This is a genomic window from Streptomyces sp. TLI_146, assembly GCF_002846415.1.
Lineage (GTDB): Bacteria > Actinomycetota > Actinomycetes > Streptomycetales > Streptomycetaceae > Streptomyces.
The window spans coordinates 6,388,837-6,619,522 of record NZ_PJMX01000001.1; the positions used below are offsets into that span (position 1 = coordinate 6,388,837).

181 protein-coding genes, 1 tRNA gene, 3 rRNA genes, 2 pseudogenes and 1 riboswitch (1 of these 188 cut by a window edge) are annotated in these 230,686 nt (G+C 69.6%); of the genes and pseudogenes, 132 read left to right on the plus strand and 55 right to left on the minus strand.

What is annotated here, in order from left to right; translation table 11 throughout:
• The 11 genes from BX283_RS40130 to BX283_RS28710 form a co-directional block, all read left to right on the plus strand.
• Nucleotides 1-372 carry the end of a hypothetical protein gene (locus tag BX283_RS40130; protein WP_143676475.1) on the plus strand. It extends 558 nt beyond the left edge of the window, so 372 of the gene's 930 nt are visible here — the last part of the coding sequence; its start codon lies off the left edge, out of view; the stop codon is at nt 370-372.
• Between the two features lie 333 nt (nt 373-705).
• Nucleotides 706-2,994: a type IV secretory system conjugative DNA transfer family protein gene (locus tag BX283_RS28670; RefSeq protein ID WP_101390369.1), complete on the plus strand. Its 2,289-nt coding sequence runs from the start codon at nt 706-708 to the stop codon at nt 2,992-2,994.
• Nucleotides 2,995-3,131: 137 nt separating this feature from the next.
• Nucleotides 3,132-3,947 (plus strand): replication-relaxation family protein, encoded by an 816-nt coding sequence (locus tag BX283_RS28675; RefSeq protein ID WP_101390370.1) that lies wholly within the window; start codon nt 3,132-3,134, stop codon nt 3,945-3,947.
• A gap of 57 nt (nt 3,948-4,004) precedes the next feature.
• A complete protein-coding gene (locus BX283_RS28680) occupies nt 4,005-4,298 on the plus strand; it encodes a hypothetical protein (RefSeq protein WP_101390371.1) in 294 nt (97 codons plus the stop codon).
• Between the two features lie 139 nt (nt 4,299-4,437).
• The gene (locus BX283_RS28685; protein ID WP_101390372.1) at nt 4,438-5,025 is read left to right on the plus strand and encodes a hypothetical protein; all 588 of its coding nucleotides are present in this window, start codon (nt 4,438-4,440) and stop codon (nt 5,023-5,025) included.
• Nucleotides 5,026-5,126: 101 nt separating this feature from the next.
• On the plus strand, nt 5,127-5,309 hold the full coding sequence (locus tag BX283_RS28690; protein WP_101390373.1) for a hypothetical protein: 183 nt from the start codon (nt 5,127-5,129) through the stop codon (nt 5,307-5,309).
• Nucleotides 5,310-5,368: 59 nt separating this feature from the next.
• Nucleotides 5,369-5,656: a hypothetical protein gene (locus tag BX283_RS28695; RefSeq protein ID WP_143676477.1), complete on the plus strand. Its 288-nt coding sequence runs from the start codon at nt 5,369-5,371 to the stop codon at nt 5,654-5,656.
• A complete protein-coding gene (locus BX283_RS28700) occupies nt 5,638-5,859 on the plus strand; it encodes a hypothetical protein (RefSeq protein WP_101390375.1) in 222 nt (73 codons plus the stop codon). Before BX283_RS28695 ends, BX283_RS28700 begins: the two co-directional genes overlap by 19 nt.
• A gap of 101 nt (nt 5,860-5,960) precedes the next feature.
• Complete coding sequence (locus BX283_RS28705) at nt 5,961-6,944, plus strand: DUF932 domain-containing protein (protein ID WP_101390376.1); 984 nt, start codon at nt 5,961-5,963, stop codon at nt 6,942-6,944.
• 71 nt (nt 6,945-7,015) lie between these two features.
• Nucleotides 7,016-7,255 (plus strand): hypothetical protein, encoded by a 240-nt coding sequence (locus tag BX283_RS40135; protein ID WP_143676478.1) that lies wholly within the window; start codon nt 7,016-7,018, stop codon nt 7,253-7,255.
• A gap of 53 nt (nt 7,256-7,308) precedes the next feature.
• A complete protein-coding gene (locus tag BX283_RS28710; RefSeq protein WP_101390377.1) occupies nt 7,309-9,090 on the plus strand; it encodes a recombinase family protein in 1,782 nt (593 codons plus the stop codon).
• A gap of 66 nt (nt 9,091-9,156) precedes the next feature.
• On the opposite strand, the gene BX283_RS40140 is transcribed toward BX283_RS28710, so the two are convergent.
• The 3 genes from BX283_RS40140 to BX283_RS28720 all read right to left on the minus strand — a co-directional run bounded on the left by BX283_RS40140 (nt 9,157) and on the right by BX283_RS28720 (nt 11,185).
• Nucleotides 9,157-9,390, minus strand: coding sequence for a hypothetical protein (locus BX283_RS40140; RefSeq protein ID WP_143676480.1), 234 nt, complete (start codon nt 9,388-9,390; stop codon nt 9,157-9,159).
• Between the two features lie 200 nt (nt 9,391-9,590).
• Nucleotides 9,591-9,926: an Lsr2 family protein gene (locus tag BX283_RS28715; RefSeq protein ID WP_101390378.1), complete on the minus strand. Its 336-nt coding sequence runs from the start codon at nt 9,924-9,926 to the stop codon at nt 9,591-9,593.
• Between the two features lie 83 nt (nt 9,927-10,009).
• Nucleotides 10,010-11,185, minus strand: coding sequence for a helix-turn-helix domain-containing protein (locus BX283_RS28720; RefSeq protein ID WP_101390379.1), 1,176 nt, complete (start codon nt 11,183-11,185; stop codon nt 10,010-10,012).
• A gap of 128 nt (nt 11,186-11,313) precedes the next feature.
• Here BX283_RS28720 and BX283_RS28725 point away from each other — a divergent pair, with 128 nt between their 5' ends.
• The 6 genes from BX283_RS28725 (at nt 11,314) to BX283_RS28750 (ending at nt 15,491) form a co-directional block, all read left to right on the plus strand.
• On the plus strand, nt 11,314-11,625 hold the full coding sequence (locus tag BX283_RS28725; RefSeq protein WP_101392622.1) for a hypothetical protein: 312 nt from the start codon (nt 11,314-11,316) through the stop codon (nt 11,623-11,625).
• A complete protein-coding gene (locus BX283_RS28730) occupies nt 11,549-12,079 on the plus strand; it encodes a DUF6879 family protein (RefSeq protein WP_101390380.1) in 531 nt (176 codons plus the stop codon). The genes BX283_RS28725 and BX283_RS28730 overlap by 77 nt, the downstream gene beginning before the upstream one ends.
• Before the next feature lie 15 nt (nt 12,080-12,094).
• Complete coding sequence (locus BX283_RS28735) at nt 12,095-12,940, plus strand: helix-turn-helix transcriptional regulator (protein WP_101390381.1); 846 nt, start codon at nt 12,095-12,097, stop codon at nt 12,938-12,940.
• Nucleotides 12,941-13,108: 168 nt separating this feature from the next.
• A complete protein-coding gene (locus BX283_RS28740; RefSeq protein WP_101390382.1) occupies nt 13,109-13,459 on the plus strand; it encodes a hypothetical protein in 351 nt (116 codons plus the stop codon).
• Between the two features lie 356 nt (nt 13,460-13,815).
• On the plus strand, nt 13,816-14,466 hold the full coding sequence (locus tag BX283_RS28745; RefSeq protein WP_143676482.1) for a hypothetical protein: 651 nt from the start codon (nt 13,816-13,818) through the stop codon (nt 14,464-14,466).
• A gap of 725 nt (nt 14,467-15,191) precedes the next feature.
• A complete protein-coding gene (locus BX283_RS28750) occupies nt 15,192-15,491 on the plus strand; it encodes a hypothetical protein (protein WP_143676483.1) in 300 nt (99 codons plus the stop codon).
• A gap of 1,274 nt (nt 15,492-16,765) precedes the next feature.
• On the opposite strand, the gene BX283_RS28760 is transcribed toward BX283_RS28750, so the two are convergent.
• Entirely contained in the window at nt 16,766-18,928 is a 2,163-nt protein-coding gene (locus tag BX283_RS28760; protein ID WP_257584401.1) for an NACHT domain-containing protein, read from the minus strand.
• 414 nt (nt 18,929-19,342) lie between these two features.
• Nucleotides 19,343-20,227 (minus strand): hypothetical protein, encoded by an 885-nt coding sequence (locus BX283_RS28765; RefSeq protein ID WP_101390386.1) that lies wholly within the window; start codon nt 20,225-20,227, stop codon nt 19,343-19,345.
• A 266-nt stretch (nt 20,228-20,493) separates the two neighbouring features.
• Between BX283_RS28765 and BX283_RS28770 the strand changes: the two genes are divergently transcribed.
• Together BX283_RS28770 and BX283_RS28775 are read left to right on the plus strand one after the other, a co-directional pair.
• Nucleotides 20,494-22,092 carry an ATP-dependent endonuclease gene (locus BX283_RS28770; protein ID WP_101390387.1) on the plus strand — a complete coding sequence of 533 codons (1,599 nt, stop codon included), beginning with the start codon at nt 20,494-20,496 and terminating at the stop codon, nt 22,090-22,092.
• Entirely contained in the window at nt 22,079-23,116 is a 1,038-nt protein-coding gene (locus BX283_RS28775) for a UvrD-helicase domain-containing protein (RefSeq protein WP_101390388.1), read from the plus strand. Before BX283_RS28770 ends, BX283_RS28775 begins: the two co-directional genes overlap by 14 nt.
• Before the next feature lie 108 nt (nt 23,117-23,224).
• Here the strand turns inward: BX283_RS28775 and BX283_RS28780 are convergent, their stop codons facing one another.
• Both BX283_RS28780 and BX283_RS28785 read right to left on the minus strand, forming a co-directional pair.
• Nucleotides 23,225-24,073 (minus strand): DUF4214 domain-containing protein, encoded by an 849-nt coding sequence (locus tag BX283_RS28780; RefSeq protein WP_180357279.1) that lies wholly within the window; start codon nt 24,071-24,073, stop codon nt 23,225-23,227.
• Between the two features lie 454 nt (nt 24,074-24,527).
• Nucleotides 24,528-25,415 (minus strand): hypothetical protein, encoded by an 888-nt coding sequence (locus BX283_RS28785; RefSeq protein ID WP_143676484.1) that lies wholly within the window; start codon nt 25,413-25,415, stop codon nt 24,528-24,530.
• 780 nt (nt 25,416-26,195) lie between these two features.
• Between BX283_RS28785 and BX283_RS28790 the strand changes: the two genes are divergently transcribed.
• Entirely contained in the window at nt 26,196-27,314 is a 1,119-nt protein-coding gene (locus BX283_RS28790; protein ID WP_180357280.1) for a pentapeptide repeat-containing protein, read from the plus strand.
• Between the two features lie 1,199 nt (nt 27,315-28,513).
• On the opposite strand, the gene BX283_RS28795 is transcribed toward BX283_RS28790, so the two are convergent.
• A complete protein-coding gene (locus tag BX283_RS28795; RefSeq protein ID WP_101390392.1) occupies nt 28,514-29,986 on the minus strand; it encodes a recombinase family protein in 1,473 nt (490 codons plus the stop codon).
• A gap of 108 nt (nt 29,987-30,094) precedes the next feature.
• Between BX283_RS28795 and BX283_RS28800 the strand changes: the two are divergent.
• The 10 genes and pseudogenes from BX283_RS28800 to BX283_RS28845 form a co-directional block, all read left to right on the plus strand.
• Nucleotides 30,095-30,268, plus strand: a pseudogene (locus BX283_RS28800) (ATP-binding protein); the annotation flags it as partial.
• 93 nt (nt 30,269-30,361) lie between these two features.
• Nucleotides 30,362-31,789 carry a site-specific integrase gene (locus tag BX283_RS28805; protein ID WP_180357281.1) on the plus strand — a complete coding sequence of 476 codons (1,428 nt, stop codon included), beginning with the start codon at nt 30,362-30,364 and terminating at the stop codon, nt 31,787-31,789.
• Between the two features lie 80 nt (nt 31,790-31,869).
• The gene (locus BX283_RS28810) at nt 31,870-32,895 is read left to right on the plus strand and encodes a hypothetical protein (RefSeq protein WP_143676486.1); all 1,026 of its coding nucleotides are present in this window, start codon (nt 31,870-31,872) and stop codon (nt 32,893-32,895) included.
• A complete protein-coding gene (locus BX283_RS28815) occupies nt 32,892-33,602 on the plus strand; it encodes a hypothetical protein (RefSeq protein WP_143676488.1) in 711 nt (236 codons plus the stop codon). Before BX283_RS28810 ends, BX283_RS28815 begins: the two co-directional genes overlap by 4 nt.
• Entirely contained in the window at nt 33,599-35,701 is a 2,103-nt protein-coding gene (locus BX283_RS28820; protein WP_101390395.1) for a hypothetical protein, read from the plus strand. The genes BX283_RS28815 and BX283_RS28820 overlap by 4 nt, the downstream gene beginning before the upstream one ends.
• Entirely contained in the window at nt 35,698-36,114 is a 417-nt protein-coding gene (locus BX283_RS28825; protein ID WP_101390396.1) for a hypothetical protein, read from the plus strand. The genes BX283_RS28820 and BX283_RS28825 overlap by 4 nt, the downstream gene beginning before the upstream one ends.
• Nucleotides 36,115-36,793: 679 nt before the next feature.
• A complete protein-coding gene (locus BX283_RS28830; RefSeq protein ID WP_143676489.1) occupies nt 36,794-37,438 on the plus strand; it encodes a hypothetical protein in 645 nt (214 codons plus the stop codon).
• 28 nt (nt 37,439-37,466) lie between these two features.
• A complete protein-coding gene (locus tag BX283_RS28835) occupies nt 37,467-38,558 on the plus strand; it encodes an ImmA/IrrE family metallo-endopeptidase (protein WP_101390398.1) in 1,092 nt (363 codons plus the stop codon).
• A gap of 90 nt (nt 38,559-38,648) precedes the next feature.
• Nucleotides 38,649-39,134, plus strand: a complete 486-nt coding sequence (locus BX283_RS28840) for a hypothetical protein (protein ID WP_101390399.1) — start codon at nt 38,649-38,651, stop codon at nt 39,132-39,134.
• 33 nt (nt 39,135-39,167) lie between these two features.
• A complete protein-coding gene (locus tag BX283_RS28845) occupies nt 39,168-40,232 on the plus strand; it encodes a serine/threonine-protein kinase (protein ID WP_101390400.1) in 1,065 nt (354 codons plus the stop codon).
• 467 nt (nt 40,233-40,699) lie between these two features.
• Here the strand turns inward: BX283_RS28845 and BX283_RS28850 are convergent, their stop codons facing one another.
• From BX283_RS28850 to BX283_RS28860, 3 genes are all read right to left on the minus strand, one after another.
• Nucleotides 40,700-42,181: a UvrD-helicase domain-containing protein gene (locus tag BX283_RS28850; RefSeq protein ID WP_101390401.1), complete on the minus strand. Its 1,482-nt coding sequence runs from the start codon at nt 42,179-42,181 to the stop codon at nt 40,700-40,702.
• Nucleotides 42,182-42,408: 227 nt separating this feature from the next.
• A complete protein-coding gene (locus BX283_RS28855; RefSeq protein WP_101390402.1) occupies nt 42,409-42,672 on the minus strand; it encodes a helix-turn-helix transcriptional regulator in 264 nt (87 codons plus the stop codon).
• Between the two features lie 1,027 nt (nt 42,673-43,699).
• On the minus strand, nt 43,700-45,913 hold the full coding sequence (locus BX283_RS28860; RefSeq protein ID WP_257583909.1) for a DNRLRE domain-containing protein: 2,214 nt from the start codon (nt 45,911-45,913) through the stop codon (nt 43,700-43,702).
• A gap of 1,319 nt (nt 45,914-47,232) precedes the next feature.
• Between BX283_RS28860 and BX283_RS28865 the strand changes: the two genes are divergently transcribed.
• Nucleotides 47,233-53,322, plus strand: a complete 6,090-nt coding sequence (locus BX283_RS28865) for an RHS repeat domain-containing protein (RefSeq protein ID WP_257583910.1) — start codon at nt 47,233-47,235, stop codon at nt 53,320-53,322.
• Nucleotides 53,323-54,581: 1,259 nt separating this feature from the next.
• Here BX283_RS28865 and BX283_RS28870 read toward each other — a convergent pair.
• Together BX283_RS28870 and BX283_RS28875 are read right to left on the minus strand one after the other, a co-directional pair.
• Nucleotides 54,582-55,097, minus strand: a complete 516-nt coding sequence (locus BX283_RS28870) for a DUF6262 family protein (protein WP_101390404.1) — start codon at nt 55,095-55,097, stop codon at nt 54,582-54,584.
• Nucleotides 55,094-55,474: a transposase gene (locus tag BX283_RS28875; protein ID WP_101390405.1), complete on the minus strand. Its 381-nt coding sequence runs from the start codon at nt 55,472-55,474 to the stop codon at nt 55,094-55,096. Before BX283_RS28875 ends, BX283_RS28870 begins: the two co-directional genes overlap by 4 nt.
• A gap of 91 nt (nt 55,475-55,565) precedes the next feature.
• Between BX283_RS28875 and BX283_RS41735 the strand changes: the two are divergent.
• From BX283_RS41735 to BX283_RS28895, 4 genes and pseudogenes are all read left to right on the plus strand, one after another.
• Nucleotides 55,566-56,084, plus strand: a pseudogene (locus tag BX283_RS41735) (ATP-binding protein); the annotation flags it as partial.
• Complete coding sequence (dprA, locus tag BX283_RS28885; RefSeq protein WP_373979302.1) at nt 56,081-57,334, plus strand: DNA-processing protein DprA; 1,254 nt, start codon at nt 56,081-56,083, stop codon at nt 57,332-57,334. The pseudogene BX283_RS41735 and the gene dprA, both read left to right, overlap by 4 nt.
• Before the next feature lie 241 nt (nt 57,335-57,575).
• The gene (gene whiG / locus BX283_RS28890) at nt 57,576-58,418 is read left to right on the plus strand and encodes an RNA polymerase sigma factor WhiG (RefSeq protein WP_101390406.1); all 843 of its coding nucleotides are present in this window, start codon (nt 57,576-57,578) and stop codon (nt 58,416-58,418) included.
• Between the two features lie 82 nt (nt 58,419-58,500).
• Nucleotides 58,501-59,058 carry a TetR/AcrR family transcriptional regulator gene (locus BX283_RS28895; protein ID WP_101390407.1) on the plus strand — a complete coding sequence of 186 codons (558 nt, stop codon included), beginning with the start codon at nt 58,501-58,503 and terminating at the stop codon, nt 59,056-59,058.
• Nucleotides 59,059-59,146: 88 nt separating this feature from the next.
• Here BX283_RS28895 and BX283_RS28900 read toward each other — a convergent pair whose 3' ends face one another.
• The gene (locus BX283_RS28900) at nt 59,147-59,590 is read right to left on the minus strand and encodes a nuclear transport factor 2 family protein (RefSeq protein WP_101390408.1); all 444 of its coding nucleotides are present in this window, start codon (nt 59,588-59,590) and stop codon (nt 59,147-59,149) included.
• A gap of 240 nt (nt 59,591-59,830) precedes the next feature.
• Nucleotides 59,831-60,355, minus strand: coding sequence for a murein hydrolase activator EnvC (locus BX283_RS28910; protein ID WP_373979303.1), 525 nt, complete (start codon nt 60,353-60,355; stop codon nt 59,831-59,833).
• A 480-nt stretch (nt 60,356-60,835) separates the two neighbouring features.
• On the opposite strand from BX283_RS28910, the gene rpsB reads away from it, so the two are divergent.
• The 9 genes from rpsB (at nt 60,836) to BX283_RS28955 (ending at nt 70,675) form a co-directional block, all read left to right on the plus strand.
• Complete coding sequence (rpsB, locus tag BX283_RS28915; protein WP_101390410.1) at nt 60,836-61,729, plus strand: 30S ribosomal protein S2; 894 nt, start codon at nt 60,836-60,838, stop codon at nt 61,727-61,729.
• A 131-nt stretch (nt 61,730-61,860) separates the two neighbouring features.
• Complete coding sequence (gene tsf / locus BX283_RS28920; RefSeq protein WP_101390411.1) at nt 61,861-62,697, plus strand: translation elongation factor Ts; 837 nt, start codon at nt 61,861-61,863, stop codon at nt 62,695-62,697.
• A gap of 159 nt (nt 62,698-62,856) precedes the next feature.
• The gene (gene pyrH / locus BX283_RS28925) at nt 62,857-63,636 is read left to right on the plus strand and encodes a UMP kinase (protein WP_067164809.1); all 780 of its coding nucleotides are present in this window, start codon (nt 62,857-62,859) and stop codon (nt 63,634-63,636) included.
• 120 nt (nt 63,637-63,756) lie between these two features.
• Nucleotides 63,757-64,314, plus strand: a complete 558-nt coding sequence (gene frr / locus BX283_RS28930; RefSeq protein ID WP_101392626.1) for a ribosome recycling factor — start codon at nt 63,757-63,759, stop codon at nt 64,312-64,314.
• Nucleotides 64,314-65,435, plus strand: coding sequence for a phosphatidate cytidylyltransferase (locus BX283_RS28935; protein ID WP_101390412.1), 1,122 nt, complete (start codon nt 64,314-64,316; stop codon nt 65,433-65,435). Before frr ends, BX283_RS28935 begins: the two co-directional genes overlap by 1 nt.
• A 103-nt stretch (nt 65,436-65,538) precedes the next feature.
• A complete protein-coding gene (gene rlmN / locus BX283_RS28940; RefSeq protein WP_101390413.1) occupies nt 65,539-66,645 on the plus strand; it encodes a 23S rRNA (adenine(2503)-C(2))-methyltransferase RlmN in 1,107 nt (368 codons plus the stop codon).
• An 18-nt stretch (nt 66,646-66,663) separates the two neighbouring features.
• A riboswitch (TPP riboswitch) is annotated at nt 66,664-66,773 on the plus strand.
• Nucleotides 66,774-66,855: 82 nt separating this feature from the next.
• Nucleotides 66,856-67,953: a thiamine ABC transporter substrate binding subunit gene (locus tag BX283_RS28945; protein WP_101390414.1), complete on the plus strand. Its 1,098-nt coding sequence runs from the start codon at nt 66,856-66,858 to the stop codon at nt 67,951-67,953.
• A gap of 53 nt (nt 67,954-68,006) precedes the next feature.
• Nucleotides 68,007-69,653: an iron ABC transporter permease gene (locus BX283_RS28950; RefSeq protein WP_101392627.1), complete on the plus strand. Its 1,647-nt coding sequence runs from the start codon at nt 68,007-68,009 to the stop codon at nt 69,651-69,653.
• Nucleotides 69,653-70,675 (plus strand): ABC transporter ATP-binding protein, encoded by a 1,023-nt coding sequence (locus tag BX283_RS28955; protein ID WP_101390415.1) that lies wholly within the window; start codon nt 69,653-69,655, stop codon nt 70,673-70,675. The genes BX283_RS28950 and BX283_RS28955 overlap by 1 nt, the downstream gene beginning before the upstream one ends.
• A gap of 295 nt (nt 70,676-70,970) precedes the next feature.
• Here BX283_RS28955 and BX283_RS28960 read toward each other — a convergent pair whose 3' ends face one another.
• The 6 genes from BX283_RS28960 to BX283_RS28985 form a co-directional block, all read right to left on the minus strand.
• A complete protein-coding gene (locus BX283_RS28960) occupies nt 70,971-71,915 on the minus strand; it encodes a hypothetical protein (protein ID WP_257583914.1) in 945 nt (314 codons plus the stop codon).
• A gap of 106 nt (nt 71,916-72,021) precedes the next feature.
• Nucleotides 72,022-73,143, minus strand: a complete 1,122-nt coding sequence (locus tag BX283_RS28965) for an LOG family protein (protein ID WP_101390416.1) — start codon at nt 73,141-73,143, stop codon at nt 72,022-72,024.
• A gap of 45 nt (nt 73,144-73,188) precedes the next feature.
• On the minus strand, nt 73,189-74,346 hold the full coding sequence (locus BX283_RS28970; RefSeq protein ID WP_101390417.1) for a hypothetical protein: 1,158 nt from the start codon (nt 74,344-74,346) through the stop codon (nt 73,189-73,191).
• Nucleotides 74,328-75,065, minus strand: coding sequence for an ABC transporter ATP-binding protein (locus tag BX283_RS28975; protein WP_101392628.1), 738 nt, complete (start codon nt 75,063-75,065; stop codon nt 74,328-74,330). The genes BX283_RS28970 and BX283_RS28975 overlap by 19 nt, the downstream gene beginning before the upstream one ends.
• Before the next feature lie 456 nt (nt 75,066-75,521).
• Nucleotides 75,522-76,901 (minus strand): aspartate aminotransferase family protein, encoded by a 1,380-nt coding sequence (locus BX283_RS28980; protein ID WP_101390418.1) that lies wholly within the window; start codon nt 76,899-76,901, stop codon nt 75,522-75,524.
• Nucleotides 76,886-77,392 carry an Lrp/AsnC family transcriptional regulator gene (locus BX283_RS28985; RefSeq protein WP_101390419.1) on the minus strand — a complete coding sequence of 169 codons (507 nt, stop codon included), beginning with the start codon at nt 77,390-77,392 and terminating at the stop codon, nt 76,886-76,888. Before BX283_RS28985 ends, BX283_RS28980 begins: the two co-directional genes overlap by 16 nt.
• A 163-nt stretch (nt 77,393-77,555) precedes the next feature.
• Here BX283_RS28985 and BX283_RS28990 point away from each other — a divergent pair, with 163 nt between their 5' ends.
• From BX283_RS28990 to BX283_RS29000, 3 genes are all read left to right on the plus strand, one after another.
• On the plus strand, nt 77,556-78,995 hold the full coding sequence (locus BX283_RS28990) for a gamma-aminobutyraldehyde dehydrogenase (RefSeq protein WP_101390420.1): 1,440 nt from the start codon (nt 77,556-77,558) through the stop codon (nt 78,993-78,995).
• A gap of 174 nt (nt 78,996-79,169) precedes the next feature.
• On the plus strand, nt 79,170-80,360 hold the full coding sequence (locus BX283_RS28995) for a spermidine/putrescine ABC transporter substrate-binding protein (protein WP_101390421.1): 1,191 nt from the start codon (nt 79,170-79,172) through the stop codon (nt 80,358-80,360).
• Between the two features lie 54 nt (nt 80,361-80,414).
• A complete protein-coding gene (locus tag BX283_RS29000) occupies nt 80,415-80,939 on the plus strand; it encodes a hypothetical protein (protein ID WP_101390422.1) in 525 nt (174 codons plus the stop codon).
• Between the two features lie 6 nt (nt 80,940-80,945).
• Here BX283_RS29000 and BX283_RS29005 read toward each other — a convergent pair whose 3' ends face one another.
• Nucleotides 80,946-81,635, minus strand: a complete 690-nt coding sequence (locus BX283_RS29005; protein WP_101390423.1) for a glycerophosphodiester phosphodiesterase — start codon at nt 81,633-81,635, stop codon at nt 80,946-80,948.
• Nucleotides 81,636-81,655: 20 nt separating this feature from the next.
• The gene (locus BX283_RS29010) at nt 81,656-82,687 is read right to left on the minus strand and encodes an adenosine deaminase (protein WP_101390424.1); all 1,032 of its coding nucleotides are present in this window, start codon (nt 82,685-82,687) and stop codon (nt 81,656-81,658) included.
• A gap of 391 nt (nt 82,688-83,078) precedes the next feature.
• Between BX283_RS29010 and BX283_RS42210 the strand changes: the two genes are divergently transcribed.
• Nucleotides 83,079-83,543, plus strand: a complete 465-nt coding sequence (locus tag BX283_RS42210; RefSeq protein ID WP_306822827.1) for a DUF4190 domain-containing protein — start codon at nt 83,079-83,081, stop codon at nt 83,541-83,543.
• 489 nt (nt 83,544-84,032) lie between these two features.
• Here BX283_RS42210 and BX283_RS29020 read toward each other — a convergent pair whose 3' ends face one another.
• Nucleotides 84,033-84,581: an NADAR family protein gene (locus BX283_RS29020; RefSeq protein WP_101390426.1), complete on the minus strand. Its 549-nt coding sequence runs from the start codon at nt 84,579-84,581 to the stop codon at nt 84,033-84,035.
• A 181-nt stretch (nt 84,582-84,762) separates the two neighbouring features.
• Here BX283_RS29020 and BX283_RS29025 point away from each other — a divergent pair, with 181 nt between their 5' ends.
• The 8 genes from BX283_RS29025 to BX283_RS29060 all read left to right on the plus strand — a co-directional run bounded on the left by BX283_RS29025 (nt 84,763) and on the right by BX283_RS29060 (nt 94,605).
• Nucleotides 84,763-86,280, plus strand: coding sequence for a gamma-aminobutyraldehyde dehydrogenase (locus tag BX283_RS29025; protein ID WP_180357496.1), 1,518 nt, complete (start codon nt 84,763-84,765; stop codon nt 86,278-86,280).
• Between the two features lie 79 nt (nt 86,281-86,359).
• Nucleotides 86,360-87,610, plus strand: a complete 1,251-nt coding sequence (locus tag BX283_RS29030; RefSeq protein WP_101390428.1) for a spermidine/putrescine ABC transporter substrate-binding protein — start codon at nt 86,360-86,362, stop codon at nt 87,608-87,610.
• A 57-nt stretch (nt 87,611-87,667) separates the two neighbouring features.
• The gene (locus BX283_RS29035) at nt 87,668-88,822 is read left to right on the plus strand and encodes an ABC transporter ATP-binding protein (protein WP_101390429.1); all 1,155 of its coding nucleotides are present in this window, start codon (nt 87,668-87,670) and stop codon (nt 88,820-88,822) included.
• Entirely contained in the window at nt 88,819-89,739 is a 921-nt protein-coding gene (locus BX283_RS29040) for an ABC transporter permease (protein WP_101390430.1), read from the plus strand. The genes BX283_RS29035 and BX283_RS29040 overlap by 4 nt, the downstream gene beginning before the upstream one ends.
• On the plus strand, nt 89,739-90,533 hold the full coding sequence (locus tag BX283_RS29045; protein ID WP_101390431.1) for an ABC transporter permease: 795 nt from the start codon (nt 89,739-89,741) through the stop codon (nt 90,531-90,533). Before BX283_RS29040 ends, BX283_RS29045 begins: the two co-directional genes overlap by 1 nt.
• Nucleotides 90,534-90,571: 38 nt before the next feature.
• Nucleotides 90,572-91,993, plus strand: coding sequence for an FAD-binding oxidoreductase (locus BX283_RS29050; RefSeq protein ID WP_257583916.1), 1,422 nt, complete (start codon nt 90,572-90,574; stop codon nt 91,991-91,993).
• A gap of 170 nt (nt 91,994-92,163) precedes the next feature.
• Nucleotides 92,164-92,631 carry a hypothetical protein gene (locus BX283_RS29055; RefSeq protein WP_101390432.1) on the plus strand — a complete coding sequence of 156 codons (468 nt, stop codon included), beginning with the start codon at nt 92,164-92,166 and terminating at the stop codon, nt 92,629-92,631.
• A 111-nt stretch (nt 92,632-92,742) separates the two neighbouring features.
• On the plus strand, nt 92,743-94,605 hold the full coding sequence (locus BX283_RS29060) for a chitinase (RefSeq protein ID WP_101390433.1): 1,863 nt from the start codon (nt 92,743-92,745) through the stop codon (nt 94,603-94,605).
• Here the strand turns inward: BX283_RS29060 and BX283_RS29065 are convergent.
• The gene (locus BX283_RS29065) at nt 94,556-95,089 is read right to left on the minus strand and encodes a phosphatase PAP2 family protein (RefSeq protein WP_306822828.1); all 534 of its coding nucleotides are present in this window, start codon (nt 95,087-95,089) and stop codon (nt 94,556-94,558) included. The genes BX283_RS29060 and BX283_RS29065 overlap by 50 nt on opposite strands.
• A gap of 382 nt (nt 95,090-95,471) precedes the next feature.
• Nucleotides 95,472-96,806 (minus strand): 4-aminobutyrate--2-oxoglutarate transaminase, encoded by a 1,335-nt coding sequence (gene gabT / locus BX283_RS29070; protein WP_101390435.1) that lies wholly within the window; start codon nt 96,804-96,806, stop codon nt 95,472-95,474.
• A gap of 444 nt (nt 96,807-97,250) precedes the next feature.
• Here gabT and BX283_RS29075 point away from each other — a divergent pair, with 444 nt between their 5' ends.
• The 10 genes from BX283_RS29075 to BX283_RS29120 all read left to right on the plus strand — a co-directional run bounded on the left by BX283_RS29075 (nt 97,251) and on the right by BX283_RS29120 (nt 112,703).
• Nucleotides 97,251-99,623 (plus strand): ATP/GTP-binding protein, encoded by a 2,373-nt coding sequence (locus BX283_RS29075; protein WP_101390436.1) that lies wholly within the window; start codon nt 97,251-97,253, stop codon nt 99,621-99,623.
• A gap of 116 nt (nt 99,624-99,739) precedes the next feature.
• On the plus strand, nt 99,740-101,281 hold the full coding sequence (locus BX283_RS29080; protein ID WP_101390437.1) for a PucR family transcriptional regulator: 1,542 nt from the start codon (nt 99,740-99,742) through the stop codon (nt 101,279-101,281).
• Nucleotides 101,282-101,561: 280 nt separating this feature from the next.
• Nucleotides 101,562-103,007, plus strand: coding sequence for an aldehyde dehydrogenase family protein (locus BX283_RS29085; RefSeq protein WP_101390438.1), 1,446 nt, complete (start codon nt 101,562-101,564; stop codon nt 103,005-103,007).
• A gap of 172 nt (nt 103,008-103,179) precedes the next feature.
• Nucleotides 103,180-105,105, plus strand: a complete 1,926-nt coding sequence (locus tag BX283_RS29090) for an acyl-CoA dehydrogenase family protein (protein ID WP_101390439.1) — start codon at nt 103,180-103,182, stop codon at nt 105,103-105,105.
• Between the two features lie 130 nt (nt 105,106-105,235).
• Nucleotides 105,236-106,486 carry a 1-deoxy-D-xylulose-5-phosphate reductoisomerase gene (gene dxr, locus BX283_RS29095; RefSeq protein ID WP_101390440.1) on the plus strand — a complete coding sequence of 417 codons (1,251 nt, stop codon included), beginning with the start codon at nt 105,236-105,238 and terminating at the stop codon, nt 106,484-106,486.
• Nucleotides 106,483-107,781 (plus strand): RIP metalloprotease, encoded by a 1,299-nt coding sequence (locus BX283_RS29100; RefSeq protein ID WP_101390441.1) that lies wholly within the window; start codon nt 106,483-106,485, stop codon nt 107,779-107,781. The genes dxr and BX283_RS29100 overlap by 4 nt, the downstream gene beginning before the upstream one ends.
• Before the next feature lie 179 nt (nt 107,782-107,960).
• Nucleotides 107,961-109,118 carry a flavodoxin-dependent (E)-4-hydroxy-3-methylbut-2-enyl-diphosphate synthase gene (ispG, locus tag BX283_RS29105; RefSeq protein ID WP_101390442.1) on the plus strand — a complete coding sequence of 386 codons (1,158 nt, stop codon included), beginning with the start codon at nt 107,961-107,963 and terminating at the stop codon, nt 109,116-109,118.
• A gap of 357 nt (nt 109,119-109,475) precedes the next feature.
• Entirely contained in the window at nt 109,476-110,336 is an 861-nt protein-coding gene (locus BX283_RS29110; protein ID WP_101390443.1) for a GNAT family N-acetyltransferase, read from the plus strand.
• Nucleotides 110,337-110,351: 15 nt separating this feature from the next.
• Nucleotides 110,352-110,918, plus strand: coding sequence for a GNAT family N-acetyltransferase (locus BX283_RS29115; RefSeq protein ID WP_101390444.1), 567 nt, complete (start codon nt 110,352-110,354; stop codon nt 110,916-110,918).
• An 84-nt stretch (nt 110,919-111,002) separates the two neighbouring features.
• Nucleotides 111,003-112,703 carry a proline--tRNA ligase gene (locus BX283_RS29120; RefSeq protein ID WP_101390445.1) on the plus strand — a complete coding sequence of 567 codons (1,701 nt, stop codon included), beginning with the start codon at nt 111,003-111,005 and terminating at the stop codon, nt 112,701-112,703.
• Between the two features lie 64 nt (nt 112,704-112,767).
• Here BX283_RS29120 and BX283_RS29125 read toward each other — a convergent pair whose 3' ends face one another.
• Genes BX283_RS29125 through BX283_RS29135 form a run of 3 tightly spaced genes read right to left on the minus strand, consistent with a single transcriptional unit; the run spans nt 112,768 to nt 114,615 of the window.
• Nucleotides 112,768-113,664, minus strand: coding sequence for an aminoglycoside phosphotransferase family protein (locus tag BX283_RS29125; RefSeq protein ID WP_101390446.1), 897 nt, complete (start codon nt 113,662-113,664; stop codon nt 112,768-112,770).
• Nucleotides 113,665-113,686: 22 nt separating this feature from the next.
• Nucleotides 113,687-114,115 carry a ferritin-like domain-containing protein gene (locus tag BX283_RS29130; RefSeq protein WP_101390447.1) on the minus strand — a complete coding sequence of 143 codons (429 nt, stop codon included), beginning with the start codon at nt 114,113-114,115 and terminating at the stop codon, nt 113,687-113,689.
• Nucleotides 114,115-114,615 (minus strand): hypothetical protein, encoded by a 501-nt coding sequence (locus BX283_RS29135; RefSeq protein WP_101390448.1) that lies wholly within the window; start codon nt 114,613-114,615, stop codon nt 114,115-114,117. The genes BX283_RS29130 and BX283_RS29135 overlap by 1 nt, the downstream gene beginning before the upstream one ends.
• A gap of 186 nt (nt 114,616-114,801) precedes the next feature.
• Here BX283_RS29135 and rimP point away from each other — a divergent pair, with 186 nt between their 5' ends.
• The 13 genes from rimP to BX283_RS29200 all read left to right on the plus strand — a co-directional run bounded on the left by rimP (nt 114,802) and on the right by BX283_RS29200 (nt 129,380).
• Nucleotides 114,802-115,299 (plus strand): ribosome maturation factor RimP, encoded by a 498-nt coding sequence (rimP, locus tag BX283_RS29140; RefSeq protein ID WP_101390449.1) that lies wholly within the window; start codon nt 114,802-114,804, stop codon nt 115,297-115,299.
• Between the two features lie 2 nt (nt 115,300-115,301).
• Nucleotides 115,302-116,294 (plus strand): transcription termination factor NusA, encoded by a 993-nt coding sequence (gene nusA, locus BX283_RS29145; protein WP_101390450.1) that lies wholly within the window; start codon nt 115,302-115,304, stop codon nt 116,292-116,294.
• A gap of 131 nt (nt 116,295-116,425) precedes the next feature.
• Nucleotides 116,426-116,704, plus strand: a complete 279-nt coding sequence (locus tag BX283_RS29150; RefSeq protein WP_101390451.1) for a YlxR family protein — start codon at nt 116,426-116,428, stop codon at nt 116,702-116,704.
• Nucleotides 116,705-116,852: 148 nt separating this feature from the next.
• On the plus strand, nt 116,853-119,954 hold the full coding sequence (gene infB / locus BX283_RS29155) for a translation initiation factor IF-2 (RefSeq protein ID WP_101390452.1): 3,102 nt from the start codon (nt 116,853-116,855) through the stop codon (nt 119,952-119,954).
• Nucleotides 119,955-120,091: 137 nt separating this feature from the next.
• Nucleotides 120,092-120,385 (plus strand): DUF503 domain-containing protein, encoded by a 294-nt coding sequence (locus BX283_RS29160; protein WP_067164897.1) that lies wholly within the window; start codon nt 120,092-120,094, stop codon nt 120,383-120,385.
• 38 nt (nt 120,386-120,423) lie between these two features.
• Complete coding sequence (rbfA, locus tag BX283_RS29165) at nt 120,424-120,873, plus strand: 30S ribosome-binding factor RbfA (protein ID WP_101390453.1); 450 nt, start codon at nt 120,424-120,426, stop codon at nt 120,871-120,873.
• Nucleotides 120,870-121,775 carry a tRNA pseudouridine(55) synthase TruB gene (gene truB / locus BX283_RS29170; protein ID WP_101390454.1) on the plus strand — a complete coding sequence of 302 codons (906 nt, stop codon included), beginning with the start codon at nt 120,870-120,872 and terminating at the stop codon, nt 121,773-121,775. Before rbfA ends, truB begins: the two co-directional genes overlap by 4 nt.
• A 181-nt stretch (nt 121,776-121,956) precedes the next feature.
• On the plus strand, nt 121,957-125,718 hold the full coding sequence (locus tag BX283_RS29175; RefSeq protein WP_101390455.1) for a serine protease: 3,762 nt from the start codon (nt 121,957-121,959) through the stop codon (nt 125,716-125,718).
• Between the two features lie 62 nt (nt 125,719-125,780).
• A complete protein-coding gene (locus tag BX283_RS29180; RefSeq protein WP_101390456.1) occupies nt 125,781-126,740 on the plus strand; it encodes a bifunctional riboflavin kinase/FAD synthetase in 960 nt (319 codons plus the stop codon).
• A gap of 128 nt (nt 126,741-126,868) precedes the next feature.
• Nucleotides 126,869-127,264 carry an SAV_915 family protein gene (locus BX283_RS29185; RefSeq protein WP_257583921.1) on the plus strand — a complete coding sequence of 132 codons (396 nt, stop codon included), beginning with the start codon at nt 126,869-126,871 and terminating at the stop codon, nt 127,262-127,264.
• Nucleotides 127,261-127,551, plus strand: a complete 291-nt coding sequence (locus BX283_RS29190; protein ID WP_101390457.1) for a DUF6317 family protein — start codon at nt 127,261-127,263, stop codon at nt 127,549-127,551. The genes BX283_RS29185 and BX283_RS29190 overlap by 4 nt, the downstream gene beginning before the upstream one ends.
• Nucleotides 127,552-127,561: 10 nt before the next feature.
• The gene (locus BX283_RS29195; RefSeq protein WP_101390458.1) at nt 127,562-128,881 is read left to right on the plus strand and encodes a WXG100 family type VII secretion target; all 1,320 of its coding nucleotides are present in this window, start codon (nt 127,562-127,564) and stop codon (nt 128,879-128,881) included.
• Nucleotides 128,859-129,380: a hypothetical protein gene (locus BX283_RS29200; RefSeq protein WP_101390459.1), complete on the plus strand. Its 522-nt coding sequence runs from the start codon at nt 128,859-128,861 to the stop codon at nt 129,378-129,380. Before BX283_RS29195 ends, BX283_RS29200 begins: the two co-directional genes overlap by 23 nt.
• Nucleotides 129,381-129,441: 61 nt before the next feature.
• Here BX283_RS29200 and BX283_RS29205 read toward each other — a convergent pair whose 3' ends face one another.
• The 3 genes from BX283_RS29205 to eccE form a co-directional block, all read right to left on the minus strand.
• Entirely contained in the window at nt 129,442-132,513 is a 3,072-nt protein-coding gene (locus BX283_RS29205) for an SCO5717 family growth-regulating ATPase (protein WP_101390460.1), read from the minus strand.
• Between the two features lie 245 nt (nt 132,514-132,758).
• Nucleotides 132,759-133,520 carry a hypothetical protein gene (locus BX283_RS29210; protein ID WP_101390461.1) on the minus strand — a complete coding sequence of 254 codons (762 nt, stop codon included), beginning with the start codon at nt 133,518-133,520 and terminating at the stop codon, nt 132,759-132,761.
• Nucleotides 133,520-134,800 carry a type VII secretion protein EccE gene (gene eccE, locus BX283_RS29215; protein ID WP_101390462.1) on the minus strand — a complete coding sequence of 427 codons (1,281 nt, stop codon included), beginning with the start codon at nt 134,798-134,800 and terminating at the stop codon, nt 133,520-133,522. Before eccE ends, BX283_RS29210 begins: the two co-directional genes overlap by 1 nt.
• Before the next feature lie 207 nt (nt 134,801-135,007).
• On the opposite strand from eccE, the gene eccB reads away from it, so the two are divergent.
• From eccB to BX283_RS29250, 7 genes are all read left to right on the plus strand, one after another.
• Nucleotides 135,008-136,561 (plus strand): type VII secretion protein EccB, encoded by a 1,554-nt coding sequence (gene eccB / locus BX283_RS29220; protein WP_101390463.1) that lies wholly within the window; start codon nt 135,008-135,010, stop codon nt 136,559-136,561.
• A gap of 22 nt (nt 136,562-136,583) precedes the next feature.
• Nucleotides 136,584-137,873, plus strand: a complete 1,290-nt coding sequence (gene mycP / locus BX283_RS29225; RefSeq protein ID WP_101392630.1) for a type VII secretion-associated serine protease mycosin — start codon at nt 136,584-136,586, stop codon at nt 137,871-137,873.
• 152 nt (nt 137,874-138,025) lie between these two features.
• Nucleotides 138,026-138,514: a hypothetical protein gene (locus tag BX283_RS29230; protein WP_101390464.1), complete on the plus strand. Its 489-nt coding sequence runs from the start codon at nt 138,026-138,028 to the stop codon at nt 138,512-138,514.
• A 14-nt stretch (nt 138,515-138,528) separates the two neighbouring features.
• Nucleotides 138,529-139,899: a hypothetical protein gene (locus tag BX283_RS29235; protein WP_101390465.1), complete on the plus strand. Its 1,371-nt coding sequence runs from the start codon at nt 138,529-138,531 to the stop codon at nt 139,897-139,899.
• 39 nt (nt 139,900-139,938) lie between these two features.
• The gene (gene mycP, locus BX283_RS29240; RefSeq protein ID WP_101390466.1) at nt 139,939-141,162 is read left to right on the plus strand and encodes a type VII secretion-associated serine protease mycosin; all 1,224 of its coding nucleotides are present in this window, start codon (nt 139,939-139,941) and stop codon (nt 141,160-141,162) included.
• A gap of 33 nt (nt 141,163-141,195) precedes the next feature.
• Nucleotides 141,196-141,561 carry a WXG100 family type VII secretion target gene (locus BX283_RS29245; protein ID WP_101390467.1) on the plus strand — a complete coding sequence of 122 codons (366 nt, stop codon included), beginning with the start codon at nt 141,196-141,198 and terminating at the stop codon, nt 141,559-141,561.
• Nucleotides 141,562-141,641: 80 nt separating this feature from the next.
• Nucleotides 141,642-141,950, plus strand: a complete 309-nt coding sequence (locus BX283_RS29250) for a WXG100 family type VII secretion target (protein WP_101390468.1) — start codon at nt 141,642-141,644, stop codon at nt 141,948-141,950.
• Nucleotides 141,951-142,049: 99 nt separating this feature from the next.
• Here the strand turns inward: BX283_RS29250 and BX283_RS29255 are convergent, their stop codons facing one another.
• Complete coding sequence (locus BX283_RS29255) at nt 142,050-142,283, minus strand: DUF397 domain-containing protein (RefSeq protein WP_101390469.1); 234 nt, start codon at nt 142,281-142,283, stop codon at nt 142,050-142,052.
• A 78-nt stretch (nt 142,284-142,361) separates the two neighbouring features.
• Nucleotides 142,362-146,309: a type VII secretion protein EccCa gene (gene eccCa / locus BX283_RS29260; protein ID WP_101390470.1), complete on the minus strand. Its 3,948-nt coding sequence runs from the start codon at nt 146,307-146,309 to the stop codon at nt 142,362-142,364.
• Between the two features lie 172 nt (nt 146,310-146,481).
• Between eccCa and eccD the strand changes: the two genes are divergently transcribed.
• The 6 genes from eccD (at nt 146,482) to BX283_RS29290 (ending at nt 153,574) form a co-directional block, all read left to right on the plus strand.
• Nucleotides 146,482-147,954 (plus strand): type VII secretion integral membrane protein EccD, encoded by a 1,473-nt coding sequence (gene eccD, locus BX283_RS29265; protein ID WP_101390471.1) that lies wholly within the window; start codon nt 146,482-146,484, stop codon nt 147,952-147,954.
• A gap of 212 nt (nt 147,955-148,166) precedes the next feature.
• Complete coding sequence (gene rpsO, locus BX283_RS29270) at nt 148,167-148,457, plus strand: 30S ribosomal protein S15 (protein ID WP_067164948.1); 291 nt, start codon at nt 148,167-148,169, stop codon at nt 148,455-148,457.
• Between the two features lie 277 nt (nt 148,458-148,734).
• Nucleotides 148,735-150,951 carry a polyribonucleotide nucleotidyltransferase gene (locus BX283_RS29275; RefSeq protein WP_101390472.1) on the plus strand — a complete coding sequence of 739 codons (2,217 nt, stop codon included), beginning with the start codon at nt 148,735-148,737 and terminating at the stop codon, nt 150,949-150,951.
• On the plus strand, nt 150,948-152,327 hold the full coding sequence (locus BX283_RS29280) for a pitrilysin family protein (protein WP_101390473.1): 1,380 nt from the start codon (nt 150,948-150,950) through the stop codon (nt 152,325-152,327). Before BX283_RS29275 ends, BX283_RS29280 begins: the two co-directional genes overlap by 4 nt.
• Before the next feature lie 35 nt (nt 152,328-152,362).
• The gene (dapB, locus tag BX283_RS29285; RefSeq protein WP_101390474.1) at nt 152,363-153,115 is read left to right on the plus strand and encodes a 4-hydroxy-tetrahydrodipicolinate reductase; all 753 of its coding nucleotides are present in this window, start codon (nt 152,363-152,365) and stop codon (nt 153,113-153,115) included.
• Nucleotides 153,116-153,130: 15 nt separating this feature from the next.
• The gene (locus tag BX283_RS29290; RefSeq protein ID WP_101390475.1) at nt 153,131-153,574 is read left to right on the plus strand and encodes a hypothetical protein; all 444 of its coding nucleotides are present in this window, start codon (nt 153,131-153,133) and stop codon (nt 153,572-153,574) included.
• Nucleotides 153,575-153,604: 30 nt separating this feature from the next.
• Here BX283_RS29290 and BX283_RS29295 read toward each other — a convergent pair whose 3' ends face one another.
• On the minus strand, nt 153,605-154,156 hold the full coding sequence (locus BX283_RS29295) for a PH domain-containing protein (RefSeq protein WP_101390476.1): 552 nt from the start codon (nt 154,154-154,156) through the stop codon (nt 153,605-153,607).
• Nucleotides 154,157-154,283: 127 nt separating this feature from the next.
• Complete coding sequence (locus BX283_RS29300) at nt 154,284-154,520, minus strand: hypothetical protein (protein ID WP_101390477.1); 237 nt, start codon at nt 154,518-154,520, stop codon at nt 154,284-154,286.
• 212 nt (nt 154,521-154,732) lie between these two features.
• Between BX283_RS29300 and thyX the strand changes: the two genes are divergently transcribed.
• The 8 genes from thyX (at nt 154,733) to BX283_RS29345 (ending at nt 165,028) form a co-directional block, all read left to right on the plus strand.
• Nucleotides 154,733-155,473, plus strand: a complete 741-nt coding sequence (gene thyX, locus BX283_RS29305) for an FAD-dependent thymidylate synthase (protein ID WP_101390478.1) — start codon at nt 154,733-154,735, stop codon at nt 155,471-155,473.
• Nucleotides 155,474-155,673: 200 nt separating this feature from the next.
• On the plus strand, nt 155,674-156,573 hold the full coding sequence (gene dapA / locus BX283_RS29310; RefSeq protein ID WP_101390479.1) for a 4-hydroxy-tetrahydrodipicolinate synthase: 900 nt from the start codon (nt 155,674-155,676) through the stop codon (nt 156,571-156,573).
• A gap of 134 nt (nt 156,574-156,707) precedes the next feature.
• Nucleotides 156,708-158,393 (plus strand): ribonuclease J, encoded by a 1,686-nt coding sequence (locus BX283_RS29315; RefSeq protein ID WP_101390480.1) that lies wholly within the window; start codon nt 156,708-156,710, stop codon nt 158,391-158,393.
• Nucleotides 158,394-158,941: 548 nt separating this feature from the next.
• A 16S ribosomal RNA gene (locus tag BX283_RS29325) occupies nt 158,942-160,467 on the plus strand.
• Nucleotides 160,468-160,748: 281 nt separating this feature from the next.
• Nucleotides 160,749-163,872, plus strand: a 23S ribosomal RNA gene (locus tag BX283_RS29330).
• Nucleotides 163,873-163,950: 78 nt separating this feature from the next.
• Nucleotides 163,951-164,067, plus strand: a 5S ribosomal RNA gene (gene rrf, locus BX283_RS29335).
• Together the 16S, 23S and 5S rRNA genes form the textbook arrangement of a ribosomal RNA operon.
• Nucleotides 164,068-164,165: 98 nt before the next feature.
• The gene (locus BX283_RS29340; protein WP_101390481.1) at nt 164,166-164,843 is read left to right on the plus strand and encodes a DegT/DnrJ/EryC1/StrS family aminotransferase; all 678 of its coding nucleotides are present in this window, start codon (nt 164,166-164,168) and stop codon (nt 164,841-164,843) included.
• Between the two features lie 112 nt (nt 164,844-164,955).
• A tRNA-Thr gene (locus BX283_RS29345) sits at nt 164,956-165,028 on the plus strand.
• A 112-nt stretch (nt 165,029-165,140) separates the two neighbouring features.
• Here BX283_RS29345 and BX283_RS29350 read toward each other — a convergent pair.
• Nucleotides 165,141-167,840 carry a SpoIIE family protein phosphatase gene (locus tag BX283_RS29350; protein WP_101390482.1) on the minus strand — a complete coding sequence of 900 codons (2,700 nt, stop codon included), beginning with the start codon at nt 167,838-167,840 and terminating at the stop codon, nt 165,141-165,143.
• Between the two features lie 301 nt (nt 167,841-168,141).
• Between BX283_RS29350 and BX283_RS29355 the strand changes: the two genes are divergently transcribed.
• The 10 genes from BX283_RS29355 (at nt 168,142) to BX283_RS29400 (ending at nt 182,919) form a co-directional block, all read left to right on the plus strand.
• Nucleotides 168,142-173,604 (plus strand): HAMP domain-containing protein, encoded by a 5,463-nt coding sequence (locus BX283_RS29355; RefSeq protein ID WP_180357282.1) that lies wholly within the window; start codon nt 168,142-168,144, stop codon nt 173,602-173,604.
• A 244-nt stretch (nt 173,605-173,848) separates the two neighbouring features.
• Nucleotides 173,849-174,529: a two-component system response regulator gene (locus BX283_RS29360; RefSeq protein WP_101390483.1), complete on the plus strand. Its 681-nt coding sequence runs from the start codon at nt 173,849-173,851 to the stop codon at nt 174,527-174,529.
• Nucleotides 174,530-174,702: 173 nt separating this feature from the next.
• Nucleotides 174,703-177,522 carry a DNA translocase FtsK gene (locus BX283_RS29365; protein WP_101392632.1) on the plus strand — a complete coding sequence of 940 codons (2,820 nt, stop codon included), beginning with the start codon at nt 174,703-174,705 and terminating at the stop codon, nt 177,520-177,522.
• 255 nt (nt 177,523-177,777) lie between these two features.
• Nucleotides 177,778-178,641, plus strand: a complete 864-nt coding sequence (locus BX283_RS29370; RefSeq protein ID WP_101390484.1) for a helix-turn-helix domain-containing protein — start codon at nt 177,778-177,780, stop codon at nt 178,639-178,641.
• Nucleotides 178,642-178,735: 94 nt separating this feature from the next.
• Nucleotides 178,736-180,211, plus strand: coding sequence for a 30S ribosomal protein S12 methylthiotransferase RimO (gene rimO / locus BX283_RS29375; RefSeq protein ID WP_101390485.1), 1,476 nt, complete (start codon nt 178,736-178,738; stop codon nt 180,209-180,211).
• On the plus strand, nt 180,208-180,897 hold the full coding sequence (gene pgsA, locus BX283_RS29380) for a CDP-diacylglycerol--glycerol-3-phosphate 3-phosphatidyltransferase (RefSeq protein WP_101390486.1): 690 nt from the start codon (nt 180,208-180,210) through the stop codon (nt 180,895-180,897). Before rimO ends, pgsA begins: the two co-directional genes overlap by 4 nt.
• Nucleotides 180,894-181,403 carry a CinA family protein gene (locus tag BX283_RS29385; protein ID WP_101390487.1) on the plus strand — a complete coding sequence of 170 codons (510 nt, stop codon included), beginning with the start codon at nt 180,894-180,896 and terminating at the stop codon, nt 181,401-181,403. The genes pgsA and BX283_RS29385 overlap by 4 nt, the downstream gene beginning before the upstream one ends.
• A gap of 109 nt (nt 181,404-181,512) precedes the next feature.
• Nucleotides 181,513-181,896, plus strand: coding sequence for a helix-turn-helix domain-containing protein (locus BX283_RS29390; RefSeq protein ID WP_067165033.1), 384 nt, complete (start codon nt 181,513-181,515; stop codon nt 181,894-181,896).
• Nucleotides 181,897-182,058: 162 nt separating this feature from the next.
• Nucleotides 182,059-182,529 carry a Dps family protein gene (locus tag BX283_RS29395; protein ID WP_101390488.1) on the plus strand — a complete coding sequence of 157 codons (471 nt, stop codon included), beginning with the start codon at nt 182,059-182,061 and terminating at the stop codon, nt 182,527-182,529.
• A 174-nt stretch (nt 182,530-182,703) separates the two neighbouring features.
• Complete coding sequence (locus BX283_RS29400; RefSeq protein ID WP_101392633.1) at nt 182,704-182,919, plus strand: hypothetical protein; 216 nt, start codon at nt 182,704-182,706, stop codon at nt 182,917-182,919.
• Here the strand turns inward: BX283_RS29400 and BX283_RS29405 are convergent.
• The 3 genes from BX283_RS29405 to BX283_RS29415 all read right to left on the minus strand — a co-directional run bounded on the left by BX283_RS29405 (nt 182,867) and on the right by BX283_RS29415 (nt 189,204).
• Nucleotides 182,867-183,631 (minus strand): SDR family NAD(P)-dependent oxidoreductase, encoded by a 765-nt coding sequence (locus tag BX283_RS29405; protein ID WP_101390489.1) that lies wholly within the window; start codon nt 183,629-183,631, stop codon nt 182,867-182,869. The genes BX283_RS29400 and BX283_RS29405 overlap by 53 nt on opposite strands.
• A gap of 32 nt (nt 183,632-183,663) precedes the next feature.
• Nucleotides 183,664-184,458: an Fpg/Nei family DNA glycosylase gene (locus tag BX283_RS29410; RefSeq protein WP_101390490.1), complete on the minus strand. Its 795-nt coding sequence runs from the start codon at nt 184,456-184,458 to the stop codon at nt 183,664-183,666.
• A gap of 96 nt (nt 184,459-184,554) precedes the next feature.
• Nucleotides 184,555-189,204: an ATP-dependent helicase gene (locus BX283_RS29415; RefSeq protein WP_101390491.1), complete on the minus strand. Its 4,650-nt coding sequence runs from the start codon at nt 189,202-189,204 to the stop codon at nt 184,555-184,557.
• Nucleotides 189,205-189,260: 56 nt separating this feature from the next.
• Between BX283_RS29415 and BX283_RS29420 the strand changes: the two genes are divergently transcribed.
• Genes BX283_RS29420 through BX283_RS29430 form a run of 3 tightly spaced genes read left to right on the plus strand, consistent with a single transcriptional unit; the run spans nt 189,261 to nt 191,285 of the window.
• Nucleotides 189,261-190,115 carry an AraC family transcriptional regulator gene (locus tag BX283_RS29420; protein ID WP_101390492.1) on the plus strand — a complete coding sequence of 285 codons (855 nt, stop codon included), beginning with the start codon at nt 189,261-189,263 and terminating at the stop codon, nt 190,113-190,115.
• Between the two features lie 10 nt (nt 190,116-190,125).
• Nucleotides 190,126-190,980, plus strand: coding sequence for an AzlC family ABC transporter permease (locus BX283_RS29425; RefSeq protein ID WP_257583925.1), 855 nt, complete (start codon nt 190,126-190,128; stop codon nt 190,978-190,980).
• Nucleotides 190,977-191,285, plus strand: coding sequence for an AzlD domain-containing protein (locus tag BX283_RS29430; RefSeq protein WP_101390493.1), 309 nt, complete (start codon nt 190,977-190,979; stop codon nt 191,283-191,285). Before BX283_RS29425 ends, BX283_RS29430 begins: the two co-directional genes overlap by 4 nt.
• 168 nt (nt 191,286-191,453) lie before the next feature.
• Here the strand turns inward: BX283_RS29430 and BX283_RS29435 are convergent, their stop codons facing one another.
• Nucleotides 191,454-192,395: a hypothetical protein gene (locus BX283_RS29435; RefSeq protein ID WP_101390494.1), complete on the minus strand. Its 942-nt coding sequence runs from the start codon at nt 192,393-192,395 to the stop codon at nt 191,454-191,456.
• 79 nt (nt 192,396-192,474) lie between these two features.
• Here BX283_RS29435 and BX283_RS29440 point away from each other — a divergent pair, with 79 nt between their 5' ends.
• The 4 genes from BX283_RS29440 to recX all read left to right on the plus strand — a co-directional run bounded on the left by BX283_RS29440 (nt 192,475) and on the right by recX (nt 196,205).
• Nucleotides 192,475-192,669, plus strand: coding sequence for a DUF3046 domain-containing protein (locus BX283_RS29440; RefSeq protein ID WP_101390495.1), 195 nt, complete (start codon nt 192,475-192,477; stop codon nt 192,667-192,669).
• Between the two features lie 373 nt (nt 192,670-193,042).
• Nucleotides 193,043-194,194, plus strand: a complete 1,152-nt coding sequence (locus BX283_RS29445) for an AI-2E family transporter (protein WP_101392635.1) — start codon at nt 193,043-193,045, stop codon at nt 194,192-194,194.
• 229 nt (nt 194,195-194,423) lie between these two features.
• Nucleotides 194,424-195,545: a recombinase RecA gene (gene recA / locus BX283_RS29450; protein WP_067165057.1), complete on the plus strand. Its 1,122-nt coding sequence runs from the start codon at nt 194,424-194,426 to the stop codon at nt 195,543-195,545.
• 3 nt (nt 195,546-195,548) lie between these two features.
• Nucleotides 195,549-196,205 (plus strand): recombination regulator RecX, encoded by a 657-nt coding sequence (gene recX / locus BX283_RS29455; protein ID WP_101390496.1) that lies wholly within the window; start codon nt 195,549-195,551, stop codon nt 196,203-196,205.
• A 126-nt stretch (nt 196,206-196,331) separates the two neighbouring features.
• On the opposite strand, the gene BX283_RS29460 is transcribed toward recX, so the two are convergent.
• The 8 genes from BX283_RS29460 to BX283_RS29490 form a co-directional block, all read right to left on the minus strand.
• The gene (locus tag BX283_RS29460) at nt 196,332-196,739 is read right to left on the minus strand and encodes a rhodanese-like domain-containing protein (protein WP_101392636.1); all 408 of its coding nucleotides are present in this window, start codon (nt 196,737-196,739) and stop codon (nt 196,332-196,334) included.
• Nucleotides 196,730-197,290 carry a cysteine dioxygenase gene (locus BX283_RS29465; RefSeq protein WP_373979304.1) on the minus strand — a complete coding sequence of 187 codons (561 nt, stop codon included), beginning with the start codon at nt 197,288-197,290 and terminating at the stop codon, nt 196,730-196,732. Before BX283_RS29465 ends, BX283_RS29460 begins: the two co-directional genes overlap by 10 nt.
• Nucleotides 197,291-197,369: 79 nt before the next feature.
• Nucleotides 197,370-197,582: a putative leader peptide gene (locus tag BX283_RS42480; protein ID WP_373979305.1), complete on the minus strand. Its 213-nt coding sequence runs from the start codon at nt 197,580-197,582 to the stop codon at nt 197,370-197,372.
• Nucleotides 197,489-199,093 (minus strand): FAD-dependent monooxygenase, encoded by a 1,605-nt coding sequence (locus BX283_RS29470; RefSeq protein ID WP_101390497.1) that lies wholly within the window; start codon nt 199,091-199,093, stop codon nt 197,489-197,491. The genes BX283_RS42480 and BX283_RS29470 overlap by 94 nt, the downstream gene beginning before the upstream one ends.
• Before the next feature lie 143 nt (nt 199,094-199,236).
• Nucleotides 199,237-200,151 (minus strand): amino acid ABC transporter permease, encoded by a 915-nt coding sequence (locus BX283_RS29475; protein ID WP_101390498.1) that lies wholly within the window; start codon nt 200,149-200,151, stop codon nt 199,237-199,239.
• Entirely contained in the window at nt 200,148-200,795 is a 648-nt protein-coding gene (locus BX283_RS29480; RefSeq protein ID WP_101390499.1) for an amino acid ABC transporter permease, read from the minus strand. Before BX283_RS29480 ends, BX283_RS29475 begins: the two co-directional genes overlap by 4 nt.
• Before the next feature lie 143 nt (nt 200,796-200,938).
• Complete coding sequence (locus BX283_RS29485; protein WP_101390500.1) at nt 200,939-201,859, minus strand: glutamate ABC transporter substrate-binding protein; 921 nt, start codon at nt 201,857-201,859, stop codon at nt 200,939-200,941.
• Between the two features lie 110 nt (nt 201,860-201,969).
• Complete coding sequence (locus BX283_RS29490; protein WP_101390501.1) at nt 201,970-202,755, minus strand: amino acid ABC transporter ATP-binding protein; 786 nt, start codon at nt 202,753-202,755, stop codon at nt 201,970-201,972.
• A 252-nt stretch (nt 202,756-203,007) separates the two neighbouring features.
• Between BX283_RS29490 and BX283_RS29495 the strand changes: the two genes are divergently transcribed.
• Both BX283_RS29495 and BX283_RS29500 read left to right on the plus strand, forming a co-directional pair.
• Nucleotides 203,008-203,712, plus strand: coding sequence for a response regulator transcription factor (locus tag BX283_RS29495; RefSeq protein WP_101390502.1), 705 nt, complete (start codon nt 203,008-203,010; stop codon nt 203,710-203,712).
• A 14-nt stretch (nt 203,713-203,726) separates the two neighbouring features.
• On the plus strand, nt 203,727-205,127 hold the full coding sequence (locus BX283_RS29500) for a HAMP domain-containing sensor histidine kinase (RefSeq protein WP_101390503.1): 1,401 nt from the start codon (nt 203,727-203,729) through the stop codon (nt 205,125-205,127).
• Nucleotides 205,128-205,159: 32 nt separating this feature from the next.
• On the opposite strand, the gene BX283_RS29505 is transcribed toward BX283_RS29500, so the two are convergent.
• A complete protein-coding gene (locus tag BX283_RS29505) occupies nt 205,160-206,155 on the minus strand; it encodes a TAXI family TRAP transporter solute-binding subunit (protein ID WP_101390504.1) in 996 nt (331 codons plus the stop codon).
• Nucleotides 206,156-206,253: 98 nt separating this feature from the next.
• On the opposite strand from BX283_RS29505, the gene miaB reads away from it, so the two are divergent.
• Entirely contained in the window at nt 206,254-207,750 is a 1,497-nt protein-coding gene (gene miaB, locus BX283_RS29510; protein ID WP_101392638.1) for a tRNA (N6-isopentenyl adenosine(37)-C2)-methylthiotransferase MiaB, read from the plus strand.
• A gap of 256 nt (nt 207,751-208,006) precedes the next feature.
• A complete protein-coding gene (locus tag BX283_RS29515; RefSeq protein WP_101390505.1) occupies nt 208,007-208,729 on the plus strand; it encodes a class III extradiol dioxygenase subunit B-like domain-containing protein in 723 nt (240 codons plus the stop codon).
• Between the two features lie 115 nt (nt 208,730-208,844).
• Here the strand turns inward: BX283_RS29515 and BX283_RS29520 are convergent, their stop codons facing one another.
• Together BX283_RS29520 and BX283_RS29525 are read right to left on the minus strand one after the other, a co-directional pair.
• Nucleotides 208,845-209,084, minus strand: a complete 240-nt coding sequence (locus tag BX283_RS29520) for an antitoxin (RefSeq protein ID WP_101390506.1) — start codon at nt 209,082-209,084, stop codon at nt 208,845-208,847.
• Between the two features lie 82 nt (nt 209,085-209,166).
• The gene (locus BX283_RS29525; RefSeq protein ID WP_101390507.1) at nt 209,167-209,430 is read right to left on the minus strand and encodes a hypothetical protein; all 264 of its coding nucleotides are present in this window, start codon (nt 209,428-209,430) and stop codon (nt 209,167-209,169) included.
• A 183-nt stretch (nt 209,431-209,613) separates the two neighbouring features.
• On the opposite strand from BX283_RS29525, the gene miaA reads away from it, so the two are divergent.
• The 6 genes from miaA to hflX all read left to right on the plus strand — a co-directional run bounded on the left by miaA (nt 209,614) and on the right by hflX (nt 217,697).
• A complete protein-coding gene (gene miaA, locus BX283_RS29530; protein ID WP_101392639.1) occupies nt 209,614-210,552 on the plus strand; it encodes a tRNA (adenosine(37)-N6)-dimethylallyltransferase MiaA in 939 nt (312 codons plus the stop codon).
• Between the two features lie 106 nt (nt 210,553-210,658).
• Nucleotides 210,659-211,243, plus strand: coding sequence for a hypothetical protein (locus BX283_RS29535; RefSeq protein ID WP_180357283.1), 585 nt, complete (start codon nt 210,659-210,661; stop codon nt 211,241-211,243).
• A 127-nt stretch (nt 211,244-211,370) separates the two neighbouring features.
• A complete protein-coding gene (gene dapF / locus BX283_RS29540; RefSeq protein WP_373979306.1) occupies nt 211,371-212,255 on the plus strand; it encodes a diaminopimelate epimerase in 885 nt (294 codons plus the stop codon).
• 139 nt (nt 212,256-212,394) lie between these two features.
• Complete coding sequence (locus BX283_RS29545; RefSeq protein WP_101390508.1) at nt 212,395-214,482, plus strand: bifunctional (p)ppGpp synthetase/guanosine-3',5'-bis(diphosphate) 3'-pyrophosphohydrolase; 2,088 nt, start codon at nt 212,395-212,397, stop codon at nt 214,480-214,482.
• A gap of 80 nt (nt 214,483-214,562) precedes the next feature.
• Entirely contained in the window at nt 214,563-216,011 is a 1,449-nt protein-coding gene (locus BX283_RS29550) for a M1 family metallopeptidase (RefSeq protein WP_101390509.1), read from the plus strand.
• A 180-nt stretch (nt 216,012-216,191) separates the two neighbouring features.
• Nucleotides 216,192-217,697 (plus strand): GTPase HflX, encoded by a 1,506-nt coding sequence (gene hflX, locus BX283_RS29555; RefSeq protein ID WP_101390510.1) that lies wholly within the window; start codon nt 216,192-216,194, stop codon nt 217,695-217,697.
• A gap of 100 nt (nt 217,698-217,797) precedes the next feature.
• On the opposite strand, the gene BX283_RS29560 is transcribed toward hflX, so the two are convergent.
• Together BX283_RS29560 and BX283_RS29565 are read right to left on the minus strand one after the other, a co-directional pair.
• Nucleotides 217,798-218,967: a serine protease gene (locus BX283_RS29560; protein WP_101390511.1), complete on the minus strand. Its 1,170-nt coding sequence runs from the start codon at nt 218,965-218,967 to the stop codon at nt 217,798-217,800.
• A gap of 213 nt (nt 218,968-219,180) precedes the next feature.
• Nucleotides 219,181-220,404 carry a serine protease gene (locus tag BX283_RS29565; protein WP_180357284.1) on the minus strand — a complete coding sequence of 408 codons (1,224 nt, stop codon included), beginning with the start codon at nt 220,402-220,404 and terminating at the stop codon, nt 219,181-219,183.
• A 403-nt stretch (nt 220,405-220,807) separates the two neighbouring features.
• Here BX283_RS29565 and BX283_RS29570 point away from each other — a divergent pair, with 403 nt between their 5' ends.
• From BX283_RS29570 to BX283_RS29590, 5 genes are all read left to right on the plus strand, one after another.
• Complete coding sequence (locus BX283_RS29570; RefSeq protein WP_101390513.1) at nt 220,808-222,217, plus strand: diaminobutyrate--2-oxoglutarate transaminase family protein; 1,410 nt, start codon at nt 220,808-220,810, stop codon at nt 222,215-222,217.
• 28 nt (nt 222,218-222,245) lie between these two features.
• Nucleotides 222,246-224,177: an IucA/IucC family siderophore biosynthesis protein gene (locus tag BX283_RS29575; protein ID WP_257583926.1), complete on the plus strand. Its 1,932-nt coding sequence runs from the start codon at nt 222,246-222,248 to the stop codon at nt 224,175-224,177.
• 152 nt (nt 224,178-224,329) lie between these two features.
• Nucleotides 224,330-225,364: a GNAT family N-acetyltransferase gene (locus BX283_RS41065; RefSeq protein WP_101392642.1), complete on the plus strand. Its 1,035-nt coding sequence runs from the start codon at nt 224,330-224,332 to the stop codon at nt 225,362-225,364.
• A 132-nt stretch (nt 225,365-225,496) separates the two neighbouring features.
• On the plus strand, nt 225,497-227,443 hold the full coding sequence (locus BX283_RS29585; RefSeq protein ID WP_373979640.1) for an IucA/IucC family siderophore biosynthesis protein: 1,947 nt from the start codon (nt 225,497-225,499) through the stop codon (nt 227,441-227,443).
• A gap of 37 nt (nt 227,444-227,480) precedes the next feature.
• Complete coding sequence (locus tag BX283_RS29590; RefSeq protein ID WP_101390515.1) at nt 227,481-229,451, plus strand: ATP-dependent DNA helicase; 1,971 nt, start codon at nt 227,481-227,483, stop codon at nt 229,449-229,451.
• 102 nt (nt 229,452-229,553) lie between these two features.
• Here the strand turns inward: BX283_RS29590 and lexA are convergent, their stop codons facing one another.
• The gene (gene lexA, locus BX283_RS29595) at nt 229,554-230,348 is read right to left on the minus strand and encodes a transcriptional repressor LexA (protein ID WP_067165097.1); all 795 of its coding nucleotides are present in this window, start codon (nt 230,346-230,348) and stop codon (nt 229,554-229,556) included.
• Nucleotides 230,349-230,686: the final 338 nt, after the last annotated feature.

The window sequence follows — 230,686 nt, forward strand, 5'->3', positions numbered from 1 at the left end:
CGACTGCTCGCTCTGCTGGACGATAACCAGCTACCTGTTTATACTCCACCGTCTGCAGAAGAGCTTGAAGAAGAGACGACAAAGGGTGATCGTCGAATCGTGCTGTGGGGGGCTACTGCTGCGGCTGCTGCTGCCGGGGTAACGATCTCACTTGGTGTCCCTGTTGGGGCTGTGGTGCCTGCGGCATTGATCTTCCTTATGGGCCCCGCCGTCCTATGGGGCAGCAAAAAGATCGGAAACCCCAAAGACCTTATGGATGCAATGCGACAGGGGGTAACCCAGCCCCAGGAGTCGCAGGGGAGTGCAGCAGCCCCCGACGTTACGCCGGCAAGTGGTGGGAATGTTCCCCCAACGAGAACATCAAACCCCTGAACACACCTTCCTCGGCCGCCGCTAGGCGTTCGCAAAGGCTGTCGCTAATTCGCCCGAAGGTCCCAGGGTCAGCGCGTCGAAACCACCCTCCCAAAGCCCACGCGTACCAGATGTGGGGCCACAAGATCATTGACTTTTTGGCCCTGCCGTGCTATAATTGATGGGTGAAGTTGCAATGTGCATACTTGCGCTTCGCGTAACCGCCACTAAATTCGCCTGGGCGGATTTTTGTGGCCAAGGGGGGTGGATGCTTCGTGAAGCACCACGCAATCTCTGGCCCGTCTCGGCCGTAAGTGTCTCTTATTCGCTGCCTCCGTACACTGGAGGCCGTCCATGAGCGACACGACAACGCTCGTCGCAAGCGCCGCGCTCTTCAGCGCCACCATCGCAATTATTCTCATCTTGCGCTTTCGCGACCAGCTCACCCGAGACGCTGCCCGAGTCACGTACCGGCTCGGCTTTCCACGTGACCTGACCATTGGGCAGGTGACGGCCTTCCTCCACGCCCTGACCCGGCTGCGGCCGGCTCGCGGTTGGCTCTTTGGCCGCGACAGCGTCGTGTTCGAGTCGGTCGGCTGGCCCGGCCGCATTGAGCACCGGCTCCGGCTGCCCAAGCACCAGGCCGACGTGTTGCTGCGCCAGTTGCGCGGCATCGTGCCCAACCTGCGCACGACCCCCATTGAAAATCCGGCCCTGCCCACAGCGGGCTGGTTGCGGCGTATTCGCCTCACCACCACAGCGCGTCCCCTGCGCACCGACCAGCCGGAAGGCTTTGCCGTCGCGTTGCTCAGCACGCTCCAGCCACTGGCCCGGGACGAGCTACTGCTCTACCAACTGGTGGTCTATCCCGTTCGGACACCGCAGCTGCCGGTCGCCCGGCGGCCCAGTTCCGGTCTTGCTGTCCTGCCACCGTGGTTGCACCGAGTCGGCCAGCTGCTGACCGCCGCGCCACCAGCACCGTTGGACAAGCAGGCTGCGGCTGACTTCAAGGCCAAGATTGCCGAACCCTGGTTCGGCGTCATCGGCACGGTCGGAGCTACGGCAGCTGACCGTCCGCGAGCCCACTTCCTGGTGGGCCGGCTCATGGCCACGCTGCATCAGCTGGACTACAACGGCGCCGCGCTCGTACCGCGCTGGCTGCCTCGCCGGGCTGCCGACTGGCTGGCCCAGGCCGCGACCGGCACCGGTGTAGCGCCTGTTCACGTCAACGCCCAGGAAGCCGCCACGCTGCTTGGTTGGCCACTGGCCGGTCCAACCGTGCCGGGGTTGCGACTGAGTGGTGGCCGGTCGTTCCCACCGGTTCCCGAGCTGCCCACCCGCGGCCGTGTCCTCGGTACCGCCACCTACGAGGGTCTGCAACGACCGGTCGCAATCTCGCCGATCGACGGCCTGATGCACCAGCTGGTGACCGGCCCTACGGGCTCCGGCAAGTCGACGCTGCTGCTCAACCAGCTGACCCAGGACATTCAAGCTGGCCGTGGTGTCATCTTGCTCGACCCCGGTGGCGACCTGGCCCGCGACGTGGCCGATCGCATTCCCGAGGCACGCATCGGTGACCTGATCTACCTCGACGCCGCTGACAACCGGCCCGTGGGCATCAACCCGCTGGCCTGCGCCCCAGAGGACGCCGAACTGGTGGCCGACCAGGTCATGGACCTCATCAAGGCCAACGCCGACAGCTGGGGGCCACGCCTGGAGGAAGTCCTCAAGGCTGCGCTGGTGCTGTTGGCAGCGACCCCCGGTATGACGCTGGTCGAGCTACCGGCCGTCCTGACCGACGAGGTCTTCCGCGCCTCACTGCTGGCCCGCCTCGATCCCGCCTTCGCTCCGACTGTGGGAGCCTTCTTCGCCCGCTTCAACAGCTGGAGCGAAGGTGAACGCGGACAAGCTGTCTCGGCCGTCATCAACAAGATCTCACCGCTGACCGACCGGCGGCAGCTACGCGCCATGCTCGGCCAGGCCCAGCCTGCCTGGACCATGCGAGAGGTCATGGAGCAGCACAAGATCCTGCTCGTGGCCCTGCCCTCCGGCCTGGCGGGCTCCTACGCCGTCGACCTGCTCGGTGGCCTGTTGGTCAGCATGGTCTGGAACGCCGCTATGCGACGAGCGGCGGTCACGCGTGACCAGCGTCAGGCAACGTTCCTCTACATCGATGAAGCTGGCCGCTTCCTGCGCAGCGGTGCCGACCTGACCGACATGTTGGCCCGGGCCCGCGGTCACTTCCTTGGCATCATTGCGGCCCTCCAGCACATCACTCAGGTACCGCCCAACCTGCGGGCCGCCCTGCTCAGCGAGGCCCGGACCAAGGTCGTGCTCCAGCCCGGTGCTGACGATGCCGCGACGCTGGCCCGTGCCCTCGGCCCGCTGGTGAAACCGGAAGACCTGCTGACCCTGGAGCCCCGCTCCGCCGTGGCGGCCGTCGTCACCGGTGGCCAAGTCAGTCCACCCGTCACCATCGCGACCAACCCACCGCCCGAACCATCTGGCTGGGGCCCAACGGCCCGCGCGGCTTCCCGACTGGCTTACGGCCGCGACCGAGCTGCCGTCGAGCAAGAGATCGCCGATCGCCGCCAGGCCAGCCGACCTCGAAGCGGTGCTCGCGGAGCCCGACCCGCCGCGTGAGCCCGTCATTAGACCTGTCGCCATATGGCAGGAGTTCCACGGGTGTTTTCCCTGCTCAGACCGCCTTTTTGACCCATCCGCGTGTATGAATCTCTACCCCTTCCCGTACACATCTTTTTGAAAGGAGCCCTACCGCCATGCCTCCGCCCACCCGTCCCTTCACCGGTGGCCGCCTCGCCCAGTTGGCCGTCGACCTGACCGCCCGGGAACGCCAGTTCCTCGCCGAACTCGCCACCCTGCACGTCGCCACGACAGCCCAGCTTGGCCGTCTCGTCTTCGGTGACTGCAAGCCGGCCACGACCGCTCGGCTGGGCCAGCGGCACGCTGAACGCCTGGTCCGGTTCCACCTGATCCAGCGCCACGCCAACCGCTCCCGCGACCGCAAGGTTGGGGCACCGGGGTACGTGTTCACGCTGACTGACGCCGGTTGGGCTCTCAGCGGGGCTGACACCGCCGCCCGCCAACGCCAGCGCCGCAGCTGGCTACCGTCCGACGCCTTCCTCGCCCACCGGCTGGCGATCTCGGAGCTGTACGTCCGCCTGAGAGAGCAGGGCCGCGATGGCGGCCCGACGCTGCGGGAGTTCAAGGCCGAGCCTGACAGCTGGCGGCGCTACCTCGGCCTGGGCGACGAGCCCCTGGTGGCCAAACCAGACGCCGTGGTGCGCCTGGTGACTGGTGGCCTGGAGCTGTCCTGGTTCGTGGAGATCGACCGCGGCACCGAAGGCCAACGCCACATCGCCGACAAGTGCGACGCCTACCGCCGCTTCGAACTCTCCGGCGTCGAGCAGCAGCGCTTCGGCATCTTCCCCGGCGTCATCTTCATCGTCCCGACCGGCGCCCGTCGCCAGGCGGTCCAGCGCGTCATCGACCGGCAGACGGCAGCGGCTCGCGGCTTGTTCGTCGTCACCACGGAAGCCGACATGCTGACCGCCCTTGCGTCACCCATCACCTAAATCCGCACAACCGAATACGTCCAGCTCGAATCAACGAACGTGAAAGGAAACCGGTAGATGACCACATCAGCAAAGCGAGAAGCGCTCCTGGGCGCGACCGACATCATCGCGTACTACTACGGCGAGAAGACCGTGTGCCCGGACTGCACCAAAGACCTGGCTGCTCCCTACTACCTCATCGACAGTCCGGAAAGCTTCAGCACGGAGCAGGTGCTCGATGAGGCCGCCAAGACGGTCGGGATCAACCGCCACGACGAAGACAGCTACACGTCGTACGAGTTCCCCAAGGTCCTCTACCCCGATGACCTGGCTGACGGCGAGCACTGCTTCGTCTGCGCCCGCCCGCTGTGACCGTAGTGGCAGACGTCCACCTGACCAGCCGCCGAGGGCTTCCCGGCTGGTCGGGCGGGCGCCTGCCCGAAGGGCCCTGAGCGCTGAGCCTCACCGCTGAAATCAGTGCTCGTTCTTTTCCATTCGGAAGGAGTCAGCCATGACTGAGCTGACCACCGAAGTTCTGCGGACGCTTGCGCCGCAGGACCTGGCCGCGCTGCTGCCGGCCGCTGTCCAGATCGGGGAAGCGAACGCCGTCGTCCTCCGCGTCGCTGAGCCCGACCTGATCGAGGTCTACTTCGCCGGGCGCATCACGGCCTACGGCACCAAGGTGCTGGAGATCCAGCCCATCGCCGACCCGGCGGTGCGCGAAGCCGCTCTGCGCAACGCCGTAGAGGCCCTGTCCATCTGCCGTCACGTCGCCATCCAGGCCCATGCCGATCAGCGCCGGTCGCACAACGAGCTGCTGGAGATGATCCGGCAGTACGCCATCGTGCGCCACGAGGAGGGGGACATCTGCCGCGAGGGGCTGGACGACTTCCTGGAGTCCTTCAACCTCATGCCGTACGAGCCCCGCGTCCGGGTCGAGTACACCATCACCGGCAGCTACGTGGTCGATTCCGGCGGCGAGGCCGCTGCCAAGGAAGACGCTGTGAAGTACCTCCAGCCCGACCTGTCGGGCCTGGACAACGTCGAGAGCGAGAGCTCCACCTACGACGTCTCGGACATCAATGTCTCGGAGGTATAGGGCACGGCCGTTCATTCCAGCGGCCCACCTACCAGCGGCGGGCAGCCCGCCTGTCGCTGGTGACTCTCCCCAGTTCCTGGCACCCACAGAGGAGCCATGCCGTGGACCTCACCCTGAAGATCACCTTCGAGCCCGAGGACGGGTCCGACGCCCTGCTGGCCCGGTGCTGGCTGGCTGAGCAGATCCGGTTCTTCACCGGCCTGCCCATCACCGGCTACGCCGACGCTCTTCACCCAGCAGCCAGTTTCCACGTCACGGAGCTGACGTTCGTGGACACCGAGTAGATCGCTCCTTCTCACCCCAACCAACAGGCAGCCCCTGCGTCGCGAGGGCTGCCTTCCTCATGTCCGAAGCGCCGTTCATCACCGGATGGCACGACGGATTGAAAGGACTGGCCGCCGTGATGAAGAAGGAGGCGGCGCAGGCCGCGGTCGAGGCATACGTGTCCGAGTTCCCCGACAGTGACGCCGAGTACGCCGACCCGATCGAGGCGCAGATCAGCGACCTGCTCGCCGACCTGTTGCACCTGGCAGCGGCAGCGAGCCTGGAGCCGGATGTTCTGGTCGAGCGGGCGCTGATGCACTTCTACGCCGAGCAGGCGGAAGAGCCGTCATGGCCACCTACACGGTGACTGTCGCGGGGCGAGAGCGCTACGACGGCGAGAAGCCGTACACCTACGTCACCTGTGACACCCAGGCGATCAACGCCGTCCTCCGGGTGATGGCACATCACCGCTGGGAGAACCAGGACACCGACGTGATCCCAATTGAGGTGTTCGTCGGCGAGCCCGCACCGAACTGCGGCTACTTCTGGAACGAGCTGAGGGAGACCTGACCTGGCCAGCCCGTCGCACCTTTCACCTCCAACCCCACAGGCAGTCCACGCCCATGCGTGGGCTGCCTTCCCCATGTCCGAACTGATCAAGGGAGGCAGCTATGTCTGCCAACGTTGAGTCGATGTTCTCCGTCAGGGAGATGCCCTGGCACCGTGAGGGCCTGGTCCTGGACCAGCACCCCACCACCTGGGCCGAAGCCCGGCAGCTCGCCGGCCTGACCTGGGACCCGATCACCGAGTCCGTCTACGAGCTGGTCAGCATCGACGGCCACGGCCAGCCGCTGTATCGGCCCATCGAGGGCTGGCAGCGCATCGCCCGGTCGGACACCAGCGCCACGTTGTGGATCAACCGGGACTCCTACGCGGTCATCGACCACAGAGAGATGGGCGAGATCGTCGAAGCCGTTCTGAAGCAGCCCAACGTCTCCTGGGAAACCGCCGGCTCCCTCGATGAAGGCCGCTCCGTCTGGTGCCTGGCCCTGCTGGACGAGCCCATCGTCCTGCCCGGCGACGCGTCCCCGACGCTGCCGTACCTGGCCATCACCAACCGACACGGTCAGCCCGGCGGCTGCACCCTGCGAGCCACCGCGGTTCGCATCGTCTGCGCCAACACCTTCCGGGCCGCCGAGTTGGAAGGCGACCGCACCGGCACCACCTTCTCGTTCGTGCACAAGCACGGCTGGCGCAACCGCGTCGTCCAAGCCCGCGAGGCTGTGACTGGCGCTCGTCAGGAGATGCGCGCCTATGAGGCGCTGGCTACCGAGCTGCTCGGCATATCCATCACAGCCCAGCAACGTGAGCTGTTCGTGCGGGAGTTCATTCCGATGCCGCCCGCCGGCCTGGTCACCGACCGGGTCGCCAGGAACGTTGAGGAAGCCCGAGCGGCCATCCGAGATGTTCTGGCGTCTCCGACTACTGCTCCGGTCGCTCACACCGCCTACGGGCTCGTGCAGGCCGCAGGCGAGTACCTGGACCACGTCCGACGGTCACGCACCTGGGAAACCAAGCTCAACCGGACGCTCATCAAGCCGGAGCCGCTGAAGGCTCAGGCGCTGAAGTTGGCGCGGGAAGTGGTAGCTGCCTGACCGCACTCACCGACAGGGGTGCACAGCTTGCGCTGTGTACCCCTTTTCACTTTTAACCCTGGAGAAAAGCCATGACGTTTGAAAAACAAGACATCAAGAAGTATCAGGAGCTCTGCAAGGACTATTTCAACGAGGAAGTGACCGAGAGTGCAGCCATCGAAGAACTCAACAGTCTCATGTTCCTGGTGAACCTTGTCTATCACCCTCAAATCAAGCAAAAGCTCGCTGAGGTAGTCGCGGCAGAAGAAAAAGCCAAGACTGGACAACATGAGCAATTAGGGCAATTATCAAAAGACGATGGAGTGAAGTGATGCCGGTCACCCACCCATCCGTTCGCCTCGCAGGTTAATGGAGGACCTTATGGATGCCGCACGATTACATCAAAGCCCGAGCTGCCGCACTAGCCAAAGCCGCCCAACCGCCACGCATTGAGCTCTGGGTTGATTACGCCAGAAAGTCTACTGTCGGCTTGGAACGTCAGGCCTTATCGATCCCCTCGCAGATCGAGCAGATGAACGCTGCCTTTCCAGACCTTCCCAGATTCGGCAAGCCGGTCACCGAGAGTAAGAGCGCATTCAAGCCAGGCAGAAAGAAGTTCAACTGGATCATCGAACGCGTTGAGGCAGGCGAGATATCCGGCATCATCTCCTGGCATCCCAACCGACTTTCTCGGAACATGGAAGATGCATCGACGATCGTACGCTTGGTTGGGGCTGGCAAGTTAGATCTCAAATTTGTGACGTTCACGTTCGAGAAGACACCCGAAGGTCTCATGCTTCTTCGAACTATGTTGTCACAGGGGCAATATGAGTCTGAAAGGTTAGCCCGAGACGTTAGGCGTGGCACCGACAAGAAGGCTGAGCAGGGGTGGTATCCCGGTCCGGTGCCACTCGGCTACAACACGGATGGAGACAGAAAGAAGAAAGGATCTCGAACGATCGTAGAGGATCAGGCCAGACTGCCGATCATCGAGCGTGGCATGGCTTACGCGCTTACCGGAAACTACACCACAGCTGAGCTTCGGCGTCTCATGGCCGAGGAGTGGGGCTTAACGATCCGCGAAACTGAAAAACGCCCAAGTAGGCCAATTGGCTACGGAGGTGTATGGGCGATGCTGCGAAACGTTTTTTACACCGGACACTTCATCTGGAATGGCGAACTCCGCCAAGGTAGCCATAAGGCCGTCATCAGCCTAGATCAGTATGAGCGGCTTCAAGAAATTTTTCGAGGTCACACCTCAGGAGACACGCGCCGGCTGGTCACGCGGGCGTACGTGAAATTCTCCGGAATCCTAAACTGCGGCAGATGCGGCCGGGTGGTGACCTGCACCGAGAAGCGTAAGTACTATGCGACGACCAACCGAGAAGCCATCTATGTCTACTACCACTGCTCCCGAAACTCACGCCGACGCTGCGCCGAGCGCCCCATCAGTGAGCCCAAGCTTGTTAGCGCCATCCTGGAGGCCCTATCGAGCTACCGTTTGATCTCCGAGTTCCGCGACATGGCATACGACGTTCTGATTAAGGACTTCCGATCCAAGCGTCAAGGCCAGGCCGCCGAGCTTGAAGGGCAAAAGGCGGAGCTCCTTTCTCTCGAAAAGAAAGACCGGGGCCTGGTGGAGATGCGGGCCTCGGGTGAGATCGACCGTGATGACTACAAGCTCTACCATGGCGGGTATAAAAAGCGCATGGCTCAGCTGAAACGGTTAGTCGGGCGGCCCGCGGAGCTCGATTGGAGCAAGTTAGTCGGGTCGATCAAGGCAATCCACTTCGCGGCAAGTCTTCGGGAGCCGTTCCTCCAGGCCGACGGGGTTGCCCAGCGCCGCCTACTGATCGAACTTGCCGATAAGGTGGTGATCGAACGTGGAAAAGTGCTTATTGAAGCCAAAAAGTGGCTTCGCCCTCTCGGTGATTCCTTCCTCCTTCGCGAAGCTAACTACGAGCTTGATCGAACCTCTGATTTTGGCTCTACTAAGCAAAAAGCGGAGACTTTTGCCTCCGCCTTTTCGCTCTGGTACGCGAGAGTAAACACTATGGCAGACCTTATTGAAGAAGAAGTCAAGAGTGGGAGAACGGTTCATGCGGAGGTAAGGTTGCCCGCAGAATTGCAAGCTCGACTTGATGCACTGCGGCAGCCTGAAAGATAGCTAGGAGCGTCTGCCTCTAGTTAGAGGACCCCGGTTCCCGGTCCGAGAGGATTTTGTCCAGCATCTTCAGGGCGATGTCTTGTAGCGCTTGCTTAACCATGCCTGGCTCGGGGCGGTAAATATTGGAACTCCCGCACGCGTGGCAAGTGCTAGTGCGTAATAGAGAAGATCGGGATCGTCGAAACCATCGACATCTATCTGTATGCCAGTTCCAGCCTCTTGGGCGGCTAGTACATCACCTATCCATTCGGGTAGCCGCTCGTCCAACTCCAGCAGAGCGGCGTGATCGAACTCTTTCATGGGAATCTCCACTTATTTTATTAACTATTGCGCGACTTTAGATTGAGTGCAAGCGCAAGCTGAAAACATGTCTGTGTGGACTAGCTGCCGCTCAATAACAACTGACCCCCGAGCAGGCCTGCTCGGGGGTCAGTTCGACCAGCGTCGTGGGTCGCACCAGAAAGTGGCCTCCCGCCTGGGCCAGGCGGGAGGCCCTGAACCTACTTGCTAGCGTTCTCGTAGGCTTCGCGAATATCAGCCGGCACTCGGCCGCGGTCGTTGATCTCGTAGCCCTTCTCCTTGGCCCAGGCCCGAATCTTTGCGGTGTCCTGGTTGCCGCCGGTCGGGCGGGAAGCGGTGGACTTTCCTCGGCTGCCGCGGACTCGTCGCCCGGCCTTGGTGAAGGGTGCCACCGCCTCCAGAAGCTTGTCGTAGCTCTCCGGGCCGAGGTCGATCTCATAGGCAACGCCGTCGATAACGAGCGAGTGCGTTGTGGCCTCAGCGGTTTCTTCGCCCGTGAGGTCGTCTGTGTAGATAGTTACGATCTTCTGTGCCATGCGAAGGATTCTAGAGACACCGCACCGGCTCTGACGTCTCCAGCAGTGTGCTTCGCCCTCACCATCAAGGCACTCGGGTCCGATCAGGCGGCGCCGATGCGCTGAGAGAACCTACGTAGTCCTGGGATCTCCCCGTTGAGCGCTGCGAGCTCGGAGGCGATGGCTCGGACCTTCGGCCGGCGAGCCTCTTCCGGTGCAAACCGCTCCAGGGCGCGCAACGCAGAGAAGGCTCGGTCCGGCTCGCCCAGGTCTCGCCAGACCCTCGCGATGTCCATGCAGGTGCGGCCGCGCCGCTCTGCGTTCGGGAGCCTCCGCAAGTCGATCTTGCTGGCGTAGCCAAGGGCCTGGTCGTCCTCGCCCAGTGCGTGGTGCACCGAGACTCGGAAGACCTTGGTCTGGTCGAGGCCGAAGACGCCGGGGATGTAGAGCTTTTGGGCTGCGGTTTCCTTGCGAGTGGCTGTCTCCTCCGCCTCGCCGATGAAGGCCAGGGCCTGTCCACGCCAACCGGCCTGAGCCGCGCTGTAGCTGGCGGTCAGTAGGAGCGTGCCGCGCATGGCCAGTTGATCCGGACCATGGTCGAGTCGTGCTGCTGCCTGTTCAAGGTGGTCGATCGCGGCTTGGTACTCCCCAGCGCGACGCATGGTGATGGCCATGGCGTGCGCGGCCTCGCCCATCACGACGGGATTACCTGACCGTGCCGCCGCACCGCCTGCTCGGTCGGCTGCGATCCACGAGTACCCCTGATAGTTCTTGATGGCTAGCTGCGCCAGGAGCACATACGCCCGGGCTGCAACGTCGTGCGCCTGGGAGGCCAGGGACCCCGAGATCAGCGAGGGCAGCGTTTCGCCCAGCTCGGTGTAGTGCGCCTCCTGGAACAGGTTCCGTGCTTGGGAAAGAGAGGCGGAGAGCGCTTCGCGCGACGCTGGCCGTGACTCGGGAAGGTTGAAGAGCGCACGCTCGACCAGGTCCTTCGGCTCGGTCGCTGCGGCAGAAGCAGGCAGGACGGCGGCGACACCTACGCCCAGCCCCAGGGTCAGCATTGTTCGGCGGTGCACGTCGTCCCTTTCCAGTCCCACGTCGTCCCTGGACAGCTCCAGGAGATCGCACAGCGCGGCGAGAGTCACGCCATCCGGAATGATCTTGCCGGTCTCCACCCGGGATACCCACGATGCCGAGTAGCCCACTGACGCGCCGACCCCGTCTTGGGACAGTCGTTTTATCAGTCGTGCGCGCCTCAGTACCTCGCCTAACGCGGTCATGGCACACAGTTTGCCGATCCAGGCACAGGTTGTGCAGACCGTCGGCGGGACGTAGTCCGGACGGTCCAGCAGGTTTTGACTGGTACCACGCGCAAGAACGCGCAACCGGCTTGCTACGGGAGGGAATCATGGACCTAGAGTTCGTCGGGATCGACCCCAACACCGGCGGGGGTGGCTCGCCGACGGTGTGGATCGAGGACGAGGCGGCGGAGATCGTCGTACAGGGCTGGAAGGCCGACGCCCGACTGGAGGCCACGATCTGCGGCACCGACTGGGTCCCGGGGCACACGCGGGGCATACCCGACCACGAGGCCGTCGTACGGATTCCCGTGCGCATGGTGCCGATCTTGAGGGAGGCTTGCGATGTCGCAGAACGTGCCGGACTTCACCGCCCTGCTAAGGAGCGCACGGCGGAGCGCGGTCCACTTGGAGATGCGTGACGCCTACGGCGTCGGTGACGAAGCAGAGGAGTTCGAACAGTTCAAGCTCACCGGCACGGTCGACCTCGACCCGACGGCATCGTGGTGGCCCGAATGGCTGGGCCTCGTGAAGGAGACGGTTGGTCGAGGTGTCGTCATGCGCCGAGCCCGGATTGTCTCGGAGCCGGTCACGGACTACATCCGGTGGGAGCACGCCGTCACGCCCCTGAACCTCGATGCCGGCGAGCAGGTCCGCTGGCTCCCCCGCCGGAAGGCCTCGAACATCGCACTACCCGGCAACGACCTCTGGCTGATCGACGACCGCCTCGTGCTGTTCCACTTCTTCACTGGTGACGGCAACTGGGCTGACCCGGGCTTCGAGTTCAACGAGGACCCCGCGACGGTCAAGATGGTCGCCGCAGCGTTCGAGACGGTTTGGAATCGGGCCACGCCCCACGAGAAGTACATCGTCTGACCGCGCAGCACCTCCATGCCCACCTCTCCCTCATCCAGCGCCCAGGCAGCCCGCGAGGCGCTTGCTGCGCGCTTGCAGCACCTGCGCAGGGACGCCAGCCTCACTGGGAAGGAACTCTCCGCCCGGTGCGGCTGGCATCCGGCGAAAACCACCCGCATCCAACGAGCCAAGATCGCCCCGTCCGATGCGGACATCCGGGCGTGGTGTGCCGCCTGCGGCGCTGACGGCCAGGCGGCTGACCTCATCGCCACTGCCCGCGCCGTTGACTCGATGTATCTGGAGTGGCGCCGTCTGCACAGCGACGGCATGAGGCGCGTCCAGGAGGACTGGTACACGCTGCACGAGCAGGCCGGCATGTGCCGCACCTACGTCTCCAACGTCGTTCCGGGGTTCTTCCAGACCCCTGCCTACGCCACGGCTCTGATGCAGTCCATTACCGACTTTCAGGGCACGCCGAACGACGTCGCCGATGCCGTGGCCGCCCGTGTTGCCCGCAGCCGGTTCCTCTACGAAGGCGCTCACCGCTTCGTTGTGCTCATGGAGGAGTGGGTGCTTCGCTCCCGGGTCGGTGATCCCGAGACGATGGCCGGCCAGCTGGACCACCTGATGACCGTCATGCGACTGCCGTCCGTTTCGCTCGGCATCATTCCGTTCACTGCGCAGCGCGCTGTCTGGCCGCTGGAGGCGTTCTACGCCTTCGACGCCCGCATCCTCGTGGAAACCCTGACGGCGGAGATCAACGTCGTCCAACCGCGGGAACTTGCTGATTACCGCAAGGCCTTCGCGGCGCTGTCGAAGATGGCCGTCTACGGCGACCCTGCACGCTCGCTGATCCGTGCGGCGATCGACGCCTTGAACTAGCTCCGCAATAACACGCAACTTCGTTGAGGCCGCCTTCCCCGGTTCCCTACGGTGAGGACACGCCGCTCGGTCCCCCCAAGCAGGACCGGGCGATACCCACCTCACCAGCTGGCCTCCGGCGACCCTGCCGTTGGCGGTCGGCTGCCCATGCATCGAGGAGCACTCCTCATGAACATCATGGCGACTGAGACCGAAATGGCGCTCAAGACGAGACCGCTAACCAAGCAGAGCGCCCTCCCTAAGCGCGAGCCGCAGCAGAGCCCGATCCACTCGGAGCCCGTTTCCCAGGAACGTGCTCAGGCTGCGTACACCAGTCTCTACACCGCCCTGCTGGCGGTCGGCGTGAATCTCCGCCACATGAGCTTGAAGGCCGGCGCCCTGGAGCACCCGGTACTCACCCTTGGCCCGTGTGACATCCCGGCCGCTGAACGGCTGACCAGGGCTCTGGAACGTCACTGGCCGGGAGAGCCGGCCACCGGCAGTCAGGCGGAGAAGGGGTCGCCTGAGGAGGGGGCGTGACGGCGCCCAAGGGGCCCGTGGAAGCGCACACACGGTGGGCCCCGCCGCCCGCAGGAACAGCACCTCAGCGCAGGACCCCTGACCAGATGAAGGTGGGGGACTACGTCTTCCTTAACGGGTCCTACCACCGGGTGTCAGACCTTCGCGGTAGGGGCGGCCGCACGGGGCGCGTGCTTGTACTCGAAGGCCGCGGACTCTGGGTGATGACCACCACTCGCCTCATCTATCGGCCCATTTAGACGCCCAGACCTCGGGAAACGTTTCCGTTCTTCGAGGGTGCGGAGCGTCGAGTCCAGCCCCAACCACGTTGCAGGTTAGGGCGATTGACGTCGCCCGTGAGAGCGAAAGTACGTTCAATGCCCCTCGCCTCCTCCAAGACTCGATACGAGCGCAACGGTCTTACCGTCCCCTGGATCACGACCTGGAGTCCGGAGAAGATGACGATCCCTCCAGTCACCCTTCGGCGTGACGCTAGGGGGAGCCACCTCGGGTACGAGCAGGAGACCCTGTACGACCGTGACACCAACGGCGTGCTGTGGGTCCGCCAGGGCCTCGCCCGTGGAAAGGGTGACCCGGACTTTCCTGCGGTCCACGCCCTGCGGCAACGGAGGGCCATGCTGGACATGCTCTGCCAGGTCTGCGGTGGCTCGACCCTGGAAGAGCACTTCGAGCGGCAGCTCTACATTGCCCGCAGCCTCGACGGCCTGAACATCCAGGAGAGCGAACGCACCAGCGCACCCCCTGTTTGTACCTCCTGTGCGCCGGAAGCAGTCGTGAGCTGTCCTCGTCTCAAGGGGAGATACGTCGCGGCGTGGGTCACACACTCCATCCCCTGGGGGGTTATGGGCATTGTGCACAACCAGTGGACCCTTGAACGCACGTCACAAGGCGCCGAAGAAGTGGCCTACACAGACCCACGCATCCGCTGGACCGTAGCCGTCCGGACGGTTAACTGCCTCTACGGCTGTACGCCGGTTCAGGTGGGAAACCTCCACTTGGCACTCTGATTCACCCGCTACGCCCTCGACGCCTGGCCGCGTTCGGGGGCACGGGTCTTTTTCCAAGCATTTCGATGATTCCGTGACCCCGACCGTTAGATCACCGTATTTGTCGAGAGCGCTTCTTCCGGATTGTGCTGCGTGGTGAATCGCTGAGGGCAATTCCATCGCGCCCCATCCCTGCTGGAATTCAGGCCGGACTACTTGTTTAGCAACACAAAGCTTGCTACAATCGCGGCATCCATTTTGAAAACCATTTTCACATGGATAGGCGGCCCTCGCGGCCCCGCGTGATCAACTCGCCTCGCCAGCTCCATGCGGGGCGGGCGTGCGCGGTGATCGCTTACCTGCACGACTCGCCACATGGAGCTGGAGCATGAAGCTGCACGCGATTATCTTTAACGAAAGGGGGCAGGGTGCTATTTGGCCGGGACTTAGGCTCTGGCTGGTTATTACGCTGTCGCTTGGCCTCTTCGTTGCCCTGCTTCTCGGCATGATATTCTCCCACCATCACTAAGGCTTCCCAAGCGGGCAGTCAGGGACTTTCCTTGGCTGCCTTTTCATTGTGTGCCTTGCAGTTTTTGAGGGCTGCTCCTGATGAGTGATTTTCGGTGGTCACTGGTTTAGTGAGGCGAGATCAGGGGGGACGGATTCCCGGTACGCCGTCGAACTGTGGAGCCGCAGTGAAGTCCGTTAATCGTGACGAGTTCGTTTCCGAGGTCGTTGACCATTGTATGAAGACCACGGGCTACACCGGCCTGTCGATCAGCCCTTCCATTAAGTCATTTATTCTTGACTATGTTCTGGTGGAGGAGGGCGAGTGGAATAAGGTGCAAGAGGCGAATCCTGGTGCGCTGGATCTCGTGCGCACGCGAGCGGACCTTGAGCACTATATTCGCACCGGTCTAGAGTTCTTTCGGCCGGAGTACATTAAGGAAGATGACCTGCCGGTGATCGCGGCGGCGCTCAGGATTAAGTTTCGATCGGCTCTTTGCCTTTGGCCGGTTGATGGCGAGAAGAACAATCGCGCCTAGCGGCGACTGTGGCTCGGAGCAAGAGGTCAAAGAAACGGCCAGCGCCCCTGCGTCGCGCCGGTCCTGCGTTGCAACGTAGAGCCGGGCGCCGCGTTACTTCTGAGGACTTGCGCTCGGGGGTGGCTGTCGTTGCTGCGTATCTTTCGACAACCATCACAGGAACCGCAACAATCTTTGTGCTCAGTGTGACCATTTTGGTCGGCCTTCTCGGGTCGGACACTGATTGGTTGTTCTATGTAGGGCTCTTCTTTTTGCTTCTGGCTTTCATTCTTGGGCTAGCAGCGATGGGGAGAATGATCAGTATGCTCTCCGTGTCTCGATATAAGGTTGATCCATATGACAAGCCACTGATGAGAATTGCTGCCGCTCACCTGGCATGTGGCGCGCTCGCCCTCGTGGCTCTCGGACTGTTTGCAAGCTTCAATCTCAAGATTGGGCATACATCAGATAGGCGAGGTACCTGCCCGGAGTGCGCCAGCCCGTCTCCCACTACTTCTTCGTCGCATCCTGTACCTTCGCCCTCAGTTTCACAGTCTCAAACAATCTCTCCCGACCCGTGAACCGGGCAATCAAGCGCATGTCGCACGGGACTTCGCTGTGCGAGTCGTGGCGGGCAATGCACAGGTGAGCGGCCCACCTGGTGCTGCGCGTGTCGAGCGAGTGGCCCGAACTATCCCGAGTCAGGCAGCGCGGTGCCAGGCCAGCGCCAAGGAGCGGGTCGAGGAGGGAGCGTCGTTCTCCGCCGTCTTCGCCGTCTGCGGAAGCGCTGCACCCGATCGCACCGGACGAACGGCGCCCAAGCGTCGCGAGCGCGCGTGATCTGAACGAATCGCTGTCAGAGCATTCCCCACGAAGCCCGAACCGCAGACTGGAACCTCCGTCGGATCCCGAAAACCCCTCGTTGGGACGCGGGTTCGGTCTCTAGTGCGGTGACTGCATAGGTCCGCCTGGCACGATCTGCCGAGCCGTCGGGCGTTGTTGATCACTTCAGCGTGTACGTCGTCTCGACGGCGGTCATCTTCCCCTCGGGGGTGACCATGACCCGGATCGTGCCGCCGGAGCAGCAGACGCTTCGCCCCACCGTGATCTTCTCCGGCCCGATCTCACCCTTGTCGTTCGCTTGAACGAGACGGCGCTCCGCCCGATGCCACGAGAAGGTCGTCCCCGGACCTGCCAGCAGTGGCACCCAGACCTCGGCACCCGGCTCGAAGCCCTTACCGGTCAGCGAGAAGGATTCGCCGGCCGAACCCGCCGCCGGGCGCCGTGCGTCTTGCCTACGGGATCGGGTTCCGGGCTAGGTAGTCCTGCAGTTCTCGATGGCGGAATTGGTAGCCTCCGCCGGCCACTCTGATCAGGGCCGCCTCGTAGCACCAGTTCAAGAACTGCCCCAGCCGCCAGGGCAGCCACTGGTCATTCCACCGCCGGGTGCACAACAACAGGGCGATATACCGTGTCCCGGCCAGCCCGCCCGTGATGCCCAGGACGGGGCCGCCCCCGATCCCGATCGCGAGTCCGCCTATCAGCCAGGCTGTGAGCACGCCTGTGAGCAGGCCAGCATGCTCGGTCGTGAGCGTTCCCAGGAAAGTGACCGCGCCACCTCCTGTCAGGCCGAACATGACCCCAGATGTGGTCTTGCCCAATCGTCTGCCCGCCACCCCGCCCAGGAACGCACCGGCAAGCGCCATCGCGATTCCGCCCGTAAGCCCGGCGAGGCCGCCCGTGAGCCCGGCGGCGAGCGCGGCAGCACAGCCGAACCCCAGGCCGAACGCGAGGTCGTCGCGCACCATGTCCCTCGGGTCACCCGCTTCGATCCTCCCAGGGGCCGCGAGCCCGGCCGCGAGCCCGGCGGCGAGCGCGGTCATGACCCCTACCGAGACTCCGGCGGGGACACCGGCGGCCAACTCGACGCCGATCCCCGCGACGCTTCCTCCGGCGAGTCCGACGGGAAGACCGGACGACAGGTGGCGCGCTCCAGAGCGCGTCCGCAATCGGTACAGGTCTGCTCGGGTCGCCTCGGGCCAAACGCCCTGCCACGCCACGAACGCCGGCCAGAAGGCTGCCAAAGCCCATATGGAGACGGTGAGGATGAGGAGATACACCGAGGTGGAGGATGTAGCCGCATGAGCCGCGATGGCGGCGGCACCCATGCTCCACGCCCCAACAATCATTGCTGCGTGGACCAGGCGAGGGCGGCGCAATCCTGCCAGGGGCCACAGTTCGTGTAGGACCACATCGGTGCTCGGCAGCGGTCTGCCCGCCGCACTCCGCCCAGTCGCGATGTTGTTATCCAGGTAGCCGGCGAGGACGGCGAGCCAGGCATGGACCTGGTCCGGCGTGTAGGAGGCGCCCTTGGGGCGAGGATGCAGGGCGGTGGCAGCCGGGATAAACAGACGCAGAAGGTGGTCACGGATCGCCTCAAGGGCGTTCAGGTCTGGGGCGAGCAGATCTTCGAGGTTGTGCACGTAGATGCCGGTGCGTGGGTCGCGTTGTTCGTAGATGGTCACCGCCAGCGTGAGCCGCCAGGGTGTGGACAGGCTTTGGGCCAGCAGTCCCGACGGATGGTGACCGAGCTCATGGAGCACGGGCCGCCATCGAGTCAGTTCGCTGACCCTGCGGTTGAGGAAGTCACGTGCCTTGACGGCGCTGACCGGGCGGATCTCCACGTGCGCGGCATCCTGTACCCATATTCGCATCGCCTCCAGCGCCTGGTACTGATCACTGCGGCAGGTGAGCACCAGCTCCGCCTTGCCTCGCCCGTGCTGATAGGCGTTCAGCGCACGCAGAGCCCGGCCGGCACGGGAGGCATAGACCAGAGCGGGACCGTCGTCCATCTCGTCCAGACCATCCACCACCGGCAGCACCCGGTGAGCGGCGACCAATGCCGTGGCCGTGGCGGGCGGCACCCGGTATACCTCGCTCAAGCGCGTCGATAGCCATGCTTCCACTGGTTGATCGGTGTCCCAAGCGGCGGCTGATAGCCGCACAGGCACGGGATCTTCGGGCGCCCGGTCTTCCAGCAGTCCCAGGATCAGTTCCACGGCCAGCACTGTCTTACCCGCCCCTGGTGCTCCGGTGATAACCATCCGACGTGGGCGTAACTGCCGGTAATATGCCACCACTTCCGCCAGGCGCCCGAGTAGAGCAGCGCCCATGGCGTCATGGGCCGCGGCAGGACGGAAGTCGAACTCCACGTCGATGGTCTTGTCATGGGCGCCGAGCAACTGGCGCCGCGCGTCGCTCTCCGCGACCAACACCGCTCTGGCCAGCAGCGCCGCTGCCGTGGTCACGTCGGTCTCCTGCCACCGCAGTGTCCGCACGGACAGCCACCCGGCCCAGATGCTGACGACTAACGCCAGCAACCCGATGGCTGCGCCAAGTGGGTCGATGTCCCCCACTTTGGCCTTGGGTATCGGCTGGTCCAAGAAGGGCGCCAGCACAACCGCCAACGCCACGATCGTCCCGCAAGTGAATGCCGTTCGGCGCCTTCCACCCGTGTGCATGAGTACAGCATGGTGGGCAGCACACGGTGGGCGCCGAGAAAGGGTCCGGCGGAATCAATATCTGGTTGCGAACCGGCGGATCGCACGCCCCTGATGAGGTGCAAGAAACTCCCTGCAGCGAAGATCAACGTCAGTCACTAGGAACTGCGCGAGATCCACCAGGCAGGACTGGCGCGGAACTTCCGCGAAGTTGGCACCGGATTGCTCATCTACAACTCGGCCGGATGCCCGAACTGACAGGGACGAGCCGTCAAGCGCTTAGAACCCCAGCTACGCATCTGCCCAGTTCAGCCGGGCGTAAGCAGCCCTACGAGCGAAGTCTTGGGCCTGGCTCGCCCATGACTGGCTCGCCTACTGGCGCCCCGTCCGGACCTCTTCAGCGAGCCGGTGAAGTAGCGAGGCTGCCATACCGTTGAGCGTGATGGCGTCGTCTCGTACCCACGCGGCGCTGCCAATCGGGCCGTCGTTGTGTTGAGGCCCGCTCGCCTGGTTGAACAGAGCCCGCAGCAACTCGCCGTAGCCATCCGCCTGATCCGCCAGTCGATCGAGCAGAACTCCGTACCGGTCTCCCTGGTCCTGGTCGTCTCGCTTCTTGGCGCCGTTCTGCGGCCAGATGTTCAGCTTGCGCATCGCGTCCACCGCCAGCCGGGTCTCGCGGATGGCATCGGGGTACTCGCCGGCCGTGATCTGACGGTCCGCAGTTCGCAGATGCCCCGCGGCAGCGGCCAGGGGCCCGCCGGTTAGGGGCAGTGGCACCGTGATGGTGAACGACACTGCCAGGCCCAGCTGCTCGATTTGGTTCTCCCAGACGCTGGCCGGGATGCGCCGCTGTTCTTGGGCATGGGCGAACGGATAGCCCCCAGTCTGTGGCAGCGCCCCTTCAACATCGAGGGTGACTGCTAGGTCCTGGCCGTTGCGGTGTTGCTCCAGCGCCAGCACCTGCTCGGAGGTGACTGGGATGATCAGGTCCACGGTCCTCACGTTCGCCTTGGTCCGCAGCGGCACTGGCGCTGGCAAGAACGATCCCACCCAACCCCGGCCGTCCGTCGCCCGCAGCTCTCCTGACAGCATGGCCTGGTTGATGCCCTCAGCGACGTTCAGCCGTTCAATCTCGACGCGCACGGCCAGGCGGTGAGCGCCAAGTCCTGGCATGAGGGAGATAGCCGGTATCCCGCCCGGCTCCGGCGACCTCAGCCGTAGCAGCGTGCCATCCTCGAACTTCATGTCCACAGCCATCGCATCTCCTTGATCAGAAGGCGATTGTCGGGCATCCAGTGGCTAGGCGCGCTGCCTTTCGATAGATCCTTGTGGCCAGATTGAACAAAAGTTCGATTGCATGCACTTTGGTCGTTTTGTGGCGGCTCCCTTATGTGCCTGCTACGCTCCGGAGCTCCGGTCATATCAGTAGGCATATAGGGCAACTCCTGTCTCTGGTGCTCACTTTGGGCTCGTAGAAATCGCCAGGTGATCGTAAAATGGAACATATGTAATCCGGGGGGATCGTGCTCAGCAAGATCATCATCAAGAACTACCGGACGTTCCAAGATTTCACGCTTGAGTTCGATCCGAAGATGAACATTTTGGTCGGAGACAACGACCGGGGGAAGTCGACCCTCCTGGAAGCCATTGGCCTCGCGCTGACCGGTCGCATCCACGGTCGACTCCTAGCGCACGAGCTTTCGCCGTACCTGTTCAACAAGGACGTTGTCGACGAGTACATCGCGGCTTTACGGGATGGTGCTGTAGCGCGGCCGCCCGAGATCGTCATCGACCTGTTCCTGGACGGTAAGACGGCGCCGCCGACCTTGAAGGGGACCAACAACCTCCTCAAGAGCGACGAGCCTGGTGTCCGCATCCGGGCGTCGCTCAACCCTGACTACGAGGCGGAGTACCGCGAGTTCATCAAGAACCCAGCGCAGGTCCGGCTGGTGCCCACTGAGTACTACAAGGTCGACTGGCTCGACTTCGGCGGCAACGGCATCACCTTCCAACGTATCCCTGCCACGGCCTCCTTGATCGACGCGGCCAACATCCACCTCCAGAGTGGCGTCGACTACTACCTCAACGGCATCATCAGCCAGAGCTTGGAGACCGGCGAGCGGGTCGAGCTGGCTCGGGCCTATCGCAGCTTGCGTGAGAACTTCGTCAGCGACGAGGCCATCGTCAAGATCAACGAGAAGCTGCGTGACGGCCGGCGCGAGGTCAGTGACCGCGAGCTGACCCTGAACATCGACGTCTCCCAGAAGTCCAATTGGGAGAGCAACATCGTGCCTCACCTCGACGACCTGCCGTTCCAGTTCGTCGGCAAGGGGGAGCAGAGCACCTTGAAGATTCTCCTGGCCTTGAACAAGCAGGTGGAAGAGGCGCACGTTGTCCTGGTCGAGGAACCGGAGAACCACCTGTCGTTCCCGAATCTTGGCAAGCTGATCCACAAGATCAGCACGAAGTGTGAGGGCAAGCAGGTCTTCATCACCACGCACAGCTCGTACGTACTGAACAAGTTGGGCCTGGAGAACCTCGTCCTGCTGTCCGCGCAGCAAGGCTTCCGCCTGTCCAGTCTGCCGGCCGGCACGCGGGACTACTTCCGCAAGCTGTCGGGCTATGACACCTTGCGCGTCGTGCTCGCCCGCCGCTCGATCCTGGTCGAGGGTCCGTCCGACGAGCTAATCGTTCAGCGCGCCTACCGCGACGCCCACGGCTGCCTGCCAGCTGAAGCCGGCGTTGACGTCCTCAACATCCGCGGTCTGTCCTTCAAACGGTTCCTCGACATCGCCTCCCTGCTGGAGCACAACAAGGTTGCCGTCGTCACCGACAACGACCACAAGGACGCGGCCGAGGTGAAGGCCCGCTACGACAGCTTCGCGGGCTACCCGAACATCTCAGTGCATGTGGGCGAGGACAAGGACTTCCCGACGCTGGAACCGCAGCTCCTCAAAGCCAACGGCCGCGCCAAGCTCAACACCATCTTCGGACAGGCCTTCACCACGGACGACGACTTGCTCGCGTTCATGAAGGCGCGCAAGACCACCTGCGCGCTGGCTGTCTTCGAGACCACCGAGACCATCACCATGCCGGGGTACATTGCCGATGCCGTCGCATAACAACCTGGCCGTCCTGGCTGCCGCCGGTTCTCGCAAGACGCAGCACATCGTCGACTGCGTACTCAGCGACCCCACCCAACGCGTGCTCGTGACCACATACACGACCGAGAACGTGAACCAGCTGGTGGAGCGCTTGAGCGGCGGCACGGGGATGCTGCCCGGCCACGTCACCGTCATGACCTGGTTCACGTTCCTACTGAACCAATGCGCCCGCCCCTACCAAAGCGCTGTGCTCGACGAGGTTGGGGTGATGCGTGGGTTGAACTTCGTCAGGGAGCGCAACAGGTTCATCCCCAAGACGAACGTTAAGCGGTACTACCTCGACTCCAACGGCGACATGTTCCGTGACGCCGTGGCTGCGTTTGCCTACGAGGCCGACCGTCGGAGTGGTGGCAAAGTCATCAACCGGCTGGCCGAGATCTTCGATCACATCTACGTCGACGAGGTCCAGGACCTCGCCGGCTACGACCTCGAACTCCTCGACCTCCTGCTGAAGTCGCCGGTCGCAGTCACCATGGTTGGTGATCCTCGACAGGCCACCTTCGCGACAAACAACGCGACCAAGAACAAGAGGTACAAGGGCAGCGGTATCGCGGACTGGTTGGCCGAGCGTAAGGACACCTGCCAAGTCGATCATCGCGCCGAAAGCTATCGCTGCAACCAGGAGATCTGCGACTTCGCCGACGACCTCTTCCCGGATTTGCCGAGAACGGTCTCCAAGAACACCGAGATCACCGGTCATGACGGCGTCTCCACGATCACGCCGACTGAGGTGGCTGCCTACGTCGAGAGATACAACCCGGTCGTTCTGCGATGGGACAAGCGGACCAACACGCAAGACCTGCCGGCCATGAACTTCGGGCAGTCCAAGGGCTGCACCTTCGATCGGGTGCTGATCTTCCCAACCGAGCCGATGATCAAGTACTACCAAAACCGCCAGGTCGAGCTAGCTGACGGTGGGCGCTTCAAGCTGTACGTCGCGGTGACACGAGCGAAGTACAGCGTGACGTTCGTGATCCCCTGACCGCTGTACCGGAGGCCTGACCAGCCCAGTGGACGGGGTGCTCTTGCTCGACACCCCGTCCACCCCGCAGCCATGATCCATGGCGCCGAGGTGGCGCCCATCGCCGTATCAGCAGCGGAATTTAACTTCGCGCCACGAGCGTTCGGGCGCCGATGAGCCAGCACCCATCTGGACATGACACCAGCGGCCATTCCATTTCCATGCGTGCCACTGGTTCAAATACACGTAGGTGGGGTTGTTGTAGCCAGGACTCGTGGCCGCGGGTTCATAGCGGGCGGATTCCACGACGTCGTCGGCGGCCTGAAGGACCTGATAGGCCGATAGGCAGTCTCCTGCGGCGCCCTTCTGGATGGCCGCGCCCAAGGCTAGCTTTGCAGCCTTGATGGCTTTACCTGCCTCGTACAGACCCCTCGTCGTCAGGCCACCGACGAGACCGATGACCGAGCCGACGGCGCATGCCTTGATGAGGGTCATCCCTGCGTCGTTGATGCCGATGGCTGCCGAGACAGCCTGGTCCGGTTTGAGCTCGTTTTGCGTCATGGAGCCCCGTCGGCCCTGGCACATCGCGTTAAGCCGGTTGTGGAACTCTCCAGAAGCCTGGATGTCTCTGATCGCCCAGCGATAGCCGCGAGTGTTAACGACGTTGACGTAGGTCTGGAGGCCGCCGGGGTCGGCGTTACGGTTGAGCAACGCCCGGTACATCGCTGCCACGAAGGGACGAGGCGAGCGAAGTCGGTTGTGCGCCTCTTGGCTGTCGCCGATCATCATGCCGGCGGCGAGTACTCCGAATTTGCAGTCGCTCCACATTCGGTCGCGATAGCTCGTGAAGCCACCGGGATCGGAGGGGCGGCCGAGGAATTCTCGGTAGTAGCTTTCGATCTCGGTCTCGGCGTTGTTGGGGCGCCTGATGTCGGCCTCGGCTACGCCAGGTATGAGACTGACGAAGACTGTGGCCACGACGGCTATCACCAGGCCAGGCGCACGCAAGCGCTGCCACCGCATTAATCTGCGAGTCATCCCCTAATGCTCCCACGTTGGGATATGGAAATCAGGGTGTCGTACGCGTCAATGTTTGCGGTGTCTTGTGTGAATTGCTACGGCGCAGTGGTCAAGGTAGTCGGGAAAACTCCGTTTTTGCTCTCTTGCTGGACTGTAGCCGGAATGCAAGTTAACGCCTGTGGTGGTTAGCGACCTACGATCAACGGGGTGTTAGAGAGGTGATCTACTCGCCCCTGGCGACCAGCAGCCCCAATGTGAAGCCGATGGAGATCAGGGAAGAATGAGGATTGTGCCCGGCCCGCGCGGGGAACAGGCAGGGCTTGTGGGCACGTGCGGACCGGGTTCTCGGCATGTAGATGGGCCATAGAGATGCCCGACGGCACCGATCTACCGAGCCGTCGGGCGTTGTTGATCACTTCAGCTTGTACGTGGTCTCGACCGTGGCCGACTTGCCCTCCGATTCGAGCACCACTCGGATCGTGCCACCGGAGCAGCAGACGCTCCGCCCCACGGTGATCTTCTCCGGCCCGATCTCACCCTTGCCGTTCGCTCGAACGAGACGGCGCTCAGTTCGATGCCACGACAAGGTCGTCCCCGGCCCCGCCAGCAGTGACACCCAGACTTCCGCGCCCGGCTCGAAGCCCTTGCCGCTCAGCGTGAAGGCCTCGCCGGCCACACCCACCGCGGGCTCGACCGTCACCTTCGTCAGCGGCGAGCGCTCGCTGTCACGCGACAAGCCAGGGGTTGCGGCGCGCGAGCCTGCGCCCTCAGAGGAGCCTGCGGCATGCCCGGTGGAGCCCGACTTCGGTGTCGCCGGTGGGCCGTTGTCCTTGAACCAGTTCGGACCGTTCACGATCAGGGCTACGACGATCGGGACGGTCAGGCCCACGAGGGTGCCCGCGAGGGCCAGCTTCTCTGTCCGCTTCCAGGGCTCCCGAGCATCGTCCTTGAGCAAGATGTAGGTCGAAAAGCGCCGCCGCGCGACCCAGGTGGTCAGGAGCACAAACGCGGAGATGCCGGTGACGGCGAGGGCCGTCGGCCACCCGGCCGTGACCGACGCGATCAGGATGGCGATGGCAGCCAGGACCGCTTCGACCGGCAAACACCAGTCGGTGATGCGCCGCATGCGGGCAGGCAGGAGCTGGCGCAGCCGCATGGTGCGGGTCCGAAGGATCGCCTGGACGTCCTCGCAGAACCCCACCGGGAAGTGCTCTTCGCCCCCTTCAGCCTTGATCTTGATCCGAGCTCGCTTAGCCTCAAAAACAAAGACCTTGGCCCCGACCCGGTCGGAAATCGCCAAGTTGTCGACGACGGTTGGTCGGCCTGCTGCTCTCATGGCACCGTCAAGGGACGTGCCCGTATGGACGACGTCCCCAATGGCTATGGAGAACTCGCGCTCTGAAGATGAGGGGAACGCACGTTCCACCGCCTCAACGAGGCATTCCACCTGATCTCGACGGATCGTCCGCCCGGAGAGCTCGCGCGAAACCTTACGCGCCATTGACCGTTGAACCCTTCGCTCATACCGCCCGTATAAGGAGTTTGAGTGGCGCTTCCCCGTGGGAGAAGTCTCCAGGCGCGCACTCGGTAGAACCCCACTCGCAGAGGCACAGAACGACAGCCGCCTTGAGTCCAACCGAAGGCTAGTGCATCGCGGTCTGCTTGGAGTGTGCGGGCAGCTCGTCATCAAGCCGACATATCGAACCGGCATGGCGGTTCTCAGGAATTCGCAAACCGATGGCCAAAGCAGAATCGTTTCACTCGCGGCCCATATGAAGTCAAACCGGACATTTCTTTTGATCGCTTAGGTGGAATTTCCAACCGAGTGATCTGTCGGCGAATGTGCTCGATCATGACGCCTTTGGCCATGGCGTTTCGGAGGGTAGATAAGGCTCCTCGCGGCCAGCGATATGGATGCTCGCTTACTTCCGAGGCGCCGTGGGGGCGCGTGCGCTGGCTCATGCGCCCGCCCATCGACGCCGTCCCTAAGGTTGATCGGCGGCCGGGGGCGCGTAAGTCGATCTCGTGTGGCACTGCTGACAGTCTGGCGTGGATACGTGTCACCGCGCTGTCATGGGTCATGAAGATTCGCCACAAGGTACTTCTAGTGCATATGTGGACACGAGCGCGGCTGTCGCTGCTGCTCGCCGGCGTGGGTGTGGGGGTGTTCGTTGCCGTCGTACTCGTGCTGATCTGGCGCGGGCCGTGGTGGGTCGACGGCGAGTACCTCAGCAGGACGGGCTTGCAGGACGGTTCCGCCGCCCTGGTCACAGGATTTCGGACCGCGATCGTGCAGCTTGCGGCGGTCTTCGGTGCCGGCGTCGCATTGCTGTTCACCGCGTTCAACTACCGTCTCAGCCTTCGGGGCCAGGTCACCGACCGCTTCACAAAGGCACTCGAACATCTCGGCTCTGAGGAGATGTACGGACGCATGGGCGGTCTTCTCGCCCTGGAGCAGATCATCAAGGATGCCCCGGATCAGTCATTCCAAATAGTGCAAGTCCTCAACGAGTTCATTCGGCAGCGTGCCCCACGCGCAGAGGGAACGCGGTCTTCGACAACTGACAGAGTCGCGGCTGCACGCCGAGCAGCTCGGCAACGCACCCTCAAACCGCGAAGCCAAGCGGCTCTGCCATCTAAACCCGAAGCCGATGTCCAACAGGCCATCACCCTCCTAGTCCGTTCCATGCAGCGGGGTTATATCTCCAGCGCCGTCGTTGACCTATCCGGGCTCCACCTGGCTGGTGCGATCCTCACAGGAGCCGATGTGTGGTCCCATAGGGGTTTTTATATTCCTGGGATCTATCGGGCAGATCTGAGGCGTGCCAGCTTCTCTGGAGCGGATCTCAGCGGGGCAAACTTGGCACACGCCGATCTCTTTGGAGCAGAGCTCACGGGCGCCAATCTCGCTGAGGCAAACCTGACTGGGGCGAACCTATTTACCACCAAGTTCATAGGGGCGAACCTCGCTGGAGCAAGGCTTGACAAAGCGAGGCTTGTCAAGACGAATTTCACTGGGGCAGATCTAACAGGGGCGAATATCGTTGGATCTGATCTCACCTTTACCAACTTCACAGAGGCGAACTTGACTGAGGTAGATCTGGCCAAAGCGGACGTGCGGTACATCCATCTGGACGGTGCGATAGGGCTGAGCGCAGAGCAGCGGGAGTGGCTGGAAGGGAATATGTATCAGCTGTGAACCTGCCAGGATTATCGCTGCTCGCTTTTGGGGCGACGATCTGAATCGGGTCCGCTAGCAGGTAAGGGCGCATTGCATCGACCTGTTAACGGCCGAGGCATCCCTGGCCATAGCATTACGGAATGCCACCGGTCCTGACTGTAACAATCCTAGCTGAGACAGGTGCTGCGGACAGCCGGAGTGGGACCATCAGATTCAAGGTGCATTTCGGGGGGCGATCGTCATGACTTATTCAACTCCAACGACCAGTGGCACGCCGCGCCCCCGCAAGACGCCCGAGCATTGGACTGCCGTGGCTTCCTTGATCGGCGCCGCGGTTTCAGCACTCACGTTCCTTGTAGGGTTTATTGGCCTGCCGGCGGCAGGGGTCAATTCACCAACAGGAACTTCTGCAACTGTTACGGCGACCGTCACCACGAGCACTACCGTCACAGCGGTCCCGCCCGGCGCAACGAGCTCATCGGACACTTCGACCGACGCCCCCTCTGTGCCCGATTCGTCTGCCATTCGCTGGTCAGGACGGCTGCTCTTCACAGGGCATCACGATCTAGACGTAGTCCCGCCAGAGCAGAACGACTCTGGTTGGGATATTTCCTTTAATGGCGTAAATAGCGACAATAAGTCTGCCACATTTGGTAGCGCCGACTTGGCCATTATATCGAATGGGAGGATTCCGGACATCACGGAGTGCACTCTGCTGGCGAAGACTCAAGCCACGCATCCGATTTCTTTACCCGTCGGTGCTAGCGCTTGCATGCTAACCGACGCCCGGCGTCCAGTACTCATCAAGCTCAATTCGGTGAATGCCGTTGCGAATACAGCACAGACAACCGTCAAAATATGGGAAGCGAAGCAGAGCTGACCCGCGCTAGCTGGCGCTAACAACTCCGCGTTGCCCGTCCACTCCGGCGAGCCGACGGGCACGGTCACTTCAGCTTGTACGTGGTCTCGACCGCGGCCGACTTGCCCTCCGATTCGAGCACCACTCGGATCGTGCCGCCGGAGCAGCAGACGCTCCGTCCCACAGTGATCTTCTCCGGCCCGATCTCACCTTTGCCGTTCGCTCGAACGAGACGACGCTCAGCTCGATGCCACGACAAGGTCGTCCCCGGGTCGGCCATCAGTAACACCCAGACTCGGCGTCCGGCTCGAAGCTCCTATCGGTCAGCGAGAAGGCGTCTTCGCCGTCGGCCCAGGCGCTAGAACTTCCACTTGATCTCTATCTTCTCGGGATCGAAGTGGTACCCATGCCAGCGCTTCGTGCCGGGTCGACCGGGGTGGACGATGACCCGGTCGACCACCAGGCGCAGAATGTTGCGCCGCCACTCCAGGCCCGAGGTCTCCCACGCATCCCGGATCGTTTGCGTTGCCGGCACGTGGGCGAGGGACGTCTCGCTCTGGTAGTGGCTCAAGGCTTCTCGGGCTTCCTGGACCGAGGCTTCGGCGATGCCCTTGGCCTGGATGAACTGGTCGCGGCTGAGGACATCGGTGGCGTAGTCGGTGACCAGCTGGTCGAGCTTGCCCTTGCGTCGTTCAAACTCCTGCACCAAGCGGCGCACCTTGTCCTCATCGACCTGCGGCGAGAGGAACACAGCGACCTTCGGATCATCGAAGACCTGCCAGACAGCCTGGGTCACCAGCAACTCGACCGGCTCGGCGATACGGAAGGTCTTGCTGCACCCGCTCGCGTTGCCGTAGTTGTCGTGAGGCCGGCATCGATACCGACGCTGCGACGGTCGGCCGCCCTCCGGCCCCCGGCCGCCGCTGTACATCCTGGAACCACACCGGCCGCAGTAGATGAAGCCGGTGAGCAGATACTTGCGTACGCCAGTCTGCGTCTTGGGCCAGCGCCACTCCTTGCTCAGGCGCTGGGCCTCCATGCGGTCCCACTGTTCGCGGGTGAGGATGGCCGGCCACTCTGCTGGATACTCCTGGCCCTCGTATTCCCGCACGCCGATGTTCCGCTTCTTCATGATCGTGCGCTGGAGGTTCTCGATCCGCCATTGCTTGCCGGTGGCGGTCGGCACGCCCCGCTCGTTGAGGTCTCGCGTGATGTCGCCGATGGACTCTCCAGCGATGAAGCGCCGAGCACACTCCCGGACGACCCCAGCCTCTGACTCGCGGATAACCAGGCCGCCAGGTTCGTACCCAAAGGGCCGTCCGCCCCCGTGGAACTTCCCCTCAATAGCGCGGGCCCGCTGCTTGCGCTTGATGCGCTTGGAGAGACGGGCCGCCTCCAACATGGCGTTGTTGACCGCGTTGATCGCCGCGTGGATGCCTTCGGCGCTGTCGAGGTTGTAGCTGATGGCATCGGTCGTCTGGATGCGCTGGAGCTTGGTCGTCTCGGCGAGCTTGATCAGCTCCAGCAGCTCTTCCAGCCGCCGGTACAGCCGAGGCATCTCCGTGATCAGGATGATGTTGACCTGGCCCTGCTTGACGGCGTTGAGCAGCAGGTCGTAGTGCTCACGGGGCTTCTTCGAGTACTTCGAGGCACTGATGTCGTTGTCGGGGAAGACCCCGACCACCGGCCAGGCGTTCTCGTCCGCGTAGTCACGGCACTCGCTGACCTGGATGGAGACGTTCTCGCTGAGCCCTCGTCGGTCGCGGCTCAAGCGGGCGTAGATGGCGGTGTTGCAGACTCCCCGAGGGGAGGTAGGGGACGTATCGGTCATGGTGCACTCTCCAGTGGAGCATGAGAGACGCTCCTGGGGAAGTGCTGACCTGCGACTTTCGTGCCTTGGGTTAGGCGCTTCTAGCGGGTGCCTTCCCCGTCCGTTGCAGAAGCACCCGAATTCACCGGCAAGGCCCTCGACTCCCTGCGCCAGCCCCTGGAGGCCGGACACGTCGTCGTCGCCCGCAGCGCGGGCGTCGTCCGCCTCCCCGCCCGCTTCCTCATGGTGGCCACTTGTGCGCTTTCGGTCACTGACCGGCCTGAGTCTCGGTACGCTGCGTGAGTGACGAGTAGCTCGCGGTGGCGTCTGTGTTTCGTGAGACGCGACCTTGAGTGTCCGGAGTCTGCTCCACAGATTGTGCGGTTGTGGGGCGGTGTGGATGCCTGGCTGGACGAGGAGGGGCTGCCGGAAGGCCTGCCGTACTTGCTGTCGCCGCGGTTCGAGTACGACGTGGATCTGAACGCGTACTTCCGCCAGCCGCACGTGATGGTGGCGCCGTGGAACACCAACGCCAACCGGGGCCGGGCTTTGTGCGGGTTCCTGAACTTCCTGTGGTCTGCCCGGGGCGGCTGGTCGTGGCGTGATGCCCGCGAGGAAGATCACCTGGCCTACCACTCATGGCGTCGTGAGGATGAAGCCGGCCCTATGGTCGAAGGCGGGACGTGGTGCCAGGAGGTCAGCCACGTCAACCAGTTCTACGTCTGGGCGATGCGTCAGGGGCATGTTGCGGCCATGCCGATCCCGCAGCGGCCGCGAAGGCCCGGACCGGCGGGGGTGATGCGGCGGGGGTCACCGGTGCTGGACACGGTTCCGGCGACGTTCGCGCACGACGAGCGCGACCAAAGGATCGAATGGCTGCCGCCGACGTCCTATCGGCTTTGGCGGGATGTCGGGCTGCGGGGGTTCGGGCCGGATGGGCTGCTGGATTCCTCGTTCAGGGGCCGGTGGGCGTCGCGGAACGCGTTGTTCTCCGACACGCTGGTGCGGACGGGGATGCGGCTGTCGGAGCAAGCCCACATCACCGTTCCGGAGGTTCCGCTGCCCTCGGCGCTCCCGGGCTACCGCCGGTTCTGGCTGCCGGGCGTGATCGCCAAGTACTTCTCCGCCCGCTGGATCTACCTGCCCGGCTCGCTGGTGCGGGAGGCAGCTTTCTACATCGCGGTCGACCGGGCCGAAGTGGTGGCCGAGGCGAGGACGGCCGGCCGCTATGACCGCATTCGTCGTCCGCTGGTGATCGCCGACCTGTCCCGGCCGGACGTGGTGCACACCGTCGGTCAGGCCGGGCGGCGGCTGAAGCTGAAACAGCTCAAGGACGTTCAGCGGCGTCGGCTGATGATGGAGACCGAACACGGACTGGAACCGGCGATGCTCTGGCTGGGCGAGCACGGCATGCCGATGACGGCGTCGGGCTGGAAGTCGGTGTTCACCACGGCCAACCAGCGCTGTTCCCGGCTTGGGGTGAGCCTGGCGGTCCACGCGCATCTGCTGCGGCACACCTTCGCGGTGATCACGCTGGAACAGCTCCAGCGCGGTCACATCGCCCAGCTCGCGGAGATGAACGAGGCTCAGCGGGGCCACTACGTGAGGGTGTTCGGCGATCCGCTGGACTGGGTCAGGCGCCGGCTCGGGCATAAGACGATCTTGTCGACGCTGATCTATCTGCATGCCCTTCAGGAGCTGGAGATGGAGACGCGGATGGCGCTGGTCCCGGACACCTGGGAGGACGTCCGGGACGGTCCTCTGGCCGACATCGGCGACGACACCGTTGCCCCGACAGGCATGGACGAGGCGGTGGTGGCATGAAGCGGTCGGGCAGGGGCAGCACCGGACCGGGCCGACAAGCCGCTGTCCCTGAGGGGCTCTACGAGCCGGACCCTGCGGTGGTGGCGTCTCCGGACGGCCTGCTGGTGCCGTTTCGGGGTGATGACGGCCGGGAGGGCGTCTTCGACATCGGCCAGACGCCGTTGCCGGGCTGGCACGAGGACCTGGCCACGGCCTGGGCTGCCCGCTGCGGGCCGGCCGGCACGGTCAGGACACTCGCGTCGGCCCGGACCGCCTTCTATGCGATCGAACGCGTGCTGGGTTTCCTCGCGGCTCTGTCCGATGCCCCGGCTACGGTCGACGGTTTGCGGGTGGGCATGCTGGAGGACTTCCACCGGCTCCGCACCGAGGGCGGCAAGATCTGCGGGGATCTGCATGTCGTCAACCAGCTGCTGGGCACCTCCCCCTTGAAAGAGAAGATCGATCCGGACGTTGCGGACTTCATCCAGCGCCGTTTTCCCCGGCAGAAGTGGGCCGGATCCGGCAGCGGCTACAGCGAGGGTGAGCTTGCCCGGCTGCTGGCCGCGGTCCGGGCGGACACCGCGGCGGTCCGCCGCCGCATCGAGGCGGGGGAGAGACTGCTGGCCCAGGCGAGAGCGGGGCAGATGCCCGAGGGCCAGGCGGAACTGGGCAGGCGGCTGATCGGCATGGCCGAGACCGGCACGGTCCCCTGGCCGGCGGAGGACGGCCGGTATTTGTGGAAGACACGGGTCCGGCTGGCGGGCCATCTGTTCATCACTCTCCGGGACCTGGCGCCGCTGCTGCTGCTGATGGTCGCCCTGAGCGAACGCAACATCGAGTCGGTCAAGGAGCTGACTGCCCGCCACCGGATCCTGGAGGGCAAGGCGGTCGAGGTTGAGTTGATCAAACGCCGTCGTGGTCGGGGCAAGTGGTTCGAGACGGTCACCTGGGAGATCGGGGCCGAGGGACGCGAACTGCACACCCCGGGCGGCCTCTATCTGCTGCTGCACCGGCTGACGGCCCGGTCGCGGTCGTTCGCCGGGGGAGACCAGCTGCTGACCATCTGGGCGAACGGCAACCGCCGGGGGCCGAGGTGGGCCCGGGCGAGCACTACGGGCCGTTCGTGAAGTCCCTGGCCCCGGGCTTGCTGAACCTGGCGAACTGGAACCGGGGCCGGCGCCAGCCGGTCCTGGCCGACGCACCGCCCGATACTGAGGCGCCCTTGTTGCAGGTCACCGCTCAGCGGCTTCGCACGAGCATGGAAGCCCGGCGGACGAAGAAGATGGGCGGGCATCTGCCGTCCGCTGCCCGCTCGAACACCTTCCCGGTGCTGTTCAAGGACTACCTGCGGGGCGATATGACGATCCGCGAATGGGCTGACGACGTCATCGGTGAGGCACTGGCGGATGCCGAACGCTCCGCGCTCGACGCCCACCGGCGGGCCCTTGAGGAGGCGGGCGGCGGTCTGACCGTCCGGCCCGGGCGGCTCCAGGGTCCGGCGGCAGCCGGACCCTGGAGCGGATGCCGTGATCCGAAGGACCACCCGGTGACCCGTCAGCCCTGCACCGCATCGCTCCTGTCCTGCTTCTCCTGCGGGAACTGCATGATCACCGAAGGACACCTGCCCCGGCTGCTGGGGCTGATGAAGTCGCTGATCGAGCGTCGGCAGCGGCTGAGCGAACAGGTCTGGTGGGCCCGCTATGGGCAGGCATGGGCGGCGATCCGCCACGACATCCTGACCCGGTTCTCGCCCGAGCAGGTCGCCGCCGCCCGCGAGCAGATCCCCGACGACTCGCTCCTGGACTGGGCCGAAGATCCTTGGGAGGTCCCGTGACCGTCGCCGTCGCCGCGGTCCCGCCGCACGCTGATGCTCTGCACGAGGTGTTCGTGCTGCACGACAGGCCCCTGCGGCCGGGCACGGAGCTGGCTGGCACCTCCCGGTTCACGGATCCGGTCTGGCTGCTGAACCCGGCCGACCACCAGCGGCACCGACGGTCCTTGATCTTGAACTTCCCGAAGATCCCGGCTCCCTACCGGCCGCTGGTGAAGGAGCTTTACTACGGCCTGTTGTCGGGCCCGCTGCCGCCGGGGGAGACCCGTCCGGGCCTCGCCACCTTGCATGCAGCCCTCGGCGAAGTCCACCAGTTCCTGCTCTGGCTGGCCAAGGCCAAGCAAGCCCGGTCGATCACGTCGCTGACCGGGGCGGATCTGGACGACTACCAGCGGCACCTGCTGACCCGGCCGAGGACGAGCTATTCGCAACGAGTCAAGGCACGGGCAGCGGTCCGCTACTTCTGGCGCTGGCGTCACAGCATGCGCGAGGCGGGCCGGCTGGCCTTCGACCCGGGCCACATGGACAGCTGGGGGGAGCCGGTCCGCCGCGGCCGCACCGAGAACGCTCACTCCCGGATCCCTGAGGAGGTGTTGGGTCCGCTGCTGGCTTGGTCGCTGCGGTTCGTCGACGAGTTCGCCGACGATATCCTGGCCGGTGACCGGCGCTGGCAGAAACGGCGTCGCAGGGACGGCCCCAAGGCCCTGGGCACCGGGAGCGGCCCGAAAAACCTCGGTTACCGGCTCCAGAGACTCCTCGACGAGCATGTCTCGGCCGGCCGGCCGCTGCCCGGCACCCAGGGGAACTACTCGTTATATGCCCTGGCCGAGGACCTAAACTGCCATCCCTCCAGCCTCTACTCCTACCGGGCTCAGGTCGAGGAGGCATTCGCCCGGGTCGGTGCAGGCGACGTCCTGACGTTCTCCGGTCCCATCACCGCCGTCCTGGAGGGCCGGCCATGGATCGACGCCGTCACCCGCCGACCTGATCATCCGCACAGCGTCGCGGTGCTGGGACGGCTGTTGCAGTCCGCCTGCTACATCGTGATCGCCTATCTGTCAGGCATGCGGGACAGCGAGATCAAGCACCTGCGGCGCGACAGCCTCAGCGTCGAGATCGACGACCAGGGCACCGCCTATCGATGGCGGCTGGCCAGCCTGGCGTTCAAGGGCGCCGACGATGTCGAAGGAGTCCCGGCCGTCTGGCTGGTCGGGGCACCGGTCGCCCGGGCAATCAAGGTCATGGAACGGCTCCAACCCACGAGGCAGGACATGCTGTTCGCCGCCCTGCTGCACAGCGCGGGCAAGAAACACGCCGAGCGCATTGCCGCGGGCGGGGTGATGGCGAACTCCACGACCAACAGCAACCTCAACCAGTTCATCGGCTGGATCAACCAGTACTGCACCGACCACGGCAGGACCGACGGCATCCCGGACGTCGACGGCCGGCCCTGGAAGCTCACGACGAGCCAGTTCCGCCGCACTCTGGCCTGGTTCATCGCCCGTCGCCCGGGCGGGACGATTGCCGGAGCCTTGCACTACAAGCACCAGAGCATCCAGATGTTCGAGGGCTACGCGGGCACCAGTGACTCCGGCTTCCGGGCCGAGGTCGAAAGTGAACAAGCACTGGCCCGCGGCGAACACCTGCTGGCCATGGTCGACGCCCACGAACACCGTCAGATAGAGGGGCCAGCCGCCGCGGAGGCAGCCCGCCGCCTGGAGACCCTGGGCCGACGGGCCAGCTTCACCGGCCAGGTCGTCCTCGACCCGGCCCGCCTGAAACGGATCATGCGCAAGCACGACCCGGCCGTCTATCCGGGCACGTTCATCACTTGTGTCCACGACCCGGCGAAAGCCCTCTGCGAGAAGGCACGGACCACCGCCGCCGAAGGACTACCCGAACACGGCGGCTGCCAGCCCCTGGCCTGCCAGAACGTCGCCCTCACCCCGGCCAACCGGGAGCAGTGGCAGGCCGAACTCTCCGAGATCACCAGCCGCCTCGCAGCCCCGCTGCCGCCCCCGCCACTGCTGGAGACACGCCTGCGTCACCGCCGGGACGAGATCGCCCGGTTCCTCGACCGCACCGCCGAGGAGGAAACGTGAGCAGGAACGACCTGCCCAGCCCCACACGCGTCGACCAAGCCCTCGACGAACTGCTGAACACCTGCCGAAGCAGCGGCAGACAGCCCTCCGTCCTGGACCTGGCCCGCCGGTTCGGCCTGTCCAACACCACCTTCCGCCGCAACTTCCCTGAAGTCGTCAGCAAGATCGCCGCCGCCCGCCGACCGCAGGAAGCGCCGGTCGCCCCCGAGGGGCCCAGCCCGAACGACCGGCTCATTGCCCGCAACGCGAAACTCCGACGCGCCAACCGGGAACTGACCGCGACCGTGAACCTGGCAGTCGCCCAGATCCACCGGCTGTCGGTCGAAAATCGCCAGATGCGGGCCGAGCTCGAAGCGGCCACCGGCGTCACTCATCTCTCCGACCACATCCCGAGCCGCCGAACACCTCAGTAGATGCGGCTTTGCGAGGTTCTTGGACGAGGACTACACCTCGTCTTGGTGCACATCAGCGGACCGCCGCCGAGGCGACGCATGAGTGGCACGTTCAGACATCGCGGCTAAAAATGACTATGTAGATGGCTCCCATGTCGAAAGGGTCGTTCCTCCCTCGAGCGGAGGATGCACATGGCCGATCACGATGCGCAGTCATGGCGAGAGCGACGGAGCCGACGGTGGGCGGTTCCGGAACGCTCCGGGATGCCTGATGCTCGGAGCACGATGGGCTGTGTCGCTGCCCGTTCCTCGCCGGCTTCTCCCTGACTGCTGCTGTTGTGACCCTGTCCCTCAAGACGGCTGTCTCGCCCTGGCACGAGTGGGCCACCGCCGCTTCTCTGGGGGATGGAGCCTGTGGCGAACCGACGCTCAGGTAAAACATGCAGCTCAGCGGTTATATGAGGGAGTCTAGGCACTGCAACAGCTGTGGTGCTATCCCTGGATTGGGTGATCCAGGCAGGGGCCTGCCCGCATGGTCCCGGATTGGCGGCACCACGCGGGCTTGCGGAGGCCAGGCGCCGTCTCCGGCGTGAAGCGAAGGTGACATATTCGAACTGACATGCGATGATGGCTCGGGTTTCAAAAACAGCGCCTCGATTGAGGTATGGTTTTTGAAACTCACGGTTGCCTGGAGGGGGCTTTGCAGAACCTGGATCCGGAGCAGTGCAGGCAGCGGCTCGCGCAGCTCGACTTTTCGACGGACTTGTTCCACGGGGCACTCGACCTGGCGGCTGCTGACGTCCGCACGTGTACCGACTTCGACGCGCCGGCGATGCGCGGCTTCATGTTCTGGAGCCGTACGAACCGGTATCTCGCCGAAGCCCTCGATCCGGAAGGGTGGGGGCGCACCTCCCGCGACAGCATCCTCCGGATGATCCACCCCAGCGTCAGCCACGCGGTCACCGCGATCAGCGCCAAGGGTGGCGTGGGTGACCTCAACGCGCGCGTGCGGTCGAAGAACCCGAAGGGTCCCGCGATGGCGCGCTTGGTGGAGAAAAACGGCCAGTTCGCATTCATGAGTCACGACGAAGTGCTCTACGGTCGGGAGCTTGATCAGATCCCGACGTGGTGCCTGCTGTACAAGTGGGACGAGGGAGTGATCAGCGCCGAGCTGTCTCTGCCGATCAAGATGAACGGGAAGGTCATCGACGAGTGGCAGGAACGCATCCCGCTGGTCCTTCCGGATCTTAATGACCCGGGCGCGGACATCGGGCTGCTGGACGACCCGAGTGACGGCGACGGACCGGATGTCGTGGTGGAGCTGTTGGGGGGCTGGCCGAGTTGACGTGAGACTGAGTGGGAGCTGAGGGAACGTGTTCACCCCTGAACGGTTGGTCCTGGCGCGCAGACGGCGGCGTATGACGCTGGCGGAACTGGCTCGCACCTCGGGGTATTCGGCGCAGAGCATCACTGCGTTCGAGAACCACCGAAAGGTTCCCTCACCGGAGACGCTGTCCGCGCTCGCGGCAGCCCTTCACTACCCGGTCTCCTTCTTCTCCGCGCCCCGGCCCGCGGAGCTGCAGCTGGACTCCGTGAGTTTCAGAGCGCCGTCGAAGATGACGGCGACGGAACGCGACAGCGCTCTGAGCTCGGGAGCCATCGCCGTGGCTCTCAATATCTGGCTTGAGGGCCTGTTCAAACTGCCCCGGCCCGACTTGCCCACCTATCCTCACTTGGATCCCGAGGCAGCGGCCGAACAGGTGCGGGCCGCTTGGGGGCTGGGGGAAGCCCCGGTCCCGAACACCGTGCATCTGCTGGAGGCACACGGAGTGCGGGTGTTCTCCCTGCCGTCGGACTGCCTGGACATCGACGCGTTCTCCACCATCAACACGGGCACCCCGTACGTCTTTTTGAACACCCGTAAGACCGGTGAACGCGGCCGGTTCGACGCCGCCCACGAACTGGGACATCTTGTGCTGCATTGCGAGCACCGCATCCCCCACGGCAGGGACTCGGAGGGAGAGGCGAACGATTTCGCTTCTGCCTTCCTGATGCCGCGCGCGGGCATCCTCGCGCAGCGACTCCACAACGCTTCCCCCGAGCGGATACTGAGCGCCAAACGCCGGTGGGGCGTCTCCGCGATGGCCCTGACCTACCGCTTGCGCAAACTCGAGCTGCTGTCCGAGTGGCGCTACAGCCAGACCATGAAGGAGCTGGCCCGCCGCGGCTACCGCAAAGCGGAGCCCGACTCCTCGATGGTCCGCGAAAGCAGCCAACTGCTGTCCAAGGTGTTCGACGTGCTGCGGGATCCGCTGAAGAAGTCTCCGTCGGACGTGGCGGCGGAGCTGGACATCTACGTCCCGGAGCTCAATGAGTATGTGTTCGGCTTGGTCCCGGTCGCGGTCGAGGGCGGTGGGCAGCAGTCTGCACCCGCGCGCCCGCAACTGCGGCTCGTCAAACGATAGGTGGCGCGGTTGACCACCGCGCTCTGCGCGTCCTTGGGCGCACTTTTCTGATGGGCCGGCGCCCCTTCCTCCTCTCGAAAGACGTGACTTGTGAAGGTTCTCGGTGTTGCCGTCTCCTCCGGCGTACTGCACTTCGGAGCACTCGATGTCCCGCAGGGCGCCACTGCTGCTGTGCTGGCTGGCGCTCCCGCGCGCTTGGTTCCCGCCGTCGGCCTGTCGGGGGCCGAGCGGCTGGCTGACACGTTCGACAGGATCACCCAGGATCTGCGCATCCTCGCTCCCGACGCCGTGGTCCTCGTGGGGACGCGTAAGCACGGCAACTGGACGTACAAGGAGGCGACGGAGCGCATCTCCCTGATCTCGGCGCTGATGCTCTCGTGCGCCCAGCAGAACGTGCTCTACAAGGAGTTGAAGACAGAACAGATCGGCCGGGTCGTCGGTATCCCCCCAGCTTCCCTGGGCACCTTCAGTCACGAGACAATCGGGCTGACACAACGGCCGCCATACTGGAACGCGGGGCGAGGAGCCGCTTTCGCCGCCGCCCTGGCCTACGTCACCGACGGGTCCGAGAACTAGCGCGCCGCAACGCGTTGACGAAGGAGACCGCGCGTGAAGCAGCGTGAGAGACGACTCACCCTCAACTACGAGTGCCTGCAAACCATGCCGACCGGTCTACACGAGGTCCGCGTGTGGTGGGACCCGGACCTGGCGAACTGGCTCGTCGGCAAGCGCGTCGACCTCTCGGAGGTCGAAGACGGCGCAGACCTGATGGAACCACAGGTGATGGAGATGATCGACCACCCCAATGTGGTGAAGGTCCGCTCGGTTGCCTCCGTGGCCGGCTTCCCGTCGCCGATGCGGGTCGTCGAGGTGCTCATGCCCTTCTACGAGGAGGGCAGCGTCACCGACGCCCTCGAAGCCGGCAAGTACTTCACTCCCAGCCAGGCGCTGCGCATCATCCGGGCCGCCCTGCAAGGGCTGGCGGAAATGCACGAACGCTACGGCATCCTGCACCGCGACGTGAAGAGCCCGAACCTCTTCCTCACCGGTGACGCCCAAACGGTGAAGCTCGGCGACCTGGGCCTGGCCGGCAAGATGGACGGCGAGGGAAGGACCCCCGGCGTGAATGCGCCGCAGCTGTACTCCCCGCCCGAACTGCTCACCGGCGACGGCCTGACTCGGGCATCTGACCTGTACTCCCTAGGCGTGGTGCTCCTGGAGCTTCTGCGCGGCAAGTTCGACTACGACTCGTACTCGAGAACGGCCACCGTCGACGCCCTGGCCAAGGGAGAGTCACCGCTGCGTAGGGAAGACCTCGTACTCCCTGCCTGGGCGTGCCGATCACTACGCAAGTTCGTCCAGAAGGCCATGGACCCCGCGCCGGCCCGCCGCTTCCAGAGTGCCCGCGAGATGAGCGATCAACTCGCCAAAATTAAGATCGCGGACTGGCGGGAGACCTGCACCGGCACCTGGGAAGCGCCCTTTCTCCGCGACACCCGCATGCGCATCCGGGTCACCGCGAACCCCACCCGAGGCGGCGGTCTCACTCTCATCACGCACAAACGCAAGACACTGTCATGGCGGCGCGCAGGAAGGGATGTGGCAGTCACTGGCCTGCGTGATCAGCAGGCGCTGGCCGTCTTCGAGAAGGCCAACAGCCTGGCCGTCAACTGATCCACCGCTAGGCCAACCACGCGGTCCTGTTCAGGAGTCAATGCCCCGCAAAGCGGCTGGCAGCGCAGCTCCTCAGCTACCTCATACCGGGCTGCGGCTCCCACGCCTGCAGGAACCAGCGCACCTTCCTGCGCCAATGCCCAGACTTCAGCCCGGACCCGGCGCGCGTCCACGCCACGGATACCGACAAGTGGCAGCAAAACGGCCAACCAGCCGTCACTCTCTGGCCGTTCAGCGGTGTACGCCCACAATTGCTCAACGAGTACTTCAGCCGCCCAGGAATGCCGGGGCAGCGTGCGTCCGGGGAGCCGGGAGACGCACAGCGTCAGGAGGGCACCCTGTGGCGAGAGCTCTTCCATATCGCCTCCTCCTCCCGCCGACAGTCCACTAGCAGCCCTACTTTGCAGCGTGCCGCACCGGCCCCAGCCCCGCAAGGCGCCCACACGAGAATCAGAACAAAGATTCGATCAATCTGTGGATGCCTTGCCGTCGGGGTGGCGATTGATCCAGTTGAGTCCAGTCGGGTCGAGGTGGTGGCGGGCGCGTGTGATGGCTACGTAGGCGAGGCGCGCCTCTGCTTCGTTGATGGGCCCGGGCACGGGTTTGCCGTCGGCGTCGAGCTCGTCAGTGTCGGCGGGCGGGGTGAAGTCGTCGGCGATGCGGACGCAGGGCCATTCTCGGCCCTTTGCCTTGTGCGCGGTTGAGATGACGACGCGGGCGTGGGCTTCCGGGACAAGGCGTTCAACGGCACGCAGGATGGCCTCGGGACCGTGTTCGTCGACGAGATTCGCGAATGGCTGCAGGTCGCGGCCGGCAGGGTCGTACTCGGCATATTCGCGCAGGGCATTCCAGCTGGTGAACAGTACAAGTTCGGGGTGGTGGGTGCGCCGCCCTTCGATGAGGTCGCGTGCGGCTTGGGCAAGGGAGCGGAGGCTGTCGCCGCCACCGACGAGTGCCGTGGCGGCCCCTGATGCGATAAGGCTGAATAGTTCGGTGATGACGCCCACGTTGGTCCGGCATAGTACGGCGTCGGGGCGTCCGCTGCGGGGGCCGATGGTCGTAGAGATGTCAGCGGAACCTGTGAGCTGGATGGGTGCGCGACTGAGCCGGAGCCAGCGGTTGGCCTCGGAAGCCAGGGCTGGGCCGAATCGGAAGGACTGGCTAAGAGTGAGATGGCAAGCGTCGAAGCCCGTCATCACGTCTCGGGCGCCACGCCACCCGTAGATGGCCTGGGCAGAGTCACCGACCATGACGATCTGCAGGCGCCCGCTCTGGGACAGCACGATCTGCTCGAGGACAGGGTTGGTGTCTTGCGCCTCATCGAGCAGCAGGAAGTCGCCGCTGAGGACGGGGTCGGTCAGCGCCCACATCTTCAGGTAGTGGTCATGTTCGAAGCGGACCACGCCTCCATAGGGGGAGTGCAGGTCCGCCCAGGCTCGCTGAGCGTAGGGCAACAGGAGTTCGGCCAGTTCGGCGTGCGCCGCGTCGCCTTCGAGAGAGCGCAGCCTGGGGACGTGGGCGTGGTCCAGTTCCGAATCGGCAGACTGGCAAAAGCGCGACACCGCCTTCAGTGCCGTGTTCGACAGGGTGGTCGGCAGAATCTCGGTACCGTTGATGCGAATAGGCCTGGTAAGTCCCAGCTCCTGGCCAACCTGCCAGCCTGGCCTACGCGGGCTGTTGAGCCGCTCACGGTAACGGTGACCCAGGGCGGCATAGGCCAACGAGTGGGCTGTCTTGCACCGCACCGATGCAGGAAAGCGGGTAGCCGCGTCCTGGGCAATGGCACGGTTGAACGCAAGGTAGCTCCCCCGGCGCTGGCTCATCTGCTCGGCGAGATGGGCAAGCGTTGAGGTCTTGCCGGTGCCTGCGCCAGCCTGAATGGCCAGGTGAACGCTGCCCTTGAAAGCCTCAAGGGCAGCAGCCTGTTCTTCAGTGGGAGTAAAGGACATCAGGGTTCTCCGGAAGCGATGACGGCCTGCGCCACAGCGCGGCCGTACGGAACAGAGCCTGCACTAGGGACAGGTGCCGGAGTTCAAACTGCCAACCGACACGCTCGCCGCAGCAGTGCGCGCCGCCAGATCCCCTCTATGCGGTGACGCTCACACCACAAACGAACGACTCGGGGACACTTGGCCGATATTGCTGTCTCGTACGGGTGAGGTGTGCCCGAGTGCGGTCAGGGCGCCAGGCCCGGCGGCTCGTGCCCCGCGCACAGCGAGTCGAGGAGCTCGCCAAGGGGAATGCCGAAAGCGTGGGCGAGGGCGTGCCAGGTAGCCAAGGAGCCGACGGTACGGCCCTGCTCGATCTCGATGAGCGTACGGCGCGACAAGCCGCTGCGGGCGGCTAGCTCGTCGTAGCTCCAGCTCCGCTCTGCGCGCAGTTGCGAGAGGAGCTGACGGAGCGCCGTCGGGTTGGGTTCCGGCGGCGGAAAGATCGTCACGCATCAATACGACGGGGCAGACCCCTGCCCTGACAGTGCAGACCTCTGCCCTATTTTGTGGGCATACGCGCGCTCTCCGTAAGGGCAGGGATCTGCACTACCGTGTCGGCGCTTCGGGCTGACCGCCGGGTTCGGGGCAAGGCGAACTTATGGCTCGGGAGGAATTCGATGTCTGCCACTCTGCCCTCGCGCGCTTGGACGATCGCGATCAGCAGCCCGGACGGGGCTCCGGTTCTGGCCTGCAGCGCATGTGTCTCACACATTAACGTGACCGGTGCGAGCCTCATCACGGAAATCCGTCGACACTTGGCTCAGCACCTCTTGGAGTCGCGCCTGCCGCCGTACCTGCGGACGTGCCAGTGCCGCGAACGGGCGTGCGTATGGCATAGGCGCCAAGCTCCGTGTTCAGGATCACTGCAGCTTCTTCTCATCCGGGCCAACCGGGGGCGCACCTGGCACCTCGCAGACATGTGCAAGTCCTGCGCTGGAGCGACGCCGCATGCGGCTGCCGTGCCGGAGCCACCGGCAGCGAATTCTCACGATGTCCGTGCACGGGCACCCATGCAAGGCCGTGCGCACGAGGATCCTGCTGTGTGGAGCCACCCGTTCTGGGAGGAGCACGCGCTATGACGCGCCGGGGTGCGCAGCAATATGAGTCTTCGTTGCGGCGGGAGAGCCAGATACTTGCTGCATGATCGCCACCTTTCCTTCCCGCCTTGCCCGGGGCTGCGTTGGGGCCCATGGATGACGGACAGCCGCGTGGACCCCCTGGTTCTCCGGAGTGGCCCCGGTGCTTGGCCCATAATTGTGGTGTTCCAGCAGACCGGTCCCCCTGGTGATGTGGAGAGGATGACGAAAGTGGTGATGTCGTCCGCAGGGTCCAGCAGCGTCTCCTTGTCCCATGTAGTGGGCCCGGAGCACATGACCGTGCTCCGGGTCCACCGCGCAGGGCCTGTCAGCTTCAGAGCGGCCCGAGTGCCCCAACCGGACAGGCGGATGAGGGGCGGCTTTGCCCTTAGCTCCTCACTTAGCTGATCTGCTGGAAGTTCTTCCAGCCGCCGATGCCGACTTCGGCTCCGGCGCCTTGGATGTTGGAGTAGAAGTAGAGCTTGCCATCGCCGCCGGTGGACCACAGGTCGGGCTTGCCGTCCCCGTTTGTGTCGGGGACGGCTGTGAATAGGGGTCGGTAGGCGGGGGTCCAGCTGGTGCCGATCACCGTGGCGCCTGGGCCGTAGCCGAGGCCTTCTCCGTTGGGGCCAGTGCCCTGGTACTGGCGGAGCTCGCCGTTGCTCTTGCCGCGGGCGATCACGTCGACGCGGCCGTCGCCGGTGCGGTCGCCGGGAGCGGCGAGGTCATAGTCCGACCAGCCTCCGTCGCCGATGAGTACGGGGGCGCGGTACTCGTCGAGGGAGAAGCTGTCGGCGCCGTAGTAGAGCCAGAGCTGGTCGCCGGTTTTAACGAGCAGGTCGGTGTGGCCGGCGACGTCGATGGTGCCGTCGCCGTTGGTGTCCAGGGGCCCGTCTACGTCGCCGATGGCCACGATCTGATCGGCGTTGGACCAGTGGTTGTTGGCGGGGTTGTAGACGTTGAGTTCCTGCTGGTCGTAGAGGCAGGATCGGGAGGCGCCGTCGGCTTGTTCATTGCGTGCGGTGCAGGCGTAGCCGACGCCGTTGTTGGGGAAGACCTTGAGGATCTTGCCGTCGCCGCTGGGGATAAGACCGACGAGGTCCTCGAAGCCGTCGGTCGTCCAGTCGCCGCGGTGGGTGACGGAGGCGCCGTTGAAGTCCGTGTTGCTTGCTACCGCGGAGGCCCCCGCATACCCGTTGCCCTGGCCGGGGTAGAGCCAGAGGGCTCCGTCGGTGCGTACACCGTAGAAGTCGGCTGTGCCGTCGCCGTTGAGGTCGCCGGGCTTGTCAGGGGTGGCCGGGCTGTTGGCGTAGAAGCGGTAGGCCGTGCCGTCAGAGCGGTTATTGGCGCGGTCCAGGCTTCGGACGCCCAGTGCGTGCGCACCGGCGGATGGCGGAGTCAACTTGACGTTGACCGATCCGCCGATCGTGGCCGGGCTGACCGTTCGGACGGTGGGATCCCAGTCGGTCCAGTACTCGTACTTGGCCACATCACTGACCTTGCCGCTCGAGAGAGTGAAAACACCCTCGGTGCGGGCCTGACCGGTCTCGGCCGGCCATCCCTCCGAGCCGTCGGGGTACTGGGGGGAGGTGACGCCGGGCGGGCTGCTGGGCCGGGTGCCGTCGAACTGGAAGTGGCACTCGTCCGCCCAGGCACTGCTGAGCGAGCCGGACTGGGTCTGGGCCTGCCAGCTGAAGGTGGTCGTGCCGGTCAGGCCCGCGTTCTTCATGAGCTGCGCGAGTTTGTCCTTGGTGACCACCAGTTTCGCGCCGCGTCCGGAGGTGACGCTGACCGTGGTGTTGACCTCGTTGGCCGCGCCGCCGTGTCCGGTCGGCCAGAGCTCGAAGTGCGCTCTGACGGTGCCGCCGTCGGGATCGGAGAACGTGCCGCCGAGGGTGATGTCCGTGTTGCCGATGACGGTGAACGGGGCATTGGCTCCGCACTGCGCGCCGCTGTCCGGCTGGGTGTAGAGGCCACTGGGCTTGTTGGGGTAGGTGTCGTAGTCAGTGCTGAGCAGCGCTGTTCCGACATCGAACTTCTTCCATGCGTAGACGTCGCCCTCATCGGCTGCCCGCAGGCCCAGCGTCATGTTGGGCAGGTGCCGGTTGGCGGCCTCGACGGCCGCCGACGTGACGTCGAAGGCGAGGTTGCCTGCCGGGCAGTCCGAGCTCCAGCCCTTGGCGTCATCGACCCGGTTGAGGTAGCGGGCCCAGGAAGGCTGGTTGTTCCAGGTCGTCGACGACGAGATGGATCCCGTGAACCAGGCTTCCACCTTGCGGCCCTCACACGACCAGGACCACGTGTTCTTGATCCGGAACGTGGACTTGATGATGCTCTTGCGGGTGTTCCACAGCCTGTCGGTATCCATCTGGAAGAACGAGCGGCCCAAGCCGTTCGTCTCGTTCTCGTAGCCCACCCGGGCGGTGGAGGTCGAGGACCCGGAGCCTCCCCAGCCCTTACCGTTGTAGAAGGAACTGTTCGGGTACCTCGCGTACGCCACCGTCCACGCCTCGCGGGAGCCGTCCACGGGCGGGTCGATGTACACGGGATACGTGGTGTTCTTGCCGGTCAGCAGTGACTGGTCGGGCGCCAGAGTGACGGTGTCGCCTGTCACGGCCAGAGGCATCGCACTTTGCTGTGCTCCGTGTCCCGGCTCGAACTCATCGGTCGGCACTGGTGGGGTGGCTGGTTCGCTTGCTGATGCTGAAGACTGTTTCCCCGACGTGGGTGCGATGCCGGGGGCTGAGCTGCCCGTCGCTGACGTGGAGCTGTCCCACATGAGGGGAACTGGCGCCGTGAAAACCTCCTGCCCCGCCGGGTTCAGCGCACGCAGAGTGCCGTGCTCATCCGTAGAGACGCTCACGCCGCTGGTGGAGAGCTTGAATCTGAGGCTCTTCAGCGCTGGATTGGCAGCTGCCTCAGCGGATTTGACCACGAGTAACTGACCGAATCCCGCAGAGGCGGCACGTAGCTTCAGATCCACCCCTGGCAGGACGTCCGCGTAGGTCACGCTGTCATCAGAGACGGTCGGCTTGGGCAGCGGAGTCGGCCATGACAGCGACATACTGCGACCGTCACGGATGATCGTGGCCAGCGGACCGTTGCCGCCGCCAGAAAACTCCAGCCCTACCGACGTGGCCTTAGGAACAATCTTTCCATCTGCTGTCGCATGCAGACGTGGGTCAATATCCACCAACTTGTTGCCCTGCCGTACCCGTTGAGCGATGACGGACTGCTCCTCGGTGAACGATCCTGACGGATTGGCGAAGACCTGCGTGGTCTCGGTACGCAGGGAAAGGACCTCTACCCGTTCGCCGGACTCAGCGGCCTCAGCAAGGGCGCGTGTTTCTCCAGAATTGGCCCCTTTGGGGCTAGCCTGAGGGTAGGCCTGCCGTGGAATTGCTGCAGCCGATTGCGGCATTGAAGTGGCGATGGAGATGGTGATTATGGCTGCGGAAGCCGCAGCCCCCCACGTTCTCTTTCTTCCTCTAGATGTCCGATATCTCATACCGGTCATTCCCCTCCCAGATTTGGTCGCATTCAACATTAGATCGTCTGGGGTGTCTGGGGCGAGTGGTTACGGTGTCGTGTCGCGCGGGCGCCGCCCACGGAAGGTCAGAGTGGCTTGTATGAGGGGCAAAATGACGGGATACATCGGACGTTCAGGCGTGAATCGCCTGCCTTGGTGTCACGAATGCGGCTGAAAAGCAATCCCTGAATCAGATATTCCATCGAGGATGGTTCCCATGCGCTGCTATCGTCCTTTTTGGTTGCTGTTATCTAGCTGTCGATCTAGGTGGGGATCTGCGCATGTCACGGGGTGGGAGAATCAGAACAAGACGCAGTGGGGGATGGGCGCGGAATACGTCAGCCCTCCTTTCTGTCTTATTGTTTTCCGGGCTATTGGGGGGGCCGGTCGCAGCGGCGGCAGATTTGGATCTGCTGAGCCTCAAGAAGCCGGATCCGGTTTCCGCGAAGGTGGTGAAAGGCCGCCTTGACTCCCGGGTGGACGAGGCGGCCCGGCAGGCATGGCGGAAGTCGCCGAAGGTGGCGTGGCCTGAGCCGGGTATCGCGAAGGCGGACCTGACCAAGTCGGCTAAGGTCCAGGCTGGCTCACTGCCGACCCGGCTGGGTCGAAGCCGAGGTGGGGCAGTAGGGAGCCCTGTAGAAGCTCAGGTTCAGATCTTGGACCGGCAATCCACTGAGAAGTTGGGCGTCGATGGCGTCGTCCTGGCCGTGCGCCCCACCAAGGGAGCGAAGGGCGATGTCGATGTGCAGGTCGACTATTCCGGTTTTAAAGAGGCGTACGGTGGCGGCTGGGCGTCGCGGTTGACGCTGCGGCAGCTCCCGGGATGCGCCTTGGCCACTCCTACGGCGAAGAACTGTGGCGCAGGACGCGTCCTTAAGACGGCCAACAACATCGCGGACGCCACGCTCACAGCCTCCGTCGAGCTGCCGGCAGCTGACGGCACCGCATCCGCCCCTCAGGCCCCTGTGGCCAAGGCGCCCGCGGTCATGCACTCGGTCACGGGTCTCGCGGCCGCAGAGAATACGGTGCTGCTGGCGGCAACTGCCGGTCCCTCTGGCCCTTCCGGGGACTTCAAGGCGACCTCGCTGGCCCCGTCCGCGTCCTGGTCGGCGGGCGGCAACAACGGCGGCTTCTCCTGGACATACGACATCAAGGTTCCTGAGGTACCGGGTGGTCTGGAGCCGGACCTCGGTCTCTCGTACTCTTCGCAGTCGATCGACGGCCGGACCGCGGCCACCAACAACCAGGCCAACTGGGTCGGCGACGGCTGGTCCCTCGATCCGGGCTATGTCGAGCGCCGCTACGTCTCGTGCGTGGACGACACCACGGGCAGCAACACCACGGCCAAGGTCGGCGACCTGTGCTGGAAGAAGGACAACGCCGTCCTCAACCTCGGCGGCAAGACCAACACCCTGGTCAAGGACGACACGACCGGGGAATGGCACCTGCAGAACGACGACGGCACGCAGATCGAGAAGCTTACGAGCAGCACCAACAACAAGGACAATGACGGCGAGTACTGGCGGGTGACCACGCCCGACGGGACCCGCTACTACTTCGGGTACAACCGCCCCAGTGGCTGGGCCGCCGGCAAGGACGAGACCAACTCGACGTGGACGGTGCCGGTGTACGGCAACCAGTCCGGCGAGCCCTGCCACGCCGCTGCATTCGCGGACTCCTGGTGCCAGCAGGCCTGGCGATGGAACCTGGACGCCGTCATCGACCCGCACGGCGATGCCATGACGTACTACTGGGCCAAAGAGGTCAACTCCTACGGCCGTAACGTCAACGCGAACACCGGCGCCTCCACCGCTACTCCGTACGACCGAGGCGGCTACCTCAAGCGCATCGAGTACGGGCTGCGCTCCAGCGACTTCTACGGCAAGGCCGCGGCGAAGGCCGAGTTCGGGGTCTCCGAGCGGTGCCTGGCCGACTGCGGGACCTTCGACAAGAGCCATGCCCCCAACTGGCCGGACGTGCCGTTCGATCAGTACTGCGCCTCGGGAACCGAGTGCAAGGACAAGTACTCGCCCTCCTTCTGGACCCGTAATCGGCTGACCAAAATCGACACATCCGTGCTGGTCGGCGGCGCCTACAAGCCTGTCGACTCCTGGGCGCTCAGCCAGCAGTTCCCCGCCACGAACGACGGTACGACTCGCGCGTTGTGGCTGGCCTCCATCACCCGCACGGGGCACACAGGCACAGGCGACACCTCCCTGCCCCCGGTCACGTTCAAGGGGTTGCCGCTCGCCAACCGCGTCGAAGGCGCGACCACAGGCGGCAACGCTGACCCGGTGCCTCCGATGATCCGCTACCGCGTCTACGGCATCGACACCGAGACCGGCGGCACCATCGGCGTCACCTACTCCGCCCCCGACTGCAAGGCCGGGGACGTACCGAGCCCCTCGTCCAACGCCAGGCGCTGCTATCCGGTCATGTGGTCACCCCCGGAGGCCCCGGGCGCCAACTACGAGCCGTATCTGGACTGGTTCCACTCCTACGTCGCCACCCAAGTGCTGGAACAGGACAACACCGGCGGCGCGCCCGCCAAGGAAACTGACTACACGTACCTCGACGGCATGTCCTGGGGCAAGGACGAGGACGAGTTCACCAAGTCCAAGTACCTCACCTATGGAAGCCGCCGCGGCTACGGGCGCGTCCAGGTCCGCAACGGTGCCGGCTCGGACGCCAGGACGCTGCGGGAGTACCGCTACTTCCGCGGCATCGACGGCGCGGAAGTCAAGGACCACGAGGGCGTCGGGGCCACCGACCATGCAGCCTTCGCCGGCATGGCCCGTGAGGAGGCCACCTTCAACGGTGACGGCGGCAAGCTGCTCTCCACCACGGCCTACGCTCCGTGGCACTCTGCTGCGACCGCCACGCAGGCACGAACCGGCCTGTCAGCGATGAAGGCGTACGTCACCGCCGCCGGGTCGGAGAAGTCCCGCACCCTGGTGGGATCGGGCTGGCGCACCACCGAGACCGACCGCACCTTTGATGGCAACGGCCAGATCCTGACCGAATCCCGGCTCGGTGACGCCAGCAAGAGTGGCGACGAGGAGTGCACGACCACTACCTACGCGAAGAACACGGCGGCGAACATCCTCGACCTCATCGCCGAAACCCAGACCGTCGCCGTCGCCTGCGACACCACGCCGTCCCTGCCCGACGACCTGATCGCCACCAAGCGGAACTTCTACGACGGCGCCGGCTCGCTCACTGCCGCTCCGTCTGCGGGTGACGTCACCCGCCTGGACGAGCAGGACGACACGGGCACCGGCTACCTCACCACGAAGACCCGTACTTACGACCAGTACGGCCGGGTGCTGACCGAGGCCGACGCCCTCGGCAACACGACCACCACCACCTACACGCCGAAGACCGGCGAGGCGCCCACGTCGAGCACCGAGACCAACGCGCTCGGCCACACCATGACCACCGAGCACGACCCGGCACGCGGCGTCATCACCGGGACCGTCGACCCCAACGGCAAGCGGACCGACGTCACCTACGACGGCCTCGGACGCGTGCTGAACGTGTGGCAGCCCGGCTGGGCCAAGGCCGACCACGCCACCCAGCCCTCCGCGCAGTACAGCTACGACATCTCCCGCACCAGCCCGAACTCCGTGGCAACCAAAACACTGAAGCGTGACGGAAGCTACGCCACTTCCTACACGCTCTACGACGGCCTGCTGCGGCAACGCGAGACCCAGTCGCCGGCCACAGGAACCCAGGACAGAATCGTCACAGAGACCCTGTACGACACCCGCGGCTGGACGAGGAAGACGTACTCCGCCTACTACACCTCAGGCACCCCCTCGACGACCCTGGTGGCCGCAGCGGACAACACCGTTCCCTCAGCAACCCAGAACCTCTACGACGGAACCGGCCGGATCACCGACGCGATCGCTGTCAAGTTCGGCGATGAGCAGTGGCGTACCAAGACCGCCTACGAGGGTGACCGCACCACCGTGATCCCGCCCTTGGGCGGCACCGCCGGCACGACGGTCACGGATGCTCTCGGCCGGATCACCGAGCGCATCCAGTACACCAATGCAGACCGCTCGACTTTCCAGACGACCACCTACGCGTACGGTAAGCAGGAGCAGCCGGAGAAGATCACTGACCCTGCCGGAAACGAGTGGAAGTTCAGCTTCGACGCACGCGGGCGGCAGATCAAAGCCGATGACCCGGATAAGGGCTTGGCTACCATCACCTACGACAGGGCAGACCGGGCCGTGAGCAGCACGGACGCCCGCGGCGTTACGCTGACCAGCGGCTATGACAAGCTCGGCCGCAAGACAGAGCTGAAACAGGGCGCCACCACCCTGGCCATGTGGACCTATGACACCGTTGCGAAAGGGCAGCTGACCAGCGCTACCCGGTACGTTGGCGGCACCGAGTACACCACCGCCAACGGCGGGTTCAGTGATCGCTACCAGCCGACATCCACCACGGTCACCATCCCGTCGGCCGCCGGCGGCCTCGCGGGCTCCTACACCTGGACATACGGCTATAACGCACAGACCGGCTTGCCGGACTGGACACTTCATCCCGCCATCGGAGACGTTCCCTCTGAACGGGTCACGACCAACTACAACAGCGACGACCTGCCCATCCGCACCAGCCGGGCCGGTGTTGTCCTCGCCGCCAACACCACCTATGACGTCTACTCGCGCCCGGTACGCACCGAATTCGGCGACGTCGGCAAGAAGGTCTACAAGAGCCAGGAGTACGACGAGTTCACCGGCCGCATGATGCGGCAGATCACCGACCGTGACCTCGCACCTCAGCGCGTCGACGACACTTCCTACAACTACGACCCGTCAGGCAACGTCACCGGCATTACCACCGCCAGCGGCCAGGATGCGGCGAAGAGCGTCGACGCCCAATGCTTCACCACCGACGCGCTGGGCCGCCTCTCCGAGGCATGGACGGCCGCCGCGGACTGCACTGCAGCCCCCTCGTCGGCCACGCCCGGTGGCCCGGACGCCTACTGGCAGACCTACGGCTACGACGCGATCGGCAACCGCACCAAGCTGACCGAACACGGAACCGGGACGCAGGCGGGCTCTGACGCCGTCACCACGTACACACAGCCGACCGCCAAGACAGGTCTTCCGCACGCCGTCCAGCAGACCGACGTCAAGGGCGGCGCACACGACGGCCAGACCAGCACCTTCGCCTACGACAAGGCAGGCAACACCACACAGCGGAAGATCGGCTCCGTCACCCAGAACCTCACCTGGGACGCCGAAGGACACTTGGCCACGCTCACAGAAGCAGGCAAGACCACCAGCTACCTCTACGACGCCGACGGCGAGCGGCTGATCGCCAAGAACGCCGACGGCACAAGCACCCTCACCCTCCCAGAGGGCAACGAGCTCAAGCTGAACGCGGACGGGGCCAAGGCCGGCACCCGCTACTACACGCACAACAGCGAAACCGTCGCCGTCCGCACCGGATCCGACATCTCCTACCTCTTCTCCGACCGCCAGGGCACCGCCCTGACCGCCGTGGCCGTCGGCTCCCTCGCCATAACCCGGCGCAAGCAACTCCCGTTCGGGCAAGACCGATCCACCCAAGCCGGGGTCTTCCCCGGCACGCGTGGCTTCGTCGGCGGCACCACCGATCCCACCGGACTTACTCACCTCGGTGCCCGCGAGTACGATGCGGCACTGGGCAGGTTCATCTCAGTCGACCCACTGCTGATAACCGATGACCCGCGCCAGCACAACGCCTACGCCTACAGCAACAACAACCCGGTCACCTTCTCCGACCCGACCGGCGAGCGACTGGAGGAATGCGCAAGCGGCCAGTACACCTGCACCCACGGCGGCACGCGGCCGACCGGCTACGGCAAGAACTACGAGATGATCACCAACGCGCACCGCGGCACGCTGGCCCCCGACTACGTCCGCTACAAGCAGCGCATGCAACGCTCCTGCCACCACGACCCGGACTGCAAGAGCTGGGACGGCAGCCACCGCGGCAATGCCGCTCGCGCCAAGGAGCGAGCCGCAGCCGAAGCAGCGCGCAAGAAGGCGGAAGCGGAGCGCCGTAAGAAGGACGGCATCTTCGGAAGCTTGATGAAGGGCCACTTCAGCGACGCCTGGGACAGCAGCGGAGGAAAGGTCGTTTCTGGTGTCGCAGATGCAGCACAGGCGATAGGTGCGAGGAATCTCACCCAATTCGGTATCGGCATAGGCTCAGGCTTCATCGCAGGAATCGGGGCAGGTGCGGCGTGTGCAGGAACGGCGGGCCTAGCATGCGTAGTTATCGCTGGCGCGGTGATTGGTGCCTTAACTGCAACGCCGGCAAACCTAGCTGCAGACAAGGCTTTTGGCCACAAGACCACCGGACCTGAAAGTGTTGGTTACCTGGCAAGCAACAGCGTTCGAGGAGGCTTCCAAGGGGCCTTCAGGGCACTGACAGGGCAGGGCCCGGCAACGTATTACTTCGGGCAGACCTGGAATAGGTTCAGGCGGCGATAGCCTGAGCTTGCCTCACGTAAACGAGGTGTCGGCTGCGGCCAACGAAACTGGCCGCAGCCGACACCTCAGAATAATTAAGACAGGAAGCGGATGAGATTCACATTTGAGCGAAAGCTTCGGGTGTCACCTATCGCCTGGATTTCCCCAATTACGGACGGGGAAGAATCTGCATACGCGGAAACTCCGCTTGGTCGCATATCTGTAATGCGTTCAGCATCAAGGGAAGCCGCTTCACGTTCGGCGACCGGAGGGACTCTTGAAGACTGGAGGATTTCATTAAACGGGGAAATGCTATGTGAGTTCTATGGGCTGTCCGCGCCACACCACTCCCTGACTAAGCAGATCCGATCCGGCGTAGCTGGCTTGGTCCAGGGCGCACCTTGTCGGCTTACAGCCAGGCGAGCTGTCGCCCCCAAGCATCGATTTGTAAAATTCTCCTTCCCTGAGGCGAACGACGTGGAGTTCCGAGGGAATTTCTGGCGCGTTCAGCTGAATGAAACAAAAGAGGCGCGACGGCTAGCTTCCAAATCAAAAAATGAATGGGTTGTCGAAGATGGGAACCTTCAGGCATTGGCGGCAATCTCCCTATTTGAAATCGCAGAACTGAGTCACTTCTTCCGGAATCCATTGCTTGACGGCTTCTAGTCCTCTATCCGAAGGTCAAAAAGGCGATTACGATTGAGGATGTGCCACTGTTTTGGAGGCAGATATTCAAGTAATCGCCCGCTCGCGGCAGGGTCGGCTTCTCACGTGTAGGAACCGTTTGCTAAGCCAACAGCACCGGGCAGCTAGCGTGGCGCTTGTGGAGGGTAGTCTTCGCCGCCCGAGGTTCAGCCTCATAAGGTGAAGAGGCCTCGCCTCCGACAACGTGGGGCTCGTGGATCCATGCGAACCTGACCATCGGCCTGTTTCTCCGCCAATACCGCTGAAGTCTTCCGCGACCTGAAGAACTTGCCCTGAGGACTGTCCCACAAATGATCTAGAAGCCCTCACTCGTGGACACGCGAGCTGTGAGAGGAGATCGTGCGCCGTACGAGTCGGCATGAGGTTTGTTTGCTGAGCCCAGAAAACAGCGGCGAAACTGGCGGCTGACGCTGCAGGATTTTGGTAGCCGCGGCGGTGCTCAAGCTCCGCTTCCGGCAAGCTGCACGGGCTTTCGCCATCGATGAGTTCCTCGTTACTCACAGGACCAGCTCCCAGGGCAGCTTCGCCGGGTGATGTTCAAGAACCGTGGAGAATTCTCGTTCTGGATGCCATGCTTATAGGCGCTTATTGAGTGCTCGGGTAATTTCGCGGTTCGCGTTTCGCGCTGCTTCCAGCTCATCGGTTCGCTCTTCGAGCTCGCCTTGCTTCGCTGCGAGTTTTTGTTCGAGCATGGTGATCCGGCGCTGGAGCTGGTCGATGTCGGCTGCCGCCCCGAGCCCGGAATCGGCCCATGCGGCCTCGCCAAGGGTCCGAGAAAGGCGTTTCTCCAGCTGGTGGATCCGGGCGGCGAGGCGCTTGTTGCGTTCGACGGCGTTGGCCAGGTCGGCTTGGAACGAGGCACGGCTGACCGCCGCGATCCGGCCTTCTTCCGGGGGTGCCGTGGCCGCGGCGTGGACGCGTTCGAGAAGGTCCCGATGCCGGTAGAGGAACGTGCGGTCGACCCGGGCCGCGCGGGCGAGGCCGGAGACGGTGATATCGCCGTCGCTCCGCAGCATGGTGTCTAGAGTTTTGAGGACGCGTTCGCGGCGGCGGGCCGAGTCGGCCCGCCGCCCCTCATTCATGCTGGTCATGCGGTCCTGCCAGGGCGGAAGTCGGGAGAAGGCTGGCGGATGGTGGGCATGCCCAAGAGGACGTTTCTGCCGCGGCGGACGACAGAGACGGCTTCCTCGATCTGGGCCCGGTCTTCTTGAGTGAGGTCGTCGAGGTCTTGTTTGACGCGGTTGATGAGGCGTCGGACCCGACGGATCTCCTCGTCCGAGGGCATGGCTTCGCGCTTCGCCCAACTGTCCGCGTCGAAGGCGGAGATGAGACGTTCGCGGTTGCGGAGCAGGCCGGTGAGGTAGGCCTCCAGGTCCGGCAGGTAGGAGACATCGGTGCGGAAGTGGCCGCAGCCCACGCAGCGGAAGCGGACCGGGCAGTTCTTCCCGCCGGCGGCGACGTTGGACATGCGTCCGCAGACGCGTCGTCGCCTGCGGCGCACTCCCAAGCGGATGCTTTAAGAAGGCGGTCAACGGTCAGGGCTGAACCCCACCTACAACCTCGCCGCCAACCCCTGCCCCTGCGGCCGCCACACCCTGCACGGCGCGGGCTGCGAATGCCCCCCGTCCGTCATCCGCCGCTACCAGGCCCGCCTCTCCGGCCCCCTCCTCGACCGCGTCGACCTACGCGTGGAAGCCGAACCCGTCCGGCGCGAGGACCTCCTCGCCCAAGGCGGACGCGGCGATTCCACGGCACAGGTCGCCGACCGCGTCCTGGCCGCCCGCGAACGGGCCGCCGCCCGCCTCCAGGGCACGCCCTGGACCACCAACAGCGAAGTCCCCGGACACGAGCTGCGCACCCGCTGGGTCACCGCCCCCGGAGCCCTCGCCGCAGCGGAACGGGACATGGAACGCGGCCTGCTCACCGCCAGAGGCCTCGACCGCGTCCTGCGCGTCGCCTGGACCCTCGCCGACCTCTGCGGCGACGACCGCCCCGACGACACCCACATCGGCCTCGCCCTGGAACTGAGAACGGGCATCTCCAGGGGGGCACCGCTGCCGGTCGGAGGTGCGGGGTGAGCGGGTCGGTCGGGTCCGCCGGTTCGCGTGGGGAGGGCCCAACCGGTGTCGGCGCGGCCGAGGGCGCACCGGCGGCCAGCGGCGGCCCGGGGGAGCGCGAGCGGCTGGCGCGGGCCGCGCTGACCAGGATCATCGAACCGGGGGACGAACGGGCGGGCCGCTGGCTGCGAACGTACGGGGCGGCGGACCTGATGCGCCGCCTCACCTCACCCGAGGACGCCGAGGACACCGACGACCGGCTCACGGGAGTGAGCACCGCGCGGCTCGCCGGGTACCGCAGACGCGCGGCGAGCGCCGACCCCGAGCGTGACCTGGCCACTCTGGCCGCGCTCGGCGGCCGGTTCACCTGCCCCGGAGACCCTGAATGGCCGGGACAACTGGACGACCTGGGCGACGCCCGCCCGGTCGGACTCTGGCTGCGAGGCCCCGCCGACCTACGGCTATGGGCCCTGAGATCCGTCGCCGTGGTCGGCGCCCGAGCCTGCACGCCCTACGGCGCCCACATGGGCGCCACCCTCGGGGCCGGACTCGCCGAAAAAGGCTGGGTGGTCGTCTCCGGCGCCGCCGCGGGCGTCGACGGCGCCGCCCACCGCGGCGCCCTCGCCGCAGGCGGCGCCACCATCGCCGTCCTCGCCAGCGGAGTCGACGTCGTCTACCCACGCGCCCACGCCGAATTGATCGACCGCATCGCCCAACAAGGCGTACTCGTAGCGGAGTTGCCACCAGGCGACCACCCAACCCCCAGCCGGTTCGTCCAGCGCAACCGCGTGATCGCCGCCCTCACCCGGGGCACCGTCGTGGTCGAGGCCGAATACCGCAGCGGCTCCCTCGTCACCGCGCGCAACGCCCAACGGCTCGGCCGCCACACCATAGGCGTACCGGGCCCCGCCACCAGCGGACTCTCCGCCGGAGTCCACGAACTGCTGCGCGGCGAAGCCGCCCTCGTCACCGACGCCGCCGAAATCGTCGAACTCGTCGGAGAGATGGGCGAACTCGCCCCGCCACGCCGGGGCCCCGTCCTGCCCAGGGACCTGCTCGCCCCCGCCACCGCACGCGTACTCGACACCCTGCCCGGCCACGGCGAAGCCACCGTCGCAGACATCGCCCGCGAAGCCGCGACCACGCCCGAGGAAGCCCTCGGCAGGCTGTACGAACTGCACTCCCTGGGGTTCGCCGAACGCGAAGGGGACAGCTGGCGGTTGGCGTCAAGCCCGCTCCGTACACCGAGCACGCGGCGAGGCGGTGCTTGACCTGGAGCATTCGGGTGAAAAGGTAAGGCCGATGACCACCGAGGGCCGCACGCCAGCGCTTTCGGGGCCGACGCACCCCGCGACGGCCCCCACCCCCGCGCGCGACCGCCCACCCCCACCCGGCAAACCCGATCCCCCCACGTTTGCGCACCGCAACAGCCCGGTCACGCTACGCTCACGAGAACCCCGCAGCAGAGACAGCTCCCCGCTCACGTCACAGCAGAACGGCTCAAGGCAACGCATGCCCCAGCACACCTCCGGGTCTGATCGCACGGCAGCTCCCCCCGCTGCCCGCGCCGGCGGCACCGTGCGACCACCGGCGCCCTCGTCCGTCGACGAACTATGGCGCTCGTACAAGAGCAGCGGCGACGAGCGCCTGCGCGAACAGCTGATCCTGCACTACTCGCCGCTGGTCAAGTACGTCGCGGGCCGAGTCAGCGTCGGACTGCCGCCCAACGTCGAACAAGCCGACTTCGTCTCCTCCGGAGTCTTCGGACTCATCGACGCCATCGAGAAGTTCGACATCGAACGGGCCATCAAGTTCGAGACGTACGCCATCACGCGCATCCGGGGCGCGATGATCGACGAACTTCGCGCACTCGACTGGATCCCGCGCTCCGTACGACAGAAAGCCCGCGCCGTCGAACGCGCCTACGCAACCCTCGAAGCCCAACTGCGCCGTACGCCCTCGGAAAACGAAGTCGCCACCGAGATGGGCATCGCCGTCGAGGAACTGCACGCCGTATTCAGCCAGTTGTCGCTCGCCAACGTGGTCGCACTCGAAGAACTGCTGCACGTCGGCGGCGAGGGCGGCGACCGGCTCAGCCTCATGGACACCCTGGAGGACACCGCCGCCGACGACCCCGTCGAGGTCGCCGAAGGCCGCGAGCTGCGCAGACTGCTCGCCCGCGCCATCAACACGCTGCCGGAGCGCGAGAAGACGGTCGTCACCCTCTACTACTACGAAGGCCTCACCCTCGCCGAGATCGGCAACGTCCTCGGCGTCACCGAGAGCCGCGTCAGCCAGATCCACACGAAATCCGTCCTCCAGCTGCGAGCCAAGCTGGCCGACGTGGGCCGCTGAGCACCACCCCAGCACATCGCCCCTCCGCGGATCCCCGTCCCAGCCTTACAGTGGAACGGTGCCAAGGATTCGAGCGGCCTCAGTGGCCGAGCACCGCGCCATGCAGCGCGCCGCCCTGCTGGACGCCGCACGCGCCCTGCTGTCCCAGGGCGGCACCGACGCCCTGACCTTCCCCGCCCTGGCCGAGCGCACCGGGCTCGCCCGCTCCTCCGTGTACGAGTACTTCCGCTCCCGGGCCGCCGTCGTCGAAGAACTCTGCTCCGTCGACTTCCCGCGGTGGGCGGCCGACATCGAAGCTGCCATGCAGCAGGCCACCGGACCCGAAGAGAAGGTCGAGGCGTACGTACGCCGCCAGCTGGAGCTCGTCGGCGACCAGCGCCACCGCGCCGTCGTCGCCATCTCGGCCAGCGAGCTCGACGCCGGCGCCCGCGAGAAGATCCGCGCCGCCCACGGCGGCCTCATCGCCATGATCGTCGAAGCCCTCGGCGACCTGGGCCACACCCAGCCCCGCCTGGCCGCGATGCTCCTCCAGGGCGTGGTCGACGCCGCCGTCCGCCGCATCGAACTCGGCGCGGCGGAAGATCCGGCGGAGATCACGGACGCGGCTGTCGGCATGGCGCTGCGGGGCGTGGTGGGCTGAGCGCGGCCCGCTGACCGACCGCTGCCCCCGGTGGGTGGCAGGGACCAGCACCCTTCGCCGACGCCTCAATGAGTCAGCCCTGACCCTTTCAATGAGTCAGGGCTGACCCTTCCGGAGCGAACGCCTGGGCGACGGCGAGGCTGTCCTCGTAGACATGGTGCCGGGCGACCAGGCCGTCCTCGACGGTGAGGTGCAGAGCGAACCGAGCGCGATACGGCCGTCCGGTCGAGCGGGCGGTCTGGCGGATCTCGCCGAGTACAACGGCGTCATCGCCGTCGACGAGGATGCGCTCGATCTCGGTGGCCGCCTGCCCGGGCACATGGTGCTCGATGAGTTGGCGGTAGTGATCGGCCGCGTCGGCCCGCGTGGAACGGTGGCGGATCCACGGGGTGGCGGTACGCCCGTGCTCGGCCTCCGGCCAGTCCAGCTTCCAGTCGCCGCGTTCGGCGTACAGCTCCGCGATGCGCTCGGGGTCGCCTTCGCCGATCCGGCGCAGCAGTTCCTCCACCACGGCACGGGTGGTCGTGGGCATGACTGTCGACAAGGCTGATCCCTTCGATCCGTAACCCGCGTCCCTCTGTCGCGGGAAGATCGTCATTCTCGGCAGGGCCGACGGGACGGCGCGATTACCTCGGAGGTAAGGGCGCGGTGCGGCAGCGGATGGAGCGGCGCCGACACGGCCGGATCGTTCGCCTCCCGGGGGCCCGCCCCCTCCCCCCTCCCCCCTCCCCCCTCCCCCCTCCCCCCCGCCCCACCCCCGCCCCCGCTCCCCTCACACCCCCCAAACCGGCAGCAGCCGCACATGCCCGCCATGGACCAGCGCGAGCGGGTTCAGGTATGCGTCGCCTCGTTTGAGCCCCCAGTGCAGGCAGCTTTGCGTGCAGTGCGGCGGTAGATCCGTGCCCGGTTCCGCCGGGTGGTCCGCGTCCGGTTCCGCGTCCGGTTCCGTCGCTGCCTCGATCACCGCCACCGGCTGGCCCGCCGATACGTGTTCGCCCTCTCGGACGAGTGCTCGTACTGGCTCGTATGTGGTCCGCAGTGGTGGGCTTCCGGGCCCGTCCAGGGTGATCGTGAGCACGCCTTTCCCCGCGACGGGGCCCGCGAAGGTCACCCGGCCCGCCGCGACCGCCCGGATCTCGGTGCCGGGTGGGGCGGCGAGGTCGATGCCGCGGTGGCCGGGGCCGTAGGGCGTGGCGGGCGGGTCCCAGCCCCGTACGACCACGGGCGTCCCGGGAACCGGCCACACCCGCCCGGCCCGGCCGGTCACGCCGCCCACGCCCGCGACAGAGGCCGCCACTCCACCTCCCCCCGCCGCACCGCCTCCCACCCCTCCACCCAGCGACAAGTGCAGCGCGGGCAGCCCAGGCAGCGCGTGCCGCGCAGGCGACGCGTGCAGCGCATCCCGCGCAGCCAGCGCAGGCCGGGCTGGCGCTGCGGCCGATGTCGCCAGCGCCCCCGTCACGAACAGGCAGATCAGTGTGCGGTGCATGCCGGAGATGATCCCGGGGCGCGGGGATTCGCGGTGATCATGGGCCGGGGCTGTGGACAACCGGGCCGTTGTGGACAGTGGCGTCACCCGGCACGGTGAGGGTCCCGTACACTTCTTGTGGCGATCCGGGTCACCGGGTCGACTTCGCACGCCCCGCCGGTGGTCCAGACCGTCGGCCGCGCCTCTCGGTCCTTCACCTGTCAACGGTGTGGGGCACGGCGCATCGGGGCGTCAGGCGCGGCAGCCGACCGGCGGCCGCGGTAACCGAGTATCTCAAGGAGTACGGCCATGGCCGTCGTCACGATGCGGGAGCTGCTGGAGAGCGGCGTCCACTTCGGTCACCAGACCCGTCGCTGGAACCCGAAGATGAAGCGCTTCATCTTCACCGAGCGCAACGGCATCTACATCATCGACCTGCTCCAGTCGCTGTCGTACATCGACCGCGCCTACGAGTTCGTCAAGGAGACCGTCGCGCACGGCGGCTCCATCATGTTCGTCGGTACGAAGAAGCAGGCTCAGGAAGCCATCGCGGAGCAGGCGACTCGCGTGGGCATGCCCTACGTGAACCAGCGCTGGCTCGGCGGCATGCTGACCAACTTCTCCACCGTCTACAAGCGTCTGCAGCGCCTCAAGGAGCTCGAGCAGATCGACTTCGAGGACGTCGCGGCCTCGGGTCTCACCAAGAAGGAGCTCCTGGTCCTCTCGCGTGAGAAGGCCAAGCTGGAGAAGACCCTCGGTGGTATCCGCGAGATGTCGAAGGTTCCCAGCGCCGTCTGGATCGTCGACACCAAGAAGGAGCACATCGCCGTCGGTGAGGCGCGCAAGCTCCACATCCCGGTCGTCGCGATCCTCGACACGAACTGCGACCCCGACGAGGTCGACTACAAGATCCCGGGCAACGACGACGCGATCCGCTCCGTCACCCTGCTCACCCGCGTGATCGCTGACGCCGTCGCCGAGGGCCTCATCGCCCGTTCCGGCGTCGCCACCGGTGACTCGAAGCCGGGCGAGAAGGCTGCCGGCGAGCCGCTCGCCGAGTGGGAGCGCGACCTGCTCGAGGGCGACAAGAAGGCCGACGAGACCGAGGCCCCCGCGGCCGAGGCTCCGGCCGCCGAGGCCGAGAAGCCGGCCGAGGCCGCTCCGGCCGCCGAGGCGCCGGCCGCGGACGCCGAGCAGGCCTGACCTTCACGGTCTTCGCTTCGGCGGTGACGGCGGGGGCGCACGCTGTGCCCCCGCCGTCACCCCGTAGCCCCGTAGATCTTCCGTAGATCTTTCAGACTTCGAGTCAGACTTCGAGAGAGAAACACAGACTCATGGCGAACTACACCGCCGCTGACGTCAAGAAGCTCCGCGAGCTCACCGGCGCCGGCATGATGGACTGCAAGAAGGCGCTGGACGAGGCCGACGGCAACGTCGACAAGGCCGTCGAGGCGCTGCGCATCAAGGGCCAGAAGGGCGTCGCCAAGCGCGAGGGCCGTTCTGCCGAGAACGGTGCGGTCGTCTCCCTCATCGCCGAGGACAACACCTCCGGTGTGCTCCTCGAGCTGAAGTGCGAGACGGACTTCGTCGCCAAGGGCGACAAGTTCCAGGCCACCGCCGCCGCGCTCGCCGCGCACGTCGCCGCGACCTCCCCGGCCGACCTGGAGGCGCTGCTCGCCTCCGAGATCGAGGCCGGCAAGACCGTCCAGGCGTACGTCGACGAGGCCAACGCCAACCTGGGCGAGAAGATCGTCCTGGACCGCTTCGCGCAGTACGCCGACGGCTTCGTCTTCGCGTACATGCACCGCACCATGCCCGACCTGCCGCCGCAGATCGGTGTCCTGGTCGAGCTGGACAAGGCCGACGCCGACGTCGCCAAGGGCATCGCCCAGCACATCGCCGCGTTCGCGCCGAAGTGGCTGTCCCGCGAGGACGTCCCGGCCGAGGTCGTCGAGACCGAGCGCCGTGTCGCCGAGGAGACCACGCGCGCCGAGGGCAAGCCCGAGGCCGCGCTGCCGAAGATCGTCGAGGGTCGTGTCAACGGCTTCTTCAAGGACGCCACGCTCCTTGGCCAGCCGTACGCGCTCGACAACAAGAAGTCGGTCCAGAAGGTTCTGGACGAGGCCGGTGTCACCCTGAAGCGCTTCACGCGCATCAAGGTCGGCATCTGAGTCCGTTCAGCGATCGACGGAAGACCCCGCTAGGGTCTGAGGCAGTCGTCGGCCGCGCTCGCGACGGACGACCGCAGATCTGACGAGGAGGCCATTGCCGCTCAGGGACACAGCACCCACCGGCAATGGCCTTCTTCGTATGTGTACGAGGAGATCCCCATGAATCAGGGCGCGGACGCCGCCACCCAGGCTGACCACAAGCGCGACGACGGCAAGGTGACCGGACGCTTCATGCTGAAGCTCTCCGGTGAGGCGTTCGCCGGCGGAGGGGGTCTCGGCGTGGACCCCGATGTCGTGCACGCCATCGCCCGCGAGATCGCCAATGTCGTACGGGACGGCGCGCAGATCGCCGTCGTCATCGGCGGCGGCAACTTCTTCCGCGGAGCCGAGCTCCAGCAGCGCGGCATGGACCGGGCCCGCTCCGACTACATGGGCATGCTCGGCACGGTGATGAACTGCCTCGCCCTCCAGGACTTCCTGGAGAAGGAGGGCATCGACTCCCGGGTCCAGACCGCCATCACGATGGGCCAGGTCGCCGAGCCGTACATCCCGCTGCGCGCCGTGCGCCACCTGGAGAAGGGACGCGTCGTCATCTTCGGCGCGGGCATGGGCATGCCGTACTTCTCCACCGACACCACGGCCGCCCAGCGCGCTCTGGAGATCGACGCCGAGGCCATGCTGATGGGCAAGAACGGGGTGGACGGGGTCTACGACTCCGACCCTCGCGTCAACCCGGACGCCGTGAAGTTCGACGCGCTGGAGTACGGCGAGGTCATCACCCGCGACCTGAAGGTGGCGGACATGACGGCCATCACCCTCTGCCGCGACAACAACCTCCCCATCCTCGTCTTCGAACTCCTCGCCGAGGGCAATATCGCGCGCGCGGTCAAGGGTGAGAAGATCGGCACGCTCGTGAGCGACCAGGGCACCCGGGCCTGACCGGGGGATGGACAATCCCCTGACGGTCGGACACCGTGCAGGGAAAGACGCGGGTTACGCAGGGCCGTTGGGCACCCCACGGAGCACTCCCGGCCCACTCAAGACATGCAGGAGCAAGTGGTGATCGAAGAAATCCTCCTCGAAGCCGAGGAGAAGATGGAGAAGGCCGTCGTGGTCGCCAAGGAGGACTTCGCCGCGATTCGCACCGGCCGTGCGCACCCGGCGATGTTCAACAAGATCGTGGCCGACTACTACGGTGCGCTGACGCCGATCAACCAGCTGGCCTCGTTCTCGGTGCCCGAGCCGCGCATGGCCGTGGTGACCCCGTTCGACAAGAGCGCGCTGCGCAACATCGAGCAGGCGATCCGCGACTCGGACTTGGGCGTCAACCCGAGCAATGACGGCTCCATCATCCGGGTGACGTTCCCGGAGCTGACGGAGGAGCGCCGCCGGGACTACATCAAGGTCGCCCGGACCAAGGCCGAGGACTCTAAGGTGTCGATCCGCTCCGTGCGCCGCAAGGCCAAGGACGCCCTCGACAAGCTCGTCAAGGACAAGGAGTCCGGCGAGGACGAGGTCCGCCGTGCGGAGAAGGAGCTCGACGACACCACCGCGAAGTACGTGGCGCAGGTGGACGAGCTGCTCAAGCACAAGGAAGCAGAGCTGCTCGAGGTCTGATGAACGACTCTTCCTGGGGGGCTCCGCCGCGACCCGAGCACTGGGGGCCACCCGACCAGGGGCCTTCCCAGGAGGTGCCTTCGGCGGGGGCTGCCTACGATGCGTATGACGCCCCGTCCAAGACGCAGCCGATGCCCGTCGTGACCGATACGGGCACCGGCATCGCAGACCGCGAAGAACGTGACCGGGGGGCCGCTCGGGTGAGCGGTCCCCTGTTCCGCGAAGAGACGCCGCAGGAGCCCATGCCCAGCTCGGTACCACCTTCGACTCCGCAGCAGCCGCAGCGGCCCGCGCAGCCGGAGAAGAAGCGGGCGGGGCGCGACCTGCGGGCCGCGATAGGGGTCGGTGTCGGGCTCGGCGCGGTGATCCTGGCGTCGCTGTTCGTCGTCAAGGCCGTCTTCGTCGGTGTGATCGCGGTGGCGGTCGTCGTCGGCCTGTGGGAGCTGACCTCCCGCCTCGACGAGCGCAAGGGCATCAAGGTGCCGCTGGTGCCGCTCGCGGTGGGCGGCGCGGCGATGGTCGTCGCCGGCTACGCGCGCGGTGCCGACGGCGCGTGGGTGGCGATGGCGCTCACGTCGCTGGCGGTGCTGGTGTGGCGGATGACGGAGAAGCCCGAGGGCTATCTCAAGGACGTCACCGCCGGTGTCTTCGCGGCGTTCTACGTGCCGTTCCTGGCCACGTTCGTCGCGATGATGCTGACCGCCGACGACGGGCCGTGGCGGGTGTTCGTCTTCCTGCTGCTGACCGTGGTCAGCGACACCGGCGCGTACGCGATCGGCTGGCGCTTCGGCAAGACGAAGCTGGCGCCGCGCATCAGCCCCGGCAAGACCCGTGAGGGCCTGGTCGGCGCGGTGACGTTCGCGATGGCGGCGGGCGCGCTGTGCATGCAGTTCCTCATCGACGACGGCCAGTGGTGGCAGGGCCTGCTGCTGGGCCTGGCGGTCGCGGCGAGCGCCACGCTCGGCGACCTCGGCGAGTCGATGATCAAGCGGGACCTCGGTATCAAGGACATGGGCACCCTGCTGCCCGGCCACGGCGGGATCATGGACCGCCTGGACTCCCTGCTGCCTACGGCGCCGGTGGTGTGGCTGCTGCTGGTCGCCTTCGTCGGCGGCGGCTGACCGGCCGCGCCAACCGGCGCTGACCTGCCGTTTCCTCGGTCGGGGGCTCGTTGTCCACAGGACGGCGAGCCCCTTTCCGTATGTCTGAGACACTGGTGGGACCATGCCGAAGCCCGGAGAACTCACTTTCGTCGCCCCCCGCGGAGCCAAGAAGCCGCCGCGGCACCTCGCCGACCTCTCGCCCGCCGAGCGGAAAGAGGCTGTCGCCGCGATCGGCGAGAAGCCGTTCCGCGCCAAGCAGCTCTCGCAGCACTACTTCGCGCGGTACGCGCACGACCCGGCCCAGTGGACCGACATCCCCGCCGCCGCGCGCACCCGCCTCCAGGAGGAGCTGCTGCCGGACCTGATGTCGGTGGTGCGGCACATCTCGTGCGACGACGACACCACTCGCAAGACGCTGTGGCGCCTGCACGACGGGACGCTCGTGGAGTCGGTCCTGATGCGCTACCCCGACCGGGTGACGATGTGCATCTCCTCGCAGGCCGGCTGCGGCATGAACTGCCCGTTCTGCGCGACCGGCCAGGCGGGCCTGGACCGCAACCTGTCGACCGCCGAGATCGTGCACCAGATCGTCGACGGCATGCGCGCCCTGCGCGACGGCGAGGTCCCCGGCGGCCCGGCCCGGCTGTCGAACATCGTCTTCATGGGCATGGGCGAGCCGCTCGCCAACTACAAGCGGGTCGTCGGCGCCATCCGCCGCCTCACCGACCCCGAGCCCGACGGCCTGGGTCTGTCCCAGCGCGGCATCACCGTCTCCACCGTGGGCCTGGTCCCGGCCATGCACCGCTTCGCCGACGAGGGCTTCAAGTGCCGCCTCGCCGTGTCGCTGCACGCCCCGGACGACGAGCTGCGCGACACGCTCGTGCCCGTCAACACCCGCTGGAAGGTCCGCGAGGTCCTGGACGCGGCGTGGGAGTACGCGGAGAAGTCCGGCCGCCGCATCTCGATCGAGTACGCGCTGATCCGCGACATCAACGACCAGGCCTGGCGCGGTGACCTGCTCGGCCGCCTCCTCAAGGGCAAGCGCGTCCACGTCAACCTGATCCCGCTGAACCCGACGCCGGGCTCGAAGTGGACCGCCTCGCGCCCCGAGGACGAGAAGGCGTTCGTCGAGGCCATCGCGGCCCACGGCGTGCCGGTCACCGTCCGGGACACCCGTGGCCAGGAGATCGACGGAGCGTGCGGACAGCTCGCCGCGTCCGAGAGGTAGTCTGGGATCGAAATCTGCATATTCCGACAGGGGAGCGCCACAGCGCTGAGAGTGCGACACCGTCAGGTCGCAGACCCTCTGAACCTCGCCCAGGTCATTCTGGGTAGGAAGTTCGGTCATCACTCAAGCTGTTGCGCCCTGCCCGCACGACCCGCCGTCGTACGGGCAGGGCCGCGTCTCTTCCTGGTCCCACCAGGAGGATCCACAACCATGCGCAGTACGAAGAAGATGGCGGCCGGCGCGCTCGCCGCCGCCCTCGGCGTCAGTGCCCTCGCCGCGTGCGGCGGCAAGGACGACGACGCCGCGAAGTCCGACGGCGGCACCAAGTCCAAGACCGTCACCCTGGTCAGCCACGACTCGTTCGCCGCCTCCGACGCGGTGCTCAAGGAGTTCACCGCGCGGACCGGCTACACGGTCAAGGTCCTCAAGAGCGGCGACGCGGGCGCGGCACTCAACCAGGAGATCCTCACCAAGGGCTCCCCGCGCGGCGACGTGTTCTTCGGCGTCGACAACACCCTGCTCTCGCGCGCCCTCGACCACGGCATCTTCACCCCGTACGAGGCGAAGGGCCTGGCCGCCGTCCCCGCGGCCGTCCAGCTCGACAAGGGCGAGCACCGGGTCACGCCGATCGACACCGGCGACATCTGCGTCAACTACGACAAGAAGTACTTCGCGGACAAGAAGCTCAAGCCCCCGGTCTCCTTCGCCGACCTGATCAAGCCCGAGTACAAGAACCTGCTGGTCACCGAGAACGCGGCGACCTCCTCGCCGGGCCTCGGCTTCCTGCTCGGCAGCGCCGCCCAGTACGGCGACGACGGGTGGCAGGACTACTGGAAGAAGCTCAAGGACAACGGCGTCAAGGTCGTCGACGGCTGGGAGCAGGCCTACAACCAGGACTTCTCCGGCTCGGCCGGCGGCCAGAAGGCCAAGGGGGACCGCCCGCTGGTCGTGTCCTACGCCTCCAGCCCGCCCGTCGAGGTCCTCTACGCCAAGCCGCAGCCCACCGAGGCCCCCACCGGCGTCGCCACCGGCACCTGCTTCCGCCAGACCGAGTTCGCCGGGCTCCTCAAGGGCGCCAAGAACGAGGCGGGCGGCAAGGCGCTCCTCGACTTCCTGATCTCCAAGAAGTTCCAGGAGGACATGCCGCTCAACATGTTCGTGAACCCGGTGGTCAAGGACGCCAAGCTGCCCGAGCTGTTCACCAAGTTCGGCGCCACGGTCACCGAGACGCACGACGTCGCTCCGGAGAAGATCTCCAAGAACCGTGAGCAGTGGGTCAAGACGTGGTCCTCGCTCGTGCTGAAGTAAGCCGCACGCCCCGCGCGAAGAAGGTGCGCGAGAGCGCGGTGCGGCTCGGCCTGATGGCGCTGCCGCTCGCGTTCTTCGCGCTCTTCTTCGCCTGGCCCGTGGCCGCGATCGTCGGCCGCGGGCTGCGCGTCGACGGCGTCTGGCACCTCGGCCGGATCGGCGAGGTGATCACCGAGCCGGACATCGGGCACGTCCTGTGGTTCACCACCTGGCAGGCGCTCGCCTCCACCGCGCTCACGCTGCTGATCGCACTGCCCGGCGCGTACGTCTTCGCACGCCTCGACTTCCCCGGACGGAATCTGCTGCGGGCCGTGGTCACGGTCCCCTTCGTGCTGCCCACCGTCGTCGTCGGCACCGCCTTCCTCGCGCTGCTCGGCCGGGGCGGGCTCCTCGACGAGCTGTGGGGCGTACGGCTCGACACCACGGTGTGGGCGATCCTGCTCGCGCACGTCTTCTTCAACTACGCGGTCGTCGTACGGACCGTCGGCGGCCTGTGGGCGCAGCTCGACCCGCGCCAGGAGGAGGCCGCCCGCGTCCTCGGCGCCTCCCGCTTCGCGGCCTGGCGCACGGTCACGCTGCCCGCGCTAGGGCCCGCCGTGGCGGCGGCCGCGCTGATGGTCTTCCTGTTCACCTTCACCTCGTTCGGCGTCGTCCAGATCCTCGGCGGCCCCACCTTCTCCACGCTCGAAGTGGAGATCTACCGCCAGACCGCCGAACTCCTCGACCTGCCCACCGCGGCGGTCCTGACGATCGTCCAGTTCGCGGCGGTCGGCGCGGTCCTCGCCGTGCACGCCTGGACGGTACGGCGGCGCGAGAGCGCCCTGAAGCTCGTCGACCCCGCGCAGACCGCGCGGCGCCCGCGCGGCGCGGGCCAGTGGACGCTGCTGGCGGCGGTGCTCGCGGTGATCGCCGTACTGATCCTGCTGCCGCTGGGCGTGCTGGTCGCCCGCTCCCTGGACACCCCCGACGGCTACGGCTTCGGCTACTTCCGCTCCCTCCAGTCGGTGGGGGAGGGCGGAACGTTTCTGGTGCCGCCGCTCGAAGCCGTGTGGAACTCGGTGCAGTACGCGCTGGCCGCGACCGGGATCGCCCTGGTCATCGGCGCTCTGGCGGCCGCGGCCCTCACCCGGCGGGGAGGCCGCCTGGTCAGGGGCTTCGACGCGCTCCTGATGCTGCCGCTGGGAGTGTCGGCGGTGACAGTCGGCTTCGGCTTCCTGATCACCCTGGACCGGCCGCCGCTGGACCTGCGCACCTCCTGGATCCTGGTGCCGCTGGCCCAGGCACTGGTGGGGGTGCCGTTCGTCGTACGGACCATGCTTCCCGTACTGCGCGCGGTCGACGGGCGGCTGCGCGAGGCGGCCGCGGTCCTCGGCGCCTCGCCGCTGCGGGTCTGGCGGGAGGTGGACCTGCCGCTGGTGCGGCGGGCGCTGCTGATCGCGGCGGGGTTCGCGTTCGCGGTCTCGCTCGGCGAGTTCGGCGCGACCGTGTTCATCGCCCGCCCCGACCGCCCCACCCTGCCGGTCGCGGTGGCCCGGCTGCTCGGCCGGGCCGGGGACCTCAACTACGGCCAGGCGATGGCACTCAGCACGATCCTGATGGTGGTGTGCGCGGTGTCCCTGCTCCTCCTCGAACGCATTCTCCCCCAACCTCGAACGAACTCGGTCGGGGGGACCCCCACGGACCGGACCGGAGAATTCTGATGCTCAAGCTCGACGGGGTGACGGTCCGGTTCGGCGAGCGGGCCGCGCTCGACGCGGTCGACCTGGAGGTCGCCGAGCACGAGACGGTGTGCGTGCTCGGACCCAGCGGCAGCGGGAAGTCCACCCTGCTGCGGGTGGTCGCGGGGCTCCAGCCGGTCGACGCGGGGCGGGTGCTGCTCGGCGGCGCCGACCAGGGCGGGGTGCCGGTGCACCGCCGGGGCGTCGGCCTGATGTTCCAGGACCACCAGCTGTTCCCGCAGCGGGACGTGGCCGGGAACGTGTCCTTCGGCCTGCGCATGCGCGGGATGCCGCGCGCCCGGCAGACCGAGCGGGTCGAGGAGCTGCTGGAGCTGGTGGGGCTGCCGGGGGCCGGGCGGCGGGCGGTCGCGGCGCTCTCCGGCGGCGAGCAGCAGCGCGTCGCGCTCGCCCGCGCGCTCGCGCCGTCGCCGCGGCTGCTGATGCTGGACGAGCCGCTGGGGCAGCTGGACCGTACGCTGCGGGAGCGGCTTGTGGTCGAACTGCGCGCCTTGTTCGGCCGGTTGGGCACGACCGTGCTGGCCGTCACGCACGACCAGGGCGAGGCGTTCGCGCTCGCCGACCGGGTCGTGGTGATGCGGGACGGCCGCATCGCGCAGACCGGTACGCCGCTGGAGGTGTGGCAGCAGCCGGCCTCCGAGTTCGTGGCGCGCTTCCTCGGGTTCGAGAACGTGGTCGCGGGTGTGGTGTCGGGGGAGGTGGCGGCCACGGAGTGGGGTTCGGTGCCGGTGCCGGCGGGGTCGGCCCAGGGTGCGGTGCGCCTCCTGGTCCGTCCGGCGGGCGTCCGGCTGCTGCCGGTGGATCAGGGGCTGCCGTGTGAGGTCGCCTCCCGTACGTTCCGGGGCGGCCATGTGGCGCTGCGGCTGCGGCCGGAATCGGGGGCGGTGTTGGAGGCGGAGTGTGGGGTGCGGTGGGCGCCGGGGGTGGGGGAGCGGGTGGGGGTGGGGTTCTTGGGGGCGGAGACGGTGGTACTGGGGGGTGTGTAGCCCCTCCCCGCCCCTTCACCTAGACCCTCCGGGGGTGGAGACTCGCTTCCCGGGACTAGGCCCCCGGCCCCTGTTGCGGGGCCTGCGGCCCCTGCACCCCGCTTCGTTCGTCTGCGGGCCGTGGACGGCTGGTCGCGCAGTTCCCCGCGCCCCTTAAATGCTCGGCTTCGCCCTCGCCCGCACCCGCTAGGGGCGCGGGGGACTGCGCGCTCAGCCCCCACCGAGCCGCAGACGAACTCCGGGCCGAAAAGGGGCGCGGGGAACCGCAGACATACACCGGCCCGCGGAAGCCGTCTCAGCCCCGGAGGCCACGCGGCGGAGCCGCAGATGTCACAGCGGGAAGGGGCGGGGTGGGGGAGAGCTCCGCCGGGTCTGACGGCTCGGACTCGGACCCGTACCAGGCCACCCCCACCGCCCCCGCCACCGCCAGCACGAAGCCCAGCCCCGCCATCCACCCCAGGCCCGCCCGCGACGCGTCGCCCAGCCACAGGACGCCGATCGCGCCCGGCAGGACCGTCTCGCCGACCACCAGCGCCGCCGTCGCCCCGTTGACCGAGCCGATCTGCAGCGCCACCGTGTGCAGGTACATCCCCCCGGCCCCGGCCACCACGATCGCGTACAGCGCGGGGTCCGAGAGCAGGCGGCCGAGGTCGAAGGGGTCCACGCCATTCAGGACGCGCACCCCGACCCCCAGCGCGCCGAAGCCCAGGCCCGACAGCAGGCCCGCCAGGATCGCGGCGCGGGCGCCGAGCAGTCGTACCGCCACCGCCCCGCCCGCCATCAGCAGCACCGACACCACCAGCAGCCACCAGTGCGTGGCGAGGGACGTGTGCCCGCCGCCCTCCTCGCCCGCCGCCGTCGCCAGCAGCACCAGGGCCGAGCAGACCACCGCGATCGCGCCCCACTCGGCGCGGCTCAGCCGGATGCCGAGGAGCTTGACGCTCAGGACCGCCGTGATCACCAGGTTCGCGCTGATCACCGTCTGGGAGAGGAAGAGGGGGAGCAGGCGGGCGGCCAGCGCGCCGAGGCCGAAGCCGACGAAGTCCAGGACCGTGCCCACCATGAACTCCCACGTCAGCGCCGCCTTGGCGGTGGACGACAGGCTCGGGCCGCCGTGCTGGGTGCGGGCCGTCGCGGCGGCCTCGCGGCGCGCGGACTTGCGGGATCCGACGGCTTGCAGGACCGAGCCCGTGCCGTAGCAGATCGAGGCCGCGATCGCGGTGAGTAGGCCGAGCAGCACCAAGAGCTCCGTTCCGAGGGGTCGAGCGGGAGCGCGTTTTCCGCTCCTCAGCAGCAGACGTGCGCGGACCGCCGCGCGTTGCCTGGTGTGATCTACGCGTCTTCGCTCACGCCGACAGACGTGCCAGCTCCGCCGCCGCCTCGTCCACCGAGTCCACCAGCGCGATCCGCGCCGCCATCGGGCGGTCCTGCGCGAGCGCCTGGAGCAGCGGCCACGCGGGCAGGCGCTGCGTCCAGTGCGCGCGGTCGACCAGCACCATCGGCGTGGCCTCGCCGCGCGACCCGTAGTAGTTCGGGGTCGCGTTGTCGAAGATCTCCTGTACGGTTCCGGCCGCGCCCGGCAGGAACACCACGCCCGCGGTGGAGCGGGCCAGCAGGCCGTCCTCGCGGGTCGCGTTGGCGAAGTACTTGGCGATGTGGCTGGCGAACGCGTTCGGCGGCTCGTGGCCGTAGAACCAGGTGGGGATGCCGACCGACACACCGCCCCGCGGATGGCGTCCGCGTACCTCGAAGGCCGCCCGCGCCCAGTCCGAGACGGACGGCGCGAACGACGGCGCCTTGGCGAGCAGTTCCAGCGCCTCGCCGAGCACGCCGTCCGTGAACGGCGCGGTGTACGCGCCCAGGTTCGCCGCCTCCATCGCGCCCGGCCCGCCCCCGGTGGCGACGGTGAACCCGGCCCGCGCCAGGGTGCGCCCCAGCCGGGCCGCCCCGGCGTACTCCTCGCTGCCCCGGCCCATCGCGTGCCCGCCCATCACGCCCACCACCCGCGCCCCGGCCAGGAACTCGTCGAGCGCGTCCGAGACCGAGTCGTCGTGGATGGAGCGGAGCATCGACGCGAAGACGTCGCCGTCCGACTTGGTGCGCTGGAACCAGGCGTACGAGCGGGCGTCGGGCGTGCGCTCGTAGCCGGCGTCGAGGTCCTCGAACAGCTCGTCGGGGGTGTAGAGCAGACCCCGGTACGGGTCGAAGGGCAGATCGGGGACGGGCGGGAAGACCAGGGCGCCGTCGGCGCGCACCTTGGCGGTGGCGTCCGGCTCCATCCGGCAGCCGAGGAAGACGGCGCCCGCGCAGTCGGCGGACAGCAGCGCGAACGTACGGTCCGTCAGATCGAGGGACTGCAGGCGGTATCCGACCAGCGTTCCGCCCGCCACGACCTCGTCGAACTCGGCGACGGACTCGATTTCCCGGTCCCGTGCGCTCGCCACCCGCTGAAAGTCTTCACTGGCCATCCGGCCACGATAGGCGGTAGGGGGAAGGGGTGGCCCGGCCGGGGCTCAGCCCGTCAGGGGCAGGGCCGCGAGCTCCGCGATGCCCCAGGTCACCGGGCCGAACAGGGCGAGCAGAGCCGCCGCGCGCAGGGCGGCCGAGGCGCGCAGCAGCTTGGCCGGGGCGCCCAGGCGCAGCAGCGCCGCCGTCGTCTCGCCGCGGGCGTGCTTGGACTCCAGGGCCGCCGTCAGCAGCGTCGCCACCGAGCACCCCATCACCAGCGCCGCGCCCAGGCCCGTGAGCGGGCCGAAGGGGTGCGGGCCCGCCTCGTCGCCGTACAGCGTGGCGGCCGCGATCGTGGCCGAGGCCACCGCGCACACCACGCCCAGCGGGCGCCCGATGCGGCGGGCCTCCTCCATCAGGACGCGCCCCGCCAGCAGCCGGGCCGCCCCCGGCCGCGCGGTCTGGAGCAGCCGCCCGCACAGATGCGTCAGGGCCGGGCCCGCGACCGCCAGGCCGAGCGCGGTGAGGGCCCAGCCCGCCAGCACCCCGGCGGGGCTGCTGTCGGGGTGGCCCGGCATGGGGATCGCGGAGCCCGGGGTGCCCCGGCTCGCGAACGTCTCCAGTGCCAGGCCCGCCGTGATCAGGGTGATGCCCCAGGGCAGGCCCGCCGGGACGGACGCCGGGGGCCGCTCCGCGCCGGTCGGCCGGGGCCGGGGCTGCTCCTTGCGCGGGCGCAGGGCGAGCCCGGCCGCCGTCGACGCGGTCAGCGGCAGCACCGAGAGCAGGGTGAGGGCCGCGGCCAGCGGCAGCGGCCGGTCGGCGGCGAGGAGCCCGGCCGCCGCCCCGTCGAAGGGCAGTCCGGTGATGTCGCCGCGCAGATGGAGGTAGACGAGCAGGGCGACGGTCGAGCCGAGCGTGCAGGCCACCGCCGTCGACGCCGCCGCGATCGCGGTGAGCCGCCCGGGGCCCAGGCCCACCGCGGAGAGCCCGGGGCGGGGGCGGGTGCTCGGGTCCGTACGGGCCACGGCGACCGCGAAGTGGACGGTCGCGGCGAGCGGCACCGCGCACCACAGCAGCCGCGGCAGCGAACCGCCGGGGTGCGCGACCGCGTGGCCCAGGGTGCACAGGAGCAGGAAGCCGACGCCCGCCGAGGCCGCGGCCACCAGCAGGCGGCGCAGCAGGACCAGCGGGTGGGTGCCGCGGGCTAGACGGAGAGCGAGCACGCGGCGCGGCCCTCCGCGTCGGGGGTGCCCGTCTGCGCGCCCGTGGTGACCCGGCGCCCGTCCAGCAGCCACACCGTGCGGTCGGCGAGCGCCGCGACCTCCGCGTCATGGGTGGCCAGGAGCGTGGTGATGGCGTGCGAGCGGGCCGCGGCCGTCAGGGTGCGCAGCACCTGGGCGCGGTCGGCGCGGTGCAGGGTCGCCGTCGGCTCGTCGGCGAAGAGCACCGCGGGGGAGGTGACCAGGGCGCGGGCGATCGCCACCCGCTGGCGCTGCGCGGTGAGCAGGGCGTGCGGGCGGCGCCGCGCGCAGGCGCCGATGTCGAGCCGCTCCAGCCACTCCAGGGCGGCCTTCTTGGCGGTGCGGTGCGAGATGCCGCGCAGCAGCAGGGGCAGCGCCGCGTTCTCCCAGGCGTTGAGCTCGGGCACCAGGGTCGGCTCCGGGTCGATCCAGCCGAACCGGTCGCGGCGCAGCCGCTCGCGGGAGAGCGCTCCCATGGTGTGGACGGGCGCGCTGTTGAACCACACCTCGCCCTGGTCGGGCACCAGCTGGCCGGACAGGCAGCGCAGCAGCGTCGTCTTGCCGCTGCCGCGCGGGCCGCCGACGGCCAGGATCTCGCCCTCGCGGATCCCGAGGGAGACCCCCGTCAGGGCGGGCGAGCCGCCGTGGGAGTGGTGCAGGGAACGTCCCCAGAGCACATCGTTGTCCGGCGGGGCCACCATGGCGTACACCTCGGTTCAGATCAGATTTCCTGTTCCCCCGTACGGGGGAACGAAGGCAGGGCCGATCGGTCACTGGGCACCGTAGGGACTGATGCGCGCCGGTCCTGACAGCACGCGGCCCGGTGGCGCCCATCTCACTCGGATGGGCGCCACCGGGCCGGTGCGTTCAGACGAATCGCGGGGGCGGTCCGGGGGACGGGTAGGGCCTATCCGGCGGATCTGGTCGGCACGCGGGGGTCTGGCACGCCCTCCCCCAAGGCCTTAAGGGCCAGGGGGGACCCCCAGCGGCGTTGTCGTCGGTTGCCGACGCTCCGCGTCGACGCCCTCCTCCGCCTTGCAGCATTGGGGTCTCCCCTGCTCGAACGAAGTTGAGAGCTTGGGGAAGCACCAGACCCCCGCTCACCAGTGCCGAAACCGCGCCTCGGGCCGAGGCCGACCAGATCCGCCGGACAGGCCCTACAGCTTCGTCCAGGCCTCCGTCAGGACCTCGCGCAGGATGCCCTCGATCTCGTCGAACGTGCCCTGGTCGGAGATGAGCGGCGGGGCCAGCTGGACCACCGGGTCGCCCCGGTCGTCGGCGCGGCAGTACAGGCCGTTGTCGTACAGCGCCTTGGAGAGGAAGCCGTACAGGACGCGCTCGGTCTCCTCGTCGTTGAAGGACTCCTTGGTGGCCTTGTCCTTGACGAGCTCGATGCCGTAGAAGAAGCCGTTGCCGCGGACGTCGCCGACGATCGGCAGGTCGTGCAGCTTCTTGAGGGTGTCGAAGAAGGCGCCCTCGTTGTCGAGCACGTGCTGGTTGAGGCCCTCGCGCTCGAAGATGTCGAGGTTGGCCAGGCCTACGGCCGCGGAGACCGGGTGGCCGCCGAAGGTGTAGCCGTGCAGGAAGGTGTTGTCGCCCTTGTAGAACGGCTCCGCCAGCTTGTCGGAGATGATGCAGGCGCCGATCGGGGAGTAGCCCGAGGTCATGCCCTTGGCGCAGGTGATCATGTCCGGTACGTAGTCGAACTTGTCGCAGGCGAACATCGTGCCGAGACGGCCGAAGGCGCAGATGACCTCGTCGGAGACGAGCAGCACATCGTACTTGTCGCAGATCTCGCGCACCCGCTGGAAGTAGCCGGGCGGCGGCGGGAAGCAGCCGCCCGCGTTCTGCACGGGCTCCAGGAAGACCGCGGCGACCGTGTCGGGGCCCTCGAAGAGGATCTCCTGCTCGATCTGGTCGGCGGCCCAGCGGCCGAACGCCTCGGGGTCCTCGCCGTGGATCGGGGCACGGTAGATGTTGGTGTTCGGCACCTTGTGCGCGCCGGGGACCAGCGGCTCGAAGGGGGCCTTCAGCGCGGGCAGACCGGTGATGGACAGGGCGCCCTGCGGGGTGCCGTGGTAGGCGACCGCACGCGAGATGACCTTGTACTTCGTGTGGTTGCCGGTGAGCTTGTGGTACTGCTTCGCCAGCTTCCAGGCGGTCTCGACGGCCTCGCCGCCGCCGGTGGTGAAGAAGACCTTGTTGAGGTCGCCCGGGGCGTAGTGGGCGAGGCGCTCCGCCAGCTCCACCGCCTTGGGGTGGGCGTAGGACCACACCGGGAAGAAGGCCAGCTCCTGCGCCTGCTTGTAGGCGGTCTCGGCGAGCTCGTGGCGGCCGTGGCCGGCGTTGACGACGAACAGGCCCGAGAGACCGTCGAGGTACTTCTTGCCCTTGTCGTCGTAGATGTAGGTGCCCTCGCCCCGCACGATGGTGGGAACGGGCGCGTTCTCGTACGACGACATGCGGGTGAAGTGCATCCACAGGTGGTCGTAGGCGGTCTGGCTCAGGTCCTTGCTCACGGCTATCGGGTTCCCCACATATAGGTCTGCTTCTTCAACTTGAGGTAGACGAAGCTCTCGGTGGAGCGCACGCCGGGGAGGGCGCGGATCCGCTTGTTGATGACGTCCAGCAGGTGGTCGTCGTCCTCGCAGACGACCTCCACCATCAGGTCGAAGGAGCCCGCGGTCATCACCACGTACTCGCACTCGGCCATGGCCGTGAGCGCCTCCGCGACGGGGTCGAGGTCTCCCTCGACGTTGATGCCGACCATCGCCTGGCGCCGGAACCCCACGGTGAGGGGGTCGGTGACGGCGACGATCTGCATCACGCCCTGGTCCAGCAGCTTCTGCACGCGCTGCCGCACGGCCGCCTCGGACAGGCCCACGGCCTTGCCGATCGCGGCGTACGGGCGGCGCCCGTCTTCCTGGAGCTGCTCGATGATCGCCAGGGACACGGCATCGATCGACGGGGACGATCCGTTTCCGGTTCTGGAGTCTGCGCTTCGACTGGCCACGGAGCCACTGTGCACCCGACTCGTCTGTCCCGCAACCCCAAAGCGATGAAATTCGTTGTTACGTGACCTCGGAAGCACTGAATCCGAAGTTACCGGGCGGCGGGTCTGTCGAAAGCGACACTTCACCGACTAAGGTGGGCGTCTCACCCATCGGACATCGGACCGGGAGGCCAGCGAAGTGACCACCGAACTGCGTCGTTTGCGCAACTACATCGACGGAGAGTTCCGCGATGCTGCCGACGGGCGGACCATCGAGGTGGTCAACCCGGCCACGGGCGAGGCGTACGCCACCTCGCCGCTCTCCGGCCAGGCGGACGTCGACGCCGCTATGGCCGCCGCCGCCGCGGCCTTCCCGGCCTGGCGCGACACCACCCCGGCCGAGCGCCAGAAGGTCCTGCTGAAGATCGCGGACGCCTTCGAGGAGCGCGCCGAGGAGCTGATCGCGGCCGAGTCGGAGAACACCGGCAAGCCGCTCGCGCTCACCGCCAGCGAAGAGATCCCGCCGATGGTGGACCAGATCCGCTTCTTCGCGGGCGCCGCCCGGCTGCTCGAAGGCCGCTCGGCCGGCGAGTACATGGAGGGGATGACCTCGATCATCCGCCGTGAGCCGGTGGGCGTCTGCGCGCAGGTCGCGCCGTGGAACTACCCGATGATGATGGCCGTGTGGAAGTTCGCCCCGGCGCTCGCCGCGGGCAACACGGTCGTCCTCAAGCCCTCGGACACCACCCCCGCCTCCACCGTGCTGATCGCCGAGATCATCGGCGCGATCGTCCCCAAGGGCGTCTTCAACGTCATCTGCGGCGACCGCGACACCGGCCGCGCGATGGTCGAGCACCCCACCCCCGCGATGGCCTCCATCACGGGTTCCGTACGGGCGGGCATGCAGGTCGCCGAGTCGGCGGCCAAGGACGTCAAGCGCGTCCACCTGGAGCTCGGCGGCAAGGCCCCGGTCGTGGTCTTCGAGGACGCCGACATCGCCAAGGCCGTCGAGGACATCGCGGTGGCGGGCTACTTCAACGCGGGCCAGGACTGTACGGCCGCGACCCGCGTGCTCGTCCACGAGTCCATCCACGACGAGTTCGTGACCGCGCTCGCCAAGGCCGCCGCCGACACCAAGACCGGCCAGCCGGATGACGAGGACGTGCTGTACGGCCCGCTCAACAACGCCAACCAGCTCAAGCAGGTCACCGGCTTCATCGACCGCCTCCCGGCGCACGCCAAGGTCGAGGCGGGCGGCCACCGGGTCGGCGACAAGGGCTACTTCTACGCCCCGACCGTCGTCTCCGGCCTGAAGCAGGACGACGAGATCATCCAGAACGAGGTCTTCGGCCCGGTCATCACGGTCCAGTCGTTCACTGACGAGAAGCAGGCCCTCGAATACGCCAACGGCGTCGAGTACGCCCTGGCCTCCTCGGTCTGGACGAAGGACCACGCCCGCGCGATGCGCATGTCCAAGTACCTGGACTTCGGCTGCGTCTGGATCAACACGCACATCCCGCTGGTCGCGGAGATGCCGCACGGCGGCTTCAAGAAGTCCGGCTACGGCAAGGACCTCTCGGCGTACGGCTTCGAGGACTACACCCGCATCAAGCACGTGATGACGTCGTACGAGGGCTGACTCCCCTCGTAGCAACGGGACTTGTGGTGCGGCACCGGACGGGGTGCCGCACCACACGTGTGTCAGGGCCCCGCCGGTCGACAGGTTGTCGGGCCTGCGGGGCGGGGCTGTACGCACCGTCCATTGCTCCGTACACCGGGGCGCGGGCATCCTTCCGGGGTGCGAGCCACCCCCTTGAAAGCTCAGAACGCCCAGAACCCCCTCTCCCGCCGCCACCTGCTGCGCGCGCTCGGCGGCGGGGCCGCCGCGGCCGCGCTGGCGGGCTGCGGAGTGCCCGCGGCGTATGTCGGACCCGGCGAGCGCGCGGCGCGCGACCGCTCGGCCGCCGACCACCGGCTCACCTTCGCCAACTGGCCGCTCTACATCGACACCGACGAGGACGACAAGTCGAAGCGGCCCACCCTCGACGCGTTCACCAAGAGCACCGGGATCTCCGTCACCTACACCGAGGAGATCAACGACAACGACGAGTTCTTCGGGAAGATCAGCCCGGCCCTGATGAACCATCAGGCCACCGGCCGGGACATCGTCGTGGTCAGCGACTGGATGGCGGCCCGGTTCGTACGGCTCGGCTGGGTGCAGGAGATGGACCGCGCCCGCCAGCCCAACGTCGCCAAGTACCTGGATCCGCAGCTCACTTCGCCCGCCTTCGACGAGGGCCGGCTGCACAGCGTGCCCTGGCAGTCCGGGATCACCGGCATCGCGTACAACAAGAAGCGGCTCGGCCGCGAGATCAAGCACACCGCTGACCTGTGGGACCCGCGCCTGGCGGGCAAGGTGACGCTGCTGTCCGGGCTCGACGAGTCGTTCGCGCTGCTGATGCAGGGCGACGGCGTCGACGTGACGCGCTGGACGGCCGACGACTTCCACCGGATGTGCGACCGGGTCGAGAAGCAGGTGCACAAGAAGCAGATACGCCGCTTCACCGGCAACGACTACATCAAGGACCTCTCCACCGGCGACGTGCTCGCCTGCCAGGCGTACTCGGGCGATGTGATCCAGCTCCAGGCGGACAACCCCGACATCGAGTTCGTGGTGCCCGAGGAGGGCGCCGAGCTGTGGGCCGAGTCGATGATGGTCCCCAACCTGGCCCGCCACAAGGCCAACGCCGAGGCGCTGATCGACTACTACTACGACCCGCACGTGGCGGCGGAGCTGGCGGTCTGGGTCAACTACGTCTGCCCGGTCCCGGCCGCCCGCGAGATCCTCGCGGCCTCCAGGGACAAGGACCGCGCGGAACTCGCCGAGGACCCGCTGGTCTTCCCGGACGCCGAGATGCGCCAACGGCTCGCGATCGCCCGGGACATCACGTCGGAGGAGCGGATGGAGTTCGCGAAGAGGTGGAACGCGATCGTGGGGCTCTAGCGGGAGCTCCGAGGCTGGTTTGAACGCGTTCAAGTCGCGGCGTAGGCTGCGATCATGAGCGAGCGAAGAGCCGTCCTCGTGCGGCGCATACGCCTGTGGCTTGCCGTCTTCATCGTCTGCCTCGTGCTGAGCGGACTGACCGCGTTCCCGCTGGTGCACGAACTGCGCTGGACGCAGGGCCTGCTGCGTGCCACCCCGGCGGGGGACTGGTTCCCGGGCCTGACGGGCTGGATCGACCGGGTGCGCGAGGGGCTCGACGCGACGGACGAGAAGTACCCCTTCGTCCTGTACGGAACGGACTGGCTGGCGTTCGCGCACCTCGTCATCGCGGTCGCGTTCTACGGGCCCTACCGCGATCCGGTGCGCAACATCTGGGTGATCGAGTTCGGGATGATCGCCTGCGCCGGGATCATCCCGCTGGCGCTGGTCTGCGGGCCGGTGCGCGGCATCCCCTTCTGGTGGTCGGTGATCGACATGTCGTTCGGGGTGTTCGGGGTGATCCCCCTGTACGTCGTCCGCCGGAAGATCAAGGAGCTGGAGGCGCTGACGGCGCCGGTCGCGGCACCGGCGCCGGTGTGAGCGCGGTCAGTGCGTACCCTCCGCCAGGACCGCGCGCAGCGCGTCCAGCCTGTTCGTGGTGACCGCGTCCACGCCCTGCGCGACCAGCCGCCGCATGGTCCGCCTGGTGTCCGCCGTCCACACGGACACGAGCATCCCGTCGCGGTGGATCCGCCCGGCCAGCTCCGGACTCATCAGCCCGAAGCGGTAGTTGAGCCAGCGCGGCTTCACCGCCGCGATCAGCTCGGGGCGCGGCGGCGCCAGCGTCGTCCAGGTCAGGGCGATCTCGGCGGACGGGTCGGCGGCGCGGACCTTCAGCATGGCGGCGGCGCCCGCGCAGTAGTACACGCGCTCGCCCGCCCCGCACTCGCGCACCGTGCCCACGACCGCGCGCACCGCCGCCTCCGTCGCACCGGGCAGATCGATCATCACCCGGTGCGCGCCCGCCGCCGCCAGGGCCGCGCGCAGGGTCGGCACGCCGGAGCGGGTCAGGTCGCGCACGTCCTCGTACACCAGGGAGGACAGCGGGCGGTCGTGGCCCCACAGCCGCTCCAGCGTGTCGTCGTGCAGCAGTACGGGGACGCCGTCGCGGGTGAGCCGTACATCGATCTCGACCGCGTCCGCGCCCCGCTCCAGCGCCGAGTGGATCGACGGGAGCGTGTTCTCGCGGACGCGGTACGGGTCGCCTCGGTGGGCCACGGCAGTCACGGTGCGCATGGGCCCATTGTTGTCGTGCGCTACGACGCGAGCCACTTCGTGGTGTAGTCGTCGATCTCGGCCGCGAGCTTCGTCTTGCCCGCCCCGTCGAGGAAGGACGCCTCGACCGCGTTCTTGGCGAGGCCGGCCACACCGCGCTCGTCCAGCTCCAGGAGGCGGGCGGCGACCGCGTACTCGTTGTTGAGGTCGCTGCCGAACATCGGCGGGTCGTCGCTGTTGACGGTGACCAGCACGCCCGCCCGCACCATTTCCCTTATGGGGTGCTGGTCGATGTCGGCGACGACGCGGGTCGCCAGGTTGGAGGTCGGGCAGACCTCCAGGGCGATCCGGTGGTCGGCGAGGTGCTTGAGGAGGTCCGGGTCCTGGGTGGCGCTGGTGCCGTGGCCGATGCGCTCGGCGCGCAGGTCGTTGAGGGCGTCCCAGATCGACTGCGGGCCGGTGGACTCGCCCGAGTGGGGCACCGAGTGCAGTCCGGCGGCGATCGCCCGGTCGAAGTAGGGCTTGAACTGCGGGCGCGGTACGCCGATCTCGGGGCCGCCGAGGCCGAAGGAGACGAGGCCCTCGGGGCGGATGCGGTCGTCGGTGGCGAGCCGGGTCGTCTCGGCGGCCGCCTCGAGACCGGCCTCGCCCGGGATGTCGAAGCACCAGCGCAGCACCGTGCCGAGTTCCTTCTCGGCCGCCTTGCGGGCGTCCTCGATCGCGTCCATGAAGGCGCGCTCGTCGATGCCGCGGCGGGTGGAGGAGAAGGGGGTGATGGTCAGCTCGGCGTACCGGATGTTCTGCCGGGCCATGTCGCGGGCGACCTCGTACGTGAGAAGCCGCACATCTTCCGGGGTGCGGATCAGGTCGACGACCGAGAGGTACACGTCGATGAAGTGCGCGAAGTCGGTGAACGTGAAGTAGTCCGCGAGCGCCTCGGGGTCGGTGGGGACCTTCGAGTCGGGGTGGCGGGCGGCCAGTTCGGCGACGATACGGGGGGAGGCCGAGCCGACGTGGTGCACATGGAGCTCTGCCTTGGGCAGGCCCGCGATGAACGGGTGCAGGTCGGTCATGGTTTCCTCCGCAGGCTCTGGCTTCCCTTTTCGGGGATCATGTTAGGCCGGGCGGATCCCCCGGTATCCCGTGGATCCCGTCGCGGGCGGGAGCTTTAGCATGTCGGAACCACGATGGGGGAGGCCCATGTCAGACAACCGCGATCAGCCGTCCCAGGGCGCCGGGCCCGGGGATCCGTGGGCACCGCCGGAGCGGAAGGTTCCGCTGGAGAAGCCGGGGCGGCCGGAGCAGGCGGGGCGGCCTGTGCATGATCAGCCGACGGTGACGTCGATGCCGGTGGCGGGGGAGTCCGGGCCGTCGGATGCGGCGGGGCCGGGTTCGGGTCCTGGTTCTGGTCCCGGTACCGGTCCTGGTCCTGGTCCGGTGGGTGGGTCCGGTTGGGGTGGGGCTGTGCCGCCGCCTCCGACCGCGCCGGGCGGTCCCGGCCAGGCGGTTCCGGGGAGTTACGGCTACCCCGCGTACCCCGGCTACCCCGGTTACGGCTACGGGCACCCCGGGTGGACCGGTATGGGTGGTCCGCTCAACGGCTTCGGCACCACGGCGCTGGTGCTCGGCATCGTCTCCGTCGTGCTGTTCTGCCTGTGGGGCCTCGGGATCATCCTGGGGATCCTCGCGCTGGTCTTCGGGTTCCTGGGGCGGGGGCGGGCCAAGCGGGGGCAGGCGACCAATGGGGGGCAGGCGCTGGCGGGGATCATTCTCGGGGCGGTGGGGATTGTGGTCAGTGCGGTGTTTCTGGGGCTGATGATCTGGGCCGTCACGAATGACGAGGACGGGGATGACTCGTCGGAGTACGACGACCCGTTCGCGACGTCGCTGGTCGTCCGGGATGTGCCCCCCACCCCGCCCCTTCCCTAAACCCTCCGGGGGTGGGTGGGGGGTGGAGGCTCGTCTCCCGGGGGCTGCGCCCCCGGACCCCTTGTTGCGGGGCCTGCGGCCCCTGCACCCCGCTTCGTTCGTCTGCGGACCGTGCTGGGCTGGTCGCGCAGTTCCCCGCGCCCCTGAAAGCGCCCCTCCGGGCCGCCCAGGGGATTGCCGCGCAGCGGCATTCTTAGGGGCGCGGGGAACTGCGCGAGCAACCGGCCACGGTCCGCAGACGAAGACCGGGCCAAGAAGGGGCGCGGGGAACTGCGCGCCCAGCCACCCACGGTCCGCAGACGAACTCCGGGCCATTAAGGGGCGCGGGGAACTGCGCGAGCAACCAGGGACGGTCTGCAGACGAACCCCGGGCAAAGAAGGGGCGCGGGGAACTGCGCGAGCAACCCGCCACGGTCCGCAGGCGAATCCCGGGCAAAAGGGGGCCCGGCCAGCCACCACGCCACCCGCAGACGAACCCCGGGCCCACGCCTACGCAGCCCGCAGCCCCTCCCGCGCCTCCATCAGCGCGAAGCCCAGCAGGTTCTCGCCCCGCCACTTCGACGGATCCTGCGCCTCGGGGGCGTCGGCTGCCAGGCCTATGCCCCAGATGCGGTCCAGGGGGCTGGCCTCCACCAGGACCCGGGTGCCGGTGGACAGGAGGTAGGCCTTCAGGTCGGGGGACTGGCCGAACTTGTGGAGGCTGCCCGCCACCACGATCCCGTACCGCTCCCGCTTCCACACCGCCTCGTCGAAGCCCCGGACCAGGCGGCCCGCCTTCTTCGCCTCCGCCGGGGTCCTCGCGGTGAGCGCCGCACGCTCCGCCTCCGCGTCGCCGAACAGGCGCGCCTTGGCCGCCATCATCCAGTGCTCGGCCGTCGCGTACGCCACGCCGTCCACTTCGAACGGCGACGGCCACCACTGGCTGAAACAGCTCGGTCCGAGCGCCCCGTCCCGCCGGGGCGTATGACCCCAGAAGTGCAAGAACTTGACCCGTTCACCATCCTTGACCTGCGCGATCAAATTGTCGATCTTCTCCATACACGCGAGTCTGGCATCCGCCACTGACACTCCGTACGGGTATTTACGGCCTGACCCGACACATGGTCGACAGATTCCGTCGCGTAACCAAAAGGCAACAACGGAATCACTTGTTGGTCAGGTGCCGCTCTGTCAGGATCGGCACTCAAATCGAGCTGGAGCTACGGAGACCGTGAGCGAGATGGGCAACAGCAACAGCAGTCGCTTCCCGGCGCAGGACCGTTTCGAAGGCGGCGCCCAGTACATCGGCGGGCGGTTCGCCCCCGGCACCTCGGGGCGCAAGCAGAACGTCGTCGACCCGGCCACCGGCGAGGTCGTCCACACCTACGAGCTGGCGGGCACCCAGGACGTGGACGCCGCCGTCGCCGCCGCCAAGGACGCCTTCCCCGGGTGGGCCGCCGCGACCCCGGCCGAGCGCTCCGACGCCCTGCACCGATTCGCCGCCGTCCTCGCCGACCGCGCGGAGGAGTTCGCGCAGGCCGAGTCGCTCCAGTGCGGCAAGCCGATCAAGCTCAGCCGGGAGTTCGACGTCCCGGGGACGGTCGACAACACCGCGTTCTTCGCCGGGGCCGCCCGCCACCTCCAGGGGCAGTCCGCCGGGGAGTACTCGGGCGACCACACCTCGTACGTCCGCCGCGAGGCCATCGGTGTCGTCGGCTCCATCGCGCCCTGGAACTATCCGCTCCAGATGGCCGCCTGGAAGGTCCTCCCGGCCATCGCCGCCGGCAACACCATCGTCCTCAAGCCCGCCGAGATCACCCCGTTGACCTCGCTTCTCTTCGCCGAGGCCGCCACCGCCGCCGGGATTCCCGACGGGGTCGTCAACATCGTCTCCGGTGCCGGGCGCGACGCCGGGGAGCACCTCGTCGGGCACCCCGACGTCGTCATGACCTCGTTCACCGGGTCCACCGCCGTCGGCAAGCGCGTCGCCGAGATCGCCACCGCCACCGTCAAGCGGACCCATCTGGAGCTCGGCGGCAAGGCGCCGTTCGTCGTCTTCGACGACGCCGACCTCGAAGCCGCCGTCCACGGCGCGGTCGCCGCCTCCCTCATCAACTCCGGCCAGGACTGCACCGCCGCCACGCGCGCGTACGTACAGCGGCCGCTCTACGACGCCTTCGTGGCCGGGGTCGCCGATCTGATGGCGACCGTCCGGGTCGGCGATCCCTTCGACCCGGCCACCGACCTGGGCCCGCTGATCAGCCACGTCCACCGCGACCGCGTCGCGGGGTTCGTGGAGCGCGCCCGCTCGTACGCCCGGATCGTCACCGGCGGCGCGGCCCCGAAGGGCGAGGGCGCCTTCTACCTGCCGACTCTCGTCGCCGACGCGCCGCAGGGCAGTGAGGTCGTCCAGGCCGAGATCTTCGGGCCCGTCCTCGCCGTCCTGCCCTTCGACTCCGACGACGAGGGCATCCGGCTCGCCAACGACACCCCGTACGGTCTCGCCGCCTCCGCCTGGAGCCGGGACGTCTACCGCGCGGGCCGCGCCACCCGGGAGATCAAGGCCGGGTGCGTCTGGGTCAACGACCACATTCCGATCATCAGCGAGATGCCGCACGGCGGCTATAAGGCGAGCGGCTACGGAAAGGACATGTCGGCCTACTCGTTCGAGGAGTACACGCAGGTCAAGCATGTGATGTACGACAATACTGCGGTCGCCGCGAAGGACTGGCACCGCACGATCTTCGGGGACCGATAAAGCATCCGATCAGCGGCGCCGCCGCGTGGCGGCCGTCTGACCAGCGGCCGCCACCTCCTCCCGAAAGGGCACACAGCGCATGGAGCAGTACGAGCCGGACCGCCTGTCCGGGCCCCAACTGGCCGCCATACAGCGCAGCCTGACCAGCGGCCGGGGCGCCCTGAGCCGCCGCTCGCTGATGCGGGCCACGGGCTTCGGCGCGCTCACCGCCGGCGGTCTCGCCGCGCTCACCGGCTGCGGCATCCCGGCCGCCAAGAAGACGGACGGCCAGGCCCCGGCGTCGACGGACCACTCGGCCAAGGAGAAGGTGATCAACTTCTCCAACTGGACCGAGTACATGGACGTCAGCGACGACAAGAAGCACCGGCCGACGCTGGAGGCGTTCGCCAGGCGGACCGGCATCCAGGTCAAGTACACCGAGGACATCAACGACAACGTCGAGTTCTTCGGCAAGATCAAGCCGCAGCTCGCGGCCGGCCAGGACATCGGCCGCGACCTCATCGTCGTCACCGACTGGCTCGCCGGGCGGCTCATCCGGTTCGGCTGGGCGCAGAAGCTCAACGCCTCGAACCTGCCGCACGCCTTCGCCAACCTCTCGGCGCCCTTCCGCACCCCCGACTGGGACCCGGGCCGGGCCTACTCGTACCCCTGGACCGGCATCCCGGCCGTCATCGCCTACAACTCCAAGGCGACCGGCGGCAGGACCGTCGACTCGGTCACCCAGCTGCTCGACGACCCCTCCCTCAAGGGGCGGGTCGGCTTCCTCACCGAGATGCGCGACACCGTCGGGATGACCCTGCTCGACATGGGCAAGGACCCGGCGAAGTTCACCGACGCCGACTACGACGCGGCGATCGGGCGGCTCCAGAAGGGCGTCGACAAGAAGCAGATCCGGCGCTTCACCGGCAACGACTACACGGGCGACCTGGACAAGGGCGACCTCGCCGCGTGCGTCGCCTGGGGCGGCGACGTCACCCAGCTCCAGTCCGACAACCCGGACATCAAGTACGCGATCCCGGCGGCCGGTTACATGCTCTCCAGCGACAACCTGCTGATCCCGGCGAAGGCCCGGCACCAGGCCAACGCCGAGCGGCTGATCGACTACTACTACGAGCCGGCGGTCGCGGCCCAGCTCGCCGCGTACATCAACTACGTGTGCCCGGTCGACGGCGTACGCGACGAGCTCAGCAAGATCGACCCCAAGCTGGCAGAGAACACGCTGATCCTGCCCGACAAGGCCATGGCCGCCAAGGCGCACTCCTTCCGCTCGCTCAGCAGTGAGGAAGAGACCAAGTACGAGGAGAAGTTCGCCAAGCTCATCGGCGCCTGACCACCCCCCGCCAGAAAAACCTCCCCTCGTCCCTCTCCACCCCTGGGATCGCAACCCATGACTGACGACAAGAACGACGGCGGCGACGTCCGCCTCACCGGGATCAGCAAGACGTACGGCTCCTTCACCGCCGTCCATCCGCTCGAACTGACCGTCCCGCAGGGCTCGTTCTTCGCCCTGCTCGGTGCCTCCGGCTGCGGCAAGACCACCACCTTGCGCATGATCGCCGGACTGGAGGAGCCCACCACCGGGACCGTCTTCCTCGGCGACAAGGACGTCACCGACCTGCCGCCCTACAAGCGGCCGGTGAACACCGTCTTCCAGTCGTACGCGCTCTTCCCGCACCTGAACGTCTCCGAGAACGTCGCCTTCGGGCTGCGCCGCCGGGGTATCAAGTCGGTGAAGAAGCAGGTCGACGACATGCTGGAGCTCGTCCAGCTCGGCGACTTCGCCGGGCGCAAGCCGCACCAGCTCTCCGGCGGCCAGCAGCAGCGCGTGGCGGTCGCCCGCGCGCTCATCAACCACCCGCAGGTGCTGCTCCTCGACGAGCCGCTCGGCGCCCTCGACCTCAAGCTGCGCCGCCAGATGCAGCTGGAGCTCAAGCGCATCCAGACCGAGGTCGGCATCACCTTCATCCACGTCACCCACGACCAGGAGGAGGCCATGACCATGGCCGACACGGTCGCGGTGATGAACGGCGGCCGCGTCGAGCAGCTCGGCGCCCCCGCCGACCTCTACGAGAACCCCAAGACCACGTTCGTGGCGAACTTCCTCGGCACCTCCAACCTCATCGAGGCCGAGGTCGTCGAGAAGAGCGGCGAGGACCTCGTCGTCACGGCGGGCGGCGCCAAGCTGAAACTGCCCGGCGGGCGATGTTCGGCCCCCGACACCAGCGGCGGGAAGATCCTCGTGGGCGTGCGCCCGGAGAAGATCTCCCTCGCCCACAAGGACGACGAGGGGTCGATAGCGGCAGGCCGCAACCGGGTCCCCGGACGGATCGTCGACTCCTCGTTCATCGGCGTCTCCACGCAGTACGTCATCGACTCCCCGGCGGGCTCGGGGCTCGCTGTGTACGAGCAGAACATCGAGCGCGACACCCGTCTGGTGCCCGGTGCCGAGGTCGTCCTGCACTGGAACCCGGCGCACACCTTCGGCCTCGACGCGGCGCAGGCGATCGACGCGGGCGTGGAGAAGGTCGAGGACGCCGCGTGAGCGCCCTGACCGAGGCGCCCGAGGCCGCCGACCTCCCCGTACGCAAGGCGTCGGTGCGCAAGCGGCTGGTGCCCTACTGGCTGCTGGTGCCCGGCCTGCTGTGGCTGGTCGTCTTCTTCGCGCTGCCGATGGTCTACCAGGCCTCCACCTCGGTGCAGACCGGCTCCCTGGAGAAGGGCTACCAGGTCACCTGGCACTTCCAGACCTACTGGGACGCCTTCAAGGAGTACTACCCGCAGTTCGTGCGCTCCCTGCTGTACGCGGGTACGGCGACCGTGCTGTGTCTGCTGCTCGGCTATCCGCTGGCGTATCTGATCGCCTTCAAGGCGGGGCGCTGGCGCAATGTGATCCTGGTGCTGGTCATCGCGCCGTTCTTCACCAGCTTCCTGATCCGCACGCTCGCCTGGAAGACGATCCTGGCGGACGGCGGCCCGGTGGTGCACACACTCAACTCGCTGCACGTGCTGGACGTGACGAGCTGGCTGGGCTTCACCGAGGGCGACCGGGTGCTGGCCACACCGATGGCGGTGGTCTGCGGCCTCACGTACAACTTCCTGCCGTTCATGATCCTGCCGCTGTACACGTCGCTGGAGCGGATCGACTCCCGGCTGCACGAGGCCGCCGGTGATCTGTACGCGACCCCCGCGACCACCTTCCGCAAGGTGACCTTCCCGCTCTCCATGCCGGGCGTCGTCTCGGGCACGCTGCTCACCTTCATCCCGGCGAGCGGCGACTACGTCAACGCCGAACTGCTCGGGTCCACCGACCAGAAGATGGTCGGCAACGTGATCCAGTCGCAGTTCCTGCGGGTCCTCGACTATCCGACGGCCGCCGCCCTCTCCTTCATCCTCATGGCGATCGTGCTGGTCATGGTCACCGTCTACATCCGCCGAGCCGGGACGGAGGACCTGGTCTGATGCGCTGGCTCCGACGCAATGTGATCGTCATCGCAGGGCTCGCGACCCTCGCGTACCTGATCCTGCCGAACGTCGTCGTGATGGTGTTCTCGTTCAACAAGCCGAACGGGCGCTTCAACTACTCGTGGCAGCGGTTCTCCACCGACGCCTGGCAGGACCCGTGCGGTGTCGCCGACATGTGCGGCTCGCTCTCGCTCTCGCTCCAGATCGCCACCTGGGCGACGCTCGGCGCGACCGTGCTCGGCACGATGATCGCCTTCGCGCTCGTGCGCTACCGGTTCCGGGCGCGCGGCGCGATCAACTCGCTGATCTTCCTGCCCATGGCGATGCCCGAGGTCGTCATGGCCGCCTCGCTGCTCACGCTCTTCCTCAACCTGGGCGCGCAGCTCGGCTTCTGGACCATCCTCATCGCCCACATCATGTTCTGCCTCAGCTTCGTGGTGACGGCGGTCAAGGCGCGCGTGATGTCGATGGACCCGAGGCTGGAGGAGGCCGCGCGCGATCTCTACGCGGGACCGTTCCAGACGTTCGTCCGGGTCACCCTGCCGATCGCCGCCCCCGGAATCGTCGCGGGCGCGCTGCTCGCCTTCGCGCTCTCCTTCGACGACTTCATCATCACCAACTTCAACGCGGGCTCCACCGTGACCTTCCCCATGTTCGTCTGGGGATCGGCACAGCGCGGCACGCCCGTGCAGATCAACGTCATCGGTACGGCCATGTTCGTCATCGCCGTAGTGGTGGTCGTCGCCGGCCAGCTCGTCGCGAACCGGCGCGGCAACAGTGCGAAAGCCTGAGCAGTAACTGACCGAACCCTTTGAGGGAGTTGGAAGTCATGGCCGTCACCCGAGCCATGCGCAGTGCGGCAGCCCATTCACTGACGGACGCCCAGCCCGTCCCCTTCTGGCTGGAGGACCCGGGCAGGCCCGGTGCCCACCCCGCCCTCGCGGGCGACGAGCGGTGCGATCTGCTCGTCGTCGGCGGCGGCTACAGCGGACTGTGGACCGCGCTCCTGGCCAAGGAGCGCGAGCCCGGACGCGATGTCGTGCTCATCGAGGGCAAGGAGATCGGCTGGGCGGCCTCCGGCCGCAACGGCGGCTTCTGCGCCGCCTCTCTCACCCACGGCCTGGGCAACGGCCTGGCCCGCTGGCCGGACGAACTGCCCCGCCTGGAGAAGCTGGGCGCGGCCAACCTCGACGCCATCGAGGCGGCCGTCGCCCGCTACTCGCTGGACTGCGACTTCGAGCGCACCGGCGAGATCGACGTGGCCACCGAGCCGCACCAGCTCGACGAACTGCACGAGATGTACGAGGAGGCGGTGGGGCTCGGCTTCGAGGGCCTCGAACTGCTCGACGCGGACGCGATGCGGGCCGAGGTCGACTCGCCGACCTTCCTCGGCGGCCTCTGGGACCGGCGCGGTGTGGCGATGCTCCACCCCGCCAAGCTCGCCTGGGGCCTCAAGCGGGCCTGTCTGGAACTGGGCGTACGGATCTACGAACACACCCCCGGCCTCGACCTGGTCTCGGCCGGTCCGGGCATGGTGGTGCGCACCCCGTACGGGCGGATCCGCGCCCGCCGGGTCGCGCTCGGCACCAATGTGTTCCCGTCCCTGGTCAGGCGCGTGCGGGCGTACACCGTCCCGGTCTACGACTACGCGCTGATGACCGAGCCGCTCAGCCCGGCGCAACTGGCCGCGATCGGCTGGAAGAACCGGCAGGGACTCGGCGACTCGGCCAACCAGTTCCACTACTTCCGGATCACCGCCGACCACCGCATCCTGTGGGGCGGCTACGACGCGATCTACAAGTACGGCGGGAAGGTACGGGCCGAGTACGACGACCGGCCCGCCACCTACCTCAAGCTGGCCGAGCACTTCTTCCGCTGCTTCCCGCAGCTGGAGGGGCTGCGTTTCAGCCATGCCTGGGGCGGGGCGATCGACACCTGCTCGCGCTTCTCGGCGTTCTTCGGCACGGCCCACGGCGGCAAGGTCGCGTACGCCGCCGGGTACACCGGCCTCGGCGTCGGCGCGACCCGCTTCGGCGCGGACGTGATGCTCGACCTGCTGGCGGGGGAGCGCACCGAGCGCACGGAACTGGAGATGGTCCGCAAGAAGCCCCTGCCGTTCCCCCCGGAGCCGGTCGCGTGGGCGGGCATCGGCATCACCAAGTGGGCCCTGGCGAGAGCGGACGCGAACGGGGGCCGGCGCAACCTGTGGCTGAAGGCGATGGACCGGGCAGGCCTGGGCTTCGACAGCTGACCGTCACGCGTTCAACTAGATCATTTCGCTCCGGTACGCGCGGGGGGCGCACAACCCGTGATCTTGGTGCGCCCCGGTTCACTACCGTTAAGTAGCCGAACCCGCGTCATACCCGGCCCCCAGCCCGCTCTCTCCCCGTGAAACGCCCCTCACGGAAGGAAGACCGGGTGATGAATGGCTCGGGCCCGAAGACAGCGGTGGAATGGCTGGCGTCGGTGGCGCCGGATCCCGACGCCTGCCGGTGGGAGTGGGAGCGCAACCCCCTCGGGGTGGCCCTCCTCCCCGCCGGCAGGCGCTGGGACGTACTGATCCTGCCCGGCGAACTCGGGCACCCCGCGCTCGACGTCCTGCTCCGGCTGGTCGACCGGCCGGGCCCCGTCCTGGCCGACTTCGGCGACGCCCGGCTGGGGTTCTTCGTCCCCCCGGGCACAGCCGCGCGCTGGCTCGGCACCGGGGTGCGCGGGGCCGGACCGGGCACCTGGATCGTGGTCCCGTATCCGGGCCGGATCAGCGGCGGCGTGCGCTGGCTCGTCCCGCCCGACGGCTCGGGCACTCTCACCGACCCCGCGCTCCTCGAACTCGCGATGCACGAGGCGGCGGCGCAGATCGCGCGGGAGGAGCGGGAGGGACGGGACTGAACGAGGTACTGCCAGAGGTCTTGACAACCCGATTGGTCTGGACCACATTGTGGCGGGCTCGGCCTCATCCCCGCCATCCCGGATCCGATCCCCCCATGCCCGGAGGACGTTGTGGACCGCACCGGCCGCCTCGCCAGCCTCGTCAGACCCACCGGTCTCACCAAATCTACGAGACCCCCCAGGCTCCTCGCCGCCGTCACGGCGGCCGTCCTGGCCGCGGGCGCCCTGGTCGCCTCCGCGCAGACCGCCCGCGCCGCCGACACCGAACTCGCCCTCAACGGCGGCTTCGAGGCCGGTCTCGACGGATGGAGCTGTACGGCGGGCAGTGGCACGGTGGTCGCCTCGCCCGTGCACGGCGGCGCCAAGGCCCTCAAGGCCACCCCGGCCGGGAGCGACAACGCCCAGTGCTCCCAGACCGTCGCGGTCGCACCCGACTCCACGTACACCCTGAGCTCATGGGTACAGGGCAGCTACGTCTATCTGGGCGCCTCCGGCACCGGTACCACCGACGTCAGTACCTGGACCCAATCCGCCCCGTCCTGGCAGCGGTTGAGCACCACCTTCAAGACCGGCGTGAACACCACCTCGGTCACGATCTCCACGCACGGCTGGTACGGCACCGGCGCCTACTACGCCGACGACGTGAGCCTGCTGGGCCCCGGCGGCGGGCCCGTCCAGCTCCCGGCCGCCCCCACCGGCCTGACCGCGGGCTCCGCGACCGCCTCCAGCATCGCCCTGAGCTGGGCCGCGGTCCCCGGCGCCACCGGCTACAACATCTACCAGGGCGGCTCCAAGGTCCTCTCGTCGAGCGGGACTTCGGCCACCGTGACGGGCCTGGCCGCCTCCACCCCGTACACCTTCCAGGTCACGGCCACCAACACGGCCGGTGAGTCCGCGAAGTCCGCCGCCGTCACCGCCTCCACCACCAGCGGCGGGGGAGGCAACCCGGGCGGCGGGCTGCCGGCGCACGCGCTCGTCGGCTATCTGCACGCCAGCTTCGCCAACGGCTCCGGCTATATGAGGATGGCCGACGTCCCCGACTCCTGGGACGTCATCGACCTCGCCTTCGGCGAGCCGACCTCGGTCACCTCCGGCGACATCAGATTCAATCTGTGCCCGGTGAGCGAGTGCCCCGGGGTGGAGTCCGCCGCCGACTTCAAGGCCGCCATCAAGGCCAAGCAGGCCGCGGGCAAGAAGGTCCTGATCTCCATCGGCGGCCAGAACGGCCAGGTCCAGCTGAGCACCACGGCCGCCCGCGACACCTTCGTCCAGTCCGTCTCGAAAATCATCGACGAGTACGGACTCGACGGCCTGGACGTCGACTTCGAGGGCCACTCGCTCTCGCTGAACACCGGCGACACGGACTTCCGCAACCCGACCACACCGGTCGTCGTGAACCTCATATCGGCGCTGAAGACGCTGAAGGCCAAGTACGGCGCGAAGTTCGTGCTGTCGATGGCCCCGGAGACGTTCTTCGTGCAGCTCGGATACCAGTACTACGGGTCCGGCCCCTGGGGCGGCCAGGACCCGCGCTGCGGCGTCTATCTGCCCGTCATCCACGCCCTGCGCGACGACCTGACCCTGCTGCACGTCCAGGACTACAACTCGGGCCCGATCATGGGCCTGGACAACCAGTACCACTCGATGGGCGGCGCCGACTTCCACATCGCCATGACCGACATGCTGCTCACCGGCTTCCCGGTGGCGGGCGACACCGGCCGGATGTTCCCGGCGCTCCGTCCCGACCAGCTCGCCATCGGTCTCCCGGCGTCCACCAACGCGGGCAACGGGCACACGGCCCCCGCCGAGGTCACCAAGGCGCTGGACTGCCTCACCAGGAAGGCGAACTGCGGCTCGTACCAGACCCATGGGAGCTGGCCGGGGCTGCGCGGTCTGATGACCTGGTCCGTCAACTGGGACCGGTTCAACGGCGGCGAGTTCTCCAAGAACTTCGACGCATACCCGTGGAGCTGAGCAGCAGGAGCATCCCGCACAGGCTGCCGCTCGCCAGCACGTCCAGGGGCCAGTGGTAGCCGTGCAGCACCAGACCGGTGCCCGTCGCCGCGGTGAGCACGCCCGCGGCGGCGGGCATCATCCATGCGCGGCGCGGGGCGGTGTACCGGGCGAGCAGCAGGGCGGCGCCGCCGTACGCCACCATCGCGGTGGCCGTGTGGCCGGACGGGTAGTAGCCGGTGTCGGTGGTGAGCGGGCCCGCGCGGTCGGTCCAGATCTTCAGCGGTACGACCAGCGCCGGGACCAGGACCATCGTGGCGGCCGCGATCAGCGCGTCCAGCCGGGCGCCGCGCCGCACCGCGTACCCGAGGGCGAGCGCGAGCAGCGGCAGGGCGACGGGCATCGAACCGAGGTCGGCGAGGACCTGGGCCACGCCCTGCGGGCCACGGCCCGCCAGATGGCCGCCGACGCGCTCGTCGAGCCGTCGCAGCGGGCCGTCGGCCACGACCTGCCAGGTGACGAGCGCGAAGAGGACCGCGAGGGCGGCGAAGGCGGTGAAGAGGAAAGCCGACCGCCCCGGAACAGGGGGGGAGGTTCCGGGGCGGTCGCCTTGACCGGTGTGCCGTGCGCCCCGGGGGGTGTGGGGCGGACGGCCATCCGATCGGTGAGGAGTTCCGGAGCCAGAAGCGCCGGCGGTGTGCGCCAGGGCACGACCAGAACGAGGCTGGGGATGCGCCGCCCTGGAGCCGCCCGCAGTCTCCTGCGGGCGAGGTGTTTCTCTCATCTGCAGAAACCGTACGGCAGTGGGAGGGGGACCGACAGCCGGATCCCCATCCCGCCATCGGCCCCCCACACGTTCTTCACAGGCCGGACCCCCGGCCCGATGATCAGAGCGCGGCGAAGGCCTGCTCGATGATGTCGAGGCCCTCGTTGAGCAGGTCCTCGCCGATGACCAGCGGCGGAAGGAAGCGCAGCACGTTGCCGTAGGTGCCACAGGTCAGGACCAGCAGGCCCTCCGCGTGGCAGGCCTTGGCGAGCGCACCGGCGGCGGCCGCGTGCGGCTCCTTGGTGGCGCGGTCCTGGACCAGCTCGATGGCGATCATGGCGCCGCGGCCGCGGATGTCGCCGATGATGTCGAACTTCTCGGCCATGGCGGCGAGGCGGCCCTTCATGACCTCCTCGATGCGCTTGGCCTTGCCGTTGAGGTCGAGCTCCTTCATGGTCTCGATCGCACCGAGCGCGCCGGCGCAGGCCACCGGGTTGCCGCCGTAGGTGCCGCCGAGGCCGCCCGCGTGCGCGGCGTCCATGATCTCGGCGCGGCCGGTCACGGCGGAGAGCGGCAGACCGCCCGCGATGCCCTTGGCGGTGGTGATCAGGTCCGGGACGATGCCCTCGTCCTCACAGGCGAACCACTGGCCGGTGCGGCAGAAGCCGGACTGGATCTCGTCGGCGACGAAGACGATCCCGTTGTCCTTGGCGAACTGCGCGATCGCGGGCAGGAAGCCCTTGGCGGGCTCGATGAAGCCGCCCTCGCCGAGGACCGGCTCGATGATGATCGCGGCGACGTTGTCGGCGCCGATCTGCTTGGTGATGTTGTCGATCGCCTGGGCGGCGGCCTCGGGGCCGCAGTTCTCGGCGCCGGTCGGCCAGCGGTAGCCGTAGGCGACCGGGACGCGGTAGACCTCGGGCGCGAACGGGCCGAAGCCGTTCTTGTACGGCATGTTCTTGGCGGTCAGCGCCATCGTCAGGTTGGTACGGCCGTGGTAGCCGTGGTCGAAGACGACGACGGCCTGGCGCTTGGTGTACGCACGGGCGATCTTGACGGCGTTCTCGACGGCCTCGGCGCCGCTGTTGAACAGCGCGGACTTCTTGGCGTGGTCGCCCGGGGTGAGCTCGGCGAGGGCCTCGGCGACCTCGACGTAACCCTCGTACGGCGTGACCATGAAGCAGGTGTGGGTGAAGTCCGCGAGCTGCGCGGAGGCGCGGCGCACGACGGCCTCGGCGGAGGCGCCGACCGAGGTCACGGCGATGCCGGAGCCGAAGTCGATCAGACGGTTGCCGTCGACGTCCTCGATGATGCCGCCGCCCGCGCGGGCGGTGAAGACGGGCAGGGTGGAGCCCACGCCGGCGGCGACCGCGGCCACGCGGCGGGCCTGCAGCTCCTGCGACTTGGGGCCGGGGATCGCGGTGACGATGCGGCGCTCCTGCGGGATCGCGGTCATGAGGGCTCCTGGATGATCTGCGTCTTCGGACGCGGGGGTTTTGGACGCTTCCTTGGCTTTCTTCGCAGGCTAGGGGGCGAGGGGTGGTGCGGGCATGCGCCGTTAGGGAGTGGTGGGGGCGTGTCGTTGTCCGCCGCGGACATAGCGGCCCGGCCTTGGTCTGCGGCTGAGTGGCGGGCTGGTCGCGCAGTTCCCCGCGCCCCTGTTGGGCCCGGTCTCCGTCTGCGGGCCGGTGGCCTCTTCTCGCGCAGTTCCCCGCGCCCCTGAGGAGGGCCCGCAGGGCCCATCAAGGGGCGCGGGGAACTGCGCGACCAGCCCAGCACGGTCCGCGGACAAAGACCGGGCCCAAACAGGGGGCGTGCTACGCCCCGTAGCCCCCCGGTTCCGTTTAGATTGGCCGCTGGACTCGGTTACGGACCTGGCTGGTCAGGGGGCAAAGGGTCGATGGACACCGAAGGCACGCACGACGCACGGGGTACCGAGGCGCGGCCGGTGCCGCGCCCTGCCGGGCCGCCGCCCGTCCCGGCGCCGCCGCCCGCCTTCCCGCCGCAGCCCGCCCGGCCTCCGGGGCGCCCGCCGCTGGGCGAGTGGCTGCGGACCCCGCGCGCGGCCGCAGAGCCCGGGCTCTGGCGGTACGGGCACCGGCCGCGCCCCACCGACGCCGTCCACCGGGTGCCCGACCGGGCGCTGCTCAGCGGTGCGGTGATCGCGCTGCTCGCGGCCGTCCTGGTGTGGTCGCTGTGGCGCAACGGGTACGTGCCGCACCGGATGGTGCCGCTCGAACTGTTCACGCCGTCCGACTGGTGGGGGTGGCACCGCAGGCCCCCGGCCGCGCTGACCGCGCTCGCCGCCTACAACAGCCTGGTCGCGGTCGCCGTCATCTATGTCTTCGGCCACTTCGGCAACTGGCGCGAGGTCTTCCGGCGGTACGCGGTGGACCACCCGCAGCCCGCGCGCGCGGTGCGCACCGCGCTGGTGGCGATCGCCCTGGCCTGGTTCGTGATCTGGGCCGACGACTGGCTGCCGTTCTACTCGCTGGCCTTCGGCGTGGTGCCGCACTCGTGGATCTTCAGCGACGACCCGGTGGCCACCAAGGACGCCACCGACACGGTGACCACCGTCTACCACGTAGTGGTAGTGGTGGCCGCGCTGTGGGTCTGCGGCCGGGCGGGCGACTGGCTCGGACTCTTCCGCGAGCGCACCGGGCGTCCGGGCACCCGGACGCCCGCCCCCGCCGGTGCCCCCGCCGACTGGCCCCAGCTGCGCGAGGCCGGGCAGCACGCCGCCGCCGACCGGCTGGCCGCCGACGCGGAGAGCGGCAGGATGAACGACGTGGACTGCGCCCGCATCCGGCGCGCCTGGACGTCGGTGGTCGCCGACCCGGCCCGGCTCCCCGCGTTCACGGACGCGGTGCTGCGCGACGGCGCGCGCGCCTGTCTGCACCCCTCCGGCGACCGCGACCTGCCCGCCCGCGCCGCCACCCACGACCTGCTCACCTCGCAGGTGCGGCTCGGCACGTTCGCGGACCTGGACAACAACCCGCCCGCCCGCCGGGGCGCGGGCGCCGCCGTCGACCCGGCGGCGCTCGGCACCTCGCTGCTCGCCCTCGGCCCCTCCGGCGCGGGAAAGACCCGCCGCCTGGTGCGGCCCGTGGTGGAGTCGCTGGCGCTCCAGGCGCTGGCCGGACAGGCCGCCGTGGTCGCCGTCGGCGCCGCGGGCACGCCCCTGGGCGCGGACGAGGCGTACGACGTGATCGTGCGGCCCGGCGACCCGGCGTCCGAGTACGACCTGGACCTCTACGGCGGCACCGTCGACCCCGACGAGGCCGCCGCCCTGCTCGCGGAGGCCTGCGCCGGGGACCTGCCCGACGCCGACGTCCGCCGGGCCGCCACCGCGCTCGCCCAGCTCCTCGGGCCCTACCGGGCGGCGTACGGGCGCTTCCCCTCGGTGCCCCGGCTGCGCGAGCTGCTCGACGGATCGGGCGACGCGCTGGAGGAGCTCCGCGCCGGCCTCGACCGCGCGGCGCACCCCGCGCTCCACCGCGAACTGGACGCGCGCGTGCGCCAGGTCGGCATCCCCGGCGACCCGGGCCTGGTCCTCGCGGACCGTCTCGCCTGTCTGGACCGGCCCGCCTTCGCCGCCTTCTTCGACACCACCGGCCAGAGCCGCCCGTTCTCGCTGCGCGCCCTGGAGCACCCCGTACGGGTGCGGGTCGACCTGCCCGAGCGGGCGCACCCGGAGGCGGCGCGGCTGCTGAACCGTCTGCTGCTCGCCCAGTTCACGACGAGCGCGGTGGCCCGCCACGACCGCTCGCTGTTCGCCTGCCTGGTCCTGGACGACGCCACGCACGCGGTGACCGCGGGCTCCGTACGGGCCCTGCAGCGGCTGCGGCAGGCCAACGCCGGTGTGGTGCTCACCCTGCGGGCGCTGGGCGACGTACCCGAACGGCTGCACACCTCGCTGCTCGCGGCGGTCGGCTGCCATATGGCGTTCTGCGGGGTCACCACCTGGGACGGGCAGCTCCTGGCGCAGCTGTGGGGCACCGAGTGGATCGAGACGACCGAGGTCGCCAAGCACGCGGTCTTCGCCGACCAGCCGGTGACCCGGGCGCTGCACGCGCTGCGCAAGCTCGCCACGGGCAAGCCGGTGACCCGGGACGCGGTCACCGTGCGCAAGGTCGAGCGGGAGCGCTGGTCCGCCTCCCAGCTCGCCCACCAGGTGCCCGCCGGGCACGCGGTGCTCTCGCTCACCGACGTCGCGGGCGAGCACGCGCCGCCGCTCCTGGTGGACCTGCGGGAGTCCGAAAACAGGCTCTGAGACGAGGGGGTCGCGGCGGGCGCCGCGACCCCGCCGTCCTGGCAGAATCGAGGTGCGCCCTTCATACGGGACGGCGCATTCCCCCTCGTACCCCTCGAAGGTCGTCGAAGCCCCCCATGCCGCCCACCCTCGCCTCCCTCGTCCAGCACTCGGCGCTGAAGCTCACCGTGCGCGCGGGCGAGGACCGGCTGGACACGCCGGTGCGCTGGGCGCACGTCAGCGAGCTCGCCGACCCCGTCCCCTACATGGAGGGCGGCGAGCTCCTGCTCATCACCGCGATGAAGCTGGACGCCGAGGACCCGCAGACGATGCGGCGCTATGTGCGCAGGCTCTCCGGCGCCGGGGTCGTCGGGCTGGGCTTCGCGGTCGGCGTCACCTACGACACGGTGCCGGACGCGCTGCTCGACGCGGCCCGCGAGGAGGACTTCCCCCTTTTGGAGGTGCCGCGCCGCACCCCGTTCCTGGCGATCTCCAAGGCCGTCTCGGCGGCCATCGCGGCCGACCAGTACCGGGCGGTCACCGCGGGCTTCGAGGCCCAGCGCGAGCTGACCCGGGCCGCGCTCGCGGGCCCCGGCGAGCTGCTCGCCCGGCTCGCGGCGCACGTCGACGGCTGGGCGGCGCTGTACGACACGTCGGGCGCGGTGGTCGCGGTGCAGCCGGAGTGGGCGGGGCGCCGGGCGGCCCGGCTCACCGCCGACGTGGCCCGGCTGCGCGACCGGGCCGCCCCGGCCAGCGCCGTGGTCGGCGGCTCCGACGACCGCTCGGACGACCGCGTCGAGCTCCAGTCGCTCGGCACCGGGCGACGGGTGCGCGGGGCGCTCGCGGTCGGTACGGGGGCGCCGCTGGGCACGGCCGAGCGGTACGCGGTGCACTCCGCGGTCGCGCTGCTGACCTTGACCACCGAGCGTTCGCGGGCCCTGCAACTGGCCGAGCAGCGCCTCGGCGCGGCGGTGCTGGGCATGCTGCTGTCCGGGCAGCAGGACCATGCCCGCGCGGTGGCGGGCGATCTGTACGGCGGGCTGCTCGATGCCCCGTTCCGGCTCGCCATCGCGGAGGCCGAGGGGGAGTCGGCCGACCTCGGGGCGCTCGCCGAGGCGATGGAGTCGGCGGCGGCGCGCTCCGGCGAGGCGGTCCTGGTGGTACCCGAGGGCGACCGGCTCGTGGTGCTGGCGGCCGACGGCGGCGACGCGGTGGCCGCGTGCGTCTCCTTCGCCCCGGAGGAGGGCGCCGAGCTGGTGATCGGCCTGTCCGCCCCGGCCGGGCCGATCGCGGCGGCGTCCGCGTACAAGCAGGCCGAGCAGGCCCTGTCGGTGGCCCGGCGCCGGGGCAAGCCGCTGGTCGAGCACGAGGAGCTGGTGGCGGGCTCGCTGGTGCCGCTGCTGGCGGACGACGCGGTACGGGCGTTCGCGGACGGGATGCTGCGGGCGCTGTACGAGCACGACGCGACCGGGCGGGGCGATCTGGTGGCCTCGCTGCGGGCGTGGCTGTCACGGCACGGCCAGTGGGACGCGGCGGCGGCGGACCTGGGCGTCCACCGGCACACGCTGCGGTACCGGATGCGGCGGGTGGAGGAGATCCTGGGCCGCTCCCTGGACGACCCGGACGTCCGGATGGAACTCTGGCTGGCCCTCAAGGCGGGTTCGCAGGGCGAGGGCTAGGGCGTTTGTCTGCGGGTTGTCTGTGGCTGGTCGCGCAGTTCCCCGCGCCCCTGAGATGCGCCCCTGCGGGGCGCCCAGGGGATTGCCGCGCAGCGGCATTCTTAGGGGCGCGGGGAACTGCGCGACCAGTTGGGGACGGCCCGCAGACGGAATCCGGGCGCCAAACCGGCGTACCCCCACCCCCCACCACTCCACCCCGGACAAACGCCGACCCGCCCGGACCGGCCTACGGTGGGAGGGACAAGCAGACCCACTACCTCGGAAGGGCCGGGATTCGATCATGACTTCCACCCACGCCTTCTGGCTCGCCGGCCGCCAGGCCACCGGTGAGGACAGCTTCGACGTCACCTCCCCCTGGGACGGCCGGCTGGTCGGCAAGGTGAGCGTTCCGACCGAGGCCCAGGTCGAGGAGGCCGTCGCCGCCGCGCACGCCGTGGTCGACGAGTTCGCCGCGACCCCCGCGCACGTACGCGCCGCCGCCCTCGACCACGTCTCCAAGCGCCTCACCGAGCGCACCGAGGAGATCGCCCAGCTCATCTCCGCCGAGAACGGCAAGCCCATCAAGTGGGCCCGCGGCGAGGTCGGCCGCGCCGTGTCCGTGTTCCGGTTCGCGGCCGAGGAGGCCCGCCGCTTCAACGGTGGCGAGGCCCAGCGGCTGGACACCGACGCGGGCGGCAAGGGCCGTCTCGCCCTGACCCGCCGCTTCCCCAAGGGCGTCGTCCTCGGCATCGCGCCGTTCAACTTCCCGCTGAACCTGTGCGCCCACAAGGTCGCCCCGGCCATCGCGGTCGGCGCGCCGATCATCCTCAAGCCCGCCCCGGCCACCCCGCTCTCCGGCCTCATCCTCGGCGAGCTGCTCGCCGAGACCGAGCTCCCGGCCGGCTCGTGGAGCGTCCTGCCGGTCGCCAACGACAAGATGCCGGCCCTGGTGCAGGACGACCGCCTCCCGGTCATCTCCTTCACCGGCTCCGACAAGGTCGGCTACGCGATCATGGACTCGGTGCCGCGCAAGCACTGCACCCTGGAGCTCGGCGGCAACGGCGCGGCCGTGGTCCTCGCCGACTTCGCCTCCGAGGAGGACCTGGACTGGGCGGCGACCCGTATCGCCACCTTCTCCAACTACCAGGGCGGCCAGTCCTGCATCTCCGTGCAGCGCGTGATCGCCGACGCCGCCGTCTACGACCGGCTGCTGCCGAAGATCGTCGCGGCCGTCGAGGCGCAGGTCACCGGTGACCCGTCCGACGCCTCCACCGACGTCGGCCCGCTGGTCAGCGAGGACGCCGCCAAGCGCGTCGAGTCCTGGGTCGACGAGGCCGTGCAGGCCGGCGCCAAGCTGCTCGCGGGCGGCAAGCGCGACGGCGCCGCCTACGCCCCGACCGTCCTCACCGAGGTCCCGGCCGACACCACCCTCGCCTGCGAGGAGGTCTTCGGACCGGTCCTCACCGTGCAGAAGGTGGACGGCGAGGACGAGGCCTTCGCGGCCGTCAACTCCTCCAAGTACGGCCTCCAGGCGGGCGTCTTCACGCACAACGTGCAGACCGCCTTCCGCGCCCACCGCGCCCTGGAGGTCGGCGGCGTGATCGTCGGCGACGTCCCCTCGTACCGCGCGGACCAGATGCCGTACGGCGGCGCCAAGGCCTCCGGCGTCGGCCGCGAGGGCGTCCGCTACGCGATGGACGACTACACGTACGAGCGCGTGCTCGTCCTGACGGGCCTCGCCCTCTAGGGCATACGGACGTACGTACGGACACGGCCGGAGCCCACCAGCGGGCTCCGGCCGTTTCGCGTCCCAGGGGTGGTCGGGCCGCCCGGAATCGGGTACATACGGACGAGTAGCACTGTCCGGTAACGGGTGCGTGCGCGCGCCCCGACAACCTCGCGGCGAGGAGTACCCCTCAATGACCGCACCACACGGCACACCGAAGGTCTCCGAGCGCGAAGCGCGCCGGGTCGCGGAAGCCGCGCGCGAGCAGGACTGGCGCAAACCGAGCTTCGCGAAGGAACTCTTCCTCGGTCGCTTCCGGCTCGACCTCATCCATCCGCATCCGCTGCCCGCCACGGAGGACGTGGAGCGCGGCGAGGCGTTCCTCGCCAAACTGCGGGACTTCTGCGAGACGAAGATCGACGGCGCCCTCATCGAGCGCGAGTCGCAGATCCCCGACGAGGTGATCAACGGGCTCAAGGAGCTCGGCGCCCTCGGGATGAAGATCGACACCAAGTACGGCGGCCTCGGCCTCACCCAGGTGTACTACAACAAGGCGCTCGCGCTGGCCGGTTCCGCCAGCCCCGCGATCGGCGCGCTGCTCTCGGCGCATCAGTCGATCGGTGTACCGCAGCCGCTGAAGCTCTTCGGCACCCAGGAGCAGCGCGACACCTTCCTGCCGCGCTGCGCCCGTACCGACATCTCCGCCTTCCTGCTCACCGAGCCCGACGTCGGCTCCGACCCGGCCCGGCTCGCCACCTCGGCGGTCCCGGACGGCGACGACGCGTACGTCCTGGACGGTGTGAAGCTCTGGACCACCAACGGCGTCGTCGCCGACCTGCTGGTCGTCATGGCGCGGGTGCCGAAGTCCGAGGGGCACAAGGGCGGCATCACCGCGTTCGTCGTCGAGGCCGACTCGCCCGGCGTCACCGTGGAGAACCGCAACGCCTTCATGGGCCTGCGCGGCATCGAGAACGGCGTCACCCGCTTCCACCAGGTCCGCGTCCCCGCCTCGCACCGGATCGGCCCCGAGGGCGCCGGTCTGAAGATCGCCCTGACCACGCTCAACACCGGGCGTCTCTCGCTGCCCGCGATGTGCGTGGGCGCGGGCAAGTGGTGTCTGAAGATCGCCCGCGAGTGGTCGGCGGCGCGTGAGCAGTGGGGCAAGCCGATCGCCCAGCACGAGGCCGTGGGCAGCAAGATCTCGTTCATCGCGGCCACCACCTTCGCCCTGGAGGCGGTGCTCGACCTGTCCTCGCAGATGGCCGACGAGGACCGCAACGACATCCGCATCGAGGCCGCCCTCGCCAAGCTGTACGGCTCCGAGATGGCCTGGCTGATGGCCGACGAGCTGGTCCAGATCCGCGGCGGGCGCGGCTTCGAGACCGCCGACTCGCTGGCCGCCCGGGGCGAGCGGGCCGTACCGGCCGAGCAGATCCTGCGCGATCTGCGCATCAACCGGATCTTCGAGGGCTCCACCGAGATCATGCACCTGCTGATCGCCCGGGAGGCCGTCGACGCCCATCTGTCCGTCGCGGGCGACCTGATCGACCCCGACAAGAAGCTGCCCGACAAGGCCAAGGCGGGCGCCAACGCCGCCGCCTTCTACGCCCGCTGGCTGCCCAAACTGCTCTCCGGGCCGGGCCAACTGCCCAACTCCTACAGCGAGTTCGGGGACCTCGCGCAGCACATCCGGTACGTCGAGCGGGCCGCCCGCAAGCTGGCCCGCTCCACGTTCTACGCGATGTCGCGCTGGCAGGGCCGGATGGAGACCAAGCAGGGCTTCCTCGGCCGGATCGTCGACATCGGCGCCGAACTGTTCGCGATGAGCGCCGCCTGCGTACGGGCGGAGCTGCTGCGCACCACCGGCGACCACGGCCGCGAGGCACACCAGCTGGCCGACGTCTTCTGCCGCCAGGCCCGGATCCGGGTGGACGAGCTCTTCGAGCGGCTGTGGGCCAACACCGACGAAGTGGACCGCAGGGTCGTCACCGGCGTCCTGGCCGGGACGTACACCTGGCTGGAGGAGGGCGTCGTCGACCCGTCGGGCGACGGCCCGTGGATCGCTGACGCGACACCGGGACCGGCGAAGCGGGACAACGTCCACCGCCCGATCCGCTGAATCCGCAGGGCAGTTGGGACACCGAGGAGCCCCGCTCCCCGGTGTCCCGGCGGCCCCCGGACCGCGCCGCGCGGCCCCCGCACGGGGGAGTGCTTTCCCCGCGCACAGCCGATGCGGCAAGAATGGGGGCATGAGCGACAGCCCAGCCCCCCTCGCCGACCCGCACATCGCCTTCGACCCCGCCGAAGGCCGCCGGGACATCGTCGTCCTCGGCTCCACCGGGTCCATCGGCACCCAGGCCATCGACCTGGTGCTGCGCAACCCCGACCGGTTCCGCGTCACCGCGCTCGCCGCGTCGGGCGGACGGGTCGCGCTCCTGGCCGAGCAGGCGCGCCGGCTGCGGGTCCGCACGGTCGCGGTCGCCAGGCCGGACGCGGTGCCCGCGCTGCGCGAGGCGCTGAAGGAGCAGTACGGCGCCGAGCCGCTCCCCGAGATCCTCGCCGGACCCGACGCGGCCACCGAGCTCGCCGCCTCCGACTGCCACACCGTCCTCAACGGCATCACCGGCTCCATCGGCCTGGCGCCGACCCTGGCCGCCCTGGAGGCGGGCCGCACGCTGGCGCTGGCCAACAAGGAGTCGCTGATCGTCGGCGGCCCCCTGGTGAAGGCGCTCGCCGAGCCCGGCCAGATCATCCCGGTCGACTCCGAGCACGCCGCCCTCTTCCAGTGCCTCGCCGCGGGCACCCGCGCCGATGTGCGCAAGCTGGTGGTCACCGCCTCCGGCGGCCCGTTCCGCGGCCGTACCCGCGCGGAGCTCGCCGACGTGCGGCCCGAGGACGCCCTCGCGCACCCCACCTGGGCCATGGGCCCGGTGATCACCGTCAACTCGGCCACCCTGGTCAACAAGGGCCTCGAAGTCATCGAGGCGCACCTGCTGTACGACATCCCCTTCGACCGGATCGAGGTCGTCGTGCACCCGCAGTCGTACGTCCACTCCATGGTCGAGTTCACCGACGGCTCCACGCTCTGCCAGGCCACCCCGCCCGATATGCGCGGCCCGATCGCCCTCGGCATCGGCTGGCCCGAGCGGGTGCCCGACGCGGCCCCGGCCTTCGACTGGACCAAGGCGTCGAGCTGGGAGTTCTTCCCGCTCGACACCGAGGCCTTCCCCTCGGTCGGACTCGCCCGGCACGTCGGGGAGCTGGGCGGAACGGCTCCGGCGGTGTTCAATGCCGCGAACGAGGAGTGCGTGGACGCTTTCCTCGCGGGACGGCTGCCATTCAACGGAATCATGGATACGGTCACAGAGGTCGTCGCCGAGCACGGCACCCCCGCCGAGGGAACTTCCCTCACGGTCTCGGACGTCCTGGAAGCGGAGACCTGGGCACGGGCCCGGGCCCGTGAACTCGCGGTGAAGGCGACAGCGGAGGCGCGCGCATGACGATTTTGATGACGGTCCTCGGCATAGTCGTCTTCGTGGTCGGCCTGCTCGTCTCGATCGCGTGGCACGAGCTGGGCCACCTCTCCACGGCCAAGATGTTCGGCATCCGGGTGCCGCAGTACATGGTCGGCTTCGGACCGACCATCTGGTCGCGGAAGAAGGGCGACACCGAGTACGGCATCAAGGCGGTCCCCCTCGGCGGCTACATCCGCATGATCGGCATGTTCCCGCCCGGCGAGGACGGGCGGATCACCGCGCGCTCCACCTCGCCCTGGCGCGGCATGATCGAGGACGCCCGCTCGGCGGCCTTCGAGGAGCTCCAGCCCGGCGACGAGACGCGCCTCTTCTACACGCGCAAGCCGTGGAAGCGCGTGATCGTGATGTTCGCCGGGCCGTTCATGAACCTGATCCTCGCCGTGGCGATCTTCTTCGGCGTGATGATGACGTTCGGCGTCAACACCCAGACCACCCAGGTGGGCAAGGTCTCCGACTGTGTGATCTCGCAGAAGGAGCAGCGCGACACCTGCAAGGCCTCCGACCCGGTCGCCCCGGCCAAGCAGGCCGGTCTGAAGGCCGGTGACAAGATCGTCGCGTTCAACGGCGAGAAGGTCGGCGACTGGTCGGCGCTGCAGAAGCACATCCGCGACACCATCGGCCCGGCCACCATCACGGTCCAGCGCGACGGCAAGCCCGTCGACCTGCACGCCAGCCTGATCAAGAACGACGTCGCCAGGATCGACGGCTCCGGCAACTACACCTCCGGCACCACCTCGGCGGGCTTCCTCGGCTTCAGCCCCGCCACCGGCATCGTCCAGCAGTCCTTCGGCGAGTCCGTGGACCGCATGGGCGACATGATGCGCTCCGGAGTGAAGTCGCTGGTCGCGATCCCCTCCAAGGTCCCCGACCTGTGGAACGCGGCCTTCAACGGCGAGGACCGCAAGGCCGACTCCCCGATGGGCGTCGTCGGCGCGGCCCGGGTCGGCGGCGAGGTGTTCACCCTGGACATCCCGCCGGAGAACCAGATCGCGATGATGCTGTTCCTGGTCGCGGGGTTCAACCTCTCCCTCTTCCTCTTCAACATGCTGCCGCTGCTGCCGCTGGACGGCGGGCACATCGCGGGAGCCCTGTGGGAGTCGCTGCGCCGCACGGTCGCCCGCGTCTTCAAGCGCCCCGACCCGGGCCCGTTCGACGTGGCGAAGCTGATGCCGGTGGCGTACGTGGTGGCCGGGATCTTCATCTGCTTCACGCTGCTCGTGCTGGTGGCGGATGTGGTGAACCCGGTGAAGATCTCTTAGCCGACGGGTACGTGTCGTACGCATGTAGGGGGCGGGCCGGGTGCATGGAGTGCCCGGTCCGTCCCTTTGCGTGAACCCTCGGGGCACGGTGTGCTTGTGTCCCCTGGGGTGCCGTAACCTCGGATGCTGGAGCCCGCCGATCTCGGGACCTTGATCCACACCTTGGGGTTGCACAGCAGATGACTGCGATTTCACTGGGAATGCCGTCCGTACCGACCAGGCTGGCCGAGCGTCGCAAGAGCCGTCAGATCCAGGTCGGGTCCGTGGCGGTCGGCGGGGACGCTCCTGTCTCGGTGCAGTCGATGACGACGACGCGTACGTCGGACATCGGCGCGACCCTTCAGCAGATCGCGGAGCTGACGGCTTCGGGCTGTCAGATCGTGCGGGTGGCGTGTCCGACGCAGGATGATGCGGACGCGCTGGCGACGATTGCGAAGAAGTCGCAGATTCCGGTGATCGCGGATATTCATTTCCAGCCGAAGTATGTGTTCGCGGCGATTGATGCCGGGTGTGCGGCGGTGCGGGTGAATCCGGGGAACATCAAGCAGTTCGATGACAAGGTGAAGGAGATCGCGCGGGCGGCGAAGGACGCGGGGACGCCGATTCGTATCGGTGTGAACGCGGGGTCGCTGGATGCGCGGTTGCTGAAGAAGTACGGGAAGGCGACGCCGGAGGCGTTGGTGGAGTCGGCGCTGTGGGAGGCGTCGCTCTTCGAGGAGCATGATTTCCGGGATATCAAGATCTCGGTGAAGCACAACGATCCGGTGGTGATGGTCGAGGCGTACCGTCAGCTGGCTGCGCAGTGCGAGTACCCGTTGCATCTGGGGGTGACGGAGGCGGGGCCGGCGTTCCAGGGGACGATCAAGTCGGCGGTGGCGTTCGGTGCGCTGTTGAGTCAGGGGATCGGGGACACGATCCGGGTTTCCCTGTCGGCGCCGCCGGCGGAGGAGATCAAGGTGGGGATGCAGATTCTGGAGTCGTTGAATCTGCGTCAGCGGCGGCTGGAGATCGTGTCCTGTCCGTCCTGTGGGCGTGCCCAGGTGGATGTGTACAAGCTGGCTGAGGAGGTCACGGCGGGGCTGGAGGGCATGGAGGTGCCGCTTCGGGTCGCCGTGATGGGGTGTGTCGTGAACGGGCCCGGCGAGGCCCGTGAGGCGGACCTGGGTGTGGCTTCGGGCAACGGCAAGGGGCAGATCTTCGTGAAGGGTGAGGTCATCAAGACCGTGCCCGAGTCGAAGATCGTCGAGACGTTGATCGAGGAGGCGATGAAGATCGCCGAGCAGATGGAGAAGGACGGCGTGGTGTCGGGCGAGCCGCAGGTGTCTGTGGCGGGTTGATCCCCCCACCCCGCCCGTTCCCTTAACCCTCCGGGGGTGGGTGGGTGGTTGAGGCCCGTTTCCCGGGGCTGCGCCCCCGGACCCCCCGGCTTCGTTCGTCTGCGGACCGTGGGGGGCTGGTCGCGCAGTTCCCCGCGCCCCTAAATGCGCCCCTCCGGGCCGCCCAGGGGATTGCCGCGCAGCGGCACCTATAGGGGCGCGGGGAACTGCGCGAGCAACCGGCCACGGTCCGCAGTCGAAAGAGGGTTCAGGGGCGCGGGGAACTGCGCGACCAGTTGGGGACGGCCCGCAGACGAATGCCGGGCCGGGGGCGCTGCCGCGCCGTAGGCGGGTACAGTGCGGAGATCAGCAGACCGTATGGTGAGGCCCCACGTGTTGACGCAGACCACCACCCGGGTCCTCGAACCCGGTGACCTCGGCGCGGCGCTCGCCGTCCTGGAGAGCGATCCGGTCGCCAACGCCTTCGTGGCCTCGCGTGTGCAGGTCGCCGGCCTCGACCCCTGGCGGCTCGGCGGCGAGATGTGGGGCTGGTACGCCGACGGCAAACTGCGCTCGCTCTGCTACTCCGGCGCCAACCTCGTCCCCATCTGCGCCACCCCCGAAGCCGTCCGCGCCTTCGCGGACCGCGCCCGCCGCACCGGCCGCCGCTGCTCCTCCATCGTCGGCCCGGCCGAGCCGACCGCCCTGCTCTGGAAGCTCCTGGAGCCGCACTGGGGCCCGGCCCGCGACGTCCGCCCGCACCAGCCGCTGATGGTCGCCGAGCGGATGCCCGACGACCTGGCCCCCGACCCGTACGTACGCCGGATCCGCAAGGACGAGATGGACGTGATCATGCCCGCGTGCGTGGCCATGTTCACCGAGGAGGTCGGCGTCTCCCCGATGGCGGGCGACGGCGGGCTGCTCTACCAGGCACGCGTCGCCGAACTCGTCGGCGCCGGGCGCTCGTTCGCCCGCGTCGAGGACGGCAAGGTCCTCTTCAAGGCCGAGATCGGCGCGGCCACCTCGCGCGCGTGCCAGATCCAGGGCGTCTGGGTCGCCCCCGAGCACCGGGGCCGGGGCCTGTCCGTCACCGGCATGGCCGCCGTGCTGCGCTACGCCCTCGCCGACGTGGCCCCCGTCGTCAGCCTCTACGTGAACGACTTCAACACGGCGGCACGCGCCTGCTACCGCCGGGTCGGCTTCCGTGAGACGGGGGCTTTCATGAGCGTGCTCTTCTGACAGTAGGGTGCGGCCATGGCACCTTCCTTTGGAGCCGGTCCCGGGACCCCCGAGGTGACGGTCGGACCGCTCGACCTCGCCGCCCGCGTGGACGAGGCCCTCGCCGTGCAGGCGGTCGCCTTCGGGCTCAGCGCGGAGGAGGTCGGCGTGCGCCGCCACATCGTGCTGCGCCACCTCGCGTGCCCCGGCGCGCGCGCCCTGGGCGCCACCACCCCCGACGGACGGCTCGTCGGCTTCGTGTACGGGATGCCCAACGACCGCGCGCACTGGTGGTCCACGGTCGTCGAACCGTATCTGCGCCACAACGGCACCGACGCCTGGCTGGACGACTCCTTCGTGATCACCGAGCTCCACGTCCACCCCTCCCACCAGGGCCGGGGCATCGGCCGCGAGCTCATCACCCGGATCACCGACAGCGCGGCCGAGCCGAGGTCGATCCTCTCCGCGATCGACACGGAGAGCCCGGCGCGGGCGCTGTACCGCGCGCTGGGGTATCTGGACCTCGCGGGCCAGGTCCACTTCCCGAGTGCGCCACGGCCGTACGCGGTGATGGGCGCGCACCTGCCGCTGCGGCGGCCGTGAGAGCCCCCGTAAACCGATTTCCACGCGCGCGGGGCGCGCGGATAACCTCCTGACACCACCCGTGTACGTACAGGAGAGATCCCCATGGCAGCCGCCCAGGTCCAGCGCATGTCCCGTCTGATGGTCAAGACACTGCGCGACGACCCGGCGGACGCGGAGACGCTCAGCCACAAGCTGCTGGTCCGGGCCGGATACGTACGGCGCAACGCGGCCGGTATCTGGACCTGGCTGCCGCTCGGCAAGAAGGTCCTCGACAACATCTCGAACATCGTGCGCGAGGAGATGGACGCCATCGGCGCCCAGGAGGTGCTGCTCCCGGCCCTGCTGCCCAAGGAGGCGTACGAGGCGAGCGGGCGCTGGGAGGAGTACGGCGACCTGCTGTTCCGGCTCAAGGACCGCAAGGGCGCGGACTATCTGCTCGGGCCCACCCACGAGGAGATCTTCACCCAGACCGTCAAGGACCAGTGCACGTCCTACAAGGACCTGCCGGTGATGCTCTACCAGATCCAGACCAAGTACCGCGACGAGGCGCGGCCCCGGTCGGGCGTGCTGCGCGGGCGCGAGTTCCAGATGAAGGACTCGTACTCGTTCGACACCACGGACGAGGGCCTGGCCGAGTCGTACGCGCTGCACCGCGAGGCGTACCGGAAGATCTTCGCCCGCCTCGGGCTCGACTACCGGATCGTTTCGGCGGTGTCGGGCGCGATGGGCGGCTCGGCGTCGGAGGAGTTCCTCGCCCCGGCCGCCGCCGGTGAGGACACGTTCGTGGACTGCCCGGCGTGCGAGTACGCGGCGAACACGGAGGCGGTGACCTTCGTGGCCGAGCCCGTGGACGCGTCCGGGGTCGGCCCCGTGGAGGAGCTGGACACGCCGGACACCCCGACGATCGAGTCCCTGGCGGCCCACCTGGGCGTGCCCGCCTCCGCCACCCTGAAGAACCTGCTGGTCAAGGTGGACGGCGAGATCGTGGCGGTCGGGGTGCCCGGGGACCGTGAGGTGGACCTGGGCAAGCTGGGCGAGCACCTGGCGCCCGCGGTCGTCGAGCTGGTCACCGCCGAGGACTTCGTGGACCGGCCCGATCTCGTCCGCGGATACGTCGGCCCGCAGGGCCTGGAGAAGGTCCGCTACATCGCCGACCCCCGGGTGGCCCCGGGGACGGCGTGGGTGACGGGCGCGAACCGTCCTGACACGCACGCGCGCAACGTGGTCTGCGGGCGGGACTTCTCGGTCGACGACTACCTCGACGTTGTCGTCGTCGAGGAGGGCGACCCGTGCCCCGCGTGCGGCGCGGGCCTGCGGCTCGATCGGGCGATCGAGATCGGGCACATCTTCCAGCTGGGCCGCAAGTACGCCGACACGTTCCAGCTCGACGTCCTGGGGCAGCAGGGCAAGCCGGTGCGGGTGACGATGGGCTCGTACGGGATCGGCATCTCGCGGGCCGTGGCCGCGCTGGCCGAGCAGACCGCCGACGCGGCCGGGCTGTGCTGGCCCGCCGAGGTCGCCCCGGCGGATGTCCACGTCGTCGCGGCGGGCAAGGCGCTCCAGACCGAGGTGGCCCTGGACGCGGCGGCGCGGCTGGCCGAGGCGGGGCTGCGGGTCCTTGTGGACGACCGGGCGGGGGTGTCGCCGGGGGTCAAGTTCACGGACGCGGAGCTGCTGGGCGTGCCGAAGATCCTGGTCGCGGGGCGGCGGGCCGCGGAAGGCGTGCTGGAGCTCAAGGACCGGCGGACGGGGGAGCGGGAGGAGCTCTCCGTGGCGGAGGCGATCGCCCGCCTGAGCGAGTAGCCCGGGTTCGTGGGCGGGCCGTGCCGGTGAGCAACCCGGCACGGCCCGCCGACGAAGCGGTTTCCTACAGCCAGCCCGCGAACTCCAGCAGCAGTTCCGACTCCTGGGTGCGGCCCGCCGCCCGGGCGCGCAGGCCGGACTCCACCGCCCGGAACAGGGTCCAGCCGTGCAGCCGCGCCGGGTCCACATCCAGCGCGTCCGCCAGCTTGTTCACCCGGCGCCGCGCGACCGCCGCGCCGCTCGGCGCCGCGATCAGGTCCTCGACGCGGTCGCGGACCAGACGGGCCAGATCGTAGGCCCGTTCGCCCACCAGCGGCTCGGGGCCGACCGTGAGCCACGGCGAGCGCTCGCTCGAAAGCACCTTGCTCTGGCGGAAGTTGCCGTGCAGGAGGAACTCCTCCGGCGGCGCCGCCGTCAACTCGTCCCGGGCCCCGAGCGCCGCCTCCGCCAGCGGTGCCAGCTCGTCCGGCAACCCGCCCCGCATCGGGGCCGCCTGACGCTCCGTCCGCTCCGCCACGGACTCGAAGCCGTGGGCCGTCGGCGGCTCCACCCACAGGCGGCGCAGCGTCCCCGCCGCCTCCAGGAGCGCCTTCGCCTCCGGGAGCGAGCGCAACGACACCTCGGGGTGCAGGCGTTCCAGCAGGAGGGAGTGGGAAGAGGCGGCGTCCAGGAGCTGTGCCGCGCCCCACCCCTTCCAGTGGGTCAGCGCCGCACTCTCCAGCTCCGGCCGTGCCTGAGCGGGGGCCAGCTTCAGGGCCGCCGGGGTGCCGTCCGGGCAGCGGACGAGGAGGACCAGACTGCTGCGGCCGCCGGGCGCCTGCACCCGGTCCACCGTCAGGCCGCGCTCCGCGACCGCCGCCTCGGCCAGGGCGGGCAGCTGCCCCAGCCAAGCTGCCGCGACGTCGTCCCCGTACGTCTCGCCGAGCGCGCGTACCAGCCGCTCAGGCGGTTCGAAAGCCATGCGTGCGTTGTCCCTTGGTCGGCTAACCGGTCGGGCCCGGACGTTCGGCGAGCCCCGGAAAGGCTACGCTGCCGCCCCGCCACCTCCCCGCCCGCACCGCCGCCTCCCGCAGCGCGGCCGCCGCCTCCCGGCGCAGCGGGCCCTCGGCCGCCCGGACCAGATCGGAGTAGACCCCCGCCACCCGGTCCTCCAGCTCGGCCGCGAGCCGCACCGCGGCCGCCGCGTCCGGCACCGGGAACGGCAGCGCGTACGCGGGCGCGGAGGCGACCGGAGCGGCGCCCAGGTCGCGCACGGTCCGGGTGAGCGCGTCCCGGCGCGCGCGGTGGGCCGCGTACGCCTCCCGGGCCTCCGCCCCGCGCGGCTCGGCGACCCGGCCGCCGAGGACCCCGTACCCGTACACCGCCGCGTGCTCCGCCGCGAGCGCGGCCTGCGCCGCTTCCAGGGCCGACATCAGCTGCCCTCCCGCCGGGTGAGCAGATACGCGTGGACCGCGCCCGCCGCCGCGACCGAGGCCAGCAGCCGGGCGAGCTCGGGGGGCGCCTCGGCCAGTGCCGCCGTGTGGGCGTCCGCGACCTGGCGGGCCGTCGCGGCCAGGTCGCGCAGCGCCTCGGCGGGATCGTCGGGGACGGGCGACGGAGGCGGGGAGGCGAGGCGCGCGGGGGCCGCCGCCAGCGCCGTCGCGTGCTGCGCGGCCTCCTCGCGCAGGGGCGCGAGCCGCTCCCGTACCGCCGGATGGCGCAGTGCGACCGCCTCGTACCGGTCGCGCAGCGCGGCGCTCGCCGCCGCGGTGCGCAGCCGCAGGGCGGCCTCGGCCGCGCGGGCCCGCTCCGCCGCGTCGCGGTCGGTCTGCGGCGACATGCTGTCCGAGCAGGCGGCGAGCAGTGCGGCGGCGGCCGCGCCGGTCACCGCGAGGGCGGCTCTGCGAGAGGTCGGCGTCCTGGTAGCGGGCACGTCTGTCTCCCCTGTGGGCTCCGGCCCCGGGGGCCGCCAAGTGATCACCGCAGGCGAGCGTACCCGCGCCCCGCTCCGGGTGGACGGCAACACCCCCCGGGACCGGATACCCTTTGACCTGACGGCGCAGACGTATGCCGTACGCGACGATCCCACAACAGCACACGCGGCCGAGGAGTCACCCGGATGAGCACGACCCAGAGCGAGAGGCTGCGCGGACTGCTGGAACCGCTCGTCAGCGCGAAGGATCTCGATCTCGAGGAGATCGAGGTGTCCCGGGCCGGCCGCCGCCGCATGCTGCGTATCGTCGTCGACTCCGACGAGGGCGTGGAGCTGGACACCTGTGCCGAGCTGAGCCGGGCCGTCTCCGACGCGCTCGACGAGAGCGATGTCATGGGTGACGAGGAGTACGTCCTCGAAGTCACCTCCCCCGGTGCCGAGCGCCCGCTCTCCGAGCTGCGCCACTACGTGCGCGCCACCGGACGGCTCGCCCGGTTCACCCTCGCCGAGGGCGGCGAGCTGGTCGCGCGCATCCTGAGCGCCGACGAGGACGGGGTGGACCTGGAAGTGCCGGGCGTGAAGGGCCGCAAGGCCACCGCCCGCCGGATCGCGTTCGCCGACATCGCCAAGGCGCGTGTCGAGATCGAGTTCAACCGCAAGGACAAGAAGGAAGAGGAGGCGTAGCCATGGACATCGACATGAGTGCCCTGCGGGGTTTGGTACGGGAGAAGGAGATCTCCTTCGACCTGCTGGTCGAGGCCATCGAGTCGGCCCTCCTCATCGCCTACCACCGCACCGAGGGAAGCTTCCGCCGCGCGCGCGTCAAGCTCGACCGCGAGAACGGTCATGTGACCGTGTGGGCGAAGGAAGACCCGGCCGACCTGGAAGAGGGCCAGGAGGCCAAGGAGTTCGACGACACCCCGACCGGCTTCGGCCGCATCGCCGCCACCACCGCCAAGCAGGTCATCCTGCAGCGGCTGCGCGACGCCGAGGACGACATCACCTTCGGTGAGTTCGCCGGGCGCGAGGGCGACGTGATCACCGGTGTCGTGCAGCAGGGCAAGGACCCGAAGAACGTCCTGGTCGACATCGGCAAGATGGAGGCCATGCTCCCGGTGCAGGAGCAGGTCCCGGGCGAGGAGTACACCCACGGACTGCGCCTTCGTACGTACGTCGTACGGGTGGCGAAGGGCGTGCGCGGTCCCTCGGTGACGCTCTCGCGCACCCACCCCAATCTGGTGAAGAAGCTCTTCGCCCTGGAGGTGCCGGAGATCGCGGACGGCTCGGTGGAGATCTCCGCCATCGCCCGTGAGGCCGGTCACCGTACGAAGATCGCGGTCCGCTCGACCCGCAGCGGTCTGAACGCCAAGGGCGCCTGCATCGGCCCGATGGGCGGCCGGGTGCGCAACGTCATGGCCGAGCTGCACGGCGAGAAGATCGACATCGTCGACTGGTCGGACGACCCGGCCGAGATGGTGGCGAACGCGCTCTCCCCGGCCCGGGTCTCCCGGGTCGAGGTGGTGGACCTCGCGGCCCGCTCCGCGCGGGTCACCGTGCCCGACTACCAGCTCTCGCTGGCCATCGGCAAGGAGGGTCAGAACGCCCGGCTCGCCGCGCGGCTCACCGGCTGGCGCATCGACATCCGGCCGGACACGGAGCAGCCCTCCGAGCAGGACTGAGCAGACGGCCACGGGGTCCGGGAATAGCACCGGGCCCCGTGGCTGTTGCCGTCATGGCGATCTTTTAGGACAACGGCCGTTCGATTTTTGCCCCAAAGGGGTGAGGTCGGTACGGGGAGGTAGACTTAAACGTGTCTGGCCGGACGCATGCCCGCGCATGCCCTGAGCGCACCTGTGTGGGGTGCCGGGAGCGAGCGGCCAAGACCGATTTGCTGCGCATCGTGGAGGTCGAGGGCGCTTGCGTCCCCGATCCTCGCGGTACGCTGCCCGGCCGGGGTGCGTACGTTCACCCCGCCTCGGTCTGTCTCGACCTGGCGGTCCGCCGCCGGGCGCTCTCCCGGGCCTTCAAGGTCAAGGAGCCGCTGGACAGCGAGGCCGTGCGTCAGCACGTCGAGCAGGCAGCACCGTAAGAAGAAGTACGGCACGGAACACCGTGCGGTCAGGTACCTCGCGAGTTGGAAGTAGGTCGAGATTGCGATGAGCACTCGATGAGTACGCGATGAGTACGCCCATGAAGTAGCGACGGTCCGGCGGTAACCCGGACCTAAAAGGAGCGAAGTGGCTAAGGTCCGGGTATACGAACTCGCCAAGGAGTTCGGGGTGGAGAGCAAGGTCGTCATGGCCAAGCTCCAAGAACTCGGTGAATTCGTCCGTTCGGCGTCCTCGACGATCGAGGCGCCTGTTGTACGCAAGCTGACCGACGCTTTGCAGGGGCCCGGTGGTAACGCCGGCAAGTCCGCTGCCAAGCCGAGCGCGCCCCGCAAGGCGACGCCTGCCAAGCCCGCCGCGCCCTCCCCGGCGCAGGCGGCACGTCCCGCTGCCCCCAAGCCCGGCGCCCCGGCCCCCAAGCCGGCCGCCGCCGAGGCCCCCAAGAGCAGCACCCCGTCCACGGCGCCGGCCCCCGGCCCGCGTCCGGGTCCCAAGCCCGCGCCGGCCAAGCCCGCCCCGGCGGCTCCGGTCCCCGCGGCCGAGTTCTCGGCTCCGGCGGCCCAGGCCCCCGCGCCGCAGCAGCAGGCCCCGCGTCCCGCGGGTGCCACCCCCGGCCCGCGTCCGGCCGCCCGTCCCGCCGCCTCCGGCGGTCAGGGCGAGCGCCAGGGCGGCCAGGGTGCCCGTCCCGGCGGCGCTCCGCGTCCCGCCGCGGGCGAGCGCGCCCCGCGTCCGGGCGGTGCCCGTCCGGCCGGTCCGCGCCCCGGCAACAACCCCTTCACCTCCGGCGGCTCCACCGGTATGGCGCGTCCGCAGACGCCCCGTCCCGGCGGTGGCGCGCCCCGTCCCGGCGGCGCCGGTGCCCCCGGTGGCGCCCCGCGTCCGCAGGGCGGTCCCGGCGGTGCTCCGCGTCCCCAGGGCCAGGGCGCTCCGCGTCCGACCCCGGGCGGTATGCCCCGCCCGCAGGGCGGCGCCCCGCGTCCGGGCGGTGCCCCGGGCGGCGGCGGTAACCGTCCCAACCCCGGCATGATGCCGCAGCGTCCCGCTGCGGGCCCGCGTCCCGGCGGCGGCCCCGGTGGCCGTGGTCCCGGTGGCCCCGGTGGCCGTCCGGGCGGCGCCGGCCGTCCTGCGGGCGGGGGCTTCGCCGGCCGTCCGGCCGGTCCCGGCGGCGGCGGTCGTCCCGGTGGCGGCGGTGGCTTCGGCGGCCGTCCCGGCGGTGGCGGCGGCGCTCCCGGTGGTGGCGGCGGCTTCGGCGGCGGTCGTCCCGGCTTCGCCGGTCGTCCCGGCGGCCCCGGTGGCCGTGGCGGCACGCAGGGTGCCTTCGGCCGTCCCGGCGGGCCCGCCCGTCGCGGTCGCAAGTCGAAGCGTCAGAGGCGCCAGGAGTACGAGGCCATGCAGGCCCCGTCGGTCGGCGGCGTGATGCTGCCCCGCGGCAACGGCGAGACCGTTCGCCTGTCGCGCGGTGCTTCGCTCACCGACTTCGCGGAGAAGATCAACGCCAACCCGGCGTCGCTGGTCGCGGTCATGATGAACCTCGGCGAGATGGTCACTGCCACGCAGTCCGTCTCCGACGAGACCCTCCAGCTCCTCGCGGGCGAGATGAACTACCAGGTTCAGATCGTCAGCCCGGAGGAGGAGGACCGCGAGCTGCTCGAGTCCTTCGACATCGAGTTCGGCGAGGACGAGGGCGGCGAGGAGTACCTCGTGGCGCGTCCGCCGGTCGTCACCGTCATGGGTCACGTCGACCACGGAAAGACCCGACTGCTCGACGCGATCCGCAAGACGAACGTCGTGGCGGGCGAGGCCGGTGGCATCACCCAGCACATCGGTGCCTACCAGGTCGGTACCGAGGTCAACGGCGAAGAGCGCAAGATCACCTTCATCGACACCCCGGGTCACGAGGCGTTCACCGCCATGCGTGCCCGTGGTGCGAAGTCGACCGACATCGCGATCCTCGTGGTCGCGGCCAACGACGGCGTCATGCCGCAGACGATCGAGGCGCTCAACCACGCCAAGGCCGCCGGCGTCCCGATCGTCGTCGCGGTCAACAAGATCGACGTCGAGGGTGCGGACCCGGTCAAGGTCCGCGGTCAGCTGACCGAGTTCGGTCTGGTGGCCGAGGAGTACGGCGGCGACACCATGTTCGTCGACATCTCCGCCAAGCAGGGTCTGCACATCGACTCCCTGCTGGAGGCCGTCGTCCTCACCGCCGACGCCTCGCTCGACCTGCGGGCCAACCCGGAGCAGGACGCGCAGGGCATCGCGATCGAGGCCCACCTCGACCGCGGCCGCGGCGCCGTCGCCACCGTCCTCGTCCAGCGCGGTACCCTCCGCGTCGGCGACACGATGGTCGCCGGTGACGCCTACGGCCGAGTGCGCGCCATGCTCGACGACAAGGGCGAGAACGTGGAAGAGGCGGGTCCGTCGACCCCGGTCCTCGTCCTCGGTCTCACCAACGTCCCGGGCGCGGGCGACAACTTCCTGGTGGTCGACGAGGACCGTACGGCCCGTCAGATCGCCGAGAAGCGCGCCGCCCGCGAGCGCAACGCCGCGTTCGCCAAGCGCACCCGCCGGGTGTCCCTCGAGGACCTCGACAAGGTGCTCAAGGCCGGTCTGGTCCAGGACCTCAACATCATCATCAAGGGCGACGCGTCCGGTGCGGTCGAGGCTCTCGAGTCCTCGCTGCTCCAGCTCGACGTCGGTGAAGAGGTCGACATCCGCATCCTGCACCGCGGTGTGGGTGCGGTCACCGAGTCCGACATCGACCTGGCGATGGGCTCCGACGCCATCGTCATCGGCTACAACGTCCGTGCGGCCGGCCGTGCCGCGCAGATGGCGGAGCGCGAGGGCGTCGACGTCCGCTACTACTCGGTGATCTACCAGGCCATCGAGGAGATCGAGGCGGCCCTCAAGGGCATGCTGAAGCCGGAGTACGAGGAGGTCGAGCTCGGCACCGCGGAGATCCGCGAGGTCTTCCGCTCGTCCAAGCTCGGCAACATCGCGGGTGTGCTCATCCGCTCCGGCGAGGTCAAGCGGAACACGAAGGCCCGCCTCCTCCGGGACGGCAAGGTCATCGCGGAGAACCTCAACATCGAGGGTCTGCGCCGCTTCAAGGACGACGTCACCGAGATCCGCGAAGGCTTCGAGGGCGGTATCAACCTCGGAAACTTCAACGACATCAAGATCGACGACGTCATCGCGACGTACGAGATGCGCGAGAAGCCGCGCGGCTGATCGTCGTATCGACCCGGGGCCGGTCGGCGGAGCTTATTCCGTCGATCGGCCCCGGCCGTTGCGTGTACGGTTCTGGTGTCCCCGCCAAGTCATCGGCGGGGCCATCTACCCCGGACCGGCGGGATATCCGGACACCTATGTATGTGGGGACGCTGTCCTTCGACCTGCTCCTCGGCGACGTACGGTCGCTGAAGGAAAAACGCTCCGTCGTGCGGCCGATCGTCGCCGAACTCCAGCGCAAGTACGCGGTGAGCGCGGCGGAAGTCGGCGACCAGGACCTCCATCGCAGGGCCGAGATCGGCCTGGCGGTGGTCTCCGGCGACACGGGGCACCTCACAGACGTACTCGACCGGTGCGAGCGCATGGTCGCCGCCCGGCCCGAGGTGGAGCTGCTGTCGGTGCGACGCAGGCTCCACAGTGACGAAGACTGAAAACTGAGCTTGAGCAAGGCAAAGAAGGAGAAGGACCAGTGGCCGACAACGCGCGGGCGAAGAAGCTGGCGGACCTCATCCGGGAGGTGGTCGCCCAGAAGCTGCAGCGCGGCATCAAGGACCCGCGCCTCGGTACGCATGTGACCATCACGGACACCAGGGTCACCGGCGACCTGCGGGAGGCCACGGTCTTCTACACGGTCTACGGCGACGACGAGGACCGGGCCAGCGCGGCCGCCGGACTGGAGAGCGCCAAGGGCATCCTGCGCTCCGCGGTCGGCTCCGCCGCCGGCACCAAGTTCACGCCGACCCTGACGTTCGTGGCGGACGCCCTCCCGGAGAACGCCAAGACGATCGAGGACCTCCTCGACAAGGCGCGGGCCTCGGACGCCGCGGTGCGCGAGGTCTCCTCGGGCGCCAAGTACGCCGGCGACGCCGACCCGTACAAGAAGCCTGACGAGGACGACGAGGGTACCGCCGCCGAATGAGCAACGTACAGAAGACGCCGGACGGCCTTGTCATCGTCGACAAGCCGTCCGGCTTCACTTCGCACGACGTCGTGGCCAAGATGCGCGGGATCGCCAAGACCCGCAGGGTCGGCCACGCGGGCACGCTCGACCCGATGGCGACGGGCGTGCTCGTGCTGGGCGTCGAGCGCGCCACCAAGCTGCTCGGGCACCTCGCCCTGACCGAGAAGGAGTACCTCGGTACGATCCGCCTCGGCCAGGACACCGTCACCGACGACGCCGAGGGCGAGATCACCTCGTCCACCGACGCCTCGAAGGTGACCCGCGAGGGCATCGACGCCGGTGTCGCGGCGCTGACCGGCGCCATCATGCAGGTCCCGTCGAAGGTCTCGGCCATCAAGATCGACGGCAAGCGCTCCTACGCGCGCGTGCGCGGCGGCGAGGAGTTCGAGATCCCGGCCCGGCCGGTGACGGTCTCCTCGTTCCGGGTGTACGACGTGCGCGAGGCGGTGGCCGAGGACGGCACCCCCGTCGTCGACCTGGTCGTCTCGGTGGTCTGCTCCTCCGGTACGTACATCCGCGCCCTCGCCCGCGACCTGGGCGCCGGGCTCGGCGTCGGCGGTCATCTGACGGCGCTGCGGCGCACCCGGGTCGGGCCCTACGGCCTGGACGCGGCCCGCACGCTCGACCAGCTCCAGGAGGAGCTGACGGTGATGCCGGTCGCCGAGGCTGCGGCCGCCGCGTTCGCCCGCTGGGACGTGGACGAGCGGCGCGCCGGGCTGCTCCTGAACGGGGTGCGCCTGGACATGCCCGAGGTGTACGGCGAGGGCAAGCCGGTCGCCGTCTACGGGCCGGGCGAGCGCCTCCTCGCGCTCGTCGAGAGCCAGCGCGGCAAGGCGAAGAGCCTGGCGGTGTTCGGCTAGCCCCCGAGGGGCGGCCGGGACTCGTCCCGGGTTCTCAAACGTGTGGCGGGCTCCTTGCGAGCCCGCCACAGGTGTTTTCACCCCTGCGTGCAGGCGCTCGTAGTGAAAGAGGGGTGCACTGGGGGGCGCTTTCGCCTCGCGTTCTTCTCGGGCGGATCATCCCAGAACTACCGTTTCGGACATGGGACGCGGGGACGGCGACGGGGGCCGGGAGACGCTGGTACGGATCTGCGATCTGGCGGGACGTACCCGGGGCACCGGATTCGTCGCCGACGACCGCGGCACCGTGGTCACCAGCCACGAGGCGGTGGACGGGCTCACCCGGGTGGTGCTGCACGCGCCCGGCGAGCGCACCTGCCTCGCCGAGGCCGACGCGGTCACCCCGCTGCCGGAGGCCGACCTCGCCCTGGTGCGCACCGAGGGCCTGGGAGTGCGGCCGCTGCCCGTCGCCGCCCGGGAGTCGGTCGCCGCGGGCACGTACGTACGGATCGCCGCGCACGGCTGGCGCGAGGCGCGGGTGCTCGGCGAGTCGCCCGTCACCTACACCGCCACCGACCGCTTCCACCTCCTCGGCTCCGCCCTGGAGCTGGCGATCGGCACCGAGGGCGCCGACGCGCTGCGGCTCGGCGGCGAGGCCGCGGGAGGGCCGGTCCTGGACGCGGCGACCGGTGCGGTGCTCGGGGTGCTCGGCACCGCGCTGCACGCGGCGCACCGGGCGGCCGGATTCGCGGTGCCGCTGCGGCCCGACGGGGGCCCGCTCGAAGAGCTGCTGCGGCGCAACGCGGCGACCGTGCCGGGGTACGGCGAGGACCTGAACCTGGCGGGCGCGCTCCAGCTCACCGCGACCTCGGTGGGCTCGGCCGGCGGCCCCGGAGCACGCCAGGACCCGGTCGAACGGCGGCTCACCGTACGGCACTTCACGGACTTCGCGGCGGGGCGGGCCAGTGTGCTCGGCCTGGTCGGAGACCCCGGCACCGGCCGCACCACCGAGCTCGCCGCACTCGCCGCCCGCCGCGCCCGGGGCCCGGAGCCCGCCCCCACGGTGTGGCTGCGCGGCGCGGACCTGCGCGCGGGCGACGGCTCGGTGGCCGACGCGGTGGCGCGGGCGCTGCGCCAGGCGGGCCGGATCGTGGCGGCCGCGGGCGCTCCCGGAGACATGGAGTGCGCCACCCCGGAGCGGGTGGCACGGCTGGCCTCGGACGCCGGGCGCCCGCTGCTCGTCCTGCTCGACGGGCCCGAGGAGATGCCGCCCGTGCTCGCGCACCGGCTGCCCGAGTGGACGGCCGGTACGGCGGCGTGGCTGCGCGCGGCCGGGGCGCGGCTCGTGGTGGCCTGCCGCCCCGAGCACTGGGAGCAGGCCGGGGCGCTCTTCCCGCCGGACGCGCTGCACCCGGCCGAGGCGTCCCGGCTGCCGCACGCCGTGCGGATCGGCGACCTCTCCCGCAAGGAGGCCACCCGGGCCCGCGAGCGGTACGGCATCCCGGACAACGCCCTGGCCGACCGGGCCGGGCGGCATCCGCTGACGCTGCGGCTGCTCGCCGAGGTGCGCGACGCGCTGCCGGGCGAGGTGCCGGGCCGCCCCGGGCGCGAGGACGTCTTCGCCGCGCATCTGGATCTGATGTGCCTGCGCATCGCGGTACGGCTGGCGGCCGCCCGGCGCCCCGCACTGCGCGGCACGGCGGTGCGGCGGCTGGCCGCTCGGGTCTCGGGCCGGGTCCACGAGGCGGCCCGGCGCTGTCTGGGCCCGGGCCAGGGCGAGCTGGACCGCGAGAACTTCGAGGAGATCTTCCCCTGGCGCACCGGCTGGGCGTCCGCGGTCCTCACCGAGGGGCTGCTCGTCCCGGCGGGCTCCGGCTACCGCTTCGCGCACGAGGAGCTGGCCGACTGGCTCCAGGCCGCCCACCTCGACCTGGACGGGGCCCTGCACGCCCTGGTCCACCGCTGGTGCGAGGACGCCACGGCCGCCGCCGACCGGGCCCCGGCCCGCCTGCCGTCCCGCCCGGGCACCAGCGGCCCGGCCGGGCGTAGCGAGGACGACGCGGCCTATGTGCCGCCACCCCCGGGGTCGCGCGCTGCCGCCGGCACGGGCGAGGAGGAGCCCGCCGGGCCGCCGCACCCCGGCGTCCCCGACCAGCGCCGCTCGCCGCGCAGTGAGGACGGCAGGCGGGGGCGGCGGTTCCGGCCGGGCCCGGTGCCGCCCGCGCCCGGGACGCGGCCCGCGCCCCCCGAGGACGAGCCCCGCACCCTCCCGGTGCCCCGGCACCGCATCGGCCCCGTCCTCCAGGCCCTGCTGCTCCTGGACCGCGAGCACGGGGCCGACCGGCTCGCCCCGCGCCTGGCGAAGCTGGTGGACGCGCTCGACCGGCTGGCGGAGGGCCCCGGCGCGGGCGGGCAGGACCGGATGGAGGACGCCCGCTGGTGGGCCGTCCATCTGCTCGGGCAGACGCTGCTGCGGGTGCCCGAGCCCCGTGCGTACCTCTGTGTGCTGCGGCTGCTCGCCGACCGGATCAGCGAGCGGTCGGTGCGCGCGGGCGGGCCGGGACAACTCTGCGGGCTGGGGGAGTTCGGGCCGTGGTTCTGGCAGCGGCTGCGGATCGGCGACGACCGCCGCATCGAGCTGATGCGGCGCCTTGTGCCCGCCGACGGGGCGCCGGGCGCGGCGCCGGGGTGGGAGCGGTACCTGGACGCCGTGGACCGGCGGCTCGCGGCCGAGCCCCGGAGCGTACAGCCGCTGCTGTGCCGGTGGTTCACCGACGAGCGGCCGCTGCCCGCGCCGCCGGGCAGCGAGATGCGCCCGACGGTGGCCGGGGCCGCGCAGGCCCTGCTCTACGCCCGCCGCTCGCTGGCCATCGATGACCTCACCGAGGCGCTGGTCGCCACCGCGCACGCCCGCGCCGACGAACTCCTGGCGGCGCTGGCCGAGGACGAGCCGTCCGCGCTCTGCCGGGCCGTGGACCGCTGGGCCCACGACGACCGGCCCGAACGGCGGGTGGCGGCTGCCGCGTACGGGCCGCGCGTCGCGCCGTACGTCACCACCGGCGCCGACCGCGACCTGCTGCGCTACGCCGCGCTCGCCCTGCTCGCCCGGTCCGCCGACACCCCGCTGCACGGCGCCGCGCTCGGGCTGCTCATCCGCGACCCGCGTACCCGCGCCCGCTACCTCGACAAGACGCTCGCGCGGTACGCGGGCGGCGATCCCCGGCTGCCCGCCGCCGCGCTCACCGCCGCCCTCACCACCCACCCCGAGCCGGTGCTCGCCGCCTTCCAGGCGCGTCTGGAGCAGCCGGGCGACGGCGCGGCCGAGGTGCTGGGGGCGCTCGCCGAGATCAACACGCCCGCGCTCGCGCGCCGCGCGGCAGCCCTGGTCCGCGCCTATCTGGACCGCCACCCGGAGGGCGCGGACCACGCCGCCGCGTTCGTGGAGCGGCGCCTGGAGTACGGACCGGCCGCGAGGGCCGTGCTGTTCCCGCTGGTCACGTCCGTACTGCGAGGCTGTTCGCCGCAGGTGCGGCGGGCGCTGGCGCCGGTGCTCGCCGCGCCCGGCAGCCGTACCTCGCGCCCTCTGCGGGCCGAGCTCCTGGACGTACTCCTCGAATACGAGCGGTACGAGTCGCGGGACCCGGCGGTCCTGCACGCCCTGCTGCGGGCGGCGGCCCTGGGAGCCGAGGCGCGGCCCGAGGCGCGCACCCGCGACCTGGTCCACCGCACCGGGCTGCTCCTGGTGCGCACCCCCGAAGGCGCCTCCTGCTTCGACCGCCGGGTCGTCGAGCTGGCCAGGGAAGTACCGGAATTCGCCGTTCAGGTGGCGGGCTGGCTGGTGCAGGCACCGCACGAGTGGTCGGCGGTGATCGGGCCGAGCGCCCGCCGCACGGTCGAGACGCTTGCGGTGCCCATGCCGATGCGGGCCGAGCCCGCCGGGCATGGCAGTCTTAGACCTGTGTGAGAGGCCTACTCTCACGTACACGGGTTCGGTTTTCGGCGAGTTTCGGGCGAGGAGCGGTCACAGTGCAGCGCTGGCGTGGCTTGGAGGACATTCCCCAGGACTGGGGACGCAGCGTCGTCACCATCGGCTCCTACGACGGGGTGCACCGCGGGCATCAGGTGATCATCGGGCGGGCCGTGGAGCGCGCCCGCGAGCTGGGCATCCCGTCGGTCGTGGTGACCTTCGACCCGCACCCCAGCGAGGTCGTGCGCCCCGGCAGCCACCCGCCGCTGCTCGCCCCGCACCACCGGCGCGCCGAGCTGATGGCGGACCTCGGGGTGGACGCGCTGCTCATCCTCCCCTTCACCAGCGAGTTCTCGAAGCTGTCGCCGGCCGAGTTCGTGGTCAAGGCGCTCGTCGACAAGCTGCACGCGCGCGTGGTCGTCGAGGGCCCCAACTTCCGCTTCGGCCACAAGGCGGCCGGCAACGTGGAGTTCCTGGCCGAGCTGGGCGAGACGTACGACTACGAGGTGGACGTCATCGACCACTTCGTCAGCGGCGAGGCGGGCGGCGGGCAGCCGTTCTCCTCGACCCTGACCCGGCGCCTGGTCGCCGAGGGCGATGTGGCGGGCGCGGCCGAGATCCTGGGCCGCCCGCACCGGGTCGAGGGCGTCGTGGTGCGCGGCGCGCAGCGCGGCCGCGAGCTGGGCTACCCGACGGCGAACGTGGAGACCTTGCCGCACACCGCGATCCCCGCGGACGGCGTGTACGCGGGCTGGCTCACCGCCGCCGGCGAGCGGATGCCCGCCGCGATCTCGGTCGGCACCAACCCGCAGTTCGACGGCACCGAGCGCACGGTCGAGGCGTACGCGATCGACCGCGTGGGGCTCGATCTGTACGGGCTGCACGTCGCGGTCGACTTCCTCGCGTATGTGCGCGGCCAGGAGAAGTTCGAGTCGATCGAGGCACTGCTCGAAGCGATCGCGCGCGATGTGAAGCGCTCGACGGAACTGATCGAGGCGGACGAGGCACGCGGCGCCTAGGACCGGTCAAACGCTGGTCAATCAGTGACCAGAAACCGCCCAAGACCTGGCATCCATTGATTATGGGTGAGGGTTTTGGGCGGTTTTCGTCGTATTGACGAACTGCGGCGGCACATAAGTTGAGACACGTGGCTGAACCCAACGTGTCCCGCATCCTCGGCATCGTCGGCGTCGACGCGGCCAAGGCCGCGCAACCCGGCGTCCCGCCGTACCACACACCGGTGTTCGTCCCGGCGCACCCGCGCTATCCGGCCGGAGGCGCCGCCCCGCGCGTCGACTTCGAGCTGCTGAGACCGCCCTCGGGACCGCCGGTCCCGGTCGCCTTCAGCACTCTGCCGAAGCTGGTCGACGCGCTCGGCCCGATGCAGCCCTGGATCGCCGTCTCCCTCGGCCCGTTCGCGGAGGCGATGCGCGAGGCCCGGCTGCCCAAGGTGCGTCTGGACCCGGACGTGGCGCCGGGCGGCCGCAGATGGCGGTCACAGGACCTGGAGCGTACCTACGGAGAGAGCGGGGCAGGGGCATGAGCGCCGATGTGAAGGTCATTCTGGCCGACCTCAACTCGATGGCGTCGACCTTCCACAAGGAAGCCGGGATCTACCGGGGCATGCACGCCAACGTGAAGCCCGCGGTGGCCGGTTCCGGCGACCCCGGCTGCGACGCGGCGATCAAGTCGATGGCCGACCTGATAGCGGGCCTCCACGACAAGCTGGCGGACCGGCTGGACGACAACAGCGACAAGGTGAAGTACGCGCACGACTCGATGCAGCGCAACGACATCGACGTACACGGCCTCTTCGAGGACCTGATGTGAAGGGCACGCGGTGAGCGACAGCTGGGTGGGCGGGGACATCGGCGGCATACGCGCGATGGGCGACGCCTACAAGAACGCCAAGCACGACCTCGAATCGATCGTGAAGCCGCTGGGCACGGTCGTCGAGCAGCTGGCCAAGGACGCGGCCTGGGAGGGCGAGGCGGCCGAGTCGTTCCGCGCCAAGTGGAGCGAGGACGCGCTGACGGCGGGCGGGTTCGCCGAGCTGGTCCACGCGACCGGCGAGATCCTCTGCACGCTGGCCGACCACCTCTCGGCCGCCGAGAGCGCGCTGCAGAACGCCGAGGACGTGGCCGTGAAGGCGGGCGTCCCGATGGGCCCCAAGGGCGTCCCCGGCCAGCTGATGACCAACAACCCGCCCCACCCCGACGAGCAGAAGGCCATCGACGGGCTCACCAACTACGCGGCCGTGCGCGCGGACATCCTGCACGCGGCCCAGCAGGCCCGCCTGGACGCGGCCGAGGCGCTCAACAAGCTGTACGAGGAGGACACTTCGGAGGTGTCCAAGGGTGACAAGGTCACCATCGCCGACTATCTGCGCGGACTGTACGCGTACGACTCCGAGCGCACCCGGGTCAAGGGGCACGACGCCGCCGACAAGCTGGACGACGCCAAGAAGGAAGCCGACGAGGCCAAGAAGGACCTGCGGGCCGAGCGCAAGGAGTGGCAGAAGCAGGGCAAGACCCTGCCCAAGGACTCCCCGGCCCGGCTCGCCTACAAGGAGGCGCTGACCAAGCTCGACGGCCTGGAGACCGACATCGCCCGTGCCGAGCACGGCAGTTCGGCGCTGCCGTACGACCACGCGCTCAATGTGAAGGTCGTGGACGCGGCGGACGCGCTGAAGCTGGGCAAGGGCCTGGAGAAGCTCCCGGACTTCCTCAAGGAGATCCCCGTCGTCGACATCGCGGCGGCGAGCGTCTGCGGCCTCCTGGAGGCGAAGGACGACCACGACAAGGGCTGGTCGTGGACGCACTCGGTGGTGGTGGACGGGGGTGCGGCACTGGGCGGCCTCGCGGCGGGCGCGGGCGCCACGGCGCTCGGCGTCGCACTGGCCGCCAGCTCGGAGATCACCGTGCCGGTGGCCGTGGTCGCCGGGGTCGGCGGCGCCGTCGTCATCGGCGCGACCGACCTCCTGGACGAGGCGTTCCACGAGCACTGGAGCGAGGACATCCACGACCACGGGGTGATCGGCGGCCTCTGGCACGGCAGCGGCAACGTCCTGTCGGACACCGGCAAGGACATGAAGCGCCTCGCGGACGACGCGGGCAACCTGGGGAAGAAGGCGTGGAATGGTTTCAAGGGCCTCTTCTGACCGGGCCGTCCCCGCCGGGCCACACGTCGTCAGGCTGCCGGTCGTCGGCACGAGCTGGTACCGGCGGGGCTTCGGCTACTGGGCGCGCCGGATCGCGCTGGGCGCCTTCGTGCTGCTGGTGATGGCGGTGATGCTGAGCGTGCTGCTCATCGCCTTCGGCGACACCGTGAACGGGCTCCCCGGCGTCTGGCCGCCGGTGCTGTGGATCGCGATGGTGGCGCTGTGCGCCGGGTCGGCGGTCTGGGGCTGGGTGCGGGCCCGGCGCCAGATGCGGGAGAAGCTGGCCGAGGCGGCGTCACCGGAGGAGTCCTGGAAGGCGCACCGCGGCCGGCAGCGGCAGGTGGGCAGCGGGCTCAGCAGCCCCTGGCGGGCGCTGGTGCTGCTCGCGCTGCCGTTCCTGGCCCCGCTGTTCGCGTGGCTGCTCGGCACGCTGTGCGCGGCCACGTTCGTACGCGAACTGCCCTCCGAGGTCGGCGCCCGCCGCGCGATGGCCCGTTAGCGCGGGAGAACGGCGAAGGGCCCGCGCGGTCGCCACGACTGCGCGGGCCCTTTCTCCTGTCCTACTGCTGCGGAGGCTGGGGCTGCTGCCACGCCTGCGGGGGCTGCTGGCCGCCGTACGGCTGGGGCTGCTGGTGCTGCGGCTGCTGGGCGTACGGCTGCGGGGGCATCGGCTGCCCCGGCGCCTGCTGGCCCGGTCCGGGCTGGCCGGGGAGGGGCTGGCCCGGCTGCCCCGGGAAGGGCTGGCCCGGGTGCTGCGCCTGCTGCCCCGGCATCGGCGGAGCCATGTGCGGCGGCGGGTTGACCCCGTCCCCCGTCCACAGGCCCTGCTGCTGCTGGGCGCGGACGAAGTCCTCGGCCACCAGCGCCGACAGATGGAAGTACGCCTCGCGCGTCTTGGGCCGCATCATGTCGAGGTCGACCTCGGCGCCCGCCGCCAGGTGCTCGTCGAACGGGACCACCACGACCCCGCGGCAGCGCGTCTGGAAGTGCTGGACGATGTCGTCCACCTTGATCATCTTGCCGGTCTCGCGGACCCCGGAGATGACCGTGAGGGAGCGCTGGACGAGGTCGGCGTACCCGTGCGCGGAGAGCCAGTCCAGCGTCGTGGACGCGCTCGACGCGCCGTCGACGGACGGGGTGGAGATGATGATCAGCTGGTCCGCGAGGTCGAGCACGCCGCGCATCGCGGAGTACAGCAGACCCGTGCCGGAGTCGGTGAGGATGATCGGGTACTGCTTGCCCAGGACGTCTATCGCCCGCCGGTAGTCCTCGTCGTTGAAGGTCGTGGACACGGCCGGGTCGACGTCGTTGGCGATGATCTCCAGACCGGACGGCGCCTGCGAGGTGAACCGGCGGATGTCCATGTACGAGTTGAGGTACGGGATCGCCTGGACCAGGTCACGGATGGTCGCGCCGGTCTCGCGGCGCACCCGGCGGCCGAGCGTGCCCGCGTCCGGGTTGGCGTCGATCGCCAGGATCTTGTCCTGCCGCTCGGTCGCCAGCGTCGCACCAAGGGCCGTCGTGGTCGTCGTCTTGCCGACACCGCCCTTGAGGGAGATGACCGCGATCCGGTAGCACGACAGCACGGGGGTGCGGATGAGGTTGAGCTTCTGCTGCCGCTCGGCCTCCTCCTTCTTGCTGCCGAACTTGAAGCGCGAGGCGCCGCCCGGGTTGCGGCTGGACTTCGCCTTCTGCTTGTTGTTGCGCAGCAGCCGGTCGGAGGAGAGCTCCACGGCCGCGGTGTACCCGAGCGGCGCGCCCGGCACGGACCGCTCGCGCTGGTCGTGCGCCACGGGGGAGGGCCACCCGGCCCCGCTCCGCGGATCCACGGGCCCGGCGGGCGGCTGCGCCTGCGGCAACGGCTGCGCCTGCGGCTGCGCCGGGGGCTGGGCCTGCTGGTGGGGTACGGGGGCGTGGGCGTCGGGCGTCCCCGGCTGGGGGAAGCCGTAGCCGCCCTGGGGGGCCTGGGGGGCCTGCGGCGCGGGCGGGGTCTGGGCCGGTGCCTGCGCCTGCGTCTGGGCCGGGGTCGGCTGCGGGAACCCGTAACCGCCTTGCGGGGCGGGGGAGTTGGGGTCGGCGGCCGGGGCGCCGGGCTGCGGGAAGGCGTGCGGGCCCTGGGGGGTGTGGGGGGCCGGGTTGCTGGGGGCGCCCTGTGTTCCGGGGTGCGGGAATCCGTACGCGCCCTGCGGGGCGGGGGCGTTGGGGGCGGCCGTCGGGGCCGGTGCCGGGGCCGGGACGTGCGGCGTGGCCGGTGCGCCCTGCTGGCCCGGCTGGGGGAACCCGTAACCGCCCTGCGGGGCAGGGGTGTTGGGGTCGGCGGCCGGAGTCGGCGCCGGGGCGTTCGGCGTGCCCGGCTGCGGGAAGCCGTAGCCGCCCTGCTGGGCCGGAGCGTTGGGCTGGGGCAGCGGGAAGCCGCCCTGGCCCGTCGGGGTCGCGGGCTGCGGCGCCGCAGGCTCGGCGCCGTGCGGCAGCGGCCAGGCGGGCTGCCCGGTCTGCTGCGGCGCCGGTACGGGCCACTGCGGAGCCGGTGCGGGCGCGGCGGGCTGGTACGCGGGCGGCAACGGCGGCAGCCCCGGCTGCTGGGCCTGCGCGGCCCACGGCTGCTCGGCCGGGGTGACCGGCGCGGCCTGCGGCACGGCGTCCTGGGGGGCCGCGTCCGCGACGGGGGGCACGGCGTCGGCCGGTGCGGCCGCGGCCGCCTGCGCCGCCACGGCGTCGACCGGCTCGGCGACCGGCGGCGCGGGGACGGGCTCGGCGGGTGCGGCAGGCGCGGCGTCGGCGGCCTCGGCCGCCAACGGCGCGGCGGTCACGTAGTCGCCCGAGTCGTCGGAGGTGACGGAGGTGACCGAGCCGGAGGGCTCGGCGGCCACCTGGTCGGCGCGGGCCGGGGCGGCGTCGGCCGACTCGGCGGGCTCGGCAGCGGTCGCCTCCGCGGTGGCGGGCGCGGCATCGCTCGGCTCGGGAGTCGCGGCGGGCTCGGGCTCACCCGAAGCCGCGTCGGCCTCCGGCGCGGTGCCCTCGGCGCCGCCCGGCCCCGGGACCCCGGCTTCGGGCTCGGCCTCGGCCGTACCGGCGGAGTCCCACACGGCCTCCGCCGTGGGCTCGTCCTTCACGGCCACGTCGACCGGCTCGTCGGCGGCGACCGGCGCGGGAGCGGCGGCGGCATCGGACGGCGCGTCCGTACCCGTACCCGTACCCGCATCCGCCTCGCCCGCCGCGTTCGCGGCCTCGGCCTTCGCCGCGTCCGCCGCGGCCAGCCGCTCCGCGAGCTCCCGCTTCAGGGAGCCCGGCGAGAACCGCATCGTCGCGCCGCTCTCGACGTCCCCGCCCCCGAACGGCTGCGCCTGGGCGGCCGCGTCCTCGGACGGGGCCGGGCCCGGCGGCGCGGGCGTGGTCGTCCAGTTCGGCTGGAAGCCGCCGCTGGAGGGCAGGCCTGGCACGGCCACGGGCGGCCCGGCGGGCGGCGGGGGAGGCGGCGTCGCCGCGTCCGTGCTCGGCGCCGCGTTCTGCGTGTACCAGGCCGGCGGGGTGTAGTCGATGGTGAACTCACCCGTGGGCTCGGGATCGGCGTCGGACCGATTCTCGTCGCGCGCGTTCCCGCCGGTGCGGAACTGGTCCTGATCGCTGTTCACCGGATTCCTTTCGTTCGCAGGCCGTCCCAGCCTAATAGCCGACAACACCGCACCGGCAGGCCCGGCCACCCCTCACCGACTGTCCCCTCCATCACGTCGTGCCCGCACGCTGCCGTCAAGTGACAGCAGGGCGTCGCCATGTGGGCGGAGTGTGAACGAACCGTTCACGTACCCGGTCGGGGGGTCGGCCGTACCTGCTCAATTCCTTGTGGTTTTCGTAGCGGAACGCGCGCGGCGCGGCTCGCTCAGTCCATCCGCCGGGCGGAGCCGAGCAGTCCGGTCTCCGCGTCCGTGGCCTGGGTCATCACGAACTGGCGGTCGCGCGCACCGCACCACAGTGTCACGCCGTCCGCCAGCGTGGACAGCGCCTCCGTCTCGGCCTGCGGGAGATGCATGATCCGGCCGATCTGCGCGGCCTCGTCCGGCGAGACCCGCTGCACACCGACCAGATCCGACTTCTCCAGCAACCGGGGCGCCACCGGGCTCAGATACGGCAGCAGCGTCAGCACCGACTGCCACGGCCCCGAGACCACCCGGCCGCGCGGCGGCCGCATGCCGCAGTCGCGGACGACCACGACCGGCGATCCGGCGGACGCGCCCTGCGGCGGCACCCGGCCCACGTCGTGCAGCGCGATGCACTGCTGGCCGCCGCCCGCCGCCTGAGCGAGCGCCGTCCACGCGGGGGCCCGGCCCGTCTCCACGGTCACGCGCGCGCCCGTCGCGGCCGCCCGCAGCGCGAGCACCTGCGCGGTCCAGAGCCCGCCGATCAGCGTCACGTCGTACGCGGTGGGGCGGTTGATGCCGAGGACCGACGGGCGGCCCGCCGCGTCCACGCCTATCACCATGCCGTCGTCGCCGACCGGCAGCGCCAGGGCCTCCACCTGGTCGGCGGAGAGCGCGTGCCGGTCGCGGCGCGGCCCGAGCAGGCCGAAGCCCATCCGGGCGCGCCCTCTGCGCACCTCGCCGGAGGCGGGCGGAGCGGCAGGAGAGACAGAGGACGTGGTCATCAGCGCGCACCCCCGAGCGGCAGTGTGGCCAGCATGCCCGGCAGCTGTTCGCGGTCCAGGCGCACCAGGCCGATCTTGACTCCGCGCGCGGTGCGCTCCAGCTCCCGGCGGGCGGCGACCAGTTCCTCGTCGCTGCGGCCGGTTATCCGGACGTGTCCGGTGAGCGTGACCTCCTGGCGGTCGCCGGCGGCCAGCGTCAGGCTGAACGTGGTGGCGAGCGCGGGAAGCGAGGTCAGCAGGGCGACCAGCTGCGGCATCGAGGCCCCGCCGCCGCCCAGCTGGGGCCAGCGGCCCACCCAGTACGTCGTGTGGCGGCGGTCGTCGCAGCGCCAGGTCCTGGCCGTCTCCTGGGTACGCCGCCCCGGCGTGCCCGCGCGGCCCGCCTGGGCGATCGCCATCGGGTTGGCGCAGGTCGAGGTGGCGATGGCGCCGGTCAGCTCCTGCTCGGTGAGGACCGTCGTACGGAACCCGGCGCCGGTGAGCCGGCTCGCCAGCTGGTCCGCCGCGCGCACCAGGCACTTCTGGGCGCCGGTCAGACCGCCGCCGCGCGCCGCCACCGCCTCCGGGCACAGCTCGGGGTCGAGCTTGAGCGCGATCCAGGTGAGGCGCACCGCGGGCGAGCCGGTCTGGGCCTGCAGCGGTGCGTAGTTGCGGGCGGCCACCGACTGCTGGGGCAGGTGCGGGGCGGGCGCGGGCTGGGTGTGCTGGACGATCTGCGCGGACTCCAGGCGGATGCCGTCGACGTCCAGCGCGTCCCGCACGAGCGTCACCGGCAGCGGGCGGGCGCCGCGCTCCGGGCGCAGCGCCGTGGCGTCCATCTCGACCTGGAGGACGGCGGTGAGGAAGGTGCCGTCGCCGACCATGCCGACGGGGCGGCGGTCGCGGTCGCCGAACGTGTACGTCCGCAGCGCCGGGTCGCACTCCACCGCCGGGGCGAAGCCCGGTTCCGTGCCCGCCGGGACCGGCAGGCCTGCCGCCCTGCGGGTGCGCGCGCGCAGCGCGAGCACCGTGCCCAGCCACTCCGGCAGCGAGCGGCGGTGGCGGCGGACGACCGCGAGCAGCACGAGCAGCGCGGCGACCACTCCGGCGGGCACCAGCATCAGCGCGTCGATCACCCACGCGACGAGCAGCACGGCGGCGGCCAGCTCCACCAGCACGAGTTGTTGCAGTCGGAACGACCCGAAGTGGCCGGGCCGGGCCTTCAGACGGGGTGCGGAGGCTCCCTGGGCGGGGGCCGACGGACCGGCGGCGGCAGGCCGCACACGCGTCGCGGACGCCATCACTCCACCACCCCCCATTCGTGCGCAAGCACCCAAAACATCCGGATTCCCCCAGCTCGGCAAGGGGTCTTGACGGCGGCTTCACCCTACCCGCCCCACAGGCACCCTCGGTCAACAGGCATAGTAGGGGGCCGGTCTGACAATCGAGGCCCGGGGACCGCAGGACCAGGTCCGATCAGGGGGCCGCGCGGGGAGAGACAGAGGCGCATGGCATCACGGCGGGACGAGCTCAACGCGTACACCTTTGCGAAGAAGCGCACGGTGGCGGCGTTTCTGCAACCGTCTCCCACGGGCACGGAGGAAGGTGCTCCGCGCCCGCTGAAGGCCATCGTGCCGAGCGTGATCGTGGCCGCGCTCTGCCTCGCCGGCTTCGGCGCCTGGGGGATGTTCAAGCCCAAGGCGCCGCAGGGCTGGGACACCCCGGGCACCAAGGTGATCGTCGGCAAGCAGTCGACGACCCGTTACGTCGTCCTGTCCACCGGCAAGGGCAAGGACAAGAAGGTCCTGCTCCATCCGGTGCTCAACCTGGCCTCGGCGCGGCTGCTGCTCGATCCGCAGAAGTTCGACGTCATCCAGGTCAGCGACGACATCCTGGACTCGGGCAAGCTCGCGCGCGGCCCGATCCTGGGCATTCCGTACGCCCCGGACCGGCTGCCCGCCGCGAGCGAGGCCGGGAAGGCCAAGCGCTGGGCGGTCTGCGAGCAGCCCGGCGGCGGCAAGGACTCGGTCCAGAAGGCCGCGTTCGTCTTCGCCGACCGCGACTTCAAGCTGACCGACGACAAGCGCCGGCTCACCGGCGGCCAGGTCCTCTACGTCCAGGGCCAGAAGAACAAGGCCCGTTACGTGGTGGACGCCAAGGGCACCAAGTACCTGGTCAAGGGCGCCCCCGGCGATCTGCTCGCGCGTACGCTCTTCGGCGCCGACGAGCAGCCGCAGCCCGTCACCGACGACTGGCTGGCCACGCTCGGCGACGGCACCCCGATCGACTTCCCGGCGATCCCCGGCAACGTCGGTGCCCCGGCGGGCAACGGCGGCGGCCTCTCGCCGCAGGAGGACAAGGTCGGCATGGTGCTGAGCGCCCAGACCGGCGCGGGCCCGCAGCAGTACGTAGTACTGCAGGGGAAGGTCCAGCCCGTCTCCGACTTCACGGCCTGGTTGGTGCTCAACTCCCCGCAGACCACGAGGCTCGGCATGCACGGCGACGTGAAGGAGGTCGACGCGGCCTCCATCGCGCCCAAGCCCGACTACTTCGGCGCCGCCAACAACTGGCCCGACAAGAAGGCGAAGCAGGTCAACGCGGGCGGCGGCGCCGCCGCTCCGGGCGCGCGCAGCACCGTGTGCAGCGTGCTGCGCAAGGTCGACGACAAGGGCAACACCACGCTCTCCACCTGGGCGGGCACCGAGTACCCGGCGGCCATCACCGCGGGCGGCACCAGCACGTACGTCACCCCCGGAACCGGCCTGCTCTACACGCAGGTGCAGGGCAGGCAGACCCGTCCCGACGGCTCGCTGTTCCTGGTGACCGACACCGGACTGCGGTACGCGGTGCAGGCCAACGGCGACAGCGACGCCGCCCGCTCCGACATCGGCACCGGCGACCGGCAGAAGCCCGACGACGGCCGCCCCGAGCCGAGCCAGGCGCAGCAGCGCCTCGGATACGAGAAGGTCACCCCGGCCGTAGTGCCCATCAACTGGTCGGAGTTCCTGTCCAAGGGCCCGCGGCTCGACACCAACAGCGCCCGCCAGCCCCAGGGCTCGTAGGGAAGGACTGACGTCAGTGTCGATGCTGAAGCCATTCAGGAAGCCGGTGCTGGTGGGCGTGGCCACGGCCGTCGCCGCCCTGGCGCCCGCCCCGTCCGCGCACGCCGCACCCGTGCCGCCCGCCCTCGGGATCGACGGCAGCGGCGAGTGCACCTTCCCCATGAAGAAGCAGATCGAGGGCCGTCCCTGGTCGCTCCAGCGGGTGCTCTTCGACGAGCTGTGGCAGGACACCAAGGGCAAGGGCGTACGGGTCGCGGTCATCGACACCGGTGTCGACATCGCCAACCCGCAGCTCAAGTCCGCGGTCGACGCCAAGAGCGGCACGGACTACCTCAAGCCCGAGAAGGACGGCTCGGGCGAGCAGAACGACAAGCGCGGCAAGACGGGCGGCACGGTCGACGAGGTCGGCCACGGCACCAAGGTCGCGGGCATCATCGCCGCGCGCCCCCGCGCGGGCACCGGTTTCGTCGGCCTGGCGCCCGAGGCCACGATCATCCCGATCCGCCAGAACGACGAGAAGAACAGCGGCAAGACGGACACGATGGCGAAGGCCATCGACCACGCCATCGCGCAGCACGCCGACGTCATCAACATCTCGCAGGACACGACCGAGCCGCAGGGCCCCAACTCGGATCTCGCGAAGGCCGTTCGGCGGGCGCTGGACAAGCAGATCGTGGTGGTCGCCTCGGCGGGCAACGACGGCATGGACGGCAAGGCGAAGGACACCTACCCGGCGGCCTTCCCGGGCGTCCTCGCGGTCGCGTCGTCGGACCGCAACAACGAGCGCGCGGTGTTCTCGCAGCCGGGAACGTTCGTCGGGGTCGCGGCGCCGGGCGTCGACGTCGTCTCGACCGTGCCGGGCAACGGCCAGTGCTCGGACAACGGCACGAGCTTCTCCGCCCCGTACGTCGCCGGGGTCGCCGCGCTGCTGCGCGCCAAGTACCCGTACGCGACGACGAAGTGGACGGCCGCGCAGATCATCGCGCGGATCGAGCAGACGGCGGAGCGCTCCGTCAACGGGCACGACAACTTCGTCGGGTGGGGCGTGGTCGACCCGGTCCGCGCGGTGACCGACGACTCGCCCCCGGAGGAGGCCGCCCACCCGGACCCCGGCCCGCCCAAGGCCGCGGCCCCCGAGGTGGCCGCGCTGGCGCTCTCCGAGACGCCCCAGGAGCGCAACGAGCGGTACGCCACGTACGCGTTGGGCATCGCCGCCCTGCTGGTGGCGGTGGTCGCGGGCACGGCGACGGTGATCCGGGACGCCCGCAAGCGGGGTTTGCAGAAGGTGAACGGCGTTTCGGGACGAACCTGAGACGTCTTTGAGTACGGATACTCATTCGGCTCCGAAACCGGAGTGACTAGAGTGATCACATGCTTCGCGCGCTTCACGAGTGTGACGAAGCGGCAGCGGTAGCGCGGCACCAGTGGCAGAACGGTGCCGACGGGGATTCACGGGGAGGAACAGTGGCCGAGCCGAACGGTGGCGGCAACGGCGGCACGGGCAGCGGCGGCGGAAAGCCGGACCTCGGCGTCGACGGGGTGAGCCTCGCCGACTTCAAGGGCCGCATGGAGGAACTGCTGCGCAGCCTGGACAAGTCCCCGGCCCGCCACACCAAGATCGCCGACCAGCGGGTGCAGCCCGAGGCGTACGGCAAGGGCTTCGCGGCCGCGGACGAGCTGCACAAGGCGTACGACAAGGTCCGTACGAACCTGGAGCGGCTCACCAAGATCTTCGGTGACCAGATCGAGGGCATGGGCATCGCGGTGCACATCGCGGACAAGGGCTACGGCGGCATCGACGTGGACGAGGCCCACCGCTACCAGGCCATCCGCAAGGAGACGGAGAAGTACTACGAGTCTCCGGCGGCCGGTACGAAGCCGGCGGACCACGGCCCGGGTACGAAGCAGACGCCCGGCAAGGGCAACGACGCCGACTCCGGCGGCCTGAAGTAAAGGGGGGCACAACGATGGCGACTGACGAGTTCGAGGGCATGACCCTCGAAGCCCTCAACGCGATGCTGGCCTCGGCCAAGCCGGCCGAACTGACCGGCGCGGCCGAGACGTTGGCCGCCGCGGCGCCCGACATCGCGGACATCGCGCGGGACCTGCGCTGGTACATCGACCAGGTCAAGTGGCACGGCGCCGGTGGCGACGCGTTCCGCGAGTGGGGCCGCGGCATGATCTCGGAAACGCTGGTGCTGAGCGAGTACGCGGCGGTCGTCGGCCAGGAGATGGCCCGCGCGGGCCAGGCCCTGACGGAGGCGAAGGCGGCGGTCCCGGCGTCGGACGGCATGTGCTACGCCGACCCGGAGAAGGAGAAGGCCCGCCTCAAGGCGCTGGGGCCGAAGACGAACGAGGCGATCAATGCGCTGAATCGGCTCGCGTCGTTCTACAACACGTCGAAGGATCGGATCACGGCTCAGCCTGAGCCTAAGTTTGCGCCGTTGCCGGTCGACGTCAACGGTGGTGTCAGCGAGGAGAAGACGCGTTACGGCTCGGACGGGTCCGGGACCGGCGCGACCGGTGGCACCTCGACGAGGCACACCACTTCGACGGTTGGCGGTGCGCACGGCTACGGCACGACGGGCACGACGAGCTCCCCGTCGCACACCGCCGTCGGCTCCACCTTCACCCCGCACGAGTCGTCGGCGGGTACATCCATCGACTCCGTGACGCTGACTCCGCCTCCGGAGACCACGACTCGGCCGACCGGGCCCACCGGGCCCACGCCCGTGCAGGGACACACGCCGGTCCTCACCCCGCCGCCCGTGCTGCCCGGTCCGCTCGGCAAGGCCGGTCAGGAGCGCATTCCGGGTATGACCCGCGTCGGCATGCCCGGTGAGGGGCCCGCCACCGGCCGTGCAGTCGGCAACCCGCGCGGTCCGGGCATCGCTCGTCCGAGTGGTCTGCCGGGCACCACGCGCGGTATCACCCCCGAGGGCATCAGCGGCGGGCGTCCCACGCCGATGACCGGCCGTGGCTCGACGCCCCGGCTGCCGATAGGCACGGTCGTGGGCGAGGAGCGCGCCGGAACCGGCATGGGCCGTGGGCCCATGGGCGGTGGCATGGGGCACGGCCCGACCGGCGCGCCGCGTGGCGCCACCGCTATGGGCGGTCGCAGGCTGGCCTCCGAGCCGGGTGGAACTGTTGGGGCCCCGCGTGCGTCTCTCGGCGGGCGTGGTGAATTCACCCCCGGTGGTACGGGGTTGGTGAACGGCAACAAGCGAGGCACGGACCGGCGTCGTTCCGCTTCTTCCGAGGCCCCCGACTACCTGGTCGAGGACGAGGAGACGTGGGCGATGGACCACCGCAAGGTCGTCCCGCCGGTAGTCGACTGACGTACGCAAACCATCGCCGCTCAAGGAGTCCGCAGTCCCATGTTCAGCTCAGCCCGCTCGGTGCGCAGCCGCTCGGCACTTCTCGGTGCCGCGGTGGCTGCCGCGCTGGCCTGCTCCGTCGGCACGGCGCCGGCGGCGCTCGCCGACGACATGCGGTCCAAGCAGTGGTACCTGGACGCGATGGACGCGGACGCCATGTGGAAGGTCAGCACCGGCAGGGGCATCACGGTCGCGGTGATCGACAGCGGTGTCCGGTCCGAGCCGGAGCTGGCCGGACGCGTCCTGGAGGGCCGTGACTTCACCGGATCGGGTGGCTCTCTGAAGGACGCGGACGGGCACGGTACGGACATGGCGGTGACCATCTCCGGCAGTGGCACGGGTGGTGGCGTCAAGGGGCTGGCGCCCGACGCGAAGATCCTTTCTGTCAGGGCGGCTGTCGGGAACAATGAGTTCGGCGCCATGCTCACTCTGGCCAAGGCGATCCGCTACACGGCTGAGACGGATGCCCGCGTCATCAATATTTCGCGTGCGGGCAATGCCCCCGGTGAGCGGGAGAAGCAGGAACTCGCCTCCGCCGTCGACTACGCCCTCTCCAAGGGCAAGTTGATCTTCGCCGGTTCGGGCAACGGCGGCGACAAGGGCAACCCGGTCGAGTACCCGGCCGCGACGCCCGGCGTCGTGGCGGTCGGCTCGGTCGGCACCGACGGCAAGCTGTCCAAGTTCTCCAGCACCGGCAGCCATGTCGGGCTCGCCGCGCCGGGGGACAAGATCCCGGCGCACTGCAGCGACGGCAACGGTTACTGCGAGGCCCGGGGAACCAGTTACGCCACCGCCCTAACCTCCGCCACAGCCGCCCTAATCTGGTCCGCCCACCCGAACTGGACCGGCAACCAGGTGCTGCGCGTGATGATGGAGACCGCCGGGCACAACGGCAAGGTGCCGAGCCAGTACATCGGGTACGGCACCGTCCGCCCCGCCCAGGTCCTCCTCAAGGGGAACGGCAACCCGGGCCCCGCCGACGTAAATCCGCTGCTCGCCGCCCGAGGCGGTGCGGCAGCCACGACTTCCCCCTCTCCCGCAGACACGGCAGACAAGGGGGCAGGCGGTGGCGACCAGGAGAAGCCGCAGGCCGGTGAGGCCGCGGACTCGGCGTCCGAGGACAAGGACTCCGCGCCCTGGACCGTCATCGCCATCATCGCCGCGGCCGTCGTCCTCATCGGCGGCGCCGTCACGGCGGTACGTGTACGCAACAAGCGAGCGTGAACACTCGCTCGGACACTCACGAGAGGGAAGACAATGAGCTCCAACCCCGGTGGTCAGAGCATTGGCTACGAGGCCGTCACCAAGGCCAAGAACGCCATTGAGGAAACCGCCCACGACATGAGCCAGCAGATCCGCGTGCTGGCCGACGCGATCGCCACGGTCGGGGCGGGCTGGACCGGTTCCGGTGCCGACCAGTTCAAGATCGCTCAGGACACGCTGAACACGCGTCACGACGACATCCGCCGCAAGCTGGACGTCCTCTACAACGCCGTGATCGGTACGAAGAACCTCAACCAGCAGAACGACGAAGAGGTCGACGCCGCGTTCCGGGCGATCAACGCCCAGGGCGGTGCCACCAGCGGTGGCGTGCCCAACACCTCCGGCATCAACGGTCTCTAGGCAGCACCGCCGGGCAGCCCGCGGGCGCCCCGGCGTACGCACGCAGCCCCACCACACTTCAGACTTCACGAGGAGCAGACATGGGTGACTTGGGTCCCGACCTCAAGATTCGGTATGAGAACGTCCAGGAGATCGCGAACAGCATCCGCGCCATCTCCAAGCGCATCATGGACGACCTCAGCCGTATGGAATCGGCCGTCAACGTCGTCGCCAGCACCTGGGACGGCGAGGCGCACGGTCAGTACCTGAAGGTCCAGAAGGACTACCGGCGCGACGCGCACGACATCCAGCAGACGCTGGAGAAGATCGCCAAGACGATCGAGCACGGCAAGGCCAGTTACCACCAGACCGACGTCAAGGCGTCGCGGCTGTTCACCGAGGCCTACTGAGCCCGCTGACCACGGCGGACGGGCGCGGTAAAGGGGGTCACGCCCATCGGGCGTGACCCCCTTTCGTCTGCGCCCCGCGTTCGTTCGCGCCCCGCGCGCTCAGCGCAGGTCGAACTCACCGTCCCGTGCCCCCAGGACGAACGCCGTCCACTCCGCCTCCGTGTACCGCAGCACGGTGTCCGGGTCGAGGGACGACCGCATCGCGACGGCGCCGCCGGGCAGGTGGGCGATCTCCACCCGCTCCTCCGCCTCCTCGGTGCCGGGCGCGCTCACCCACTCCGCGCCCGAGATGTCCAGGGCGTACAGCTCTTCCTTCTCACGTTCGCTGCCCATGTAGCACGTTCCCTTCGAAGTTCAGTGCCTGTCAGCGTAGTTGGAGCGGGCGGCTCGCACCGCCCGTTCCCCCTACTGTCACTGCTCCGGGAGCCAGCCCAGCTGGACCAGGGGTGTGCCGCGCTTGCGGGAGACGAAGTAGCCGCGGCCCTGCGGCATCGGACGGGGCCGGACGTTGCCCAGCACGTCGCCCTCGTTCGGGTCGCCGGACAGGACCACGCCCTGCGCGCCGAGCTCCTTGATGCGCTGCATGAACGTCTCGTACATCGAGCGGGACGCGCCCGCCGAGCTGCGGGCGATGATGAAGCGGACGCCGACGTCCCGGGAGAACGGCAGGTTCTCCACCATCACCGACAGCGGGTTGCCCGCGTTCGTCGACACCAGCTCGTAGTCGTCGATGATGATGAAGACCTGCGGGCCGGTCCACCAGGAGCGGTCGCGCAGCTGCTGCGGGGTCACGTCCGCCGGGGGCTGGCGGCGCACCATCAGGTCCGCCAGCGCGTTCATGTGCATCTCAAGGGCGCTGGCCAGCGGCGCGTACTCCAGCAGATGCGTGTCCGGGACCACGTCGAGGAGCGAGCGGCGGTAGTCGCCGACCACGATCTTCGCCTCGTCCGGCGAGTACCGCTCGGAGATCTTCTGGGCGAGGTGGCGAAGCAGCGCCGTCTTGCCCGACTCGCTCTCGCCGAAGACCAGGAAGAACGGGTCGGTCTCGAAGTCGACGAACACCGGCTCCAGATTGGTCTCGTCGATGCCGATCGCCACACCGTGCTGCGGGTACTCGAAGCCCTTCGGTAGCTGGTCGGCCGGGAGCCGGCGGGGGAGCAGCCGGACGGTGGGAGCCGCCGGTCCCTGCCACGCCTCCTTCACCGTACGGACGAACGCCTCGGTGGCCTGGGAGAGCGTCTCGGGGTCGCACGAGCCGTCCATGCGCGGCAGCGCCGACATGAAGTGCAGCTTCTCCGCGACCTGGCCGCGGCCCGGCATGCCCACCGGCACGTTGGCCGCGACCTTGCGGTCGAACTCGGAGTCCATCGAGTCACCGAGCCGCAGCTCCAGGCGGCCCAGGATCTGGTCCTTGAGCGCGGCGCGCACCTCCATGTAGCGGGAGGCGGTGAGGACGACGTGGATGCCGTAGCCCAGGCCCCGGCTCGCGATGTCCTGGACGACGCCGTCGAGCATCTCGTAGTCGCCGCGGAACGCGCCCCAGCCGTCGATGACCAGGAACACGTCGCCCCAGGCCTCGCCCGGCAGGTCACCGGCGGCGCGGCGGCGCCGGTAGGTCGAGATGGAGTCGATGCCGTTGGCGCGGAAGAACTCCTCGCGCCGGTTCAGCACGCCCGCGACCTCCGCCACCGTACGCCGCACCCGCTCGGGGTCCAGGCGCGAGGCGATGCCGCCCACGTGCGGCAGGTCGGCGACGGCCGACAGACCGCCACCGCCGAAGTCCAGCCCGTAGAACTGCACCTCGTTCGGGGTGTGGGTGAGCGCGAACGACGAGATCAGGGTGCGCAGCAGCGTCGACTTGCCGGACTGCGGGCCGCCGACGAGCAGCATGTGGCCGGCCGCGCCGGAGAAGTCGCGGTAGAGCACCTCGCGGCGCTGCTCGAAGGGCTTGTCGATGAGGCCGAGCGGCACGATCAGACCGCCCGGGCGGGTGTACTCCGTCGCGTTCAGACCGCGCTCCGCCGTCGCCGCGATGCCCGGCAGCAGCTGGTCGAGCGAGGGCGCGTCGTCCAGCGGCGGCAGCCACACCTGGTGGGCGGGCACGCCCTGCCCCTCCAGGCGCCGCACGATCACGTCGAGCACCGTGTCCGCCAGCGCGTCGTCCTCGCCCGGGCCCCGCAGGGCCGCCGGGTCCGGCGCCGCGTACACGACCGGCACCGGGGCCGCCGTGAACAGCGCGGGGCGCCGCTCGATCGGCAGCGGGCCCACGGTGAGGTCGGGGCCGCCGGAGCGGTAGGTGCCCGACACATAGGCCGCCTTGAAGCGGACCATCTCGTCGGTGCCGAACTTGAGGTAGCCCGAGCCGGGCACCGACGGCAGGTGGTAGGCGTCGGGGACGCCGAGCGCGGTGCGCGACTCGGCCGCCGAGAAGGTGCGCAGACCCACGCGGTACGAGAGGTACGTGTCCAGGCCGCGCAGCTTGCCCTCCTCAAGGCGCTGCGAGGCGAGCAGCAGGTGCACGCCCAGGGAGCGGCCGATGCGGCCGATCTGGATGAACATGTCGATGAAGTCGGGCTTGGCGGTGAGGAGTTCGGAGAACTCGTCGATCACCAGGACCAGCGAGGCCAGCGGCTCCAGCGGGGCGCCCGCCGCGCGCGCCTTCTCGTAGTCGTGCATGTTGGCGTAGTTGCCCGCCGAGCGCAGCAGCTCCTGGCGGCGCTGGAGCTCGCCGCGGATCGCGTCGCCCATGCGGTCGACCAGGGTGAGGTCGTCCGCCAGGTTGGTGATGACCGCCGCCACGTGCGGCATCTGCGACATGCCGGTGAAGGTCGCGCCGCCCTTGAAGTCGGCGAGGACGAAGTTCAGCGTCTCCGAGGTGTGGGTGACCGCGAGGCCGAGCACCAGGGTGCGCAGCAGCTCCGACTTGCCGGAGCCGGTCGCGCCCACGCACAGGCCGTGCGGGCCCATGCCCTCCTGCGCGGCCTCCTTGAGGTCCAGCATCACCGGCTGGCCGTCCTCGCCGACGCCGATCGGGACCCGCAGCCGCTCGGCGGTCGAGCGCGGCCGCCAGGTGCGGGCCACGTCGATGGAGCCCGCGTCCCCGAGGTTCAGCAGGTCCGTGAAGTCCAGGTTGGCGAGCAGCGGCTCGTCGTCGTCACCGGTGCCCATCTGCAGCGGCGCGAGCTGGCGGGCCAGCGCCTCGGCGGCGGGCAGCGACATCTGGTCGGGCACGCCCTCGTACGCGAGGCCGAAGCCCGACTCCAGGCGGAGCCGGTTCGGCCGCACGACCACCGAGAGGCCGCCGCGCGGCTCGTCGAGCTCGCCCGGCACCACCTCGATGATGGTGACGCCCTGCAGGCCCTCGGCGGCCGCGAACGCCGAGTCCGGCGGCACCATCCCGCCGTCCAGGACCACCACCAGGTGCGGCTGGTCCAGGACCGGCTGGTTGTCCCGGCTGAACCGGGGCCGCCCGTCCAGCCTGCTGTGCAGCAGCAGCTCCAGCTCGCCCAGGTCGTCGCCGAACAGCCGCTTCGTACCGGCGCCGTCGACCTGGCCGGGCACCTGGGTGTGCGGCAGCCACTTCGTCCAGTCCCAGCGCGCCACCGCGCCCGGCGCCGCCACCACGGCGACCATCAGGTCGTCGGGGGAGTGCAGCGTCACCAGCTGCGCCACCAGCGCGCGCGCCGCCGACTGGGCGGCGTCCGGGTCGCCGGAGACCGTCACGTGGTAGAAGGCGCGCATCGAGACCGCCATCGGCAGCCCGTCCAGCGAGCCGTGCACCGCCAGGAACTGCTGCATGGCGCCCGCGCACAGCGGCTCCAGCTCGTCCACCGGCGCCGTCTCCGGCGCTATCAGCGGGGTCGCGAGCTGCTGGGCGCCCAGGCCGATCCGGGCCTGCCCGAAGTCGTCGTCGCCGACCCGGCGCTCCCAGACCCGCGAGCCCTCCGCGACCACCGGCCACAACTGCTCGGGCGCCGGGTGCAGATACAGCTGCGCGTCGCGCTGGCGGCGCGCGGTCTTGCGCACCGTGCGCCGCGTCTGGGCGAGGTACTTGAGGTAGTCGCGCCGGACATCTGCCACTTGCCCCTGCGCACCCTTGCGGAACTTCACCACCTGCGCGATGACCATCGCCAGGGTGGAGACCAGCATCAGCGCGCCCATGATCTTCATGAACGGCGCCGAGTTGGGCATGAAGAAGAACACCACCGACGAGCCCATGCCGAGCATCGGCAGGAGCTGCATCAGCATCGACTCCTGCTGTCCGCGCGGCAGCTCCGGCGGACCCTCCAGCCGCAGCTCGTCCGAGGACACTTCGGGCGGCAAGGACCGCGGCGGGCGTTTGACGACGATCTGGCTCACCGGAGCATCAATCCCTCAATACGGACGGTCACTTGCGTTCCGGCGCCCCCCTGACCGCTCGTTTCGGGGGCTTCCTGCGCGCGACGGTGATCCTACTTGCAGCCTGTGACACCGGAGCCCGGTAGGGTGGCGCGCGCAGTGTGCGCAACCGCGAATCAGGGGGTCCGAGGACGTGAGTACGACCGCAGCGACAGGCTTCTGCCGGGTCACGGTGGTGGCGCCCGACAGTCGCATCGATGTGGCCCTCCCGGAGGACATCGCCGTCGCCGACGTCTATCCGGAGATCCTCCGGCTCACCGGCCAGACCCAGCCCGCGGGCGCGCCCACCGGCTACCACCTGGTGCGCCGCGACGGCACCGTCCTCGACGGCGCCCGCACCCTCGCTGCCCAGCAGGTCCTCGACGGGGAGCTGCTGAGCCTGCGCCCGTTCGCCGAGTCGCTGCCGCCCGCCGTCTTCGACGACGTCTCGGACGCCGTCGCCTCCGCCGTCACCCGCGACCGCCACCTGTGGAGCGACGATCTGCTGCGCTGGGCGGGCCTGGTGGGCGGTGTCCTGCTGCTCGTCCTGATGGGCTTCGTCCTCTGGTACGCGGACCCCGTCGACCACGACATGCACGGCCTGCCCGGCATCATCGCGGGCTCCGCGGGACTGCTGCTCACCGCCTTCGCGGGGGTGCGGGCCCGGGTCTACTCCGACCGCGCCAGCGCCGTCGCCCTGGGCCTGGGCGCACTGCCCCTGCTGCTCATCGCGGGCTCCGGCATCATCGGCCCGGACCACGGCGACGGCCCCGGCAAGCTCCAGTTCCTGCTCGGCTGCGTCACCGTCCTGGTCGCCTCGGTGTCCCTGGTCGTCCTCACCCCGAGCGGCGACGCCCCGTTCGTGGCGACCACCTTCCTCGCCGCCACCGGCACCCTCGCCACGTTCGTCGCGATCCTCACCGAGTCCACCGCCACCCGGACGGCCTCGGTCTGCGCCCCGGTCGCCATCGGCCTGGTCGCCTTCCTGCCGGGCCTCTCGGCCCGCTTCGCCCGGCTCCCCATCGGCTACGCCTCCCCGCGCAGCGCCGCCGCTGACGACTTCGGCGCCGAGCCCAGCAGCGCCCCCGAAGCCCGCCCCGTCGACGCCGAGCGCATCGCCGCCCAGGCCCGGCGCGGCCACGAGATGCTGCTCGGCCTGGTCGGCGGCTGCGCCGCGACCGTGGTCGGCTCCGCCGCCGTCCTCGGCTTCTCGGACAGCCTCTACGGCCAGCTCCTCGCCCTGATGGCCGGACTCGCCATGCTGCTGCGCGCGCGCCTGTTCCGCTACACCTCCCAGGTCGCCTGCGTCCTGGTGGCCGGGATCGCCGCGATCGCCCTGCTGGTCCTGGGCCTGTCCCTGAACCCGCCCGGCGACCTGCTGTACGACTTCGTCCGCTACGGCGACCGCGGCTCCCTCGACATCCGTACGATCTGGCTCTCCGCGGCCGTCGCCGCCGGCGCCGCCCTGATCACTGCCATCGGCCTGATCATCCCGAAGAAGGGCCTCTCGCCGTTCTGGGGCCGCACCCTCGACCTCGCCGAGGGCGCCGTGCTGCTCTCGCTGGTCCCGCTCTGCCTGGCCGTGCTCGACGTCTTCGACCGGGCCCGCTCGCTCACCAGCGGCTGACCGGGCCGCCGGGACACGCCCGGAGCGCCCGGAACCCCCGATCGGACGAGTCCCCGCGTACTGGTACGCTGTGTGACGGCCGTTTGTGTACGCGTCTCCGGGTTGTTCTGGAGGCTGCGCCCAGCGGATCCCCGCCTCCCGAGTAACGGAAGCTCCCCTGAGACAAAGACCAGGGGCACTCGGTGGCACATTTTGACTACGAGGAGTACCGAGTGTCTCTCGACGCCGCTACGAAGAAGCAGATCATGTCCGAGTTCGGCCAGAAGGAGGGCGACACCGGCTCCCCCGAGGTCCAGGTCGCCATGCTCTCCCGCCGCATCTCGGACCTGACCGAGCACCTCAAGACCCACAAGCACGACCACCACTCCCGTCGTGGTCTGCTGATCCTCGTGGGCCAGCGCCGCCGCCTGCTGCAGTACCTGGCCAAGAAGGACATCCAGCGCTTCCGTGCGCTGGTCGACCGCCTGGGCATCCGCCGCGGTGCGGCCGGCGGCGCCAAGTAAGTCGCCGTGAAGGGAGCGGTTCCCACCTATTAGGGGGCCGCTCCCTTTGCTGTACGTGCGGGACGTACCGGACGCTCAGTAGTCTGGTCGTACAACGCAGCACACAATGAGCGAGAAGGCTCCTCCCGCCGCCGGTCCTCGGTAGTGGCCTCCGGGAGAAAACGCCCCCGGATGCTTCGATCGAAGACCGGCCCGCAGCCAAGGAGCGCTTCTCCGCCACGTCCCCCCGCCACACGGGCCCGGGGACGAAAGACGATGAGTATCGGAGAAAACGCTAGTGGAGAACGAGACCCACTACGCCGAGGCCGTTATTGACAACGGTTCCTTCGGCACCCGCACCATCCGCTTCGAGACGGGCCGCCTGGCCAAGCAGGCCGCCGGCTCCGCCGTCGCGTACCTGGACGACGACACGATGGTCCTGTCGGCCACCACCGCGTCCAAGAAGCCCAAGGACCAGCTCGACTTCTTCCCCCTGACGGTGGACGTCGAGGAGCGGATGTACGCGGCCGGCAAGATCCCCGGCTCCTTCTTCCGCCGGGAGGGCCGCCCCTCCGAGGACGCGATCCTCACCTGCCGTCTGATCGACCGCCCGCTGCGCCCGTCCTTCAAGAAGGGCCTGCGCAACGAGATCCAGGTCGTCGCGACGATCATGGCGCTCAACCCCGACCACCTGTACGACGTCGTGGCGATCAACGCCGCGTCCGCGTCGACGCAGCTGGCCGGTCTGCCCTTCTCCGGCCCGATCGGCGGCGTCCGCGTCGCGCTGATCAACGGCCAGTGGGTCGCCTTCCCGACGCACACCGAGCTCGAGGACGCCGTCTTCGACATGGTCGTCGCGGGCCGCGCCCTGGAGGACGGCGACGTCGCGATCATGATGGTCGAGGCCGAGGCCACCGAGAAGACCATCCAGCTGGTCAAGGGCGGTGCCGAGGCGCCGACCGAGGAGGTCGTCGCCGCCGGTCTGGACGCCGCGAAGCCCTTCATCAAGGTGCTCTGCAAGGCCCAGGCCGACCTCGCCGCCAAGGCAGCGAAGCCGACCGGCGAGTTCCCGGTCTTCCTCGACTACCAGGACGACGTCCTGGAGGCGCTCACCGCCGCGGTCAAGGGCGAGCTCGCCCAGGCGCTCACCATCGCGGGCAAGCAGGACCGCGAGAGCGAGCTGGACCGCGTCAAGGAGCTGGCCGCCGAGAAGCTCCTCCCGGCCTTCGAGGGCCGCGAGAAGGAGATCTCCGCCGCCTACCGCGCGCTGACCAAGAAGCTGGTCCGCGAGCGCGTCATCAAGGACAAGGTCCGCATCGACGGCCGCGGGATCACGGACATCCGTACCCTGGCCGCCGAGGTCGAGGCCATCCCGCGCGTGCACGGCTCGGCGCTGTTCGAGCGTGGCGAGACCCAGATCCTGGGCGTCACCACCCTCAACATGCTCCGTATGGAGCAGCAGCTGGACACCCTCTCCCCGGTGACCCGCAAGCGCTACATGCACAACTACAACTTCCCGCCGTACTCGGTCGGCGAGACCGGCCGCGTGGGCTCGCCCAAGCGCCGCGAGATCGGCCACGGCGCGCTCGCCGAGCGCGCGATCGTGCCGGTCCTGCCGACGCGCGAGGAGTTCCCGTACGCGATCCGTCAGGTGTCCGAGGCCCTCGGCTCCAACGGCTCGACGTCCATGGGCTCGGTCTGCGCCTCCACCATGTCGCTGCTGAACGCCGGTGTGCCGCTCAAGGCCCCCGTCGCCGGTATCGCCATGGGCCTGATCTCCCAGGAGATCGACGGCAAGACGCACTACGTCGCCCTCACCGACATCCTCGGTGCGGAGGACGCCTTCGGCGACATGGACTTCAAGGTCGCCGGTACGAAGGAGTTCGTCACCGCCCTCCAGCTCGACACCAAGCTGGACGGCATCCCGGCCTCCGTCCTGGCCGCGGCCCTCAAGCAGGCCCGCGACGCCCGCCTCCACATCCTCGACGTGATGATGGAAGCGATCGACACGCCGGACGAGATGTCCCCGAACGCCCCGCGGATCATCACCGTCAAGATCCCGGTGGACAAGATCGGTGAGGTCATCGGCCCCAAGGGCAAGATGATCAACCAGATCCAGGAGGACACCGGCGCCGAGATCACGATCGAGGACGACGGCACCATCTACATCGGTGCCCAGGTCGGCTCGCAGGCCGAGGCCGCCCGCGCCACGATCAACGCGATCGCCAACCCGACCATGCCGGAGGTCGGCGAGCGCTACCTGGGTACGGTCGTCAAGACCACCACCTTCGGTGCGTTCGTCTCCCTGATGCCCGGCAAGGACGGTCTGCTGCACATCTCGCAGATCCGCAAGCTCGCCGGTGGCAAGCGCGTGGAGAACGTCGAGGACGTGCTCGCGGTCGGCACCAAGGTCCAGGTCGAGATCGCGGAGATCGACTCCCGCGGCAAGCTCTCGCTGGTCCCGGTCGTCGAGGGCGAAGAAGGCGACGAGACGAAGGACGACACCGACAAGTGACGTCCCGTAGCTCCAAGGCGACGGCCCGCACCTCTTCGGAGGCGCGGGCCGTCGCCCGTACCCAAACGCTTCTCCAGGGCACCAACGGCATCGGCACCGTCCGCCGCACGACCCTCCCCGGCGGCCTCCGCGTCGTCACCGAGACCCTGCCCTCCGTACGGTCGGCGACCTTCGGTATCTGGGTCCAGGTCGGCTCCCGCGACGAGACGCCCACGCTCAACGGCGCCACGCACTATCTGGAGCACCTCCTCTTCAAGGGCACGCGCAAGCGCAGCGCCCTCGACATCTCCTCCGCGATCGACGCGGTCGGCGGAGAGATGAACGCCTTCACGGCGAAGGAGTACACCTGCTACTACGCGCGCGTGCTCGACACCGACCTGCCGCTGGCGATCGACGTCGTCTGCGACATGCTGACCGGCTCGCTCATCCTCGAAGAGGATGTGGACGCCGAGCGCGGTGTCATCCTCGAAGAGATCGCGATGACCGAGGACGACCCGGGCGACTGCGTGCACGACCTGTTCGCGCACACCATGCTCGGCGACACCCCGCTGGGCCGCCCGGTCCTCGGCACGGTCGACACGATCAACGCGCTGACCCGGTCGCAGGTCGCCCGCTTCTACAAGAAGCACTACGACCCGCGCCACCTGGTCGTGGCGGCCGCCGGCAACGTCGACCACGCCACCGTCGTACGCCAGGTCCGCAAGGCCTTCGAGAAGGCCGGAGCCCTCACGCAGACGGACGCGGTCCCGGTCGCGCCGCGCGACGGCGCCCGCACCCTGAAGACGGCGGGCCGCGTCGAGCTCCTGGGCAGGCGCACCGAGCAGGCGCACGTCGTCCTCGGCATGCCGGGCCTGGCCCGCACCGACGAGCGCCGCTGGGCGCTCGGCGTGCTGAACACGGCCCTGGGCGGCGGTATGTCGTCCCGCCTCTTCCAGGAGGTACGGGAGAAGCGCGGCCTCGCCTACAGCGTGTACTCGTACACCTCGGGCTTCGCCGACTGCGGTCTGTTCGGCGTGTACGCGGGCTGCCGCCCCAACCAGGTCCACGACGTCCTGAAGATCTGCCGGGACGAACTGGACCGGGTCGCCTCGGACGGCCTGTCGGACGAGGAGATCGGCCGCGCGGTCGGCCAGCTCTCCGGCTCGACCGTGCTGGGCCTGGAGGACACGGGCGCGCTGATGAACCGCATCGGCAAGAGCGAGCTGTGCTGGGGCACCCAGATGTCGGTCGACGACATGCTGGCCCGGATAGCCGCGGTCACCCCCGACGACGTCCGCGAGGTGGCCCGTGATGTGCTGGGCCGGCGTCCCTCGCTGTCCGTCATCGGCCCGCTGAAGGACAAGCAGGCCGACCGCCTCCATGAAGCGGTCTCCTGATCCGTACGTGTTCGCAAGGACGTGAGGAAGCAAGCATGAGCAAGCTGCGCGTGGCGGTTCTCGGCGCCAAGGGCCGGATCGGTTCCGAGGCGGTACGGGCCGTGGAAGCGGCCGAGGACATGGAGCTGGTGGCGGCCCTTGGCCGGGGCGACAAGCTGGAGGCGCTCGCGGACGCGGACGCCCAGGTCGTGGTCGAACTGACCACCCCCGCCTCGGTGATGGGCAACCTCGACTTCTGTGTGCGCCATGGGATGCACGCGGTCGTCGGCACCACCGGCTGGACCGAGGACCGCCTCGCGCAGCTCACCACCTGGCTGGACGGCTCACCGTCCACCGGGGTGCTCATCGCGCCGAACTTCTCCATCGGGGCCGTCCTGACGATGAAGTTCGCGCAGCTCGCCGCCCCCTACTTCGAGTCCGTCGAGGTCGTCGAGCTGCACCACCCCAACAAGGTGGACGCGCCCTCGGGCACCGCGACGCGCACCGCGCAGCTGATCGCGGCGGCCCGCGCCGAGGCGGGGGTCGCCCCCGCGCCGGACGCCACGGCCACCGCGCTGGACGGGGCGCGCGGCGCGGACGTCGACGGCGTCCCCGTCCACGCGGTCCGGCTGCGCGGTCTGCTGGCGCACCAGGAGGTCCTCCTGGGCGCCGAGGGCGAGACGCTGACGATCCGTCATGACTCGCTCCACCACAGCAGCTTCATGCCGGGCATCCTGCTCGGCGCCCGCCGCGTGGTGACCACTCCGGGCCTGACCTTCGGCCTGGAACACTTCCTCGACCTGAACTGAGCTGGACTGCCGGTCATGCGCGCAAAGATCACTTACTTCGTCACGGCTGCCGTCCTGGTCTTCTACTTCGTCCTGGTCGGCAGCCGGGGCGTGATGCTCATCCAGGACGGCAAGCTGATCACCGTGACCATGGGGATCGCGGTCCTGGTGCTGCCGCTGATCGGCCTCTGGTTCCTGTGGGCCAACACCCGCTTCGTGACCCGGGCCAACGCCCTCGCCGCCGAACTGGAGGCCGAGGGCGGCCTCCCGGTCGACGAGCTGGTCCGCACCCCGGGCGGCCGTATCGACCGCGACTCGGCCGACGAGGTCTTCGCCCGCCGCAAGGCGGAGACGGAGGACGCCCCGAACGACTGGCGCTGCTGGTTCCGCCTGGCCGTGGCCTACCAGGACGCCCGCGACACCCCCCGGGCCCGCAAGGCGATGCAGCGGGCGATCACGCTGCGGGAGGCGGCGGAGTAGTCCGCCGCGCCCGCGCGGCGGGGCCCCCGGTCAGGGACGCCCGTACTCCGCGCCCCAGGCCTCCACCGTGTCGGCCGCCCGGTCGAACGCCTCGACGCGCGACAGGAAGTCCGCGTTGTGGTCGGTGAGCAGCACCGGAAGGGTCGCCCCGCCAGGCCGGGAGGCGAGCAGCGCCTGCCCCTGCACGGTCCTGGGCAGCCCGAGCCACCGCACCGGCTGCTGCACCGTCCGTACGTTCTCGATCTGCTGCCACGGCACCGTGGAGGTGCTCAGGAAGCGGACCCGCCGCAGCCCGGCCCGGCTGACCCAGACGCCCATCCGCAGCATCCGCAGCGCGGACGCGATCACGGCGAGGGCGACCACCAGGACCGCCAGCGCCGCGGCCGGACCGCCCGTGAACGCGATGATCACCGAGGCGAGCAGCACGAACGAGGCGAGGAGCAGCAGCACGGCGGCCGCTCCGACCCGCCAGGGGCCCGGTCGGTAGGGACGCCGCCAGTGGTCGTGGTCGTCGAAGGGCAGCGCGACGTCGTCGGCGGTCGCATCGAATGCGCGGTCGGCCGTCAGGAAAGGCAGGGGCACGACTGATCCTCACTCACAAGCACGCTCGATTGGCTGTGCCCGGTGAGGCTACCCAGGAGGCGGTGGAACGACCAGCTCCGGGGGCCCGTGGGGGTGCCTCTCACGCCATTCGGGCGAGGGGGGAGCGTCAGCGGCCGTCCGCCTGGGACTGCTGGGCGTGCCCCGGCGACTCGGCCGGCTCCAGCGCGGGCACGCCGAACAGGAGCGAACCCGCGAGCCCGGCCACCACGGTGAGCCCGACCAGCGTACGGCCCACTATTCGCCCGGCGCCGACCCGCTCGCGCGGCGGCGGAGTGACATTGCTGCGGAAGCGGTCGGCCTCGGCGACGAACGTGAACGGGACGGACTCCCGCCGACGGAACATGAGGGGCTTCTCCTTGCCTCTGGGGGTGGTGCGCGGGCTGTGGTGTGGTGCTCGAACTGTGGTGCGTCTACTGGTACAGACGCACGCAGTTGAGGATTGGTGCCCGAATTCCCCGAATTGGCCGAAGAATTCTGCGACGTGCCGTCAGGGCGGGCGTTGTCGGTGCCGGGCCGTAGATTGGTCGCCGCCGCACCAACTGGAAGGACCCGCCGGTGACCGACACGCCCGCCGCAGACCTCAGCCCCAGCTTCCGCAGTGACGTCACCGTCGAGTTGGTGAAGCACACCGCCGGCGACTCCGACGTGCTGTGGGCGGCCCGCGTCTCCACCGCCGGCGAACAGTCCCTGGAGGAGCTCCAGAAGGACCCCGAACGCTCCCGCGGCTTGATCAACTACCTGATGCGGGACCGGCACGGCAGCCCCTTCGAGCACAACTCGATGACGTTCTTCATCAGCGCCCCGATCTTCGTCTTCCGCGAGTTCATGCGGCACCGGGTGGGCTGGTCGTACAACGAGGAGTCGGGCCGCTACCGGGAGCTCCAGCCGGTCTTCTATGTGCCGGGCGCCGACCGCAGGCTCGTCCAGCGGGGCCGCCCCGGCAAGTACGAGTTCGTCGAGGGCACCGAGGCCCAGCAGGAGCTGACGAGCCGCGCGATGGAGGACTCCTACCGCCAGGCGTACGGGGCGTACCAGGAGATGCTGGCGGCGGGCGTGGCCCGTGAGGTCGCCCGCGCCGTGCTCCCGGTCGGCCTGTTCTCGTCGATGTACGCGACGTGCAACGCCCGTTCCCTGATGCACTTCCTGGGCCTGCGCACCCAGCACGAGCAGGCGCAGGTGCCGTCGTTCCCGCAGCGGGAGATCGAGATGGTCGGCGAGAAGATGGAGGAGCAGTGGGCGAAGCTCATGCCGCTCACCTACGCCGCCTTCAACGCCAACGGGCGCGTCGCCCCGTAAGTGGCCCGAATCCGCCCGTACGGGCACAGATGTGCGGATAGTGCGCGCAAAGTGTCCGTATTGCGGCGTTTCATGAAGTTCATCTAGGCTGATCAAACGGACCCGGCACTGCTTGAACCCCCGAGCAGGCAGTGCCGGGCTCCCTCCGTCACGTCCCCCGAGGGGACACCGGGCGCTGAGCAGCGAGTAGCGTGTTACCCATGGCTCCGATCTCCACTCCGCAGACCCCCTTCGGGCGGGTCCTCACCGCCATGGTCACGCCCTTCACGGCGGACGGCGCACTCGACCTCGACGGCGCGCAGCGGCTCGCCGTCCACCTGGTCGACGCAGGCAACGACGGACTGATCGTCAACGGCACCACCGGCGAGTCCCCGACCACCAGCGACGCGGAGAAAGACCAGCTCGTACGGGCCGTACTGGAAGCGGTCGGAGACCGGGCCCACGTCGTCGCCGGCATCGGCACGAATGACACGCGTCACACCCTGGAGCTGGCCCGCACGGCCGAGCGCTCCGGCGCACACGGCCTGCTCGCCGTCACGCCGTACTACAACAAGCCCCCCCAGGAGGGCCTGTACCGGCACTTCTCGGCCATCGCCGACGCCACCGAGCTCCCGGTGATGCTCTACGACATCCCCGGCCGCAGCGGTGTCCCGATCGACACCGAAACCCTGGTGCGCCTCGCCGAGCACCCGCGTATCGTCGCCAACAAGGACGCCAAGGGCGACCTCGGCCGTGCCAGCTGGGCCATCGCCCGCTCCGGCCTCGCCTGGTACTCCGGCGACGACATGCTCAACCTGCCGCTGCTCTCGGTCGGCGCGGTCGGCTTCGTCTCGGTCGTCGGCCATGTGGTCACCCCCGAGCTGCGCGCGCTCCTCGACGCGTACCTCTCGGGCAACGTCCAGAAGGCCACCGAGATCCACCAGCGGCTGCTCCCCGTGTACACGGGCATGTTCCGTACCCAGGGAGTGATCACCACCAAGGCCGCGCTGGCCCTCCAGGGGCTGCCCGGCGGACCGCTGCGGCTGCCGATGGTCGACCTGACGGCGGAGGAGACCGCCCAGCTCAAGATCGATCTTGCGGCCGGCGGGGTAGAGCTGTAGCTCCTGCGGGGTACAGCTGACACCACAGACTTCACAACTGAATACGAAGAACGAAACAGACAACAGCAAGTGCACGAATGTCATGCGCGCCACGTGCCTTAGAGGTACGTGGCGTGTGTGGTGAGGAGAGTCTTTTGAGTCATCCGCATCCCGAACTCGGCACCCCGCCGAAGCTTCCCAAGAACGGCCTGCGTGTCACCCCGCTCGGCGGTCTCGGCGAAATCGGCCGGAACATGACGGTCTTCGAGTACGGCGGCCGCCTGCTCATCGTCGACTGCGGCGTGCTCTTCCCCGAGGAGGAGCAGCCCGGCGTCGACCTGATCCTGCCGGACTTCAGCAGCATCAGGGACCGCCTCGACGACATCGAGGGCATCGTGCTCACGCACGGCCACGAGGACCACATCGGCGGCGTCCCGTACCTGCTCCGCGAGAAGCCGGACATCCCGCTGATCGGCTCCAAGCTGACCCTCGCGCTGATCGAGGCGAAGCTCCAGGAGCACCGCATCCGCCCGTACACGCTGGAGGTCGCCGAGGGCGACCGCGAGCGGCTCGGCCCCTTCGACTGCGAGTTCATCGCGGTCAACCACTCCATCCCGGACGCCCTCGCGGTGGCCATCCGCACCCCCGCGGGCCTGGCCGTCGCCACCGGCGACTTCAAGATGGACCAGCTCCCGCTGGACGGGCGCCTGACCGACCTGCACGCCTTCGCCCGGCTGAGCGAGGAGGGCATCGACCTCCTCCTCTCCGACTCGACGAACGCCGAGGTCCCCGGTTTCGTACCGCCGGAGCGGGACATCTCCAACGTCCTGCGCACGGTGTTCGCGAACGCCGACAAGCGCATCATCGTGGCCAGCTTCGCCAGCCACGTGCACCGCATCCAGCAGATCCTGGACGCCGCGCACGAGTACGGCCGCCGGGTCGCCTTCGTCGGCCGCTCGATGGTCCGCAACATGGGCATCGCGCGCGACCTCGGCTACCTCCGGGTCCCCGCGGGCCTGGTCGTGGACGTCAAGACGCTCGACGACCTGCCGGACGACGAGGTCGTGCTGGTCTGCACCGGTTCGCAGGGCGAGCCCATGGCGGCGCTGTCCCGCATGGCCAACCGCGACCACCAGATCCGGATCGTCCAGGGCGACACCGTGATCCTGGCGTCGTCCCTGATCCCGGGCAACGAGAACGCGGTCTACCGCGTCATCAACGGCCTGACCCGCTGGGGCGCGAACGTCGTCCACAAGGGCAACGCCAAGGTGCACGTCTCGGGCCACGCCTCGGCCGGCGAGCTGCTGTACTTCTACAACATCTGCAAGCCGAAGAACCTGATGCCGGTCCACGGCGAATGGCGTCACCTGCGGGCGAACGCGGAGCTCGGAGCCCTCACCGGCGTCCCGAAGAACCACATCGTCATCGCCGAGGACGGCGTGGTCGTCGACCTGGTCGACGGCGCCGCGAAGATCGTCGGCAAGGTCCAGGCGGGTTACGTGTACGTGGACGGCCTCTCGGTCGGCGACGTCACCGAGTCCTCGCTCAAGGACCGCCGCATCCTCGGGGACGAGGGCATCATCTCGGTCTTCGTGGTCGTCGACTCGTCGAGCGGCAAGATCGTCAGCGGTCCGACGATCCAGGCACGCGGTTCCGGCATCGAGGACTCGGCCTTCACCCCCGTGGTCTCGAAGGTCGAAGAGGCGCTGAACAAGTCCGCCCAGGACGGCGTCGTCGAGCCCCACCAGCTCCAGCAGCTGATCCGCCGCTCGGTCGGCAAGTGGGTCTCGGACACCTACCGTCGGCGCCCGATGATCCTCCCGGTCGTCGTGGAGGTCTGACGACCCGTCTGACACCAACGGCGTACGCCCGGAGCGGGGCCCCTCGATTTGCATCGGGGCGCCCCGCTCCAGTACGTTTACATCTCCTCCAGACGGGAACCCGGCACCTTCACGTGCCACCCGCGTCAGCGACGCGGGGAGCGGGAAACCGAACGGGAGGGAAATTCCGACTCAGAATCTCTGATAAAGTCGGAGCCGCCGGAAAGGGAAACGCGAAAGCGAAAACCTGGAAAGCGAATCCCGCCGACCGGGAATCGGACACGAAAGAGTCTGATAGAGTCGGAAACGAAGGAAGCGCCCGGAGGGCCCGGAAACGGGAACAAAGGAAGCGTCCGTACCTTGAGAACTCAACAGCGTGCCAAAAGTCAACGCCAGATTGACAACCCCGGCCCACCGCTTGTCGGTTGGGTTGGAGGTTCCTTTGAAAAGTCCTGGCGACCTTCACGGTCGGCAGGCAATTACACAGCGAGGACGCTGAGGACGGTCGGTCTTATTCCGACGTGACTGTCCCGCTCTTTCGTGTGTGCGCACCGGATTACCGGTACACATTCATGGAGAGTTTGATCCTGGCTCAGGACGAACGCTGGCGGCGTGCTTAACACATGCAAGTCGAACGATGAAGCCCTTCGGGGTGGATTAGTGGCGAACGGGTGAGTAACACGTGGGCAATCTGCCCTTCACTCTGGGACAAGCCCTGGAAACGGGGTCTAATACCGGATACGACCCGGAAGCGCATGCTTCTGGGTGGAAAGCTCCGGCGGTGAAGGATGAGCCCGCGGCCTATCAGCTTGTTGGTGGGGTAATGGCCTACCAAGGCGACGACGGGTAGCCGGCCTGAGAGGGCGACCGGCCACACTGGGACTGAGACACGGCCCAGACTCCTACGGGAGGCAGCAGTGGGGAATATTGCACAATGGGCGAAAGCCTGATGCAGCGACGCCGCGTGAGGGATGACGGCCTTCGGGTTGTAAACCTCTTTCAGCAGGGAAGAAGCGAAAGTGACGGTACCTGCAGAAGAAGCGCCGGCTAACTACGTGCCAGCAGCCGCGGTAATACGTAGGGCGCAAGCGTTGTCCGGAATTATTGGGCGTAAAGAGCTCGTAGGCGGCTTGTCACGTCGGATGTGAAAGCCCGGGGCTTAACCCCGGGTCTGCATTCGATACGGGCTAGCTAGAGTGTGGTAGGGGAGATCGGAATTCCTGGTGTAGCGGTGAAATGCGCAGATATCAGGAGGAACACCGGTGGCGAAGGCGGATCTCTGGGCCATTACTGACGCTGAGGAGCGAAAGCGTGGGGAGCGAACAGGATTAGATACCCTGGTAGTCCACGCCGTAAACGTTGGGAACTAGGTGTTGGCGACATTCCACGTCGTCGGTGCCGCAGCTAACGCATTAAGTTCCCCGCCTGGGGAGTACGGCCGCAAGGCTAAAACTCAAAGGAATTGACGGGGGCCCGCACAAGCAGCGGAGCATGTGGCTTAATTCGACGCAACGCGAAGAACCTTACCAAGGCTTGACATATACCGGAAACGGCCAGAGATGGTCGCCCCCTTGTGGTCGGTATACAGGTGGTGCATGGCTGTCGTCAGCTCGTGTCGTGAGATGTTGGGTTAAGTCCCGCAACGAGCGCAACCCTTGTTCTGTGTTGCCAGCATGCCCTTCGGGGTGATGGGGACTCACAGGAGACTGCCGGGGTCAACTCGGAGGAAGGTGGGGACGACGTCAAGTCATCATGCCCCTTATGTCTTGGGCTGCACACGTGCTACAATGGCCGGTACAATGAGCTGCGATGCCGTGAGGCGGAGCGAATCTCAAAAAGCCGGTCTCAGTTCGGATTGGGGTCTGCAACTCGACCCCATGAAGTCGGAGTTGCTAGTAATCGCAGATCAGCATTGCTGCGGTGAATACGTTCCCGGGCCTTGTACACACCGCCCGTCACGTCACGAAAGTCGGTAACACCCGAAGCCGGTGGCCCAACCCCTTGTGGGAGGGAGCTGTCGAAGGTGGGACTGGCGATTGGGACGAAGTCGTAACAAGGTAGCCGTACCGGAAGGTGCGGCTGGATCACCTCCTTTCTAAGGAGCACAGTACCGATTGCAGGCAAATGTTCTGCACGGTCAGCTCATGGGTGGAACGTTGACTATTCGGCACTTCCGGTAAGGATTTCACTAGTACTGCTTCGGCGTGGAACGTGAGGACCTGCGGGAAGGGCCGGGCACGCTGTTGGGTGTCTGAAGGCACGGGCTTTGCCCGCTTGTACTTCAGTCGCCGGCCCCAGTGAACTCACCATGTTGTTGGTGGGGTGATGGGTGGCTGGTCGTTGTTTGAGAACTGCACAGTGGACGCGAGCATCTGTGGCCAAGTTTTTAAGGGCGCACGGTGGATGCCTTGGCACCAGGAACCGATGAAGGACGTGGGAGGCCACGATAGTCCCCGGGGAGCCGTCAACCAGGCTTTGATCCGGGGGTTTCCGAATGGGGAAACCCGGCAGTCGTCATGGGCTGTCACCCATGCCTGAACACATAGGGCATGTGGAGGGAACGAGGGGAAGTGAAACATCTCAGTACCCTCAGGAAGAGAAAACAACCGTGATTCCGGGAGTAGTGGCGAGCGAAACCGGATGAGGCCAAACCTACGACGTGTGATACCCGGCAGGGGTTGCGTCGTGGGGGTTGTGGGATCTCTTTGTCACAGTCTGCCGGCTGTGAGACGAGTCAGAAACCGTATGAATAGGCGAAGGACATGCGAAAGGTCCGGCGTAGAGGGTAAGACCCCCGTAGCTGAAATTCATGCGGCTCGTTTAAGAGACACCCAAGTAGCACGGGGCCCGAGAAATCCCGTGTGAATCTGGCGGGACCACCCGTTAAGCCTAAATATTCCCTGGTGACCGATAGCGGATAGTACCGTGAGGGAATGGTGAAAAGTACCGCGGGAGCGGAGTGAAATAGTACCTGAAACCGTGTGCCTACAAGCCGTGGGAGCGTCGCTGTATGTGCTTGCACATGCAGTCGTGACTGCGTGCCTTTTGAAGAATGAGCCTGCGAGTTAGCGGTGTGTAGCGAGGTTAACCCGTGTGGGGAAGCCGTAGCGAAAGCGAGTCCGAACAGGGCGTTTGAGTTGCACGCTCTAGACCCGAAGCGGAGTGATCTAGCCATGGGCAGGTTGAAGCGGAGGTAAGACTTCGTGGAGGACCGAACCCACCAGGGTTGAAAACCTGGGGGATGACCTGTGGTTAGGGGTGAAAGGCCAATCAAACTCCGTGATAGCTGGTTCTCCCCGAAATGCATTTAGGTGCAGCGTCGTGTGTTTCTTGCCGGAGGTAGAGCACTGGATAGGCGATGGGCCCTACCGGGTTACTGACCTTAGCCAAACTCCGAATGCCGGTAAGTGAGAGCGCGGCAGTGAGACTGTGGGGGATAAGCTCCATGGTCGAGAGGGAAACAGCCCAGAGCATCGACTAAGGCCCCTAAGCGTACGCTAAGTGGGAAAGGATGTGGAGTCGCAGAGACAACCAGGAGGTTGGCTTAGAAGCAGCCACCCTTGAAAGAGTGCGTAATAGCTCACTGGTCAAGTGATTCCGCGCCGACAATGTAGCGGGGCTCAAGCGTACCGCCGAAGTCGTGTCATTGACATATATAGCCCTAACGGGTGTGTTGATGGGTAGGGGAGCGTCGTGTGCCGGGTGAAGCCGCAGCGGAAGCTAGTGGTGGACGGTTCACGAGTGAGAATGCAGGCATGAGTAGCGATACACACGTGAGAAACGTGTGCGCCGATTGACTAAGGGTTCCTGGGTCAAGCTGATCTGCCCAGGGTAAGTCGGGACCTAAGGCGAGGCCGACAGGCGTAGTCGATGGACAACCGGTTGATATTCCGGTACCCGCTTTGAAACGCCCAATATCGAATCAGGCGATGCTAAGTCCGTGAAGCCGTTCCGGACCCTTCGGGGAAAGGAAAGTGGTGGAGCCGACGAACCAGACTTGTAGTAGGTAAGCGATGGGGTGACGCAGGAAGGTAGTCCAGCCCGGGCGGTGGTTGTCCCGGGGTAAGGGTGTAGGGCGCTGTCTAGGCAAATCCGGACAGCATGAAGCCTGAGACCTGATGCCGAGCCGATTGTGGTGAAGTGGATGATCCTATGCTGTCGAGAAAAGCCTCTAGCGAGTTTCATGGCGGCCCGTACCCTAAACCGACTCAGGTGGTCAGGTAGAGAATACCGAGGCGTTCGGGTGAACTATGGTTAAGGAACTCGGCAAAATGCCCCCGTAACTTCGGGAGAAGGGGGGCCATCACTGGTGATGAGTCTTGCACTCTGAGCTGGGGGTGGCCGCAGAGACCAGCGAGAAGCGACTGTTTACTAAAAACACAGGTCCGTGCGAAGCCGTAAGGCGATGTATACGGACTGACGCCTGCCCGGTGCTGGAACGTTAAGGGGACCGGTTAGCTTGGATTCGTCCAGGCGAAGCTGAGAACTTAAGCGCCAGTAAACGGCGGTGGTAACTATAACCATCCTAAGGTAGCGAAATTCCTTGTCGGGTAAGTTCCGACCTGCACGAATGGCGTAACGACTTCTCGACTGTCTCAACCATAGGCCCGGTGAAATTGCACTACGAGTAAAGATGCTCGTTTCGCGCAGCAGGACGGAAAGACCCCGGGACCTTTACTACAGTTTGATATTGGTGTTCGGTTCGGCTTGTGTAGGATAGGTGGGAGACTTTGAAGCTGTGACGCCAGTCATGGTGGAGTCGCCGTTGAAATACCACTCTGGTCGTGCTGGATGTCTAACCTGGGTCCGTGATCCGGATCAGGGACAGTGTCTGATGGGTAGTTTAACTGGGGCGGTTGCCTCCTAAAGAGTAACGGAGGCGCCCAAAGGTTCCCTCAGCCTGGTTGGCAATCAGGTGTTGAGTGTAAGTGCACAAGGGAGCTTGACTGTGAGACCGACGGGTCGAGCAGGGACGAAAGTCGGGACTAGTGATCCGGCGGTGGCTTGTGGAAGCGCCGTCGCTCAACGGATAAAAGGTACCCCGGGGATAACAGGCTGATCTTCCCCAAGAGTCCATATCGACGGGATGGTTTGGCACCTCGATGTCGGCTCGTCGCATCCTGGGGCTGGAGTCGGTCCCAAGGGTTGGGCTGTTCGCCCATTAAAGCGGTACGCGAGCTGGGTTTAGAACGTCGTGAGACAGTTCGGTCCCTATCCGCTGTGCGCGTAGGAATATTGAGAAGGGCTGTCCCTAGTACGAGAGGACCGGGACGGACGAACCTCTGGTGTGCCAGTTGTCCTGCCAAGGGCATGGCTGGTTGGCTACGTTCGGAAAGGATAACCGCTGAAAGCATCTAAGCGGGAAGCCTGCTTCGAGATGAGTATTCCCACCTCCTTGAGAGGGTAAGGCTCCCAGTAGACGACTGGGTTGATAGGCCAGATGTGGAAGCCTCGTAAGGGGTGGAGCTGACTGGTACTAATAGGCCGAGGGCTTGTCCTCAGTTGCTCGCGTCCACTGTGTTAGTTCTGAAATAACGAACGGCCGTGTTGTTGCCCGGTTTCGTTAATTTCATAGTGTTTCGGTGGTCATAGCGTTAGGGAAACGCCCGGTTACATTCCGAACCCGGAAGCTAAGCCTTTCAGCGCCGATGGTACTGCAGGGGGGACCCTGTGGGAGAGTAGGACACCGCCGAACAATCTTTCAACGCGGGTTCCCGAGCTTTGGCTCGGGGACCCGCGTTTTTTTATGCCCGATCACCTGTTGTTCACGTCGTGCGAGCACCATGCCGAGCTATGGGGATCATCGGAAAGCTGGAGTCCGCGGGCTTCGCGGCCGGGGACGAAGTGATCGTGCCGGCGTACGACGACGGTGCGGTGGCCCGGGCCGTGGTCGCGGCCGGAGCCCTGCCGGTGTTCGCCGACATAGACCCGGACACGTACTGCCTGGGGGTCGGAAGCATCGAGGCCGTCGTGACCTCGCGGACCGTCGGGCTCGTCCTCGTCCACCGCTTCGGGCACCCGGCCGACGCCGGGCAGTTCAGGCAACTCGCCGACCGGCTCGGGCTGTTGCTGGTGGAGAAGGACGAGGACGACGGCGCGGGCGGCGACGTCGTGCAACGCCGGGAGCGGGCCGGGTACTTGGACCGGCGGCTCGTCGGCGTACGGACGCCCGTACCGGCCGCCGGGCACGGGTACCAGCGCTATGTCGTACGGGTGCCCGGGAACGGGCGGCCCGACCGGGACGCGTTCGCGCGGCTGCTGCGGCGGCGCGGGGTCGAATGCGAGGTGCCCGTCGTCACGCCCGTACACCGGACTCGGGAGTTCAGGCGGGCCGGGTGTGTGCTGCCGCAGACCGAGCGGGCCGTGGACGAGACGCTCGCGCTGCCCCGCCTCGACGGGCTTTCCGAGGCGGGCGTACGGAAGTTGGTCTCGGTCTGCAACGCGCTCGGAGGGCTCCTTCAGCCCGCGTGACAGGGGCACTGGGCAGGGCGCCGGAAGAACGGGCGAGCGTGGTTCGGACCACCGTCTGATTCAGGGTATGCTTTATCTCGTTGGTGAGGGGGAAACCCCGAAACAACAACCGGCCCCTATAGCTCAGTCGGTAGAGCGTCTCCATGGTAAGGAGAAGGTCTGCGGTTCGATTCCGCATGGGGGCTCAGCAGCAAGACGATGAAAGGCCCCGCCCAATTGGGCGGGGCCTTTCGCGTTTCTCCGGCCACCGGCTTCGCGGTGGCCCCGGCCCGTCGGGGCTCCGGACGCCCGGCCCGTTTACCGGCCGGGCTGTTCCGGGATGCGCATCGACAGGATCGCCATGTCGTCGGACGCGGGCTCGGCGGCGAAGCGTTCCACCGCGCGCAGGACGCGGGCCGCAACGGCGCCGGCGGTCAGGCCCGTACACGTGGCGAGGACGTCGGTCAGACCGTCGTCTCCCAGCATTCGGGTACCCTCGCGGCGCTCGGTGATGCCATCGGTCACACACAGCAGGACGTCGCCCGGGTCCAGGACGATCGTCTGCTCGTACAGCTCCAGGTCCTCCATGACGCCGAGCAGCGGCTGGGGCTCGGCGGCGGGCTCGACCGTGCCGTCCTGGCGCAGGCGCAGCGGGAGCGGATGGCCCGCGCACACGACCTTCAGCACCGCGCTGCCGTCCTCCTGCGGCCACAACTCGCCGTACAGGAGCGTCAGGAAGCGGCTGCGGGCGCCCTCGTCGAGGATCGCGGCGTTGAGGCGCTCCAGGACCGCCGGGCCGCCGAAGCCCTCGCGGGCGAGGAGGCGCAGGGCATGGCGGGCCAGGCCGGTGACGGCCGCCGCCTCGGGGCCGGTGCCGCAGACGTCGCCGATGGCGAAGCCGTACGCGCCGTCGCGGATCGGGAAGAGGTCGTAGAAGTCGCCGCCGACCTCGTTGCCCTCGCCGGCCGCGCGGTAGATGACCTCGACCTCGACGCCGGGGATCTGCGGCAGGCCCGGCGGCAGGAGGCTGCGCTGGAGGGAGCGGCTGATGGCCATGCGCTCCGAGTAGAGGCGGGCGTTGTCGAGGGCGAGCGCGGCCCGGCGCGAGAGGTCCTCGGCCAGCTCCAGGATCTCTTGGCGGAAGTGGTCGTCGGAGGGCTTGCCGAGGGTCAGCATGCCGATGACGCGGTTGCGGGCGACCAGGGGCAGGACGACCGTTTCGCCGCCGACCGCGGCGGCCGTGGACAAGGTGGTGCCGAGGCCGCTGCCCAGGTACGGGCTGGTGCCGCGGCCGAGGTCGCGCATGGAGGTGCGCAGCGCGGCCTGGTGGGCCGCCTCGCCGGGGGCGGTCCAGACGCGGGCGCCCGGGGTGGGGACCGGCTCCGGCGGGTCGATCTTGGAGAGGAGCGCCTTGAGGCCGTCGATGCGCTCCTCGTCCTCGTGGAGGACGTAGGACAGGTACGGGTCGGAGGCCTGGTCCGCGATCGTGTAGACGGCGCACCAGGTGGCGAGGGTGGGGACGGTCATCTGTGCCATCAGGGCCAACGTCTGGTCCCGGTCCAGGGTTCCCGCGAGCAGGTCCGAGGCTTCCACGAGGAAGCTCAGCGATCCCCTGCGCAGCCGTTCGAGCTCGCCCAGGCGTGCCGACTCGACGGCGAGCGCGATGCGGTCGGCGGCGAACTGGAGGCGCAGGGCTTCCTCGTTGGAGTAGCGGCCGGCCGATTCGGCGGCGACGCCGAGGGAGCCGGTGAGGCGGCCCTCGACCTTGAGCGGGACGGTGACGACCGAGCGCATGCCGGAGCCGCCGAGGATCGGGACGGCGCCGGGGAGGGCCGCGAGGTCCTCGTGGACGGCGGGCATCCTGGCCGAGCCGTAGCGGCCGGTGCCGGCTTCGACGGGCACGCGCGCGAAGCGCTGGCGTGCGGAGGGGAGGCCGGTGGTGGCCCGGACCTCCAGTTCGGTCTCGTCGTCGGTGGCGAGCAGCAGGAACGCGGCGTCGCCGTCGAGCATGTCGCGGGCGCGCTCCACGGTCCGCTGGAGCAGTCCGTCCAGGTCGTCGGGGGCGGGGGAGCCGATGAAGACCTCGAACGGGTCGACGTTGCGGCTCTCGCCCATGGCCGCCGGGTCGGCGGGGGCCCGTACGGGGGTCTGCAGGACGGCCCGCTCGTCGTCGCGGACCAGCAGGCAGACGGTGGACGGCTCGCCATTGGTGTCGCGTACCCGCAGATGTGACGCGTACACGGGCAGGACGCGGCCGTCGGCGCCGCGGATGCCGTAGCTGCCCTCCCAGCGCGAGAGTTGCAGGGCCTCGACGATTCCGGTGGAGGTGCCGGGGGTGTGCGGCCAGGCCGCGAAGTCGGTGAGCGGCTTGCCGGTGACCTTCTCGGCCGGGTAGCCGAACAACTCCTCGGCGTCCTCGTTCCAGGCGCGGACGGCGCCGGTGCGGTCGATCTGGATGACCGCGACGCGGACCCGGCCGTCGGCGACGGGCAGCAGCTCCACGGGCAGGGCCGGTCCTGCCGAGCGGGTGCCCACCCGGCGGGCGGGGAGGTCGAGTTGGAACCAGACCTGCTTCTGGGTCGGGGTGTACTCGACGCCCCAGCGGGAGGCGAGGGCGGCGCACAGCAGCAGGCCGCGGCCGTTCTCGCGGTCGGGGCTCGCGACCTCGGCGGGGGAGGCGTGGAGCGGAACCTCCCGTTCGGGGTAGTGATCGGCGACCTCGACCCGGACTCCGTCCTCGGAGCGCAGGCAGAGTACGTCCGCGGCGGTGCCCGCGTGGACGACCGCGTTGGTGACGAGCTCACTGGTGAGGACGACGGCGTCGTCGACGACGTCCGCGTACCCCCAGCCCTGGAGGGTGTCGCGGACGAAGGCGCGGGCGGTCGCCACGGACCGCCCGACGGGTTCGAAGCTGGCTTCCGCCCGCGCGGTGATCACAGAACTCCTCGTACGCGTCTCGACGCCCGGTTTCCCCTGCCGGGGACCGGGAAGGTGCCCCCCGGGAATCAACACTCCCATGTGTGGCCCGCCCCCTCCGGTGTCCCGTGGTCGTCCTTGTGGCGCCCGCTGCACCCCGGGCTCAAGAGGAGCAGGGGGCGCTCCCGCCTTCGGACGGACCGGGGCGGTTGGACAGCCGGAAGCCAGGTTACTTACCTTCACTGTCCTAGCGGATGCCGGTCACCAGTGTTTCCGCCCTCCGAGGGCGGGGACGGTATGCGAAGCTGCCGAACTGTTATGGCCGGGTTCGGCCATGGTGAAACACTGGGAAGGCTTCGAAGAAAGCCCGACGAGGGCGGTCGACCCCTGCGGGAGGGACACGGTGGAGTCTGGCGTGGCGGCGCGTGGCAAGAGCACGCGCGCGAAGGGCGGACGGTCCCGCGGCAAGGGAACGACCGAGGTGGACACCGCTGCGCTGCAGCGGCTGCTCGCCGCACTGGCGTCGATGCGGGACGGCAACTTCCGCAAGCGGCTGACCGTCTCCGGGGACGGGGTGATGGCCGAGATCGCCGCCGTGTTCAACGAGGTCGCCGACCGCAATCTCCATCTGACCGGTGAGATCGCCCGGGTGCGGCGGATGGTGGGGCGGGAGGGGAAGCTGACCGAGCGGCTGGAGAACGGGGCCTGTGAGGGCTCCTGGGCGGCCGCCATCGACGCCTCCAACGCCCTGGTGGACGATCTGGCCAGGCCGGTCTCCGAGGTCAGCAGGGTGCTGTCGGCGGTCGCCGAGGGCGATCTGGAACAGCGCATGGACCTGCGCTCGCACGGGGTGGACAACGCCGAGCGGCCGCTGCGCGGCGAGTTCCTCAAAGTGGGGCGAACCGTCAACAACCTGGTCGACCAGCTGTCGGCGTTCACCGACGAAGTGACAAGGGTCGCACTGGAGGTCGGCACCGAGGGCAAGCTCGGCGGCCAGGCGCAGGTGCGTGGAATGTCCGGTTCGTGGAAGGATCTCACGGATTCGGTGAACACGATGGCGTACCGGCTGACCGCTCAGGTACGTGACATCGCTCTCGTGACGACGGCGGTGGCCAAGGGCGATCTGTCGCGCAAGGTGACCGTGCACGTCGCCGGCGAGATGCTCCAGCTGAAGAACACCGTCAACACGATGGTCGACCAGCTCTCCTCGTTCTCCTCCGAGGTGACGAGGGTCGCGCGCGAGGTGGGCACCGAGGGCGAGCTCGGCGGTCAGGCGCAGGTGCCCGGGGTGGCGGGTGTGTGGAAGGACCTGACAGATTCCGTCAATCTGATGGCGGGCAATCTGACCGCCCAGGTGCGCGGGATCGCCCAGGTGACGACGGCGGTCGCCAACGGCGACCTGTCGCAGAAGGTGACCGTCAACGCGCGCGGGGAGGTCGCCCAGCTCGCCGAGACCATCAACCAGATGACCGAGACACTGCGGACGTTCGCCGACGAGGTGACGCGAGTCGCCAACGAGGTCGGCGCCGAGGGCCTGCTGGGCGGGCAGGCGCAGGTGCCGGGCGCGGCGGGCACCTGGAAGGACCTGACCGACTCGGTCAACACGGTCTTCCGCAATCTGACCACGCAGGTACGGGACATCGCCCAGGTGACCACGGCGGTCGCCAACGGCGACATGACCCAGAAGGTCACGGTCGACGTCGCGGGCGAGATGCTGGAGCTGAAGAACACCGTCAACACGATGGTGGACCAGCTCCAGTCGTTCGGTTCCGAAGTGACCCGGGTGGCCCGTGAGGTCGGCGTCGAGGGGCGCCTGGGCGGGCAGGCCGAGGTGCCGGGCGCGGCCGGCACGTGGAAGGACCTGACGGACTCCGTCAACAACGCGTTCCGCAACCTCACCGGTCAGGTGCGCAACATCGCGCAGGTGACGACGGCGGTCGCCAACGGCGACCTGTCGCAGAAGGTCACGGTGGACGTCTCCGGCGAGATGCTGGAGCTGAAGAACACCGTCAACACGATGGTCGATCAGCTGGCGTCGTTCTCCGCCCAGTTGACGCGGATGGCGCAGGACGTGGGCACGGAGGGCAGGCTCGGCGGCCAGGCCCGGGTGGACGGCGTCCTGGGCACCTGGAAGGAACTCACCGACTCCGTCAACTTCATGGCGGGCAACCTCACCTCCCAGGTGCGCCAGATCGCCCAGGTGACCACGGCGGTGGCGCGCGGCGACCTCTCGCAGAAGATCGACGTGGACGCGCGCGGCGAGATCCTGGAGCTGAAGAACACCATCAACAACATGGTCGACCAGCTGTCCGGCTTTGCCGAGCAGGTCACCAGGGTGGCGCGCGAGGTGGGCACCGACGGCCGCCTCGGCGGCCAGGCGCAGGTGCCGGGCGTGGCCGGGGTGTGGCGCGATCTGACCGACTCGGTGAACGGCATGGCCGGCAACCTCACCGCCCAGGTCCGCAACATCGCCCAGGTCGCCACGGCGGTGGCGCGCGGCGACCTGTCGCAGAAGATCGACGTGGACGCGCGCGGCGAGATCCTGGAGCTCAAGAACGTCCTGAACACGATGGTCGACCAGCTCTCGAACTTCGCGGAGCAGGTGACCCGGGTGGCCCGCGAGGTGGGCACCGAGGGCATCCTGGGCGGCCAGGCCGAGGTGCAGGGCGTCTCGGGCACCTGGAAGGACCTGACCCAGTCCGTCAACTTCATGGCCAACAACCTGACGTTCCAGGTGCGCAACATCGCCGAGGTGACGACGGCGGTCGCCAAGGGCGACCTCTCCAAGAAGATCACCGTCGACGCCAAGGGCGAGATCCTGGAGCTGGTGACGACTGTCAACACGATGGTCGACCAGCTCTCCAACTTCGCGGACGAGGTGACCAGGGTCGCGCGCGAGGTGGGCACCGAGGGCATCCTCGGCGGCCAGGCCCGGGTGCGCGGGGTCACCGGCATCTGGAAGGACCTCAGCGACAACGTCAACCTGATGGCCGCGAACCTCACCTACCAGGTGCGCAACATCGCCCGGGTCTCCACGGCCGTCGCCAACGGCGACCTCACCAAGAAGGTGACGGTCGAGGCGCGCGGCGAGGTCGCGGACCTCGCCGACACCGTCAACACGATGGTGACGACCCTGTCGTCCTTCGCCGACCAGGTGACCAGGGTCGCGCGCGAGGTGGGCACCGACGGCATCCTCGGCGGCCAGGCCCGCGTCCCCGGTGTCTCCGGTACGTGGAAGGACCTCACCGAATCGGTGAACTCCATGGCCGACAACCTCACCGGCCAGGTGCGCCAGATCGCCACCGTCACCACCGCCATCGCCAAGGGCGACCTCACCAAGAAGATCGACATCGACGCGCGCGGTGAGATCCAGGAGCTGAAGAACACCATCAACACGATGGTCGACCAGCTCTCCTCGTTCGCCGTGGAGGTCACCCGGGTCGCCCGCGAGGTGGGCACCGAGGGCCAGCTCGGCGGCCACGCGCGCGTACGCGACGTGGACGGCACCTGGCGCGACCTCACCGAGTCCGTGAACGAGATGGCCGGGAACCTGACCCGGCAGGTGCGCGCCATCGCGGCCGTCGCTACCGCGGTGACCCGCGGCGACCTCAACCTGAAGATCGACGTGGACGCGGCGGGCGAGATCCAGGCCCTCCAGGACAACATCAACACGATGATCGCCAACCTGCGCGACACCACGGTCGCCAACAAGGAGCAGGACTGGCTCAAGGGCAACCTCGCCCGTATCTCCGGTCTGATGCAGGGCCGCCGCGACCTGGACGACGTCGCCTCCCTGATCATGACCGAGCTGACGCCGGTCGTCTCGGCCCAGCACGGCGCGTTCTTCCTCGCGCTGCCGACCGGCGGCTCCACCGAGGTCGGCGGGGACGAGGACAGCCCGTACGAGCTGAAGATGCGCGGGAGTTACGGCTACTCGGCGGGCTCGATGCCCACCTCGTTCCGGCCCGGCGAGACGCTGATCGGCACGGCGGCGGAGGAGAAGCGCACGATCCTGGTGGAGAACGTGCCGCCGGGCTATCTGAAGATCTCCTCGGGCCTCGGGGAGGCGCCGCCCGCGCATGTGATCGTGCTGCCGGTCCTCTTCGAGGGCAAGGTCCTCGGTGTGATCGAGCTGGCGTCGTTCCAGCCGTTCACCCACATCCAGAAGGACTTCCTCAACCAGATCGCGGAGATGATCGCGACCAGCGTCAACACGATCAGCGTCAACTCCAAGACCGAGGTGCTGCTCAAGCAGTCGCAGGAGCTCACCGAGCAGCTGCGCGAGCGGTCGGAGGAGCTGGAGAACCGGCAGAAGGCCCTTCAGGAGTCCAACGCGGAGCTGGAGGAGAAGGCCGAGCTGCTCGCCCAGCAGAACCGTGACATCGAGGTGAAGAACACCGAGATCGAGGAGGCCCGCCAGGTCCTGGAGGAGCGCGCCGAACAGCTCGCGGTCTCCATGCGCTACAAGTCCGAGTTCCTGGCGAACATGTCGCACGAGCTGCGCACGCCGCTCAACTCGCTGCTGATCCTCGCCAAGCTGCTCGCCGACAACGCGGAGGGCAACCTCTCGCCGAAGCAGGTCGAGTTCGCGGAAACGATCCATGGTGCGGGTTCGGACCTGCTCCAGCTCATCAACGACATCCTCGACCTGTCCAAGGTCGAGGCGGGCAAGATGGACGTCAGCCCGACCCGGATCGCGCTGGTGCAGCTCGTCGACTACGTGGAGGCGACGTTCCGGCCGCTCACCGCGGAGAAGGGGCTCGACTTCTCCGTACGGGTCTCGCCGGAGCTTCCGGCGACCCTGCACACCGATGAGCAGCGGCTGCTCCAGGTGCTGCGCAACCTGCTGTCGAACGCGGTGAAGTTCACCGACAGCGGCGCCGTCGAGCTGGTCATCAGGCCCGCCCACGCCGACGTCCCGCACGCGATCCGCGAACAGCTCCTGGAGGCGGGCTCGCTGCGCGACGCGGACGCCGATCTGATCGCCTTCTCGGTCACCGACACCGGCATCGGCATCGCGGCCAGTAAGATGCGGGTCATCTTCGAGGCGTTCAAGCAGGCCGACGGCACGACCAGCCGCAAGTACGGCGGCACGGGCCTGGGCCTGTCCATCAGCCGCGAGATCGCCCGGCTGCTCGGCGGCGAGATCCACGCGGCGAGCGAGCCCGGCCGCGGCTCCACCTTCACGCTTTATCTGCCGCTGCACCCCAGCGAGTTGCCGCCGCAGGGCTATCCGCAGCTGCCGCCCGGCGGCGAGACGGCCGCCGACGGCGCCCCGGCCGACGGCGCACGGCAGGACCTCGTCCCGCACGAGACGGCGCCGCTCGCGCCGGGCGAGAGCCAGCCGGGGGCGGCCGGGCTGTTCCGGCGCCGGCGCAAGGCGCTCTCCGCGGAGCCCGCGCCGACGCTGCCCGGGCAGCCGGGGGAGGCGCAGCAGGAGTCCTGGGCCGCCCAGGAGCCGGAGAGCGCGCCCTCGCGCACCTTCCACTTCGGCGGCGAGAAGGTCCTGATCGTCGACGACGACGTACGGAACGTCTTCGCGCTCACCAGCGTCCTGGAGCAGCACGGTCTGTCGGTGCTGTACGCGGAGAACGGCCGCGAGGGGATCGAGGTCCTGGAACAGCACGAGGACACGGCCGTCGTGCTGATGGACATCATGATGCCGGAGATGGACGGGTACGCCACGACGTCGGCGATCCGCCGGATGCCGCAGTTCGCCGGGCTGCCGATCATCGCGCTCACCGCGAAGGCGATGAAGGGCGACCGGGAGAAGGCCATCGAGTCCGGCGCGTCCGACTACGTCACCAAGCCGGTCGACCCCGACCATCTGCTCTCGGTGATGGAGCAGTGGATGCACGGGAAGTGATCGACGGCCGCTCGGTTCACCGCGAGTTGCTGACTGACTGTGGCCGAAGGCGTGTGAGACGGCGGTATTCGGGGAACCTTCTGGTCTCCCACTACGTTTCTGCTACGTGCACAGTGACATCGCGGTGACAGGGTGTGGCGACAGGCGGGGTGCGGCTACCATGACCGGCACAAGGACGGGCGGCGCAAGGGAGTCGTCCCCTGGGGCGGCGCCCGGTGCACTGCCGGGGCGAGGAGGACGGGCCATGGTGCAGAAGGCCAAGATCCTCCTGGTCGATGACCGGCCGGAGAATCTGCTGGCGCTGGAGGCCATCCTCTCTGCGCTCGATCAGACACTGGTGCGGGCATCGTCAGGGGAGGAAGCGCTCAAAGCACTGCTGACGGACGATTTCGCAGTCATCCTGCTGGACGTCCAGATGCCGGGCATGGACGGTTTCGAGACCGCCGCGCACATCAAGCGGCGGGAGCGGACCCGGGACATCCCGATCATCTTCCTCACCGCCATCAACCACGGCCCGCACCACACCTTCCGGGGGTACGCGGCGGGGGCCGTCGACTACATCTCGAAGCCCTTCGACCCCTGGGTGCTGCGCGCCAAGGTGTCGGTGTTCGTCGAGCTCTACATGAAGAACTGTCAGCTGCGCGAGCAGGCGGCGCTGCTGCGGCTCCAGCTGGAGGGCGGCGGCCAGACGGCCGGCGACGCCAAGGAGCCGGCGGGTCTTCTCGCCGAGCTCTCCGCGCGGCTCGCGGCGGTCGAGGAGCAGGCCGAGGCGCTCTCCAAACAGCTCGACGACGAGTCGGCGGACGCGGCGGCGGTGGCCACCGCGGCCCATCTGGAGCGCAAACTGACCGGTCTGCGGCGGGCCCTTGACGCCCTGGAGCCGGGCGCCGGAAGCGGCACGGCGCCCCTGCCCTCGCAGAACTGAACGGCCCTCACCGGCCACTGAGCGGCGCGCAGCCGAGCGGTCCGCGGGGGCCTGGCGCTGATGACGCGTCAGCCCTCTTTGTGCGTACGTGAGTATCGTCTTTCGGTACGACACGAACGGGTGAAGCACCGGCCGTCGTGTCGACCGCCGTCCGCACCGGTAACCTCAGCACCATGGCCTCACGTACGTCCGGCAAGGGTTCCCAGGGCACGGCGGGCACCGCGAAGCGCACCGGCCGTACCGCGGCACCCGCCAAGAAAGCGGCGGCGCCCGCCAAGAAGGCGCCCGCGAAGAAGGCTGCCGCGCCCGCGAAGAAAGCTCCCGCCAAAAAGGCACCCGCCAAGAAGGCGGCGGCCGCCAAGCCCGCGCCCAAGCCGGCGCCTTCGCCCACCGGGGGCGTGTACCGGCTCGCGCGCGCCGTCTGGCTCGGCGCGGCCCATGGCGTGGGCGCGATGTTCCGCGGCATAGGGCGCGGCGCCAAGGGCCTGGACCCGGCCCACCGCAAGGACGGGCTCGCCCTGCTGCTGCTCGGTGTCGCGCTGATCGTGGCCGCGGGCACCTGGTCGAATCTGCGCGGCCCGGTCGGCGACCTCGTAGAGATGCTGGTGACCGGCGCGTTCGGCCGGCTCGATCTGCTGGTGCCGCTGCTGCTCGGCGCGATCGCGGTCCGCCTGATCCTCTACCCGGAGAAGCCCGAGGCCAACGGCCGGATCGTGATCGGCCTCTCCGCCCTGGTGCTCGGCGTGCTCGGCCAGGTCCACATCGCCTGCGGCTCGCCGGGCCGCGACGACGGCACCAGCGCCATGCAGGACGCGGGCGGGCTGATCGGCTGGGGCGCGTCCAAGCCGCTCGAATTCCTGATGGGCGACGTCCTGGCGGTGCCGATGCTGGTGCTGCTGACCGTCTTCGGGCTGCTCGTGGTCACCGCGACCCCGGTCAACGCCATCCCGCAGCGGCTGCGGGCCCTGGGCGCACGCCTGGGCATCGTCGAGCCGCTGCCGGGGGAGCAGGGCGAGGACGAGTTCTACGACGACGACTGGCGCGACGAGGAGCCCGCGCCGCGCGCCCGGCGTACGCCCGGGCGCCGCGTCGTCCCGGCCGACGAGTACGCCCCGTACGACCAGGACGAGGCCGAGCAGGCGGCGCTCTCGCAGCGCCGCAAGCCCCGGCGCGCTTCGGTGCAACCGGCGTTCGACCAGCCGATGGACCCGGTCGACGTGGCCGCCGCCGCGGCCGCCGCACTCGACGGCGCCGTGCTGAACGGCCTGCCGCCGTCCCCGATCGTCGCCGACCTCACCCAGGGCGTCTCCGTCGAGCGGGAGCGCGGGAGCACCACACCGGTGCCCACGGCCCGCGGCGAGGCCGCGGCCAAGGCCGAGGCACAGCCCGCCAAGGCCGACCTCGCCAAGCCGGCGCCCAAGGCGACCCCGGGCGCCCCCGCCGTCGTACCGGATCTGACCAAGGCGGCGCCGGAGCACTCCGAGATGCCCACGCGCGCCGAACAGCTGCAGCTCGCGGGCGACATCACCTACGCGCTGCCCTCGCTCGACCTGCTGGAGCGGGGCGGCCCGGGCAAGACGCGCAGCGCCGCCAACGACGCCATAGTGGCCTCGCTGCAGAACGTCTTCACGGAGTTCAAGGTCGACGCGGCCGTCACCGGCTTCACCCGGGGCCCGACGGTCACCCGGTACGAGGTGGAGCTGGGCCCGGCCGTGAAGGTCGAGCGGATCACCGCGCTGACCAAGAACATCGCGTACGCGGTGGCCAGCCCGGACGTCCGGATCATCTCGCCGATCCCCGGCAAGTCGGCGGTCGGCATCGAGATCCCCAACACCGACCGCGAGATGGTCAACCTCGGCGACGTGCTGCGCCTCGCGGACGCGGCCGAGGACGACCATCCGATGCTCGTCGCGCTCGGCAAGGACGTCGAGGGCGGCTATGTGATGGCCAATCTGGCGAAGATGCCGCACGTCCTGGTGGCCGGCGCGACCGGCTCCGGCAAGTCGTCCTGCATCAACTGCCTGATCACCTCGGTCATGGTGCGGGCGACGCCCGAGGACGTGCGGATGGTGCTCGTCGACCCCAAGCGGGTCGAACTCACCGCGTACGAGGGCATTCCGCACCTGATCACGCCGATCATCACCAACCCCAAGCGGGCCGCCGAGGCGCTCCAGTGGGTCGTGCGCGAGATGGACCTGCGCTACGACGACCTGGCGGCGTTCGGTTTCCGCCATATCGACGACTTCAACGAGGCGATCCGCAACGGCAAGGTCAAGCTGCCCGAGGGCAGCGAGCGGGAGCTCACCCCGTACCCGTATCTGCTGGTGATCGTCGACGAGCTCGCGGACCTGATGATGGTGGCGCCGCGTGACGTCGAGGACGCCATCGTGCGCATCACCCAGCTGGCCCGTGCCGCCGGCATCCATCTGGTCCTCGCCACCCAGCGGCCGTCCGTGGACGTCGTGACCGGCCTGATCAAGGCGAACGTGCCGTCCAGGCTCGCCTTCGCGACCTCCTCGCTCGCCGACAGCCGCGTCATCCTCGACCAGCCGGGCGCCGAGAAGCTCATCGGAAAGGGTGACGGACTGTTCCTGCCGATGGGCGCGAACAAGCCGACCCGCCTCCAGGGCGCGTTCGTCACCGAGGACGAGATCGGCGCGATCGTCCAGCACTGCAAGGACCAGATGGCGCCGGTCTTCCGCGAGGACGTCACCGTAGGCCAGAAGCAGAAGAAGGAGATCGACGAGGAGATCGGCGACGACCTCGATCTGCTCTGCCAGGCCGCCGAGCTGGTGGTCTCCACCCAGTTCGGGTCGACGTCCATGCTCCAGCGCAAGCTGCGGGTCGGCTTCGCCAAGGCGGGCCGGCTGATGGACCTGATGGAGTCGCGCGGGATCGTGGGCCCCAGCGAGGGCTCCAAGGCGCGTGACGTGCTGGTCAAGCCGGACGAACTCGACGGTGTGCTGGCGGTGATCCGGGGGGAGGCTCCCTGAAGGCCCGGGGCGGGCCCCAGGGGTCGGTTCCGCGGCTGAATGGAGCACAGAGACAGGAGCGTGGGGCAACCGTTTTCCCCGGCTGTACGTCCAGTTGAGGGAAGAACAGGAACATGTCCCCCTCCTGACCCGTTAGGAGGAAGGGAGGAGGCCATTCCGATGGCGTACAAACTCCACCCTCCCGGTTGCCCCACCCTTTCGTACCCCCCCTAGACTGAACACCCAGCAGGTGGCTCACGCTCGAAAGGCGCCCCCGTGTCCATCGGCAACTCTCCCGAAGACGACCGGCCTTCCCTCGGCGACGACGACCGGCCCTCCTTTGCTGACGACGATCGGCCGACGATCGGCCATGCCCTCAAGCAGGCCCGTATCGCGGCAGGACTGACCGTCGACGAGGTCAGTTCGGTCACGCGGGTACGCATCCCGATCGTGCACGGCCTGGAGGAGGACGACTTCTCCAAGTGCGGCGGCGATGTGTACGCGCGCGGCCACATCCGCACGGTCGCCCGTGCCGTGCGCCTTGATCCCGAACCCCTGGTCGCGCAGTACGACGCGGACCACGGCGGCCGTCCCGCGCCCACGCCCGCCGCACCCATGTTCGAGGCCGAGCGGATCCGGCCCGAGCGGCGCCGGCCGAACTGGACCGCGGCCATGGTCGCCGCGATCGTGGTGGTCGTCGGCTTCGTCGGCTTCACCATGTTCAGCGGCAGCGGCGACTCCAAGGGCAAGAGCGCCCAGGTCGCCGAGGGCCCGACCCAGACGCAGCAGCAGAGCCCCAGCCCCAAGCCGGCCCCGAGCCTGCCCGCCGCGCCCAAGCCGCCCGCCCCCTCCGACAGCGCCATCGCCGCGGCCCCGCAGGACAAGGTCACCGTCAAGCTCAGCGCCATCTCCGACAAGAGCTGGATCTCCGCCAAGGCGCACAACGGCCAGGTGCTCTACGACGGCCTCCTGGAGAAGGGCGAGTCCAAGACCTTCGTGGATGGCGAGAAGATCGATCTGATCCTCGGCAACGCCGGGGCGATCGAGCTCTACGTCAACGGCAAGAAGGTCGAGGACCAGTTCGGTGACGGCCAGGTCGAGCGGCTGACCTACACCAAGGGCGACCCGGTCGCAGGCTGACCGGGGCCGCCGCGTCCCGGCCGCGCAGGGCCCCCGCCTCCTTGATCAACCCTCGGGGCGGGGACGCGGGCCGGGACAAAGTAGTCTTGAGTCCATGCCCGAACGCCGTACCGTCGCCCTTGTCACTCTCGGCTGCGCCCGTAACGAGGTGGACTCGGAGGAGCTTGCAGGCCGCTTGGCAGCGGACGGCTGGGAGCTCGTCGAGGACGCCACGGACGCCGATGTAGCCGTCGTCAACACCTGTGGGTTCGTCGAAGCCGCCAAGAAGGACTCCGTCGACGCCCTCCTCGAAGCCAACGATCTCAAGGACCACGGCCGCACCCAGGCCGTGGTCGCCGTCGGCTGCATGGCCGAGCGGTACGGCAAGGAGCTCGCCGACGCGCTCCCCGAGGCCGACGGCGTGCTCGGCTTCGACGACTACGCCGACATCTCCAACCGCCTCCAGACCATCCTCAACGGTGGCAGCGTGGAGGCGCACACCCCGCGCGACCGGCGCAAGCTGCTGCCGCTGAGCCCCGTCGAGCGCCAGAGCGCCGACGTGGCGCTGCCCGGCCACGCGCAGGAGGCCCCGGAGAGCGCCCCCGAGGACCTGCCCGAGGGCGTCGCGCCCGCCTCCGGCCCTCGCGCCCCGCTGCGCCGCCGTCTGGACACCAGCCCGGTCGCCTCCGTGAAGCTGGCCTCCGGCTGCGACCGCCGCTGCTCGTTCTGCGCCATCCCGTCCTTCCGCGGCTCCTTCATCTCGCGCCGCCCCTCGGACGTCCTGGGCGAGACGCGCTGGCTGGCCGAGCAGGGCGTCAAGGAGGTCATGCTGGTCTCCGAGAACAACACCTCGTACGGCAAGGACCTCGGCGACATCCGCCTCCTGGAGACGCTGCTGCCGGAGCTCGCGGCCGTCGACGGCATCGAGCGTGTACGCGTCAGCTACCTCCAGCCCGCCGAGATGCGGCCGGGCCTGATCGACGTGCTGACCTCGACCGACAAGGTCGTCCCGTACTTCGACCTGTCCTTCCAGCACTCCGCGCCCGGCGTGCTGCGGGCCATGCGGCGCTTCGGCGACACCGAGCGGTTCCTGGAGCTCCTGGAGACGATCCGCGCCAAGGCGCCGCTGGCCGGTGTGCGCTCCAACTTCATCGTCGGCTTCCCCGGTGAGACCGAGGCCGACTTCCAGGAGCTGGAACGCTTCCTCACCAGCGCCCGGCTCGACGCCATCGGCGTCTTCGGCTACTCCGACGAGGAGGGCACCGAGGCCGTCACGTACGAGAACAAGCTGTCCGACGAGGTGATCGCCGAGCGGCTCGACCACCTCTCGCGGCTCGCCGAGGAGCTGACCGCCCAGCGGGCCGAGGAGCGCATCGGCGACACCGTGCGGGTGCTGGTCGAGTCGGTCGACGACGAGGACGGCGTGGTGGGCCGCGCCGAGCACCAGGCGCCCGAGACCGATGGTCAAGTGCGGTTCACGGAGGGCGCCGGACTGACGCCGGGCCGTATCGTCGAGGCGAAGGTCGTCGCCGCCGAGGGCGTCGACCTGGTGGTGACGAGTCTCGACGTCCTTGAGGAGGCGGCCAGATGACCGGAGTCCCGGCATCCGCGGCGGGCGGTACCGGCCGGACGCCGGCGCCCGGCGGCAAGCTGGGCGCGGCGGCCGTCAACCAGGCCAGCCTCTGGAACATCGCCAACATCCTCACCATGGTCCGGCTCGTCCTCGTGCCGGGCTTCGTGGTGCTGATGCTGCAGGACGGCGGGTACGACCCGGCCTGGCGGGCCTGGGCGTGGGCGGCGTTCGCCGTCGCGATGATCACGGACATCTTCGACGGGCATCTGGCCCGGACGTACGACCTGGTCACGGACTTCGGGAAGATCGCGGACCCGATCGCCGACAAGGCGATCATGGGCGCCGCGCTGGTCTGCCTCTCCTCGCTCGGTGATCTGCCGTGGTGGGTGACCGGAGTGATCCTCTTCCGGGAACTCGGGATCACGCTCATGCGTTTCTGGGTCATCAGGCACGGGGTGATTCCCGCCAGCAGGGGCGGGAAGCTGAAGACCCTGGCGCAGGGCACGGCAACGGGGATGTACGTGCTGGCGCTCACGGGTCCGCTGGCGACCCTGCGCTTCTGGGTGATGGCGGTCGCCGTGGTGCTGACGGTCGTCACCGGGCTCGACTATGTGCGACAGGCGGTCGTACTGAGGCGCCAGGGGCTCGCCGCGCAGCGCGCCGAGCGCGCCGCCGAGGCCGCCGTGGAGGGGCCGGGCCGGTGAAGGCGGCGGCGCGGATCATGCGACTGCTCACGGAGCGTGACCAGACGGTTGCGGCTGCGGAGTCGCTGACCGGCGGTCTGGTGGCCGCCGAGCTGACCGAGGCACCGGGCGCCTCGCAGGGCTTCCGCGGCTCCGTGACGGCGTACGCGACGGACGTCAAGCAGAAGGTCCTGGGCGTCGACGGGACCCTTCTGGCGGAGCGCGGAGCCGTGGATGCCGAGGTCGCGCGGCAGATGGCGGGTGGTGTGCGGCGGATGCTGGGGGCTGACTGGGGTCTGGCCACCACCGGCGTCGCGGGACCCACCGCCCAGGACGGAAAGCCCGTCGGGACGGTCTACGTCGCCGTCGAGGGACCGGACGGGAACGGGAAAACCGCCGCTTTGAGGTTGAACGGCGACAGGGCGGAAATCCGTAGAGAGAGTGTACGGAGCGTGCTCGAACTGCTCTCCGGTGAACTCGGCGCAGATGCGCGGGCACAGGATACGGAACAGAACGGGGGGAATTGATGTTTGCAGCCCTGAGTGAACACGACATCGCTCCCCGCACGGCCGCAGCGCGAGGCGGTACGGTGGGGCGTGAAGGATGCGGCTACGCGGTCCGAGGAGGGAGCCACCGATGATTCTGCTCCGTCGCCTGCTGGGTGACGTGCTGCGTCGGCAGCGCCAGCGCCAGGGCCGTACTCTGCGCGAAGTCTCCTCGTCCGCCCGAGTCTCACTCGGCTATCTCTCCGAGGTGGAGCGGGGGCAGAAGGAGGCTTCCTCCGAGCTGCTCTCCGCGATCTGCGACGCGCTTGACGTACGGATGTCCGAGCTCATGCGGGAAGTGAGCGACGAGCTGGCACTTGCCGAGCTCGCTGCCTCGGCGGCGGCGAGCGACCCGGTGCCTGCACCGGTACGTCCGATGCTCAATTCGATCTCCGTGACGTCGGTGACCGGTGTCCCGACCGAGCGAGTGACGATCAAGGCGCCCGCGGAAGCGGTGGACGTCGTCGCGGCCTGACGCTGTCGGGCTCTGTCTGTGAGTGGCCCCGGCCGGTCTGTTGACCGGCCGGGGTTTCTCTTTTCCCCGAATGCCCCATTTATGGCTTCCGTGTAAAGGTGGGGGGAGTGCGAGCGGGGAGATTCCGCGCGCACGAAGGCGCATACGGAACGGAGTGCATGCATGTCTGTCGTGAAGAGCTCGCTGTCCGAGGCCGACCTGAAGGTGGTGGGCGACGCGCTGCAGGGCGCGCTCGTCGACCTCGTGGATCTGTCGCTGGTCGCCAAGCAGGTGCACTGGAACGTCGTCGGGCCGCGTTTCCGGTCCGTCCACCTCCAGCTCGACGAGGTGGTCGACACGGCCAGGCTGCACTCCGACACGGTGGCCGAGCGGGCCGCGGCGCTCGGCGTCACCCCGGACGGCCGGGCGGCGACCGTGGCGTCGACCAGCGCGATCGGCAAGGTGCCCACCGGCTGGATCAAGGACGGTGACGCGGTACGGATCCTGGTCGACGCACTGGGCGCGGTGATCGCCCGGATGCGTGAGCGGATCGAGGCGACCGGCGACCCGGACCCGATCAGCCAGGACGTACTCATCGGGCTGACCGCGGACCTGGAGAAGCACGCGTGGATGTTCCAGGCGGAGACGGCCTGAGTCCGGGGCCTGGCGGCCTGAAGGCCTGAAGGCCTGGAGCGGGTGTGAGGCGGGGCGGGGCGGCGGTGTGAGGCGGGGCGCGTGGGGCTGTATGCGCGCCCGGACTGCGTCCGGTGCGCCCTCCCGGTGAACGAGGGGGCGGTCTAGCGTCGGCCCGAGGAGGCGGCCATGGCAGTGGCGGTGCGTTGGGTGCCGGCGCTCGTGGTGGGGGCGCTGTGGTGGTGGGCGGTGCTGCGCCTGCTGACGGCACCCGGCGAGGCCGGAGTCCTCGAAGGCGCGGTGGCCGCGGGCGGCTGGGGCCTGAGCCTGCTGCCGGTGCACGTCGCCAGCCCCGCGGTCACCACGGCATCGCGACGCCGCCGTTCGGACGCAGGATCTGGCCCGTCGTGAACGACGACGCGTCCGAGGCGAGGTGGAGCACGGTGTGTGCGATGTCCTCGGGCTCGCCGACCCGTCCGAGCGGGGAGAGCCGGACCATCGTCGACTCGATCTGCCGCTGGTGCTCGGCCGAGTGCCGCTCGGTCATCGGCGTACGCACCCAGCCCGGGGCGACGGCGTTGACACGGATGGAGTGCGGGCCGAGCTCGGTGGCGAGGGTCTTGGTGAGCTGGACGACGGCTGCCTTGGAGACGCTGTAGCAGAACAGGCCGGGCCCGGCGGAGTCCACGGCTCCGGACGCCATGGTGATGATGCTGCCCGCCGTACCGTTCTCGATCATGACGCGGGCCACCTCCTGGCAGGAGTGCAGTACGCCCTTGAAGTTGACCGCGAGAACGCGGTCGAGGTCGGCGTCATCGGTGTCGAGTACCGCGCTGGAGTGCATGATCCCGGCGATGGCGGCCAGGACGTCGACCCGGCCCGCGCCGCGCACGGCCGCGCGCAGCGCCGTGCGATCGGTCACGTCGAGCACATGGGTGTACGCGGTGCCCCCGGCCTTGGCGATCAGCTCGCGGGTGCCCCGGAGGCCCTGCTCGTCGAGGTCCGCGCAGTGCACGACCGCGCCCGCCTCGGCGAGCAGGACGGCACTGGCCCGCCCGATACCGCCGGCGGCGCCGGTCACGAAGGCGGTGCGATCGGTGAGGTCGTACGCCGAGAGGGGCATGCGGGGACGGTACGGGTAGATCTGACGGAGCGTCAACTGCCTTGGCTTGTGGATCGGTTGTCCGCCGGAGGGTTGGGCTGGCAGCGGGGGCACCAGTAGGTGGGGCGCTCGCTGTCGGCGGGGTCGCGCAGGGTGGTCGAGCGCAGCGCCGCACCGCAGCGGGGGCAGGGCTGTCCGCTGCGCCCGTACACGTACACCTTCCGGGAGGTGCGCTCGCGATTCGCCTCCAGCAGCTTCTTGGCGGCCATGACGACCCGCGCGGGGTCGGTGAGCTCGCCCACCGGCAGCCACGGCACGGCCCGGACGGCGAAGCAGATCTCCGACTTGTAGACGTTGCCGACCCCGGCCAGATTGCGCTGGTCGAGCAGCGCCTCGCCGAGCGGCCGGGCCGGGTCCTGGAGCAGGTTGCGCAGGGCCAGCTCGGGATCCCAGTCCGGGCCGAGCAGATCGGGGCCGAGGTGGCCGACGACGCGGTGTTCGTCGCGGGTGCGGAGCAGGTCGAGGACGGCCAGCCGGTACCCGACGGCCGTCCGGTCCGCCGTGCCCAGGATCGCCCGGATCTGGTCGCTCCGGCCGCCCCGCCAGCGCTCCCCGGGCGCGAACACCCGCCAGGACCCTTCCATCCGCAGATGCGAGTGGAGGGTGAGGCCGCCCTCGATCCGGGTGAGCAGATGCTTTCCGCGCGGGGTGACGTCCAGCACGGTCCGCCCGGTCAGATCGACGGTCGCGAGCCGGGGCACGCGCAGGTCGGACCTGATCAGCTCGCATCCACCGAGCGCGTCATCGAGCCGCCGGGCGGCCTGCCAGACGGTGTCTCCTTCGGGCATGGGGTCATTGTGCAGGGTTGGGGGGTCCGGGGTGGGGCGCCGCCAGGGGTGCGGGGGTGGGGCGAGTGTGGGGCGAGGGGGCTGGTCGCGCTGGATTCAGGGCCGCAGTCGCAACCCCCTCGGCGTGGGGACGAACCCCGCCCCCTCCAGTGCCCGCGCCAGCGGCGCCGTGAGCGCGGCCTCGCCATTGACCCGCTCCACGGTCACCGTCCCCAGCCGCCCGGCCCGCGCCGCCCCCGCCAGCGCCTCCACCGCCGCCAGCAGCGCCGGATCCTCGGGCTCGGACGGCCAGACCAGCAGGGACTTGCCACCGCGCTCCATGTAGAGCGCGAGCTCGCCGTCGACCAGGACGACCATCGACCCGGCCTTGCGGCCCGGCTTGTGCCCGGCCCCGGCCGGCGGCTCGGGCCAGGCAAGCGCCGCCCCGTAGGCGTTGGCGGGATCGGCGGCCGCCAGCACCACACCACGGGGCGCGGGCCGCGCCTCCGCACGGTCGCGCGCGGTGGCCGCCGCCCGCAGCCGGTCCACCGCCCCGTCCATCGCGAACTGGGCCGCGCCCAGCCCCTCCACGACATAGCCGCGCCGCGCCTGGCCGCTGTCCTCGAACGCCGCCAGGATCCGGTACGTCGCCGAGAAGCCGCCCTCGACCCCCTCGGCCGCGACCGCGCCCCGGGTGACCACGCCGTGGCGGTCGAGGAGCGTCCGGGCCAGGGCGTGCGCCCGGTGAGTGGGGTCAGGCTCGCGGGCGGGCAGCAGCGACCAGCGCCCCGACACCGTCGGCGGCCCGGTGCGCGAGGCGGGCCGCGCCGCCGCCGTCAGCGTCCCGTAACGCCCGCGCGGGACGGTCCGCTTCGCTCGGTGCGCCGTGGACCCGGCGGTGCGGCCCGACCCCAGCAGCGCCCGCAGCGGCGCGAGCGTGTCGTTGGTGAGCCGCCCCGACCACGCCAGGTCCCATACGGCGTCGGCCAGTTGGGGGTCGGTGGCCTCCGGGTGGGTGGTGGAGCGGACCTGGTCGGCGATCTGGCGGAAGAACAGCCCGTAGCCGGGGGCGAGCGCCGTCAGCACCGACTCGTGCAGCGCGGTGAGCTCCAGCGGGTGCGGCGGGGGCAGCAGCAGGGGCGCCGCGTCCGCGAGGAACAGGGACACCCAGCCGTCCTTGCCCGGCAGCGCGCCCGCCCCCGCCCACAGGACCTCGCCGGTGGTGGTGAGCTCGTCGAGCATCCCCGGCCCGTAGTCGGAGACCCGGGACGGCAGGACCAGCTTCTCCAGGGCGGACGCGGGCACGGCGGCGCCCTGCAACTGCTCGACGGCCCGGGCCAGCCCGTCGATGCCGCGCAGGCTGTTGCTCCCCAGGTGCTGCCACTGCGGCAGGAAGGTGGCGAGCGCCGCCGGCGGCACCGGTTCCAGCTCGTGGCGCAGCGCGGCCAGGGAGCGGCGGCGCAGCCTGCGCAGCACCGTCGCGTCGCACCACTCCTGCCCGAGCCCCGCCGGATGGAACTCGCCCTGCACCACCCGCCCGCTCGCCGCCAGCCGCTGCAGCGCGCCGTCGGTGACGGCCGTGCCGAGGCCGAACCGGGCCGCCGCCGTGGCCGAGGTGAACGGCCCGTGCGTGCGCGCGTACCGCGACAGGAGGTCGCCGAGCGGGTCCTTGACCGGCTCCGTGAACGCCTCGGGCACCCCCACCGGCAGCGCCGTGCCCAGCGCGTCGCGCAGCCGCCCCGCGTCCTCGATCGCCGCCCAGTGCTCGGCGCCGCCGATCCGCACCCGGATGGCGCGGCGGGCGGCCGCGAGCTCCTGCGGCCACCCCGGGTCGGCGCCGCGCGCGACCAGCTCGTCGCCGGTCAGCGGCCCCAGCACCCGCAGCAGATCGGCGACGCCCTCCACGTCCTTGATCTGGCGGTCCTCGGTGAGCCACTGGAGCTCCTGCTCCAGCTCGGTCAGGACGTCCGCGTCCAGGAGCTCGCGCAACTCGGCCTGGCCCAGCAGCTCGGCCAGGAGGCGGGAGTCGAGCGAGAGGGCCGCGGCCCGCCGCTCGGCCAGCGGCGAGTCGCCCTCGTAGAGGAACTGGGCCACGTAGCCGAAGAGCAGCGAGCGCGCGAAGGGTGACGGCTCGGGCGTGGTCACCTCGACCAGCCGGACCCGGCGCGCCTCCAGGTCGCCCATCAGCTCGGTCAGCCCCGGCACGTCGAAGACGTCCTGGAGGCATTCGCGGACGGCCTCCAGGACGATCGGGAACGAGCCGAACTCGCTCGCGACCTGGAGCAGTTGGGCCGCGCGCTGGCGCTGCTGCCACAGCGGGGTGCGCTTGCCGGGGTTGCGCCGGGGCAGCAGCAACGCGCGCGCGGCGCACTCCCGGAAGCGGGCGGCGAACAGCGCCGAGCCGCCCACCTGGTCGGTGACGATCTGCTCGATCTCACCCTTGTCGAAGACCGCGTCCGCCGCCCCGATGGGGGCCTGCTCGCTGTCGTATGTCGAGTCCAGGTGGCCCGGGTCCTGGTCGAGGAGGTCGAAGCCCATCAGGTCGGCGTCGGGCAGCCGCAGCACGATGCCGTCGTCCGCGTGCATGACCTGGGCGTCCATCCCGTACCGCTCGGCCAGACGGGCGCCGAGCGCCAGTGCCCACGGCGCGTGCACCTGGGCCCCGAAGGGGGAGTGGATGACGACCCGCCAGTCGCCCAGCTCGTCGCGGAACCGCTCGACGAGGATGGTGCGGTCGTCGGGCACGTGGCCGCACGCGCGGCGCTGCTCGTCGAGGTAGGCCACCACGTTGTCGGCCGCCCAGGCGTCCAGGCCCGCGCTCAGCAGCCGCAGCCGCGCGTCCTCGGCGCTGAGCGAGCCGACCTCGCGCAGGAACGCGCCGAGGGCGCGCCCCAGTTCGAGCGGGCGGCCCAGCTGGTCGCCCTTCCAGAACGGCAGCCTTCCCGGGACACCGGGGGCGGGGGAGACCAGCACGCGGTCGCGGGTGATGTCCTCGATGCGCCAGGACGTGGTGCCCAGCGTGAACACATCGCCGACGCGCGACTCGTAGACCATCTCCTCATCGAGCTCGCCGACCCGGCCGCCGCCCTTCTTGGGGTCGGAGCCCGCCAGGAAGACGCCGAACAGGCCACGGTCCGGGATGGTGCCGCCGGATGTCACCGCGAGGCGCTGGGCGCCGGGGCGGCCCGTCACCGTACCGGCCACGCGGTCCCACACCACGCGCGGGCGCAGCTCCGCGAAGGCGTCGGACGGATAGCGGCCCGCCAGCATGTCCAGGACGGCCGTGAACGCCGACTCCGGCAGCGCCGCGAACGGCGCCGCCCGGCGCACCAGCGCCAGCAGATCGTCCGCCTGCCAGCTGTCCAGGGCCGTCATGGCGACCAACTGCTGTGCCAGCACGTCCAGCGGATTGGACGGGATCCGCAGCGACTCGATGGCTCCCGAACGCATCCGCTCGGTGACCACCGCCGACTGGACCAGATCGCCCCGGTACTTCGGGAAGACCACGCCCGTGGAGACCGCGCCCACCTGGTGTCCGGCGCGGCCCACCCGCTGCAGGCCCGAGGCGACCGAGGGCGGCGACTCGACCTGCACCACCAGGTCCACCGCGCCCATGTCGATGCCCAGTTCAAGACTGGAGGTGGCGACGACGGCGGGCAGCCGGCCCGCCTTCAGGTCCTCCTCGACCAGGGCGCGCTGCTCCTTGGAGACCGAGCCGTGATGGGCGCGCGCGAGGACGGGCGGCGCCCCCTTGGCCGCCCCCGACTGGGCCATGACCTCGGCCGGGGAGTGCGCCTCCGCCAACGGCATGGCGCTCTCGCCCGCCTCCAGCGCGGCCGCCGTGGCACGCTCGTACGCGATCTCGTTGAGCCGGTTGCACAGCCGCTCGGCGAGACGGCGGGAGTTGGCGAAGACGATCGTCGAGCGGTGCGCCTGGACCAGGTCGACGATGCGCTCCTCGACGTGCGGCCAGATCGACGGCTTCTCCGCGCCCTCGGCCGCGTCGGCCGCCGGCGAGCCGCCCAGCTCCCCGAGATCCTCCACGGGAACGACCACCGACAGGTCGAACTCCTTGGTGGAGCGCGGCTGGACGATCTCCACCTTGCGCTGCGGCGACAGGAAGCGCGCCACCTCGTCCACCGGACGCACCGTCGCCGACAGGCCGATCCGGCGCGCGGGCCTGGCCAGCAGCTCGTCCAACCGCTCCAGGGACAGGGCGAGATGGGCTCCGCGCTTGGTGCCCGCCACCGCGTGCACCTCGTCCAGGATCACCGTCTCGACTCCCGCCAGCGCCTCGCGCGCGGACGACGTGAGCATCAGGAACAGCGACTCGGGCGTGGTGATCAGAATGTCCGGAGGCCGGGTCGACATGGCACGCCGCTCGGCGGGCGGAGTGTCACCGGAACGGATCCCGACCCGCACCTCCGGCTCCGGCAGCCCCAGACGCACCGACTCCTGGCGGATGCCCGTGAGCGGGGAGCGCAGATTCCGCTCGACGTCGACCGCCAGCGCCTTCAGCGGCGACACGTACAGCACCCGGCAGCGCTTCTTCGCCTCGGCGGGCGGCGGGGCGGCGGCCAGCCCGTCCAGAGCGGCCAGGAACGCGGCGAGGGTCTTGCCCGAGCCGGTCGGCGCGACCACCAGGACGTCCGAACCCTCGGAGATCGCCCGCCAGGCGCCCTCCTGCGCGGCGGTGGGCGCGGTGAAGGCCCCCGTGAACCAGCCCCTGGTCGCGGGAGAGAAGGAATCCAGCGCTGTCCTTGCCATGGTCCCCATCGTGCACCCACCCACTGACAATGGCCCGGAGCTGCGAGAATGCGGATATGAACGCGGCCGAGGAGTGGGCACGGCACTGGCGGTACCCGGGACTGCCGGGCCTCGAACTGCTCCACGCCCGCTACGTCAGCCACTCCTTCTCCCGCCACAGCCACGAGGGCTTCGTCTTCGGCGCGGTACGCGGCGGCATCGAGGACGTCGTCCTGCCCGGCGAGACCGTACGGGCGCGGCCCGGCACCGTCGTCATGATCAATCCCGAGGTGCCGCACGCCGCCCACGCCGGAGTCCCCGAGGGCTGGACGTACGCCACGCTCTACCCCTCCTCGCAGCTCATCGCCGACATCGCCGCCGAGGTCACCACCCTGCGCGGCACCGCGGGCTTCGCCGAGACCATCGTCGAGGACCCGGACACCGCCCTGCTCATCCAGGAGGTGCACCGGGCGGCCGAGCAGGGCAACGCGCTCGCCGCCGACACCGTGTTCCGCGTCGCCGTCGCCCGCCTGCTGCGCCGCCACGGACAGTCCCTGCCCGCGCGCACCACCGGCTCGGCCGGCGCCCGCACGGCGGCCGCCGCACGCGCCCTCCTGAAGGAGCGGCTGGTGGACCCGCCGTCCCTGGAACAGCTCGCCCACGACCTCGGGACCAGCCCGTTCGCGCTGCTGCGGGCCTTCAAGGGCGCGTACGGGCTGCCCCCGCACACCTGGCTCACCGGCGAACGCATCCGCCGGGCCCGGCTGCTCCTGGAGGCCGGGACCGCGCCCGCGGAGGCCGCCGTGGCCGTCGGCTTCACCGACCAGCCGCACCTCAACCGCCACTTCACTCGCATCGTGGGAGTGACGCCCGGCGTATACCGCAGGGAGCGCGCAAGAACGTACAAGAACGCGGGAGCCCCGCCCCCGTAACGTCCCGGACGTGGCAGCAGAACAGTCAGCACCCCCAGAAATACGCCCTGAGAGCGGAGCCGCAGCAAGCTCCCCCCTCAGCGGCACCGAGCCGGACCCGACCCTCCCGGACGAGCGCAAGCCGGACTCCGCCGTCGTCAGGGACGCCCTCGGCGTCGGCGTGGCCGTCGGGCTCTCGGGCTTCGCCTTCGGAGTGACCTCGGCGGGATCGGGGCTCACCCTCCTCCAGACCTGCGCGCTCAGCCTCCTCGTCTTCACCGGCGCCTCGCAGTTCGCCCTGGTGGGCGCGCTCGCCGCGGGCGGCAACCCGTTCACGGCGGCGGCCGGAGCCTTCTTCCTGGGCGTACGCAACGCCTTCTACGGGCTACGCCTGTCGCAGCTGCTCGCACTCCCGCGCGCGGTGCGGCCGTTCGCCGCCCAGTGGGTGATCGACGAGACGACCGTCGTGACCCTCGCCCAGCCCACCCGCCGGGCCGCGCGGATCGGCTTCACCGTCACCGGACTCACGCTCTACGTGCTGTGGAACCTGACGACCCTGGCCGGAGCCGCCGGCGCGGAGGCCATCGGCGACACCGACGCGTGGGGACTGGACGCGGCGAGCCCCGCCGTTTTCCTGGCGCTGCTCGCGCCGATGCTCACCACCGCCACGGAACGGATCACCGCCGGGGTCGCGGTCCTGCTGGCCCTGGGCTTCCTGCCGGTGCTGCCGGCCGGGGCGCCGGTCCTGCTGGCCGCGCTCGCCGCACCCCTCGTGCTGTTCCTCAAGGGCCGCGCGGACGCCGCCAAGGGCCGCGAGAACACCATGAAGGGCCGGACCCAGTCCGTACCGGCCGACGGGAACTCCGGGAAGGGAGCGGGGCGTTGAACGTCTGGATCGCCATCGCCGCCACCGCCGTCGGCTGCTACCTGGTCAAGCTCCTCGGCCTCCTGGTCCCCGCCGGGGCCCTGGAGCGGCCCCTGGTGCGACGGCTCGCCGCGCTGCTGCCGGTCGCACTGCTGGCCGCCCTCACCGCCCAGCAGACCTTCAGCAGCGGCCAGCACCTGGTGCTGGACGCCCGAGGCGCAGGCCTCGCGGCGGCAGCCGTCGCCCTGATGCTGCGCGCCCCCTTCCTGGTGATCGTCGCCGCCGCCGTACTGGTGACGGCGGGAGTACGGGCCATGGGCGGCTGAGCGCCGCCTGGCAGCGCCTACGGAGGGCATCCGCCTGCCCCCGTACGGGAAAGGCGGTCCACCCTCCTCACAGGGAAGCTGCAACAGGAAGGCGGACCGCCTTTCCCGTACGGGACAGCGGAAGGCCCACCCCACGGGACGGACGCTCCGCTGTCGGGGCGCCCGGCGTCAGTCGAGCGCGCGGCCGTACGCCCGCAGGGTCCGCAGTGCCTCGATCGTCACGATGGGCCGCCACTCCAGAGCGGTGCCCGGCGCCCACTCGCGCCAGTGGATGGGCCAGCCGCCGTCCTCCCGCTGCTCGGCCGCGAGGTGGTCCAGCGAGCGCGCCATCTCCTCGTCCGTGAACCAGCGGCGGGCCAGCGACTCCGGCACGCGCGCGTAGTCGTGCGGAAAGTGGTGCTCGGCCGGGGCGTACCCGGGAGCGACCGGAAAGTCCTCGAGCCGGTCCGGATCGAGCACCGCGAGCCGCTGCTCGCGCACCAGCCGCCCGAGCCGGTCCGCCGCGGCCTCGGCCCGCGCGCGGTCCGGCACCCCGTCCAGGAAAGCGACCGCCGCCTCGATCTCGTACGGGTGCGACTTCTCCAGCGCGTCGACCGCCGCCCAGCAGAAGTCCGTCGCCCGGAAGAGCCAGGCGTGCCACACCTGGTTGCGGTGGAGCAGCCCGACCACCGGCCCCGTGGCCAGCAGCTCGCTGGGCGGGTCGTCGACGATCTGCACGAACGGCGCCACGGGATAGCCGCGCACCGACGGGTGCAGCGCGGGCAGGGCCCCCTCCTGCGTCGAGACCGCCGTCAGATAGCCGCAGATCCGCTCCGCCCGCCGACCGCTCACACGGCCCACGGAGTCCAGGACGCGCAGCGCGTGCGCGGTGTGCAGGGGCTGGCTGACGGGGCCGCGCAGATCGGGCTCCAGCGCGTGCCCGTAGCCCCCGTCGTCGTTCTGGTAGGCGGCGAGTGCGGTCTCCACCGGGTCGGCGCCGCCGCCGAGGAAGTGGTGTGCGAACCGCCGCTGCTCCAGCACGCGGGCCGTCAGCCAGACGAAGTGCTCGGCTCGGGCGAGCGGCGTGCGGGACGTGCGGACAGTCTCGGGTGATGTTCCGGATCCGGCCATGGTCCGACCGTAGGGCGCCGGGCGCCGCAGACAAGCCCGACGGCCCCGGCTGCACTCTCAGGGGCTGGATACTGGAGTCATGCGGTTGACGATTTTCTGGGAGCGGATGGCCGACCACTTCGGCGCCGGGTACGCGGACTCCTTCGCGCGCGACCATGTGATGGCCGAGCTGGGCGGTCGTACCGTGCACGAGGCGCTCGACGCGGGCTGGGAGGCCAAGGACGTCTGGCGGGCCGTGTGCACCGCCATGGACGTGCCCGCCCACAGGCGGTGACGATCCGGGGCTGAGGGCCCGCGCTGTCCGAGGCATGGGCGAGACTTGCTGCGTGGCACCGACTGACGAGAGCGACACCCAGACAGACCGCCGGGCCAGCCGCCCGGCCGGAAACGACCCCAGACCCGAGGCCGAAGGCCGCTCCGAGGCAGAGCCGCGTTCCGAGGGCGACGGCCGCCTGTCCGAGGACGGCCGCCTGTCCGAGGACGGCCGCCTGTCCGAGGACGGCCGCCTGTCCGCGACGGACGGCGGCGCCCACGCGCGCGTGGTCCCGCACGCGGCCGCGGGCGAGACCCCGGCCGCGCCCGGCGCGGCCGCGGGCGCCGGGGCCGCCGGGCCGCCACCCGTGCCCGGGACCGGCGGCGCCGTGCGCATGCCCCGGTGGCTGCCGCGCGCCATGGTGCTCGCCCTCGCCCTCTACGCCTGCTTCCAGCTCGGCAGCTGGGCCTTCCACCAGCTCATCGGGCTGCTGATCAACATCCTGATCTCGTTCTTCCTCGCCCTCGCGGTGGAGCCCGCCGTCAGCCGGATGTCCGCGCGCGGCATGCGCCGGGGCCTGGCCACCTTCATCGTCTTCTTCGCGGTGATCATCGCCTCGGCCGGGTTCATCGTGCTGCTCGGCTCGATGCTGGCGGGCCAGATCGTCGACATGGTCGAGCACTTCCCCAAGTACCTCGACTCGGTGATCAGCTGGATCAACCAGTCGTTCCACACCGACCTCTCCCGCGTCGAGGTCCAGGACAGCCTGCTCCACTCGGACTGGCTCCAGAAGTACGTGCAGAACAGCGCGAGCGGTGTCCTCGACGTCTCCGCCACCGTCCTGGGCGGCCTCTTCCGCGTACTGACGATCTTCCTCTTCTCGTTCTACTTCGCGGCCGACGGGCCCCGGCTGCGGCGCACGGTCTGCTCCATGCTGCCGCCCGCCCGCCAGGCAGAGGTGCTGCGCGCCTGGGAGATCGCGGTCGACAAGACCGGCGGCTACCTCTACTCGCGCGGCCTGATGGCGCTCATCTCCGGCGTCGCGCACTACATCCTGCTGCAGATCCTGGGCGTGCCCTACGCCCCGGTGCTCGCCGTCTGGGTGGGCCTGGTCTCCCAGTTCATCCCCACCATCGGCACGTATCTGGCGGGCGCGCTGCCGATGCTGATCGCCTTCACCGTCGATCCCTGGTACGCGGTGTGGGTCCTCGGGTTCGTCGTGATCTACCAGCAGTTCGAGAACTACATGCTCCAGCCCAAGCTCACCGCCAAGACGGTCGACATCCACCCGGCGGTCGCCTTCGGCTCGGTCATCGCGGGCACCGCGCTGATGGGCGCGGTCGGCGCGCTGATCGCGATCCCCGCCGTGGCGACGCTCCAGGCGTTCCTGGGCGCCTACGTGAAGCGCTACGACGTGACGGACGACCCGCGCGTGCACGGCAGGCGCGAGCGGACCGGAGACTCCGCCCTGGTGCGCGTACGGCGTGCGCTGAGCCGGGGCCGGACGGCGGAACCGGTCGCTCCGACGGGCGGCGACGGCGCCTGAGGCGACGGCCGGAGCCGCCCGGCCGCACCCTCGCCCGTGCCGCGTGGTGCGCTTGACACCAAAATCGAACATCCATTCAGATGGAAGCAGGGCCCTTTGTTCACTTGGGTTCCGCCGGGTTTCCGGTGGGGTTATCCACAGGCGGGAGGGACTCCGGGGCCCATTGTCAGTGGCAGGGGTTAGCGTCTTTGACGTGAAGCGATCGACTCAAGCAAACCGGGTGGAACCCATGGCAGGAACCGACCGCGAGAAGGCGCTGGACGCCGCGCTCGCACAGATTGAACGGCAATTCGGCAAGGGCGCGGTGATGCGCCTGGGCGAGCGGCCGAACGAGCCCATCGAGGTCATCCCCACCGGGTCGACCGCGCTCGACGTGGCGCTCGGCGTAGGCGGTCTGCCGCGCGGCCGCGTGGTGGAGGTCTACGGACCGGAGTCCTCCGGCAAGACGACCCTGACCCTGCACGCGGTGGCGAACGCGCAGAAGGCCGGCGGCCAGGTGGCCTTCGTGGACGCCGAGCACGCCCTGGACCCCGAGTACGCGAAGAAGCTCGGCGTCGACATCGACAACCTGATCCTGTCCCAGCCGGACAACGGCGAGCAGGCTCTGGAGATCGTCGACATGCTGGTCCGCTCCGGCGCCCTCGACCTGATCGTCATCGACTCCGTCGCCGCCCTGGTGCCGCGCGCGGAGATCGAGGGCGAGATGGGCGACTCGCACGTGGGCCTCCAGGCCCGCCTGATGAGCCAGGCGCTCCGGAAGATCACCAGTGCGCTCAACCAGTCCAAGACCACCGCGATCTTCATCAACCAGCTCCGCGAGAAGATCGGCGTGATGTTCGGCTCGCCGGAGACCACGACCGGTGGCCGCGCCCTGAAGTTCTACGCCTCGGTGCGCCTCGACATCCGCCGCATCGAGACCCTCAAGGACGGCACCGACGCGGTCGGCAACCGCACCCGCGTCAAGGTCGTCAAGAACAAGGTCGCGCCGCCCTTCAAGCAGGCCGAGTTCGACATCCTCTACGGCCAGGGCATCAGCCGCGAGGGCGGTCTGATCGACATGGGCGTCGAGCACGGCTTCGTCCGCAAGGCCGGCGCCTGGTACACGTACGAGGGCGACCAGCTCGGCCAGGGCAAGGAGAACGCCCGCAACTTCCTGAAGGACAACCCCGACCTCGCCAACGAGATCGAGAAGAAGATCAAGGAGAAGCTGGGCGTCGGCGTCCGGCCCGAGGAGCCCAAGGCCGAGCCCGGCCCGGACGCGGCCGGTGCGACCTCGGAGGCGGAGGCGGCATCCGTGCCCGCCCCGGCCACCAAGGCCAAGACGGCCAAGGCCGCCGCTGCCAAGAGCTAGACCATGACACGCAGGACCGAATGGGCCGAGCCGGACGGGACGGGCCCCGACCGGGCCCGGTCCGGGCGGCCGGGCCCGAAGCGGGCCGGCTCCCGACGGGCCGGCCCGGAGGGATTCGGTGACGGCGCCGACTCGTCGAGGGCCGAGAAGGAACCGGCACCGCAGGACCCGGCTGAGCGGGCGAGGGCGATCTGCCTGCGCCTGCTCACCGGGACCCCCCGGACCCGCAAGCAACTGGCCGACGCCCTCAAGAAGCGGGAGATCCCCGACGAAGTCGCCGAGGAAGTCCTCTCCCGCTTCGAAGAGGTCGGGCTGATCAACGACGCGGCGTTCGCGGGGGCCTGGGTCGAATCCCGCCACCACGGACGCGGCCTGGCCCGCCGGGCACTCGCCCGCGAGCTCCGCACCAAGGGCGTGGATTCGGCGGTCGTCGACGAGGCCGTCGGGCAGCTCGACTCCGACCAGGAGGAGGAGACCGCGCGGGAGCTGGTGGCCCGCAAGCTCCGCTCCACCCGAGGCCTGGACCGCGACCGCCGCATCCGCCGCCTCGCCGGCATGCTGGCCCGCAAGGGCTACCCGGAGGGCATGGCCCTCAGAGTCGTCCGCCAAGCCCTCGAAGCCGAGGGCGAAACCGCGGACGACTTGTACGAGACGTACTGAGCTGCTGGTCAGCGGGTGAACGCCCGCGGACCAGCAGCCCTCACGTCTGTCGTCCGGCCAGGATTGTCAGGTCTCAAATCTGTCATCTGTCATCCGCCAGGCCCGCCAGGCCCATCCGCCCCCGCGTCACTCGGCGGCCCCCGTCACCGGCAGCCCGTCCGCGCGCCACGCCTGGAAGCCGCCGACCAGGTCCGTCGCCCGGTGCAGCCCCAACTGGCGCAGGGACGCCGCCGCGAGGGACGACGCGTAGCCCTCGTTGCAGATCACCACGACCCGCAGATCGTGGCCGGTGGCCTCCGGGGCGCGGTGGCTGCCCTGCGGGTCGAGGCGCCACTCCAGCTCGTTGCGCTCGACCACGAGCGCTCCGGGGATCAGGCCGTCGCGCTCCCGCAGCGCCGCGTACCGGATGTCGACCAGGAGCGCCTCGCCCGCCCGCGCGGCGTCGTGCGCCTCCCGTGCCCCGACCCGGTCCAGGTCTTCGCGGACCCGGTCCAGCAACTCGTCGATTCCCAGCGGGCGTTCGCTCACTGCCAGTCCTCCGGGCGCTCGACGTGCTCCAGCCGCAGCACCGCGCCCGTACGGCTGTAGCGCCGGATCAGGGGCAGCGGCGGGTAGTACGCGTGGACCGAGATCGTGTGCTCGGTCGTCGACTCGTTGCGCACCTCGTGCACGTGGTGCGGCCCGAAAGCCCGGCCCTTCCCGGCCTCCACGTTCCGTGAACGGTCCAGGTCCTCGGCGAGTTCCAGCGTCTTCCACCCCTCCGTCGGCAGCCTGGCCGCGAGGGAGTCCTCCTTGAGCGTCCCGGCCGCCGTCGCGAACGCGCCGTGGGAGCCGCCGTGGTCGTGCCAGCCGGTGCCGGTGCCCGGCGGCCAGCCGATCAGCCAGGCCTCGCTGCCGCCGGGGCCGTCCAGCCGGATCCAGGTCCTGCCCTGCGGGTCGAGCGGCAGGGAGGCGACGAGCGAGGCGTCGGCCGCGGTGCGGCGGGCGAAGTCGAGCAGGTCCGCCTGGCTCGGCGCGGAGGCGGCGGGCCCGGGCAGGGAGACATGGGTGGAAGCGGGCGTACGGGGGTGCGCGGAAGGCGACACGGGGGACCGTCCTGGGGAAGTTCGCGTGTGCGCGCGTACGCCGGACAGTGGCCCGGCGGCGCGAGGAGGGAGAGGCGAATCAGCAGGACGGGCGACACACGCAGCCCGCGTAGCGGACGAGGTCCATATGGACCCTCCGCCACAGGCGCACATCGGTGTCGGTCACGTTCCGGAGTACACCATGTGCGCCCGTGTCGGTCAATTGATGTCCGCGGTGCGGTCCTCCACGCGCGCGTGGACGACGGCACCGCCGCGCGCCGCGTCGGCGGCCGTGTACAGCTCGCCCGGCCACACCCCGGCGAACGCGGTGACCAGGTGCCCGTCGGGGCGTACGAGCAGCACGCTGTGGGCCGCAGCTCCCGGGTACTCCTCCGCCACCAGCAACTCGGCCTCGGCGGGCAGGGAGTTCACCGCGGCCGCGAGGCGCGGCATCACTCCGGCGGTCAGCCAGTGCCGCCGGTCCCAGACGCCGGTGCCGGGTGCGATGAGGACCACCAGGAGCCGTCCCCGGCCCAGCCGGTCGCGCAGTGCCACCGTGGATCCGTCCGGAGCCGTGACGGGGACGTCCTCGACCGGTGCTCCCACTTCAGTGCCGACCGGTGCGTGCGCCTCGGCGGGTGGGGGTGCGAGGGGGGAGTGCGGGTAGGCGGGGGGCGCCCCGAGCGGGCCGTGCCCCAGGTGGCCGTCGGCGAGCAGCGTGTCGTGGCTGCGCGCGGCGCCCGGGATGTACGACCGCAGCCCTCCGCCGCCGCGCAGGACCGGCATCGCCTGGTCGGCGGCGCGCAGCCGGGCGGCGACACTCGCGCGGCGCTCCGTCTGGTAGCTGTCGAGCAGTACTTCGGAGGCGCCGTGGTGCCAGGCCTGCGCCAGCTTCCAGGCCAGGTTCGAGGCGTCCCGCAGCCCCTCGTCGAGGCCCTGGATGCCGACCGCGCCCAGCAGGTGGGCGGCGTCCCCGGCGAGGAAGGCGCGGCGCACCCGCCAGCGGCGGGCGAGGCGGTGGTGGAGCGTGTACACACCGGTGTCCAGGAGCCCGTACGACGGGGTCGTGCCGCACCACCCGGCCAGCGTGTCGCGGAGTCGGCCCGTCAGCGCGTCCGGGGTGACGAGTTCGGCGCGGGGCGGCAGCAGCCAGTCGATGCGCCAGGCTCCGCCGGGCAGCGGACGGGCCGTCACCTCGTCGCCGCCGGTGCGCCACGGAGGCAGCCGGTGCAGCAACGCCTCGCCCGGCCAGGGCAGTTCGGTGCGCAGGGCGACGACGGCTGTCCGCTCCACCGCCGTACGCCCGGCGAAGCGGACGTCGAGGAGCTTGCGCACGGTGGAGCGGGCGCCGTCGCAGCCCACCAGGTAGCTGCCGCGCCACCAGGTGGCGCCCGGGTCGGTGGTGTGGGCGGCGACGCCGTTGTCGTCCTGCTCCAGGGCGTCCAGACGGCTCCGGGGCGCCAGCTGGACGAGCCGGGAGGCGGCCGCCGCGTCCCGCAGGTCCCGGGTCAGGGCGTGCTGGGGCAGATGGACCGGTGAGGGGCCGCCGTCGAGACCGTCTCCGAAGGAGACCTGACGTTGCAGGGTGCCCCGCCGCATGGCCCGCCAGCCCGTCCAGCGGGCCCCCTCGTCGCGTACCGCGGCGCAGCCGAGCCGTTCCGTGAAGGCGGCCGTGTCGGGCCGCAGGACGGCCGTACGGACCGGGCGGGGCTCCTCGCCGCCGGATCCCTCGTCCAGGACGACGGAGGGCACCTTCTGGGCCGCGAGGGAGAGGGCGAGCGCGAGTCCGACCGGACCGGCGCCGACGACGATCACCGGGTCCACGGCGTGGCTCCCTGGGCCCGGCGGGACGGCTGGCAGGTGGCGCTATGGAGCCGGTGCACGATCACAGAACGTATGCAACCCACTGCGGGTGCTTGCGTCAAGTGACGGAGGCAGTGACGCGAGCGCCACTGCCTCATAGTCCGTCAGTTTGTCGTACCGTCCCGCCCGTCGGGCACTTCGGCACCGGCGCCCACGACCGCACCGACCGGGTCGGCGGCGGTCACCGGGGCCGCCGCCGGGGCCATGGTGATGCCGGTCTTCGCACGTCGGCCGCGCCGCTCGATCCAGGTGGCGAGCCCGGAGAGCGCCAGGCACATCGCCACGTAGATGCAGCCGATGACGACGATCGTCGACACGTACGGATACTGGCCGTTGACCTGGGTGTTGCTCGCGATCAGACGGGCCGTCTGGAGCAGTTCGGGGTAGAGGATGATGAAGCCGAGCGAGGTGTCCTTGAGGGTCACCACCAGCTGGCTGATGATCGTCGGCAGCATCGCCCGGACCGCCTGCGGCATCAGCACGCTGACCATGACCTGGGTCTTGCTCATGCCGAGCGCGTACGCCGCCTCGCGCTGGCCCTTGGGCACGGAGTTGACGCCCGCGCGCAGCACCTCGGCCTGGACGCAGCCGTTGTAGATCGACAGGCCGAGTGCCAGCGCCCACATCGAGTAGTCGGTCAGGAAACCGACCCAGACGGCGTAGATGGTGATCAGCAGCGGGATCGAGCGGAACAGCTCGATGAAGCCCGTCGCGGCCCAGCGGACCGGCTTGTGGTCGGAGAGCCGGGCGACCGCCAGGAGCACACCGAGGACGAGCGAGCCGACCGCCGCGAGGCCGAAGGCCTTCAGGGTGGCGACGACGCCGTCGGCGATGTTCTCCCGGATGCCCGAGTAGTTGAAGATGTCCCACATCTCGGGGGCGAGATGGCCCTTGTCCGAGAGCCGCACGATGCTCACGGCGAGCAGCGCGAGGATGGCGAGCGAGCCGAGGACGGCGTAGATCCGGTTGCGTACGACGGCCTTGGGGCCCGGGGCGTCGTAGAGAACGCTGGCGCTCATCGGGCGACCTCCATACGGCTCTCCAGCAGGCGGAAGGCGCCGCTGATGGCGAAGGTGACGACCAGGTAGCCCAGTGCGACCCAGACGAAGACGGGGACGATGTCGTAGCCCTGGTCGCTCATCAGCTTCTGCCAGCCGAAGAGTTCGGTGACGCTGAAGGCGCCGGCGATGGCCGAGTTCTTGGTGAGCGCGATGAAGATCGAGCTCAGCGGCGGGATGACGGTCCGGGTGGCCTGCGGCAGCACGATCAGGCGCAGGGTCTGCGTGAACGTCATCCCGATCGAGCGGGCGGCCTCGGCCTGGCCCAGCGGCACGGTGTTGATGCCGGACCTGACCGTCTCGCACACGAAGGAGGCCGTGTAGAAGCCGAGGGCGAGCGAGCCGAGCAGGAAGGGGCTCATCCCGGGGAAGAAGATCTCCGGGACGACGAAGAAGAAGACGAGGAACAGCAGGGTCAGCGGGGTGTTGCGCAGCAGCGTCACCCAGGCGGTGCCGAAGAAGCGCAGCGGCGGCACCGGCGAGACCCGGAATCCGGCCAGCAGCAGCCCGAGGACCAGGGCGATGACCGAACTGACGGCGGTGATCTCCACGGTTCCTATGAAGCCGTCACGGAATTCCGAGAAGTTGTCGAGCAGTACGTTCATGAGGTCTCCGCGTCGGCGGGCGGCTGGGCGGGCAGGGCCGGGAGCGCCCTCCACGCGCGCGTGGAGGGCGGCTCAGCCGGCCGGGTCGGCGTCGGCGCGGTCAACCGCGCCGTCTCGGTGACACCCGTACGGGTGCGACCGGATCAGTAGCGCTGGACGGCCGGCGGGGCGACGTACTTGGCGTCCGACAGACCGAGGGTCGCCTCGTAGATCTTCTTGTAGGTGCCGTCCTGGACGTGCTTCTCGATCGAGGTGTTGACGAAGTCGCGCAGCGCCTTGTCGTCCTTGTTCATGCCGACGCCGTACGGCTCCTGGGTGAAGGGGTGGCCGGTCACCTTGAGCTTGCCGGGGTTGGCGGCCGCGTAGCCCTTGAGGATCGAGTCGTCGGTGGTGACCGCGTCGACCTGCTTGGTCAGCAGCTGCTGCACGCAGTCGGAGTACTTGGCGAGCTCGACGACCTTCGCGCCGTACTCCGGCTTCTTGATCTCCTGGAGCGGGGTGGAGCCGACGATCGAGCAGACCTTCTTGCCCTTGACCGTGCTCTTGTCGGTGATCGAGGTCTCGTCCTTGCGGACCAGCAGGTCGGCGCCGGCCTTGTAGTACGGGCCCGCGAAGCCGACCAGCTTCTTGCGCTTGTCGTTGATCGTGTAGGTGCCTACGTAGTAGTCGACCTGGCCCTTGGAGATCGCGGTCTCACGGATGCCGGAGTCGACGGTCTTCCACTCGATCTGCTTGTCGGTGAAGCCGAGGTCGGCGGCGATCATCTTGGCGATCTCGACGTCGAAGCCGGAGCGCACCTTGGTCGACTGGTCCTCGAAGCCGAGGTAGGGCTGGTCGGCCTTGGAGCCGATGATCAGCTTGCCGCGGGCCTTGGCGGCCTTGAACGTGGGGGAGTCGACGGTGACGTCCTTGGCCACGGTGTACGTGGGCAGCTGCGGGGCGCCCGACTGGCCGGGCTTGGCGGCCTGCTTGTCGCCCGCGGAGCCGGACTTGCCGCCGCAGGCGGTCGCGGTCAGCGCGAGCACAGCGATCGCCGCGAAGGCGGCGGACTGGCGGAGCTTCATGTGAACATCCCTCGTATCGCTTGAATCGCTCAGATGTGGGGGCCGTCGGCCGGTGGCGCCGGTGGGGGAGGAGCCGCACTCGGGCAGCCGCTCCGGGTCCGCGGGGAGCCTCAGTGGTGAAGGATCTTCGACAGGAAGTCCTTGGCCCGGTCGCTGCGCGGGTTGCTGAAGAACTGGTCGGGCGTGGCCTCTTCGACGATCTTGCCGTCGGCCATGAAGACGACGCGGTTGGCGGCGGAGCGGGCGAAGCCCATCTCATGGGTGACGACGATCATCGTCATGCCGTCGCGCGCCAGCTGCTGCATGACTTCCAGGACCTCGTTGATCATCTCCGGGTCGAGCGCGGAGGTGGGCTCGTCGAAGAGCATGACCTTCGGGTCCATCGCCAACGCGCGTGCGATGGCGACGCGTTGCTGCTGTCCGCCGGACAGCTGCGCCGGGTACTTGTCGGCCTGGGTGCCCACGCCGACCCGGTCGAGCAGGGCGCGGCCCTTGGCCTCGGCCTGCTTCTTCTCCGTCCTGCGGACCTTGGTCTGGCCCAGCATGACGTTCTCCAGCACGGTCTTGTGCGCGAAGAGGTTGAACGACTGGAAGACCATGCCGACGTCGGCGCGGAGCCGGGCCAGTTCGCGGCCCTCCTGCGGCAGCGGCTTCCCGTCGATCGATATCGCCCCGGAGTCGATCGTCTCCAGGCGGTTGATGGTGCGGCACAGCGTGGACTTTCCGGACCCCGACGGTCCGATCACGACGACGACCTCGCCGCGCGCGATCGTCAGGTCGATGTCCTGGAGCACGTGCAGCGCGCCGAAGTGCTTGTTGACGTTGCTCAGCACGACCAGGTCGCCCGACGCGGGTGCCGCGTCCTCGGCGTCCTTGGCCACTGATACTCCGCTCATCGGCTTCCAGCTCCGCTCTTCCTCGGTTGGGGAGGAACGTAGTGCGCCGCTACGACCAGCGTCATTACATCTGAGCGGAAATTGAGCATCACGATCGGGTAGCGGGGTGGCACTCTCTGTGAAGGGGGCGCGCGATGCAATACCGGCTGCGTAACGGATGCCGCGCTCCGGTGGGTGTCCCCTTGACGCACCCCCGCGGCATGGGCGTGGATGCGGGAGTACATGCCTGGCGACGACTACGGAGGGGGGACGATGAGACTGCTGCTCGTCGAGGACGACGACCACGTCGCCGCGGCCCTGTCCGCCGTGCTCGCCAAGCACGGCTTCGCCGTGGTGCACGCGCGCAACGGTGAGGAGGCGCTGCGGGCGCTGCTGCCCGACGACCGCGCCCCCAAGGAGCCCTTCGGGGTCGTCCTGCTCGACCTCGGGCTGCCCGACCAGGACGGCTACGAGGTCTGCGGGAAGATCCGCAAGCGCACCGCCATCCCGGTGATCATGGTCACCGCGCGCGCGGACGTCCGCTCGCGCATCCACGGCCTGAACCTCGGCGCCGACGACTACGTGGTCAAGCCCTACGACACCGGCGAGCTGCTGGCGCGCATCCACGCGGTCAGCCGCCGCACCACCACGGGCGAGGACAGCGGCGCGATCCCGGCGGCCGCCCTGCGGCTGGGGCGCGTCCACATCGAGCTGCCCACCCGCCGGGTCAGCGTCGACGGCGAGTGCGTCCAGCTCACCCGCAAGGAGTTCGACCTGCTCGCGCTGCTCGCCCAGCGGCCCGGGGTGGTCTTCCGGCGCGAGCAGATCATCAGCGAGGTGTGGCGCACCAGTTGGGAGGGCACGGGGCGCACCCTGGAAGTGCATGTCGCCTCCCTGCGCTCCAAGCTGCGGATGCCGGCCCTGATCGAGACCGTGCGCGGCGTCGGCTACCGGCTCGTCGCCCCGGCCGCGCTGTAAGGCCCGACGCCCCGGTGCGTACGCGACTCCTGCCGCTGCTGATCTTCCTGCTCGCCCTCGTCCTGATGGCGCTGGGCTTCCCGCTCGCGATCAGCGTCGCCTCCGCCCAGCAGCAGAAGGTGGTCGTCGACCGGATCGACGACACCGCGCGCTTCGCGGCGCTCGCCCAGTTCGTCAGCGCCGCCGACGACAAGGACACCAGCAGCAAGGAGCGCCTGGCCACCCTGGAGGAGGAACTCGCCCGCTACCACGAGCTGTACGGGATCCGCGCGGGCGTCTTCTTCCGCAACAGCGTGGCCATGGCGAGCGCCCCCCGAGGCTGGGGCGTGCCGGACGACAGTAGGGGCAAGGACGCCTTCCAGGAGGCGCTGGCGGGCCGCAGGAGCCACGATCCGCCCCAGGTGTGGCCGTGGCGGCGCGGACGGCTCGTGGTGGCCTCCCCGGTGGTGCGCGAGGGCGATGTGATCGCCGTGGTGGTCACCGACTCGCCCACCGGGCACATGCGTTCGGCGGTGCTGCGCGGCTGGCTGCTCATCGCGGCGGGCGAGGTGGCGGCGATGCTGCTCGCCGTCGGCGCGGCCTTCCGGCTCACCAGCTGGGTGCTGCGGCCCGTACGCGTCCTGGACGCGGCCACCCACGACATCGCGACCGGGCGCATGAAGTCACGCGTCGCGGTCGCCGGGGGACCTCCGGAACTCAGAAGGCTGGCCCGGTCGTTCAACGAGATGGCGGACAACGTCGAGGACGTGCTGGACCAGCAGCGCGCCTTCGTCGCCGACGCCTCCCACCAGCTGCGCAACCCGCTCTCCGCCCTGCTGTTGCGCATCGAACTCCTCGCGCTCGAACTGCCCGAAGGGAACGAGGAGATCGCCTCGGTGCGCGCCGAGGGAAAGCGCCTGGCCCAGGTGCTCGACGACCTGCTGGGCCTGGCGCTGGCCGAGCACGCCGAGGCGGACCTCCGGCTCACCGACATCGGCGCGCTGGCGGGCGAGCGGGTGGAGGCCTGGCGTCCGCTCGCCGAGGACAAGGGCGTGCGGCTCACCGAGCGGCGGGCCGCCGTCACCGCCTGGGCGGACCCGGTGGCGCTCTCCAGCGCCCTGGACGCCGTCATCGACAACGCACTGAAGTTCACTCCGGAGGGTGAGGAGGTCACGGTCGCCGTCGCCGCCGAAGGCGACTACTCGAAGATCACCGTCACCGACCTCGGACCCGGCCTGACCGACGACGAACTCAGCCGGATCGGGGACCGGTTCTGGCGCTCGGGCCGGCATCAGAACGTGAAGGGCTCGGGCCTGGGCCTGTCCATCTCGCGGATCCTGCTCGCGGCGGGCGACGGCACCATCACGTACGCCCACCACGAGCCGCACGGCCTGCGGGTGACGCTCCGGGTGCCGCGCACCTCGCCGACCGGCTGAGCGCGCGCCCGGCCGCCTGCCGGTGACCTGGGTCAGGGCTTGGTCGAGAGGTAGTAGCGGCGGGCGCCGTCGTGCAGCGGCAGCGGGTCCGTGTAGATCGCGGTGCGCAGGTCCACCAGCTGCGCGGCGTGCACCTCGCGGCCGATGGTGTCCCTGCTGCGGATCACCGTATGGGTGAACTCCTCGGTCAGACCCGGATCCGTGCGGTCCGTGGTGACCAGCAGGTTCGGCACCGCGATCGTCGGTACGGCGACGCCCCGCTGCGCCTGCGGATAGGCGTCGGCGGGCATGGTCGCCGCCCGGTAGAAACCGGTGAGACCGTCCTCGGCGTGCAGCTCGGTGACCAGGTCGCCCAGCGGCACCAGCCGGATCTGGTCCTGCTGGGACAGCCGCAGCACCGCCGTGGTGGGCAGCCCGCCCGACCAGAAGAACGCGTCGATCTTCCCGGTCCGCAGCAGCTCCGGCATGGTGTCGATGCCCGCCGACACCGGAGTGATGTCCCGCGCCGGATCCAGCTTGGCGGCGGTCATCAGCCGCTGCGCGAGCAGCCGCACCCCCGACCCGGGCTGGCCTATGCCGACCCGCTTGGAGCGCAGGTCCGCCGTCGTGTGCACCGGTGAGTCGCGGGGCACGACGAGCTGGACGTAGTCGTCGTAGAGGCGGGCGCAGCCGCGCAGCCGGTCGGCCCCGACGGAGCCGTCGCGGAGGTATTTGGCCACCGCGTCGGCGGTCGCGATGGTGAAGTCGGCCTGCCCGGTGGCCACCCGCTTCAGGTTCTGCTGCGAGCCCTCGCTGGTCTGGAGCCGGACGTCCACCTCGGGCAGATCGTCGGCGAGCGCCCGCTCGAGCAGCTCGCCGTACCGCTGGTAGACCCCGGTCCGTACGCCCGTACTGAACGTGATCGTTCCCGACGGCCGCGCGGCGCCCAGCGACAGCAGCCACCACAGCAGCAGCCCGAACACCACCAGGGCCGCGACCGCCCCCTGGAGGGCACGGCGGCGGCTGACGCGGGGGAGGGCCTGGAGCATGGCGCGATCCTGCCAGCTCACTCCCCGTGATGGCCAGGCCCGGGGTCGGGGAAGGGCGGGGCGGGCTGTCGGTGCGACCTCGTACCCTGGTGTACGAGATGAGCGAGGTAGAGGGTTTGAAAACGTACGAGGTGCGCACCTACGGGTGCCAGATGAACGTGCACGACTCCGAGCGGCTGTCCGGCCTCCTGGAGGGCGCGGGCTACGTACGCGCGCCCGAGGGCAGCGACGGTGACGCCGACGTCGTCGTCTTCAACACCTGCGCGGTGCGCGAGAACGCCGACAACAAGCTGTACGGCAATCTCGGCCGGCTCGCCCCGATGAAGACGAAGCGGCCCGGGATGCAGATCGCCGTCGGCGGCTGCCTGGCCCAGAAGGACCGCGACACCATCGTCCAGCGGGCGCCCTGGGTGGACGTCGTCTTCGGCACGCACAACATCGGCAAGCTGCCGGTGCTCCTCGAGCGCGCCCGCATCCAGGAAGAGGCGCAGGTCGAGATCGCCGAGTCGCTGGAGGCGTTCCCCTCGACGCTGCCGACCCGGCGCGAGTCCGCCTACGCGGCCTGGGTCTCCATCTCCGTCGGCTGCAACAACACCTGCACCTTCTGCATCGTCCCCGCACTGCGCGGCAAGGAGAAGGACCGCCGCCCCGGCGACATCCTCGCCGAGGTGGAGGCGCTGGTCGCCGAGGGCGTCTCCGAGATCACCCTGCTCGGCCAGAACGTCAACGCGTACGGCTCGGACATCGGCGACCGCGAGGCCTTCTCCAAGCTGCTGCGCGCCTGCGGCAAGATCGAGGGCCTGGAGCGGGTCCGCTTCACCTCGCCGCACCCGCGCGACTTCACGGACGACGTGATCGCCGCGATGGCCGAGACCCCGAACGTGATGCCGCAGCTCCACATGCCGCTGCAGTCCGGCTCGGACACCATCCTCAAGGCGATGCGCCGCTCCTACCGGCAGGAGCGTTTCCTCGGGATCATCGAGAAGGTCCGCGCCGCCATTCCGCACGCGGCCATCTCCACCGACATCATCGTGGGCTTCCCCGGCGAGACCGAGGAGGACTTCGAGCAGACCATGCACGCGGTCCGCGAGGCCCGCTTCGCGAACGCCTTCACCTTCCAGTACTCCAAGCGCCCCGGCACCCCCGCGGCGACCATGGAGGGGCAGATCCCCAAGGAGGTCGTGCAGGCGCGGTACGAGCGCCTGGTGGCCCTCCAGGAGGAGATCTCCTGGGAGGAGAACAAGAAGCAGGTCGGCCGCACCCTGGAGGTCATGGTCGCCGAGGGCGAGGGTCGCAAGGACGGCAGCACGCACCGGCTCTCCGGCCGCGCCCCCGACAACCGTCTGGTGCACTTCACCAAGCCGGAGCAGGACGTGCGCCCCGGTGACGTGGTGACCGTCGAGATCACCTACGCCGCCCCGCACCACCTGCTGGCCGAGGGCCCGACCGGCGCCGTGCGCCGCACCCGCGCGGGCGACGCCTGGGAGAAGCGCAACGCGGCCCCGGCGCAGCCCGCCGGTGTGATGCTCGGCCTGCCGAAGATCGGCGTCCCCGAGCCGCTGCCGGCCGCGACGGGCGGATGCAGCGTCGTCTGAGCCGCACGTCGTGCGAGGCGCCGTCCACGCGCGCGTAGGCGCAGCGCGGCCGAGGACGAGCGCGTCGCTCACCCCGTGCGCCCCATCCACGCGCGCGTAGGCGCAGCCGCTCACCGGCGGCTCGCTCACGCGCGCGTGGCGGGTTCCGGCTGACGAGGCGGGCGAGCGGTCTGTACGGGCTCGGCTCGCGCGGTATGGCCGGTTCGCGGCGCCCCGTGCGGGGCCGAAGCCGGGCGCACCCACTACGCTGCGGATCATGCTCGTAGCCGCCGCTGTCTGCCCCTGTCCGCCGCTGCTGGTGCCCGCGGTCGCCTCCGGTGCCGCGCCGGAGCTCGATGCCGCGCGGAAGGCCTGCGCCGACGCCGTGGGGCTGCTGGCGGCCTCCCGGCCCGATCTGCTCGTCGTGGTCGGACCGGCCGACCAGGCGGCGCGCGGCCCGCACCCCCAGGGCGCGCCCGGGTCCTTCGCGGGCTTCGGCGTGGACCTCCGCGTCACGCTCGGCCCGGCGCCGGCCGACGGCGACGCGCGCGAGGAGCGGGAGCTGCCGCCCTCGCTCGCCGTCGGCGCATGGCTGCTGGAACGGTCCGGCTGGTCGGACGCCCCGGTCGAGGGACTCGGAGTGGGCGAGCCCCTGGAGGCCGCACGCTGCGCCGACGCGGGCCGGAACCTGGGCGCAAGGGCCGACCGGGTCGCCCTCCTGGTGATGGGCGACGGCAGCGCCTGCCGCACCCTCAAGGCCCCCGGCTACCTCGACGAGCGCGCCGCCGCCTTCGACGAGGGGGCGGCGCGCGCGCTGGGCGCCGCCGACACGCGCGCGCTGCTGGAGCTGGACGCGGAGCTCGCGTACGAGCTGAAGGCGGCCGGCCGGGCACCCTGGCAGGTGCTGGCGGGCGCCGCGGAGGGCGCGGACCTGGGAGGCCGGCTGCTGTACGAGGACGCGCCGTACGGCGTGGGGTACTTCGTCGCCGTCTGGTCCTGAGCGACTGGTCCTGAGCGACACCGGATCCCGGCCGGGCCGCCTGGAAGCGGCGCGCCGCGACACCACACGGGGACGGCCGTGGAGCTGGTGCGCTCCACGGCCGTCCCCGAGGTGATCAGGCCGTCGGTGGCGGGGTGCCGCCGTCGTCCTTGTGCGAGATCCGGTCCAGGGCGTCCTTGGCCTTCCCCGTACCTGTGTGGATCTTGTCGCTGTACTTGCCCTTGGTCTTTTCGTCGACCGTCTTGGCGACCTTGTCCAGCCCCTGCCCGATCTTGTCCTCGTGCTGCTGCGCGAAGTCGGAGACCTTGTCCTTGGCGGGGGCCAGCTTGGCCTTCAGGGTGTCCAGGAAGCCCATGTGGTCACCTTCCCTCTGCCCTCATCTCGGGAGCCGTGCGCCCTCGACCAGGGGAACGTACGAAATGTGTGCGTACGCCACGTTACTTCCGGGCGCTCTCGCCCGCCTCGCTGTCCGCCGCTTCCTCCGCCGACTGCTGCTTGGGAATCTCCACGCCCTCCGCGGCGGCCTCTTCGGCGGGCTCCTCCGCCGCGGCCTCCGCGGCAGGCTCGGAATCCGTCTCGGCGACGGCCTCGGGCTCGCCCTCCACGGCCTCCTCGGCCGTCAGGGTGGCGGCCTTCGCCTCCTCTGTTGACTCCGCTACAGCCGCATCGGCCTTACGGCGAAAAATTGAAAAAACGCCCATATCAACTCCATAGCGTACTCGTGTGGGCGAAATCCCACCCCGTCCGGAGCGCCTCATTGCGTCGCCCGGGGGCACCGGTCCGGCAAACCGGCGGTCGGAACCTCGCAACAGGCAACGAACCCGCATGCGCCCCGTCACGTAGCTCGTTCGGGGACGGTCGCCGAGGTTTGCGAGACTGTGACCGTGAGAACTGCAGCTCCCGCACCGCGGGTCATCGCCGTCGTCGGTCCCACAGCGGCCGGAAAGTCCGATCTGGGTGTCTTCCTCGCCCAGCAGCTCGGCGGCGAGGTCGTCAACGCCGACTCGATGCAGCTCTACCGGGGGATGGATATCGGCACCGCCAAGCTGACGCTCGACGAGCGCGGCGGAGTGCCCCACCACCTCCTGGACATCTGGGACGTGACCGAGCCCGCCAGCGTGGCCGAGTACCAGAAGCTCGCCCGCGCCGAGATCGACCGGCTGCTCGCCGAGGGCCGCACTCCCGTCCTCGTGGGCGGCTCCGGCCTCTATGTGCGCGGGGCGATCGACGTGCTCGACTTTCCCGGCACCGACCCCGACGTACGCGCGCGTCTGGAGCGCGAACTGGAGCAGGACGGGTCCGGCGCGCTGCACCGGCGGCTGGCCGGGGCCGACCCCGACGCCGCGCGTGCGATCCTGCCCAGCAACGGCCGCAGGATCGTGCGGGCCCTGGAGGTCATCGAGATCACCGGCAAGCCGTTCACCGCCAACCTGCCCGGCCACGACTCCGTGTACGACACCGTGCAGATCGGCGTCGACGTCGGCCGCCCCGAGCTCGACGAGCGCATCGCCGTCCGGGTCGACCGGATGTGGGAGGCCGGCCTGGTGGACGAGGTGCGCGCGCTGGAGGCCCAGGGGCTGCGGGAGGGGCGTACCGCATCGCGCGCGTTGGGCTACCAGCAGGTGCTCACGGCGCTCGCGGGGGAGTGCACCGAGGACGAGGCGCGCGTCGAGACCGTCCGCGCCACCAAGCGCTTCGCGCGCCGCCAGGACTCCTGGTTCCGCCGGGACCCGCGCGTGCACTGGCTGAGCGGCGCCGCCGAGCACCGCGGGGAACTCCCGCAGCAGGCGCTGGTGTTGGTCGAACGAGCGGTCACAGCCTGATCACGTGATGGCATCGGGACGCACCGCCGGTCATTCAGGCACCCGCGCGCGTGCCATCATCGACCTCGATCGACCAGTGGAGTCCGAGTTGGGAGGGCGCGTGGCGATGGAGGCCGGCCCTCGCGACAGAGAGCACGGAACGCGGGACGAGCCCGCGCGACCGGGTCCTTCGGAAGTGACGGCAGTGTCGGAAGGGCCGGACGTGAGCGACGCCGGACGGGAGCCCGCCCACCGCGACGCCCCGGAGCCGAGCCCCGCCGAGCTGACCGTCGGCGCCCTGGGCCCCGCCGTTCCGGGAGCCGTCGGCCTCACCCCCGACGGACCGCAGGACGACGGCGTGCTCGCCGAGGGCGGCGAGGTCGAGGTCGAGATCCGCCCGCAGCGCAGGCTGCGGATCTGGCAGCTCGCGCCGATCGTGATGCTCGCGGCCATGGGCTCGCTGATGTTCGCCTTCCCGCTCGCCTTCGAGTTCGGCGACGGCGGCCCCGTCGTGGCCATGCTCGGCCTCCTGATCAGCTGCTGCGCCGCCGGCTGGGGCATGATGGCCGCCCGCCGCGTCGGCTATACCTGGCCCGGCCTGCCCGCGCGCGGCTCGGGCGAGCGCCCCGACTGGCGCGTGATCGGGCTGTACGTGGTCGGCCTGGCGGCGGCGGTGGCCCTGGCCGTCTGGCGCGTGGCCCGGCTGCGCTGAGCACCGCGGCCCGGCTTCGGCCCGGCGCAGTCCGGTGCCGCTGATCCTGACGGGGGCGCATTCCCCCGCGGCCCGTCGTCCCGGAGCTCCCGGCCCGTTGTCAGTGGGCACCCGTACGATTGACGGCGTGAACAACACCTCGCCGCTCACCTTCCTCAAGGGCCACGGGACCGAGAACGACTTCGTGATCCTCCCCGACCCGGACAACACCGTCGACCTGCCCGCCACCACCGTCGCCCGCCTCTGCGACCGCCGGGCCGGCATCGGCGGCGACGGGCTGCTCCACGTCGTGCGCAGCGCCGCGCACCCCGAGGCGAAGGCCATGGCCGGCGAGGCCGAGTGGTTCATGGACTACCGCAACTCGGACGGCTCGATCGCCGAGATGTGCGGCAACGGTGTGCGCGTCTTCGCCGGGTACCTCCAGCGCGCCGGGCTCGTCGAGGAGGGCGACCTGGCGATCGCCACCCGGGGCGGGGTCAAGAAGGCGCACATCGCCAAGAGCGGCGACGTCACGGTCTCCATGGGCCGCGCCGTGCTGCCGGAAGAGGGCGTCACCGTCGAGGTGGAGGGCCGTAGCTGGCCCGCCCGCAACGTCAACATGGGCAACCCGCACGCGGTCGCCTTCGTCGAGGACCTGGCCCACGCGGGCGAACTGCGTTCGGTGCCGCCGTACAGCCCGGCCGCCGTCTACCCGGAGGGTGTGAACGTCGAGTTCGTCGTCGACCGGGGCCCCGGCCACGTGGCGATGCGCGTGTACGAGCGCGGCTCCGGCGAAACCCGCTCGTGCGGCACCGGCGCGTGCGCGGTCGCCGTGGCGGCGGCCCGCAGGGACGGCGCGGACCCCGCCGTCACCGGCGCCCCCGTGACGTACACGGTGGACCTCCCGGGCGGGACCCTGGTGATCACGGAGTTCCCCGACGGCGAGATCGAGATGACCGGCCCCGCCGTGATCGTCGCCGAAGGTGTGATCGACCCGGCGCTGCTCGCGGCGGTTGAAACGGCCGTGGCCTGAACCTTCGCTCGAATGGGTGATCCGGTTCACGCTGAGCGAGAGCCGGACTGCGCCACGTGGTGGGGTCGGTAGCATCAAGCACCGGCCCGGAGGGCGCGCCTGCCTTTCCACCGCCGGTCGATGCTGCCGGAGGTGCCCCATGAGTGCAGAGGCCACGAATCCTGACGCACAGAGTCGCCGACGCGGCCTTCCCAGGATCGACCTCCGCAGGCTGGGCCGGGCCGCCCTGCTGGGCCCCACCTCGCGCGACCGGCTGCCCGACGCCATCGGGCACGTCGCCGAGGCGCACCGGGCCCACCACCCCGACGCCGACCTGGCGGTGCTGCGGCGCGCGTACGTCCTCGCGGAAACGTCCCACCGGGGCCAGTTCCGCAAGAGCGGCGAGCCGTACATCACGCATCCGCTGGCCGTCACCCTCATCCTGGCCGAACTGGGCGCCGAAACCACCACGTTGACGGCCTCGCTGCTGCACGACACCGTCGAGGACACCGAGGTGACGCTCGATCAGGTACGGGCGGAGTTCGGCGAGGAAGTCACCTATCTGGTGGACGGCGTCACCAAGTTGGAGAAGGTCGACTACGGCGCGGCGGCCGAGCCCGAGACCTTCCGCAAGATGCTCGTCGCCACCGGCAACGACGTACGCGTGATGTCGATCAAACTCGCGGACCGGCTGCACAACATGCGCACCCTGGGCGTGATGCGCCCGGAGAAGCAGGCGAGAATCGCCAAAGTCACCCGTGACGTGCTGATTCCGCTGGCCGAGCGGCTGGGGGTGCAGGCGCTCAAGACCGAGCTGGAGGATCTGGTTTTCGCCATCCTCCACCCCGAGGAGTACGAGCGCACCCGGGCGCTGATCGCGGCCAACTCGGGCCATGAGGACCCGCTGACCACCATCGCGGACAACGTCAGGGCGGTCCTGCGCGAGGCCGGCATCAGTGCCGAAGTCCTCATCCGGCCACGGCACTTCGTCTCCGTCCACCGCGTCCAGCTCAAACGCGGAGAGCTGCGCGGCACCGACTTCGGCCGGCTGCTTGTCCTGGTCGCCGAGGACGCCGACTGCTACGCCGTCCTCGGTGAGCTGCACACCTGCTTCACCCCGGTGATCTCCGAGTTCAAGGACTTCATCGCCGCCCCCAAGTTCAACCTGTACCAGTCGCTGCACACGGCGGTGGCGAGCTCCGACGGCGCGGTGGCCGAAGTCCTCATCCGCACCCACCAGATGCACCGGGTGGCCGAGGCCGGCGTCGTCGCCCTCGGCAATCCCTACGCCGGGGGCGGGCCCGGCGACGGCGCCGACCCGGCGGCCGACGAGCGCGAGGACCCCACCCGGCCCGGCTGGCTCTCCCGCCTCCTGGACTGGCAGCAGAACGCGCCGGACCCCGACACCTTCTGGTCCTCCCTACGGGAGGAACTGGCGCAGGACCGCGAGATCACCGTGTTCTGCGCCGACGGCCGCACCCTGGGTCTGCCGGCCGGAGCGAGCTGCGTGGACGCCGCGTACGCCCAGCACGGCGAGGCCGCCCACCGCTGCATCGGCGCGCGCGTCAACGGCCGTCTGGCGACGCTCAGTACGGTGCTGAGCGACGGCGACACCGTGCAGCTGCTGCTCGCCCAGGACGCCTCCTCCGGGCCGTCCCCGGACTGGCTCGACCACGCCAGGACCCCGGCCGCCCGGATCGCCATCACCGGCTGGCTCGCCGCCCACCCCGAAGGGGTCAAGGTCCCGGCGGCCGCCCCCCGCCCGCAAATCTCCGTCACCACCGACCGGCGCAGCGCCGCCAACGCCGTCACCGACCTGCCGGACGCGACCGTACGGCTCGCGGGGTGCTGTACGCCGGTGCCGCCGGACGCGGTCACCGGCTTCGCGGTGCGCGGCGGCGCCGTGACCGTGCACCGCGAGGAGTGCCCGGCGGTGGCCCGTATGACGGCGCTCGGACGGGCCAGGGTCGGGGTGCGCTGGGGCGAGACCGCCGCCTGCCGGGTCACCCTGGTCGCCGAGGCGTTCGGGCGCCCGCGCCTGCTCGCCGACCTCACCGAGGCCATCGCCACCGCGGGCGCCGCGATCGTCTCCGCCACCGTCGAGCCGCCCAGCGAGCAGCGCGTGCGGCACACCTACACACTTCAGCTGCCCGACGCCGCCGAGCTGCCCGCCCTGATGCGCGTGATGCGCGATGTGCCGGGGGTGTACGACGTGAGCCGCGCGCAGCACCCGGCGGCCGCCGGCTGAACCGTCGGGCCGACGCTCGTTCGGGTGGGGGTGGTGCGCGTCGGCCCCGCCCTCGCACGGTGTGCTGGTAGCGGTAGGGCATGCTGCTCTCCTCACGCCGTGTGCGTGCCGCTCTGCTGGCCACCGCAGCCGCCTGTGTCCTGGCCGCCGCTCCGCCGCCGCCCGCCCCGGCCGGAATCGGCGACCCGCTCTTCCCGACGCTGGGCAATCCCGGGTACGACGTCCTCGCGTACGACATCGGATTCACCTATCAGGGCGACAACAGCAAGCCGATGGAGGCCGTCACCACCATCGACGCCCGCGCCATCGGCTGGCTCGACCGGATCAACCTGGACTTCGCGCACGGCACCGTCCACGGCGTCGAAGTCAACGGGAGGCAGGCCGAGTTCGCGAGCGCCGAAGAAGACCTGGTCATCACCCCGCGCCACCCGGTGTACCCGGGCGAGGAGCTGCGGATCACCGTCCGGCACACCAGTGATCCGCGCGGCGCCGAGGACGGCGGCTGGGTGCGCACCACCGACGGCCTGGTGATGGCCAACCAGGCCGACGCCGCGCACCGCGTGTTCCCGTGCAACGACCACCCCTCCGACAAGGCGATGTTCACCTTCCGGGTGGACGCCCCCAAGGAGTACACGGTCGTCGCGAACGGGCTGGAGACGGGCCGTACGTGGGCGGGCGGCCGGGCCGTCTCCACGTACCGCAGCGAGCATCCGATGGCGACCGAGCTCGCCCAGGTCTCCATCGGCCGCTCGGCCGTGGTGCGCCGCACAGGGCCGCACGGGCTGCCCGTACGCGACGTGGTCCCGGCGGCCGACCGGCAGCGGCTGGAGCGCTGGCTGAAGAAGACACCCGCCGAGATCGCGTGGATGGAGAACCTGGTCGGTCCGTACCCCTTCGAGACGTACGGCGTCCTGATCGCCGGCGCGGACACCGGGTTCGAGCTGGAGACCCAGACCCTCTCGCTCTTCGAGCGGTCACTGTTCGTGCGCACCGGGTTCCCCGAGTGGTACGTGGACTCGGTGATGGTGCACGAGCTGGCCCACCACTGGTTCGGCGACAGCGTCTCCCCGCGCGCGTGGTCCGACCTCTGGCTCAACGAAGGGCACGCCACCTGGTACGAGGCTTTGTACGCGCAGGAGCACGGCAAGCGGCTCCTGGAGACCCGGATGCGCGAGGCCTACCGCCAGTCCGACGCCTGGCGCGCCGCGGGCGGGCCGCCCGCCGCTCCCAAGCCGCCCGCCCCCGGCCAGAAGATCAGCATCTTCCGGCCCGTCGTGTACGACGGGAGCGCGCTGGTGCTGTTCGCCCTGCGGCAGGAGATCGGGGAGGCGAGGTTCGGCGAGCTGGAGCGGCGCTGGGTGAGCGACCACAGGGACGGCACGGCCACCACCGCCGACTTCACCCGCCTCGCGTCCGAGATCGCCGGTCACGACCTCGCCGGATTCTTCCAGGGCTGGCTGTACGGGGCGAAGACGCCGCCGATGCCCGGGCACAAGGACTGGCGCAGCGCCGCGCCCCGGCACGCCTAGGCGAACGAGCCTCGTCTCCGGCCCCGCAGGGCGCCGGAAACCGGGGTGACGGCCCCGGTGGCACCGTGCGACCATCGTCGGGTCGGCGGCGCCGCCGGGGCCGGATTCCACCCGGGAATCTTTCGGGTCCATTACGCGTTGTGACCGACGTAACCGCAATTCCAACGACGTAAGGATCCAATGACCTCCTCTTCATCCCCTTCCCAGGACGAGCAGAGCTTCGCGGAGAAGAACCGCACCGAGAGCCTTCGGGCCGATGCCCTGATGGAAGAGGACGTCGCCTGGAGCCACGAGATCGACGGCGAGCGGGACGGCGAGCAGTTCGACCGCTCCGAGCGTGCCGCCCTGCGGCGTGTGGCGGGCCTCTCCACCGAGCTGGAAGACGTCACCGAGGTCGAGTACCGCCAGCTGCGCCTGGAGCGCGTCGTGCTGGTGGGCGTCTGGACCACGGGCACGCTGAAGGACGCGGAGAACTCCCTGGCGGAGCTCGCGGCCCTCGCCGAGACGGCGGGCGCGATGGTGCTCGACGGTGTGTACCAGCGCCGTGACAAGCCCGACCCGGCCACCTACATCGGCTCCGGCAAGGCGCAGGAGCTGCGGGACATCGTCCTGGAGTCCGGCGCCGACACCGTGGTCTGCGACGGTGAGCTCAGCCCCGGCCAGCTCATCCATCTGGAAGACGTCGTCAAGGTCAAGGTGGTCGACCGGACCGCGCTGATCCTCGACATCTTCGCCCAGCACGCCAAGTCCCGAGAGGGCAAGGCCCAGGTCTCGCTCGCCCAGATGCAGTACATGCTGCCCAGGCTGCGCGGCTGGGGCCAGTCGCTCTCCCGGCAGATGGGTGGTGGCGGCTCCGGCTCGTCCGGTGGCGGCATGGCCACCCGTGGTCCCGGTGAGACCAAGATCGAGACGGACCGGCGGCGGATCCGCGAGAAGATGGCGAAGATGCGCCGGGAGATCGCGGAGATGAAGACCGGCCGCGAGATCAAGCGCCAGGAGCGCCGTCGCAACAAGGTCCCCTCGGTCGCCATCGCCGGGTACACCAACGCGGGCAAGTCCTCGCTGCTCAATCGCCTCACGGGCGCGGGCGTGCTGGTGGAGAACGCGCTGTTCGCCACCCTCGACCCGACCGTGCGCCGGGCCGAGACCCCCAGCGGGCGGCTCTACACACTGGCCGACACCGTCGGGTTCGTCCGGCACCTGCCGCACCACCTGGTCGAGGCGTTCCGCTCCACCATGGAGGAGGTCGGCGACTCCGACCTGATCCTGCACGTGGTGGACGGCTCGCACCCGGCTCCGGAGGAGCAGCTGGCCGCCGTGCGCGAGGTGATCCGCGAGGTGGGCGCGGTCGACGTGCCCGAGATCGTGGTGATCAACAAGGCGGACGCGGCGGACCCGCTGGTCCTCCAGCGCCTGCTGCGGATCGAGAAGCACTCCATCGCGGTCTCGGCTCGTACGGGCATGGGCATCGAGCAGCTGCTCGGCATCATCGACGCCGAACTGCCGCGCCCCGAGGTCGAGATCGAGGCCCTCGTGCCGTACACGCACGGACAGCTGGTCTCGCGGGCGCACGCCGAGGGCGAGGTGATCTCCGAGGAGCACACCCCGGAGGGCACCCTGCTCAAGGCGCGGGTGCACGAGGTGCTGGCGGCGGAGCTCGCTCCGTACGTACCGGCCAAGCACTGACCACGCGCGCGGCCGGGCACTGACCGGCCCGCTCGGACGAACAAGGCCCGCCCCCTCCGTGCAAGGGGGCGGGCCTTGTCGTCGTCAGGGGCCGTCGGCCTTACCGGCCGCCGTACTTCTGACTCATCTGGGTGAAGATCTGCTGGGCGCCGGCGCCCAGCTGGGGTCCGGCCAGCCACCCCGAAGTGACCGGGCCGATCGAGGTGTTGGAGACCAGCTCCGCCTTGCCGCTCTTGCCGGTGATGAACCAGCCGCCACCGGAGGAACCGCCGGTCATCGTGCAGCCGATGCGGTACATCGCGGGCGTGCTCGGGGCGACCGAGAGGCGGCCCGGGCGGTCGACGCACTTGAACATCTTCAGGCCGTCGTACGGCGGCGCCGCCGGGTAGCCCCAGGCGCCCATCGCCGAGACGGAGTGCGCGTCCGGCGTCGAGAAGTTGACGGTCAGCGCGTTGCCGACGGTCTCTTCGAGCGACTTGGTGCCGCTTTCCGGCTTCACGTGCAGCACGGCGTAGTCGTACGGGGCGCCGGTGCCGCCGGTGTGGCCGCCGCCGGCGATCCACTCGCCCGAGGTCGAGGCCCAGTCGGCCCAGTAGGCGCCGTACGGGGCGATCTCCTGCGACTGCGCGTTGCGCAGCTGCGCGTCCGACTTGCCCTGGTCGTTGTAGGCCGGGACGAAGGCGATGTTGCGGTACCAGCCGCCCTTGGCGCCCGCGTGGACGCAGTGGCCCGCGGTCCAGACGAGGTTGGACTTGCCGGGGTGCGCCGGGTCCTTCACGACGGTGCCCGAGCACACCATGGAGCCCTCGGGGGAGTCGAAGAACACCTTGCCGACCGGGGCGGCGTAGTTGTGGTACGGCAGGCTCTCCGCCTTGGCCTGGACGGGCCGCGGCTCCGGGTCGCTGATGCCGGGGGCGCCGTTGACGTCACCGGCGGCCATGGTCTTCTGCGGGTCCTTGGCGGACCGCATCCGCTCCGGCTTCCACAGGCCCGCGATGACCGGGTTGACGAAGTCCTTGGCCTCGCGCAGCCACTTGGACTCGTCCCAGTTCTTCCAGTCGCCGTTCTTCCACTTGTCGAGGTCGACGCCGTGCTTCTTGAGGGCGCCGGCGACGTCGTCGGGCAGGCCCTGGTCGCCCTTGCCCTGGGCGGTGCTCGACGCGGACGGCTTGCTGTCCGCGCCGTCGTCGCCGGGGCCGCACGCGGTGGCCGTCAGCGCGAGTGCCGCCACGAGGCCGGTGGAGGACAGCAGCGGACGTATGGATCGCATGGAAACGATTCCCCCTGAGTGTTGCTCGTACGTTGTTCAGTTGCGCGTGCCGGACGGCACGCCGGGACGGCGTGTTGCCATGGGCACGTCATATGCGGAAACGAGTCTTCCGGGACCGCCGTTTCGCAGCCCCCCACTATGCCGGTAGCTCGTGGGGGTTTCGTACAGGGGTCCGGGGGCTCTCGTGGAGAGAGCCCCCGGACACCGCCGGGCCTAGCGGCCCGCGTACTTGTTGCTGACCGAGTCGTACACGCCCTTGGCCTCCGGGCCCAGACGCGGGCCCGCCAGCCAGCCGGCCGTCACCGGGCCGATCGAGGTGTTGGAGACCAGCGCGGGCTTGCCGTCGGCGCCCGCGGCGATCCAGCCGCCGCCGGAGGAACCGCCGGTCATGGTGCAGCCCAGGCGGTACATCGTCGGGGTGCTGGCGTCGAGCGAGAGCCGGCCCGGCTTGTCCTTGCACTGGTACAGCTTCTGGCCGTCGTACGGCGGCGCGGCCGGGTAGCCGTTCGCCGTCATGCTCGCGATCTTCGGGACGGCCGGGGCGTTGAAGTCCACCGGCAGTGCCGTACCGACCGTCTCCTCAAGGGACTTGTTGCCCTTGCCCTTCTCGGGGGTGACGTGCAGCACCGCGAAGTCGTACGGAGCGCCCTGGCCGCCGGTCGGGCCGCCGCCCTGGATCCACTGCTGCGAGGTCTGCGCCCAGTCGGCCCAGAACACGCCGTACGGCGCGATCTGCTGCCGGGTCGCCTTCCGCAGCTGCGCGAGCGACATGTCGTCGTTGTTGTACGAGGGCACGAAGGCGATGTTGCGGTACCAGCCGCCCTTGGCGCCCGCGTGGACGCAGTGGCCCGCCGTCCACACCATGTTGGACTTGCCGGGGTGCGCCGGGTCCTTCACGACGGTGGCCGAGCAGACCATCGAGCCCTCGGGGCCGTCGAAGAAGAGCTTGCCGAGCTCCGGCAGGCTCTGGTGGTACGGGGCCTTCTGGGCCTTGGCCCTGACAGGCGCCGGGGTCGGGTCCGTCACGCCCTTGTCGCCCGAGATGTCGTTGGGGACGGGCTTCTGCGGGGGCTTCTCGGCCTTCCGCATCCGGTCCGGGTCCCACAGGTCCTGGATGATCGGGTTGACGAAGTCCTTGGCCTCACGCAGCCACTTGGACTTGTCCCAGTTCTTCCACTCGCCGTTCTTCCACTTGTCCGGGTCGATGCCGTGCTTCTTGAGCCGGTCCTTGATGTCGTCCGGGATCTGGAGGCCGTCGTCGCCCGAGGCCGCCGAAGCGGTCGGCTTGGAGTCGGCCTTGTCGTCGCCGCCCGGACCGCACGCGGTGGCGGTCAGGGCGAGAGCGGCCGTGAGGCCGAGCGCGGCCAGCACGGGGGAGGTCCGGCGATGTGCGCCCCTCCCACCACGGGCCGCGGAATTCGGACGTGTCGGTCGCATGTTCTTGATCCCCCTGGGACTTCGGTACTGACGCTGCTGATGCGCGGTGCAGCCACCGTTGCTCCACCGCTTGCCGTTACTGAAGCGAACCCGCCGGCTTCGTCGAAGCCGGCGGCCCACCTCGCCCCGGCCGAAAAGTTCCGGCCGAAGTGCGGCCCCCACTATGCCGGTGCCGGTTGGGACGGTGCGCGGCAGGGCCGCGGTTCCGCTCCGCAAGGATCTTCGTGCTTGCCCGTGATCCTCCGGCCCCGGCGTCGTTGGTACGTACGGGGGACGACACGCCAGCGTTCAGCCCCACCGTTCGCACCGGGCAACGGGCGTGCCACGGAACCGTCACAGGGTCCCGGTGCGCGGCTGGCACAGCAGGCACAGCGGAGCGCGCACCGTGGGAGGACCAGAACTCGTGGCCGTGACCGAATCCGTGCCGGCACCAGCGCCGGCCGAGCTTCCGACCACATCCCCGCAGGTCCCGCCCGCCCACGAGGGGATCCTGCGGCGGCAGTCCCTGCGCGAGTCCGCCGCCCGGACGTACGCCCGCTCGCTGCCGATCGTGCCCGTGCGGGCCCGCGGACTGACCATCGAGGGGGCGGACGGGCGGCGTTACCTCGACTGCCTCGCGGGCGCGGGCACGCTGGCCCTCGGGCACAACCACCCGGTCGTGCTCGAAGCCATCCGCAAGGTCCTCGACTCCGGCGCCCCGCTGCACGCGCTCGACCTGGCCACCCCGGTCAAGGACGCGTTCACCACCGAGCTGTTCGCCACCCTGCCGCGCCCCCTGGCCGACCACGCGCGGATCCAGTTCTGCAGCCCGGCCGGGACGGACGCGGTCGAGGCCGCGCTGAAGCTGGTGCGCACCGCGACCGGCCGGGGCGGGCTGCTCGCCTTCACCGGGGCGTACCACGGCATGACGGCCGGCGCCCTCGACGCCTCGGGCGGCGCCTCCAGCGCCCGGGTGACCCGGCTGCCCTACCCGCTCAACTACCGCTGTCCGTACGGAGTGGGGGGCGAACGCGGTGCCGAACTCGCCGCCCGGTGGACCGAGAGCCTGCTCGACGACCCCAAGGGCGGGGTGCCCGCCCCCGCCGGGATGATCGTCGAGCCGGTGCAGGGCGAGGGCGGGGTGAACCCCGCGCCCGACTCCTGGATGCGCCGGATGCGCGAGATCACCGCCGCCCGCTCCATCCCGCTCATCGCCGACGAGGTGCAGACCGGCGTGGGACGCACCGGCGCCTTCTGGGCCGTCGAGCACAGCGGGATCGTGCCGGACGTGATGGTCCTCTCCAAGGCCATCGGCGGCTCGCTGCCGCTTGCCGTGATCGTCTACCGCGACGACCTCGACGTCTGGCAGCCCGGAGCCCACGCGGGCACCTTCCGGGGCAACCAGCTCGCCATGGCCGCGGGCACCGCGACCCTCGCCTACGTCCGCAAGAACCGGCTCGCGGAACGCGCCGCCCTGCTCGGCGGCCGGATGCTCGCCCGGCTCCAGGGCCTGGCGACGGACCACCCCACCATCGGCGAGGTCCGCGGCCGGGGCCTGATGATCGGCGTCGAACTCGTCGACCCCGAGCGCGAGGACCCCCAGACCGGCACCGCGCCCGCCGCGCCCGCGCTCGCCACCGCCGTCCAGCGCGAGTGCCTGCGCCGTGGCCTCATCGTCGAACTCGGCGGCCGCCACTCCAGCGTCGTACGGCTGCTGCCTCCTCTCACCCTCACCGACGAACAGGCGGTCGCCGTCCTCGACCGGCTGGCCGACGCCCTGGCCGCCGCGGAGCGCGCGACCCGCCACCGGACCGATGCCGGGCCGTCCCACTGACCCGGTCCACCACACAAGGAAGCCCACCGTGAACCGCATCCCCGCACCCGACGCGCCCGACGGCCCCGGCCGCCCCACCGCCCCTTGCGGCCCCCTTGCGGCAGAGACGGCGACGGTGCCGCGCCAGAAGGCGGGGATCCACGGCGAACGGCTGCCCGCCGCCGACCCGGCCGAGCCCCACCAGGACCGACCGGCCCATGTCCCCGTGGGCCAGGACCTCCTGGAGCAGGAGCCGCTGGACCACCCGGACCCGGAAGCCGCCGCCGAGGCCGCGGCCGTCGAGAACCTGCTCCGCTGCTGGGTACGGGAGAACGACCTCGCCGCACCCGAGGGGCCCGTGCTGCGCATCCCGCTGCGCGCCAGCGGCACCGCCCTGCTCGTCCCCGTCCGGTACTGGTCCGCCACCGGATGGCACCGCTTCGGCATGCCTCAGCTGGAGGGCGCCCCGCACGGCGCCCCGGCCGCCGACGCCGTCACCGTGGCCGCCCTGATCAACCGCGAGTCCGGCCGCAGCGAGGGCGCCGATCTGGTGGGCCGCGTCGCGGATTCGGTCCGGCGCACCGCCGAGTTCATTGCCGAACGCCGCCACCACCCCGGCCCCGCCGATGAGGCCGACCTCTTCCTCTCCGCCGAACAGTCCCTCCTCCTCGGTCACCCCCTCCACCCCACCCCGAAGAGCCGCGAAGGGCTCTCCGAGGCCGAAGTACGCCTCTACTCACCCGAGTTGTACGGCTCCTTCCCGCTCCACTGGATGGCCGTCGACCGCACCGTCCTCGCCGCCGACTCGGCCTGGACGGACGGCGGCCGACCGGTCGCCGCCGACGAACTCACCGCCCGGCTCGCCGCCGGACTCCACGTCCCGGCGAACACCGTGGCGCTGCCCTTGCACCCCTGGCAGGCACGCGAGCTCGCCCACCGGCCGGACGTCGTCGAACTGCTCGACGCCGGGTTCCTGCGCGACCTTGGCCCCCACGGCGACCCCTGGCACCCCACCTCCTCCGTCCGTACCGTGCACCGGCCCGGCGCCGACGCCATGCTCAAGCTCTCCCTCGGCCTGCGCATCACCAACTCCCGCCGGGAGAACCTCCGCAAGGAACTCCACCGGGGCGTGGAGGTCCACCGGCTGCTGCGCACCGGTCTCGCCGAGCAGTGGCAGGCGGCGCACCCCGGGTTCGACATCGTCCGCGACCCGGCCTGGCTGGCCGTCGACGCCCTGGACGGCCAACCGGTGCGCGGGCTCGACGTGATGATCCGCCACAACCCCTTCGGCCCCAGCGACGACGCCGTCTGCATCGCCGCCCTGACCGCGCCGCGCCCCCTGCCCGGCCGCCCCGACACCGCGACGCACTCGCGGCTCGCGGACATCGTGGCCAAGCTCGCCGCCCGCACCGGCCGCCCGACCCCGGCCGTGGCCGCCGAGTGGTTCCTGCGCTACCTCGACCAGGTCGTCCGCCCCGTGCTCTGGCTGGACGCCACGGCGGGGATCGCGCTCGAAGCCCACCAGCAGAACACGCTGGTGCTGCTCGACCCCGAGGGCTGGCCCGCCGGCGGCCGCTACCGCGACAACCAGGGCTACTACTTCCGCGAGTCCCACCGGGAGGCCCTCGAACGCCGACTGCCCGGAGTCGGCACCGCCAGCGACACCTTCGTCTCCGACGCCGTCACGGACGAACGCTTCGCCTACTACCTCGGCATCAACAACGTCCTCGGCCTCGTCGGAGCCTTCGGGGCCCAGCGCCTGGCCGACGAGCGCGTGCTCCTCGCCGCCCTGCGGCAGTTCCTGGCCAAAGCCACCGCGCTCGGCTCGCCGCTGCCCGCTTATCTGCTGGACAGTCCGACCCTGCGCTGCAAGGCCAACCTCATGACCCGGCTGCACGGCCTCGACGAACTCGTCGGCCCGGTCGACACCCAATCCGTCTACGTCACCATCGCCAACCCCCTTCACACCAACGGAACTTGATCCCCACGACTTGATCCCCGCGACTTGATCCGCTGCGAACAGCTGAATGACGAGAGAGGAGCGTCGCCGTGCCTCCCACCGATGCGAGCACCGACGCCGACGCCGGAGCCGGTCCCTCCCCCCGGTCCGGCGGCCCCGAGGACACGCTGGACATGCGGCTGCCCTACGAACTCGTCGCGCTGTTCGGGGAGGCGAGAGCGGACGGGGCGGGTGGAGTGGCCCCGGCGGGTGTGGCGAAGGTGCGAGGCGGCGAGGACGGCGCCCCGGACCCCGACAGGCTCCCGGAATCGAACCTTCCGGAATCGGGCGTCCCGGAATCGGGCGTCCCCGACTCGGGCGTCCCCGACTCCCGGACCCCCGACGCCGGAGCGCCGGGCCGCGCAACCCCCGGCCCCGACGCGGCCGAGCCCGCGACGGCAGGTGCGGAAGCGGGCGCCCGTCATCCGTCACCACTCCAGCCGGAGCCGGAGCCGGAGCCGGAGCCGGAGCCCCAACCTGGCCGCTCCCATCCGGCCCGCCGCACCCCCCACTCGTATAACTCCGTCGGCGCCACCCACTTTGCCCCCCACACCGGTGCTCACCTCACCCCACACACCGCCCCTCACCCCCACGGCGACGACCTGCTAGACCACCCCGAGGCGTGGGGACCGGTCACTACGCGCGTCGGGGCCTTCCAGCTCGTACCCGTCCGTGTCGAACGTGACCTCTCCCTTCTGAGTGCCTGGATGAACGATCCCGCCGTGGCCGCCTTCTGGGAGCTGGCCGGGCCCGAGTCGGTCACGGCGGCCCATCTCCGGCCCCAACTCGACGGCGACGGGCGGAGCGTGCCGTGCCTCGGGGTGCTCGACGGCGCGCCGATGAGCTACTGGGAGATCTACCGGGCCGATCTCGACCCGCTGGCCCGGCACTATCCGGCGCGTCCGCACGACACCGGTATCCACCTCCTCATCGGCGGTGTCGCCGATCGCGGGCGCGGGGTCGGCACCGCGCTGCTGCGGGCCGTCGCCGATCTCGTACTCGACAACCGGCCGCTCTGTCCCCGTGTGGTCGCTGAACCCGATCTGCGCAACACGCCCTCCGTCTCCGCCTTTCTGAGCGCCGGCTTCCGGTTCTCCGCGGAAGTCGACCTTCCCGACAAGCGGGCCGCCCTCATGGTTCGTGATCGCGCGCTCAGGAACCTGCTGTGAACCACCCGCTGCCCTACATACACCGCTCGAACCGCATCGGTTCCACCCCGAGGAGTCGCCTTGCCGAACCCGCTTGTCCCCGATGATTCCGAGGAACGGGAGGAGCCACTCACACCGTCCACACCGCCTGGGCTGTCCACACCACCAGCGCCGCCCGCGCCGCCCCCACTGCCCACGCCGCCCGAGCTGAACCGCGAAGCCTGGGACCGCGCGGCCCGTCGGCTGCTCGCCAAGATGCTCGGGGCCTTCGCGTACGAGGGGATCATCGAGCCGGTCGCGCAGCGGGACGGCGGAGCCGAGGACCCCCGAGCGGACGATCTCGAACCACCCGTAACCCCCGTGGCCCCCGAAGCCGCCGAAGACTCCCCGGGGCCGGGCTGCGCCTCCCACAGCACCACCCACCACACCCCGCACGGCGTCCCCCGCCGCCCCTGCACCCGCTACACCCAGTCCCTGGACGACGGCTCCGCCCTCTCCTTCCGGGCCCGGCGCGGCGCGTACGACGACTGGCTCGTCGACGCCGACTCCGTCAGCCACGGCGGCCGGCCCTTCACCGACCCGCTCGCCTTCCTCGTGCGCGCCCGCCGCACGCTCGGGCTCGACGGCGCCACCTTCGGCCACCTCGTCGGCGAGCTCACGGCCACGCTCGCCGCCGACACCCGCCTCGACCACACGGCGCTGCCCGCCGCCCGCCTCGCGGAGCTCGGGTACGCGGAGCTGGAGGGCCACCAGACCGGGCACCCCTGGCTCGTCCTGAACAAGGGGCGGGTCGGGTTCTCGGCCGTCGACGCCGCCCGGTGGGCCCCCGAGGCCCGCAGGCCGGCCCGGCTGCCCTGGATCGCCGTCCGCACCGACCTGGCCCGCTACCGGGGCGTCGGCGCGCTCGCCACCCCCGACCGGCTCTACGCCCGGGAGCTCGACCCGGCGGTCCGCGAGGGCTTCGCCGCCGCGCTACGCGCGCGTGACCTCGCCCCGGACGACTACCTCTATCTGCCCGTCCACCCCTGGCAGTGGGACGAGGTGGTGCTGCCGCTCTTCGCCCCGGCCGTCGCCGAAGGCGCGATCGTCCCGCTGCCGGGCGACGCCGACCTGCGGCTGCCGCAGCAGTCCATCCGGACCTTCCTCAACACCTCGCGCCCCGACCGGCACACCGTGAAGCTGCCGCTGTCCATCCTGAACACACTGGTGTGGCGAGGGCTGCCGACAGAGCGGACGCTCGCCGCCCCTGCCGTCACGGCCTGGGTGCACGCCGTGCGCGACGCCGATCCGTTCCTGCGCGACGAATGCGGGGTGATCCTGCTCGGAGAGGTGGCCTCCGTGGCGGTCGAGCACCCGCTGTACGACCACCTCGCCGAGGTTCCGTACCAGTACAAAGAACTGCTCGGGGCGATCTGGCGCGAGCCGCTGCAGACCCGCCTCCAGGCGGGCGAACGCGCGCGTACCCTCGCCGCACTGCTGCACACCGACCCGCAGGGACGTGCCTTCACCGCCGAACTCGTCGCCCGCTCGGGCCTCGCCCCCCAGGTCTGGCTGCGCCGGCTGTTCGGCGCGCTGCTGCCGCCGCTGCTGCGGTTCCTCTACCGCTACGGGACGGTCTTCTCGCCGCACGGGGAGAACGCCATCGTCGTCTTCGACGACCACGACGTGCCCGTACGCCTGGCGATCAAGGACTTCGTCGACGACGTCAACATCAGCGCGGAACCGCTGCCCGAGCACGACACGATGCCCGAGGACGTCCGGGACGTCCTGCTGACCGAGCCGCCCTCCTTCCTCACCCAGTTCATCCACTCCGGTCTCTTCGTCGGCGTGTTCCGCTATCTCGCGCCGCTGTGCGAGGAGCAACTGGACGTTCCGGAGGACGACTTCTGGGCGCTGGTGCGCGACGAGATCCTGCGCCACCAGGCGCGCTTCCCCGAGCTCAAGGAGCGCTACGAGACGTTCGATTTGCTCACGCCTCGTATCGAGCGGCTCTGCCTCAACCGGAACCGCCTGCACCTGGACGGCTACCGGGACCGCCCCGAGCGCCCGCACGCGGCGGTCGCGGGCACCGTTCCGAACCCGCTCGCGCCGCCGACGTGATCCGATTGTCAGTGGTGCCCCGTAGGGTTAACGGGCTATGACGAAGCCATCTCTCCCCGAGCTCCTGCACGCCGCCGTCGCCGCCGTCGGCGGCCTGGAGCGCCCCGGCCAGGTCACCATGGCCACGGCCGTCGCCGACGCCATCGACAGCGGCTCCCACCTGCTCGTCCAGGCCGGCACCGGCACCGGAAAGTCCCTGGGCTATCTGGTGCCGGCGCTGGCGCACGGCGAGCGCGTCGTGGTGGCCACGGCGACCCTGGCGCTCCAGCGGCAGCTCGTGGAGCGCGATCTTCCGCGTACGGTCGACGCGCTGCACCCGCAGCTGCGCCGCCGTCCGGAGTTCGCCATGCTCAAGGGCCGGTCGAACTACCTCTGTCTGCACCGCCTGCACGAAGGGGTGCCGCAGGAAGAGGAGGACGGTCTCTTCGACCAGTTCGAGGCGGCCGCGCCCACCAGCAAGCTGGGGCAGGACCTGCTGCGGATGCGCGACTGGGCCGACGAGACGGAGACCGGCGACCGGGACGACCTGACGCCCGGCGTCTCGGACCGCGCCTGGGGCCAGGTGTCCGTCTCCTCCCGGGAGTGCCTGGGCGCCTCGAAGTGCGCGTACGGGGCGGAGTGCTTCGCGGAGATGGCCCGCGAGCGCGCCAAGCTCTCGGACGTGGTGGTCACCAACCACGCCCTGCTCGCCATCGACGCCATCGAGGGCGCCCCGGTGCTCCCGCAGCACGAAGTGCTGATCGTCGACGAGGCGCACGAGCTGGTCTCCCGGGTCACCGGCGTCGCCACCGGCGAGCTCACCCCGGGGCAGGTCAACCGGGCCGTGCGGCGGGCCGCCAAGCTCGTCAATGAGAAGGCCGCCGACCAGCTCCAGACCGCCGCCGAGGGCTTCGAGCGGCTGATGGAGCTGGCGCTGCCCGGCCGCCTCGAAGAGATCCCGGAGGACCTCGGATACGCCCTGATGGCGCTGCGTGACGCTGCTCGTACGGTGATCTCGGCGCTCGGCTCCACCCGCGACAAGTCCGTGCAGGACGAGGACGCGGTGCGCAAGCAGGCCCTCGCGGCGGTCGAGAGCGTCCACGGCGTGGCCGAGCGGATCTCCAACGGATCCGAGTACGACGTCGTCTGGTACGAGCGGCACGACCGCTTCGGGGCTTCCCTGCGGGTCGCTCCGCTGTCCGTGTCGGGGCTGCTGCGGGAGAAGCTCTTCGCCGACCGGTCGGTGGTGCTCACCTCGGCCACGCTCAAGCTCGGCGGTGACTTCAACGGGGTGGGCGCGTCGCTGGGCCTCGCGCCGGAGGGCACCGAGGGCGAGGACGTCCCGCAGTGGAAGGGCATCGACGTCGGCTCGCCCTTCGACTACCCGAAGCAGGGCATCCTCTACGTCGCCCGGCATCTGGCCACGCCGGGCCGTGAGGGCTCGCGCGGCGACATGATGGACGAGCTGGCGGAGCTGGTCGAGGCGGCCGGTGGCCGGACACTGGGCCTCTTCTCGTCGATGCGGGCCGCCCAGGCCGCCGCCGAGGAGCTGCGCGGGCGTCTGGACAAGCCGATCCTGCTCCAGGGCGAGGACACGCTGGGCGAGCTGATCAAGACGTTCGCGGGCGACCCGGAGACCTGTCTGTTCGGCACGCTCTCCCTCTGGCAGGGCGTGGACGTGCCGGGCGCGAGCTGTCAGCTGGTGGTCATGGACCGGATCCCGTTCCCCCGGCCCGACGACCCATTGATGAGCGCCCGCCAGAAGGCGGTGGAGGAGGGCGGCGGCAACGGCTTCATGGCGGTCGCCGCGACCCATGCCGCGCTGCTGATGGCCCAGGGCGCGGGCCGACTGGTCCGGGCGACGGGGGACCGGGGTGTCGTCGCCGTCCTCGACCCCAGGCTGGCGAACGCGCGGTACGGCAGCTATCTGCGGGCCTCGCTGCCGGACTTCTGGTACACCACGGACCGCAATCAGGTACGCCGCTCGCTCGCCGCGATCGACGCGGTCGCCAAGGCCGACGGGAAGTAGCACCCGGCGCATCGGCCCCGGCCGCCGGGAGCGGCGCCCGGATACGACAGGGCCCCGGGACCGGCGCAGTGGGTCCCGGGGCCGGTCCGGCCGGCGGGTCGGTCAGACCCGCCGCAGCACCGCCACCACCTTGCCGAGGATGGTCGCCTCGTCGCCGGGGATGGGCTGGTAGGCGGCGTTGTGCGGGAGGAGCCAGATGTGGTTGTCCTCGCGCTTGAACCGCTTGACCGTGGCTTCGCCGTCCAGCATCGCGGCGACGATGTCGCCGTTCTCCGCGACCGGCTGGCGGCGCACCGTGACCCAGTCGCCGTCGCAGATCGCGGCCTCGATCATCGAGTCGCCGACGACCTTCAGGACGAAGAGCTCACCGTCGCCGACCAGCTGGCGGGGGAGGGGGAAGACGTCCTCGACCGACTCCTCGGCGAGGATGGGGCCACCGGCGGCGATCCGGCCGACCAGCGGCACATAGGAGGCCGCGGGCTTGCCTGTGGTGTCGGTGGGCTGGGTGCTGGGCTGGTCCGAGCCGCGCACCTCGTACGCCCGTGGGCGGTGGGGGTCGCGGCGGAGGAAGCCCTTGCGCTCCAGGGCCATGAGCTGGTGGGCGACGGACGACGTGCTGGAGAGACCCACCGCCTGACCGATCTCCCGCATCGACGGCGGGTACCCCCGGCGCTGCACCGAGTCCCGGATGACCTCGATGACCCGCCGCTGCCGGTCGGTGAGACCGGAGCTGTCCGCCCTGATGCCCGGAGGTCGGCCGGGCAGCGAGCGGGTGGCCCGCGCGGGGTCGCCGCCCTCCTGGTTCGTGACTGCGTCATTCATGGCATGCACCGGCTCAAGTCGGGTCTGGGAGCGGTCCTGGGCAGTGATGGTGGCACTGTCTGCGGTGGTGGTCACGTCGGCCCCTCTCGAAATGGTCTCCCTAGCTGGACAACGGTAGTTGCTTTCGAAAGGTTGCGCCAAACACACGTTCGAGTGAAAAAACGCAGAAAGCGTGACGTGATGATGGAGCCGGGTGTATGCGGGCACCCTTGCCGGGCCGGTGGGCAGGCAATTCGGTCGATTACGGTACCCTTCACCGCTGAGGTCACCGCTGCGGCCGGAGCCCGCGGGCGCCGCCCGGGAGCGTCGCCGGCGGTCGCCGGACCGTGCGTGCGTACGACCGCGGCGCGATGGCCGGTACCGGGCTCCCAGTCTGCCATCCGACCGCCCGGAAACGGGGTCGGGCGCGCCCG

Bases quoted from the DNA above. Each gene is read 5' to 3' on its own strand.
- BX283_RS29445 (WP_101392635.1), top strand. From the start codon at position 193,043: ATGCCCCGGTGGCTGCCGCGCGCCATGGTGCTCGCCCTCGCCCTCTAC.
- dapA (WP_101390479.1), top strand. From the start codon at position 155,674: ATGGCTCCGATCTCCACTCCGCAGACCCCCTTCGGGCGGGTCCTCACC.
- ispG (WP_101390442.1), top strand. From the start codon at position 107,961: ATGACTGCGATTTCACTGGGAATGCCGTCCGTACCGACCAGGCTGGCC.
- rimO (WP_101390485.1), top strand. From the start codon at position 178,736: ATGCCCGAACGCCGTACCGTCGCCCTTGTCACTCTCGGCTGCGCCCGT.
- eccB (WP_101390463.1), top strand. From the start codon at position 135,008: ATGGCATCACGGCGGGACGAGCTCAACGCGTACACCTTTGCGAAGAAG.
- rpsB (WP_101390410.1), top strand. From the start codon at position 60,836: ATGGCCGTCGTCACGATGCGGGAGCTGCTGGAGAGCGGCGTCCACTTC.
- BX283_RS28935 (WP_101390412.1), top strand. From the start codon at position 64,314: ATGAACGACTCTTCCTGGGGGGCTCCGCCGCGACCCGAGCACTGGGGG.
- BX283_RS28695 (WP_143676477.1), top strand. From the start codon at position 5,369: ATGTCCGAAGCGCCGTTCATCACCGGATGGCACGACGGATTGAAAGGA.
- nusA (WP_101390450.1), top strand. From the start codon at position 115,302: ATGGACATCGACATGAGTGCCCTGCGGGGTTTGGTACGGGAGAAGGAG.
- BX283_RS29515 (WP_101390505.1), top strand. From the start codon at position 208,007: ATGCTCGTAGCCGCCGCTGTCTGCCCCTGTCCGCCGCTGCTGGTGCCC.
- BX283_RS29160 (WP_067164897.1), top strand. From the start codon at position 120,092: ATGTATGTGGGGACGCTGTCCTTCGACCTGCTCCTCGGCGACGTACGG.
- BX283_RS28950 (WP_101392627.1), top strand. From the start codon at position 68,007: ATGGCGCTGCCGCTCGCGTTCTTCGCGCTCTTCTTCGCCTGGCCCGTG.
- BX283_RS29505 (WP_101390504.1), bottom strand. From the start codon at position 206,155: ATGCTCCAGGCCCTCCCCCGCGTCAGCCGCCGCCGTGCCCTCCAGGGG.
- BX283_RS29120 (WP_101390445.1), top strand. From the start codon at position 111,003: ATGGCAGCCGCCCAGGTCCAGCGCATGTCCCGTCTGATGGTCAAGACA.
- BX283_RS28870 (WP_101390404.1), bottom strand. From the start codon at position 55,097: ATGACCAGCATGAATGAGGGGCGGCGGGCCGACTCGGCCCGCCGCCGC.
- mycP (WP_101390466.1), top strand. From the start codon at position 139,939: ATGTTCAGCTCAGCCCGCTCGGTGCGCAGCCGCTCGGCACTTCTCGGT.
- BX283_RS29010 (WP_101390424.1), bottom strand. From the start codon at position 82,687: ATGACCGACCTGCACCCGTTCATCGCGGGCCTGCCCAAGGCAGAGCTC.
- BX283_RS28875 (WP_101390405.1), bottom strand. From the start codon at position 55,474: ATGTCCAACGTCGCCGCCGGCGGGAAGAACTGCCCGGTCCGCTTCCGC.
- BX283_RS29035 (WP_101390429.1), top strand. From the start codon at position 87,668: ATGACTGACGACAAGAACGACGGCGGCGACGTCCGCCTCACCGGGATC.
- BX283_RS29210 (WP_101390461.1), bottom strand. From the start codon at position 133,520: ATGACCACGTCCTCTGTCTCTCCTGCCGCTCCGCCCGCCTCCGGCGAG.
- BX283_RS29005 (WP_101390423.1), bottom strand. From the start codon at position 81,635: ATGCGCACCGTGACTGCCGTGGCCCACCGAGGCGACCCGTACCGCGTC.
- BX283_RS28740 (WP_101390382.1), top strand. From the start codon at position 13,109: ATGAACATCATGGCGACTGAGACCGAAATGGCGCTCAAGACGAGACCG.
- BX283_RS29115 (WP_101390444.1), top strand. From the start codon at position 110,352: ATGGCACCTTCCTTTGGAGCCGGTCCCGGGACCCCCGAGGTGACGGTC.
- BX283_RS29390 (WP_067165033.1), top strand. From the start codon at position 181,513: ATGATTCTGCTCCGTCGCCTGCTGGGTGACGTGCTGCGTCGGCAGCGC.
- BX283_RS29050 (WP_257583916.1), top strand. From the start codon at position 90,572: ATGGCCGTCACCCGAGCCATGCGCAGTGCGGCAGCCCATTCACTGACG.
- dapB (WP_101390474.1), top strand. From the start codon at position 152,363: ATGAGCAAGCTGCGCGTGGCGGTTCTCGGCGCCAAGGGCCGGATCGGT.
- miaB (WP_101392638.1), top strand. From the start codon at position 206,254: ATGAGCGAGGTAGAGGGTTTGAAAACGTACGAGGTGCGCACCTACGGG.
- BX283_RS29490 (WP_101390501.1), bottom strand. From the start codon at position 202,755: ATGAGCGGAGTATCAGTGGCCAAGGACGCCGAGGACGCGGCACCCGCG.
- BX283_RS29350 (WP_101390482.1), bottom strand. From the start codon at position 167,840: ATGGGAGTGTTGATTCCCGGGGGGCACCTTCCCGGTCCCCGGCAGGGG.
- BX283_RS29200 (WP_101390459.1), top strand. From the start codon at position 128,859: ATGGTTTCAAGGGCCTCTTCTGACCGGGCCGTCCCCGCCGGGCCACAC.
- BX283_RS28700 (WP_101390375.1), top strand. From the start codon at position 5,638: ATGGCCACCTACACGGTGACTGTCGCGGGGCGAGAGCGCTACGACGGC.
- BX283_RS29495 (WP_101390502.1), top strand. From the start codon at position 203,008: ATGAGACTGCTGCTCGTCGAGGACGACGACCACGTCGCCGCGGCCCTG.
- BX283_RS28795 (WP_101390392.1), bottom strand. From the start codon at position 29,986: ATGACCGATACGTCCCCTACCTCCCCTCGGGGAGTCTGCAACACCGCC.
- recX (WP_101390496.1), top strand. From the start codon at position 195,549: ATGACACGCAGGACCGAATGGGCCGAGCCGGACGGGACGGGCCCCGAC.
- BX283_RS40140 (WP_143676480.1), bottom strand. From the start codon at position 9,390: ATGAAAGAGTTCGATCACGCCGCTCTGCTGGAGTTGGACGAGCGGCTA.
- BX283_RS29415 (WP_101390491.1), bottom strand. From the start codon at position 189,204: ATGGCAAGGACAGCGCTGGATTCCTTCTCTCCCGCGACCAGGGGCTGG.
- BX283_RS29410 (WP_101390490.1), bottom strand. From the start codon at position 184,458: ATGCCCGAAGGAGACACCGTCTGGCAGGCCGCCCGGCGGCTCGATGAC.
- BX283_RS28730 (WP_101390380.1), top strand. From the start codon at position 11,549: ATGTCGCAGAACGTGCCGGACTTCACCGCCCTGCTAAGGAGCGCACGG.
- BX283_RS29440 (WP_101390495.1), top strand. From the start codon at position 192,475: ATGCGGTTGACGATTTTCTGGGAGCGGATGGCCGACCACTTCGGCGCC.
- BX283_RS29130 (WP_101390447.1), bottom strand. From the start codon at position 114,115: ATGTCGGCCCTGGAAGCGGCGCAGGCCGCGCTCGCGGCGGAGCACGCG.
- whiG (WP_101390406.1), top strand. From the start codon at position 57,576: ATGCCCCAGCACACCTCCGGGTCTGATCGCACGGCAGCTCCCCCCGCT.
- hflX (WP_101390510.1), top strand. From the start codon at position 216,192: ATGACCTCCTCTTCATCCCCTTCCCAGGACGAGCAGAGCTTCGCGGAG.
- BX283_RS28725 (WP_101392622.1), top strand. From the start codon at position 11,314: ATGGACCTAGAGTTCGTCGGGATCGACCCCAACACCGGCGGGGGTGGC.
- BX283_RS29045 (WP_101390431.1), top strand. From the start codon at position 89,739: ATGCGCTGGCTCCGACGCAATGTGATCGTCATCGCAGGGCTCGCGACC.
- BX283_RS28710 (WP_101390377.1), top strand. From the start codon at position 7,309: ATGCCGCACGATTACATCAAAGCCCGAGCTGCCGCACTAGCCAAAGCC.
- BX283_RS29565 (WP_180357284.1), bottom strand. From the start codon at position 220,404: ATGCGACCGACACGTCCGAATTCCGCGGCCCGTGGTGGGAGGGGCGCA.
- BX283_RS29485 (WP_101390500.1), bottom strand. From the start codon at position 201,859: ATGAAGCTCCGCCAGTCCGCCGCCTTCGCGGCGATCGCTGTGCTCGCG.
- BX283_RS29090 (WP_101390439.1), top strand. From the start codon at position 103,180: ATGACCGCACCACACGGCACACCGAAGGTCTCCGAGCGCGAAGCGCGC.
- BX283_RS29245 (WP_101390467.1), top strand. From the start codon at position 141,196: ATGAGCTCCAACCCCGGTGGTCAGAGCATTGGCTACGAGGCCGTCACC.
- BX283_RS29125 (WP_101390446.1), bottom strand. From the start codon at position 113,664: ATGGCTTTCGAACCGCCTGAGCGGCTGGTACGCGCGCTCGGCGAGACG.
- BX283_RS28675 (WP_101390370.1), top strand. From the start codon at position 3,132: ATGCCTCCGCCCACCCGTCCCTTCACCGGTGGCCGCCTCGCCCAGTTG.
- BX283_RS28670 (WP_101390369.1), top strand. From the start codon at position 706: ATGAGCGACACGACAACGCTCGTCGCAAGCGCCGCGCTCTTCAGCGCC.
- BX283_RS29030 (WP_101390428.1), top strand. From the start codon at position 86,360: ATGGAGCAGTACGAGCCGGACCGCCTGTCCGGGCCCCAACTGGCCGCC.
- BX283_RS29545 (WP_101390508.1), top strand. From the start codon at position 212,395: ATGAGTGCAGAGGCCACGAATCCTGACGCACAGAGTCGCCGACGCGGC.
- dxr (WP_101390440.1), top strand. From the start codon at position 105,236: ATGAGCGACAGCCCAGCCCCCCTCGCCGACCCGCACATCGCCTTCGAC.
- BX283_RS28680 (WP_101390371.1), top strand. From the start codon at position 4,005: ATGACCACATCAGCAAAGCGAGAAGCGCTCCTGGGCGCGACCGACATC.
- BX283_RS29025 (WP_180357496.1), top strand. From the start codon at position 84,763: ATGGGCAACAGCAACAGCAGTCGCTTCCCGGCGCAGGACCGTTTCGAA.
- BX283_RS28745 (WP_143676482.1), top strand. From the start codon at position 13,816: ATGCCCCTCGCCTCCTCCAAGACTCGATACGAGCGCAACGGTCTTACC.
- BX283_RS29525 (WP_101390507.1), bottom strand. From the start codon at position 209,430: ATGGGCGTTTTTTCAATTTTTCGCCGTAAGGCCGATGCGGCTGTAGCG.
- tsf (WP_101390411.1), top strand. From the start codon at position 61,861: ATGGCGAACTACACCGCCGCTGACGTCAAGAAGCTCCGCGAGCTCACC.
- BX283_RS28965 (WP_101390416.1), bottom strand. From the start codon at position 73,143: ATGGCCAGTGAAGACTTTCAGCGGGTGGCGAGCGCACGGGACCGGGAA.
- BX283_RS28735 (WP_101390381.1), top strand. From the start codon at position 12,095: ATGCCCACCTCTCCCTCATCCAGCGCCCAGGCAGCCCGCGAGGCGCTT.
- rimP (WP_101390449.1), top strand. From the start codon at position 114,802: ATGAGCACGACCCAGAGCGAGAGGCTGCGCGGACTGCTGGAACCGCTC.
- BX283_RS29255 (WP_101390469.1), bottom strand. From the start codon at position 142,283: ATGGGCAGCGAACGTGAGAAGGAAGAGCTGTACGCCCTGGACATCTCG.
- BX283_RS29020 (WP_101390426.1), bottom strand. From the start codon at position 84,581: ATGGAGAAGATCGACAATTTGATCGCGCAGGTCAAGGATGGTGAACGG.
- BX283_RS29190 (WP_101390457.1), top strand. From the start codon at position 127,261: ATGAGCGCCGATGTGAAGGTCATTCTGGCCGACCTCAACTCGATGGCG.
- BX283_RS28850 (WP_101390401.1), bottom strand. From the start codon at position 42,181: ATGTCCTTTACTCCCACTGAAGAACAGGCTGCTGCCCTTGAGGCTTTC.
- BX283_RS29290 (WP_101390475.1), top strand. From the start codon at position 153,131: ATGCGCGCAAAGATCACTTACTTCGTCACGGCTGCCGTCCTGGTCTTC.
- BX283_RS29520 (WP_101390506.1), bottom strand. From the start codon at position 209,084: ATGGGCTTCCTGGACACCCTGAAGGCCAAGCTGGCCCCCGCCAAGGAC.
- BX283_RS28705 (WP_101390376.1), top strand. From the start codon at position 5,961: ATGTCTGCCAACGTTGAGTCGATGTTCTCCGTCAGGGAGATGCCCTGG.
- BX283_RS29250 (WP_101390468.1), top strand. From the start codon at position 141,642: ATGGGTGACTTGGGTCCCGACCTCAAGATTCGGTATGAGAACGTCCAG.
- BX283_RS29300 (WP_101390477.1), bottom strand. From the start codon at position 154,520: ATGTTCCGTCGGCGGGAGTCCGTCCCGTTCACGTTCGTCGCCGAGGCC.
- BX283_RS29110 (WP_101390443.1), top strand. From the start codon at position 109,476: ATGGTGAGGCCCCACGTGTTGACGCAGACCACCACCCGGGTCCTCGAA.
- BX283_RS29000 (WP_101390422.1), top strand. From the start codon at position 80,415: ATGAGCGAGCGAAGAGCCGTCCTCGTGCGGCGCATACGCCTGTGGCTT.
- BX283_RS29475 (WP_101390498.1), bottom strand. From the start codon at position 200,151: ATGAGCGCCAGCGTTCTCTACGACGCCCCGGGCCCCAAGGCCGTCGTA.
- BX283_RS28900 (WP_101390408.1), bottom strand. From the start codon at position 59,590: ATGCCCACGACCACCCGTGCCGTGGTGGAGGAACTGCTGCGCCGGATC.
- BX283_RS29085 (WP_101390438.1), top strand. From the start codon at position 101,562: ATGACTTCCACCCACGCCTTCTGGCTCGCCGGCCGCCAGGCCACCGGT.
- BX283_RS28765 (WP_101390386.1), bottom strand. From the start codon at position 20,227: ATGGCTGTGGACATGAAGTTCGAGGATGGCACGCTGCTACGGCTGAGG.
- BX283_RS29360 (WP_101390483.1), top strand. From the start codon at position 173,849: ATGGTGCAGAAGGCCAAGATCCTCCTGGTCGATGACCGGCCGGAGAAT.
- BX283_RS29535 (WP_180357283.1), top strand. From the start codon at position 210,659: ATGGAGGCCGGCCCTCGCGACAGAGAGCACGGAACGCGGGACGAGCCC.
- BX283_RS28720 (WP_101390379.1), bottom strand. From the start codon at position 11,185: ATGACCGCGTTAGGCGAGGTACTGAGGCGCGCACGACTGATAAAACGA.
- recA (WP_067165057.1), top strand. From the start codon at position 194,424: ATGGCAGGAACCGACCGCGAGAAGGCGCTGGACGCCGCGCTCGCACAG.
- mycP (WP_101392630.1), top strand. From the start codon at position 136,584: ATGCTGAAGCCATTCAGGAAGCCGGTGCTGGTGGGCGTGGCCACGGCC.
- BX283_RS28945 (WP_101390414.1), top strand. From the start codon at position 66,856: ATGCGCAGTACGAAGAAGATGGCGGCCGGCGCGCTCGCCGCCGCCCTC.
- truB (WP_101390454.1), top strand. From the start codon at position 120,870: ATGAGCAACGTACAGAAGACGCCGGACGGCCTTGTCATCGTCGACAAG.
- BX283_RS29100 (WP_101390441.1), top strand. From the start codon at position 106,483: ATGACGATTTTGATGACGGTCCTCGGCATAGTCGTCTTCGTGGTCGGC.
- BX283_RS29550 (WP_101390509.1), top strand. From the start codon at position 214,563: ATGCTGCTCTCCTCACGCCGTGTGCGTGCCGCTCTGCTGGCCACCGCA.
- BX283_RS29075 (WP_101390436.1), top strand. From the start codon at position 97,251: ATGGACACCGAAGGCACGCACGACGCACGGGGTACCGAGGCGCGGCCG.
- BX283_RS29405 (WP_101390489.1), bottom strand. From the start codon at position 183,631: ATGCCCCTCTCGGCGTACGACCTCACCGATCGCACCGCCTTCGTGACC.
- BX283_RS29560 (WP_101390511.1), bottom strand. From the start codon at position 218,967: ATGCGATCCATACGTCCGCTGCTGTCCTCCACCGGCCTCGTGGCGGCA.
- BX283_RS29480 (WP_101390499.1), bottom strand. From the start codon at position 200,795: ATGAACGTACTGCTCGACAACTTCTCGGAATTCCGTGACGGCTTCATA.
- BX283_RS28955 (WP_101390415.1), top strand. From the start codon at position 69,653: ATGCTCAAGCTCGACGGGGTGACGGTCCGGTTCGGCGAGCGGGCCGCG.
- eccE (WP_101390462.1), bottom strand. From the start codon at position 134,800: ATGGCGTCCGCGACGCGTGTGCGGCCTGCCGCCGCCGGTCCGTCGGCC.
- rlmN (WP_101390413.1), top strand. From the start codon at position 65,539: ATGCCGAAGCCCGGAGAACTCACTTTCGTCGCCCCCCGCGGAGCCAAG.
- BX283_RS29365 (WP_101392632.1), top strand. From the start codon at position 174,703: ATGGCCTCACGTACGTCCGGCAAGGGTTCCCAGGGCACGGCGGGCACC.
- BX283_RS29435 (WP_101390494.1), bottom strand. From the start codon at position 192,395: ATGGCCGGATCCGGAACATCACCCGAGACTGTCCGCACGTCCCGCACG.
- BX283_RS28775 (WP_101390388.1), top strand. From the start codon at position 22,079: ATGCCGTCGCATAACAACCTGGCCGTCCTGGCTGCCGCCGGTTCTCGC.
- BX283_RS29340 (WP_101390481.1), top strand. From the start codon at position 164,166: ATGGGGATCATCGGAAAGCTGGAGTCCGCGGGCTTCGCGGCCGGGGAC.
- BX283_RS28685 (WP_101390372.1), top strand. From the start codon at position 4,438: ATGACTGAGCTGACCACCGAAGTTCTGCGGACGCTTGCGCCGCAGGAC.
- BX283_RS28715 (WP_101390378.1), bottom strand. From the start codon at position 9,926: ATGGCACAGAAGATCGTAACTATCTACACAGACGACCTCACGGGCGAA.
- BX283_RS28750 (WP_143676483.1), top strand. From the start codon at position 15,192: ATGAAGACCACGGGCTACACCGGCCTGTCGATCAGCCCTTCCATTAAG.
- BX283_RS29590 (WP_101390515.1), top strand. From the start codon at position 227,481: ATGACGAAGCCATCTCTCCCCGAGCTCCTGCACGCCGCCGTCGCCGCC.
- BX283_RS28975 (WP_101392628.1), bottom strand. From the start codon at position 75,065: ATGGTGGCCCCGCCGGACAACGATGTGCTCTGGGGACGTTCCCTGCAC.
- BX283_RS29420 (WP_101390492.1), top strand. From the start codon at position 189,261: ATGAACGCGGCCGAGGAGTGGGCACGGCACTGGCGGTACCCGGGACTG.
- BX283_RS29395 (WP_101390488.1), top strand. From the start codon at position 182,059: ATGTCTGTCGTGAAGAGCTCGCTGTCCGAGGCCGACCTGAAGGTGGTG.
- BX283_RS29175 (WP_101390455.1), top strand. From the start codon at position 121,957: ATGGGACGCGGGGACGGCGACGGGGGCCGGGAGACGCTGGTACGGATC.
- BX283_RS40135 (WP_143676478.1), top strand. From the start codon at position 7,016: ATGACGTTTGAAAAACAAGACATCAAGAAGTATCAGGAGCTCTGCAAG.
- BX283_RS29080 (WP_101390437.1), top strand. From the start codon at position 99,740: ATGCCGCCCACCCTCGCCTCCCTCGTCCAGCACTCGGCGCTGAAGCTC.
- BX283_RS41065 (WP_101392642.1), top strand. From the start codon at position 224,330: ATGCGGCTGCCCTACGAACTCGTCGCGCTGTTCGGGGAGGCGAGAGCG.
- pgsA (WP_101390486.1), top strand. From the start codon at position 180,208: ATGACCGGAGTCCCGGCATCCGCGGCGGGCGGTACCGGCCGGACGCCG.
- BX283_RS29055 (WP_101390432.1), top strand. From the start codon at position 92,164: ATGAATGGCTCGGGCCCGAAGACAGCGGTGGAATGGCTGGCGTCGGTG.
- gabT (WP_101390435.1), bottom strand. From the start codon at position 96,806: ATGACCGCGATCCCGCAGGAGCGCCGCATCGTCACCGCGATCCCCGGC.
- BX283_RS29235 (WP_101390465.1), top strand. From the start codon at position 138,529: ATGGCGACTGACGAGTTCGAGGGCATGACCCTCGAAGCCCTCAACGCG.
- pyrH (WP_067164809.1), top strand. From the start codon at position 62,857: ATGAATCAGGGCGCGGACGCCGCCACCCAGGCTGACCACAAGCGCGAC.
- BX283_RS28790 (WP_180357280.1), top strand. From the start codon at position 26,196: ATGAAGATTCGCCACAAGGTACTTCTAGTGCATATGTGGACACGAGCG.